We start from the raw sequence: 226621 nt of genomic DNA, 5'->3' as shown, positions 1-226621 counted from the left end.
ACACGTTAAGCGGTGCTCTGTGAATTAAACTTCGTAATGAATTACGTGTTCACTCAGCAAAGACTTGATATTTTTTAAAGCCCGTAGGCTTGTGATATCAATCCTGCGAGTGCCCACACAGATTGTCTGATAAATTGTTAAAGAGCGGTGCAGCCAGCGCCTTAAGCGTCTGCTGCGAGGTGGCGTATATTACGCTTTCCTCCTCCGGAGTCAACCACTTTTTTCAGCGCTTTCTCCGGCGGGGTGAATCGCTTCACGCCCTGCTGAGCCCGTCTGCGTTGCCGCTTTGCCGTCTCAGTGGTGGCGCATTATAGGGAGTTCTCGCCGGGTGACAAGCACTAATTTCAACTTTTTTATCACCCGGTTAATGTTTGCGCAAAACCGGTTATTTATGCCTGTTTGATGCGCGCCGGCAGCTCTGCCAGGCTATTTAACACCCAATCTGCTGCTGCTTCACCTTCAGCGGTAACCGTTTTACCGCTGCGCACCAGCACGCGGGTGCCGACGCCAGCGGCCTGCCCTGCCAGCATATCTTCCAGCTTATCCCCTACCATATATGAAGCGGCCATATCGATGTTCAGCTCTTGCTGCGCAGACAGCAGCATTCCAGGCTGAGGTTTACGGCAGTCGCAGTTTTGACGGTAAGCAGGCACGGTGGCATCCGGCAGGTGAGGACAATAGTAGATGCCGTCCAGGTCGATATCGCGATCGGCCAGTGACCAGTCCATCCACTCCGTCAGCTGCATAAAGGTATCTTCCGTAAACATCCCGCGGGCAATACCCGACTGGTTAGTGACCAGCACCAGCGCGTAGCCCATCTTTTTCAGCGCCTGCAGCGCTTCAATGGTGCCTTCTATAAACTGAAAATTGTCGATCTCATGAACATAACCGTGATCAATATTTAATGTGCCATCACGATCGAGAAAAATAGCCGGGACTGGGTTCGCCACGTAAATACTCCTGCTGCAATTAATAGTGCTAAGTATTGCATGATTGGGCATAGCGAGAGAATGGCAGATTGCATTACGTCGATTGATTTAGACGTCTGGATGCCTTACCATCCATTCAGCTTTCGTCCAGCTTCGCTGATCGAATATTGATACACCACGGATAACGTCAGACGATAATAATTAACTAATGATTAAACTCGAAAATATCACCAAAGTGTTCCAGCAGGGTTCACGCACAATACAGGCGCTCTCCGGCGTCAGCCTGCATGTGCCGGCGGGACAGATTTATGGCGTCATCGGTTCGTCAGGCGCGGGCAAGAGTACGCTGATCCGCTGCGTCAACCTGCTTGAGCGCCCTACATCCGGTCGTGTGCTGGTCGACGGACAGGATCTCACCGCACTCTCTTCCGGGCAGCTGACGCTGGCACGTCGCCAGATCGGCATGATTTTTCAGCACTTCAACCTGATGAACTCGCGTACGGTGGCCGGCAATGTGGCGCTGCCGCTGGAGCTGGGCAATCTGTCACGCGATCAGATCAAAGCGCGCGTTAGCGAGCTGCTGGAGCTGGTTGGCCTGAATGACAAGCATGACAGCTGGCCAGCTAATCTCTCTGGCGGGCAAAAACAGCGTGTGGCTATTGCGCGTGCGCTGGCCAGCAATCCCAAAGTACTGCTGTGCGACGAAGCCACCAGCGCGCTCGACCCGGCGACCACCCGTTCGATACTGGAGTTGCTGAAAGACATTAACCGCCGCCTCGGTATTACTATTCTGCTTATCACCCATGAGATGGATGTGGTTAAGCGCATCTGCGATCAGGTTGCTGTGATCAGTAACGGCGAGCTGATTGAAAAAGATAGCGTCAGCGAAGTTTTTTCTCATCCAAAAACGCCGCTGGCGCAGCAGTTTATTCAGTCGACGCTGCATCTGGATATTCCGGAAGATTATCAGGAGCGCATGCGCGCGCAGCCTGCCGCACAGGCTGTGCCCCTGCTGCGCCTGGAGTTTACCGGGAAATCTGTTGATGCACCGCTGCTGTCAGAAGCTGCCCGCCGCTTTAATGTGAACAACAACATTATCAGTGCGCAGATGGATTATGCAGGCGGAGTCAAGTTCGGCATCATGCTGGCAGAAATGGATGGCAGTGAAACAGATACGCAGGCCGCGATAAGCTGGCTGAAAGAACATCATGTGAAAGTAGAGGTATTAGGTTATGTCTGAAGCGATGCTGTGGTTACTGACGCGCGGCGTCTGGGAAACGCTGATGATGACCTTTGTCTCTGGCTTTTTCGGGTTTGTTATTGGCCTGCCGGTCGGCGTACTGCTGTATGTTACACGCCCTGGTCAGATTCTGGCGAACAGCGCGCTTTACCGCGTGCTCTCTGCTATCGTCAATATCTTCCGATCGATCCCGTTCATTATATTGCTGGTATGGATGATTCCGTTTACCCGCGCAATTGTCGGCACCTCTATCGGCCTGCAGGCGGCGATTGTCCCGCTGACCGTTGGCGCCGCGCCGTTTATTGCCCGTATGGTTGAAAACGCCCTGCTGGAGCTGCCGACCGGCCTGATCGAAGCCTCCCGCGCGATGGGTGCCACGCCGCTGCAGATTGTCCGCAAGGTGTTGCTGCCGGAAGCGATGCCGGGCCTGGTTAACGCGGCCACCATTACGCTCATTACGCTGGTTGGCTATTCTGCTATGGGCGGTGCCGTGGGCGCGGGTGGTCTGGGCCAGATTGGCTATCAGTATGGCTATATCGGGTATAACGCTACCGTAATGAATACTGTACTGGTGCTGCTGGTCGTGCTGGTATATCTGATTCAGTTCTGCGGCGATCGCATTGTTCGCGCGGTGTCGCATAAATAAGCCAATAACATCAATACTTCTCTATTAAGGAAAGGATATGTCTTTCACATTTAAAAAGATTGCCGCAGCAGGTGCTCTGATTGGTGCTATTGCTCTGGCCGGATGCGATCAGCAGGCAAAAGATCCCAACCATATCAAAGTGGGCGTGATTGTCGGTGCTGAACAGCAGGTTGCTGAAACTGCCGTTAAAGTGGCTAAAGATAAATATAATCTCGACGTCGAGCTGGTGACATTTAACGATTACGTGTTACCTAATGAAGCGCTGAGCAAAGGGGATATTGACGTTAACGCTTTCCAGCATAAGCCCTATCTGGATCAGCAGATCAAAGATCGTGGCTACAAGCTGGTACCGGTTGGCAACACCTTTGTTTACCCGATTGCCGGCTACTCCAAAAAGATTAAGTCGCTGACCGAACTGCAGGATGGCGCGCAGATCGCCATCCCTAACGATCCAACTAACCTGGGCCGCTCCCTGCTGCTGCTGCAGAAAGCGGGACTGATTAAGCTGAAAGAGGGTGTTGGCCTGCTGCCAACGTCGCTGGATATTGTGGAAAATCCGAAGAACCTGAAGATTGTTGAACTGGAAGCGCCACAGCTGCCACGCTCGCTTGACGATCAGCAGATTGCACTCGCGGTTATCAACACAACGTATGCCAGCCAGATTGGTCTGACCCCGGCAAAAGATGGCATCTTTGTGGAAGATAAAGATTCCCCATACGTTAACCTGCTGGTGAGCCGTGAAGATAATAAAGACGCTGAGAACGTGAAGAAGTTTGTTGAAGCGTATCAGTCAGACGAAGTGGCTGAGTCTGCGAACAAAATCTTTAACGGTGGCGCGGTTAAAGGCTGGTAAGTTCACTTCTTTTCTCTCCCGAGGGCGGCGCTTGCCGCCCTTTCTATTTCTGCATGTGGCTGCTGACTTGTTATTTGCGGGCGTCCTTGTTTCAATAACGCCACTTTTATTACAGGAGGATGTTGCCATGCGTTTTTTACCGCTCTGCCTGTTGGCGTTGATGCTGACCGGGTGCGTTCGTGAATATCACCCGATAAGCAGCGCTCCGGCTCGTCCGCAGCAGTCATCCGCTCAGCCGCAGCGCAAGCCGGCCCCGCGCCCGGCTCCGGTGAAAATCTATACCGACGCAACCGATCTGGTCAGCAATCCTTTCCGCGATCTGGGTGAAGTGTCTGGCGAAGATTGCCAGAGCAGCACGCAGGATTCGCCTCCCAATATCAATACCGCGCGTAAACGTCTGCAGATCAAAGCAGCGGGTATGAAAGCCAACGCCGTGCTGCTGCACAAATGTGAAATTGTGACCAGTACGCCAGGCTGCTACCGCCAGGCAATCTGCCAGGGCTCAGCGCTGAAAGTTTCCGGTCAATGAGTGAGTTTGCCGTTGCGCAGATTGGCGTGATCCGCTCCCCGTGGAAAGAGAAATTTGCCGTGCCGCGCCAGCCGGGCCTGGTTCAGGATGGCGGCGGTGAACTGCATCTGCAGGCCCCGTATAATCAGCCGGAAGCCGTACGCGGTCTGGAGGCGTTCAGCCACATCTGGATCCTGTTTATGTTTCATCAGACCATGGCCGGCGGCTGGCGCCCTACTGTCCGTCCGCCCCGCCTCGGCGGTAACGCGCGTATGGGCGTCTTTGCAACGCGATCAACGTTTCGTCCTAACCCGGTGGGCATGTCGCTGGTTGAGCTAAAAGGGATCCGCTGTGAAAAATCGCAGGTTATCCTGCAGCTCGGCAGCCTTGATCTGGTTGATGGCACACCGGTGATTGATATCAAGCCCTACCTGCCGTTTGCCGAAGCGCTGCCCGACGCGCGCGCCGGGTATGCTCAGGCTGCACCTGAAGCGACCATGCCGGTGCGTTTTTCAGCCGCCGCTCAGCAGCAGATTCAGCAGCAGGCGCATATTCCTCAGCTGCAGCGTTTTATTACCGAAGTTCTGGCCCAGGATCCGCGTCCCGCCTATCGCAAAGGTGAATCGCTGGATCGCGAATATGCCGCCTGGCTGCTCGATTTCAACGTGCGCTGGCGCATTGATGAAGCGGGTACTGAGGTCATTGCCGTGGATCCACGCTAAAACAGGCTTTTGAGCGCTGTTTCTCGCTGGTACACTAACGGCCAGTAACGGTCTGCTCTTCTTCTTCCATATAACTGGAATCATAATTAATGCGTACTACTCAATATCTGCTCTCCACGCTTAAGGAGACGCCTTCCGATGCAGAAGTGATCAGCCATCAGCTGATGCTGCGTGCCGGGATGATCCGCAAACTGGCTTCCGGACTCTATACCTGGCTGCCGACCGGGGTTCGCGTGCTGCGAAAAGTTGAAAACATCGTGCGCGAAGAGATGAACAACGCCGGCGCAATTGAAATCTCTATGCCGGTGGTTCAGCCGGCCGACCTGTGGGAAGAGAGCGGGCGCTGGGAGCAGTATGGCCCGGAGCTGCTGCGCATTAAAGATCGTCACGAACGTCCGTTTGTGCTCGGTCCGACGCATGAAGAGGTCATTACCGATCTCATCCGCAACGAGCTGAGCTCTTATAAGCAGCTGCCGCTTAATCTGTATCAGATTCAGACCAAGTTCCGCGATGAAGTGCGCCCGCGGTTTGGCGTGATGCGTTCCCGTGAGTTCATCATGAAAGACGCCTACTCCTTCCATACCTCGCAGGCGTCGCTGCAGGAAACCTACGATGCGATGTATCGCGCCTACAGTCAGAGCTTTACCCGCATGGGTCTCGATTTCCGCGCGGTGCAGGCTGACACCGGCTCTATCGGCGGCAGCGGTTCACATGAATTCCAGGTACTGGCGCAGAGCGGTGAAGATGATGTGATCTTCTCCAGCGAGTCAGACTACGCCGCAAACATTGAGAAAGCTGAAGCGCTGGCTCCGGCTGGCGAGCGTCCGGCGGCAACACAGCCGATGACACAGTTTGCCACGCCACATGCCAAAACCATCGCGGAGCTGGTTGAGCAGCATCAGATCCCGGTTGAAAAAACGGTTAAGACGCTGATTGTGAAGGCGAGTGAAGAGAGCGGCCATCAGCTGGTTGCTCTGCTGGTGCGTGGCGATCATGAGCTGAACGAAATCAAAGCTGAACATCTTGATATCGTCGCTTCGCCGCTGGAAATGGGCAATGAAGAGGCGATCCGTGCCGTAACGGGTGCAGGCTTTGGCTCTATCGGTCCGGTCGGTCTGACCATCCCGGTGATTGCGGACCGTACCGTGGCAAAAATGAGTGACTTCTCCGCCGGTGCCAACATCGACGGTCAGCACTTTGCCGGCATCAACTGGGGCCGCGATCTGCCGGAAGCGCGGGTTGAAGATATCCGCAATGTGGTCGAGGGCGATCCAAGCCCGGATGGTAAAGGCGTACTGCAGATCAAGCGCGGTATCGAGGTGGGTCACATTTTCCAGCTCGGCACCAAATACTCCGATGCGATGAAAGCAGCCGTACAGGGCGAAGATGGCCGCAACCAGATCATGACCATGGGCTGCTACGGTATCGGTATTACCCGCGTGGTGGCTGCCGCAATTGAGCAGAACCATGACGAGCGCGGCATTATCTGGCCTGCGGCGCTGGCACCGTTTGAAGTCGCAATTCTGCCAATGAATATGCATAAATCTTTCCGGGTTCAGCAGCTGGCAGAATCGCTCTACAGCGAACTGCGCGCCAGAGGCATCGACGTTATCCTCGACGATCGTAAAGAGCGTCCGGGCGTGATGTTTGCTGATATGGAGCTGATTGGCGTGCCGCACACCATCGTGATTGGCGATCGCAATCTCGATAACGAAGAGATTGAGTACAAATCCCGCTCCGCAAGCGAGAAGCAGATGATCAGCCAGCATGAGATCGTCAGCTTCCTGGCCAGCGCGCTGAATAAGTAATGGCAAACGCCTCCTGCGGGAGGCGTTTTTTATCGCACTTTGCCGCGCATCGCTTTTACGCTGCTGCGCCGCGATTTCCCCTCCAGCCGCCGTTCTTTTGACGCGCGCGTGGGCCGCGTCGCGCGACGCGCTTTCTCCACCGTGGTTAACTCGCGGATCAGATTGATCAGGCGCTGCAGCGCGGCCTCACGATTCATCTCCTGACTGCGATACTCCTGCGCTTTAATAATGACCACGCCTTCTGCCGTAATCAGGTGATGACTGGCAGCGAGCAGCCGCGTTTTATAAAACTCCGGCAGCGAAGATGCGCGGACATCAAACCGCAGATGAATAGCCGTCGAGGTTTTATTCACGTGCTGCCCCCCTGCCCCCTGAGCGCGGATAGCCGTCAGCTCTATTTCACTCTCCGGGATCTCAACCGTGCGCGACAGCATAATCATCTGTCACCTGCCGGTTCATACGGCGTTCTGTACTGAATTTTCCTGTTCATCAACTTAACCTTTTGTGCGCCAGCCAGCGTCCGGCAGGCCGTGCCAGCCGCTGTTCTGCTGCTTTTCTTTCTCTGTTTCCCCGCTTGCCCTGGCTGATTTCCGGGAAACCCCTGTGTTATAGTCGCCAGGCAACCAGGGTATTTATGCTCTGCTGAGGAGGTGCATGTGCAAACGTATTGTGAGTTAGTTCGCCAGAAATATGCTGAAATCGGCAGCGGTGAGCCGGGATATGTGCCCGACGCGCTGATGTGCGCGCTGAATGCACTCAATGATATCGCCGCTCATTCCGCGCTAAACTCTTCTGTCAGGGATCAGGCAGCCTCGGCTGCTGCAAACTTATTGGTGAGCGACTATGTTGACAAATGAAGCTTATAAACCCATCAATTGCGATGACTACGACAACCTGGAACTCGCCTGCACCCGACACTGGATGCTGTCACTGCAGCTGAAAAATGGTGACCAGCTGAAGGCGAAAGCGCGGGATATGGTTTCGCGCAAAAACGTCGAATATCTTGCGGTTGACCTCTCCGGGGAAACCCGCGAGCTGCGTCTCGATCACATTGCCAGCTTCAGCCATCCTGAACTCGGCACCGTGGTGGTCAGCGAAGACGAGTAGTCTCGCGGCGGGCGGACCCTCTCCGCCCGCGTTCTTTACGGCTTAAGTCCGCTATAGTAAGCCGCTAAATCCTCAATATCGGTATCGCTTAGTCCCGCCACAAACGCTTTCATCACCTCTGCCTGACCGCCGCTGCGCTCACCTTTCTGATAGGCGTGCAACGCATGCGCCAGATAAGGCGCCTGCTGCCCGGCCAGATGAGGATAGAGGGGTATTGCGCTTTTGCCCTCTGCACCGTGACACGCCATACAGCGGGCTGCTTTTTCTGCGCCCGCGGCCGCATCGCCTTCTGCCCATAGCGGCAGCGATACAAAACATAGCACAGCCGTCAGCCAGTGCCTCATGATACCTTCTCCCTGTCAGGCTGATGCCAGATCGCCTGCCAGCCCCGATCGCTGCAGGCAGCGCCTTCATGGGTAACAAACAGGCCCGGCGCGCAAATCAGCGTATGGTTATAGTAGATCAGTGGGATACGCTCCCGCTGCCAGGGCGGGATCGCCAGCTCCTGCCACAGTTTTTTCATTTCGCGTCCGCCCGCCCGTCCCAGCAGATGATAGTAGCCGCGCGCCTGAAAGCGAACGTGGACCGTTTCATCCGCCGCAGGCAGACGCAGCTCCGCGCGTGAGAAGTCAGCCAGCAGCTGACCCACTCCGCCGGGCAGCACCAGCGATCGGGTAAGCTGCGGCCAGCAGCATGCCTGGTCACGCAGCGACGGCTGCGGCGGCAACCAGTAGAGGGCATCGCGATAGCGGCGCAGCGTAAAATTTCCCAGCTGCAGCGCCGGCTGTGCATCAGTCCGGCTTGCGATAACGTCGGTACTGATGCGCTGCAGCGCCGCACGTGACGGCATCGCCCCGCCCTGCCCGGCGATCCAGCGCCGCAGCAGCGCGTTACGCCGCGCTTCGCTCATGCTCTGCAACGGCGGAAAATGCAGTGCGCCCTGTGGCGTAAGCAGCTGGCTCAGCTCCTGCTGCAGCAGCTCATCCAGCAGCTGCTCCTGCTCTGCGCAGAGCGCGGCGCTGCGGGCGCTGGCGGCGCTGAAGTGCGGCCAGCGCTGATGCAGCAGCGGCATAATCTGCTGACGCAAAAAGTTGCGGTCGTAGCGGCTGTCGTCATTGCTCTCATCCTCAATCCAGCTGAGCTGGTGCTCAGCCGCCCACTGCTCCAGCTGCTCACGGCTAAGGCTGAGCAGCGGACGCAGATGTTCATGCCCCTGCACTGTGCGCCGCGGCGGCATCGCCGCCAGCCCCGCCGGGCCGCTGCCGCGCTTTAGCGCCAGCAGCAGCGTTTCGCACTGATCGTCCAGATGCTGCGCGGTGAGCAGCTGTTCATCCGGCTGCAGCCGGGCGAACAGCGCCTGATAGCGCTCTCTGCGCGCCGACGCCTCCACGCCTCCGGCCCTGGCATCAACCATTACCGGCAATACGTCGCAGGCGATATGCCAGCGCTGACACTGCTGCCGGCAGTGTGCCGCCCACCGATCGGCGTGCGGACTCAGGCCGTGATGCACGTGCAGCGCCCGCACGCGCAGCTGCGGATGCTGCTGCTGCCAGCAAACCAGCTGATGCAGCAGCACGGTGGAGTCGAGCCCGCCGCTGAATGCCACCACGTAGCGACCGGCAGGATCCAGCAGCGCAGCAAGGTGGGAAAAAGACATAGTGCCGTTCCATCTGATGATGCCGCCTGATTGCGGCATTCTGCGGCGGCTATTTTACGCCTGATAAAGCTCCAGCGGCAAACCATCCGGATCGGTAAAAAAGGTGCAGGCTTTACCGGTCAGCGCATCGATACGCACCGGTTCGCAGGTCACGCCTTTCTCTGCCAGCGCGGCAACCGACTGTGCGACATCCTCAACGCAAAATGCCAGATGGCGCAGGCCGCAGGCTTCAGGTGCGGTTACGCGCGGCGGCGGGGAGGGAAATGAGAACAGCTCAATGGTATAGACGCCGTGCAGGCCGAGGTCGCCTTTCCATGAATCCCGCTCAGCCCGGTAGTACTCTCCCAGCAGGGAGAAGCCCAGCACATCGCAGTAGAACGCTTTGCTGCGCGGATAGTCAGTGGCAATAATCGCAATGTGGTGAATCTGTTTGATCTGTAGCATAGCGGCTCCGAAAAAAAATCTGAGCCGCCAAGCCTACGTGCCGGACGTCAGCGTGACCAGAGGCATTTATCCGAAGTCAGGGCTGGGGCGCGTCGCGCAGTACCCGCACCAGATAACGTCCATCCTCTGTCAGCGTGGTGCCGTGAATATCGGTTTCAAAGCCGGGGTAGTGGCGTCCGATGGTGCAGAGCATCAGCAGAAAGTCGAGCACGGCCCGGCTCTGTTCTGTGATCATCTCACCGGGCATGACCAGCGGCACGCCTGGCGGATAGGGCAAGATCATATTGGCGGAGATACGCCCCACCAGCTCGCGGATATCCACGGTTTCAACCTCGCCTTTGACCTGATGCTGGAACGCCTGATGCGGCGTCATTTTCATTTCAGGCAGGACATCAAACGCTTTCAGCATCAGCCGCGGCAGATCGTGCTGCAGGATCAGCTGGTGGATCCCCTGCGCCAGCGTCTGGATCCGCATATTGCGATAGAAATCGGGATCCTCCGCATAGAGATCCGGCAGCATATTTTTCACGCGCAGATTAAGATCGTAGGCGCGTTTAAATTCAGTCAGACCGCGCAGCAGGCTCATGGCGCGGGTTTTATCGATCCCGATACTGAACAGAAACAGCAGGTTATAAGGCCCGGTTTTCTCTACCACTACGCCGCGCTGATCGAGAAATTTCGCCACCAGCGCCGCCGGGATCCCCTCTTCCGCCATCGCGCCCAGTTCGCTCATGCCGGGCGTCAGGATCGTGACTTTAATGGGATCGAGATACATATGATCGCGATCGGCCTGCTGAAAGCCGTGCCACGCCTCTTCCCCCGGCTGGATCGGCCAGCACTCTGCCTCATCCACCTGCTCCGGCTGCCAGATATCAAAGAACCAGCCGTCCGACTCTTCACGCAGCCGCTGGATCTCGCGCCGGAAGTGCAGCGCGCGCTCGACCGAACGGTTGATTAGCCGCTTACCCGGGTTGCCGCGTAGCATCGCCGCAGCGGTTTCAATCGATGACACAATACCGTAGCTCGGCGAAGTGGTGGTGTGCATCATATAGGCTTCGTTAAAGGTATCGTGGTCGTAGTCGCCCTTGATATGAATCAGTGAAGCCTGGGAAAACGCGGCCAGCAGCTTATGGGTGGATTGCGTTTCATAGATCACCTTACCCGGGATCCGTTCACCGCTCATGCCGCTTTTTCCGCTGTAGATGGGATGGAAATTGGTATACGGCACCCAGGCGGAATCGAAGTGGATCGACGGCACATCCAGCGTCTGCTTGATATATTCCGTGTTGTAGAGCAATCCGTCGTACGTTGAATTGGTGATCACCGCATGGACCGGCCAGCTGGCGCGCGGCGTGCTATCCACTTTGCTCTGAATAGCCTCCCGGGTAAATTCACGCTGCGGAATACCGCCCAGAATGCCCAGCGCATTACGCGTTGGCTTGAGCCAGACAGGCACGATATCGCTCATCATCAGCAGATGGGTCAGCGATTTGTGACAGTTGCGGTCAATCAGTACCGTACTGCCTGCCGGGGCGGCATACATACCGACAATTTTGTTTGAGGTTGAGGTGCCGTTGGTCACCATATAGCTCTGCTCTGCCCCAAAGGTACGGGCAATATACTCTTCGGCGTCGAGATGCGGGCCGGTATGGTCGAGCAGCGACCCCAGTTCGGTGACGGAGATAGAGACATCGGCTTTAAGCGTGTTAGCGCCGAAAAAGTCATAAAACAGGCTGCCGACCGGGCTTTTCTGAAAGGCGGTACCGCCCATATGGCCTGGCGTACAGAAGGTGTATTTACCCTCTTTAACATAGGTAAACAGCGCTTTGGTCAGCGGGGGTAGAATTTTATCGATGTACTCATCGGTATACTGGCGGATATGCAGCGCGATATCGTCTGCGGTGCTGAGCGCATATTCAAAAAACTGCAGCGCCATGCGCATTTCATTAACGCTGACGTCCATCTGCGAATGGGTGTTGATAAAGGTGTAGAGCGGCAGCGACTCATTGAGCTGGTTGATGTCGCTGCAGAGCGCCATGCTGTACTCATCCCAGTCAAATACGACGCCGCATACGCGCGGGTTGTGCTCAATCAGCTTCAGCAGGTCGCTGGCATTGCTGGGATAAACGGTGTGAAAGCCCTGCAGTTTCAGCGCGGCATCCAGTTCACGAATCGGTTCATCTTTGTAGAACGCGCCGTGCGGTCCCATGATCGCAATAATATTCAATGCTCACCTCCTGTGGTCTTGTGGCACAGAGTAAGGATAGCGAAAAGTGGCCGGAGAATGTTCCGGAATAGCGCCGTTGCAGGCCTGATGTTTTCAGCGATGCATTTCGGTCGCCATAAATGGCGCCCCTGGGGGATCGCTGCCGCCATAAATGGCGGTCCTGCAGGGAACTCAGGCCCGATCGTGGAAAACAGGCATAAAAAAAGCGGACCGGAGTCCGCTTTTTTGCTGCAGGGCTTACCTTACGCGTAACCGTAGTTCATCAGGCGCTGGTAGCGGCGATCGAGCAGCTCTTCCGTGCTCAATCCGTCGAGATCGGCCAGGTCGGCCAGCAGCTGCTGCTTCAGAGAAGCGGCCATATCAACCGGACGACGATGCGCGCCACCCAGCGGCTCAGGAATGATCGAGTCAATCAGCTTCAGCTCCTGCAGACGCCCGGCGGTGATGCCCATCGCTTCTGCCGCCAGCGGCGCTTTGTCTGCGCTTTTCCACAGAATTGACGCACAGCCTTCCGGTGAGATCACTGAATAGGTGCTGTACTGCAGCATATTCACTTTGTCACCCACGCCAATCGCCAGCGCGCCACCGGAGCCGCCCTCGCCAATCACGGTGCAGATCACCGGAATTTTCAGGCCAGACATCTCACGCAGGTTACGGGCAATCGCTTCAGACTGACCGCGCTCTTCAGCGCCCACGCCCGGATAAGCACCCGGCGTGTCGATAAAGGTGATGAGTGGCATCTTAAAACGTTCTGCCATCTCCATCAGACGCAGCGCTTTACGATAGCCTTCTGGTGCAGGCATACCGAAGTTACGGCGAATTTTTTCTTTGGTTTCACGCCCTTTCTGATGACCAATGATCATCACCGGACGGCCATCCAGACGTGCGATACCACCCACAATCGCTTTGTCGTCAGCATAGGCGCGATCGCCTGCCAGCTCGTCAAAGTCGTCAAATGCGTTGCGCACGTAGTCCAGCGTATAGGGACGCAGCGGATGACGCGCCAGCTGCGCGACCTGCCATGCACCTAAATCGGAGAAGATTTTACGGGTCAGTTCAACGCTTTTCTCGCGAAGGCGCTGAATCTCTTCATCCAGATTAATATCGTGTTTCTCATCTGAACGGCCAATCGATTTCAGCGAATCGATCTTCGCTTCAAGTTCAGCGATCGGCTGTTCAAAATCCAGGTAATTAAGACTCATAATGTTCCTGTTTTAGTCAAACTCCAGTTCCACCTGCTCCGATCCTACTAACGACCGCAGGTCGTTAAGTAAACGATCGCTGGGCGAAATACGCCACGCTGCACCAAAGCGCAGCTTTGCCCGCGCATCTGCTCTCTGATAATAGAGATGTACCGGAATGGTCCCGGAACGATGAGGTTCCAGAGACTGGCGGAGACGGTTTAAAAGCTGGTCATCAATTTGCCTGTCCGTCAGCGAGATAGCAAGTCCGCGCGCATATTTTTCCCGCGCTTCATCGATATCCATCACTTCCCTGGCGGTCATTTTAAGCCCGCCGCTGAAGTCATCAAAGCTGACCTGTCCGCTGACGATCAGGATACGGTCTTTCTCCAGCAGCTGCTGGTACTTATCTAACGCATCGGTAAATAGCATGACTTCCAGACGACCGGAGCGATCGTCCAGAGTACAAATACCAATTCGGTTGCCGCGCTTGGTCACCATCACGCGGGCGGCGATCACCAGCCCCGCAGCGATGGTGACCTTGCCACGTTCAGTGGGATGCATATCTTTCAGCCGCATTCCGCCGACGTAGCGCTCAATCTCTTTCAGATACTGATTAATCGGATGCCCGGTAAGATAGAGCCCCAGCGTTTCACGCTCGCCATCCAGCTGCACCTGCTCTGGCCACGGCGTAATTGACGCATACGATTTTTCGACCTGCTCCGGCTCTTCAGCCAGCACGCCAAACATATCTGCCTGCCCCGTCGCCTCTGCTTTCGCATGCTGGTCAGCGGCTTTCAGGGCATCGCTCAGGGCGCTCATCAGCGCCGCGCGATGGGGCCCGAGCCGGTCAAACGCGCCGGACATGATCAGCTTCTCCATCACCCGGCGGTTGATTTTGCGCGTATCGGTACGCGCGCAGAGATCAAACAGCTCTTTAAAATAGCCGCCCTGATTACGCGCTTCGAGAATCGCTTCAATCGGGCCTTCACCGACGCCTTTGATCGCGCCGATGCCGTAGACAATTTCACCGTCGTCGTTGACGTGGAACGGATAGAGGCCGGCATTGATATCCGGCGGCAGCACTTTCAGGCCCATGCGCCAGCACTCATCCACCAGCCCGACCACTTTCTCGGTGTTATCCATATCGGCGGTCATGACCGCAGCCATAAATTCAGCCGGATAGTGGGCTTTCAGCCACAGCGTCTGATAGGAGACCAGCGCATAAGCTGCAGAGTGCGATTTGTTAAAACCATAGCCGGCGAACTTCTCTACCAGGTCGAAGATTTTCATCGACAGCTCGCCGTTGATGCCCATGCTTTCAGCGCCCTCTTTGAACACTGAACGCTGTTTCGCCATCTCTTCCGGTTTCTTTTTACCCATCGCACGACGCAGCATATCGGCGCCGCCCAGCGTATAACCCGCCAGCACCTGTGCGATCTGCATCACCTGCTCCTGATAGAGAATGATGCCGTAGGTAGGCTCCAGTACCGGCTTCAGACTCTCATGCTGCCACTGGATATCGGGATAGGAGAGCTCTTCACGGCCATGCTTACGGTCGATGAAGTTGTCCACCATGCCGGACTGCAGCGGGCCAGGACGAAACAGCGCCACCAGGGCGATCATATCTTCAAAGCAGTCAGGCTTCAGTCGCTTGATCAGATCTTTCATGCCGCGCGATTCAAGCTGGAACACCGCGGTGGTCTCTGAGCGCTGCAGCATATCGAAGCTTTTTTTATCATCAAGCGGAATAGCCGCAATGTCGATCGGCGGCAGCCCCTGCTTTTCACGGCGCGGGTTGATCATCTTCAGCGCCCAGTCGATGATGGTCAGCGTACGCAGGCCGAGGAAGTCAAACTTCACCAGTCCGGCATACTCCACATCATTTTTATCAAACTGGGTGACGGGGAACTGGCCGTTTTCATCGCAGTAAAGCGGGGCAAAATCGGTGATTTTGGTCGGCGCAATGACCACGCCGCCAGCGTGCTTGCCGGCGTTTCGCGTGACGCCTTCCAGCTTGCGCGCCATGTCGATCAGCGCCCTGACCTCTTCATCGGCGTCATAGATCTCAGGCAGCTGCGGTTCAGCCTGAAACGCTTTTTCCAGCGTCATGCCCGGATCGGGCGGCACCAGCTTGGAGATGCGATCGACAAAGCCATAAGGATGGCCCAGCACGCGCCCTACATCGCGGATCACCGCTTTCGCCGCCATGGTGCCGAAGGTGATAATCTGCGAAACCGCTTCACGGCCATACATCTCGGCAACGTGATCGATCACCTGATCGCGCTTCTCCATGCAGAAGTCGACGTCAAAGTCGGGCATGGAGACGCGTTCCGGATTCAGGAAGCGTTCAAACAGCAGGTCAAATTCCAGCGGATCGAGGTCGGTAATCTTCAGCGCATAGGCCACCAGTGAACCGGCGCCGGAACCGCGTCCGGGTCCGACCGGGATCCCGTTATCTTTTGACCACTGGATAAACTCCATCACGATCAGGAAGTAGCCCGGGAACCCCATCTGGTTGATAACGTTGAGCTCAATCTCCAGACGCTCATCGTAGGCCGGGCGCTTCTGCGCACGCAGCTCTTCATCCGGAAAGAGAAACGCCAGGCGCTCTTCAAGCCCCTCGCGTGATTTCACCACCAGAAACTCTTCGGTGGTCATCTCGCCGGTCGGGAACTGCGGCAGAAAATATTCGCCGAGGCGGACGGTGACGTTACAGCGCTTAGCAATCTCTACGCTGTTTTCCAGCGCTTCCGGGATGTCCGAAAACAGCTCGCACATCTCCTCTTCGCTGCGCATATATTGCTGAGGACTGTAGTGGCGCGGACGTTTCGGATCGTCCAGCGTATAACCGTCGTGGATCGCCACGCGGATCTCATGCGCATCGAAGTCCTCTTCATTGATGAAGCAGACTTCATTGGTTGCCACTACCGGTATCCCTTCCGCTATCGCCAGCTCAACGGCGGCATGTAGATAGCTCTCCTCATCGGCGCGTCCGGTGCGGAGCAGCTCAAGGTAGTAACGGTCGGGAAAGTGCTGCTGATAAAAGCTCAGACACTGCGCCACCAGCGCGTTATTGCCGCGCAGCAGGCTGCGTCCGACATCGCCGCGTCGTCCGCCCGACAGGACAATCAGCCCTTCGCCCAGCTCAATCAGCCAGTCGCGATCGAGGATAGGCCCGGCAATGCCGTAGCCGCGCTGATAGGCGCGCGAAATCAGCAGTGTCAGATTCTGATAGCCGGTGTTATTCGCCGCGAGCAGCGTAAGCTGCGTAAGCTCATCGCCCATCAGCTCGCTGGCGACCTGGAAATCAGCGCCGATAATCGGCTTAACGCCGGCACCGTGGGCGCTGCCATAGAAGCGCACCAGGCCGCAGAGGTTGGTGTAATCCGTAATCGCTATTGCCGGCATCCCCAGCGCCGCGGCTTTTTTCACCAGCGGACCGGTCTTCGCCAGGCCATCGACCATGGAGTAGTCGCTGTGCACGCGCAGATGTATAAAACGAGGTTCAGCCATATCGGTTTCCGGTTAAAACAGCGTCAGGCTTAATAAAGCGGCGCGGGTTGTACTGAGGCGTGCAGTTCGGCATCCAGCAGCGCGTTGCGCACCGGCGCAAAACTGCGACGATGATGCGGCGTGGCACCAAACTGTTTGAGCTTCGCCATATGAAGCGCGGTGGGGTAACCTTTATGCTGCGCAAAGCCATACTGCGGAAAGAGACGATCGAGTTCAGCCATTTCGCGATCGCGCGTCACTTTGGCAATAATGGATGCAGCGCTGATTTCCTGCACCAGACTGTCGCCTTTGATCACCGCCTGCGCAGGCATCGCCAGCGCCGGACAGCGATTGCCATCGATCAGCACAAAATCGGGCGTAAGGTGCAGCCCTGCCACCGCGCGCTGCATCGCCAGCAGCGTGGCATGCAGAATATTGAGCTGGTCGATCTCTTCTGGCTCAGCCCTGCCGGGGCTCCACGCCAGCGCCTTTTCGGTAATTTCATCATACAGCGCCAGACGGCGCTTTTCCGACAGCTTTTTTGAGTCTGCCAGACCAGCAATCGGGTTAGCAGGATCGAGGATCACCGCCGCCGTTACTACGGCCCCTACCAGCGGGCCGCGTCCGACTTCGTCCACGCCCGCAATACGTTGCGCATCAGGATAGATAAATTCAGCCATGAGCAATCTCCAGTACCGCATCCGCCGCCTGCTCATCGGCATTCCAGCGGATCTGCTGATGCAGTTGAGTAAAGGTTTCCAGCAGCGCGTCGCGTTCGGCACCCGCATGCAGCAGCGGCTCCAGCGCGGCGGCCAGCGTCTGCGGCTGGCACTCATCCTGCAGCAGCTCTTTAACCAGCTCCCGTCCCGCCAGCAGATTAGGCAGCGAGACGTAAGGCGTTTTGACCAGGCGCTTCGCCAGCCAGAAGGTAACGGGTTTCATACGATACCCCACGACCATCGGGCACTTTGCCAGCATACACTCCAGCGCCGCGGTGCCGGATGCCAGAATAGCCGCATCGCTGGCGATCATCGCCTGACGCCCTTTGCCATCCAGCAGGTGCATAGGCAGCTCAGGCGCAATCTCCGCTTTAATCTGTTCAAACTGCGCCCGCCGCTTTGCGTTAACCAGCGGAACCACGATTTCCAGCGCCGGGTAGCGCTGACGCAGCAGCTGCGCCGCGCGCAGAAAATCGGCGCTCAGCATTTCAACTTCTGCGCCACGACTGCCTGGCAGTAAACCCAGACAGATCGCGTCGTCTGCAATACCCAGCTCGCGACGCGCGGCCTGCTTATCAGGCTGCAGCGGCATCGCATCAGCCATGGTGTGACCGATAAAACGACACGGCACGTTAAAGCGATCGTAAAACGCTTTCTCGAACGGCAGAAACGCCAGCACCATATCGGTATTGCGGCCAATCTTAAAGACGCGCTTCTGACGCCATGCCCAGACGGAAGGGCTGACGTAGTGCACGGTACGAATACCGGCGCGCTTCAGGTTGCCTTCCAGGGTGATATTAAAATCTGGCGCATCGATACCCACAAATACGTCAGGGCGGAGCGCGGTGAAGCGCTGCGTCAGGTCTTTGCGGATGGTCAGCAGGCGTCGCAGGCGGCCCAGCACTTCGACAATGCCCATGACCGCCAGCTCTTCCATTTCGTACCAGACTTCGCAGCCTTCTGCCTGCATCAGCGGACCCGCTACGCCAACAAAGCGTGCATCAGGATGACGCGCTTTCAGCGCGCGGATCAGACCGGCACCAAGAATATCGCCGGAGGTTTCTCCGGCGACCAGGGCAATCGTTAAGGGACGCACTGACATGAATTAACGGATCAATCCACGGGTTGAACGGGCGAAGAAATCAAAGAACGGCTGGACTTCGCTGTGCTGCTGCGCCAGCGCCTCGATTTCAGGCTTTACCTCATCCAGCGTTTTACCGCTGCGGTAGAGCAGCTTGTAAGCGTTGCGAATAGCATGCAGCGCCTCTTTGCTGAAGCCGCGACGCTTGAGACCTTCAATATTGACGCCAAACGGCGTGGCGTGGTTACCCTGCGCAATAATGTATGGCGGAATATCCTGCGCCACGCCGGAACAACCGCCAACCATAACGTGAGCGCCGATAGTGCACCACTGGTGCACGGCCGTCACGCCGCCGATGATCGCAAAATCATCCACGGTAACGTGGCCGCCCAGCGTCACGTTATTTGCCAGAATGCAGCGGCTGCCAATCACGCAGTCGTGTGCAATGTGCGCATTCACCATCAGCAGGTTGTCGCTGCCAACTTTAGTCAGTCCGCCACCCTGCGTGGTGCCGCGATGAATGGTCACGCTTTCGCGGATCCGGTTGCGATCGCCGATTTCGGTGCGGGTAGGCTCACCCGCATATTTCAGATCCTGGTTTACCTCACCAATAGAGACAAACTGATAGATCTGGTTTTCTTCGCCGATACGCGTATGGCCATTAACCACAACGTGTGATTTCAATACCGTACCTGCGCCAATTTCCACGTCAGCGCCCACAATACAGAAGGGACCGATATGAACATTTGCACCCAGTACAGCACCCTCTTCAACGATGGCGGTCGGATGGATGGTGGCGGTTGAATCAATCACTAATTATGCCTCCCGGCTACGGGCACACATCATGGTCGCTTCACAGACAATTTTACCATCCACTGTAGCAACGCCTTTAAAACGTGTCAGACCACGACGGGTTTTTTCGAAGGTGACTTCCATGATCATCTGGTCACCTGGTACTACCGGGCGCTTGAAGCGGGCTTCATCGATACCGGCAAAATAATAGAGCTCGCCAGGTTCCAGTTTGCCAACGCTTTTAAACGCCAGAATACCGGTCGCCTGCGCCATCGCTTCTAAAATCAGAACGCCTGGGAAAATCGGTTTACCAGGGAAGTGCCCCTGGAAAAACGGTTCATTAACAGAAACGTTCTTTACCGCACGCAGATATTTGTGCTCTTCAAAATCCAGCACGCGATCCACCAGCAAAAACGGATAGCGGTGCGGCAGCAGTTCTAAAATCTCTTCGATTTTCAGAGTATGCGTTTCAGTAGTCAAAATACTCTTCCTGTCCTAAAAAATCTGATGGCAACAATAACACGGCCTGCACCGATCAAAATGATCTTTCGCAGGCCGCAAATCAGTTCGGTGGCGTTCGCTTCTCTGCGCTACCTGCCGTCCTTTACCACACTGAAGGGCAAAAGCAGGCAGGCGGCATTATTATGAAAGCGGGTCGCGCGGATGTGCTTAGCTGTTTTTATCAACTTTGCGTTCGATGGCTTTCAGACGTTTGCTTATGTCATCGATATTCATCACCAGCGCTGCCGTTTTACGCCAGGCTTTGTTCGGTTGCAGTGGGATCCCTGAGGAGTAAACCCCCGGCTCTGTAATGGGACGCATCACCATGCCCATACCGGTTACGGTTACTTTATCGCAGATCTCCATATGGCCGTTAATGACGCTGGCGCCGCCAATCATACAGTAACGTCCAATCTTCAGGCTACCGGCCATGATCACACCTCCCGCAACGGCTGTATTGTCACCAATTACAACGTTGTGGGCAATCTGACACTGGTTGTCTATGATAACACCATTGCCGATCAGAGTGTTATCCAGCGCACCGCGATCGATAGTGGTGCAGGCACCAATCTCTGTCCGGTCACCGATGATGACCGTGCCGAGCTGAGGGATTTTCACCCAGTTGCCGCGATCGTTAGCATACCCGAAACCATCTGCACCGATGACAGTGCCTGACTGAATCAGACAATCCTGACCAATCTGAATCTCATGATAAATCGTCACGTTGGCCCAGAGGCGCGTGCCGCTGCCAATCCGGCTCTTTTTGCCGACAAAGCAGCCTGCACCAATCACGACGTTGTCACCCAGCTCAACGCCAGACTCAATCACCGCGTTCGCCCCTACCGACACATTTTGTCCCAGCGAGGCGGAAGGATCGATCACCGCGCTGGGTGCGATATTCTGCGCGGGCTGCGGCGTGGTGTCCAGCAGTTGTGCCATGCGGGCATAGGTAAGATAGGGATTTTTCACTACCAGGGCGGCAGTATTGCACCATTCCAGATCCGCTTCCGTCAGCACCACGGCTGACGCCTGAACGCTGGCGAGCTGCTCGCGGTAGCGGCTGTTGGCAAGAAAAGTGATTTGACCAGGGGTGGCGGATTGCATAGAAGCAATGCCGGAGATGACGATATCGCCATCTCCGTGCAATTCTGCATCCAACTGCTGGGCTAAATCAGCCAGTCGAATTGATGACATCGATTATTTAACCTGTTTCAGCACGTCAGCAGTAATGTCTTTCGCATTAGCAGCATAGGCTACGGCGTTAGCATCAATCACGACATCATAACCATCGCTGTCTGCCACTTTCTTCACGGCATCCTGGATACGGCTCAGCAGTTTGTTACGCTCTTCCATCTGGCGACGACGGTTATCCTGTTCGAAAGCCTGGGCTTTGCTGGAGAAGGCTTCGCGCTGAGACATGATGTCTTTTTCCATGCGGCTGCGCTCGCTCGCCTTCATGGTAGAAGCGTCACGCTGCAGTCTCTGCATTTTGGTCTGCAGATCGCGTTCCTGGCCCTGCAGCTCAGTTGCGCGGCCTTTGAACTCATTTTCAAGCTGTTTAGCAACGGTCGCACGTTGCGGTAACTGCTGGAAAATGCTGGACACGTTTACCACTGCAATTTTGTCAGCAGCCTGAACGCCAGCGGAAACCGCTAAAGCAAGACCCAGACCTGCGGCACACAACAACTTTTTCACTATAAACTCCTTACCATCAACGTTTGTGTCTGCGACACAGTGTTTGGCTCGCTTAGCGCTTTGCTGCGCTAAGCTATGCCGTACTTCGCTTCCGCTTCCCTGCTCAGAACATTACCAGGTTTTACCAATGTTAAACTGGAACTGCTCTGCTTTGTCTCCCTCGACTTTCTTCACCGGCTGGGCATAGGAGAAGACCAGCGGGCCCAGTGGCGACATCCACTGCAGCGCCAGGCCTGCAGAGACGCGAATGTTGTTAGGATCGCTATAGTCCGGAATATCCGCAGCGCGGGTGGCTGCCGTATTCTGCCAGTTAGTATCCCAGACGGTACCGGCGTCCACAAACAGTGAAGTGCGCACGGAGTTAGCGTACTTCTCGCTCAGGAACGGCGTTGGCGTGATCAGCTCGAGGCTGGCAATCGCCATTGCGTTACCGCCTACTGCATCATCTGACTTACAGATCCCGTTTGGATCGGTCAGATTACACGAGGAGGAGCGATCGTTAAGGTAAGCGGCTTTCGGACCAATCGTATTGGAACGGAAACCACGTACCGTGCTGGAGCCGCCGGCGTAGAAGTTCTCATAGAACGGCATCTCTTTATCCCCGATGCCGTCTCCATAGCCCACACGACCACGCCCCAGGACTACCCAGGTGCCGTCACGGTTCAGCGGCACATACTGCTGCGTATCCAGCGTCGCTTTATAGAACGCGTTGTCTGAACCTGGAATCGTCACCTTACCGTTCAGGTTGGTGCGGTTACCGCGCGTCGGGAAGAAGCCGCGATCCAGCGTATTGTAGGTCCAGCCATAGTTAAAGGTAAAATCATCCGCAGAGAAATCGCCTTTATTATTGAGTCCCTGTGGACGCCCGACCGAGTCGAGGTAACGCCACATTGCTACCTGCGGCCGCATGTTCGACAGATCGTTATGCACATAGCCTAAGCCAACGCGCAGGGTGTTGTTCTCATTAACCGGGAAGCCCAGCGTGCCATCAACACCGTAACTCTTGTTGGTGTAGTCTGACAGATCGGCATCGTCCGCTTTAAAGTCGTTATAGAACAGGCGACCGCCCAGACTCACGCCGTCAACCGTAAAGTAGGGATCGGTCAGTGAGAATTCAGCATAGGTCTGATAATCATTTTTGGTACCGCTGATACTAACGGTATTACCGGTACCGAGCCAGTTATCCTGGGTAACACCCACCTGGAAGCTGACGCCGCTTTCTGTTCCGTAGCCCACGCCAAAGTTAAAGGTACCGGTGTTGCGCTCTTTAACTTTGTAGACCACATCCACCTGATCCGGCACGCCTGGTACGCGCTGCGTATCCACATCAACCGTTTCAAAGTAACCGGTGCGGTTCAGACGCTCTTTACCCTGATCAACCAGATCGCTGCCCAGCCATGCGCCTTCCATCTGACGCATCTCACGGCGCAGTACAGCATCTTTTGAGGTATCGTTCCCTTCAAAACGGACTTTACGCACGTAATAGCGATTACCGGCATCAACGTTAATATGCAGCTTAACGGTTTTGTCAGCGTCGCTGATTTCCGGCTGCGTCACGACGCGCGGATAGGCATAGCCATAGCGGCCCAGCAGCTTTTTGATATCATCTTCCATCTGCGTCACTTTGGTGCCGTTGTAAAGCTCACCATTCGGGATTTTGGTCAGATGTTCAATTTCTGCTGAGTGGCCTGCCATGCTGCCGTTCACAATCACGCCGGCGATTTTATACTGGTCGCCTTCGTTGATGTTGACGGTGATGTAGATGCCTTTTTTATCCGGCGTCAGGCTGACCTGAGTCGAGTCGATATTAAAGCGCGCATAACCGCGATCCAGATAGAAACTGCGCAGCGTCTCAAGGTCGCCGGCCAGCTTCTGCTTCTGATATTTGCGATCGCCAACCACGTTCCACCACGGCACTTCATCACGCAGCTGGAAGCGGGAGATCAGTTCATCAGAGCTGAACGCTTTGTTACCCACGATGTTGATCTGCTGAATTTTGGCAGAGACACCTTCCTGGAAAACAAATTTCAGATCCACGCGGTTACGCGGCAGCGGTGTGGCAATCGCTTTTACGCTGGCGGTGTATTTGCCGACGCTGTAGTAGAAATCTTCCAGTCCCTTCTCGATTGAAGAGAGCGTGGTGCGATCCAGCGCTTCGCCGACGCGAACGCCTGACGCTTCGAGGTTCTGCTTCAGCTGATCCTCTTTCACCGCCTTGTTACCGGAGAATGTGATGCTGGCAATAGTCGGACGCTCTTTAACCTGAACAATCAGGGTCGTTCCGTCACGTAAAACCTGCACATCTTCAAAATTGCCGGTGGCAAACAGTGAGCGAATGGTGTTTCTGATATCATCATCATTCACCGTATCACCGACGCGTACCGGCATGCTGAGCAGAGCCGCGCCGACGGCGACTCGCTGGAGACCTTCGAAATGAATGTCGTTCACCACGAAATCGTCTGCACCGTAAACGGTGGCGCTGCTAAACAGCAGCGACGCTATGAGCAACTTTTTCATCGCCATCGTTGTTATGCGTTTTCCTAACACATCCCGCACCTGTCTGCGTTCCAGACGTTACAGGCGAGAGAAATCATTGAAAAGTGCAAGCCCCATTAACAGCACCAGCAGAATTGAGCCGATGCGATAACTGAAGTCCTGAACTCGCTCGGACACCGGTCCTCCTTTGATCTTTTCGATCGCCAGAAAAAGCAGATGCCCACCATCTAAAACCGGTAACGGAAACAGGTTGATGATGCCCAGATTGACGCTTATCAGCGCCAGGAACATCAGATAATAAATCACCCCATACTCCGCTGATAAACCGGCACCCTGCGCAATCGAAATCGGGCCGCTCAGGTTATTCAGCTTTACATCACCTGTAATCAGCTTACCCAGCATCGACACCGTAAGCTTCATCAGCTGCCAGGTTTTGACGCCTGCCTCACCGATAGCGGCCACCGGCCCATACTGTTTCACCGTTTTATATGCGTCAGGCAGCGGCTGCACGCGCGGAATAACGCCGGCGAATCCCTCTTCAGGCTTGCCCGGCTTCGCGGCTGGCGTCAGCGTCAGAGAGTGCCGGGCGCCATTTCGCTCAACCTCAAGCGCCATCGGTTTACCCGGATTATCCCGTACCTGCCCGGCAAATGCCTGCCACTGCGTTAACGGCTGACCATCGACTTTAACGATCCTGTCGCCCGCTTGCAAACCGGCAGCGCTGGCGGGTGAATCCGCCTGTATTTCTGCCAGCGTGGTTTCAATCTGTGGCCCGCGTGGACGAATGCCGAGCGCTACCACCGGATCCTGCTTGTCTGGCTCAAACTGCCAGTCACGCAGGTCGACCCGCTTCTGCTGGGTTGCGCTTTCGCCAAACTGAGAAACGGTCAGCGTGGTACTCTCATCGCCGATTTTCCCAATCAGGGCCATGCGCACAGCATCCCAGTCAGGCGTTTCGATACCGTCAACTGCGTTAAGTTCCATGCCTGACTGAATTTGCGCTTCCGCTGCGACGGAGCCGCTCACAATTTCGCCAACCACCGGCCGTACGCCGGGCACGCCATGCATAAAGACCAGCCAGTAAGCGAAGATAGCGAAGAGGAAATTGGCAACCGGCCCCGCGGCGATGACGGCAGCACGCTGCAGCACGGTTTTGTTGTTAAACGCCTCGTGACGGCGCTCAGCGGAAACGCTCTCTACGCGCTCATCCAGCATTTTGACATAGCCGCCGAGCGGGATCAGCGCAATAACATACTCTGTCCCCTGCCGGTCAGTCCGTCGCCAGAGCGCCTTACCGAAACCGATAGAAAAGCGTTCGACATAAATGCCGCACCGGCGTGCCACCCAGAAGTGGCCAAACTCATGCACGGTGATCAGCACGCCCAGCGCGACGATGAAAGCAGCAAAACTCCAGAGAATGCTTAACATAGTTGCTGCTCCTAGAGGGTATGAAACACCAGCAGCAGCAGGCAGGCAAATACCGGCACGGCCGCTGTGAGGCTATCGATACGATCGAGGATACCACCGTGGCCGGGGATAAGATTTCCGCTGTCTTTAATGCCCGCTTCACGCTTAAACATGCTTTCAGTGAGATCGCCCAGTACCGAGGCGAGCGTGGCAACAACGGCACACGCAATCAGCGTGCCCGGCGCCACCGTCAGCGGAGCCAGCAGCGCAAACAGCCAGGCGATAATAGCGGAGCAGAGCAGCCCGCCAAAAAAGCCTTCCCAGGTTTTACCCGGCGAGACTTTAGGCGCCAGCTTGTGTTTGCCGAACAGCCGACCAAACATATAGGCACCCGAGTCCGCGCCCCATACCAGCAGCATAACGAACAGGAGCCACCAGGCGCCGGCGAAGTGATCAATGTCGTAGTGATACTGGCGCAGTGCGATCATGCCCCAGAAAAACGGGACGATAGTCAGCACGCCAAACAGCAGACGAAGCGGACGCGAGCCGCGCCAGAGTGCGGCAGAGGCGGGATAGAACAGCACCAGAAAGAGAGCAACGACCCACCAGCCAAGTGCGGCCCAGAGCGAGCTTTCCAGCTGAGGCTGATGCGCATCGTGAGAATAGGACGGTAAGGTAAACAGCATCGCTGCCAGCAGCAGGCCACAGAGCAGCGCCAGCCAGACGCGCTGCTGACGGGTAGCCATACCGGCCAGCTGCCCCCACTCCCAGGCGGCGAGCATGCAGATAGCAATCGTGGTAATCGCGAAACCAGACAGCGGTAACCAGAATAGCGCAGCGATCACCAGCGGAATCAAAATAAACGCGGTGATCAGACGAGACTTCAGCAAAGGTTACCCCCAGGTAGCTCAGGCGCCGCCTGGTGCAGCGCCGCCATAGCGTCGCTCCCGCAGAGAGAATGCATTCAGTGCACCTTCAAAAACATGTTCATCAAAATCAGGCCAAAGAACATCGGTAAACCAGAACTCAGCATAGGCTATCTGCCACAGCAGGAAGTTGCTGATTCGATGCTCTCCCCCGGTCCTTATCACTAAATCCACCGGCGCCAGCTCCTGCATACAGAGGTAGGGAGCAAGGCTTTCTTCGGTTATCTGGTCAGGACGCAGTAGCCCTTCCTGAACCTGTTCGGCCAGTTTCCTGGCACCCTGGATAATATCCCAACGGCCGCCATAGTTGGCAGCAATGTTGAGGGTCAGTCCATTATTTTGTTGAGTCAGTTCCTCGGCGCGGCGAATGCGTTCCTGAATACGACCAGAAAAACGGCTGATATCACCAATAATGCACAGACGTACATTATGTTTATGCAGGCTCTTTACTTCACTGTCGAGAGCCCAGATAAATAATTCCATTAACGCCGTCACTTCCTGCGGCGGTCGGCTCCAGTTTTCACTGCTGAACGCATAGAGCGTTAACGCTTCCAGCTTGTGGCTGACCGCAAAGCTGACGGCACGGCGAACCGATTTTACCCCGGCTTTATGGCCTGAAATACGCAGTTTGCCCTGATTTTTTGCCCAGCGACCATTACCATCCATAATGATGGCCACGTGACGTGGTGTGCAGTACGACCCGTCATCGATTGTATTGTGATTGTTGGACGACATAACGCGTAATAATTCCTTTCATCAGAAATGCTGTGTTTTCTGAATACATTGCGCCTGCGGCAAAGGCCGGCCCGTAAGCCGGATGACATCGAAACAATGTCGTGCCGTAAAACGCGAGCGACTATACCATTTTCAGCCAGAGCGAACAAATAGCGGGGCTATCAGCCAGCCAGAGTGACGCGTGACAGCAGTGCCTTTGCATGCTGCCGCGCCAGCCGATCGATTTCCAGCACCTCATCAATACTGGCTGGCTCCGGCGAGCTGAGCGTAGCCAGTACTTCGCTGTTGAGGGCGGCAATATCGGTAAAGCGAATCTGATGCTGCAAAAACGCTGCTACCGCGATTTCATTTGCTGCATTCAGCGTCGTCGTGGCCGCCTGCCCTGCAGTACACGCATCGATTGCCAGCTTCAGGCAGGGATAGCGTACGTAATCGGGTTCAGCAAACGTCAGCGCTTTCATTCGGGTGAAATCAAGCGGCGTGACGCCAGCGGCGATACGTGCAGGCCATGCCATGCTGTGAGCAATCGGTGTGCGCATATCAGGCGATCCCAGCTGCGCCAGCACGCTGCCGTCACAATAACGCACCATAGAGTGGATCACCGACTGCGGGTGCAGGATGACCTCCATTTGCGCGTCAGTGGCGTTGAACAACCAGCGGGCTTCAATGTATTCAAGACCTTTATTCATCATAGTGGCCGAATCAACGGAGATTTTGCGCCCCATTGACCAGTTCGGATGCGCACAGGCCTGATCCGGCGACATAGCAGCCAGATCTGCCAGTGGCGTGTCACGAAAAGGACCACCCGATCCCGTGAGGAGAATCGAGTCGATCCCGTTCTCCCGCAGATCAGCGTACCCCAACTGATGCTGTATGGAAGCGGGCAAACTCTGAAAAATGGCATTATGCTCGCTATCGACCGGCAGCAGCTGCGCCTGATGCTGACGCACTGCCTCCATAAACAAGCGGCCGCACGTGACAAGTGACTCCTTGTTAGCCAGCAGCACGGTTTTTCCGGCACGAATCGCTGCCAGCGTTGGCTGCAGGCCCGAGGCGCCGACAATCGCCGCCATCACCTGATCAACCTCATCCAGCGCCGCCAGATCGCAGGCTGCCTGAACGCCGGAGAGCACTTCGGTATCGACGTTGAGTGCTCTCAGTCGCTCACGCAGGTCGGCAGCGGCGGTCTCATCAGACATCGCCGCATAGCGCGGCCGGAACTGCTGGCACTGCTCAGCCATCAGCGCAGCATTCTGCCCTGCGACCAGCGCCGTAACCTGATAGAGATCGGGATTCGCGGCGACAACCGCCAGCGTACTGGTGCCAATTGAGCCGGTGGATCCCAGAAGAGTTAATTGCTTCATCATGCTATCCCTGTGAAGTCATCATAGGTGCCCGCAACGGCGCCAGGCACAATGTAAAACGCCGCCAGAGTGCATTCGGTACGAATACGGCTCTGAACGGCGTTTTATATCTGTTACAGGCAGGCGCTTACCTGCCTCCAGCAGATACAGATCGGGCTGACAGACTCAGAAGTCCATCAGCTCCTTCTCTTTTTCTGCCAGCGCAGCATCAACATGCTTGATGTGAAGGTCGGTCATTTTCTGGATATCATCCTGTGAACGACGTTCGTCATCTTCGCTGATCTCTTTATCTTTCAGCAGCGCTTTGATCTTATCGTTGGCATCACGGCGAACGTTACGCACGGAAACACGCCCCTGCTCTGCTTCGCCACGAACGATTTTGATCAGATCTTTACGGCGCTCTTCTGTCAGCGCTGGCAGCGGAACACGGATGTCGGTGCCGGCTGAACTTGGATTCAGGCCGAGGTCGGACGTCATGATCGCTTTCTCAACGGCCGGACCCAGAGAGCGATCGAACACGTTGATTTTCAGCGTACGGGAATCTTCTACCGTTACGCTGGCGAGCTGACGCAGTGGCGTAGGTGTACCGTAGTATTCCACCACAATGCCGTCGAGCAGTGAAGGTGAAGCACGACCGGTACGCACTTTGCTGATGGTGCTTTTGAATGCTTCCACGCACTTGTCCATGCGTGTTTCGGCATCTTTTTTAATATCGTTAATCACGTTAAAACCCTTGGATTCGGTTTGACCTGGCCATTTCCGCACGCGTCGGAACTGGTATCGATAAACATCGATCATCCTGCTACCTGCTGCTGACGTACAAGCCGCCTGCAACATCGATTATGTCAGGTAGTGGCGCAGCGTCAGGCACTGCGCTATCAGAATATACCTTATTTTACCTTGCGTCGGATATTAATGCGTAATCAGGGTGCCTTCTTTTTCACCCATTACCACGCGACGCAGTGCGCCAGGCTTATTCATGTTGAAGACGCGAATCGGCAGTGCGTGGTCACGCGCCAGCGTAAAGGCGGCCAGATCCATAACTTTCAGCTCTTTTTCCAGCACTTCAGCGTAGCTGAGCTGATCGTACAGCGTCGCGTCCGGATTTTTCACCGGATCGGCTGAGTAGACGCCATCTACTTTGGTCGCCTTCAACACGACGTCCGCTTCAATCTCAATGCCGCGCAGGCAGGCAGCAGAATCGGTGGTAAAGAACGGGTTGCCGGTACCGGCAGAGAAGATCACCACGCGGTTATTACGCAGTAGGCTGATCGCTTCAGCCCAGCTGTAGTTGTCACAGACGCCGTTAAGCGGGATGGCAGACATCAGGCGTGCGTTCACATAGGCGCGGTGCAGCGCATCACGCATTGCAAGGCCGTTCATGACGGTCGCCAGCATACCCATGTGGTCGCCTACTACGCGGTTCATACCCGCCTGAGCGAGGCCTGCGCCACGGAACAGGTTACCGCCACCAATCACCACACCTACCTGGATGCCCAGCTCAACCAGCTCTTTCACCTCTTGCGCCATGCGGTCAAGCACGCTCGCGTCGATACCAAAACCTTCGGCACCCTGCAGGGCCTCGCCGCTCAGTTTCAGTAGGATACGTTGGTATACAGGTTTTGCGTTGGTCGCCATGGTCAATTCTTCCTGGAGGATAAGATGAATGAGAAGTTAAATCTGGTGGATCATCCGCTTAGCGCGTCAAAAAAGCTATTGGGATGAGACTGAAAATCACTGCGCCAAAACGCAGACAAAAAAGAACCGCCTCGCGGCGGTTCCGGTCACTCATTAAGACTGTTTGGACATCGCAGCCACTTCAGCTGCAAAGTCGGTTTCAACTTTCTCAATGCCTTCGCCCACTTCAAAGCGGATGAAGTTGATGACATCTGCGCCTTTCTCTTTCAGCGCCTGACCCACAGTTTTGCTTGGGTCGATAACGAAAGCCTGACCAGTCAGAGAGACTTCGCCGGTGAATTTCTTCATACGGCCTTCAACCATCTTCTCTGCGATCTCTTTTGGCTTGCCAGACTGCATCGCGATATCCAGCTGTACCTGGTACTCTTTCTCAACCACGTCAGCAGAAACATCTTCTGGCTTAACGAACTCTGGCTTGCTTGCCGCAACGTGCATTGCGATCTGCTTGCTCAGCTCTTCATCAGCAGCGGTGGTAGAAACCAGAACGCCGATACGCGCGCCGTGCTGGTAGCTGTTCAGCTGAGCGCCTTCCAGTACTGCTACGCGACGGATGTTGATGTTCTCACCGATTTTAGCAACCAGTGCAACACGCTCTTCTTCGAACTGTGCTTTCAGCGCTTCAACGTCGGTGATTTTGCCGGCAGTAGCTGCATCCAGAACTTTGTCAGCAAACGCCTGGAAACCGCCATCTTTAGCAACGAAGTCAGTCTGGCAGTTAACTTCCAGAATCACACCGTAACCATCAACGATTTTGGTTTTGATCACGCCGTCAGCTGCAACGTTACCTGCTTTTTTCGCAGCTTTGATTGCGCCAGACTTACGCATGTTTTCAATTGCCAGCTCGATGTCGCCGTTCGCTTCGGTCAGCGCTTTTTTGCAGTCCATCATGCCTGCGCCAGTACGCTCACGCAGTTCTTTTACCAATGCAGCGGTAATTTCAGCCATTCCAGAATCCTCGGTTCGTTTCCGGGTGCGTGCGCACGCGCAGAAACCTGTTGCGGAAAATTTACTCTGCCCCGCCAGCCCGTAACAGGGAGCGCGACAGACGGAGATAAATAAAAGGGGCCTGTGCGGCCCCTTATACAGATAACATCTGATGTCTAAGGGCTCTCAGAAAGAGCAATCCTTATTAAGCGTTTTCTAAAGACGCGTCTTCAGCCTGCTCAGCCAGGTCCTGTGAACGGCCTTCGCGCACGGTAGTGGCAACAGCAGTCAGGTACAGGCTTACAGCACGGATCGCATCGTCGTTACCAGGGATAACGAAATCAACGCCATCTGGATCAGAGTTGGTATCAACGATAGCAAATACCGGGATACCCAGGTTGTTTGCTTCTTTGATTGCGATGTGTTCGTGGTCAGCATCAACAACAAACAGCGCATCTGGCAGACCGCCCATGTCTTTGATACCACCCAGGCTGTTTTCCAGCTTGGCCAGCTCACGAGCACGCATCAGTGCTTCTTTCTTGGTCAGTTTGTCGAACGTGCCGTCCTGAGACTGAGTTTCCAGATCTTTCAGACGTTTGATTGACTGACGAACGGTTTTCCAGTTAGTCAGCATACCACCTAACCAGCGGTGGTTAACGAAGAACTGGTCGCAGCTCAGAGCTGACTCTTTTACCGCTTCAGCAGCAGCGCGCTTGGTACCAACGATCAGGATTTTACCTTTGCGAGAAGAGATCTTCTGCAGCTCAGCCAGAGCGTCGTTGAACATTGGTACAGTTTTCTCAAGGTTGATGATGTGAACCTTGTTACGTGCACCAAAAATGAATGGCTTCATTTTTGGGTTCCAGTAACGGGTCTGGTGACCGAAGTGAACACCAGCCTTGAGCATGTCGCGCATGGAAACAGTTGCCATGATTACCTCTAAAGTATGTTTGGGGTTGGGCCTCCATGTATCCCATACGACCGACCTCTTTCAAGGCACCCCGGCGTATGTGTCGATACATGTGTGTTTTAGTACACATAATGAGATTTATGCGCTTCCTGCCGTCTCGCTTTCGTAAGACAGCAGAGAATCGTCGGCGCGCTTTATACCATAACAGGTATAAATACGCCAGCGGTTGTTAGCGCAAAACGTGTGCGGCAATCCCGATTTGGCAGCCCATTTGCTGCCTGCTAACATGACTGCCACAGAACTCATTATTGTCGAAAATTTCGGCGATTGCGGAAAAATTCATGGCTATCTCAATTAAAAATCCTGACGAAATCGAAAAAATGCGCGTGGCGGGCCGCCTGGCCGCTGAAGTGCTGGAAATGATCGCCCCTCACGTTGTGCCGGGTGTGACCACCGGTGAGCTTGATCGCCTCTGCCACGAGCACATCACACAGCAGCAGCAGGCGGTTTCTGCCTGCCTTGGCTATCACGGCTTCCCTAAATCGGTCTGCATCTCGGTAAACGAGGTGGTGTGCCACGGTATTCCCAGCGACGATCGCGTCCTGAAAGAGGGTGATATCGTGAACGTTGATGTCACCGTCATTAAAGATGAGTATCACGGTGATACCTCAAAAATGTTTATCGTCGGCAAACCCACTATCCTCGGCGAGCGCCTCTGCCGCGTGACGCAGGAGAGCCTCTATATCGCTCTGCGTCTCGTTAAGCCAGGCATCCGCCTGCGTGAGCTGGGACGCGCGATCCAGCAATACGTTGAGGCGCAGGATTTCTCCGTGGTGCGTGAGTATTGCGGTCACGGTATTGGCAAAGGCTTCCATGAAGAGCCGCAGGTGCTGCACTATGACGCCGACGACAGCGGTGTGGTGCTGCAGGCCGGCATGACGTTTACCGTGGAGCCGATGGTTAACGCAGGCGATTACCGCATCCGCACCATGAAGGATGGCTGGACGGTGAAAACCAAAGATCGCAGCTTGTCCGCGCAGTATGAGCATACTATTGTGGTGACAGAAACTGGCTGTGAGATTCTGACGCTGCGTGAGGATGACACTATTCCGGCGCGGCTGGAAAACGTCTGATCCTCTCTCTGCTACCCACTGAGCCGGCTTAATGCCGGCTTTTTAATGCGCGAAGGGGCATGTTGATGAGCGGTAACGTGACCGAGGCAGTACACAAAATTCTCACCGATTCACCCGCCGGCTGGGCTGACGACGCGCTAACGCGTGAACAGCTGAAAGCCGCGCTGGAGCAGTTTCAGCACGCGCTGAGCCTCGCCTTTGATGCCGGCAGCGACGTGGAGTCGCTGATCGACACGCGCACGCTGTTTATCGATCGTCTGCTGCGACGGCTGTGGCGTTTCTTCGGTTTTGATACGCTAAGTGATATGGCGCTGGTCGCGGTGGGCGGCTATGGCCGTGGCGAGCTGCATCCGCTGTCGGACATCGACATTCTGATCCTCAGCCGTCAGCCCCTTGATGAGGCCGCCGCGCAGCGCACCTCTGAACTGATCACGCTTATGTGGGATCTGCGGCTTGAGGTGGGACACAGCGTGCGCACGCTTGAGGAGTGCCTGCTGGAGGGCTTATCCGATCTCACCGTGGCGACCAACCTGATTGAATCGCGCATGCTGACCGGCGACGTTGCGCTGTTTCTTGAGCTGCAGAAGAATATCTTCAGCGAAGGCTTCTGGCCCTCATCGCGCTTTTTTGCTGCCAAAATTGAAGAGCAGCAGGAGCGCCATCAGCGTTACCACGGCACCAGTTACAATCTCGAACCCGATATCAAAAGCAGTCCGGGCGGCCTGCGCGATATCCATACCCTGCAGTGGGTAGCGCGTCGCCATTTTGGTGCCACCACCATGGATGAGATGATGGGCTTTGGGTTCCTGACCGAAGCGGAGCGCAATGAGATCAACGAGTGTCAGGAGTTTCTCTGGCGCATCCGCTTCGCCCTGCATCTGACGCTGCCACGCTACGACAACCGCCTGCTTTTTGATCGGCAACTGACCGTCGCGCATCGCCTCAGCTACTCCGGCGAAGGCAACGAGCCGGTTGAGCGCATGATGAAAGATTTCTACCGCGTAACGCGCCGCATTAGCGAGCTGAACCAGATGCTGCTGCAGCTGTTTGATGAAGCGATCCTCGCCCTGCCAGCGACCGAAAAGCCGCGTGCGCTGGATGATGATTTTCAGCTACGCGGCGACCTGATTGACCTGCGCGACCCGGATCTGTTTCAGCGCGAGCCGCAGGCCATTCTGCGCATGTTTTATGTCATGGTACGCAACGCCTCAATTACCGGGATCTACTCCACTACCCTGCGCCAGCTGCGTCATGCGCGCCGCCATCTGCGGCAGCCGCTGTGCCAGATTGCTGAGGCGCGCCGCACTTTTATGGCGATTCTGCGTCATCCCGGCGCGGTAAAACGCGCGCTGCTGCCGATGCATCGCCATAGCGTACTCTCCGCCTATACGCCGCTCTGGGGCAACGTGGTCGGCCAGATGCAGTTTGATCTGTTTCACGCCTACACGGTGGATGAGCACACCATTCGCGTGTTGCAGAAGCTGGAGAGCTTCGCCGATGAGAGCACGCGGCCAAAGCATCCGCTGTGTGTGGAACTCTGGCCGCGCCTGCCCCAGCCGGAGCTGCTGCTGATGGCAGCGCTGCTCCATGATATTGCCAAAGGCCGCAACGGCGATCACTCAATACTGGGCGCGCAGGATGCGCTGGAGTTTGCTGAGCTGCACAACCTCAACTCCCGGGAGACCCAGCTGGTGGCCTGGCTGGTGCGTCATCATCTGCTGATGTCGGTCACCGCCCAGCGTCGCGATATTCAGGACCCTACGGTGATCCAGCAGTTCGCCGAGGTAATGCAGAATGAGAATCGCCTGCGCTATCTGGTCTGCCTCACCGTCTCCGATATCTGCGCCACCAATGAGAGCCTGTGGAACAGCTGGAAGCAGAGCCTGCTGCGCGAGCTGTTTTTTGCTACCGAGAAGCAGCTGCGACGCGGCATGGAAAATAGCCCGGATCTGCGCGAGCGGGTGCGCCACCATCGTCTGCAGGCGCTGGCGCTGCTGCGCATGGAGAACCTCAATGAAGAGCGGCTGCACCATATCTGGAGCCGCTGCCGCGCCGACTATTTTCTGCGCCATACGCCTAATCAGCTGGCGTGGCACGCCCGTCATCTGATTGACCACGACCTCAGCCAGCCGCTGGTGCTGGTCAGCCCGCAGGCGACGCGCGGCGGCACGGAGATTTTTATCTGGAGCCCGGATCGCCCCTATCTGTTTGCCGCCGTAGCGGGTGAACTCGACCGCCGTAATCTCAGCGTGCACGACGCGCAAATCTTTACCAGCCGTGACGGCATGGCAATGGATACCTTTATCGTCCTCGAACCCGATGGCAGTCCGCTTTCACCCGATCGCCACCCGCTGATTATTCAGGCATTACAGCAGGCCATTACGCAGCAGGAGTGGGTGCCGCCGCGTACCCGTCGCCAGTCCGCGCGCCTGAAACATTTCAGCGTGGACACTGACGTGAAATTTTTGCCGACCCACACCGACCGGCGCAGCTATCTGGAGCTGATCGCGCTCGATCAGCCAGGATTGCTTGCCCGGGTAGGTGAAGTCTTTGCCGATCTCGGCGTGTCGCTGCACGGTGCGCGCATCAGCACCATCGGCGAACGGGTTGAGGATCTCTTTATCCTCGCCAACAGCGAACGGCGTGCGCTGAATGCAGAAATGCGCGATGTGTTACAACAACGGTTGACAGAGGCCCTTAATCCAAACGATAAAGTGTCCTGAATCACACTGTACAGATAAATTGAATCCTGTCCGGACACGTCCGGGCATCCGTATGACAGACTCAGGAAATAGCTATGCAACAGTTACAGAGCGTTATTGAATCCGCCTTTGAGCGCCGTGCTGACATCACGCCCGCCAGCGTCGACAGTGCCACCCGTGAAGCGATCAATCAGGTGATTGGTCTGCTGGACAGCGGCGAACTGCGCGTCTCTGAAAAAATCGATGGCGAATGGGTAACGCATCAGTGGCTGAAAAAAGCGGTGCTGCTGTCGTTTCGCATCAATGACAATCAGGTTATGGAAGGGGCTGAAACCCGCTTTTATGACAAGGTGCCGATGAAGTTTGCCGGCTGGGACGACGCGCGCTTTAAAGCGGCAGGTTTCCGCGTGGTGCCACCAGCTGCCGTACGCCAGGGCGCTTTTATTGCGCGTAACACCGTGCTGATGCCTTCTTACGTCAACATCGGGGCTTTTGTCGATGAAGGTACCATGGTTGATACCTGGGCCACCGTGGGCTCCTGTGCGCAGATTGGCAAAAACGTGCATCTCTCCGGCGGCGTGGGCATTGGCGGCGTACTGGAGCCGTTGCAGGCTAATCCAACCATCATCGAAGATAACTGCTTTATCGGCGCACGTTCCGAAATCGTTGAGGGCGTGATTGTCGAGGAGGGTTCGGTGATCTCAATGGGCGTTTATATCGGCCAGAGCACCAAAATTTACGATCGCGAAACCGGTGAAGTTCACTACGGCCGCGTCCCGGCTGGTTCAGTAGTGGTCTCAGGTAATCTGCCGTCGAAAGATGGCAGCTACAGCCTCTACTGCGCGGTAATCGTGAAAAAAGTTGACGCTAAGACGCTGAGCAAAACGGGTATCAACGAACTGCTGCGTACTATCGATTAACTTCTCTGAGCGCTTTTCTTACGCATGACGGCACTGGCAACGGTGCCGTCATTTTTTCTTTACACCCCGCCTGATACAACCTGTTTTGCGCCGCAAATTAACTGGTGCGTTTACTTTTCAAACAGTTCATAATCCGCGCCAGTTAACTCCGGACGCGCACTGTCTGACCCGGTTTTTCGTCTAAAGTTTATAAGTATGCCGTAAGCGTTCCGGATCCGACCTGGAACGATTGATGACATGTCTGCGCGCTCACTCACTCTCAGAGGGAATTTAAACGCCATGTATGACAACCTGAAAAGCTTAGGTATCAGCAATCCTGAAGACATCGATCGTTACAGTCTGCGTCAGGAAGCGAACAACGACATCCTGAAAATCTATTTCCGCAAAGATAAAGGCGAATTTTTTGCCAAGAGCGTGAAATTCAAATATCCGCGCCAGCGCAAAACCGTGGTGGCCGAACATAACGGTCAGGGCTTCCGTGAAATTCAGGAGATCAGCCCCAACCTGCGTTACGTTATCGATGAGCTGGATCAGATTTGCCAGCGCGATCGGGTTGAGGTGGATCTGAAGCGTAAGATCCTCGACGATCTGCGCCATCTGGAGAGCGTGGTCTCTAATAAGATCGCTGAGATTGAAGCCGATCTCGATCAGCTGACCCGTAACAGCCGCTGATCCGTTTACACATCGCACTCAGGCCAGCGCTGCTGGCCTTTTTTACGCCCGTTCATCCAGCTGCAGCGCCACATACAGCAGCAGCCGGTCGTCGAAATTGCCGAGATCCAGTCCGGTCAGTTCTGAAATCCGGTTCAGACGATACTCCAGCGTATTACGATGAATAAACAGCGCGCGTGCCGTGGCGCCAGGCTGCACGTTATGGCTGAACCAGGCGAGCAGCGTACGCCGTAATAAACCGTTGGTATCGATGCTTCTGAGTTTTTCCAGCGGACGCGCCAGCTCGCTGGCCTGCCAGCCGCCACGCAGGCTGTCGAGCAGTACCGGCAGCACCAGATCCTGATAAAAAAAACTGCGCTGCTCCGGCATACGCTGCTTGCCCACTGACATAGTGGTGCGGGCAGTACGCCACGAGCGCGCAATGCCGCCCGGTCCGGGGAAATAATTGCCCAGCGCAATCCGCATACGCACCTGACCGCTCTCTTTCATACGCTGCAGCAGCTGGTCAACGCGCCGGCGGTGATCGTCGTGATCGTAACGGCCGTGAGCGTTCAGCGCGGGTTTCAGCACCACCATCTCCGTCAGCGATACGATGGCAATGAGGTTATCGCGATCCGGCGTGGTCAGCAGCGTCTGCAGCTGCTGCAGCTCTGACATTGCGCTGTCTACGCCCAGCTGGCCGCTATCCACTTCCACTACCGCCACCACACGCGGCTGGTTAAGATCGATGCCCAGCCGCTGCGCCCATTCGTTCAGCGTCGGCGAGAGTGTGTCGCTGCGGATCAGGTTAAGCACCAGCTCTTCGCGCAGGCGGCTATCCTGCGCCAGCAGATGCAGCAGCCGCGCCTGTTCCAGCATCATCTCCGCCGTCATACAGACCAGTTCGCCGTAATGCCGCAGGGCAGCAGGTTCTCCGGTCAGCCCGATGACTCCCACGATGCTGCCTTCAATGCGCAGCGGCAGATTGACGCCAGGCCGCACGCCGTGCAGATGCTTTGCTACCGCTTCATCAATATCCACCACCCTGCCCTGCGACAGTACCAGCAGCGCGCCCTCGTGCAGCTCGCCGATACGTTCACGATCGCCGCTGCCGATAATGCGCCCGCGCGCATCCATCACGTTGACGTTGCTGTCGATAATTTTCATGGTGCGCGCAACGATATCCTGCGCCAGACGCGCATCAAGATGAGAGGTTGCCATGGATCACTTCCTGAGCAAGGGGCAAACCGACAGAATACGCATCCTGCTGACGGCTGACATTGTGCAATTGCACATAGTGGCGGAAAGATTGCGGAAAATGTTACCGGGCGCACAAAAGAAAAAAGGCGAGCCGCAGCCCGCCCGGTTTATGCAGGGAGAATTACTGCATCAGCAGATAAAGCGACGCGTCACCGCGCAGAATGTTGAGCGCCAGTACCGGCGGTTTCGTGTCGAGAATTTTACGCAATTCACCCAGGTTATCGATCGCCTGCTGGTTAACCCCGAGGATGATGTCACCTTTCTTCAGGCCGATACGCGCGGCCGCGCTGCCTGCTTTCACGCTGTCAACGCGCACCCCTTTGTGGCCATTGCTCTCCACGTTGCTGAGATCGGCGCCTTCAATACCGGTGTAAATGGTCGCCGACTGCACTTTATCTTTGGTGCTCTGCTGCAGCTCTACCGTCACGCTCTGGGATTTACCCTCGCGCAGCAGACCCAGCTGAAGTTTGGTGCCCGTCGGCAGCGAGCCCACTTCAGCACGCAGGGCAGCAAAGCTGCTCAGCGGCTTGCCATTCAGTGAAACCACGACGTCGCCGGCTTTCACGCCCGCTTTTGCCGCCGCAGAACCAGGCAGAACCTGGCTGACAAAGGCGCCGCGCTGGGCATCAACCTTCATCGCTTTCGCCAGCTCTGAGTTCAGCTCGGTGCCGAGGATCCCCAGCTCACCGCGTTTAACCTGACCAAACTCCACCATCTGCGCCGTCAGGTTTTTCACCATCGAGCTGGGAATAGCAAAGCCGATGCCGATGTTACCGCCATCCGGTGCCAGAATAGCCGTGTTAATCCCGATCAGCTCGCCGTTCAGATTGACCAGCGCACCGCCCGAGTTGCCGCGGTTGATGGCGGCGTCAGTCTGGATAAAGTTCTCGTAATTCTCCACATTCAGGCCGCTGCGGCCCAGCGCAGAGACGATGCCGGAGGTCACGGTTTCACCCAGCCCGTAAGGGTTGCCGATCGCAACGGTATAGTCACCTACCCGCAGCGTATCGGAATCGGCCATTTTAATCGCCGTGAGGTTTTTCGCATCCTGCAGCTGGATCAGGGCAATATCAGACTGCGGATCTTTACCGATGATTTTGGCCTCATAGCGGCGGCCGTCGCTGAGCTGAACCTGAATTTTTGTGGCGTTGTCCACTACGTGGTTGTTGGTAACCACATAGCCTTTCTCTGCGTTAATAATGACGCCGGAACCGAGTGCGCGGAACGGCTGTTTTTGTGCATTGCCCGGTGCGCCATCATCTGCGCCACCGCCACCCTGACAGAGCGGCGATCCCTGAAAAGGCGATCCATCCTGACAGAAAGGCGAATTATCGCCAAAGAACTGCTGAAACTGCTGCGGCATACGCGGCGTTTTTACCGCAGTGCTGCCTTCAACGTTGATGCTCACCACGGAAGGCATCACTTTTTCCAGCATGGGTGCCAGACTGGGCAGCTGCTGGCTGGAGGAGGACGCCGTTTCAGCGGCAAATACTGCAGCAGGCGCGCACGCCATACTCAGACTCAGTGCCAGCGCACTCAGCATCAATCTGTTTTTTTTCATTCGTTTTTTCTCTCTGAAAGTTGCAGCCTGACCATTGCTGTGGCCGTCATAACGGAGATAAATTTTATACGCAAAAAAGGCGATAAAGTTTTGCCTAAAGGTAAATATTTATGCGTCGTCTTTACAAAACTGGCCCTATTCTACCGCCATCATCCGGCGATATTCGTCCCACGCATAATTATCCGTCATGCCGCTGATATAATCCTGAATAAGGCGAAAGCGATAATAGCGCTCCCATAACAGCCGCTGATATTTATGCTCAACGACGCGCGCGCGCATCTGCTGCTGGTACGCCTTACGATGTTTACCGGAGAGCTTATGGAACAGGCGCGTCTCAATCGGATGGCCCGCCAGATAATCATCATTCATTAAGGTGGTAAATTGCTCATAATTGAGCTGCATCAGCGACTGATAGATCTCCAGCAGGCCTTTAATTACCCGGTAGCCCTGCAGCTCCAGCTGCTCTACTTCAGGATGATTAAATACCTGCTGACGCGCCACGGTTTTAAACAGCTTCAGCAGCCGCCCTTCATCACCATCATCTTCCAGCAGGGCGTGATTAAAATTGCCGGAGAAAATGGCCGGCAGGTTATCGACAAAGCGCCGCACCGCATGGCCTACCAGCAGATTCTGCACGTTTACGCGCAGCGACATAAAAAACTGATCGCTGATGCTGCGCCGTTTTTTCTGATTCGCCTCTTTCCAGGCCTCACCAATGGTGCGGCTAAATGCATCACCGGGAATCAGCGGCCCCCAGGCTTTAACCAGCGCGTGATAGAGCGTATCCACGGTAAATATCGCTTTTTCAACGGCATCATCCAGGTCGGCAATACAGTATGAAATATCATCCGCCGCCTCCATTATCCAGGTCAGCGGATAGCGATGATGTTCCGCCAGATCGGTGGCGACGCGCAGCTCCGCAATATATTCCCGTTCAGAGAGATAAAAGCCGGGTTTTTTCATCAGGACGCTGAATTCAGCCGGCTTCTCACCCTGCCACCAGGCGGGGGCAGTATATTTCAGAATGCAGGCGACCTGGGCATAGCTAAGGTTAAGCTGCAGCAGCGTATGGACCAGCCGAATCGCCTGTGCATTCCCCTCAAAATTGCACAGATCCTGACGAATCATTGCATTCAGTTCGTTAAAGTCAGCCTGCTGTTCGTCGCTGGCCACGCCGGCGACCAGCGGATCCACCAGCTCTGCCGGCAGATTATCTTCGAACCAGTCATTAATCGCTGCTTCGCCAAAATGTCCAAACGGCGGGTTGCCGACGTCATGCAGCAGACAGGCCATCTCGACCAGCGTCTCTGTAGCCCCTTCAAAACCGTCCAGGCCATACTGCTCCAGCCCGCCGCCCTGGGTTTTCAGGGTATGGAGAATCTCCTTGGTAATGTAGCGGCCGGTCTGCTGGACCTCCAGCGAATGAGTCAGCCGCGAGCGTACGGCTGCGTTGCGCTCCAGCGGGAATACCTGGGTTTTTTGCTGCAGCCGGCGGATAGCGGCGGAGTTAATGATCCGGCCCCGATCGCTCTCAAAATGGCGGGTGATCGCGTATTCGCCTTCCGGCGCTTTACGGCTGGTATAAGGGCGCGTGAAACCGATCTTCTTCCTGAAATTAATCGCCACCATAGCGGGCCCTCTTTTTGGTGAATTCATCGCTCTGAAGCCATGATAGACTATGCCTCAGTTTCCTCTTAAACATCTATAAACACAGCGAGATTCTTTATGAAAGCAGGCATTATTGGCGCGATGGAGCAGGAAGTTACCCTGCTGCGTGACAAAATTGAAAACCGTCAGACGCTGAAGCTGGCCGGATGTGAAATCTATACCGGTACCCTGAATGGCGTTGAGGTTGCCCTGCTGAAATCAGGAATCGGGAAAACGGCCGCCGCGCTGGGCACCACCCTGCTGCTGCAGCTCTGCAAACCCGATCTGGTGATCAACACCGGCTCTGCGGGTGGCCTTGCGCCGACGCTGCAGGTCGGGGATATCGTGGTATCTGATGAAGTACGCTATCACGACGCCGACGTCACCGCTTTTGGCTATGTGCCGGGTCAGATGGCAGGTTGCCCGGAAGCGTTTGTGGCCGACAGCCAGCTGGTGACGGCCGCTGAGCAGACAATTAGCGAGCTGCAGCTGAACGCCGTGCGCGGCCTGGTGGTCAGCGGCGACGCGTTTATCAACGGTGCAGAGCCGCTGGCACGCATCCGCTCACAGTTTCCGCAGGCGATTGCCGTAGAAATGGAAGCCACCGCCATTGGTCATGTTTGTCACCAGTTTAACGTGCCGTTTGTCGTGGTACGCGCCATCTCTGACGTCGCCGATAAAACCTCCCACCTGAGTTTTGATGAGTTTCTCAGCGTGGCGGCCAGACAATCCTCTCTGATGACAGAGCGCCTGCTTGCCCGTCTGACGCATGGCTAAGTGGCTGCTCGCCGGGCTACTGCTGCTCTGCAGCGGCCTGGTGTTAGCGGCTCCGCGCGTCATTACCCTCGCCCCGCATCTTACAGAGATGGCCTTTGCCGCCGGTATCACACCGGTGGCGGTCAGCGCCTGGTCCGACTATCCACCCGCTGCCCGGACGCTGCCGCAGGTAGCGAACTGGCAGGGCATCGGCGTTGAGCAGGTGCTGCAACTGAAACCAGACGTGGTACTGGCGTGGCGTGGCGGTAACCCGGCGCGTCAGATTGAACAGCTGCAGCACGCTGGCGTCAGGGTGGTCTGGATCGATCCGCAAAGCCTGGATGAGATGATAGATACCGTGCAGTCGCTGGCGCGCTGGAGCCCGCGGCCTGAACAGGCTGTTTCAGCTGCGCAGGCGCTGCGGGCGCAGGAAGCTGCATTGCGCCAGCGCTACCGGCACGCTGCTCCGGTGGCGCTGTTTCTGCAGTTCGGACAGCAGCCGCTGTTTACCGCTTCGCGTAACACGCTGCAAAATGAGATCGTCACGCTGTGCGGCGGGCAGAATATTTTTGCCGACAGCCGGGTTAGCTGGCCGCAGGTCAGCCGGGAGCAGGTGCTGATACGGCAGCCGCAAGCGATTGTCATCAGCGGCGATACCGCACAGGCCGCCAGCATCACCCGGTTCTGGCGCTCACAGCTCAGCGTACCGGTGATTGCCATTAACCCCGACTGGCTGAGCCGCCCCGGTCCGCGCCTGCTGCTGGCCGCGCAGCAGCTCTGCGCTGCGCTGCATCCGCTAAAAAAATAAGCGCCCGCGCATAAAGTTTAGCCCGCATATGTCGACAATGAAGAGAGCAGGCACGGCAGCCACGTAAGCTCCGTGCCCTTTTAGCGCAACGCGCTTTTGACTACACCAGGAATTAATCATGACCCGAGCTGTACTGCTGGCCATTATGCTGGCGGGCGCGGCGTCCGCCATGGCGGCTGGCACCAGCGGCTCGATTGCGGTGTCGCTGACTATCGTGTCACGCTGCACTGTCTCATCCGCCAGTGCACCGGGGCTGCCCGCCGCTGACTGCGCGGGCGGTAGCGGCGCTCAGCCGCGTATTTCCCGGCAGACGCTCACGGGCGATGCGCGCCGGCACGACACAACACAATTAGTCACTATTGAGTGGTAGAACTGGCTGCCGGAACGGCAGCCAGACTGGCATCAGATACTGAAAGAGGAACCACAGCCGCAGGTGGTTTTAGCATTGGGGTTGGTAACAATAAAGCGCGAACCTTCCAGACCTTCGGTGTAGTCCACCGATCCGCCCACCAGATACTGCAGGCTCATTGGATCCACTACCAGCGATACGCCCTGCTTTTCGATGGTCATATCGCCATCGTTCATCTGGTCATCAAAGGTAAAACCATACTGGAAGCCGCTGCAACCGCCGCCGGTGATATAGACGCGCAGTTTCAGCGCCGGATTCTCTTCATCCGCAATCAGATTTTTTACTTTATTGGCTGCTGCATCGGTAAACTGCAAAGGCAGCGCTGCTACGTCATCACTCATGTTTTACTCCGCGTAAACGTCCAGGTCAGAAAACAACCTTAATCACGCTATTATCTGCCAGCCGCCCGGTGCAATCAAGTAGCACCCTTGACACTGTGTGCCCCTGAAATGAACTACAGTTTAAACCCTGCGTGCGCGAGGCCCCTGCTGCGCGCCGCGCGGCGGTTCACCGTCGCGGCATCTTCCCGTAGAATGACGGGATGAATTTTTCCAGACAGCCGGAGCCAAACCATGAGTAAGTCAGAAAATCTATACACCGAAGCACAACGTCTGATCCCGGGCGGCGTGAACTCCCCGGTGCGCGCGTTTACCGGTGTCGGCGGCGTACCGCTGTTTATTGAACGCGCCGATGGCGCCTTTTTGTATGACGCAGATGGTAAAGCCTATATCGACTATGTCGGCTCCTGGGGCCCGATGGTACTGGGCCACAATAACGCGACCATCCGCAACGCGGTCATTGAGGCTGCCGCGCGCGGCCTGAGCTTTGGTGCGCCGACTGAGATGGAAGTGAAAATGGCGGAGCTGGTGTGCGAGCTGATGCCGGGTATGGATATGGTGCGTATGGTGAACTCCGGTACGGAAGCGACCATGAGCGCCATCCGCCTGGCGCGCGGCTTTACCCATCGCGATAAAATTATCAAGTTTGAGGGCTGCTACCATGGTCATGCCGACTGCCTGCTGGTCAAAGCGGGTTCCGGTGCACTGACGCTGGGTCAGCCGAACTCCCCTGGCGTGCCGGCTGACTTTGCCCGCCATACGCTGACCTGCACCTATAACGATCTCGCCTCTGTCCGCACGGCGTTTGAAGAGTATCCGGACGATATCGCCTGTATCATCGTGGAACCGGTTGCCGGCAACATGAACTGTATCCCGCCGCAGCCTGACTTCCTGCCAGGCCTGCGCGCGCTGTGCGACGAGTTTGGTGCCCTGCTGATTATCGATGAGGTGATGACCGGTTTCCGCGTGGCGCTGGGCGGCGCGCAGACCTACTACAACGTGATGCCTGACCTTACCTGCCTCGGTAAAATCATCGGCGGCGGCATGCCGGTCGGCGCATTTGGTGGCCGTCGCGACGTGATGGAAGCGCTGGCACCTACAGGTCCGGTCTACCAGGCGGGCACGCTGTCGGGTAACCCGATTGCGATGGCAGCCGGTTTTGCCTGCCTGACGCAGATTGCTCAGCCAGGCACGCACGCCACGCTGACCGCGCTAACCACGCAGCTGGCTGAGGGCCTGCTGGCTGCCGCGCAGGCGGAAAATATCCCGCTGGTGGTAAACCACGTGGGCGGCATGTTTGGTCTGTTCTTCACCGATGCTGAAAGCGTGACCTGCTATGCAGATGTCACCCGCTGTGACACAGAGCGTTTTAAGCGCTTCTTCCATCTGATGCTGAGCGAGGGGATCTACCTGGCCCCCTCCGCCTACGAGGCGGGCTTTATGTCGCTGGCGCACACGCCGGAAGATATTGAGCGTACCGTTGCCGCAGCGCGTCGCTGCTTTGCCCAGCTGTAACGCCGGACTGCTCTGAGGAGCGACCCGCCCTGCCCTGGCAGGCCATAACAAAAAGGTGCGCCACGGCGCACCTTTTTTCTGTTACGCGCGGCGCAGCAGCCAGATGAAATAGGGGGCGCCAAAGAAGGTTGCCATCAGTCCTGCCGGGATCTGATCCGGAAACGCCAGCATCCGGCCGCACCAGTCAGCCACCAGCATCAGCCCGGCGCCGGTTACGCCAGCCATCATCATCTGCGGCAGCGCGCGCCGGAAGCCGAGCATACGCACAATATGCGGTGCCATCAGCCCGATAAAGCTCAGCGGTCCGACCGTCAGCGTCGCGGCGGCGGTCAGCGCGGCGGCCAGCAGCAGCAGCAGCAATCGTGAGGCAGTCAGTGACATCCCCGCGGAGCGGGCGGTGGCGCTGCCAAGCGGCAGCAGCGTCAGCCAGCGGCTTGCCAGCGGTGCCAGGGCGACCAGTATCAGCGCGATGACCGCACTCTGCAGCGCCTGCGGCAGCGAGATGCTATAGGTGGAGCCGGAGATCCAGCTCAGCAGCCCCTCCATGCGCGGATCGCCGCTCGCCAGCAGTAGCATCAGCAGCGTGGCAAACGCGCTGTTCAGCGCCATTCCTGCCAGCAGCATACGCTGCGGTGAAAAGCCCCCCCGGCTGGCAACCAGCATAATGACGCCGAGCGTTAACGCTCCTCCGGCTATCCCTGCCGGCAGCAGCCACGCCAGCGCATCGCCCGGCACAAAAAACAGCATCAGCACCACGCCGCACGCCGCCCCGGAACTGATACCCAGCACTTCCGGGCTGGCCATCGGGTTGCCGGTCAGACGCTGGATCAGCGTACCCGCCACGCCCAGCATCATTCCCACCGCCAGAGCCGCCAGCACGCGCGGTGCGCGCCACGGCAGCAGCTGCTGCAGCATGTCACCGCTTACCCATGCCCAGCCCGTAGCGTTACGGCCAAAACTGATACCCGCAACGGTCAGCAGCAGCAGCACCGCCAGCCCCGTCAGCACCCAGCGCAGCACACGCTGACGCTCGGCCGGCACCCGATCCCCGGCGTTCATCTCCGGCGGCTGAGAGCCGGCACGCAGCCGCGGCAGCAGCCACAGCAGCAGCAGCACCCCGGTCAGCGCCGTCGCCGTGCCGGTCGAAATCTCACGCCAGTACACCGTGAGCAACTGCACCGACTGATCGGCCAGCCACAGCAGCAGTGCACCAATCAGCGGAGCCAGCAGAATGCGGCTGAGCAGCCGCCGCGCACCCAGCATTTTTGCCAGCAGCGGCGCAAATAGCCCAATAAAACCGATAATGCCGGCAATGTTCACCAGCTGCGCGCTGAGCAGAATTGCCAGCGCCAGCGCGGCAACGCGTGCGATGGAAAGCGACAGGCCAAGATTTTTTGCCACGCCATCATCCAGTCCCATCAGCGTCAGCGGACGCAGCAGCGCCAGCGTCAGCACAAACGCCAGCAGCAGCCGGGGCCAGAGCAGCGCCACGTTGTGCCCGTCGAGCTGATTAAGCGCCCCGGTGCTCCAGAGGAACATATTCTGCAGCTGATCGTGATTAAAGATGGCAAAGACCTGATTGACCGCGCCGGCATACAGGCTCAGAACCAGTCCGGCGAGGATCAGCGTCACCGGTGAAAGCCGTCTGCCCCACGCCACGCCAAACACCAGCACGCCGACCAGCAGCGCACCACCTGTCGCCGCAAACTGCTGCGTAAGCTCACCACCCGGCAGCTGCCACAGCGTGGCAACGGTAATGCCCAGCTGAGCGCCGGAGGAGATACCCAGCGTGGCAGGCTCTGCCAGCGGATTACGCAGCACCTGCTGAAACAGCAGGCCCGCCAGTCCCAGTCCGGCGCCGAGCAGCAGCGCCAGTGCCAGACGCGGCAGCAGACTGTAGTGAAAGACCATCTGGCGAATCGCATCGATATCGGGCGTGAAAAACGCCTGCGGCCACTGTGCCAGCGGCAGCGCGTGCTGCAGGTTGATAAAGGTCAGCAGCAGAGCGATAGCAAATATTGCGCTCAGCAGCGCGGCGGGAAAAAGAGAGATACGCATTAACGGGGCTCCAGCGCGCTTTCCAGCACGCGTACAAATCGCAGGGCTGCCAGCGTGGCACCGTAATACCATACGGCCGGCACGCGCCGGAAGCGGCCAGCACGCACAAACGGCAATGCCTGCCACAGCGCGGTGCGGGTCACCTGCTGCATATCGCGCTGATTATCGTGGTCAAAGCAGAGCACCTCAACGTTACCCACTTCAGCCAGCCGCTCCAGGCCGATGACCGCGCTGCCCCAGTAGCTGGTTTCACCCTGCCAGGCACTGGTAAGACCGAGCCGCTGCATGACATCCAGAAACAGGCTGTTCTGCCCGAAAACAATGGCGTGCCGGCTGTCGAGCAGCGACATCAGCAGGATTGGTCGTCCGGCCCATCCCTGCAGGCGCACCCGTGCCGCCGCCAGCTGCTGTCCGGTCTCCTGCAGATGCTGCTCCGCCTGCGCCTCGCGTCCAATGTGCGCGCCCAGCTGCCGCAGCGAGTGTTGCGCGGCGCTGAACGGCTTGCCGTCGCCGCTGTGAAGCGAAAAACCCAGCGTCGGGGCGATATGCTGCAGCGTTTCTGCTGACGGACCAAAGCCGCTGTAGTACAGGATCAGCGAGGGATCCAGCTGCGTCATCAGCTCCAGATTAGGTTCACCACGCAGGCCAAGATCGACGGTGCTGGCAGGCAGCGGCGGCTCGCCAACCCAGATATTGTAGTTGTGTACATCCGCCACGCCGAGCGGTGCCACGCCCAGCGCCATCAGCAGTTCAGCTGAGAGCCACTCCAGCGCCAGAATGCGTGAATTGTCCGGCACGGCAGCACGCAGCGGCGCGCACTGCATAAGCGGCGAGAGCGCCAGCGCCGTCAGCAGACGACGACGGGTCAGTGAGATCATCCCTGCTCCTCAGCGAACAAAACTGACGGGCGCGCCGCCCTGCGGGTGCGGCAGTATGCCCATCGGAATACCGTAGATCGTGCCCAGCACGTCAGCCTGCATGATCGCCGCCGGTTCCCCTTCGGCGATAACCTCGCCCTGACGCAGCGCCACCAGCCTGTCGCAGTAGCGCGCCGCCATGTTGATATCGTGCAGCACGACAATCACGGTGAGTCCGCGCTCGCGGCTCAGCCGCTGGATCAGCGCCAGCACCTCAACCTGATGCGCAATATCCAGCGCCGACGTCGGCTCATCCAGCAGCAGGCAGCGGCTATTTTGCGCCACCAGCATCGCCAGCCAGGCGCGCTGACGCTCGCCGCCGGAGAGGCTATCCACCAGACGGCCGGCAAAGGGTTTCAGCCCCACCAGCGCAATCGCCTCCTCAACCCGGTTGCGATCTTCCGCGCCGTAACGTCCCAGCGCACCGTGCCACGGATAGCGCCCCATCGCCGTCAGTTCGCGCACCGTCATGCCTTCTGCCGCAGGCAGCTGCTGAGGCAGATAGGCCACCTGACGTGCAAACGCTTTGCTGTTCCAGTGCGCCACCGGTTCGCCGTTCAGCAGCACTTCTCCTGCCGTCGCAGCATGATGGCGCCCCAGCATTTTCAGCAGGGTCGATTTTCCCGAGCCGTTATGGCCAATCAGTGCGGTCACTTTTCCCGGTGTAAACGTAAGCGACAGCGGATGCAGCAGCGTGCGCCCCGGCACGTGAAAGCTGGCACTATCCAGCGCAAAAGTGGTTTCGGCGTAGTGCGAATGCAGCATGGTACTCCCTGGCTAACGGGCGCAGCGCGCCCGGATATCAGTCTCAGAAACGGAAGGTAGCGGTACCCACGATACGGCGCTCAGCGCCCCAGTAGCAGGCGTAGTCGCGGTAGCAGCTGGCGACGTAGTCACGATTGAACAGATTGTTGACGTTGACGCCCACAGTCGAACCCGGCAGGCCGAAGCGACCCAGGTCGTACTTCAGCGCGGCGTCTACCGTGGTGTAAGCGGCGACATCGAAGTTCTGGTTCGCGTTGCTACCGCTGGCATACAATCCTTTGCTTTCACCGACGTAACGCACACCGGCACCGATAGTTACGCCCGATAGCGCCGTGTCATGGAAGGTGTAGTCGCCCCACAGCGATGCGATGTGCTTCGGCACCTGCACCGGCGTGCGGCCTTTCAGCAAGTTATCTTCGGTGTATTCCGCATCGGTATAAGAGTAAGCCGCCGTCAGGTTGATGCTGGCGTTCACCGCGGCTTTCGCTTCCAGCTCCACGCCGCGTGAACGGATTTCGCCGCTCTGCACGCTAAACTGCGGATTATCAGGATCGGCCGTCAGGTTTTTGGTTTTGGTGAGCTGATACACAGCGGCCGTCATAACAATCGGACGATCTTTCGGCACATATTTTACGCCTGCCTCATACTGCTTAGCGCGTGAAGGATCGAACGCCTGACCGTTCCCTGTCGCACCAGCATTCGGGATGAACGCTTCGCTATAGCTGAAGTAAGGTGCAATACCATTATCGAATACGTAGTTAACCCCGCCGCGCCAGGTAAAAGCCTGATCATTCTGACGGTCTACGGAATTTTCCACCCGATCGGTAACGGAGTTCATCGCGTAATCGTAGCGGCCACCGAGTGTTAACACCCAGCGGTTCCATTCCATTTGATCCTGCGCATACAGGCCAGTCTGGCGCTGCTGATTTAAATGCTGATAAGGATTGGTATAAGGGGTATAGCTGTCATCACCATATTGCGGATTGAATGGGCTAAGACCACTGGCGACACCAAACTGACCATCAATGTCGTTACGGGTGCGCTGGAAATCAACGCCCAGCAGCAAGGTATGAGCTAAATCACCGGTAGCAAAGTTAGCCTGGGCCTGCGTATCAACCGCGAACTGGTTGAGTTTCTCTTTCGAGAATGCCGCATTACGGGTAATACGTTGATTATCAGGGTTATAACCGAAGCCATAAATGCTGCGGTAATCCGTACGCAGTTCGGCATAGCGCAGGTTCTGCCGCACCGTCCAGGTATCGCTGAAGCTATGCTCAACGCTGTACCCGACCATTTTGGTGTTGCGCGAAATCTTGTTGCTCTCTTCGCCTTCATCAAAATGGGTCGGCAGTTTGTAACTGCTGCCGTCCGGGCGGGTGATGCCCACCACCGTGCCTTCGCGCGGCAGCCAGCCGTAATAGCCGGTTTCCGGTTCATTCTGGAAGTAAGTCAGCAGGTCAAAACGCGTATTTTCGTCCGGACGCCAGCTGAATGAAGGCGCAATGGTGTAGCGCTTCTCTTTGTTCATCGCCTGCTGCGCATCAGCGCTGCGCGCGAGGCCGGTCAGACGATAGCTGTAGACGCCTGCGTCATCGAGCGCGCCGCCGAAATCGAAGCCGGTTGAGAACAGATTGTCATTGCCCATCCGGAACTGCACTTCACGCAGCGTCTCCTGCGTGGGGCGCTTGCTGACCAGCGCCACTACGCCGCCCGGATTACTTTTTCCATAGAGCACCGATACCGGGCCGCGCAGCAGCTCCGCACGCTCCAGGAACCAGGGATCGAGGGCGAATTCTGAGTAGTTGTCGCCCTGCAGTTTCAGGCCATCCAGATACTGATTGGTGTTGGTTTCGCTGAAGCCGCGAATCGAGAGTGCATCAATCACGTCCGAACTGCCGCGGTTACCGGTCAGTACGCCAGGGGTATAGTTGAATGCCCCTTTAACGCTGGTGACGGCATGCATCGCCATCTCTTCTTGCGTCACCACCGAAACCGACTGCGGGTTTTTTTCAATCGGCGTATCGGTTTTGGTGCCGGTGGCGCTCTGCTTCGCCGCAATGGTCGGGGCCGGGCCCCAGGCGCTCTCCTGTGCCACCGTGCCGGTATCGGCAGCGGTGACAACAACAGTCTCTTCTGCCAGCGCCTGCGCGCTCAGCGTACCCAGTGTTAACGCAATAAATAAAGCCAGCGGGCGACGAGGCGTCAGCTCCGGCCGGAAAAAAGTAGTTCGCGCACTCATGAAGGAGTCTCTCAACAGATGAACAATGCGGGCGAATGAAAACGATAATGATTATCAGACGCAAAGATTCTAGGCGAAGCTGCGCGCGATCTGCAAGATGTAATCTGCGCGATTGCCGCAATTACTGCCCGATTGCAGCATCGATTGATCGCGGATAAAAAACCGGAGGCAAAAAAAAGGGCGCCGGAGCGCCCTGTATGAAGGGATGACTTATTTACTGCCGAACATATCTTTGATCCAGCCCGCCACGCCGTCAGAATCCTTTTGCTCATTCTGCGACTGTTGCTGCTGTTGCTGTTGCTGTTGCTGTTGCTGCTCAGGCTGCTGCTGCTGTTGCTGCTGGAACACCTGCTGCTGCTCCATCTGCTGCTGGCAGAGTGCGGCCGGATCCAGCGTCCAGACCGGCAGTGAACGCCAGGTACTGCTGCCAGATCCGCAGACGAAATTACCCGCAGAATCAACGTTCATCTGCGTGATATCCTCCGGCGGCGTCAGGACCAGCGGCATCGGCGCCTGATTATCGAGATAGCGACGGTAAATCTGCATCGCACCGCTGGAGCCATAGAGTTTCGACGTCTGGTTGTTATCACGTCCGACCCAGGTAATCGCCACTTCTTTACCGTCAACACCGGCAAACCAGCTGTCGATCAGATCGTTGGTGGTCCCGGTTTTGCCCGCCAGGTGCGCTTTCGGATAGCGTGCGCCCAGAGCATGGGCGGTACCGCGTTCCGCCACCTGCTGCATGGTATAGAGCGTCAGATAGGCCGCCTGAGCAGGCTCCACGCGCTGCGCCTGCGGAAAGCTCTGGAACAGAACCGAGCCATCTTCAGCGATGACCGAACGCACCGCCGACAGGTCAGCACGGTTGCCGCCGCTGGCGATCGACTGGAACGCCTGCGCCACTTCCACCGGCGTCAGGTTCAGCGCGCCCAGCAGCATCGCCGGCACCGGATGTAGCTGATCTTTCGACACGCCCAGTTTATTCCAGGTATCCACTACCGCATCCAGCCCCAGCGTCATGCCCAGATTAACCGTTGGCACGTTCATGGAGTTAGTCAGCGCATCCACCAGCATCACCTTGCCGCTGAAGCGACGATCGTCGTTCATTGGCTTCCAGACGCTGCCGTTGGGCTGCTTCAGCGCAATCGGTTCATCCGCGATCCAGCTGTTCAGCCGGTAGCTATTGGGCTGACTCAGCGCGGTCAGATAGGTAGCCGGTTTCGCCAGCGAGCCGATAGAGCGGCGCGCCTGCAGCGCGCGGTTATAGCCAGCAAACTGCGGATCGGAACCGCCCACCATAGCACGCACTTCACCGCTGAAGCGGTCTACCACCACCATGGCGGTTTCCAGATCTTTCAGCCCGCGCTGTTTCTTCAGCGTGGGGATCCCCTCTTCTACCGCCTTTTCAGCCGCGTCCTGTGAAACCGGATCGAGCGTGGTGAAAATTTTCACGCCCGAGAGATCTTTTACCTTGTCGCCCAGCTTCGCCTGCAGCTCATTACGCACCATCTGCATAAAGGCGGGCTGCGGGGTGATCACGCCGCCTTTTGGCTGTACGCCCAGCGGACGCGCCGAGAGCATGTCATACAGCTCCTGGTCAATCACCTGCTGCTGCTGCAGCAGACGCAGCACCAGATTACGTCGCTCCAGCGCCAGCTTTGGATTCCGCCACGGGTTGTAGAGCGAGGCGCCTTTTACCATTCCGACCAGCATCGCCTGCTGATCGAGGCTGAGCTCATCAACCGGACGCCCGAAATAGTAGAGGCTGGCCAGCGGGAAGCCGCGGATCTGATCGTTACCGGCCTGACCGAGATAGACCTCATTGAGGTAGAGCTCAAGGATGCGATCTTTGCTGTAACGCGCATCCATGATCACCGCCATATAGGCTTCACGCGCTTTACGCCATAGTGAGCGCTCATTGGTCAGGAACAGGTTTTTAACCAGCTGCTGCGTCAGCGTACTGCCGCCCTGTACCGCTTTTCCGGCGGTGATGTTGGCCAGAAATGCACGGCCGATCGAGTAAGGGCTGATCCCGTCATGCTCATAGAAGTGACGATCTTCGGTCGCGATCAGCGTATCGACCAGCAGATCCGGGAAGCCGGCACGCGGCACAAACAGACGCTGTTCGCCGTTAGGCGACTGCAGCATGGTGATCAGGCGCGGATCGAGACGGAAGAAACCGAAGTCGCGCCCGGTATCGAGATTTTTAATACCGGAGAGCTCATCGTTGCTGAAGGTCAGACGCGCGTTGATCTGTCCCTCTTTGCTGTCAGGAAAATCAAACGGCCGGCGCAGCAGATCGATGGTATTGCCCTTGACGCTGAACTCGCCCGGACGCGTAATGCGCGACACTTCGCGATACTGCGTACCTTCCAGCAGCGCAATCATCTCTTTCTTATCATAGGCCATGCCAGGCTCAAGGCTGACCATGCGCCCGTAGACGGCCGCAGGCAGCTGCCAGACTTTACCATCAATACGGCTGCGGATCTCAGAGTCGAGATAGACGCCCCAGGCCGCCATCACAACAACAACAACGAGGAAGAGCTTAATGAGCCAGCCTAACCAGCGGCGCTTGCCGCGCTGCGGGCCTTTACCCCTTCCTTTACTTTTCGGTGGCACCGGAGCGCTCTCCTCATAATCTTCATCAATATCAGTTTGCCCGATGTGGCCATCAGGCTCTTTGCGGTGCCCGCGCCGCGCGGTAGTGCGCGGCGGCTTTGGCGCTTTTCCTTTGCGCCCAATAGGTTCGCGATCGTTCCCAGACATACTCTCTTCTCTCCAGGCATAGCGGTAGCTGCGGCCGTTACTCTAACTGCTTTCTCCCGCGGCGCATGGCAGAACCCTCTGAATTCGATCCACAGGGTTACGGGGAAAACTTTTTGGTGCGCCTTGTTGGCAGGGCGCTGGCCGGATCGTCCGGCCATGGATGTTTGGGGTAGCGCCCTTTCATCTCTTTCTGCACCTCGGGGTACGCGCCGCGCCAGAACGCCGCCAGATCGCGGGTGATCTGCAGCGGACGATGCGCCGGTGACAGCAGCTCCAGCACCAGCGGCACGCGGCCCTCAGCGATAGCCGGATTCTGCGCCTCGCCAAACATCTCCTGCAGGCGAACGGCCAGCGCGGGCGGATTCTCTGCGTGATAGCGGATGGGCAGGCGGCTTCCGGTCGGCACAGTGTAGTGAGTTGGCAGCGCACTATCCAGCCGCTGACGTTGCGACCATGTCAGCAAATGTAATAATGCCCGGCTGAGGTTAATGCCCTGCAGCCCTTTCAGATCGCGCACGCCCGTCATCTCAGGCAGTAACCAGCTTTCCAGTGTATCAAGCAATGCCGTATCGTCCAGCGGCGGCCACCCCTCTTCCGGCAACCACTGCGTCGCGCACTGCAGGCGCAGGCGCAGCTGCTCCGCTTCCGGCGTCCAGCCCAGCACCAACAATCCCTTTTCGCGTATCCAGCGCAGCATGGCAGGATGCAGAATCTCAGCGTCTGGCCGCGCCTGCGGCTGCGCGCTGAGCACCAGCTCGCCCAGCAGTTCGCGTTTCCAGGCGCGCAGCGTGCCTCTCTCCTCATCCCATTCCACGTCAACCCGGCGGGTAATGAGCTGCGGCAGCGCTGCCCGCAGCGCCGTCAGGTCCACCGGCAGCGCCAGCAGCATGCGTGCGTCCGCCGCGCCCGCCCCCTGCAGCAGCGCGGGCGCAATCAGGGCGGGATAGCGACTAAGGCCGTGATCCTCATCCAGCATGGCGCCGAGACCGTTTGCCAGCTGGTAGCGTGCGCTCTCGCCGCGCCGCTGCGCAATGCGGTCGGCAAAACCCGCCGCCAGCAGCAGCGGAATGCGATCAACATCCACCCGTCCACCGCTGGCGTGCAGACGCTGCTGCCACTGCCGCGCCCGCCGCTGCCACTGCGGCTGGGGATGGTTCAGCGCGTCACGCAAATCGACGCTGCCGCCGCGCGGCGGATCTTCGAGAGTGGCCACCAGCAGCGCCGCGCTGGCAATGGCATCGCTCTCCTCCCCCGCCGCGCAGAGTATGGCCGCAAGACGCGGATCGCTGCCGAGCCGCGCCATTTTCCGGCCGGTGGCGTTAAGCCGTCCGGCGCTGTCCAGCGCGCCCAGCTGGTGCAGCAGCGCGTCCGCCGCCTGCAGGTTGCGGGCCGGCGGCAGGTCAAGCCACTGCAGCTGCGCTGCCGTGCTACAGCCCCACTGCAGCAGCTCCAGCCGCAGACCGGCGAGATCGCTGCTTAAGATCTCTGCATCACTCTGCGCCGGCGCGCGCAGCGCCTGCTCCTGTGCCAGCAGATGCAGGCAGATACCCGGCTCAAGCCGGCCGGCGCGCCCGGCGCGCTGCGTCATGGATGCCTGACTGATACGCTGCGTTTGCAGCCGGGTGACGCCGCTGCGGGCATCAAACTGCGCGACCCGCTCCAGCGCGCTATCGACCACCAGACGGATCCCCTCGATGGTCAGGCTGGTCTCCGCAATGTTCGTAGCGAGCACGACCTTCCGGCGGCCGGCGGCGGCCGGCAGAATGGCGCGCCGCTGCGCCTCCAGCGGCAGCGCACCGTAGAGCGGAGCCAGATCGATATCGTCCCCCACCCGTGCGCTCAGCTCCCGCCTGACACGCTCAATCTCCGCCACGCCCGGCAGAAACAGCAGCAGCGAGCCGTGCTCCTCGCGCAGCAGCTGGGCGACCTCGCGCGCCACCGCCTCCTCAAAACGCGTCTGCGGATTGAGGCTGGCATAGCGGCGCGCCACCGGATAACTGCGTCCGGCCGATACAATGGCAGGCGCAGCGGGCAGCAGCGCCTGCAGACGCTGATTATCCAGCGTGGCGGACATCAGCAGCAGCTTCAGGTCATCGCGCAGCCCCTGCTGCACATCCAGTAGCAGCGCCAGCGCCAGATCGGCCTGCAGGCTGCGCTCATGAAACTCATCAAGGATCACCAGCGCTACGTCCTCCAGCATGGGATCGCGCTGCAGCATGCGCGTCAGGATCCCCTCGGTGACCACTTCGAGTCGGGTATGCGCACCGACGCAGCTCTCACCGCGCAGCCGGTAACCCACGGTGTCGCCCGGCTGCTCGCCAAGCTGCTCCGCCAGCCGCTGGGCCACATTGCGCGCCGCCAGACGACGCGGTTCCAGCATAATAATACGCCCCGGCAGCGACGCCTGCTGCAGCAGCTGCAGCGGCAGCCAGGTCGATTTTCCTGCGCCGGTAGGGGCCGCCAGCAGCACCTGGGGCGAACGCTCCAGCGCCGTCAGCAGCGCAGGCAATACCTCGCTGACCGGTAATTCACTCACGCTCTTCTCCTGCTCTGCCTGTGCTAATATGGCGCGCATTGTACACCACCCGGCGCAGATTACCGGAGCACGCTTATGACCACGCAACGCCTGTTTTTTGCTCTTGAACTGCCTGCTCCGCTTCAGCAGCAGCTGGTGCAGTGGCGGGCGGATAATTTTGCCGCTGAGGCCGGTACGCCGGTTGCAGCGGCCAACCTGCATCTGACGCTGGCGTTTCTGGGTGAGGTGAGCCGCGAGACGCAGGAGAGCCTGCAAAAGCTCGCCGCGCGTATTACCCAACCCGCTTTTAAGCTTGACCTGGATGATGCCGGACACTGGCCACGCCCCGGCGTAGTATGGCTCGGCTGCCGCCGCGCGCCGCGCGGACTGCTGCAGCTGGCGTCGCTGCTGCGCGCTCAGGCGGCACGACACGGCTGCGCGCAGAGCGCACAGCCTTTTCATCCGCACGTTACCCTGCTGCGCCACGCCACACAGCGCATTGTGCTGCCGCCGCGCGGGTTTCACTGGCAGATGGAAGCGACCCGGTTTGCGCTCTGTTCATCGCTCTTTTCCCGCGGCCGTACGCGCTACAAAACCGTGGCGCGCTGGCCGCTCACTTCAGCCTGAGGATCCACCATGCAGTTTACTCTGCCGCTTAAGCCGGCTCGTCTGGTGGCGCGCTACAAGCGCTTTCTGGCTGACATCGTGACGCCTGAGGGCGACCTGCTGACCATCCACTGCGCCAACACCGGCGCCATGACCGGCTGCGCCACGCCCGGCGACACGGTGTGGTACTCCACGTCAGCCAGCACGACGCGCAAATATCCGCACAGCTGGGAGCTGACAGAGACGCAGTCGGGCCACTGGATCTGCGTTAATACGCTGCGCGCTAACCAGCTGGTGCAGGAGGCGCTGCTGCAGCAGCGTATTCCGGAATTATCCGGTTACACCCACTGCCGCAGCGAAGTGAAATATGGCACGGAAAAAAGCCGAATTGATTTCCTTCTGCAGGCAGAGGGCAGATCAAACTGCTATATTGAAGTCAAATCCGTCACCCTTTTACAGAATGGTAAAGGCTACTTTCCGGATGCGGTGACGGTCCGCGGACAGAAGCATCTGCGCGAACTCAGTGCAATCGCGGCAGAAGGTCATCGGGCCGTTTTGTTGTTTGCTGTTCTGCACACGGGGATTGAGGACGTTTCCCCGGCGCGCCATATCGACGCGCACTACGCAGAACTACTGGTACAGGCACAGCGCCGTGGCGTAGAAGTGTTTGCGTATCAGGCCACACTTTCTCCTGAGCAGATGCAGCTCTCCCGACCGCTGCCGGTGGCAGCCTGCGCTGAGCTGTCATAATAGTGGCGATAAACTGTGTCAGGATGGAGCCGGAGGCGCGCTAAATACGCTTTTACTCACAGGCTTGTCAAGGTGTGTTCAGGAATAATTGCCAACCTTGATTGCTTCTGCTATTTATAGCGGCCTGTTTTTTTCCCTGATGGGAATCGATAAACCCAGAGCAGACAGGCCAGCCGTGCAGCAATCCTGCCGGGCAGTCTGAATCGCAACGGGTAGTGCGTGTTATCCAGGAGAAACAACATGCAAGAAGGGCAAAACCGTAAAACATCGTCCCTGAGTATCCTCGCCATCGCAGGTGTGGAGCCGTATCAGGAGAAACCGGGCGAAGAGTATATGAACGACGCCCAGTTAGGCCACTTCCGTAAGATTCTGGAAGCCTGGCGCAACCAACTCAGGGATGAAGTAGACCGTACTGTGTCACACATGCAGGACGAAGCTGCTAACTTCCCCGATCCGGTTGACCGTGCAGCGCAGGAAGAGGAGTTCAGCCTGGAACTGCGTAACCGCGATCGCGAGCGTAAGCTGATTAAGAAGATCGAGAAGACGCTGAAAAAAGTGGAAGATGACGACTTCGGCTACTGTGAATCCTGCGGTGTTGAAATCGGTATCCGCCGTCTGGAAGCGCGTCCGACTGCCGATCTTTGCATTGACTGCAAAACGCTGGCTGAGATCCGCGAGAAGCAGATGGCTGGCTGATGTCCATCCGCCTGTTCTCACCGCACAGCAGGGAAAATCAATCTTTCCCCGCCGTGCGGTGTATCTTCCAGTGACACCCTCTGCTATGTCCTCCTGTATTGGTCGCTTCGCCCCTTCGCCCTCCGGCGATCTTCATTTTGGTTCCCTGATTGCTGCACTCGGCAGTTATCTCAGCGCGCGTGCGCAGCAGGGCCGCTGGCTGGTGCGTATTGAAGATATCGATCCGCCACGTGAAGTACCGGGTGCTGCCACGCGCATTCTGCAGCAGCTGGAGCATTACGGGCTGGAGTGGGATGGTGAAGTAATGTGGCAGTCACAGCGGCATGATGCGTATCGGGCAGCGCTGGCCTGGCTGCGCACGCATCGTCAGAGCTATTTCTGCACCTGCAGCCGCCGGCGTATTCAGCAGCTGGGTGGGTATTATGATGGTTACTGTCGCGATCGCCAGCTCCCGCCGGATAACGCGGCGCTGCGCCTGCGCCAGCACGCGCCGGTCCGGCATTTTACCGATCGGCTGCGCGGGGAGCTGCTGGCGGATCCTCAGCTGGCGGAAGAGGATTTTATTATCCATCGCCGGGACGGGCTGTTCGCCTATAACCTGGCGGTGGTGGTCGACGATCATGACCAGGGCGTTACCGAAATTGTGCGCGGCGCGGATTTAATCGCCCCGACGGTGCGTCAGATTGCGCTCTATCAGCAGTTTGGCTGGACGCCGCCGGCATACCTGCATCTGCCGCTGGCGATCGCCGCTGACGGCAATAAACTCTCCAAGCAGAATCACGCCCCTGCCCTGCCCGCTGGCGATCCGCGTCCGCTGCTGGTGCAGGCGCTGCGCTTTCTCGGACAGCCGGCAGAAGAAGGCTGGCAGGATAGCCCGCTGGCGTTGCTGCTTAGCCAGGCCATTACGCGCTGGGCGCCGGCGCAGATCCCGTTACATGACGCGCTAAAGCCGGATGAAATGACAACGCCATTCCTAAATGGTTCGCAACAGGCTATGATTAGCCGCTGATTTTATTACCACCCATTTTTTGTCACTGTCGAGGTGTCCCATTTTTACCCGAGTCGCTAATTTTTGCCGGAGAGTCCTCAAGCGTGACGAGGAGGTGCCTGAAGAGGTGGAAGCTGAAAACCAGATGACCATCATTCCCCGGGAAAACCATAACATCTCACGCAAAGATATCAGCGAAAACGCCCTTAAGGTGCTCTATCGCCTGAATAAAGCAGGCTTTGAAGCTTACCTGGTCGGCGGCGGCGTACGCGACCTGCTACTGGGCAAAAAGCCGAAAGATTTCGACGTGACGACCAATGCCACGCCTGAGCAGATGCGCAAACTGTTCCGCAACTGCCGTCTGGTTGGCCGCCGTTTCCGTCTGGCGCACGTGATGTTTGGGCCGGAAGTGATCGAGGTGGCGACCTTCCGCGGCCACCATCAGGAAGAGAGCGAAGACGATCGCAACAGCTCGCAGCGCGGCCAGAACGGCATGCTGCTGCGCGACAATATTTTTGGCAGCATCGAAGATGATGCGCAGCGCCGCGATCTCACCATCAACAGCCTCTACTACAGCGTGGCAGACTTCACGGTCCGCGATTATGTGGGTGGCCTGCAGGATCTGCAGGAGGGCGTGGTACGCCTGATTGGCGATCCGGAGACGCGCTACCGTGAAGATCCGGTACGCATGCTGCGCGTGGTGCGCTTTGCCGCCAAACTCAATATGCAGATTGCGCCGGAAACCGCCGAGCCGATCCCGCGCCTGGCGACGCTGCTGAATGACGTTCCGCCCGCCCGCCTGTTTGAAGAGGCGCTGAAGCTGCTGCAGGCTGGCTATGGCTACCGCACCTGGCAGATGCTGTGTGAATATCAGCTCTTCCAGCCGCTGTTCCCGACCCTGGCGCGCCACTTTACCGAGCAAGGCGACAGCATGATGGAACGCATGCTGGCGCAGGTGCTGAAAAACACCGATACCCGGCTGCACAACGATTTGCGTGTCAATCCGGCGTTTCTGTTTGCCGCGATGTTCTGGTATCCGCAGCTGGAATCAGCTGAGCGTATCGCGCAGGAGAGCGGCCTGACCTACTATGACGCTTTTGCACTCTCCATGAACGATACGCTGGACGAGGCGTGCCGTGCGCTGGCGATCCCGAAACGCATTACCACCCTGGTCCGCGATATCTGGCAGCTGCAGCTGCGTATGTCGCGTCGCCACGGCAAACGCGCATGGAAGCTGATGGAGCATCCGAAATTCCGTGCCGCTTACGATCTGCTGGCGCTGCGTGCTGAAGTGGAAAAGAACCCGGAGCTGCAGCGTCTCAGCCAGTGGTGGGGTGAATTCCAGGCCGCCGTTCCGGTTCAGCAGAAAACCATGCTGAACACGCTGGGGGACGATCCGCAGCCGCGCCGTAAACCGCGCCGTCCGCGCCGCCGCTCCACCGGTCCGCGCCGTGAACAGGGCAGCAGCAGCAGCGCATCATGAATCGCGTCTATCTCGCCCTGGGCAGTAACCTTGCCGATCCGCTGCATCAGATTGATGCAGCGCTCGCGGCGCTGGATACGCTGCCGGAGACCTCCCGCGTGGCGACCTCATCGTTCTATCGCACGCCGCCCTATGGTCCGGCGGATCAGCCTGACTACCTGAACGCGGTAGTGGCACTCGATACAGCGCTGCTGCCCGAGACGCTGCTGGATCACACCCAGCATATTGAGCTGGAACATGGCCGCGTGCGTAAAGCCGAGCGCTGGGGGCCGCGTACGCTCGATATCGATATCATGCTGTTTGGCAATCAGGTGATCCATACGCCGCGTTTAACCGTACCGCACTATGATATGCACAACCGGGCATTTATGCTGCTGCCGCTGCTGGAGATTGCGCCGGGTCTGCGCCTGCCCGATGGCCGTCCGCTGAGCGGCGTGCTCGCCACGCTGGACTGCAGCGAAATCACCCTCTGGTCCGTCTGACACGCGATAATTTCCTGCCGGTCATATCCCCCCTGCAAGCAATCCAGTACACTGCGCGCATCAGAAACGCCGGAGATTGCGATGAAACCAACCACTATCTCTCATCTGCGCCAGCTGAAAGCCAGCGGGCGCCGCTTTGCCACTCTTACCGCTTATGATTTCAGCTTTGCCCGCCTGTTTGCCGATGAAGGCATTCAGGTGATGCTGATTGGCGATTCGCTGGGTATGACGGTGCAGGGGCATGATTCCACGCTGCCGGTGACGGTGGCTGATATCGCCTATCATACCGCCGCCGTGCGCCGTGGCGCGCCGCAGGCACTGATCATGGCTGACCTGCCCTTTATGAGCTATGCCACTCCGGAGCAGACTTTCGCCTCTGCCGCGCAGCTGATGCGCGCCGGTGCCAACATGGTCAAACTGGAAGGGGGTGCGTGGCTGGCGGAAAGTGTACGCATGCTGACCGAGCGCGCCGTACCGGTCTGTGGCCATCTGGGCCTGACGCCGCAGTCGGTAAATATTTTTGGCGGCTACAAAGTGCAGGGCCGTGATGAGGCGGACGCTGAACGCCTGCTGGCCGATGCCCTGGCGCTGGAAGCCGCTGGCGCACAGCTGATGGTACTGGAGTGCGTGCCGGTCGCGCTGGCGGCGCGCATCACCCAGGCGCTGACCATTCCGGTGATCGGCATCGGCGCAGGTAACGTCACCGATGGCCAGATTCTGGTCATGCATGACGCCTTTGGCATCACCGGTGGCCACATTCCAAAATTTGCCAAAAATTTCCTCGCCGAAACCGGCGACATTCGCGCGGCAATTCGCCAGTATATTGCCGACGTTGAGGCTGGCACCTATCCTGCCGCCGAACACAGCTTCTTCTGAATCCGGAGATTTATCGTGTTGATCATTGAAACGCTGCCGATGCTGCGCCGCGAGATCCGTCGCTGGCGCCAGGCGGGCAAACGTATCGCCCTGGTGCCCACAATGGGCAATCTGCATGATGGCCACCTGACGCTGGTTGATGAAGCGCGCCAGCGGGCTGATGTGGTCGTGGTCTCGGTGTTTGTTAATCCGATGCAGTTTGACCGCGCGGATGACCTTGCACGCTATCCGCGCACGCTGCAGGACGATTGCGAAAAGCTTAACCGTCACGGTGTGGATTTGGTATTTGCACCGGCACCGCAGGCGATCTATCCGCAGGGTACAGAGAACCAGACGTTTGTTGAGGTGCCGGTGCTCTCTGCGCTGCTGGAGGGTGCCAGCCGGCCGGGCCACTTCCGCGGTGTTGCCACGGTTGTCAGCAAACTGTTCAACCTGGTGCAGCCTGACGTCGCCTGTTTTGGCGAAAAGGACTTTCAGCAGCTGGCGATCATACGCAAACTGGTTGCGGATATGGGCTTTGATATCGACATCGTTGGCGTGCCCACCGTGCGGGCGAAAGATGGGCTGGCGCTGAGTTCGCGCAATGGCTATCTTACTGCCGATGAACGCAGGCTGGCACCGGGCCTGAGCCAGGTTATGCAGAGTATGGCGGAGCGCCTCAGCAACGGCGAACGCCACATTGATGAGATTATTGAACAGGCGAATGCCGCGCTGCAGGAAAAGGGGTTTCGTCCTGACGGGCTGGCGATCTGCGATGCCAGCACGCTGCAGCCGCTGACGGTGGAGAGCCAGCGCGCGGTGATCCTGATGGCCGCCTGGCTGGGCAACGCGCGTCTGATTGATAATCAGCAAGTGGATCTGATGGCGTAAGCCGTCGTTTAAACAGCAGCTTAAGGGTATACCGCGATGATTCGTACTGTTCTGCAGGGCAAACTGCACCGCGTCAAAGTCACGCAGGCCGATCTGCACTATGAAGGCTCCTGCGCGATCGATCAGGATTTCCTGGATGCCGCCGGCATTCTGCAATATGAAGCGATCGATATTTACAATGTGACCAACGGCCAGCGTTTTTCCACCTACGCCATCGCCGCCGAGCGGGGATCAAAAATTATCTCCGTAAACGGTGCTGCCGCGCGCTGCGCCTGTGCCGGAGACATCATGATTATCTGCTCTTACGTGCAGGTAGAGGATGAAGTGGCGCGCAGCTGGCAGCCAAAGGTGGCCTATTTTGAGGGCGATAATGAGATGAAACGTCTTGCCCGGGCGCTGCCGGTTCAGGTTGCGTAGCGTTCAGCCATATTACGCTGAGCTGCCGGAAACATCAGGGGCGCCCTTCCGGCGCCCCTGTTTATTATCCCGCTCAATAACATTCAGGTGCGTAAGCCGCGACCGCGCTGGATCAGCGTATACACCAGCACATAAAACACCACGATAAACGCTAACAGCACCGACAGCGTAAACACCAGCGGCACATCGTTAATGCCGAGGAAGCCGTACCGGAAGCCGCTGATCATATACACCACCGGATTCAGCTTCGAGACTGCCTGCCAGAACGGCGGCAGCAGCGCCAGCGAATAGAAGACGCCGCCCAGATAAGTCAGCGGCGTCAGCACAAAGGTCGGGATCAGGCTGATATCATCAAACGTGCGGGCGAACACCGCGTTGAGCAGACCCGCCAGCGAAAAGAGCACCGCGGTCAGCAGCAGAGTGATGGCAACCATTGGCCAGGAGAAAACGTGGAACGGCACAAAGAAGAGCGAGACCGCCGTCACCAGGATCCCCACGCAGACGCCACGCGCCACGCCGCCGCCGACATAGCCGGCAATGATGATGTGGGTCGGCACCGGTGCCACCAGCAGCTCTTCAATATTGCGCTGGAATTTTGCGCTGAAAAAAGAGGAGGCGACGTTAGCATAGGCGTTGGTGATCACCGACATCATAATCAGGCCCGGCACGATAAACTGCATATAGCTGAAGCCGTGCATGTCGCCAATGCGTGAACCAATCAGGTTACCGAAAATAATAAAGTAGAGCGTCATGGTGATTACCGGCGGGACCAGCGTCTGGATCCAGATGCGGGCAAACCGGTTAATCTCTTTGCTCCAGATACTCTTTAACGCGACCCAATAAAGATGCGTCATGCTCTGCCTCCTGCTTTACCCTGTGTCAGTCCCACAAACAGCTCTTCCAGCCGGTTTGCTTTGTTACGCATGCTCAGCACCTGTACGCCCTGCGCGCTCAGCTGACTGAATACGCTGTTAAGCCCCTGCTCACGCATCACTTCTACTTCCAGCGTCGAGGTATCCACCAGGCGATACTGGAAGCCCTCCAGCTGCGGCAGCGCGCTGCGCGGGGCGAGATCGAGAATAAAGGTTTCCGATTTCAGTTTAGAGAGCAGGCCCTTCATGGAGGTATTTTCCACCAGTTCGCCGCTCTGAATAATGCCGATATTGCGACACAGCATCTCTGCCTCTTCCAGATAGTGCGTGGTGAGGATAATCGTGGTGCCTTTCGCATTCAGCTCTTTCAGAAACACCCACATTGAGCGGCGCAGCTCAATATCCACGCCGGCCGTCGGCTCATCCAGAATCAGCAGCTTGGGCTCATGCATCAGCGCACGCGCAATCATGAGGCGGCGCTTCATACCGCCTGAAAGCATGCGGGCGCGCTCATTGCGTTTGCCCCACAGATCGAGCTGGTTAAGATACTTCTCCGCACGTTTGTTCGCCTCTGCCCGCTCCACGCCGTAATAGCCTGCCTGGTTTACGACGATCTGCATCACGGTTTCAAACGGGTTAAAGTTGAACTCCTGTGGCACCAGCCCGAGCTGGCGCTTGGCATTGACCACATCTTTTTGCAGGTCGTAACCAAATACCCGAACGCTGCCGCCAGATTTATTAACCAGCGAGCTGATAATCCCAATGGTGGTCGATTTACCGGCCCCGTTTGGTCCCAGCAGAGCGTAAAAGTCGCCCGCCTCTACGTTCAGATCGAGACCTTTCAGCGCCTGTACGCCGCCGGGATAGGTCTTGGTCAGCCCGGAAAGTTCCAGTGCATAAGTCATTGCGAGTCCATATCCTGTTGTTGTGACATCAAAGCCTGATGAAAATGATAGTGCGCCCGCGCCAGACGTGCGGCGAATTCAGCAGAATTTGTGTTGAAATCAGACGTGGTGCGCCTGCGGGGAGCGCATGACGCGCTGTATCGTGCAGAAAAGTGCATCAGGCCCGCAAGTCAGTCACTTACGGGCGGCTGATTCTATCCCGGAACGGCCAAAATGACCCAGGTAGATTGTGCGGTTATGCGTCCTGCATGGTGACTTTGCCGATATAAGGCAGATGACGATAGCGCTGCGCGTAGTCAATGCCAAAGCCCACGACAAACTCATCGGGAATGGTAAAGCCCACATATTCGACCGGCACCTCAACTTCACGACGCTCGGGTTTATCCAGCAGCGTGCAGATGGCCAGCGATTTTGGCTCACGCAGGCGCAGGATCTCACGCACTTTGCTCAGCGTGTTGCCGGAGTCGATGATATCTTCCACGATCAGCACATCTTTACCGCGAATATCTTCATCGAGATCTTTCAGGATTTTGACGTCGCGTGACGACGACATGCCGCTGCCGTAGCTGGAGGCGGTCATAAAGTCGACCTCATGCGGAACATCAATCGCCCGACACAGATCGGCCATAAACATAAAGGAGCCGCGCAGCAGACCAACCAGCACCATCTCGCTGCCGCTGTCGCGGTAGGCTTCACTGATCTGTTTGCCCAGCTCGGCAATACGGGTTGCAATCTCCTCCCGGGAGATCATCACATCAACGGTGTGTTTCATTGCGTTCGCCTGGTTAAGGTTTTCAGAAAGCTCCGCAGTCTATCACAATGCGCCTGATGGCTAACCGCGCCCGCAAAACGCAAACGATTACGTAGCAAAATTTACCGCGATGGCATTAACTCTATAGCAGGGTTTACGCGCTTTATCCTGATTCAGCCGGAGCTGCTATGGCAAACTCATCCAGCAATAAAGAACCTTCCGATCGGCGCACGCTGCATCCGGAAACGCAGATGCTTAATTACGGTTACGATCCTCGGCTGTCAGAAGGCGCGGTAAAACCGCCGGTGTTTCTTACCTCAACCTTTGTTTTCAACAGTGCCGAAGAGGGCAAAGATTTTTTTGATTATGTATCGGGTCGCCGTCAGCCGCCTGCTGGCCAGAGTGGCGGGCTGGTCTATTCACGCTTTAACCATCCCAACAGCGAAATCGTTGAAGATCGTCTGGCGATCTATGAGGGCGCTGAGAGCGCGGTGCTCTTCTCTTCCGGTATGTCAGCCATTGCCACTACGCTGCTTGCGTTTGCGCGGCCGGGCGAGGTGATCCTGCATTCACAGCCGCTGTATGGTGGCACAGAAACGCTGCTGAGCAAGACGCTGCACGATCTGGAAATTAAAGCCGTAGGGTTCAGCGAGGGTACGGATGAAGATAAGGTTTATGAGGCGGCGAAGCTGGCGTGGCAGCGTGGCCGGGTCGCCCTGATCCTGATCGAGACGCCGGCCAACCCCACCAACAGCCTGGTGGATATCCGGCTTATTGCGCAGGTGGCGGATGTCATTGCACAGCAGCAGGGTTCGCGTCCGGTTATCGCCTGCGATAATACGCTGCTGGGGCCGCTGTTTCAGCATCCGCTGCAGCATGGCGCAGATATCTCGCTCTATTCGCTGACCAAATATGTGGGCGGCCACTCCGACCTTATCGCCGGCGCCGCGCTGGGCAGCCGGACGCTGATGAAATCTGTGCGCGCGCTGCGCAGCGCGATCGGCACGCAGCTCGACCCGCACTCAAGCTGGATGATTGGCCGTTCGCTGGAGACGCTGGCGCTGCGCATGGAGAAAGCCGCCGCAAATGCGGAACGGGTCGCCGCCTTCCTGCGCGACCGGCCTCAGGTCGCGGCGCTGTTCTGGCTGCCCTATCTTGACGCACAGAGTGCGGCCGGAGAAACGTACCGGCGCCAGTGCAGCGGCGCCGGCTCGACCTTCTCCTTTGATATTCAGGGCGGTGAACCTGCGGCTTTCCGCTTTCTCAACGCGCTGACGCTGTTTAAGCTGGCGGTAAGCCTGGGCGGCACCGAGTCGCTCGCCAGCCATCCGGCCAGCACCACCCACTCTGGCGTGCCGCTGGCGGTACGTCAGCGCATTGGCATCAGCGACGCGACGGTGCGCCTGTCGATCGGGATTGAGCATCCGGACGACCTGATTGCGGATATCAGCCAGGCGCTGGAGGCGGCAGACGGCGGCTGACGCCGAGCGGCTCAGATGCCGCCCTTGCGGTCGTCTGGCCCGCTACGCTACCGTGAAGCCGAGCATCATGCCGGTATCTTCGTGCTCCAGCAGATGGCAGTGTGCCATATAGGCATGCTCCGCGCTGGCAGCATAGTCGAACCGCACCACGACTTCACTGCGCCAGCCGTTGACGTTAACCATATCTTTCCAGCCGGCGCGATGCGCGGCGGGCGGCTTGCCGTTTTCTGACAGGATACGGAACTGTGCACCGTGAATATGGAACGGATGCAGCATCGCATCGCCCTCGCCTGAAATCGTCCACTTCTCGGTTTTACCCAGCGGCACGGCAAACATCGGCTTCTGCATGTTAAACGCTTCGCCGTTGATCTTATTGCCGTGGTGAAAATCGTATGCGGCAGCGTCGTGCGCACCGTGATCCATCGGCATCGCGCCATGTTCGCTCTGTTCCATCGGCATGGCATCGTGTCCGCTGTGCGTCTCTGCCGCGCCGTGGTCTGCCGCGCCCCCCATCGCCTGATGGCCATAACGATCCATCAGCGCCTGCATCCCCTGCTTATCCAGCTGCGGATCCATCATCAGCTGCAGCCAGCGGTTCTGTACGCCGTCACTGGCAGGCAGCGGCGGCAGATCCACCAGGGTGTCCGGCAGCGTCCCGCTCGCCATAATGCGCAGCGGCAGGATCTGCACCAGCGGCAGTGGCCGATCAAACGGCGGCAGCGTCATCCCCATCTGCGTCACCGGCAGCGTGACGATATCAAAAGGCTGCCCGTCAGAGGTATCGATCAGCACCTCAAAGCGCTCGCCCGGCAGCAGTGACAGCGACGTCACCTGTACCGGTTCAGCGAGCAGTCCGCCATCGCTGCCCACCACATAGACTGGTCGTTTATCGCTGGTGGCGATCTCCAGCGAGCGGGCGTTACAGCCGTTAAGCAGCCGCAGGCGCAGCCAGCCGCGCGGCACGGCGTGCTGCGGATACTGCACGCCGTTGGTCAGCATCATATCGCCAAACCAGCCTACCGCCGCGCGCATCACATCCAGCTGATAATCGATATGCGTGCCGGCGCTGTTAAGCTGTTTATCTTGGAAAATCAGCGGTACGTCATCGGCTCCCCACTGCATCGGCAGGCGCAGCTTGCCGGACGCTTCATCCTCCAGCAGCACCAGCCCGGCTAATCCCTGCGCCACCTGATGACCGGTTTTGCCGTGCAGATGTGGATGAAACCAGCAGGTCGCCGCCGGCTGATCGGGGGTAAAGCTCACCTGCCGCGTGGCACCGGGCGCGATAATCGCCTGTGGGCCTCCATCCACGTCCCCCGGGATAGCCAGGCCGTGCCAGTGTACGGTGGTCGCTTCCGGCAGCCGGTTATGAATATTGACCGTGACGCGCTTCTCGCGCTGCAGGCGCAGAACCGGCCCGAGCAGGCTGCCGTTATAGCCCCATGTCGGCACCGCTTTACCCTGCCACTGCGTGCTGCCCGTCATGGCGGTAAGGCTGTAGTGACCGCGCGCATCTGGCTCAAGCAGCGCAGGGATCGGCAGCAGCGGCCGCGTAGCCGCCATCAGTGAGCGGCTCCATAGCGGCAGTGCGCCTGCCGCGCTGAGCGCCGCGGTCAGTTTGAGAAAAGTGCGACGTTGCATACGCATATCCTTGTGATAATGAGGCACCCAGCCTAAACCCTGCCCCTGCGGGAGGGTCAAGTGCCGGGCAGCAAAATAGTAGCCTGCCCGTTGCCGGGGTAAAAGAAGCGGAATCCGGACGGTAACTGTGCTAACGTCAATGGATTGTCCTTTGCTGAGAACCATTATGACAAAAAGCATTAAGATCCTGCTGCTGGCGGGACTCTTTGGCTTCTCCACCAGCAGTTTTGCGCTGAGCGAGTCTGAAGCGGAAGATCTGGCTGACCTGACGGCGGTCTTTGTCTATCTGAAAAACGACTGCGGCTACCAGGCGCTGCCGGATGCACAAATTCGCAAAGCGCTGGTGTTTTTTGCCCAGCAGAACCGCTGGGATTTGAGCAACTACAGCAGCTACAACATGAAAGCGCTGGGCGAAGAGAGCTATAAAGATCTCAGTGGCATTGCAATCAATAACGATAAGAAGTGCAAATCGCTGGCGCGTGATTCACTGAGCCTGCTGGCCTACGTTAAGTAAGAATGGATCATGTGGCGCGGTGCCGGTTATCTGCCCGCCATAAACTGCCGGTAAGCCGCGATGACCGCCAGAAAGTCCTCCACGCCGCAGAACGAGAGACTCTCTTCATCGTAGTAGGCCATGCCCTCTTCCAGCCCCTCATCCTCAAGCGCCAGCTGGTTAGCGCGGATCATCACCTCTTCTTCATCCAGCCACAGCGTGTACTCATGTCCGATACGCTGCCACTGCTGATGGGTGCCTTCTACCGCACGCGCCGCCGCTTCTACTTCATCCAGCAGCCCGGCGTTGTCGCGGACCTCTTCGTTAAACCAGTGGCCTACCGCTTCGTGATCCATCGACATGCGCACCCTGACCTGGCCGGTGATATCGCGTAAAAATTCATACTCCATTGGGTTACCTCATACCAGTAGCGCGCCGGACTGCACGTTTATGTGCATTCTGAGCGCAGCGCGCGTAATAAAGTGGGATCGCGCTCGCATTATGCCGGGAGTGCCGCCGGTAAAAAAGGCATAAAAAAAGGGGGATGATTTGCATCATCCCCCCCCCGATTTACCCGTCGCGTTATACGGCGGTCTGGAAAATCACGCTGTCCGCTTTCTCGGTATATTGACCCAGCTGGTCAAAGTTGAGATAGCGATAGGTGTCGTCGGCCGTTTTATCCACCTGCACCATAAACTGCTGATACTCGTCCGGCGTTGGCAGTTTGCCAAGCAGCGAAGCGACGGCAGCCAGCTCGGCTGATGCCAGGAAGACGTTGGCGCCGTTACCCAGACGGTTCGGGAAGTTACGGGTCGACGTGGAGACCACCGTCGCACCGTCCTGCACGCGTGCCTGATTACCCATGCAGAGCGAACAGCCCGGGATCTCAATACGCGCACCGCTTTTACCAAAGACGCTGTAGTAGCCCTCTTCGGTAAGCTGCGCCGCATCCATCTTGGTTGGCGGAGCCACCCAGAGACGCGTCGGCAGCTGGCCCTTATGCGCGTCCAGCAGCTTACCGGCCGCGCGGAAGTGACCGATATTGGTCATGCAGGAGCCGATAAACACTTCGTCAATCTTCTCGCCCTGCACGTCAGAGAGCCAGCGCGCATCATCCGGATCGTTTGGTGCACACAGAATCGGCTCTTTGATATCCGCCAGATCGATCTCGATCACCGCAGCGTATTCTGCATCTGCATCGCCTTCCAGCAGCTGCGGATCGGCCAGCCATTTCTCCATGCCCTCAACGCGGCGCTCCAGCGTACGGCGATCGCCGTAGCCTTCCGAGATCATCCACTTCAGCAGGACGATGTTGGAGTTCAGATACTCGATGATCGGCGCTTTATCCAGCTTGATGGTACAACCGGCAGCAGAACGCTCAGCGGAGGCATCAGACAGCTCAAAAGCCTGCTCAACTTTCAGATCCGGCAGACCTTCGATCTCCAGAATACGGCCGGAGAAGATGTTTTTCTTGCCCTTCTTCTCTACCGTCAGCAGGCCCTGCTTAATCGCGTACAGCGGGATAGCGTGTACCAGATCGCGCAGCGTAATGCCCGGCTGCATGGTGCCCTTAAAGCGCACCAGCACCGATTCCGGCATATCGAGCGGCATCACGCCAGTCGCAGCGGCAAACGCCACCAGGCCGGAACCCGCCGGGAAAGAGATGCCAATCGGGAAGCGGGTGTGTGAGTCACCGCCGGTGCCAACGGTATCCGGCAGCAGCATACGGTTCAGCCAGCTGTGAATAATACCATCGCCCGGACGCAGCGAGACGCCACCGCGGTTCATGATGAAATCCGGCAGCGTATGGTGCGTGGTCACATCAACCGGCTTCGGATAGGCCGCGGTGTGGCAGAAGGATTGCATCACCAGATCGGCGGAGAAGCCGAGGCACGCCAGGTCTTTCAGCTCATCGCGCGTCATCGGACCGGTGGTATCCTGTGAACCCACAGAGGTCATCTTCGGCTCGCAGTACGCGCCCGGACGAATACCCTCAACGCCACAGGCGCGGCCCACCATCTTCTGCGCCAGCGAGTAGCCGCGCGTGCTGGTGGCGATATCTTTCGCCTGCACAAAGACGTCGCTTGCCGGCAGGCCGAGTGACTCGCGTGCTTTCGTCGTCAGGCCGCGACCGATAATCAGCGGAATACGGCCGCCGGCGCGGACTTCATCCAGCAGCACATCGGTTTTCAGTTCAAAGGTTGCCAGCAGTTCATTGGTTTCGTGACTGCGGACTTCGCCTTTATACGGGTAAACGTCAATCACATCGCCCATGTTCAGGCGCTCAACATCCAGTTCGATCGGCAGCGCGCCGGCATCTTCCATGGTGTTGAAGAAAATCGGGGCAATTTTACCGCCCAGGCAGAGACCGCCGCCCTTTTTGTTCGGCACGTACGGGATATCTTCACCCATAAACCACAGCACCGAGTTGGTGGCGGATTTACGTGATGAGCCGGTACCTACGACGTCGCCGACATACGTCAGCGGGAAGCCTTTCTGCTGCAGCGCCTGAATCTGTTTGATCGGGCCAATGTTGCCCGCCTCGTCTGGCTCAATACCATCACGCGGGTTTTTCAGCATCGCCAGCGCATGCAGTGGAATATCCGGGCGCGACCACGCATCCGGCGCCGGAGAGAGGTCGTCGGTGTTGGTTTCGCCGGTCACTTTGAACACGGTGGTGGTGATTTTTTCAGCCAGCTTAGGACGCTTCAGGAACCACTCGGCATCAGCCCAGGATTGCAGGATTTTTTTTGCGTGGGCGTTACCCGCTTTGGCTTTCTCTTCCACATCGTAGAAGTTGTCGAACATCAGCAGCGTATGGGACAGCGCTTCAGCGGCAATCGGTGCCAGTGCTTCGTCGTCGAGTGCTTCAATCAGCGCGTGGATGTTATAGCCACCCTGCATGGTGCCCAGCAGTTCAACAGCTTTCTCGCGCGTAACCAGAGGAGAGTGGGCTTCGCCCGTTGCGACAGCAGCCAGGAAACCGGCTTTAACATAGGCGGCTTCATCAACGCCTGGCGGGACGCGGTTAACCAGCAGGTCAACCAGAAATTCTTCTTCACCCGCAGGCGGGCTTTTCAGCAGTTCAACCAGCGCGGCCATCTGGGAAGCATCTAACGGCTTAGGTACGATTCCCTGGGCAGCACGCTCGGCAACGTGCTTACGGTATTCTTCTAGCACGACGTTCTCCTCGCTCTCATTGTATAGCTTTCCGGTACACCTTGATGCTGTTAAACAGTAGGGTGAGGTGCCCGGTTCTGCGTCGGCCAGCATAGCAGGATTTCGCCTGATTGTTAATCTGTTTACAAAAAAGCAACATCCAGCCAATTTCCGGCATAACTGTCCGGGTATTCCCCTGCAGACGGAAAAAAAAGCGGCAGATATGCGGCAGGCGGTTTTCAGATCATAACTTTCAGCGTGGCAGAAAATGATCTGGCTAACCTTTAGTTATGCCTGCGGCTGTAACAGCAAAAAAAAAACGGCCCCCGCAGGAGCCGTTGATCGCAGAAGTGAAACTTACTTCTTCTTCGCTTTCGCGTTTGGCAGATCGGTGATGCTGCCCTCAAAGATTTCAGCGGCAAGGCCAACTGATTCATGCAGCGTCGGGTGCGCATGGATGGTGAGCGCGATATCTTCGGCATCACAACCCATTTCGATCGCCAGACCGATTTCACCCAGCAGCTCGCCGCCGTTGGTGCCGACTACAGCACCGCCGATAACGCGATGCGTCTCTTTGTCAAAGATCAGCTTGGTCATGCCGTCAGCGCAGTCAGAAGCGATAGCACGGCCTGAGGCCGCCCATGGGAAGGTGGAGACTTCGTAGCTGATGCCCTTCTCTTTGGCTTCTTTCTCAGTCAGACCTACCCATGCAACTTCCGGCTCGGTATAGGCGATGGATGGGATCACTTTCGGATCGAAGTAGTGCTTCAGACCAGAGATGACCTCAGCGGCAACGTGGCCTTCGTGCACGCCTTTGTGCGCCAGCATAGGCTGACCCACGATATCACCGATAGCGTAGATGTGCGGCACATTGGTACGCATCTGCTTATCGACACGGATAAAGCCGCGCTCGTCCACTTCCACGCCCGCTTTACCGGCGTCGAGGCCTTTACCGTTTGGCACGCGGCCAATGGCGACCAGCACCGCGTCATAGCGCTGCGCCTCAGCAGGCGCTTTTTTACCTTCCATCGACACATAGATACCGTCATCTTTCGCGTCAACCGCGGTGACTTTGGTTTCCAGCATCAGGTTGAATTTCTTGCTGATACGCTTGGTAAAGACTTTAACCACGTCTTTATCCGCTGCCGGGATCACCTGGTCAAACATCTCAACCACGTCAATCTCTGAACCCAGCGCATGGTAAACTGTCGCCATCTCCAGACCGATGATGCCGCCGCCCATGACCAGCAGACGCTTCGGCACTTCACGCAGCTCCAGCGCTGACGTAGAGTCCCAGACGCGCGGATCGTGATGCGGGATAAACGGCAGCTCGATAGGGCGTGAGCCTGCGGCGATGATTGCGTTATCGAAGTTGATGGTGGTTGCGCCACCCTCACCTTCAACCACCAGGGTGTTGGCACCGGTGAATTTACCCAGACCGTTTACGACTTTGACCTTACGGCCTTTCGCCATTCCGGCCAGACCGCCGGTCAGCTGGTTGATCACCTTCTCTTTCCAGGTGCGGATCTTGTTAATGTCTGTCTGCGGCTGACCAAACACGATGCCGTGCTCTTCCAGCGCTTTCGCTTCTTCAATCACTTTCGCGACGTGCAGCAGCGCTTTTGACGGGATACAGCCTACGTTCAGACAAACACCACCGAGGGTGTTGTAGCGCTCAACCAGAACGGTCTCCAGACCTAAGTCAGCGCAACGGAAGGCTGCAGAGTAACCTGCAGGACCTGCCCCAAGTACCACGACTTGAGTTTTAATCTCTGTACTCATCATGACCTCTTGTTAGATTGCCGGCGGTCAGAGCGACCTTTCCCAGGCTCATGCTACCCTGTCGCCACCGGGACATTTCACCGCGAGAGTTTACAGAATTGTTAATAAACTGCCAACCGCGGTAACAACTGAATGCTTACAACAAGGCCGGCATTTGCCGGCCTTGATTAACTTCACATCACCAGACGGCGAATATCAGACAGCATATTGTTGATGATGGTGATGAAACGCGCACCATCAGCACCGTCGATCACGCGGTGGTCAAACGAGAGCGAGATCGGCATCATCAGACGCGGTGCAAACTCTTTACCGTTCCAGACCGGCTCCATGGCCGATTTGGAGACGCCAAGGATCGCCACTTCCGGCGCGTTGACGATAGGCGCGAAGTGCGTCGTGCCCAGGCCGCCAAGGCTGGAGATGGTGAAACAGCCGCCCTGCATATCGCTGGCGGTCAGTTTGCCATCGCGCGCTTTCTTCGAGGTTGCCATCAGCTCACGCGAGAGTTCAGTGATGCCTTTCTTATTAACATCCTTGAACACCGGAACCACCAGACCATTTGGCGTATCAACCGCCACGCCGATGTTGATGTATTTCTTCAGCGTCAGTTTCTGACCATCTTCAGACAGCGAGCTGTTGAAACGCGGCATCTGCTCCAGGGCCGCCGCAACCGCTTTCATGATGAACACCACCGGGGTGAACTTCACATCCAGCTTGCGCTTCTCGGCTTCCGCGTTCTGCTGCTTGCGGAACGCTTCCAGATCGGTGATATCGGTTTTATCGAAGTGCGTAACGTGCGGGATCATGACCCAGTTACGGCTCAGGTTAGCACCAGAGATTTTCTGGATACGGCCCAGCTCCACTTCTTCCACTTCACCAAACTTGCTGAAGTCTACCTTCGGCCATGGCAGCATGCCTGGCAGACCGCCGCCTGCAGCAGCAGCTGGCGCAGCCTCAGCGCGTTTCACCGCCTCTTTCACGTAAGTCTGCACATCCTCTTTCAGGATTCGGCCCTTACGCCCGGTGCCTTTCACCTTCGCCAGGTTAACGCCAAACTCGCGCGCCAGACGACGGATCACCGGCGTGGCGTGCACATAGGCGTCATTCTCAGCGAACTCACTTTTCGCTTCCGCTTTAGCCGGCGCAGGTGCTGCAGCGGGTTTAGCCTCCGCTTTCGCCGGCGCGGCGGCCGCTTCCGGTTTGGCTGCCGGTGCTGGCGATGGTGCGCCGCCTTCCACTTCAAAGATCATGATCAGTGAGCCGGTACTGACTTTGTCACCGGTGGCCACTTTCAGCTCTTTTACCGTACCGGCAAACGGCGCCGGCACTTCCATAGAGGCTTTATCGCCTTCAACCACAATCAGCGACTGCTCAGCGGTGACTTTATCGCCCGCTTTCACCAGTACCTCGGTCACTTCAACTTCATCACCGCCGATATCCGGTACGTTTACCTCTTTCGCGCCTGCAGCTGCAGCCGGGGCGGAGGTCGCCTCTTCTTTCATCTGTGGTTTCGCGTCGGCAGCCGGTGCGTCGCCTTCTGCGTCAAAGATCATAATCAGTGAACCGGTGTTCACTTTATCGCCGGTAGCGATTTTGATCTCTTTCACTACGCCAGCAAACGGCGCAGGCACTTCCATTGAAGCTTTGTCGCCTTCAACGGTGATCAGCGACTGCTCAGCTTCAACCTTGTCGCCCACTTTAACCAGAATCTCTGTGACTTCGACTTCATCACCACCGATATCCGGTACGTTAACCTCTTTGCTGGCGGTTGCCGTTGCAGCAGCAGGAGCCGGCGCGGCTTCTGCTTTTTTCTCTTCGGCAGCCGGTGCAGCTTCTGCCGCACCTTCAGCGTCAAACACCATAATCAGCGAGCCGGTATTCACTTTGTCACCGACGGCGATTTTGATCTCTTTAACCACGCCCGCCTGCGGCGAAGGCACTTCCATCGAGGCTTTATCGCCTTCCACAGAGATCAGCGACTGCTCAGCTTCAACGCTGTCGCCCACCTTCACCAAAATTTCGGTGACTTCAACTTCGTCTGACCCGATATCCGGTACGTTAATTTCGATAGCCATTACTCTTTACCTCTTAAGCCAGACGCGGGTTAACTTTATCAGCGTCGATATCGAATTTAGCGATAGCGTCCGCTACCACCTGCTTCTCGATTTCGCCGCGTTTAGCCAGCTCACCCAGCGCAGCCACTACCACATATGACGCATCCACTTCGAAGTGATGACGCAGATTTTCACGGCTGTCAGAACGACCGAAGCCATCGGTACCCAGCACGCGGTAGTCGCTGGCTGGCACGTAGCTGCGGACCTGTTCTGCGAACAGCTTCATGTAGTCGGTTGACGCTACGGCCGGCGCATCGTTCATCACCTGAGCGATGTAAGGCACGCGTGGCGTTTCAGTCGGATGCAGCATGTTCCAGCGTTCGCAATCCTGACCATCTCGCGCCAGCTCGGTGAACGAGGTTACGCTGTAGACATCAGAGCCGATACCGTACTCTTTCGCCAGAATCTGTGCCGCTTCGCGCACGTGGCGCAGAATAGAGCCTGAGCCCAGCAGCTGCACTTTGCCTTTCTTGCCTTCGACTTCTTCCAGCTTGTAGATACCCTTACGGATACCCTCTTCCGCACCCTGCGGCATCGCCGGCATATGGTAGTTTTCGTTCAGCGTGGTGATGTAGTAATAGATGTTTTCCTGCGCTTCACCATACATACGCACCAGGCCATCCTGCATGATCACCGCCACTTCATACGCGTAAGAAGGATCGTAGGAGATGCAGTTAGGGATGGTCAGCGACTGAATATGGCTGTGGCCATCTTCATGCTGCAGACCTTCGCCGTTCAGCGTCGTACGGCCCGACGTACCGCCAACCAGGAAGCCACGCGCCTGCTGATCGCCCGCCAGCCACATCAGATCGCCAATGCGCTGGAAGCCAAACATGGAGTAGTAGATGTAGAACGGGATCATCGGCAGGTTGTTGGTGCTGTAAGAGGTCGCCGCTGCCAGCCAGGATGAACCTGCGCCCAGCTCGTTGATCCCTTCCTGCAGAATCTGGCCTTTCTCATCTTCTTTATAGTAAGCAACCTGCTCGCGGTCCTGCGGCGTATACTGCTGGCCGTTCGGGCTGTAGATACCGATCTGACGGAACAGGCCTTCCATACCAAAAGTACGTGCTTCATCCGCGAGGATTGGCACCAGACGATCTTTGATCGACTTGTTCTTCAGCATCACGTTCAGCGCGCGCACGAAAGCGATCGTGGTAGAGATCTCTTTGCTCTGCTCTTCCAGCAGAGGTTTGAACTCTTCCAGCGTCGGCATTTCCAGCTTCTCAGTGAACTCCGCCTGACGGGTTGGCAGATAGCCACCCAGCTTCTCACGCTGGCCGTGCAGGTAGTTGTACTCTTCTGAGCCTTTTTCAAAGGTGACGTAAGGCAGCTCTTCGATTTTCTCATCAGCCACTGGCACATTGAAGCGATCGCGGATGTAGCGTACGCCATCCATGTTCATCTTCTTGACCTGGTGGGCGATATTTTTGCCTTCCGCGGTATCACCCATACCATAACCTTTAATGGTATGAGCCAGAATCAGCGTTGGCTGACCTTTGGTCTCCTGCGCCTTTTTCAGGGCAGCATAGATTTTCTTCGGGTCGTGGCCGCCGCGGTTCAGTGCGAAAATCTCTTCGTCGGACCAGTCTTTCACCAGCGCAGCGGTCTCCGGGTATTTACCGAAGAAGTGCTCGCGCACATAGGCGCCGTCGCGTGATTTAAAGGTCTGATAGTCGCCGTCAACGGTTTCGTTCATCAGCTGAATCAGTTTGCCGCTGGTGTCTTTCTTCAGCAGCTCATCCCAGCGTCCGCCCCAGATCACTTTGATCACGTTCCAGCCAGCACCGGCAAAAATGCCTTCCAGCTCGTTGATGATCTTACCGTTACCGGTGACCGGGCCATCCAGACGCTGCAGGTTACAGTTGATGATGAAGACCAGGTTGTCCAGCTTCTCACGGGTCGCAATGGTGATAGCACCTTTGGATTCCGGTTCATCCATCTCGCCATCGCCAAGGAAAGCGTACACCGTCTGACCAGACGTATCTTTCAGGCCGCGATGCTCCAGGTACTTCAGGAACTTCGCCTGATAGATAGCGTTCAGCGGACCCAGACCCATTGAAACGGTCGGGAACTGCCAGAAGTCCGGCATCAGTTTTGGATGCGGATAGGATGACAGGCCGTTGCCGTGCACTTCCTGACGGAAGTTATTCATCTGCTCTTCAGTCAGACGTCCTTCAAGGAACGCACGTGAGTAGATGCCTGGAGAAATGTGACCCTGGAAGTAGACCAGATCGCCGCCATCTTTTTCGCTGCGTGCGCGGAAGAAGTGGTTGAAGCACACTTCATAGATTGTGGCAGAGCTCTGGAAAGAAGAGAGGTGTCCCCCCAGCTCCAGATCTTTCTTCGACGCACGCAGAACTGAAACAATGGCGTTCCAGCGAATTGCGGAACGGATACGACGTTCGAGAGAGGTGTTGCCCGGATAGTCCGGCTCATCTTCTGTCGCAATGGTGTTGATATAGTTGCTGATCGCTGCAGCAGCACCGCCACCGCCAGCTACTTTTACACCACCTTTGCGGGCAGCGCTCAGGACCTGATCAATCAGATACTGCGCACGCTCAACACCTTCTTCACGGATGACCGATTCGATCGCCTGTAGCCAGTCACGAGTTTCGATCGGATCCACGTCATTCTGTAAACGTTCTGACATGGGGGGTATTCCTTATCTGTGTCTAATACGTTGAATTATCAGGAGCCTGTCTGCTTGTGTTGTGCTTCAGGTTCACAGCACAAGAAGACAGGCCCGTCGTTTATGTCGCACGTTCGTTGCCGTACGTTATTCCTTGCGTTGCTGTAAACGACGCAGGGAGCGTTCACGACGGCTCTGCTCCCGACTTCTGTCCAGCAAGATTTCCTCTATAAACGCCAGATGACGATGCGAGGCTTCGCGGGCCTGTTCCGGCTCGCGCGCCACAATCGCCGCAAAAATACTGGCGCGATGCTCGCTCACTTTCGCCAGCATTTCGCGGCGAGCGTAAAGCAATTCGAAATTCTGACGTACGTTTTGTTCCAGCATCGGGCTCATGGAGCGCAGCAGGTGCAGCAGCACCACATTATGCGCCGCTTCCGTGACCGCAATCTGATACTTCATGACGGCGTCCGCTTCGGCGTCGAGATCGCCGCTCTCCTGCGCCTGCTGAATCTGAAGATGGCAGTCGCGAATACGCTGCAGATCTTCATCGGTACCGCGTAGCGCTGCGTAGTAGGCAGCCACGCCTTCCAGCGCATGACGGGTTTCCAGCAGATCGAACTGAGATTCCGGATGCTGGGCCAGCAGCCCGACCAGGGGGTCGCTTAAGCTCTGCCAGAGGTTCTGCTGCACAAATGTGCCGCCACCCTGGCGACGCAGCAGTAAACCTTTGGCTTCCAGACTCTGAATCGCTTCGCGTAGCGATGGACGTGAGACATCAAACTGTTTGGCCAGTTCGCGCTCGGGGAGCAGTTTCTCACCCGGCTGAAGGGTCCCTTCCATAATCAGGGATTCCAGCTGCTGCTCTATCGCATCGGAGAGCTTGGGCTGGCGAATTTTACTATAAGCCATCTTCCCTTCTTATAAGCCAAACGTCTGGAGTAAATTGGTAATACCAATTGAAAAATGGTGCCCGTAAAGTAACAAAGTATTCACCTTGTGTCTATATGGCCACTCTCCTACTTCCAGCCCGATATAGCCCTGAACCCAGGCATCCTGCCTTAAGCCGCCGTAGTAACAGGAAAAAGAAACAACTGCGCGAAGTTGTTAACAGATTTCACTTTTACCAAACCTTACACTGCAAAAGCGGTCGTTTCTCTTATACGCCATAAGCGAAAGCTATTCGTGTTTAAGCATTATTCATGGCAGAAATAGCGCAAGGGAAACCACAGAGTAAATCGCTGCTTTTTCCATCACTCCTTAGCACAAAAAGCAAAAGCAGGTGCAAAGTCGCGCGCTTATCACTATTCTGGTCGCCTGAATAGCGTCTCGCTACAGAGAGCCAGTCTGAATTCGTAAAGAAAAGATTACACGCAGTATCACAGCCTTAAGTGCGGGCACTGCAGGCGCACAATAACAATACAAAGAGGTTTGTATGGAACAACAGCATGGCGAAGCGCTGCATCGCGGCCTGAAGAATCGCCATATCCAGCTGATCGCGCTGGGCGGTGCCGTCGGCACCGGCCTGTTTCTGGGTAGCGCATCGGTTATTAAATCTGCCGGCCCGGCCGTGATTCTGGGTTATGCCATTGCCGGATTTATCGCCTTTTTAATTATGCGCCAGCTGGGCGAAATGGTGGTTGAGGAGCCGGTTGCCGGCAGCTTCAGCCATTTTGCCTACAAATACTGGGGCAATTTTGCCGGCTTCGCCTCTGGCTGGAACTACTGGGTGCTCTATGTGCTGGTTGCAATGGCCGAACTCAGCGCCGTCGGCAAATATATTCAGTTCTGGTATCCCGATTTTCCTGCCTGGGCCAGCGCCGCTATTTTCTTTGTCGTCATCAATGCCATTAACCTGACCAACGTCAAAGTGTTTGGTGAGATGGAGTTCTGGTTCGCCATTATCAAAGTCGTGGCCGTTATCGGCATGATCCTGTTTGGCGGCTGGCTGCTGTTCAGCGGCAACGCCGGTCCGCAGGCATCCGTCAGCAACCTGTGGGCTCAGGGCGGCTTTCTGCCGCACGGCATGACCGGTCTGGTTATGATGATGGCGATTATTATGTTCTCCTTTGGCGGCCTGGAGCTGGTAGGCATTACCGCTGCAGAAGCGGACAACCCGGAAGAGAGCATTCCTAAAGCCACTAATCAGGTGCTGTGGCGCATTCTGATTTTTTACATTGGCTCACTGGCAGTGCTGCTGTCGCTGCTGCCCTGGACGCGCGTCACCGCTGACACCAGTCCGTTTGTCCTGATCTTTCATGAGCTGGGTGATGCGCTGGTCGCGAATGCGCTGAACGTCGTGATCCTGACGGCGGCGCTCTCGGTCTATAACAGCTGTGTTTACTGCAACAGTCGTATGCTGTTCGGCCTGGCCCAGCAGGGCAATGCGCCAAAAGCGCTGCTCAGGGTTGATCGTCGTGGCGTACCGGTTGCCACCATTATGGTCTCAGCGGTCGCTACCGCGCTGTGCGTGTTGATTAACTATCTTATGCCGGGAGAAGCCTTTGGCATCCTGATGTCTCTGGTGGTGTCGGCCCTGGTTATCAACTGGGCGATGATTAGCCTGGCACATATGAAATTCCGCCGTAAGAAAGATCAGCAGGGTGTCACTACGCGCTTCCGCGCGGTGCTCTACCCGGCCGGTAACTGGCTCTGCCTGCTGTTTATGGCCGCCGTGCTGGTGATCATGGCGATGACGCCTGGAATGGCGATCTCGGTATGGCTGATTCCGGTCTGGCTGGTTATTCTGGCGGTGGGTTACGCCATTAAAAACAAAACGCAGAAAGCCTGATAGTCCCGCGTGCCCGGTTCATCTGACCGGGCACCTCTGCCGATCGTCCTCACACTTTTTTCCCTGCACCCGTTTTGTCCATCTACGCGACTCATTGTTGATCACCCCTGCCTGCCGTTTGCGCTGATACTTTTCGCTCCACTTGTCGCAGGAGACGACGATGAAAAGTGCTGCACTCTCATTCAGAGAAAAACTGGGATATGGCATGGGCGATGCCGGCTGTAACATGATTGGTGGCGCGATCATGCTGTTTCTGAACTACTTCTACACCGATGTTTTTGGCCTGGCACCGGCGCTGGTCGGCGTACTGCTGCTTTCAGTACGCGTGCTGGATGCGGTAACAGACCCCATCATGGGCGCGATAGCGGATCGTACCCAGAGCCGATGGGGCCGCTTCCGTCCCTGGCTGCTCTGGGTCTCAGTGCCATATGTTCTGTTCAGCGTACTGATGTTTACCACGCCGGACTGGAGCTATGAAAACAAAGTTATCTGGGCCTTTGTCACCTATTTCCTGATGTCGCTGACCTATACCGCCATCAATATTCCCTACTGTTCACTGGGCGGCGTTATCACCAGCGATCCGGGCGAGCGCGTTTCCTGTCAGTCTTATCGCTTCGTGATGGTGGGTGTCGCCACGCTGATCCTCTCACTCTCACTGCTGCCTATGGCGGAGTGGTTTGGCGGTGACAACAAGGCGCGCGGCTATCAGCTGGCGATGAGCGTGCTGGCGCTGATTGGCCTGGCGATGTTTCTGTTCTGTTTTGCTAACGTCCGCGAACGAATCCGGCCTGCGGTGCCGACGCATGACGATCTGAAGAAAGACCTGCGCGATATCTGGAAAAACGATCAGTGGGTGCGCATTCTGCTGCTGACCTTCTGCAACGTCTGTCCCGGCTTTATCCGCATGGCGGCCACCATGTATTACGTGACCTGGGTCATGGGCCAGTCGACGCATTTTGCCACGCTGTTTATCAGCCTTGGCGTGATCGGCATGATGGGTGGCAGCACGCTGGCAAAATATCTCACCGACCGCTGGTGCAAGCTGAAGGTCTTTTTCTGGACCAATATCGCCCTGGCGCTCTTCTCCTGCGGGTTTTACTGGATCGATCCACACGCTACCGTCACGGTGGTGGTGGCCTATTTCCTGCTGAATATTCTGCATCAGATCCCCTCGCCGCTGCACTGGTCGCTGATGGCCGATGTGGATGACTATGGCGAGTGGAAAACCGGCAAGCGTATTACCGGTATGAGCTTTTCCGGCAATCTCTTTTTTCTCAAGGTCGGGCTGGCGGTTGCTGGTGCCATGGTCGGCTTTTTGCTGTCGGTTTACGGCTATGACGCGGGTGCAAAACAGCAGTCCGCCAGCGCCGTCAACGGCATTATGCTGCTCTTTACCGTAATACCCGGTGTCGGCTACCTGATCACCGCAGGCGTAGTGCGCCTGATGAAAGTGGATCGCAAGCTGATGCGCACGATTCAGGATGACCTGGCGCTGCGCCGCGCTAACTTTCGCGATTTGTCCGCCCCATCCCCGGCCGCAACCACTCAACCCGGAGAGATCAAATGACCTGGCCTAACCCTTTTATTACGCAGCGCGCCGATCCCTTTATTCTGCGGCACGGCGCTGGCTACTACTTTATCGCCTCAGTACCGGAGTACGATCGGCTGGAGCTGCGCCACGCCAGCACGCTTGCGGGACTGCGTGAGGCACCCGCCGTTACCGTCTGGCGCAAGCCGGATCAGGGTGAATACAGTGAGCTGATCTGGGCGCCCGAGCTGCACCACATTAATGGTCAGTGGGTCATCTACTTTGCGGCAGCGCCGAGCCGGGAAATTAAAGAGGGGCTGTTTCAGCATCGCATGTATGCGCTGGTCTGCGATGATGCCGATCCGCTGACCGGCTACTGGCAGCCCTGTCGCCGGGTCGAAACGCAGTTCGATAGCTTTGCGCTGGACGCCACCCATTTCGTCCATCAGGGTAAAAACTGGTATCTCTGGGCACAAAAAGATCCCGCTATTCCCGGTAATTCCAATCTTTATCTGGCCGAGCTGCTTAACCCCTGGACGCTTAAAGGCACGCCGGTGATGCTGAGCCGGCCTGAATATGAGTGGGAGTGTGCCGGCTTCAGCGTTAACGAAGGTCCGGCGGCGATCCGTCACGGCAACCGGCTGTTTGTGACCTACTCCGCCAGCGCGACCGATGAAAACTACTGTCTGGGTATGCTGAGTATTGACGTGCAGGCCGATCCGCGCGATCGCATCGCCTGGCAGAAGTCAGCGCGGCCGGTGTTTACCACCAGCTGGGAAAATCAGCAGTACGGGCCGGGACACAACAGTTTTACGACGGATGAAGCGGGACGCGACGTGCTGGTTTATCACGCCCGCAACTACACGGAAATTGAGGGCGATCCGCTGTGGGATCCCAATCGCCATACGCGCCTGAAATATTTCAGCTGGCGCGAGGATGGCACGCCCGATTTTGGCGTGCCTCCGGCGGATCACACCAGCGTGCCGTAGATAGTCAGGAGCGCCACCACCACCACCAGCACCAGCGAAGTGCGTTTTGCCAGCGCCACCGCCACGCGTGGGGTGGCGACTTTATCCATGTGCGGATCGCGCGCCAGCGAGAACTGCGCCAGGCTGGTCAGCACCTGATACTGAGCGCGATGGAGGTCGCTCAGAGAAGCAAACCAGGCGGGCAGCGCGCGCTCGCCGTGACCCAGCAGCGCATAAGCGACGCCCGTCAGCCGTACCGGGATCCAGTCCAGCACGTGCAGCAGCGCATCAACACCTGAGGCAGCGCGTGCCTGATCTGATGCGTGTCGTGCCAGCCAGCTCTGCCAGGCGCGCAGAAAAGCGTACCCCACCAGCAGCACCGGCCCTCCGACCACGAACCAGAACAGCGGAGCGAGATAGAAACGGAAGTTGATCCAGATAAGCGCATTCTGCAGCTCGCGCAGGAACTCACGCTCGCTGCAGTTTGCCGGCACGCCATGAATGAGCGTCAGCTCTGCAGCCATCGCCTGGTGCGCCGCCTCATCATCACGGCTGGCAGCCTGCAGATAGTTATGATAATGCTGTCGCGCAGAACCGGCGCCGATACAGAGCAGTCCGGTCACAATCCAGAACAGCAGCTGCAGCAGTCCGAACAGCAGGCCATGCAGACTCCAGACCACCAGCCACACCAGCAGCATGGCTGCTGCGGTCATCAGAAGCGTGCGCGGCAGCGAAAAGCGCTGCCGGCCACGGAACAGCGGCTCCAGCCGGTGATCCAGCTGCCAGTGTTCGCCCATTTTAAACAGGCGTTCCCATCCCAGAACAAGTAACAAACTAAACAACGTCATAATGGCTCCTGCAGTGTCAGGTATTCTCCTGAGTAGTACCCTGTTTATAGCGTGACCAGTCAAACGCCGGGCCCGGATCGGTTTTACGCCCGGGTGCAATATCGCTATGGCCGGTAATACGATCGGCGGCCAGCGGATAGTGCTGCTGCAGCAGCGCGGTGACCTGCTGCAGCATGGCGTACTGGGCGTCGGTGTAAGGCAGCGTGTCGGTGCCTTCCAGCTCAATACCAATAGAAAAGTCGTTGCAGTTTTCCCGCCCGCTGAAAGCCGAAACGCCCGCGTGCCAGGCGCGCTCGTTTAGTGAGACGTACTGTACCAGCTCACCGTCGCGGCGGATCAGGCAGTGCGCTGCCACGCGCAGCTGCGCGATATCAGCAAAATAGGGGTGTGCATCGGCAGGCAGCGAGCCGGTAAACAGACGATCGATCCACGGCCCGCCAAATTCGCCCGGCGGCAAACTGATGTTGTGGATCACCAGCAGCGACGGCGCTTCATTGTCGGGGCGTGCATTAAAGTGGGGCGAGGGCACCTTACGGGCGCTGCTGATCCAGCCCTGTTCCAGTTTCATCTCTCTCATCCTTAGCAAAATCAGGCCGAGAATATCACGATTCAGAGCAGGGTTTAGCGTCTTCGTGCGATAGCGCGCTTTCTCATCCTCCGGTCATTGCCGCTGCCGCTGCAAAAACAGGCCAGCGTCATAACGCTTCCGGTGGCCCTGTTCTGCCCGGCGTTGTGAGCCCGCCCGGTACTGCAACTGTCGTTTGCTGCAACCGCTAAAAATGGCTGCGCGGCACGCTCCGTTTTTCAGGCGATACGCTTTCATCACCCGCGGGTGCTGCTTATCGTAGCGCTGCAGAACAAAGGAGCCCTGCTATGGAAAGACAACGCGGTTTTACCCTGATTGAACTGATGATCGTCATCGGCATCGTCGCTATTCTCAGCGCAATTGGCCTGCCTGCTTATCAAAATTACCTGCAGCGCGCAGCGCTGACTGACATGCTGCAAACCATGTTGCCCTATAAAACGGCGGTGGAACTCTGCGCCATTGAGCGCGGCGGTCCGGCACAGTGTCAGGCTGGTGAACACGGCATTCCGGCGGCCAGAGGCTCGCGCTATGTCGCCTCGCTCACCGTTACCGGTGGCGTGATTGCGCTTACCGGCCAGGAGAACCTCAGCGGGCTGAGCGTGGAGATGCAGCCCGTCTGGAACACGGCTGAAGGCATGCTTAACTGGCAGCGCAGCTGTACCAGCAGCAGCAGCAGCCTGCGCGATAACTGTCTGAACCAGTTCCGGTTTGCAGATAAGGATGAGACCAATGGCTGAGCATGATCCGACACTGCTGGCGCTGTGCGCCCGCTATCAGGCGCGGCTGCTGCAGCATGATGACACCCGGCTGCGCGTAGCCGTTACCGACTCTCCCCACCCGCAGCTGCTGGAGGCGCTGCAGTTCGCCTGCCAGCGTCAGGTAGAGATTGAGTGCTGGCCGGCTGCCCGCATGGAGCAGGCGCTGCACCCGTCACTATCCGATGAGCGGCTGCCTGAGCAGCGCAGCGCAGCCTCAGCAACCGAGGCGGTAAACCAGATTTTGCATCAGGCCGTACAGCGACGCGCTTCAGATGTGCATATTGAGCCTCAGCCGCAGGGATTGCGTATCCGGCTGCGCATCGACGGCGTGCTACATAATCTGCCGCGCTTGCCGGAGGTGCAGCCGGCAGCCGTGCTGGCGCGGCTGAAGGTGCTCGCCGGGCTTGATATTGCAGAGCGGCGTCTGCCGCAGGATGGGCAGTTTACCCAGGAGATAAACGGCAGCGACGCCGCCTTTCGCCTCGCCACGCTGCCGGTCAGCCACGGCGAAAAAGCCGTTGTACGCTTGCTGCAGGGTGAAAGCAGTGCGATTGCGCTGGATAAACTCGGTATGCCGCTGGCCCAGCTGCGTCTGCTGAAACAGGCTCTGGTTAAACCGCAGGGATTGATTCTGGTGACCGGCCCGACCGGCAGCGGCAAAACCTTTACGCTCTACAGCAGCCTCAGCGCACTGAACGTGCCGGAAAAAAATATCTGCAGCGTTGAAGACCCGATAGAGATCCCGCTGACCGGCATCAATCAGACTCAGGTGCGCCCCCGCAGCGGTCTCGACTTTAATCGCGTACTGCGTGCCCTGCTGCGTCAGGATCCGGATGTGATCATGGTCGGTGAAATCCGCGACAGTGAAACGGCCAGTATTGCGGTAAAAGCGGCACAAACCGGCCACCTGGTTCTCTCCACGCTGCATACAAACTCTACCGCTGAAACGCTGACGCGCCTCAGACAGATGGAGATCCCGGGCTATCTGCTGGGGCCAGCGCTGCAGCTGGTGATTGCACAGCGTCTGGTTCGTCGTCTCTGCCTGCACTGTCGCCAGCCAGCACAGGCTATCGCTCATCTGCCTGCCACGCTCTGGCCCGGCACCCTGCAGACCTGGCGAGCGCCGGGCTGTGACCACTGTTTTTCCGGCTACTATGGGCGCCTTGCGCTGTTTGAAATCCTGCCGGTTAACAGCAGGCTGCAGAACGCCATCTCTTCAGATATGCCGCTGGAACATGTGCTGACGCTCGCCAGCGAGCAGGGAATGAAAACCCTGCTCAGCGCCGGTCTTGAAGCGGTAAGCCGCGGGGAGACATCGTTTGAAGAGATGCAGCGCGTGGTAGGGCTGGATAATGGCTAAACTCTATCACTACCGCTGGCAGGCGCTGGACACCATGGGCGAGCTGCAGGCAGGAGAGTCGCTGCTGCGCGATCGGGCCGCGCTGCTGAATCAGCTCGCCGATCGCGGCATGCTGATCGTGAGCTGGCAACGCGGCCGCTGCTGGCGCAGACGCGACTGGAAATGGCAGCAAAAAATTGAGCTGATGCATCAGCTGGCTACGCTGCTAAAAGCAGGGTTACCGCTGGCTGAAAGCCTGATGCTGCTGGCGCAGGGGCATCCGCATGCCGGCTGGCGCGTAGTGCTCGCGGGTCTGCAGCAGCAGGTGCTGGCCGGAGAGGCATTTTCGCAGGCGCTGCGCACGTGGCCCGATCTCTTTCCGCCCCTCTTTTCTGCGCTGATGCAGGTCGGTGAGACCACCGGACAGCTCGACAGCTGCTGCCTGCGGCTGGCGCAGCAGCAGACAAAGCAGCGCCTGCTACGCCAGAAGGTTGGCAAAGCGCTGCGCTATCCGCTCTTTATCCTGCTGGTGGCGCTGGCGGTCAGTGCCGGTATGCTGTTATTTGTGCTGCCGGAGTTTACTGCCGTCTATGCCAGCTTTGATGCACCGCTGCCCGCCTTTACCGCAGGCGTTGTCGCGCTGTCAGAAGGCATGCAGCAGACCGCACTACCGCTGCTGCTGATCGCTGCCGGCTGCGCCATCGCAGCGTGCCAGATTGTACGCCGCTCCGCGCGCTGGCAGCGGCGCCTGCAGCATTTTATCCTGCGCCTGCCGCTGATCGCCCCGCTCTGGCGCGGTGCGCAGCTCAGCCAGATTTATGCCATTTTGCAGCTGACGCAGCAGGCAGGGCTTACGCTGCTGCACAGCCTGCAAACAGTGGAAATGACGCTGACGGCGCGCCTGTGGCGCGAAACGATTATACAGCTGCAGGCGCATATCGCTGCCGGCGCCCCGCTGCACCAGGCACTGCAGCAGCATACGCTGTTTACGCCGCTCTGTGCCCAGCTGACAGGAGCCGGGGAAGAGGCTGGCGCGCTTGATATCATGCTGTCCCGGCTGGCAGAGTGGCATGAAACGGAAACCTCAAACCGGGCGGAGGCACTGGCTGCTGCGCTTGAACCGGCGATGATGCTGGTGATCGGTGCGATCGTGGGCACGCTGGTTATCGCCATGTATCTGCCGGTATTTGGTCTGGGAGAGGTAATACGTTAGCGGGCGCCTGCTGCGCCCGTCCGGAAGGTTTATCGGTTGAAAACGCGATTCTCCTGCTCTGCCACGCGGATAAACGTTGTACGCTTGGTCAGCTCTTTCAGACGTTCGGCGCCAACGTAGGTACAGGCTGAACGCAGGCCGCCCAGAATATCTTTGACGGTCTCTGCAACCGGCCCGCGCAGCGGCAGCCGTACGGTCTTGCCCTCCGCCGCACGGTATTGCGCTACGCCGCCCACGTGGCGTTTCATCGCCGATTCAGAGCTCATGCCATAAAACAGCATAAACTGCTCGCCCTGCTCTTCCACAAGCGTGCCTTCACACTCATCGTGCGCCGCCAGCATACCGCCCAGCATGACGAAATCAGCGCCGCCGCCAAACGCTTTGGCAATATCGCCCGGCACGGAACAGCCGCCGTCGCTGACAATCTGTCCGCCCAGACCGTGCGCGGCATCGGCGCACTCAATCACCGCTGACAGCTGCGGATAACCGACGCCGGTTTTGATGCGCGTTGTGCAGACCGATCCCGGGCCGATACCTACTTTGACAATATCCGCACCTGACAGGATCAGCTCTTCCACCATCTCTCCCGTCACGACGTTACCGGCGCAGATGGTCTTATCCGGAAAGCGTTCACGCGCACGCTGCAGAAACGCAACAAAGTGCTCTGAATAGCCGTTCGCCACGTCGATGCAGATAAACTGAAGCTGCGGCGAGAGAGCAAGAATCGCATTCAGTTTAGTGAAATCCGCTTCTGAGGTCCCGGTTGACACCATGACGTACTTCAGCACGGAAGCGGGCACGCGCTGGATAAACGCCTGCCATGCATCAATACTATAGTGTTTATGAACTGCAGTAAGCACCTCAAAACCAGCCAGCGCTTCTGCCATGGTGAACGTGCCAACGGTATCCATATTTGCCGCGATAACCGGCACGCCGCGCCACTCCAGAGCGGAGTGCTTAAAGGTAAAGGTGCGTGCCAGTTCAACATCAGAACGGCTTTTGAGCGTTGAGCGTTTCGGGCGGATTAACACATCTTTAAAGCCCAGTTTGATATCTTCTTCAATACGCATAGCAGAGGGTCCTGGTTAGTGAAAACGAACCGCAGTTCGGGTAGCGCTCACGGCTCCAGTGTCGTTATCATACGCGCCATAACGGCGGTGGCAAGGGTGCGAATTTCACTTTACTTACGCTACAATCCGGTAAATTTAGCCGATCGCTAAGTATGTGATCGCCTTCTCACTTTTGTGACACTGCCGCCCTCTGATGCGCTGCATACCGGGAGAAAAATATGCTGTTTACCGTTGCGCTTACCGGCGGCATTGGTAGTGGTAAAAGCACTGTCGCTAACGCCTTTGCTGCTCTGGGCGTGGAGATCATTGATGCTGATGTCATCGCCCGCGAGGTGGTAGAGCCGGGCACGCCAGCGCTACAGGCGATTGTAAAACGCCATGGCGAATCCATTCTGACGGCAGAAGGCACGCTCTATCGCGCTCGTCTGCGGGAGATTATTTTCCAGCAGCCGCAGGAGAAAAACTGGCTTAATCAGCTGCTGCATCCGCTGATTAATGCCCGTACTCAACAGCTCAGGGCGCAGGCGTCATCCTCTTATGTTCTGTGGGTGGTTCCCCTGCTGATTGAAAACAACCTGCAGCGCCAGGCCGATCGCGTGCTGGTGGTCGATGTAGATGAAGCGGTTCAGCTGCAGCGTACGCGTCAGCGCGACGGCGTGTCGCTGAGCCAGGCACAACGTATTCTTGCTGCGCAGGTGAGCCGCGAACAGCGCCTCGCCTGCGCCGATGATATTATTGATAATAGCGGCACACCCGAACAGGTGCTGCCGCGGGTTGCTGAACTTCACCAGCGTTATTTGCGCCTGGCAGCAACCGGACGGGATTAAGATAATGAGTACAGTTGTTCTGTTTGAGCATCCGCTGAATGAGAAGATGCGCACCTGGCTGCGCGTCGAGTTTTTACTCAATCAGCTGCATGAAACGGTACCGGTGAATCATTCCGTTGCCGCACTGGGCGTGTTTCGCATTCTTGCCGACCTGCTGGATATTTTTGAGCGCGGCGATATGCGGACCGAACTGCTTAAAGAGCTGGAGCGTCAGCAGCAGAAACTGCGCGCCTGGCTGGATGTGCCCGGTGTTGATGAGCAGACGGTAAGCCAGCTCAGCAACCGCCTTAAACAGCTCTCCGCTGAGCTGCTGAGCGCACCGCGTATGGGCCAGCATCTGCGTGACGATCGGCTGATATCGCTGGTACGTCAGCGTCTCAGCATTCCCGGCGGCTGCTGCAGTTTTGATTTACCTGGCCTGCACATCTGGCTGCACCAGGAGCAGACGCTGCGCGATACGCAGGTAGCTGGCTGGCTGGCATCGCTTGAGCCGCTGCGTAACAGCCTGATGATGATCCTCGATCTTATCCGCCAGTCTGGCGTATTTCGTCATCAGACCAGCCTGAATGGATTTTATCAGGACAATGCTGAAGGAGCAGACCTGCTGCGGCTGCGGCTGACGCTGGAAGATGCGCTCTATCCGCAGATTTCAGGTCATAAAAGCCGTTACGCTATTCGTTTTTTGCCGCTGGATAGCGAACAGGGCGCGGTGCCTGCCCGCCTGAATTTTGAACTGGCCTGCTGTTAGAGGATATTATGCCGGAAGAGATGATTACCGTACCCTGCCCGAACTGCGGCAGAGATGTGATGTGGGATGAACTGAGCCCGTGGCGTCCGTTCTGCAGCAAACGCTGTCAGCTGATTGATCTTGGCGAATGGGCCGCAGAGGAAAAACGCATTCCCAGCAGTGGCGACCAGACCGACAGCGATGAGTGGAGTGAAGAGCAGCAATAAAACAGCAGGGGCATCGCGCCCCTGTTTCAGAGTTCGTCCGCCACCAGACGGGCAATCAGCGCATGGTTTGCAGCCGGAAACTCCTCTGCAATAAGATCGCGCTGCGCTACCCAGCGCTGCGGCTGTCCCTCGCGTCCCCATGGCTCACCCTGCCACGCTTCCACCAGAAAGAAATGCAGCGTGACGCGCAGGTCATCATAGGCGTGGTCAGCCTGGCCGATTGCGGTCGCACGGGTCACCTCAATACCGGTTTCCTCCATAAGCTCACGCTTCAGCGCCTGCTCCGCACTTTCATTCTGTTCAATTTTTCCGCCGGGGAACTCCCATTTGTTTGCCATATAAGAGCTGGCTGCGCGCTGCGCAAGGAAAATCTGGCGGCTGGCATTACGGATAATGCCGACTGCGACCTGCAGGTGCTTCATAGAGTTGATCCCGCTTTATTATCAAAGTGCGCAAAGTGTAAAACAGCGCGGCGCGGATGTTAATAACCCGTCCTGAACGGCGTCATAACCGTAAAAAAAAGGAGCCCGCAGGCTCCTTTTCAGGGTCAGGCCAGACGGCCGTGACACTGCTTATACTTTTTGCCCGAGCCACACGGGCAGGGATCGTTACGCCCGGTTTTACGTTCACCACCCTGGGCGGCAAGCGCCTCGGCGGCGGCGGTTTCATCATCCACGTGACTCAGCTGCTGCTGCTGTGCCAGACGTTCAGCTTCTTCGCGACGCTGCTGCTCCATCGCTTCAACTTCTTCCGGCATCCGCACCTGAACCTTGCTCAGCGTGCTGATCACTTCATACTTCAGTGACTCCAGCATTGCCGCAAACATGGCAAAGGATTCGCGCTTATATTCCTGCTTGGGATCTTTCTGGGCATAGCCGCGCAGATGGATCCCCTGACGCAGATAGTCCATCGCCGCCAGATGCTCTTTCCACAGCGAATCCAGCGTCTGCAGCATCACGCCTTTTTCGAAGTTGCGCATCATTTCGGTGCCGACAACCTCTTCTTTCGCCGCATAGCTTTCGCGCGCGCGGGTCATGATCCGTTCACGCAGCGTCTCTTCATGCAGATCCGGCTCTTTATCCAGCCACTCAGCAACCGGCAGATCGAGATCAAAATCGGTGCGCAGACGCTCTTCCAGGCCCGGCACGTCCCACATCTCTTCCAGCGACTGCGGCGGAATATAGGTGTCGATCGTCGCCTTAAACACATCCTCACGAATGCTGTTGATGGTGTCAGACACATCAGAGACATCCAGCAGTTCATTACGCTGGCTGTAGATAGCACGACGCTGGTCGTTTGCGACGTCATCATACTCCAGCAGCTGCTTACGAATATCGAAGTTGCGGCTCTCAACCTTGCGCTGCGCGTTTGCGATCGCTTTGGTCACCCACGGATGCTCAATCGCCTCACCTGGCTTCATGCCGAGTTTGCGCATCATGTTCGAAACGCGATCGGAGGCGAAGATACGCATCAGTGCATCTTCCATAGAGAGGTAGAAGCGAGAAGAGCCGGCATCGCCCTGACGACCGGCACGGCCGCGCAACTGGTTATCGATACGACGTGATTCATGACGCTCAGTACCGATGATATGCAGACCGCCTGAGGCCAGTACGGCATCGTGACGCAGTTTCCACGCCTCTTTAATCGCCTGCACCTGCTCTTCAGACGGCGCTTCCAGCGCGGCCACTTCAGCCTGCCAGCTGCCACCCAGCACGATGTCGGTACCACGACCCGCCATGTTGGTCGCGATAGTCACCGCTCCCGGCTGGCCTGCCTGCGCCACAATATCGGCTTCGCTGGCGTGGAATTTGGCGTTCAGCACGCTGTGTTTAATACCGGCGCGCGTCAGTTCATTAGAGACCACTTCTGATTTCTCAATCGAAATAGTCCCCACCAGCACCGGCTGGCCTTTTGCCGTACAGGTACGAATATCTTCAATGATGGCATCGATCTTCTCTTTCTCGGTCATGTAGACCAGATCGGCCATGTCTTTACGCACCATCGGACGGTTAGTTGGCACCACGATAGTGTCGAGCTTGTAAATCGAGCTGAATTCAAACGCTTCGGTGTCCGCCGTACCGGTCATACCGGCCAGCTTCTCATACAGACGGAAGTAGTTCTGGAAGGTGATGGACGCCAGCGTCTGGTTCTCATTCTGGATATCCGCGCCCTCTTTGGCTTCAATAGCCTGATGCAGACCATCAGACCAGCGGCGCCCCTGCATGGTACGGCCGGTGTGCTCATCAACAATGATGACCTCACCCTCTTTAACGATATAGTCGACGTCACGCGTGAAGAGCGCGTGCGCACGCAGCGCAGCGGTGACGTGATGCATCAGCATAATATTAGTTGGCGAGTAGAGCGACTCGCCCTCTTCCATAATGCCCTGGCTGACCAGCAGCTCTTCAACCTTGACCAGGCCGCGCTCAGTCATGTGCGCCTGACGCGCTTTCTCATCGACCCAGAAGTCGCCTTCTCCCTGAAAGTTGTCAGAATCTTCTTTTTCCTGACGAACCAGGTGCGGGATGATTTTATTGACCTTGATATAGAGATCGGAGCTATCTTCCGCCGGACCCGAAATAATCAGCGGCGTACGCGCTTCATCAATCAGAATGGAGTCGACTTCATCCACCAGCGCATAGTGCAGCTTACGCTGTACGCGCTCTTCCGGGCTGAATGCCATGTTGTCGCGCAGGTAGTCAAAGCCATATTCGTTATTGGTGCCGTAGGTGATATCAGCCGCGTAAGCTTCACGCTTGGCAACCGCAGGCATGCCTGGCAGGTTGATACCGATACTCAGGCCCAGAAACTCAAACAGCGCGCGGTTGTTCTCTGCATCACGCTGTGCCAGATAGTCGTTGACGGTAACTACGTGCACGCCTTTGCCGCTCAGCGCGTTCAGGTAAGCGGGCAGCGTGGCGGTCAGCGTTTTACCTTCACCGGTACGCATCTCCGCAATGCACCGCTCATTCAGCACCATACCGCCAATCAGCTGCACATCGAAGTGGCGCATGCCAAATACGCGCTTACTCGCTTCGCGTACGGTGGCGAACGCTTCCGGGATCAGGCTCTCCAGCGCTTCGCCCTTTTCCAGACGCGCGCGGAATTCATTGGTTTTGGCTTTCAGTTCATCATCTGACAGTTTGACGAACTCAGGTTCCATCTTATTGATGACATCTACAGCTTTGCGCATGCGGCGCAGCGTACGATCGTTGCTGCTGCCAAACACTTTCGTTAACAGTTTGATTAACATGTTCAATTTTTCTCTTATCAGCCGGGATATCGCGGCCGGTTAACTCTTAAAAAGGGGAAAAGGGGGCGTAATCAGGCAACGAAAGGTCCGGCGCGGATACCATCGCTGGTAGCCTGCCAGTCAGCAACGGCATGAGCTATCGGAGAGTGATAGCAGGCGTACGGCAGTGTCAGATGCGCGGGCTGCGGCTGCACAGGCGATGTCAGCAGCGCCTGCAGCGAATCAATCAGCGCCAGCTTCTGTACGGCAAGCGGCAGCGCGATTTCAGCTTCAGCTTCGGTGGCCGGTGACAGACTGAATGAGAGGTGGCGGATCACCGTGCGGATAGCGTGCTGATGCCAGTAATCGACATTAGCGCCAGGCCGGCGGGCGCTCTCCTGCAGCCGGATCAGGTGATCAAAGTGAACCACATTGCCGGTGAACAGGCTGCTGACCGGGGAATCGCTGGCGGAAGGCTCGGCGTTTTGCGCGCAGGCAGGCAGGCCCAGACTGGCCGCCACCATCCCCAGCAGGAGATGTGGCCAGAAATAGCGCCTGCCTAATTGTCGCCAGCGTGAAAAGAGTCCGATCACAATCCGTCCGCAACGTTAATAACACATCCATGCGGCTGACATGCTGTCAGCCCGCTTATATGAGCGCCAGATAATAGCACTTATGTACGGCTTCCACAGCAGAGATCGGGCGGCTTACGGCGGATTTCACGCTTTTCGTACAGCATTTCACCAGACAGGCGGGCATTTTGCGGGCGGGCTTTCACGCCATCAGAGAGGCGAAAAAAAACGGCGGATACCGCTGACCGGAGAGAGTGTCAGGGTATCCGCCGTTCTTATGACCGGCTGTTAAGCCAGGACTAAATTAGGTGCTTTAAACGCCAGCGGCAGCTCAGCTTCATCTTCGAAGGTGGCCCACTCCCAGGCTTCCTGTTTCGCCAGGACAGCCTGCAGCAGCTTGTTGTTTAACGCATGGCCTGATTTAAACGCCGAAAAGGCACCAATCACGTTGTGACCACACATAAACAGATCGCCGATAGCATCCAGCATTTTGTGCCGTACAAACTCATCTTCAAAGCGCAGGCCATCTTCATTCAGCACGCGGAAATCATCAAGGCCAATCGCACAATCTAAACTACCGCCCAGGCACAGGCCTTTAGACTGCAGATATTCAATTTCACGCATAAAGCCAAAGGTGCGCGCACGGCTGATCTGGCGGACAAATGCCTCAGCCGAGAAGTTGAGCTGGTAACGCTGCGAGCTTGAATCGATAGCCGGATGTTTGAAATCGATAGTGAAATCGAGCGAGAAACCGTTATACGGTTTGATCTCAGCCCACTTATCACCATCTTCTACCCGTACCGCCTGCTTAACGCGTACAAATTTTTTCGCGCTGTTAAGCTCTTCCACACCTGCATCCATCAGCAGGTAGACGAAAGGTGCTGCGCTGCCATCCATAATTGGAATTTCTGGTGCATCGACTTCCACAATAATGTTATCGATACCCAGACCCGCCAGCGCGGCGTTCAGGTGTTCAACCGTTGAAATACGTACGCCTTCATCGTTCACCAGGCAGGTACTCAGCATGGTGTCGCGCACGTATTTTGCATCAGCCGGGAAATCAACCGGTGGATTCAAGTCGGTGCGACGATAGATGACCCCGGTGTTAGCCGACGCAGGGCGTAAAGTCAGCGTGACTTTTTTGCCGGTATGTAAACCGACGCCAGTCGCCTGAACAATACGTTTTAGTGTCCTTTGTTTGATCATCGCATTATCTCGCAATATTACCATCCGACCGCCAGTATAAATTACCGGCGGGCGAAGACTTTAGCACAAAGAGCGGGAAATCCCAATTATCAGCTTATTCTTAATCTGCCTGTTTACGCAGGAACGCTGGAATATCGAGATAGTCAGGCTCTTTACCGGAAGCGGCCGGCTGTTCGTTAACAACTTTCGCAGCAGGTTTCTGCTCCTGCGGCAGCGGCGCCATGCCGTGCTGCTGATAGCGGTGATCCATAACCGGTTGCGAAGCAGGTTTATTGGTCACCAGAGTGATTTCCGGACGCTTATCCATACCGATGCCGGTGGCCACGACGGTGACACGCAGCTCATCATTCATCTCTGGATCCAGTGAGGTACCGATAACCACGGTCGCGTTGTCAGAAGCGAATGCGCGGATAGTATTACCGACGGTTTCAAACTCATCCAGACGCAGATCGAAGCCGGCAGTGATGTTAACCAGCACGCCACGTGCGCCAGAGAGGTCGATATCTTCCAGCAGCGGACTGGAAATTGCCATTTCAGCAGCTTCTTCAGCACGATCTTCACCGCACGCCACGCCAGAGCCCATCATGGCATAACCCATTTCTGACATCACGGTACGCACGTCTGCAAAGTCGACGTTCATCAGACCCGGACGGGTAATCAGTTCAGCAATACCCTGAACCGCACCTTTCAGTACATCGTTTGCTGCGCCAAAAGCGTCCAGCAGCGAGATACCGCGGCCCAGCACTTTGAGCAGTTTGTCATTCGGGATGGTGATCAGGGAGTCAACGTGCTTGGAGAGCTCAGCAATACCCTGCTCAGCAAACGCCATACGTTTTTTGCCTTCAAAGTTGAACGGCTTGGTCACGACAGCAACGGTCAGAATCCCGAGATCTTTAGCCACTTCAGCGACAACAGGCGCAGCACCGGTACCGGTACCGCCGCCCATACCGGCTGCGATAAACACCATGTCTGCCCCATCCAGCGCAGAACGCAGTGCTTCACGATCTTCTTCCGCTGAGGTACGACCGACTTCCGGGTTAGCCCCTGCGCCAAGACCTTTGGTGATATTGGTCCCGATCTGGATCGTCTGGCCGACCGCTGTTTTACGTAACGCCTGAGCGTCCGTGTTTACAGCAAAGAATTCCACACCTTCGATACGCTCGCGCACCATGTGCTCTACGGCGTTGCCACCGCCACCGCCGACGCCGATGACTTTAATCACCGCGTCATTGGTTAATTCCATAGGTTCAAACATGATTTCTCTCCGTTATGTGCCTGTTCGCCTGGAGATCATAAACATTGCCAGCATGATCTCCTTTTATCAAAATTAAAACTCTTTCTTCAGCCAGCTGTTGATTCGTTTAAACCAATTGCCAACTGAAGCACGTTTTTCTGTTTCTGCGTCACCGTTCAGGTGTGACTCTTTACCATAGTGCAGCAGGCCCACCGCCGTGGAGTAGTAAGACTCCTGAGCGTAGTCGGTCAGGCCCGTAATATTCAGCGGCTGGCCGATACGCACCTGCGTATGAAACACGCGTTGTGCGCAGGCTGCCAGACCTTCAATTTGCGCCGCGCCGCCGGTTAATACAATACCGGCAGCAAGATGATGCTTCACACCCTGCTGGCGCAGCTGCTCCTGCAGTTGCAGAATCTCGTCGTTCACCAGATTCAGCAGTTCGGTGTAGCGCGGCTCAATGACTTCAGCCAGCGTCTGACGCTGCAGGCTGCGCGGCGGACGTCCGCCTACGCTTGGCACTTCTACATTCTCATCTTTGCCGACAATCGATCCCAGCGCGCAGCCGTGGCGTACTTTGATCGCCTCAGCGTCAGTAGGCGGTGTACCAAACGCATAGGCGATATCGCTGGTCACAACGTTCCCGGCATAGGGGATCACCTTGGTATGACGCAGCGCGCCGCCGGTATACACCGCGATATCCATTGTACCGCCACCGATGTCGACAACACAGACGCCCAGCTCACGTTCATCTTCTGTCAGGACAGAAAAGCTGGAAGCCAGTCCGGCAAAAATCAATTGGTCAACTTTAAGTCCGCAACGTTCAACTGCTTTTACGATATTTTTCGCCATATCGTTGTGACAGGTGATTAAATGTACTTTGGCCTGCATACGGACGCCGGATAAGCCCACCGGATTCTTGATGCCCTCCTGGTAGTCAATGGCATACTCCTGCGGGATGACATGCAGAATGCGATGCTCATCACGTACGCGCACTGATTTAGCCGTATGGACAACGTTTTCCACATCATCCTGAGTCACTTCCTCTTCGGAAATCGGAACCATCCCGATTTCGTTCTGACAGCTGATGTGTTTGCCCGATAAAGCAAGGTAGACCGACGAAATCTGGCAATCCGCCATCAGTTCCGCCTGATCGATGGCGCGCTGTACGCACTTCACCACCGATTCCAGATCGTTTACCCCGCCTTTGTCCATACCCCGCGACGGGCAGCTGCCCACCCCGATAATATTGACCATACCATCAGGCAGAATTTCTCCAACCAGGGCGGCAACCTTCGCGGTGCCAATTTCAAGTCCTACTACCAGTTTTCTGTCCGTTGCCTTGATCATTATGGTTTAGCCTGTGCCTGGTTCTGTTGCTGATTACTGTCCTGTGGCTCAATCGGTGCCGGAACCCAGCCTACTGCGGCGCCAGAGTCATAGCGTAGATCAACATAATCAACACGCTTGCTTTCATTCTGGCCCTGCAGCTGCAGCTCCGGATAGAGCTCAATAAAACGGTTCAGACGCTTCATGGTATCGCTCCGTCCCAGTTCGATGCGGATATCGTCCCCGGTGACCAGCTGCCATGAGCGACGCGCCGTCATCGACGCGACCTTCAGGGTAAACTTGCTGGCCTGGAGCACATCCCGCAGGGAGTGATAACCCGCCAGCACCTCTTTTTCACTGCCTTCCGGTCCATAGAGCATCGGCAGATTCTCTTTGCCGACATGACTGGCCGGAACGCTGAAGGAGACGCCATCGGCATCTACCATGTGCGAGTCGTTCCAGCGTGCAACCGGAACATACTCCACCAGATTTATCTTCAGCTCATCAGGCCACTGCTTGCGCACGCTGACCTGTTTAATCCAGGGTAATCGTTCAATCTGTTGCTGAATGATATCCACATTCTGCGACATAAAGGTCCCCGGGGCGCCCAGTGACAGAATCGCCTGGCGAATATCATCATGCGTGGTGTAGTGGGTTTGCCCCGTTACGACCAGCTTTGATAGCGGCAGACGTGAAGCGTCATTCATCCACTTCAGGACCACCAGGCCACCGGCTATCATGGTGCCCAGCACCAGCAGCAGAAACACAATGCCAAACAGCCGTGCGCCGTTGCTGCGCCCGGTGCGGGCTCGCTCCTGAGGTTCGCGGTTGCGTACGCGTAGCGCTGCCTGAGACATATCAGTCAGCCAGCGCCAGGATACGCGTTACCAGCTGCGGAAAGCTGTAACCCGCCTGCCGTGCCGCCATCGGAACCAGACTATGGCTGGTCATGCCCGGCGACGTATTGACCTCCAGCAGCTGAAAACGGCCTTCGCTATCGGTCATGACATCCACGCGTCCCCAGCCACTGCAGCCCAGCGACTGCCAGGCAGCCAGCACCAGCTTTTGCAGTTCAGCTTCTTTTTCTGCACTCAGACCGCTGGGACAGAAGTACTGAGTATCGTCAGAAATGTATTTTGCTTCATAGTCATAGAAAGCGCTGGCTGTTTTAATTTTAATGGATGGCAGGATTTCTTCCCCGACAATTGCCACGGTATACTCATCACCGCTTAAAAAAGCTTCAATCAGTACATCGTTGTCGTGGCGAAACGCTTCATCCAGTGCCGCTGGCAGATCGTCAGCGCGCTCAACCCGGCTGATGCCTACGCTGGAGCCTTCACAGCTCGGCTTAACAAACAGCGGTAAACTCAGCGCGTCAATAGCGGTAGCGGTCTGCGCATCGATTCCCTGCTGATACTGCTCCCGGGTCAGCCAGATAAACTTGCCTGACGGCAGTCCCCTGCCCTGCCACAGTAGCTTGCTGCGCAATTTATCCATGGTGATAGCAGAGGCCATCACGCCGCTGCCCGTGTAGGGTAGCTGCATAAAGTCCAGCACGCCCTGCAGCGTACCATCCTCACCACCGCGCCCGTGCAGCGCAATAAAGACTTTGTTAAACCCCTGCTCTTTGAGCGTCAGCACCGATACATCACGAGTATCCACACCGTGCGCATCAACGCCCATTTCCTGCAGGCCAGCCAGCACTGCGCTGCCTGAATTCAGTGACACCTCGCGCTCTGCTGAGGTGCCGCCCATTAATACGGCGACTTTATCAGCCATGACGCGCCTCCTGGTTCGGTGCAGCCTGCAGCTGGCTTTCAGCCAGCCGGCGCGCGATTTTGCCGATGTTGCCTGCGCCCTGCACAATCACTAAATCGTCACCTGACAGCAGGGGAGCCAGCGCATCCGGCAGGGCGTCATGCTCAGTCACCAGAATCGGATCGACTTTGCCGCGACTGCGAATTGCCCGGCAGAGCGAACGGCTGTCGGCACCTGGAATCGGTGCCTCTCCGGCCGGATAGACCTCCAGCATCAGCAGTACATCCACCTGGGAGAGCACGCTGGCGAAATCGTCAAACAGATCGCGGGTGCGGGTATAGCGATGCGGCTGGAACACCATCATCAGCTTTTTATCCGGCCAGCCGGCGCGCGCTGCCTTGATCGTGACATCCACTTCGGTCGGATGATGACCATAGTCGTCAACCAGCATCGCGCTGCCCGGCTTGCCGTTTACGGCAGCAGTATCAAACTCACCCAGCACGTCAAAGCGGCGACCAGTGCCCTGGAAACTCTCCAGCGCCGCGAGAATGGCCGCATCCTCAATGCCTTCCTCACTGGCGACCGCTACGGCTGCCGCCGCGTTAAGGGCGTTATGGCGGCCTGGTGCATTCAGAGTAACCTGCAGCAGCGGTTTATCATGCCGGCGCAGGGTAAAATGCCCCTGCGCACCGCGCTGCTCATAGTTCTCTACCCGTACGTCCGCATCGTCGCTAAAGCCGTAGGTGGTAATCTGGCGACCCACGCGCGGGATCAGGTCGCGGATCACGACATCATCCACACAGAGCACCGCGCGACCGTAGAACGGCAGATTGTGCAGGAAATTGATAAAGGTCTGTTTCAGGTTCTCAAAATCGCCCTGATAGGTATCCATGTGATCCGCTTCGATGTTGGTCACAATGGCGACCATCGGCTGCAGATGCAGGAAAGAGGCGTCGCTCTCATCCGCCTCAGCAATCAGGTAGCGGCTGGTACCCAGCCGCGCATGCGTGCCTGCTGCTTTTACCAGGCCGCCGTTCACAAAGGTCGGATCCAGGCCACCTTCCGCGTAGATACTGGTGACCATGGCGGTGGTGGTGGTTTTACCGTGCGTACCGGCAATGGCGATGCCGTGGCGGAAACGCATCAGCTCGGCCAGCATCTCTGCGCGGCGGATCACCGGAATACGCTGCTCGCGCGCCGCCACCAGCTCGGGATTATCCTGCGCCACCGCGGTTGACACCACGACCACGCTCGCGTCGGTGACGTTCTCCGGACGATGGTTAAAATAGATAGTCGCCCCCAGCGAAGCAAGATGCTGGGTCACCGCGTTGGGCGCCAGATCGGATCCGCTGATGTGATATCCTTCATTCGCCAACACTTCGGCAATACCGCCCATGCCGGCACCGCCGATGCCAACAAAGTGGATGTGCCGGACACGTCGCATCTCGGGCACAATTGAACGCAGTTTTGCCAGTTGTTGTGTATTCATCGCTCTCTGTTACCTGTTTTCCTGTTCGCACCCGCATACGGATGCAGGCCTATTCATCAGGCCCGAAAATTTACTTTGCAGCGCGCGCCACTTCACGGGCAACGCGTTCGGTGGCATCCGGGATCGCAACCTGACGGGCCTGTTCAGCCATGGTCAGCAGCGTCGCGCGGTCCCACTGGCGCAGCGTCTCCGCCACCCCTTCCGCAGTAAACTGCGGCTGCTCAAAAATTCTGGCCGCGCCCGCGTTTTCCAGCGGCAGCGCATTCCAGTATTGCTGGCGATCTTTATGCTGAAACGGCACGAAAATAGCTGGCAGACCTGCCGCAGCAATTTCGCTCACCGTCAGCGCACCTGAGCGACATACCACTACGTCCGCCCAGGCGTAGGCAGCGGCCATATCGTCAATAAATTCTGTGACCTTATGCTGCGGCTGACCTGCAGCCTGGTACGCCTGCTGCACTATCGCCTGGCCGCCTCTGCCGGTCTGATGCCAGAGGGTAATGGCGTCGCCCAGTTCGGCGGCGACCTGAGGCAGCGTCTGGTTCAGGATCCGGGCGCCCTGACTGCCGCCAACGACCAGCACCCGCAGCGGACCGCTGCGATCGCGCAGACGTTCAGCCGGCGACGGCAGCGCCAGCACATCGGTGCGCACCGGGTTGCCGACAATATCGGCTGCAGGGAACGCCCCGGGAAACGCCTGCATCACTTTGGTGGCAATTTTTGCCAGCCACTTATTGGTGAGTCCGGCGATACCGTTCTGTTCGTGGAGCACGACCGGGATACCGCAACTCCATGCCGCCAGACCACCCGGCCCGGAGACATAGCCGCCCATGCCCAGTACCACGTCGGGCTGCCACTGTTTCATGATGCGGCGTGCCTGACGCCAGGCGTTAAAAATACGTACCGGGGCCAGCAGCAGCGCTTTTATCCCTTTGCCGCGCAGTCCGCTGATGCGGATGAAGTCGATCTCAATACCGTGTTTCGGCACCAGATCCGCTTCCATCCGGTCAGCCGTTCCCAGCCAGCGTACCTGCCAGCCCTGCTCCATCAGATGATGTGCCACTGCCAGACCGGGAAACACATGTCCGCCGGTTCCGCCAGCCATGACCATCAGCCGTTTGCTACTCATCGGGCACCTCGGGTAAACGCCTGCGCTTTCGCCAGGCGCGTTTCATAATCGATACGCAGTAAAAATACGATGGCGGTCGACATAATAATCAGACTCGATCCCCCGTAGCTGATCAGCGGCAGCGTCAGGCCTTTTGTCGGCAGCATACCGGCTGCCGCGCCGACGTTAACCAGTGCCTGGAAGCTAAACCAGACGCCAATTGAGCAGGCGAGAAAGCCGGAAAAACGCTGGTCCAGCTCAAGGGCGCGACGGCCAATCGACATCGCGCGAAAAGCGACGAAGAATACCATTAACAGGGCTAAAACCACACCGACATAACCGAGCTCCTCACCGATTATCGAGAAGATAAAATCGGTGTGCGCCTCCGGCAGATACTCCAGCTTTTGCACTGAGTTACCCAGCCCCTGCCCCCAGAATTCACCGCGGCCAAACGCCATCAGCGACTGCGTCAGCTGATAGCCGCTGCCAAACGGATCTTCCCACGGATTCCAGAACGAGGTGACGCGGCGCATACGATAGGGTTCGGCGATAATCAGCAGCACCACGGCAAAGATACCGGAGCCGATGATCGCAAGGAATTGCCACAGTTTGGCCCCCGCGAGAAACAGCATCGCCAGCGTGGTCACAAACAGCACAACCACCGTCCCGAGGTCCGGCTGCGCCAGCAGCAGTACGGCGAGGATCACCATAACGCCCATCGGCTTACAGAATCCCCAGAAGTTGTTACGCACCTCTTCCACTTTGCGCACCAGATAGCTGGCGAGATAGCAGAACAGCGAGAGCTTTGAGAGTTCCGCCGGCTGGATACGCAGCGGCCCCAGCGCAATCCAGCGCGATGCCCCGTTCACCGAGCTGCCCACGACCAGCACAATCAGCAGCATCAGCACGGACGCCACCAGCATGGCGTTGCTGTAGCGCTGCCAGAAATCCATCGGAATACGCAGGGTGACCAGCGCCATACCGAGAGCCAGCAGGATGTAAAACGCGTCGCGCTTGGCAAAATAGAAGGGATCGTCGTTCAGACGCTGTCCTACCGGCATGGAGGCGGACGTCACCATCACAAACCCGATAATAGCCAGACCAAACGTCAGCCATAAGAGCGTGCGATCGTATAGCACCACCGGTGCGTCGTCGCCATCGCGTGCGCCCATAACCCAGTCGCGCAGACGCACGGACAGGAAACTGGCAATAGCGGTTCCGGGTATACGCATCAGCCAGACTCCTTCGCCAGTTGCGCGAAGAGATCGCCGCGCTGCTCAAAATTACGAAACTGATCGAGACTGGCACAGGCGGGAGAAAGCAGCACCATGTCACCAGACTGAGCCGCCGTTGCAATCTGTGCGACCGCCTGCTGCAGCGTTTCGGTACGTGTCGCGACCTCTGGCCGCAGCGCGGCCAGCGCATCGCCATCGCGGCCATAACAGAACAGGCGGATATTATCGCCCTGCAGATAACGCGCCAGCGGTGAGAAATCCGCGCCTTTGCCGTCGCCGCCGAGCAGCAGCCAGAGCGTGCCCGCTACCTGTAATCCCTGCAGCGCCGCTTCGGTACTGCCAACGTTGGTGGCTTTGGAATCGTTGACCCAGCGCACTCCGCGCGCTTCATGTACTAGCTGGAAGCGGTGCGGCAGACCGCTATAGGTCGTCAGCGCTTTCAGGCTCGACGCGCGCGGGATAGCCACTGCATCTGCCAGCGCCAGCGCAGCCAGCGCGTTAGTGTAGTTGTGCTGCCCCACCAGCTTCATCTCAGCGGTGTTCAGAATCTTTTCACCCTGGGCGCGCAGCCAGGTACTGCCCTGCTGCCGGGTCAGATGATAATCGCCCAGGTCGACACCAAAGCTGATACAGCGCCGATCGGCGCCGCGCACAGGCATAGTCATGCCATCATCGGCATTAACGACACAAATCGCCGCGTTTTCATAAATACGTAACTTGGCGGCGCGATACTGCTGCATGCCCAGCGGATAGCGATCCATATGATCTTCCGTCACGTTGAGGATCGTGGCAGCTGCTGCTTTCAGACTGTGTGTGCTTTCCAGCTGAAAGCTGGAAAGCTCCAGTACATAGAGCTGCGCAGGCGATTTCAGCAGCGTCAGCGCCGGCAAGCCGATGTTGCCGCCCACGCCCACTGCCCAGCCTGCTGCGCGGGCCATTTCGCCCACCAGCGTAGTGACCGTGCTTTTACCGTTGGAGCCGGTGATGGCCACAACCGGCGCCTGCGCTTCGCGGCAGAAAAGCTCAATATCCCCCACGATCTCAATACCAGCGTCCGCTGCTTCGCTCAGCGCCGGGTGCGCCAGCGCAATGCCGGGGCTGGCGACAATCAGATCGGCGGCCAGTAGCCAGTCGCTGTTGATACTGCCGGTATGACACGCTACCTGCTCCGGCAGCTTATCCAGGCCTGGCGGTGAGAGACGGGTATCCATGACGCGTGGCGTAACGCCCTGCCCCAGGAAGAAATCGACACAGGAGAGGCCGGTAATACCCAGCCCGATAATGACAACGTTTCTGCCCCGATAGTCAGCCATGATTAACGCACCTTCAGCGTAGCCAGGCCAATCAGCACCAGCATCAGCGAAATAATCCAGAAGCGCACGATAACGCGCGGTTCCGGCCAGCCCTTGAGTTCATAGTGGTGATGAATAGGCGCCATGCGGAAAATACGCTGGCCGCGCAGTTTAAAGGAGCCGACCTGCAGGATCACCGACAGCGTTTCAACCACAAATACGCCACCCATAATCACCAGCAGAAACTCCTGACGCAGCAGCACCGCCAGCGTGCCCAGCGCGCCGCCCAGCGCCAGTGACCCGACGTCACCCATGAAAACCTGTGCCGGATAGGTGTTAAACCACAGGAACCCGAGCCCGGCCCCGACAATCGCGGTGCAGACAATAACCAGCTCACCCGCGTGACGCAGATAGGGGATATGCAGATATTCAGCAAACTTCACGTTGCCGGTTGCCCAGGCGACCAGCGCAAAACCGGCAGCGACAAACACCGTTGGCATAATTGCCAGGCCATCAAGACCATCGGTAAGGTTCACGGCGTTGCCGGTGCCCACAATGACAAAGTAGGCCAGCACCACATAAAACAGACCCAGCTGCGGCATCACATCTTTAAAGAAGGGCACCACCAGCTGCGTGGCAGGCGTATCTTTGCCAGCCACAAACAGCGCAAATGCCACGCCGAGTGAGATCACCGACATCCAGAAATATTTCCAGCGCGCGATAAGCCCTTTGGTATCTTTGCGCACCACTTTACGGTAGTCGTCAACAAAGCCAATGGCGCCAAAGCCGAGCAGTACCACCAGTACACACCAGACATAGGGATTGGAAGGGTAAGCCCACATCAGTACGGAGATGGTGATTGATGTCAGGATCATGATGCCGCCCATGGTCGGCGTGCCGCGTTTGCTAAAGTGCGACTCCGGGCCATCATTACGTACCACCTGGCCAATCTGCAGCTTCTGCAGCCAGGCGATCAGACGCGGTCCCATCCATAATGAGATAAACAGAGCGGTCAGCAGGCTGACAATGGCGCGAAACGTCAGATAGGAAAAGACGTTAAAACCGGAATAAAATGCGACCAGATGTTCGGCCAGCCAGACTAGCATGTTCCTTTCTCCTTCAGTCCCTGTACTACCTGCTCCATGGCGGCACTACGTGAACCTTTAACTAAAATAGTGATCTCAGGATGCTGCGCGAGCAGCGCCTGCAGATGGGCGATCAGCGCGGCTTTGCTGGCAAAATGCTGGCCTCTGCCGCTGCTGTCGCTGATAAAGTGGCTGAGCTGACCGGTGCTGAGCACGGCATCCACGCCGGCAGCCTGTGCTGCGGCGCCCACCTGACGGTGGCACGCTTCCGCTTCCTCGCCCAGCTCGCCCATATCGCCTACTACCATAACGCGGAAGCCGGGCATCTCACCCAGCACCTGCGCGGCGGCCGTCATCGAACCCACGTTTGCGTTATAACTGTCATCCAGCAGCAGCTGTGTCGCCGAGAGACGCACCGGGAAGAGACGTCCCGGCACCGGCTGCAGCATTTTCAGGCCGGACTGGATGGCGGTCAGCGGTGCGTCGACCGACAGGGCCAGTGCTGCGGCGGCCAGCGCGTTGGCAATATTATGGCGGCCCGGCAGCGGCAGTTCGATAGCGATATCTCCGCGCGGCGTGTGCAGCGTAAAGCAGGTCACGTCAGGCCGCAGTACGATATCGCTGGCGCGAAACTCCGCATCAGTCAGCGGCTGCGGCGAAAAGTGCCACAGCGTTCTGCCGGCAAAATAGGGCTGCCAGTTAGCGAGATCGTGACTGTCGGCATTTACAATCGCCGTGCCGTGCAGCGGTAAACCGGCAAAGATTTCGCCTTTGGCTTTCGCCACGCCTGCCAGTGATCCAAAACCTTCGAGATGCGCCGCTGCGAGATTGTTGACCAGCGCGGTCTCCGGCTGTACCAGCGCCGTGGTGTAGGCGATTTCGCCCTGATGGTTAGCGCCAAGTTCGATAACCGCATACTGATGTGCCGCGGTCAGACGCAGCAGCGTCATCGGCACGCCGTAGTCGTTATTCAGGTTACCGGCGGTGTAGAGCGTTTCGCCACACTGGCGTAAAATTGCCGCCGTCATCTCTTTCACTGAGGTTTTACCCGATGAGCCGGTCAGCGCCACGACGCGCGCGGTCGACTGCTGACGTACCCAGGCACCAAGCTGGCCGAACGCAATGCGCGTATCCGCCACCACCACCTGCGGCAGCGCAACCGGTAACTGCCGGCTCACCAGCAGCGCCTGCGCCCCGCTGTTCATCGCCTGCTCAGCAAAGTCGTGCGCGTCAAAACGCTCACCCACCAGCGCCACAAACAGGCAGCCTGCGGTGACTTTACGGGTATCGGTCGTGACTTCATGCAGGGTCGCATCGCTGCCGTGCAGCGTACCGCCGCTGATGTCAGCCAGCGTTTGCAGCGTAATCGGGATCATGCCATTACTCCCAGCAGTCGGGCGACGGTGTCGCGGTCCGAGTAATCGAGACGACGATTGCCGATAATCTGATAATCTTCATGTCCCTTGCCGGCGACCAGCACGATATCTTCAGCTTTTGCCTGCATCACGGCGCTGGTCACCGCCTGCGCCCGGCCAGGCACGACGCGTGCGCGACCCGGATCGAGCAGTCCGGTCAGAATATCGTCCACAATCGCGGCGGGATCTTCGCTGCGCGGATTGTCATCGGTGATCACCACCACGTCAGCAAACTGTTCAGCAATCGCCCCCATCAGCGGACGTTTGCCTTTGTCGCGGTCGCCGCCGCAGCCGAATACGCACCAGAGCTGGCCCTTACAGTGAAGGCGCGCCGCTTCCAGCGCTTTCTCCAGCGCATCCGGGGTGTGCGCGTAATCCACCACAACGGTGGCTTTGCCCGCTGCACTGAAGACTTCCATGCGTCCGCATACCGGCTGCAGGTCTGCAGCGGTTGCCACTAAACTCTCCAGCGGATAGTCCATCGTCAGCAGCGTAGCCAGCGCCAGCAGCAGATTGCTGACGTTAAAGGCGCCCATCAGGCGGCTGTCAAAAGAGCCATCTCCCCAGCTGGAGCTGAAGCGCACGCGTGCGCCACCGTCGTGATACGCGACTTCAGTGGCATGGAGCCAGCGCCCGTGCCAGCCGGATGGCAGGTTGTTTGCCATGGTTACCGCGACCGCATCGGGCAGCTGCTGCAGCCAGCGATAGCCGGTCTCATCATCAGCGTTGATGATTGCGTCACCGATCTGATGTTCAGAAAAGAGCAGCCACTTGGCTGACTCATAGCTTTGCATGTCACCGTGGTAGTCGAGATGGTCGCGGCTCAGATTGGTAAATACCGCCGCAGCAAACGGCAATGCCGCCACGCGGTGCTGTACCAGGCCATGCGACGAGACCTCCATCGCTGCCAGGGTGGCGCCCTGCCCCACTAAGTCGTGCAGGATATGCTGAACCTCAACGGCCGAGCCGGTGGTGTTCTCTGCTGGCAGCAGCTGGCCATACAGGCCGTTACCCACGGTACCCATCACCGCGCCCGTTTCGCCCAGCAGGTTAGCCCACTGTGCAATCAGCTGGGTGGTGGTGGTCTTGCCATTCGTCCCGGTAACGCCTGCCAGCTTCAGCTTGCTGCCCGGCTGCTGATAAAAGCGTCCCGCCAGCGCGGAGAGGCGCTGCGGCAGCTGCGCCAGATAGATCACCGGCACGCCGTGCAGTTCACGGATATCGCCGTCACTGGCCTCGCCTTCCGCTTCGGCAATCACGGCGGCAACGCCCTGCGCAATGGCCTGCGGGATAAAGCGCCGGCCATCAGCATGATGGCCCGCTACGGCGATAAACAGATCGCCGGCCGCCGCCGCGCGGCTGTCCAGCGTCATGTCACGAAGGGGACGCGCCGGCGCGCCGGCCACCCAGGGGGCCAGTAAATCGCGCAGGTTACGATCTGTCACTTGATGCCTCACTTCTGTTCTTCACTAATTCGTTTTTATCCACGACAGGCAGTGCGTCCGGCTCAATATTCATGGTGCGCAATACGCCGCCCATGATGGCGCCAAACACCGGCGCAGAGACTGCACCGCCATAATATTTACCGGCCTGCGGATCGTTAATCACCACGACCAGCGCAAAACGCGGCTGGCTGGCTGGTGCCACACCGGCGGTGTAGGCGATATACTTATTGACGTAGCGGCCATCGGGACCGACCTTTTTCGCGGTGCCGGTTTTAATCGCAATGCGATATCCTTTGATAGCGGCTTTTACCCCACCGCCGCCAGGCAGTGCCACGCTCTCCATCATATGCATTACCGTTCTGACCAGGTTCTCCGGAAAGACGCGCTCACCTGCAACCGGCGGATCCACTTTGGTAATGGAGAGAGGACGATTGATACCGTAGCTGCCAATCGTTGCGTAGACTCGCGCTAACTGTAACGGCGTTACCATTAGCCCGTAGCCGAAAGAGAAGGTGGCCCTCTCTATGTCAGACCACCGTTGTTTTTGAGGGTATAAGCCACTGCTTTCCCCGACCAGCCCCAAATTGGTCGGTTTACCCAGTCCAAAGCGCGCGTAAGTATCTACCAGCGCTGAGGAGGGCATCGCTAACGCCAGACGTGAAACCCCGACGTTACTCGACTTCTGTAAGACCCCGGTCAGGGTCAGTTCGTTATAGCGCGCCACATCTTTGATCTCATGACCGTTTACGCGGTATGGCACGGTGTTCAGTACGCTGTTCTCTTTCACCACCCCACGCTGCAGCGCAGTCATCACCACCATGGGCTTCACCGTTGAGCCCGGCTCAAAAATGTCGGTGATGGCGCGGTTACGCATGACATCTTTTGGCGTATTGCTGAGGTTATTCGGGTTGTAGGCGGGGCTGTTTGCCATTGCCAGCACTTCACCCGTGCTGACATCAACCAGCACCGCCGTGCCCGACTCTGCTTTGTTAAAGGCGACTGCATTGTTGAGTTCGCGATAGACCAGCGCCTGCAGCCGCTCATCAATACTCAGCGTCAGATTGTGTGCAGCACGGCTGTCGACCGACGAGATATCTTCAATGACGCGCCCGAAGCGATCTTTACGCACCGTACGCTCGCCTGGCGCGCCCGTCAGCCATTTGTCGAAGCTTTTCTCAATCCCTTCGATGCCCTGTCCGTCAATGTTGGTGAAACCAATCAGATGCGCGGTGACCTGACCGGCCGGATAGTAGCGGCGCGACTCCTGGCGCAGATAAATACCCGGCAGCTTCAGTTTTTTCACATAGTCGCCAATGGCCGGATTAACCTGACGCGCCAGATAGATAAAGCGTCCTTTGGGGTTGGCGTTGATGCGCGCGGCCAGCTGATCCAGCGGGATCGACAGCGCATCTGAGAGCGCTTTCCAGCGGCTATCAAGGGTGACGCCGCCGTGACCAATCAGCTCTTTGGGATCGGCCCAGATAGCATTAACCGGTACGCTGACCGCCAGCGGACGCCCGGCGCGGTCGCTGATCATGCCGCGTGCCGTCGGCACCTCCTGCACGCGCAGCGAGCGCAGATCGCCCTCTTTAACCAGCCGATCGGGCTTGATCACCTGCAGCCAGGCGACGCGCGACAGCAGCCCGCCCAGCGCGAGTAAAATACAGCCGCACAGCAAAGCAAAACGCCAGCTTACAAAGCTGGCCTTATCTTCCTGTTTTTTTAACTTCAGCGTTTTGCCTGCGCCGCTCATTGAGGTCTGCGATTCCTTATTTCTGCACCACAATATTTTCCTGAGAAGGATCAACGTGCCGCAGCTGCAGCTTATCGGTTGCGATCCGCTCTACCCGGCTGTGATCGCCAAGCGCGTTCTCTTCCAGAATCAGGTTGCGCCATTCGATATCCAGCGCATCGCGCTCCAGCACCAGCTGTTCACGCTGCGCCGTTAGCAGGCGCGTTTTGTGCGTTGTGGTCACGACCAGTACCGAAGAGACCAGTACGGCAATCAGTAACAACACCGGGATCTTGCCAAAGCGCAGCAGGTCTCCGCCGATGACGCCGGGGAGACTGTGCCGCTCATTGCCAATCATGGCGCGGTCCTTTCAGCAATACGCAGCACCGAGCTGCGCGCGCGCGGGTTTTCCCGCACCTCTGCTTCGCCCGGAATGAGCTTGCCCAGCGTTTTCAGCTCGCGTCCGCCCAGCGCTTTCAGCTGGCTTTCCGTCATCGGAATTCCCGCCGGAACCTGCGGACCACGGCTTTGATCGCGCATAAAACGCTTCACCAGGCGATCTTCAAGAGAGTGGAAGCTGATGATGGATAAACGGCCACCCGGAGCCAGAACAGAAAGCGCGCCTTTGAGTGCGGTATCAATCTCTTCCAGCTCACTGTTGATCCAGATACGAATAGCCTGAAAGCTGCGCGTCGCCGGGTGCTTAAATTTATCTTTTACCGGCGTCGCGGCGGCAATGACTTCAGCCAGCTCTTTTGTGCGCGTCATCGGCTGCTCCCGATTGCGCTCTGTAATGGCGCGTGCAATGCGCTTCGCGAAACGCTCTTCGCCGTATGTTTTCAGCACAAAGGCGATATCAGCTTCTTCTGCCTGCAGCAGCCATTCAGCGGCAGAGTGACCCCGCGTGGGATCCATGCGCATGTCCAGCGGCCCGTCGCGCATAAACGAAAAGCCGCGCTCGGCGTCGTCCAGCTGCGGTGAGGAGACGCCCAGATCCAGCAGGACGCCACTGATTTTCCCGGTCAGCCCGCGCGCGTCGACATAGTCTGCCAGCGCTGAGAAAGGACCGTGCACAATAGAAAAGCGCGGATCGTTAATCTCAGCGGCGGCCGCAATTGCCTGCGGATCGCGATCGATGGCCAGCAGCTGTCCATTTTCGCCAAGCTGCGAAAGGATCAGGCGTGAGTGGCCACCGCGACCAAAGGTGCCGTCAATGTAAATGCCGTCTTCCCTGATATTAAGGCCGTTTACCGCCTCATCCAGCAGCACCGTGGTATGTTTAAAATTTTCCTGCATAGCTATAGCGATAAGTCCTGCAACCGCTCAGATAGAGGTTCCTGAGCTGAATGTTCTGCGTCAATATCATCCCTGACTTGTTGATACCAGGTCTGTTCATCCCACAATTCAAACTTGTTGAACTGCCCAACCAGCATCACTTCTTTTTTCAGTCCCGCATGCTGCCTTAAGGTATTTGCCAGCAGCAGCCGGCCTGCACTATCCATCTGGCATTCGCTGGCATGTCCGAGCAGCAGACGCTGTACGCGTCGCTCTGCCGGATTCATACTGGATAAGCGAGCCAGTTTTTTCTCAATAATTTCCCATTCGGGCAGGGTATAAAGCAGCAGGCAGGGCTGATGCAGGTCGATAGTAGAGACCATCTGACCCTGAGACTCTGCGAGCAGTAATTCGCGATAGCGCACCGGAACCGCTAACCGCCCTTTACTGTCGAGATTGACTAACGTTGCCCCGCGGAACATGCCAGCCTGACTCCTCAGCTACCGTTTTCACCACTTTATCCCACTTTTTACCACGAAACGAGTTTACGGAGCCGATGAAAACATTGTCAAGCCGCAACGGCAGGTGAATATCACTCTTTACATCCCGGAAAAATAAGCGGAAAGCGAAATAAAAAAGCGTGCGGAATGGCAAAGCAAAATTAAACCGATGAATAACAGTATAAAAATATCTGCTTACTTCAGACATGATTAAATTTGATTCAGATTTGGCTTAAGTACAGCAGCGCAGGGTTATGCGACAGCGGCGGCATTTTAGGGGATTTCTGAACGGAAGCCCAGCGCAAGCGCCTGCTGGCAGGGATTAAAAATGACTAACTTTTATCCAGCAGGATTAAATTGCTCGCTGTTTTGTGAAAATTAATGGCTGTTATTTACGCTTTTTTACGTCAGATAATTAATTGCCCGCCAGATAGTGAATAAATGGCGGGCATCATCGCGTCCGCTAACTCATTTTGTCAGGCGGCTTAACTGGCCACGATGAAATAAGTTACGGCGAATGCGCGTTAATCCGGGTTTGGGTTTGCGCGGCTCATCAAGAGACGCCAGCACCAGTTCCAGAACCCGCTCTGCAACGTCGCGATGACGCTGTCCCACCGCCAGTACCGGACAATCAAGGAAATCGAGTAATTCGTGATCGCCAAACGTGGCGATCGCCAGATCTTTTGGCAGCCGCCCTTCTCGTTTCAGCGTGACATCCATTACGCCCTGCAGCAGACCAAATGATGTGGTAAAAAGCGCATCAGGCATGGGATTTTCGTCCAGATAACGCTCAAACAGGGCAGCGGCGGCCGCGCGATCAAAACTGTTGCAGTAGAGGTAACTGACTGAACGCTCATCATCCTGCCAGGCTTCGCGGAAGCCCATTTCACGCAGAAAACTCACGGAAAGCTCCGGTAGCGCGCCCATAAACAGTACGTTTTTCACCGGGAGCTGACGCAATTCAGCCGCCAGCGCGCGCGCATCATCCTGATCGGCACCGACAACGCTGGTAAAGTGCTCACGATCCAGCGCGCGATCCAGCGCGACAATCGGCAGCGGATCGTTTATCCAGCGCTGGTAGAACGGGTGCTCCGGCGGCAGCGAAGTGGAGACGATGATTGCATCGACCTGACGCTGCAGCAGATGCTCGATACAGCGCATCTCGTTATCAGGCTGATCTTCTGAACAGGCGATAAGCAGCTGATAGCCGCGCTGGCGCGCCTGACGCTCCAGATAATTAGCAATACGCGTATAGCTGGTGTTTTCGAGATCGGGGATCACCAGTCCGATAGAGCGCGTGCGCCCTGCACGCAGGCCAGCAGCGACCGCATTGGGGTGGTAGTTATACTCGCGTACCACCGCCATCACTTTCTCAACCGTTTTGTCGCTGACACGATACTGCCGCGCTTTACCATTGATCACATAGCTGGCGGTGGTACGCGAGACGCCGGCCAGACGCGCAATTTCATCCAGTTTCACGATAACACCTTCATGTCGATAAGCCAGAGCTGGCGGAGATATCCGCAACGTAGCTGTGGATAAAATCTTTGTTACATCTAACCGCAGAAAACCAGCCTGAGCAACCGCTTTTCATCAGCAAACAAAGCTGGCGCATAAAATAAAAAAACCCGGCATTACGCCGGGTTAGAGTAAAGTGCAGTGATAACAGAGCGGGATTAACGCATGATGCGCTCGCCGCGTGATACGCCAACGATACCTGAACGTGCCACCTCAACAATCTCTGCTACTTCGCGTACGCTGTTGAGAAACGCATCCAGCTTGTCGCTGGTGCCTGCCAGCTGAACCGTGTAAAGCGTCGGTGTGACATCAACAATCTGTCCGCGAAAAATCTCCGCGCTGCGTTTCACTTCTTCACGGCCATAGCCGCTGGCCTGAATTTTGACCAGCATGATCTCACGCTCAACGTAAGCGCCCTGCCCCAGTTCAGTGACGCGCAGTACGTCCACCAGCTTATGCAGCTGCTTCTCAATCTGCTCAATCACTTTTTCATCGCCCACGGTCTGAATGGTCATGCGCGACAGAGTAGGATCGTCGGTGGGCGCAACGGTCAGGCTCTCAATGTTATAACCGCGCTGGGAGAAAAGTCCGACCACGCGGGATAACGCGCCCGACTCATTCTCCAGCAGCACCGATAGAATACGACGCATAATTAAGTCCTCTCCGTCTTGCTCAACCACATTTCATCCATTGAGCCGCCCCGAATCTGCATCGGATAGACGTGCTCGCTGCCATCAACGGTGACATCCACAAACACCAGTCGCCCTTTTGCCAGCGTATCCAGCGCCAGCTGCAGCTTCTCTTCCAGCTCGGCCGGATGCTGGATAGCGATGCCGACATGGCCATACGCCTCAGCCAGGCGGACAAAATCGGGCAGCGACTCCATATAGGATTGTGAATGGCGTCCGGAATAGATCATATCCTGCCACTGTTTCACCATGCCGAGGAAACGGTTGTTCAGATTGAGCACCAGCACAGGCAGATCGTACTGCAGCGCTGTCGATAGCTCCTGAATGTTCATCTGGATGCTGCCATCGCCGGTGACACAGATTACCGTCTCTTCCGGCAGCGCCATCTTCACGCCCAGCGCAGCCGGCAGGCCAAAGCCCATGGTGCCAAGGCCACCGGAGTTGATCCAGCGACGCGGCTTGTCAAACGGGTAATAGAGTGCAGCAAACATCTGGTGCTGTCCGACATCAGAGGTCACGTAAGCCTCGCCGCCCGTCAGACGCGCGATTGTCTCTATCACCGCCTGCGGTTTGATCTTATCGCTGCTGCGATCGAACTCCAGACACTTACGGCTGCGCCAGGTTTCAATGTTCTGCCACCAGTCGCGCAGGCTGTCGTGCTGCTGCTGCGTGTCGCTCTGCGCCAGCAGCTCCAGCATCTGCACCAGCGTCTGTTTTGCATCGCCAACGATCGGAATATCTGCGCTGACCGTTTTTGAAATAGACGTCGGATCAACATCAATGTGCATGATGGTGGCATTCGGGCAATATTTTGCCAGATTGTTGGTGGTGCGATCGTCAAAGCGGACGCCGATGCCGAAGATCAAATCGGCGTTATGCATCGTCATGTTGGCTTCATACGTGCCGTGCATGCCCAGCATGCCGACGCACTGACGGTGCGTGCCAGGAAACGCACCCAGCCCCATCAGCGAGGTGGTTACCGGGATGTTAAGCTGCTCAGCCAGCTGGCGCAGTTCCGCTTCGCATCCTGACGTGATCGCCCCGCCACCGGCATAGATTACCGGTTTATGCGCAGCCAGCAGTGTCTGCAGTGCGCGCTTGATCTGACCTTTATGGCCCTGCAGGGTCGGATTATAAGAGCGCATGCTGACGCTTTCCGGCCAGGCATACGGCAGCTTGTTCGCCGGATTAAGGATATCTTTAGGCAGATCGATCACGACCGGGCCAGGGCGTCCGCTGGCCGCCAGCCAGAACGCTTTTTTCAGTACAGTGGGGATCTCTTCCGTGCTTTTTACCAGAAAGCTGTGTTTGACCACCGGCCGGGAGATACCGACCATGTCACACTCCTGAAACGCATCATAGCCAATCAGCGATGAGGGCACCTGGCCTGACAGGATGACCAGCGGAATCGAATCCATATAGGCGGTTGCGATACCGGTGATGGCATTCGTCGCCCCCGGTCCAGACGTCACCAGCACCACGCCAACTTCGCCGGTTGCCCGTGCCAGACCATCTGCCATATGCACTGCGCCCTGTTCGTGACGCACCAGTACATGGTCAATTCCACCGACCGTCTGCAGCGCATCATAGATATCGAGCACTGCTCCGCCCGGATAACCGAATACCTGTTTTACGCCCTGATCGATCAACGAACGGACGACCATTTCGGCTCCTGACAACATCTCCATTTTCTGCCTCCAGGCGTCAGAAACAGCCGCGACGGGCAGCGCTGTCCAGCGCACGGTGTCGCATCTGTTCCCTTATCGCCAATTAAGATCAAAATCTTATGTTTATGCTCAGAAGAAGGAATTCATTTCCGCCTTCCAGATATCGGGAATCTACCTGAATGAATTCTTTTGAGAGTAGGACGATTACCATAACCGCAGAGCCTGCGGGCTGCAAACTGCCAGGGCCTGCGACATGCGTTCTCTGACACGCAAGCCTCTGACGTGTCGGGTCAGGGTGCGATGAATAAACTAATCGGCAGGCATAAATTCAGAGGAATATGCTGGCCTGAAGATTATTTTCAGCGAGTTGTAAGAAATATATTTTTGTTATCGCCTGTTGCATCAGCCCACAATGTTTTTAACTTCTTTCTTTGCCGTGTGATTAACGTCAAAAATTGCCAGAGGCATTATATTATTCTGCCTTGCAGCCTGAGATTTGTATTTTCATCTGCCGCATACATTAAAATATAACAATAAAATCAACAACTTAATCAAAATAATCGCTTTATGATAGCGTACATTACATCTGCCCCTGCGATGCAGCACGCTATTTTTTTCGCGATCCTCCACAGGCGTCAATATTTCCAGCAGATCGCGCTTTTGGCGTAAGAAAAATAGCCGCTGGTTCAGGGTTGACATCACATCGCCAATCCAGTACCAATATGTACAGCACACATTTTATGGGGTTTGATTCATGTTTCGTTCTTTCCGCCTACTCGGTCTACTACTAAACGCATCCAGTTTGCGCGGTAGACTCGTGGGCGAAATCAACAACTGATTCCAACCCGCTGAAAGTTAAAAACCCGCGCCACTGCGCGGGTTTTTTTATGCTCGTTGCACCGGCGAAGTTAATGCAAAAGGAAGATAACCATGAGCCAGCAAGTTATTATTTTCGATACCACTCTGCGCGACGGCGAACAGGCGTTACAGGCCAGCCTGAGTGTTAAAGAAAAATTGCAGATCGCCCTGGCGCTGGAAAGAATGGGCGTGGACGTAATGGAAGTGGGTTTCCCGGTCTCTTCACCCGGTGACTTTGAATCGGTACAGACCATTGCCCGTACGATTAAAAACAGCCGCGTCTGCGGGCTGGCGCGCTGTGTCGAGAAAGATATTGATGCCGCTTACGAATCACTGCGCGTCGCCGATGCGTTCCGTATTCACACCTTTATCGCTACCTCACCGATGCATATTGCAACCAAGCTGCGCAGCACGCTGCCGGAAGTGATTGAGCGCGCGGTGCACATGGTAAAACGCGCACGTAACTACACCGATGATGTGGAGTTCTCCTGTGAAGATGGCGGGCGCACGCCGATTGACGATCTCTGCCGCATGGTTGAAGCCGCCATCAGCGCCGGTGCTACCACCATTAATATTCCCGATACCGTTGGCTATACCCTGCCTGGCGAATACGCCAATATTATCGGGCAGCTGGTTAACCGCGTGCCTAACATCGACAAAGCGATTCTGTCAGTGCACACCCATGATGATTTAGGGATGGCAACCGGCAACGCTATTGCTGCGGTACTGGCGGGCGCGCGTCAGGTTGAAGGCACGCTGAATGGTCTGGGCGAGCGCGCCGGTAACTGCGCGCTGGAAGAGGTGATCATGGCGATCAAAACCCGCCAGCAGATCATGAACGTTCACACCGCTATCAACCACCAGGAGATCTACCGCACCAGCCAGATTGTCAGCCAGATCTGCAACATGCCAATTCCGGCGAACAAAGCGGTGGTCGGCTCAAATGCGTTTGCGCACTCCTCCGGCATTCATCAGGATGGCGTGCTGAAAAACCGTGAAAACTACGAAATTCTGACGCCTGAATCGATCGGCCTGCACAAAATTCAGCTGAATCTCACCTCCCGCTCCGGACGCGCGGCGGTAAAACATCGTATGGAAGAGATGGGCTATAAAGAGGCTGACTACAACCTCGACGCGCTGTATGACGCCTTCCTGAAGCTGGCCGATAAGAAAGGTCAGGTGTTTGACTACGATCTGGAAGCGCTCGCCTTTATCAACAAACAGCATGAAGAGCCGGAATTTTTCCAGCTCAACGAATTCAACGTGCAGACCGGCTCCAGCGTCACGGCAACCGCTTCAGTCCAGCTCGGCTATGGTGAAGAGACCAAAGCGGATGCGGCCACCGGCAACGGTCCGGTTGACGCGGTCTATCAGGCGATCAACCGCATTACCGGCTTTGACGCCGAGCTGGTGAACTACAAGCTGACGGCGAAAGGTCACGGCGAAAATGCCCTGGGTCAGGTGGATATCGTAGTGAACTACAACGGACGCAAGTTCCACGGCGTAGGTCTCGCTACCGATATCGTTGAATCCTCTGCCAAAGCGATGATCAACGCACTGAACAACATCTGGCGAGCCCGACAGGTCGAAAAAGAACTGCAGCGTAAATTTAAAGAACAGAAGGAAACGGTGTAACTATGACTCACTCATATCATATTGCGGTCATGCCTGGCGACGGAATCGGCCCGGAAGTGATGGCGCAGGCGATGAAAGTGCTCGACGCGGTTCGCACCCGCTTTGGCATGCGTATCACCACCAGCGAATATGATGTTGGCGGTATCGCCATCGATCGTCACGGTGAACCACTGCCGCCTGCGACCGTAGCCGGGGCTGAGCAGGCAGACGCGATTCTGTTTGGCTCCGTTGGCGGCCCGAAGTGGGAGCATCTGCCGCCGGCTGGCCAGCCGGAGCGCGGGGCGCTGCTGCCGCTGCGCAAGCATTTCAGACTGTTCAGCAATCTGCGCCCTGCCGCGCTCTATAAAGGTCTTGAAGCATTTTGCCCGCTGCGCAGCGATATCGCGGCGCGCGGTTTTGATATTCTCTGCGTACGTGAGCTCACCGGCGGCATCTACTTTGGCCAGCCAAAAGGACGCGAAGGCAGCGGTGCACACGAGCGGGCGTTTGATACCGAGGTTTACCACCGCTTTGAGATTGAGCGCATTGCACGTAACGCCTTTGAAGCCGCACGCAAGCGCCGGGGTCATGTCACCTCCATCGACAAAGCTAACGTGCTGCAGAGTTCGGTGATGTGGCGCGAAATCGTGAATGAAGTGGCAAAAGCGTATCCTGACGTGCAGCTGGCGCATATGTATATCGACAATGCCACCATGCAGCTGATCAAAGATCCGTCGCAGTTTGATGTCCTGCTCTGCTCCAACCTGTTTGGCGACATTCTCTCTGATGAGTGCGCCATGATCACCGGGTCGATGGGCATGCTGCCGTCAGCCAGCCTGAACGAAGAGGGTTTTGGCCTGTTTGAACCCGCTGGCGGCTCTGCGCCGGATATCGCCGGACAAAATATCGCTAACCCGATTGCCCAGATCCTGTCGCTGTCGATGCTGCTGCGCTTCAGCCTGAACGCCGCCGACGCGGCGAATGCTATCGAACAGGCGGTCAGCCAGGCGCTGGAAGCGGGCCATCGCACCCGCGATCTGGCGGGCGACGGCCCTGCTGTCAGTACGGATGAAATGGGTAGCCTCATCGCGGGCTTCATTGCCGGAGAAAAATAAAAATGAAAAGCTTATACCAGAAGTTATTTGACGCACATGTCGTTCACGAAGCGCCCGATGAAACGCCGCTGCTCTATATTGACCGTCACCTGATCCACGAAGTGACCTCCCCGCAGGCGTTCGACGGCCTGCGCGCGCACGGCCGTAAAGTGCGTCAGCCGGAAAAAACCTTTGCCACCATGGATCACAACGTTTCAACCCAGACGAAAGATATCAATGCGTCGGGTGAAATGGCGCGGATTCAGATGCAGGAACTGATGAAGAACTGCGATGAGTTCGGCATTCAGCTCTACGACCTGAACCATCCCTTCCAGGGCATCGTACACGTGATCGGGCCGGAACAGGGCATGACCCTGCCAGGTATGACCATCGTCTGCGGCGACTCACATACCGCCACGCACGGCGCCTTTGGTTCACTGGCGTTTGGTATCGGCACTTCGGAAGTTGAGCATGTGTTTGCCACTCAGACGCTGAAGCAGGGTCGGGCGAAAACCATGAAAATCAATGTGTCGGGCGCCGCTGCGCCGGGCATTACGGCGAAAGATATCGTGCTGGCGATCATCGGTAAAACCGGCAGCGCCGGCGGCACTGGCTATGTGGTGGAGTTCTGCGGCCCGGCGATTGAAGCGCTGAGCATGGAAGGCCGCATGACGCTGTGCAATATGGCGATTGAGATGGGCGCGAAAGCGGGTCTGGTGGCGCCGGATGACACCACGTTCGCCTACCTGAAAGATAAGCAGTTTGCGCCGAAAGGCGACGACTGGGAGCAGGCCGTGGCCTACTGGCGCACGCTGAAGTCAGATCCGGACGCAGCGTTTGATAGCGTGGTGACGCTGAACGCCGCCGATATTGCCCCGCAGGTCACCTGGGGCACCAATCCGGGTCAGGTGATGGCGGTGGATCAGGCGATACCCGATCCCGCCTCGTTTGCCGATCCGGTTGAGCGCGCCTCCGCTGAAAAAGCGCTGGCTTACATGAACCTGCAACCGGGCGTGAAGCTGACCGACGTGGCTATCGATAAAGTCTTTATTGGCTCCTGCACTAACTCACGCATTGAGGATCTGCGCGCTGCCGCGGCGGTTGCCAAAGGGCGTAAAGTGGCACCCGGCGTAGTCGCGATGGTCGTGCCGGGTTCCGGTCCGGTTAAAGCGCAGGCGGAAGCGGAAGGTCTGGATAAAATCTTTCTTGAGGCGGGTTTTGAGTGGCGTCTGCCGGGCTGCTCTATGTGTCTTGCCATGAACAACGATCGCCTGAATCCGGGCGAGCGCTGCGCCTCGACCAGCAACCGCAACTTTGAAGGCCGTCAGGGCCGTGGCGGCCGTACGCACCTGGTCAGCCCGGCGATGGCTGCCGCCGCAGCGGTCTCCGGCCGTTTTGCCGATATTCGTGAACTGACTCAGGGAGCTTAAGCGATGGCGACTAAATTTACGCAGCACACCGGTATTGTCGCGCCACTGGATGCGGCCAACGTGGATACCGATGCCATTATTCCAAAGCAGTTTCTGCAGAAGGTCACCCGCACCGGCTTCGGTGCCCACCTGTTTCACGACTGGCGTTTTGACGATGATGCCGGCACACAGCCTACCGCCAGCTTTGTGCTTAACAAGCCTGAGTTTGCCGGTGCCAGCATTCTGCTGGCGCGCGAGAACTTCGGCTGCGGCTCCTCCCGTGAGCACGCCCCCTGGGCGCTGACCGACTTCGGTTTCCATGTCGTCATTGCGCCAAGCTTTGCCGATATCTTTTACGGCAACAGCTTTAACAATCAGCTGCTGCCGGTGCGACTGAGCGAAGAGGATGTTGACGCACTGTTCCGGCTGGTTGACGCCAGTCCGGGCATGCGCTTTACGGTGGATCTGGAAGCACAGACGGTCACGGCAGGCGATAAGATCTATACGTTTGAGATCGACAGCTTCCGCCGCCACTGCATGATTAACGGCCTGGACAGTATCGGCCTGACGCTGCAGCATGAAGAGTCGATCGCGCGCTACGAGCAGCAGCAGCCCGCTTTCCTGCGATAATGATTAAACGCCGCTACGTCAGGTAGCGGCACGCTTTACGCGCCGGCGATCTCCGTCGCCGGCTTCACATCGCGCACGCGCGCGACCAGCAGCAGCGCCAGCACGGACATGCCCAGCGCCACCTGATAAACCGATTCATGCCCGAAACGCTCGCTCAGGATCCCCTGCAGCAGCCCGGCCACGATCAGCCCGGTGGAGATGGAGGTGGTAAACAGCGTTGTTGCCGCGCCCGCCCGGCCGGGCATCAGATCCTGAAACCAGAGCATGCCAATACCGGCGATAATGCCGATAAAAGCGGCGTTAAACAGCTGCAGCAGCATCAGCGCAGTTTTTGAGGTAAACAGCACCAGCCCGAGATAAAAGAGAATTGCTGCCACGCCCGCCACCAGCATCAGCGCGCGCTTGCCGACGCGCTTCGCGTAAAAGCCCGCCAGCAGCATAATCGGGATCTCCAGGCCGGCGGCCGTTCCCATCAGCAGGCCCGCCAGCTTTTCAGGCAGCCCCAGCGTGTTGCTCATGTAGAGCGGCATATCAATAAAGTACATGGTGTTGCACGCCCACATGATTACTGAGGCGATAAACAGCAGCATCACCTGCGCATCTTTCCACGGGCTGACCTGCAGCAGCAGCTGCTCCGGCGTCGCCACCACGCGCGGTACCGACGGCAGGCCGCGCCAGATCAGCAACATACTCAGTAAAAACATGCCCGCCACCACGGCAAACAGCGTGACGAAACCGAAATTGAGCGCCAGCGCAAATGAGAGCGGCGGACCGATGACCCACGCCAGCGACAGCTGCGCCCGCATCACCGAACTGAACATCACCACTTCACGCGCTGATGCGTCCGCGTACTCCCGCGCCAGCGCAAATATCTGCGGCATTGCGACGCTGGCCAGCGCGGAGAGCAGCACGCCCAGGCTTATCAGCGTGGCGTAGTGACGGTTAAACGCAAACAGCAGCGCGTTCAGAATGGCCATCAGGCAGCAAAAGAGGATCAGGTGGCGCCGGTCGCCGCGCGTGTCGGAGCGCTTTGCTACCAGCATACTGATCACAATGCCGCCGAGTGCGTTAATGGTGAAAAAGAGCCCGACCCAGAAGGGGCGTACCTGCACTTCGCGGGTCAGAAACAGGCTGAGGGTCGGTGCCTGCAGCGCACCCGCAACGCCCGCCATAAAGGTGACAGCCATAAAAGCGAGATAGACCGGATCGGGGCGGCGCTGCCGCGTTAACAGCGACTTCATGCAGAAATCCCTTTGGAAAAAACAGAAAAGAGTAGCGAAAGAGCGTAGACGATTTCACACCGCTATGAAAAAAGCCAGCAGAGAAAAATCTGCTGGCGGTGTAATTGCACCCTACTCAGAAAAATGTGCCACACGGGCGACACAGCTGGTTGAGCGCCACCCGGATCGGGTGCCTCCCGCTCTTCCATTGAGTGGCAGTATGCCTCTATTATAGGGCAATAAACACTGAGCGAAATCGCTACGGAGTTCCCCTTTTATGCCTTCGGCCCGTCTGCAGCAGCAATTTATTCGTCTCTGGCAGCAGTGTGAAGGTCAGGATCGGGCGACAACGCTTGATGCACTGGCCAGCACTCTGCACTGTTCGCGGCGCCATATGCGCAACCTGCTTCAGGCGATGCAGCGTGAAGGCTGGCTGACCTGGCAGGCTGAGGCGGGACGCGGAAAGCGTTCGCAGCTGCGCTTCCGCTGTACCGGTCTGGCGCTGCAGCAGCAGCGTGCAGAAGCGCTGCTGGAGCAGGACGGTATTGACCAGCTGGTTCAGCTGGTTGGCGACAAAGCGCAGGTGCGGCAGATGATTGCCGTCCACCTGGGCCGCAGCGTGCGTCAGGGAAAACATATTCTGCGCGTGCTTTACTACCGTCCGCTGCAGAACCTGCTGCCCGCCTCGCCGCTGCGCCGCTCGGAAACGCATCTGGCCCGCCAGATCTTCAGCGGCCTGACGCGCATAAATGAGGAAAACGGGGAAATTGAACCCGATATTGCTCATCACTGGCAGCAACTCTCCGCGCAGCAGTGGCGCTTTTATCTGCGTCCGGCCATCCGCTTTCATCACGGGCGCGAGCTGGAGATGGCAGATATTCTTGATTCGCTGCAGCGCAGCGCCGCTCTGCCGCTGTTTGCGCATATCTCGCAGCTGCACTCGCCGGCGCCCTGGACGCTGGATATCACTCTGACCCAGCCTGACAGCTGGCTGCCATGGCTGCTGGGCAGCGTCAGCGCCATGATCCTGCCGCGCGAATGGCCGTCCCTGCCCGACTTTGCCCGTCAGCCTGCCGGCTGCGGCCCTTACAGCGTGGTACGCAATCAGCAGACGCAGCTGAAAATTGCCGCGTTTGATGACTACTTTGGTTACCGGGCGCTGATTGACGAAGTCTCAATCTGGGTGCTGCCGGAAGTCAGTGACGAGCTGGTCTACTCTGGCGTAAAACTGCAGGGCAGCGAGGCGGATGAGATAGCGGAAGAGAGCCGTCTGGAGGAGGGCTGCTACTTCCTGCTGTTTGACCAGCGCTCCGCCTGGGGACGCCATGCCCGGTTCCGCCGCTGGGTCAGCGATCTGCTTAATCCGGTTACCCTGCTGCATCATGCCGATCCCGGCTATCAGCGTTACTGGTTTCCTGCCTGGGGCCTGCTGCCGCGCTGGCACCATCGCCGCGATCTGCGGGCGGCGGACAAGCCGGAAGGTCTGACCCGGCTGACGTTAAGCTGGTACAGCGACCACGTCGAGCATGAAGGCATCGCCAGCGCGCTGCGTCCCCTGCTGGCGCAGCAGGGGGTGGAACTGATCACCCGGGTGGTGAGCTACGAAGCGTGGTTTGCCGGCGCCGGAGAGAGCGATATCTGGCTCGGCAGCGTTAACTTCACCCTGCCGCTGGAGTATGCGCTGTTTGCGCAGCTCTATGAGCTGCCGCTGATGCAGCACTGCATTCCGCTGGCGTGGCATGAGGATGCTGCGCGCTGGCGTGAGAAACGCCTGCCGCTGGCTGAGTGGGCGCGCCAGCTGGTAGATCAGGACTGGCTGCATCCGCTGTTTCACCACTGGCTGCTGCTGGAAGGCCAGCGCAGCATGCGCGGCGTACGGCTGAACACGCTGGGCTGGTTCGATTTTAAATCTGCCTGGTTTGCGCCGCCGGCGTTATGACGCTTTCACGCCGTGGCGGAAATGTCTACACTAAGCCGTTCTCAACGGGGTGTCTGCGTCGTCAGGCTGAGAGAAACCCGTCGAACCTGATCCGGTTAATACCGGCGTAGGGATTTGAGATGTGCCAGCCTCAGATCCTTTGCGACTCACTCATATCCTCTCCTTAAGGAGCGCAAAGTGTTAAAGAACGTTCTGCCTGTCCTGCTGCTGTTGTCCGCACCGGTATTCGCCGCCAGACCGCTACTGACCGTCTATACCTATGATTCGTTCGCTGCTGAATGGGGCCCTGGGCCGGCAGTAAAGAAAGCGTTTGAAGCGGAGTGCGGCTGCGAGCTGCGCTACGTGGCGCTGGAGGATGGCGTCTCGCTGCTCAACCGTCTGCGCATGGAAGGGAAAAACAGTAAAGCGGACGTTGTGCTGGGACTGGATAACAACCTCCTGCAGGCGGCGGAGAAAACCGGCCTGTTTGCTAAAAGTCAGGTCGATACCGCGGCGCTGCAGCTGCCTGAGCGCTGGCAGAACGACACCTTTGTTCCTTTCGATTACGGCTACTTCGCCTTTGTGTATGACAAAAACCGCCTGAAGAATCCGCCCGCAAGCCTGCAGGAGCTGGTTGAAAGCCCGGAGAAATGGCGCGTTATCTATGAAGATCCGCGTACCAGTACGCCAGGCCTCGGCCTGCTGCTCTGGATGCAAAAAGTGTTTGGCGATCGCAGCGACGCGGCGTGGCAGAAGCTGGCGGCGAAAACCGTTACCGTCACTAAAGGATGGAGTGAAGCGTACGGCCTGTTTCTCAAGGGCGAAGGCGATCTGGTGCTGAGCTATACCACGTCGCCCGCTTACCACATTATTGAAGAGAAGAAAGAGAACTACGCTGCTGCCACCTTCAGTGAGGGGCACTACCTGCAGGTCGAAGTCGCCGCCCGGCTGGCCGGCAGTAAACAGCCAGCGCTGGCACAGCGTTTTATGCAGTTTATCGTCAGCCCCGCTTTCCAGCAGACGATCCCCATCGGCAACTGGATGTACCCGGTGATCAAAAGCGATTTGCCGGCTGGCTATCGGGCGCTGAACGTGCCGCAAAAAGCGCTGCAGTTTTCACCGGCAGAAGTGGCTGACCAGCGCGCCGCGTGGATCAGCGCCTGGCAGCGGGCTGTCAGCCGCTGATGCCCGGCTGGCTGATACCCGGCGCGCTGAGCGCGCTGCTGCTGTGCGCCGTGGCGCTGCTCGCTCTGGGGGCGCTGCTGACGGCGGCCCCGCTGCCGGACATGCGCAGCCTGCTCAGTGACAGCTATCTGCACCACGTGCTGGCGTTCTCATTTGAGCAGGCGCTGCTCTCGGCACTCTGCTCCGTGCTGCCGGCCGTGCTGCTGGCGCGCGCGCTCTATCGCCGCCGCTTTCCTGGCCGCGCGCTGCTGCTGCGTTTATGTGCGATGACGCTGGTGCTGCCGGTGCTGGTGGCGGTATTTGGCCTGCTGAGCGTCTACGGCCGCAGCGGCTGGCTGGCACAGCTCTGCACGCTGCTGGGTATTCCCTACCACTTCTCTCCCTATGGCCTGCAGGGTATTTTGCTGGCGCACGTCTTTTTTAACCTGCCGCTGGCCACGCGCATGCTGCTGCAGGCGCTGGAGAGCATTCCGCCGGAGCAGCGTCAGCTGGCGGCTCAGCTTGGGCTGCGCGGCTGGAATCTGTTCCGGCTGCTGGAGTGGCCCTGGCTGCGTCGCCAGATCCTGCCGACCGCGGCGCTGATCTTTATGCTCTGCTTTGCCAGCTTCGCCACGGTGCTGGCGCTGGGCGGCGGGCCACAAGCGACCACGCTGGAGCTGGCGATCTACCAGGCGCTGAGCTTTGATTACGATCCCGGCCGCGCCGCGCTGCTGGCACTGCTGCAGCTCAGCTGTTGTCTGCTGCTGGTGCTGCTCAGTCAGCGCTTCAGTAAAGCGATCCCTGCCGGCAGTCAGACGCTGCAGGGCTGGCGCGATCCGCAGGATAGCGGGTTTGCACGCGTCAGCGACACGCTGCTGATTGCTCTCGCGCTGCTGCTGCTGCTGCCTCCGCTGGCAGCGGTGGTGGCCGATGGCGTGCGCGGCGGTGTGGCCGGCGCACTGCAGCAGCCGGCGCTCTGGCAGGCCACGCTGACCTCGCTGCGCATCGCCCTTGGCGCGGGCGCACTCTGTGTGATCCTGACAATGATGCTGCTGTGGAGCAGCCGCGAGCTGCGTCAGCGCCAGCGTCGGGCGAGCGCACAGGCGCTGGAGCTGAGCGGCATGCTGATTCTGGCGATGCCGGGCATCGTGCTGGCCAGCGGCTTTTTCCTGCTGTTTACCGCTACCTCCGGGCTGCCGGCGCGTGCCGACGGGCTGGTGATCTTTACCAATGCGCTGATCGCCATTCCCTACGCCATGAAAGTGCTGGAAAACCCGATGCGCGATATCGCCGCACGCTATGCGCCGCTCTGCGCCTCGCTCGGTCTCTCCGGCCTCAATCGCCTGAAGCTGATTGAGCTGCGGCTGCTGAAGCGTCCGCTGGCGCAGGCGCTCGCCTTTGCCTGCGTACTCTCGATTGGCGACTTTGGCGCAGTGGCGCTATTTGGCAACGCCGATTTCCGCACCCTGCCCTGGTATCTTTATCAGCAGATCGGCGCCTATCGCGGTGCCGACGGTGCCGCGACCGCCCTGCTGCTGCTGCTGCTCTGCCTGTTACTTTTTACTCTGATGGAAAAACTGCCGGGACGCCATGCTGACACTCACTGATCTTACTTACCTTTATCAGCATCTGCCGATGCGTTTCAGCTTCAGCGCTCAGGCGGGTGAACGGCTGGCGATACTTGGCCCGAGCGGCGCCGGTAAAAGCACGCTGCTGAGCCTGATCGGCGGCTTTCTGCCGGTCAGCCACGGCACGCTGCTGATTAATGGCCGCGATCACACCCGCAGCGTACCGGCGTTGCGTCCGGTCTCGATGCTGTTTCAGGAGAACAATCTCTTTCCGCACCTTTCGGTACAGCAGAATCTGGCCCTGGGTCTGCATCCGGGCCTGAAGCTCACGCGCGACCAGCAGCAGCAGCTGAGGGAGATTGCACACCAGACCGGACTGCATGATTTACTGACGCGCTTGCCTGGCGAGCTCTCCGGCGGCCAGCGGCAGCGGGTGGCGCTGGCGCGCTGCCTGCTGCGCAACCAGCCGGTACTGCTGCTGGATGAGCCTTTTTCGGCGCTCGACCCGGCGCTGCGCCGCGAAATGCTGCAGCTGGTGCGTACGGTGTGTGACGCACGCAATATCACGCTGCTGATGGTGTCGCACAGTCTGGAGGATGCGCAGCAGATTGCCGCACGCAGTCTGGTGATTGCTGATGGCCGGATCGAGTGGGATGGTGAGACGGCGGCGCTGCTTCGGGGTGAGAGCAGCAGCGCCGCGCGCCTGGGTATTACGCCAGCTTAAGCGAAGAAGACTTTCCAGAGCAGCTGCAGGAAAACAGGCATCATCGGATGAAACAGCAGCGCGATAAACGCGGCGCTGCCCGCTACGGCCATCAGCGGCGCCAGCCAGCGCAGGCGCGCTTTCGGCAGGTAGCGGGTTGCCCAGTCGCGCGTTTTGTCACTGCGCCACCAGCGCCAGAGCAGCCATCCGCCCAGCCAGAGCAGAATCGTTACCAGCAGCAGCAGCCATTTAAAGCTGTCGCCCTGCGCCTGCGGCACATCAATGGCCACACCGGCGAGGATCCCCGGCAGCAGATAGGCGGGCGGCCACAAAATACAGCCGATGATATTGGGCAGCAGAAACTTCCGCACCGGCAGCTCAAGCATGCCTGCCGCCAGCGGGATCAGCGGGCGTGTCGGGCCGACAAAGCGCCCCACCAGCACGGTAAACATGCTGTGCTGATGCAGCGCATGCTCGGTCTTATCCAGCAGGCTTTGATACTTTTTCAGATACTTCCAGCGGTGCAGCGGCCCCTGAAACTTCCAGCCGATACCGTAGGAGATCCAGTCGCCCAGCAGGCAGCCAATCAGCCCCGCCGCCCACGCCGGATAGAGGCCAATCTGACCGCTGCCCACCAGCGCCCCCAGGCTGGCCATCAGCACGGTGCCCGGCAGCAGCAGACCCACAAACGCCAGTGATTCAAGAAAGGTCACCAGAGCGACGGCGAACAGCGCGTACTCCAGCGATTGCGTAAACAGGTGTTGAATCCAGGCTTCCATAGCTATCCTCTGCGGAATATGAAGGCTGGATTGTCCTGAGCCTGCGTCAGGGCGTCAAGCTTTTCCCGCTGCGCTGCAGAGAGTTGCCGACACTGTATAAACATCCATGATATACTGCGCATAATTTCTACTCCGGAGTCACCGTGACAGAACCGCGCGCAGGCTATCTGCTGACCCGTCACTGGCGGGATACCCCTTCAGGCAGCGAGATCACGCTGTGGCTGGCAACCGATGCCGGGCCGCAGCGGCTGGTGCTGCCCGCGCAGGAGTCAGTGGCGTTTATTCCGGAAGCGTTCCGCCGTCAGACCGAAGCGCTCATCCGCGACGAAGCCCATACCCGTCTGCAGTCGCTGACGCTGAAGGATTTCCATTATCGTCCGGTGTTTGGCCTCTATTGCCGCAGCCATCGTCAGCTACAGCAGCTGGAGAAACGTCTGCGTGAGAACGGCATCAGCGTTTATGAAGCTGATATCCGGCCACCCGAGCGCTATCTGATGGAGCGCTTTATTACCGCCCCGGTCTGGTTCAGCGGCGAGCCGCGCGGTGAGACTCTGATCAACGCCCGCCTGAAGCCGCATCCCGACTACCGGCCTCCTCTCCGCTGGGTGTCGCTGGATATTGAAACCACCGAACGCGGCGAGCTTTACTGTATCGGGCTGGAAGGCTGCGGTCAGCGTCAGGTGTATATGCTGGGCCCGCCCAACGGCGACGCCAGCGCGCTCAGCTTTGAGCTGATTTACGTTGAGAGCCGCCAGCAGCTGCTGGAGCAGCTTAACGCCTGGTTCGCGCGGCACGATCCCGATGTGGTCATTGGCTGGAACGTGGTGCAGTTCGACCTGCGGGTGCTGCAAAAGCATGCCGATCGCTACGGCATTCCGCTGCGCCTCGGCCGTCAGCAGCAGCCGCTGGAGTGGCGTGAACACGGCTTTAAGCCGGGCATCTTTACCGCCCAGCTCGCCGGCCGCGTCGTGATTGACGGCATTGAAGCGCTGAAGTCTGCCTACTGGGATTTTCCCTCTTTCAGTCTGGAATCCGTTGCGCGCGAGCTGCTGGGTGAAGGTAAAGCGATCAATAATCCGTGGCAGCGCATGGAGGAGATCAACTGGCGCTTTGCCCATGATAAACCCGCGCTCGCGACCTATAACCTGAAAGATTGCGAGCTGGTGACGCGCATTTTTCACCATACCGCCATCATGCCCTTTTTACTGGAGCGGGCCAGCGTTAACGGCCTGGCGCTGGATCGGCACGGCGGCTCGGTTGCGGCGTTCAGTCATCTCTATATTCCGCGTATGCATCGTGCGGGGTATGTAGCGCCCAATCAGGGCGACGTGGCGCCGGAGGCGAGTCCCGGCGGCTATGTGATGGACTCCCGTCCCGGCCTCTACGACTCCGTGCTGGTGCTGGATTACAAAAGCCTCTATCCCTCAATCATCCGTACTTTTCTGATTGATCCCGTCGGGCTGGTTGAGGGCCTGGCCCATCCGTCTGACGCAGATTCTGTGCCTGGCTTTCGCGAAGCGCGCTTCTCGCGCCACCTTCACTGTCTGCCTGACATCGTGGCGCAGATCTGGCAGGGGCGTGAAGCCGCAAAGCGCGACGGCAACGCCCCGCTCTCCCAGGCGCTGAAAATCATCATGAACGCCTTTTACGGCGTGCTGGGCACCAGCGCCTGTCGCTTCTTTGATTCACGCCTCGCCTCCTCCATCACGCTGCGCGGCCACGCCATTATGCAGCAGACGCGGGCGCTGATTGAGGCGGAAGGGTTTACGGTGATCTACGGTGACACCGACTCCACGTTTGTCTGGCTGCAGGGCAAATATAGCGAGGAGCAGGCAGCGGCCACCGGCCAGCGGCTGACGACGCTGATCAACCGCTGGTGGCAGCAGCATCTGCAGCAGACGCTCGGCCTGACAAGCGCGCTGGAACTGGAGTATGAGACGCACTTCAGCCGTTTTCTGATGCCCACCATTCGCAACGCCGAACAGGGCAGCAAAAAGCGCTATGCCGGGCTGACCGGCAGCGGCGCGCAGCAGCGGCTGGTGTTTAAAGGGCTGGAGTCGGTACGTACTGACTGGACGCCGCTGGCGCAGCAGTTTCAGCAGCAGCTCTATGGCCGTATTTTCCGCGGGGAGCCCTGGCAGGATTATATCCGTGAAACTGTCGCACAGCTGATGGCCGGCCAGCTTGACGATCTGCTGGTGTATAAAAAACGCCTGCGGCGACCGCTGCATGAGTATGAGCGCAACGTTCCGCCGCACGTGCGCGCGGCGCGTCTTGCCGATGAACATAACCGCAGGCTGCAGCGTCCGCTGCAGTACCAGAAAGGCGGTTCCATTCGCTATGTGATGGCGACCGCCGGGCCGGAGCCGCTGGAGGTGCGTACCACGCCACTCGACTACGATCACTACGTCAGCAAACAGCTGCAGCCGATAGCGGATGGCATTCTGCCGTTTGTCGGCGACGACTTTGCTACACTGATTACCGGGCAGCTGGGGCTTTTTTGACAGGTGACGAATGCCCTGCCATCCAGTACCATAGCGCCCTTCCTGTATTTCAGCATGCACAACCTGACCAGACATCTGTCTGGCGCTTTGTTATTGCCTGAGAGCAGGCGAACGTCTTTAAGTCATTCAGAGAATCGAGCAAAAAATATATGGTATTTACACTGGGTCAACGCTGGATAAGTGATACGGAAAGTGAACTGGGACTGGGTACGGTCGTGGCGCTGGATACGCGCATGGTCACGCTGATGTTTCCCGCAACCGGCGAGAACCGCCTCTATGCCCGTCATGATTCTCCGGTCACCCGCGTGATTTTCAATCCGGGTGATACCGTTACCAGCCATGAAGGCTGGCAGATGCTGGTTGATGAAGTGCGGCACGAAAATGAGCTGGTGACCTACATCGGTACCCGCGCTGATACTGAAGAGAGCAACGTGGTGCTGCGCGAAGTGATGCTGGACAGCAAGCTGGTCTTCAGCAAGCCGCAGGATCGCCTGTTCGCCGGTCAGCTCGATCGCATGGATCGCTTCGCCCTGCGCTTCCGCGCGCGCAAATACCAGAGCGAGCAGTATCGTCTTGCCGTCAGCGGCCTGCGCGGCATGCGCACCAACCTTATCCCGCACCAGCTGCATATCGCGCACGATGTGGGCCGCCGTCACGCGCCGCGCGTGCTGCTGGCAGATGAAGTCGGCCTGGGTAAAACCATTGAAGCGGGCATGATCATCCAGCAGCAGCTGCTGGCGGGGCGCGCCGATCGCGTGCTGATCGTGGTGCCGGAAACGCTGCAGCATCAGTGGCTGGTAGAGATGCTGCGCCGCTTTAACCTGCGCTTTGCTCTGTTTGATGACGATCGTTATACCGAAGCGCAGCACGACAGCGACAATCCGTTTGAAACAGAACAGCTGATTATCTGCTCGCTCGACTTTGTGCGCCGCAATAAACAGCGTCTGGAACTGCTGGCGGATGCGGAGTGGGATCTGCTGGTCGTGGATGAGGCGCACCACCTGGCGTGGAGTGAAGCGGCACCCAGCCGCGAATATCAGGTAATTGAACAGCTGGCGGAGAACACGCCGGGCGTACTGCTGCTTACCGCCACGCCGGAACAGCTGGGGCTGGAGAGCCACTTTGCCCGTCTGCGCCTGCTCGATCCCGATCGCTTTCACGATTTCAGCCAGTTTGTCGCCGAGCAGCAGCACTATCGTCCGGTGGCCGATGCCGTCAGTTCACTGCTGGCGGATCAGGCGATCAGTAAAGATGAGATGAACCTGATCAATGAGCTGATTGGCGAGCAGGATATCGAACCGCTGCTGCAGGTTGCTAACAGCGACCGCGACGGTAAAGAGGATGCGCGCAAAGAGCTGGTCTCAATGCTGATGGACCGCCACGGCACCAGCCGCGTTCTGTTCCGTAACACCCGTAACGGCGTGAAGGGCTTTCCAAAGCGCGAGCTGCAGCAGATCCGTCTGCCGCTGCCGGCGCAGTATCAGACAGCGATCAAAGTCTCCGGCATTATGGCGGCACGCAAGTCGCCGGAAGAGCGCGCCCGGGACATGCTCTATCCGGAGCAGATCTACCAGGAGTTTGAAGGCGACAGCGGCACGTGGTGGAACTTTGATCCGCGCGTTGAGTGGCTGATGGGCTATCTCACCAGCAACCGCAAAGAGAAAGTGCTGGTGATTTGCGCCAAAGCGGCCACTGCGCTGCAGCTGGAGCAGGTGCTGCGCGAGCGTGAAGGTATTCGCGCGGCGGTGTTCCATGAAGGTCTCTCCATTATTGAGCGCGATCGTGCGGCGGCGTTCTTCGCCTCGCAGGAAGAGGGCGCGCAGGTGCTGATCTGCTCGGAGATCGGCTCTGAGGGCCGTAACTTCCAGTTCGCCAGCCGGCTGGTGATGTTCGATCTGCCGTTTAACCCCGATCTGCTGGAGCAGCGTATCGGACGCCTCGATCGTATCGGTCAGCTGCACGATATCCAGATTATGGTGCCCTGGCTGGAGAAAACCGCGCAGGCGGTGCTGCTGCGCTGGTATCACGAAGGGCTGGACGCGTTTGAGCACACCTGCCCTACCGGCCGCGCTATTTATGACGCTGAATATAACCAGCTGATTGAGTTCCTGGCGGCACCGGAAAACCCGCAGGGTCTCGATGAGTTCATCCTGAAAAGCCGTAAGCAGCATGATGCGCTGAAAGCGCAGCTGGAGCAGGGCCGCGACCGACTGCTGGAGCTTAACTCCAACGGCGGCGAAGCGGCGCTGGCGCTGGCTGATGCCATTGCAGCTCAGGATAATGATACCGAGCTGGTAAACTTTGCGCTCAACCTGTTCGACATTGTCGGCATCAATCAGGAGGATCGCAGCGACAACCTGATTGTTCTGACCCCTTCCGATCACATGCTGGTGCCCGATTTTCCCGGTCTGCCGGAAGATGGCTGTACGATTACCTTTAACCGTAATCAGGCGCTGTCGCGCGAAGATACGCAGTTCATTACCTGGGAGCATCCGCTGATCCGCAATGGTCTGGATCTGATCCTCTCCGGCGATACCGGCAGTTGCGCCCTGTCGCTGCTGAAAAACAAGGCGCTTCCGGTCGGTACGCTGCTGGTTGAGATGATCTATGTGGTTGAGGCGCAGGCGCCGAAACAGCTGCAGCTTACCCGCTTCCTGCCACCGACGCCGGTGCGCATGCTGATGGATCGCGCAGGTAATAATCTGGCGGGCAAAGTGGAGTTTGAGAGCTTTAACCGTCAGCTTAACGCAGTTAACCGCCATACCGGCAGCAAACTGGTCAACGCTGTCCAGCAGGATGTGCATGCCATTCTGACGCAGGCGGAGCAGGCCGTGGTGCCGGAAGCGCAGGCGCTGATTGCCGCGGCGAAAGCGGAGGCGGATGAAAAGCTGAGCGCAGAGCTGTCGCGACTCGAAGCACTGCGCGCCGTCAATCCCAACATCCGTGACGATGAGGTTGAGGCGCTGGAGAGCAATCGTGCGCAGGTGCTGGCCAGCCTGAGCGAGGCGGGCTGGCGTCTCGATGCGCTGCGCCTGATCGTCGTAACGCACCAGTAAGCAGGCGAGACTGACATGCTGATGGAACCCTACAATCCGCCGTCCGAACCCTGGCTGCATATTCTGTATCAGGACGCGCACATTATGGTGGTCAACAAACCGAGCGGATTGCTCTCGGTGCCGGGCCGGCTGGAGGAGCACAGGGATAGCGTGATGACGCGCATCCAGCGTGATTTTCCGCAGGCGGAATCGGTGCACCGGCTCGATATGGCGACCAGCGGCGTGATTGTGGTGGCGCTGAATAAGGCGGCAGAGCGCGAGCTGAAGCGTCAGTTTCGCGAGCGTGAGCCGTCAAAGCACTACGTGGCGCGCGTCTGGGGCCATCCGGCAGCGGAAAAGGGCCTGATCGATCTGCCACTGATTTGCGACTGGCCGAACCGGCCAAAGCAGATGGTGAGTCACGAACTGGGAAAACCGGCTCAGACGGAGTATGAAGTGCTGGAGTATGCCGCCGATAACAGCGCGCGCGTGCTGCTGAAGCCCATTACCGGTCGTTCACACCAGCTGCGCGTGCATCTGCTGGCGCTGGGACATCCGATCCTCGGCGATCGTTTCTATGCGCATGAGGCGGCGCTGGCGATGGCAGCGCGTCTGCAGCTGCATGCGGAGTCGCTGACCATTACCCATCCGGTATTTGGCAGCAGCATGACATTTCGGCAGCCAGCGGAGTTCTGACCTGCGTCACCCCGCCCTCTTTCCGGTAAAAAGGGCGGGATGGCCGGGCTATTTAAACCCTTTCTCTTTGCGGATCAGGTCGTATGCGGCCTGAATCTCCTGCGCTTTCTGTTTCGCCATCTCCATCATTTCCGGCGGCAGACCTTTCGCCACCAGCTTATCGGGATGATGTTCACTCATCAGCTTGCGATAGGCGCGTTTAATGGTGGTGTTATCATCACTGCTTTTCACGCCCAGTACGCTGCAGGCGTCTTCCAGCGTGGGTCCGCGCTTCGTCTGCTGCCAGCCGCCGCCTGAGGCCCCGGCGCCGCCAAACTGCTGGCCGCCTTCCATCATGCGCAGAAACTGATCGAACTGCTGGCGTGAAATCCCCAGCTCTTCGGCAATCACATACAGCACCTGCCGCTCGTTCGGATGCAGCGAACCATCCGCAAATGCCGCCTGAATCTGAATTTCCAGAAACATCCGAATCAGATCGAAACGGCCAAAACAGGCGCTGCGCAGCTCACGCAGTTTGTTGCGCAGCGGATAGTCGCTCTGTTTCCCTTCACGAAAGGCGCGCTGCGCGGCAGTGCGGGCCTCTCCGTGCAGCTGCATACGATCCATAAACAGCGACGCAATCTGAATATCCGCTTCGGTGACGCGCCCTTTCGATTTGGTCAGATGCCCCATGACCTGAAACGTCGTGCTGAAAAACAGCGTCTGCCGCGACTGATTATTGGCAAAGTATCCCTGCCCTTTTACGCTGCGCACTTTATCAATCAGATGACCAATGATCAGACCCAGGACAATGCCCCAGAACCCCGCGCCTGACATCACGCCAAGCGCAAGACCAATAACTTTTCCCCAGTAGCGCATAAACTCCTCAATTCGCCATGCTTGTGGCTGAAAATTGCATTATCATACCTGTCATTTATCTCCGCGCCTAACGGCAACGCAGACAGAAAAGGATTAACGCTGGCACTACGCCGGGCGGTAAGTTAGTCTCTGTCCGGATTGTCGGCATGATGCCAGTGTCCATGGAATTATCGAAACCGCGTATGAAAAAACGTATACCTACCCTGCTGGCAACCATGATTGGTGCCGCACTTTATAGTCAGCACGCGCTGGCCGACGATTTGATGTCGCAGTGTATGCTGGGCGTGCCAAGCTACAACCGCCCGGTTATCAATGGTGACGCTAACTCCCTGCCGGTAACCATCAATTCCGATTCGGCAAAAGGCAATTATCCGGACGATGCAGTATTCACCGGTAATGTCGATGTGCAGCAGGGTAACAGCCGTCTGCGCGCTGACGAAATGCAGCTGCATCAGCGTCAGCAGGAGGGCCAGACCGCGCCGGTACGCACCGTGGATGCACTGGGCAATGTGCACTATGACGATAATCAGGTCATCCTGAAAGGTCCGAAAGCCTGGTCCAATCTGAACACCAAAGACACTAACGTCTGGAACGGCAACTACCAGATGGTGGGTCGCCAGGGACGCGGTGATGCCGACCAGATGAAGCTGCGTGGCAATAACCGGTATACCATCCTCGAAAATGGCACTTTTACCTCCTGTCTGCCGGGCTCTAACAGCTGGAGCGTGGTGGGATCAGAGGTGATCCAGGATCGTCAGGAAGAGGTGGCGGAGATCTGGAACGCGCGCTTCAAACTCGGCAATGTGCCGGTGTTTTATAGCCCTTATCTGCAGCTGCCGATCGGCGATCGTCGTCGCTCCGGTTTCCTGATCCCGAATGCGAAATATGGCAGTAATAACGGCTTCGAGTTTATGCTGCCGTACTACTGGAATATTGCGCCGCAGGCGGATGCCACGCTGACGCCGCACTATATGAGCAAGCGCGGTACGCAGCTGCAAACGGAGTTCCGTTACCTTACGGTGTTTGGCGCCGGCCTGATGGAGCTGGATTACCTGCCGTCCGATAAGCAGTATGAAAAAGATCGCGCGGCGCGCTCTTCTATTGAAGACGATCAGGACTCTAAACGCTGGCTCTTCTTCTGGCGCCATTCAGGCGTTTACGATCAGCACTGGCGCTTTGCGGCGGACTATACCAAGGTCAGCGATCCCTACTATTTCAACGATATCGACTCGAAATATTACAGCTCGACCAATAACTATGCGACGCAGAAATTCAGCATCGGCTACGCAGATACCAACTGGGATGCGACGCTGTCGACCAAAGATTTCCAGGTCTTCGGCAATACCAGCTCTGCCAACGTCTACCGTGCTGCGCCGCAGCTTGACGTTAACGCCTACCAGAATGATATCGGTCCGTTTGATGGCCGCGTCTATGCACAGGCGGTGAAGTTTACCAACGTCAGCAACCGGATGCCGGAAGCGACGCGTCTGCATATTGAGCCGACGCTGAATCTGCCGCTCTCCAACGGCTGGGCCAGCCTCGATACCGAAGCAAAACTGCTGGCGACGCACTATCAGCAGGACAACATCGAAAGCTATAACACCCGCTTTAATCCTGACGCCACAAACAACAACAGCGGACGGCTGAAAGATTCCGTAAACCGTACGCTGCCGCAGTTCAAAGTGGATGGCCGTCTGGTATTTGACCGGGATATGGACTGGTCGCAGGGCTATACCCAGACGCTGGAGCCGCGCGTTCAGTATCTCTATATTCCGTATCGCGATCAGAGCAACATCTATCCTTACGACTCTACGCTGCTGCAGACCGACTATACCGGCCTGTTCCGCGATCGCACCTATAGCGGTCTCGATCGCATCGCCTCCTCGAATGAAGTGGCAAGCGGCGTAACAACACGCATTTATGACAACGATCTGGTTGAACGTTTTAACGTTTCTGTAGGTCAAATCTACTCGTTTACTCCGTCGCGTACCGGCGTAAACCAGACGAATAAAGAAGATGATACCGGCAGCCTGGTATGGGCTGGCGACACGTACTGGAAAATCAGCGATCGCTGGAACGTGCGTGGCGGACTGCAGTATGACACCCGTCTCGACAACGTTTCACAGGGTAATACGGTACTGGAGTATCGCCGTGATGCCGATCGCATGCTGCAGCTGAGCTATCGCTACAGCAGCCCGGAATATGTCGCGCAGGCGCGTAACAACGCCAGCCTGATCAATAATCCGATTTATAAAAATGGCATTTCGCAGGTCGGTGCAACCGGCAGCGTACCGATTGCCGATGCCTGGTCGCTGGTGGGGGCGTACTATTATGATACCCGCAACAGCCGTCCGGCAGAGCAGCTGGTAGGCGTGCAGTACAGCTCCTGCTGCTACGCTATTCGTCTGGGTTACGAGCGCAAGATTAACGGCTGGGAAAACAACGACAGTAAATATGACAACCAAATCTCGTTCAACATTGAGCTGCGTGGCCTGAGTTCCAACTACGGCTTAGGCACTAATGAAATGCTGCGTCAGGGCATTATTCCCTATCAGCGCGCATTCTGATGTTGTGATGTTTGACAGGCGATCCCGCAGTGCGGAAACAATAATGGATAAAGTATGAAGAACTGGAGAATGCTGATTCTGGGTGCGGCGATGTCGGCCGGCACCGCTTTCGCAGCCCCACAGGTAGTTGATAAAGTCGCCGCCGTCGTGAACAACGGCGTGGTGCTGGAAAGTGACGTCGATAACATGATGCGCACGGTAAAATCCCAGGCGCAGCAGGCGGGTCAGCAGCTGCCTGAGGACCGTACGTTGCGTCATCAGATCCTTGAGCGTCAGGTCATGGATAACATTATTCTGCAGATGGGTGAAAAAGCGGGCCTGCAGATCAGCGATCAGCAGCTGGATCAGGCGATCCAGAACATCGCTGCGCAGAACCGTATGAGCGTCGATCAGCTGCGCAGTCGCCTCGCCTACGACGGCATGAACTACAGCGACTACCGTGCGCAGATCCGTAAAGAGATGCTGATCTCTGAAGTGCGTAACAATGAAGTGCGCCGTCGCGTCACCATTCTGCCGCAGGAAGTTGATACGCTGGCGACGCAGATTGGTTCACAGAACTCGCAGGGCACCGAGCTGAATATCAGTCAGATTCTGCTGCCGCTGCCGGAAAATCCTACGCAGCAGCAGGTTGACGATCAGGAAGCGCTGGCACGTCAGCTGGTGGGGGAGATCAAAGGCGGTGCCGATTTCGGTAAGCTGGCGGTGACCTACTCAGCCGATCCTCAGGCGCTGAAAGGCGGCAACATGGGCTGGGGTAAAATTGAAGAGCTGCCGACGCTGTTCTCACAGGCGCTGAGCAGCGCGAAAAAAGGCGATGTGGTCGGTCCGATTCGTTCCGGCGTGGGCTTCCATATCCTCAAAGTCAACGATCTGCGTGGTGAGAGCAAGAATATCTCGGTCACTGAGGTACACGCCCGCCATATTCTGCTGAAGCCATCACCGATCCTGAGCGACGATCAGGCGCGTGAAAAAATTACGCAGCTGGCCGCTGACATCAAAAGCGGAAAAACTACCTTTGCCGCTGCTGCCAAACAGTTCTCTGACGATCCGGGTTCAGCTAACCAGGGCGGCGATCTTGGCTGGGCGTCACCCGACATCTACGATCCCGCTTTCCGCGACGCGCTGCTGAAGCTGCAGAAAGGTCAGGTCAGCGCACCGGTGCACTCTTCGTTTGGCTGGCATCTGATTCAGCTGCTGGATACGCGCCAGGTGGATAAAACCGATGCGGCGCAGAAAGAGCGCGCCTATCGCCTGCTGTTCAACCGTAAGTTTGCAGAAGAAGCGCAGACCTGGATGCAGGAGCAGCGCGCCAGCGCCTACGTGAAGATCCTTGATGGCAACTGATAGCTATCGCGTTGCGATCACGCCCGGCGAACCCGCCGGGATTGGTCCCGATCTTACGGTGCAGCTGGCACAGCGCAACTGGCCGGTTGAACTGGTCGTCTGTGCTGACGGCGAAGTGCTGCGGCAGCGTGCCGCGCAGCTTGGCCTGCCGCTAACCCTGCAGCCGTGGCAGCCTGACCGCGCCCCGCAGCCGCAGCAGGCAGGTACCCTGACGCTGCTGCAGATTGATACGGCACAGCCGGTGGTGCCAGGTCAGCTCTGCGTGACTAACGGTGCGTACGTCCTTGAGACGCTGGCGCGCGCCTGTGACGGTGCGCTTCAGGGCGAGTTTGCGGCGCTGATCACCGGACCGGTACATAAAGGCGTTATCAACGACGCCGGCATTCCGTTTACCGGCCATACCGAATTTTTTGCCGATCGCGCCGGTGGCGATCGCGTGGTTATGATGCTGGCAACCGAGTCGCTGCGCGTAGCGCTGGCAACCACCCATCTGCCGCTGAAAGATGTCTCTGCCGCCATCACGCGCGAGAGCCTGCGTGAGGTCATCACCATTCTGCATCAGGATTTACAGCAGAAGTTTGGCCTGGCGCAGCCGCATATCTTTGTCTGCGGTCTTAATCCGCACGCTGGCGAAGGCGGGCATATGGGGCGTGAAGAGATTGACACTATTACGCCAGCGCTGGATGCGCTGCGTCAGCAGGGCATCCGTCTGACGGGGCCACTGCCGGCCGATACGCTGTTTCAGCCTAAGTATCTGCAACATGCCGATGCGGTGCTGGCGATGTATCATGACCAGGGATTGCCGGTCCTTAAATATCAGGGTTTTGGCCGGGCGGTGAATATCACCCTGGGCCTGCCTTTTATCCGAACCTCTGTCGATCACGGTACCGCGCTGGAACTGGCCGGTCTTGGACAGGCAGAGCCGGGCAGCTTTATCACGGCGCTTAATCTCGCCATCACTATGATCAAGAGCAGTAATGAATAATCGCGTCCATCAGGGGCATTACGCCCGTAAACGTTTCGGGCAGAACTTCCTGAACGATCAGTACATTATCGATAGCATCGTCTCTGCTATTCATCCGCAAAAGCAGGAGGCGCTGGTCGAGATCGGTCCCGGTCTCGGTGCTCTGACCGAGCCGGTAGGCGAACGCCTGGACGCGCTGACCGTCGTTGAGCTGGATCGCGATCTGGCAGCTCGCCTGCAGACGCATCCGTTCCTTGGTCCCAAGCTGACCATTTATCAGCAGGATGCGATGACCTTTGATTTTGCGGCGCTGGCGCAGGAGAAAGGTCAGCCGCTGCGCGTGTTCGGCAACCTGCCCTACAACATCTCCACGCCGCTGATGTTTCATCTTTTCAGCTATACTGGTTCGATCAAAGATATGCACTTCATGCTGCAGAAAGAGGTGGTTAACCGTCTGGTTGCCGGCCCGGGCAGTAAAGCATATGGTCGTCTCAGCGTGATGGCGCAATATTACTGCCAGGTGATCCCGGTCCTTGAAGTGCCGCCGCAGTCGTTTACGCCGCCACCTAAAGTGGATTCTGCCGTGGTGCGACTGGTGCCTTATGCACAGCCGCCTTACCCGGTCAGTGATGTTAAGATCCTGAGCCGCATTACTACCGAGGCTTTTGGTCAGCGTCGTAAAACGTTGCGTAACAGCCTGGGTCATCTGGTTGCGGCGGGTGCGCTGGAAGAGTTAAATATTGATACCTCACTGCGTGCTGAAAACGTCAGCGTTGCGCAGTATTGTCAGCTGGCAAACTGGCTGGGTAATCATCAGGCAAAAACAGCGGAGAACTAAGTGCATGAGTGATATGGCGCGCGTCTGTGTTCAGGTACTGAGTCAGTATGTGGAATCGCAATCCTCACCGGACGAGGATCGCTACGTGTTTGCCTATACCATCACTATCCGCAATCCCGGGCGCACGCGCGTTCAGCTGCGCAGCCGCTACTGGCTGATCACCAACGGCAACGGCCGCGAAACGGAAGTTCAGGGCGATGGCGTAGTGGGCGAGCAGCCGTTTATCGAACCGGGTGGCGAATACCAGTATACCAGCGGTGCGATTCTGGAAACGCCGATGGGCACCATGCAGGGCCACTACGTTATGATCGATGAAGAGGGCAGCGCCTTTAACGTCGATATTCCGGTGTTTCGCCTCGCCGTGCAAACCTACATTCACTGATCCCCCCCGCCCGGCTCGTCCGGGCGGCGCGTTTTACCGGACTGATATCATGAGTACATATCTGATTGGCGATATCCACGGCTGTTACGATGAGCTGCGCGCGCTGCTGGCGCAGGTAAGCTTTGATCCGCAGCAGGATGAACTCTGGCTGACCGGCGACCTTGTGGCGCGCGGTCCTGGTTCACTTGATGTGCTGCGCTACGTAAAATCACTGGGTGACAGCGTACGCATGGTGCTGGGTAATCATGACCTGCACCTGCTGGCGGTTTTCGCCGGGATCAGCCGTAATAAACCGAAAGATCGCCTGACGCCGCTGCTGGAGGCGGACGATGCTGATGCGCTGATCAACTGGCTGCGGCGCCAGCCGCTGCTGCAGGTTGATGAAGAGAAAAAGCTCGTCATGGCGCATGCCGGCATTACCCCGCAGTGGGATCTCGCGACGGCAAAAGCATGCGCGCGTGAAGTAGAAGCGGTGCTCTCCAGCGACAGCTATCCGTTGTTTCTGGATGCGATGTATGGCGATATGCCCAACAACTGGACGCCGGAACTGAGTGGCCTGGCGCGCCTGCGATTCAGTACGAATGCCCTGACGCGCATGCGTTTCTGCTTCCCCAACGGCCAGCTGGATATGATCTGCAAAGAGGCGCCCGACTCCGCCCCACCGCCGCTGCGGCCCTGGTTCAACGTGCCGGGTAAAATGGGCAGTGACTACACGCAGATTTTCGGCCACTGGGCCTCCCTTGAAGGCAAAAGCACTCCCGATCACGTTATTGGTCTGGATACCGGCTGCTGCTGGGGCGGCACGCTGACGCTGCTGCACTGGGAAACACAGCAATACTATGTACAGCGCTCCCGGCGTGAAGCCGCACTGGCCGCTGAAGGCGCCGCCGCGACTCCTCCGCTAAACAACACGCCATAAAAAAAGCCCCGCGATGTCAGCGGGGCTTTTGCGCAGGGCGCGCATTTATGCACGCCAGGCAGGGATCAATTAACGACGCCGATCCAGGATCTCAAAGCAGTAGCTGTGCGAATTTTGCGCATCCGCATCGTGGAACTCGCTGAACGTCGACTGCCACTCATCTGGCTCGTAATCAGGGAATTGCGTATCCCCTTCCACTTCAGCATCAATATGCGTCAGGTAAAGACGATCGGCGCGGGGCAGCATCTGCTCATAGATACGCCCGCCGCCAATCACCATAATCTCTTCTGCGTCACCGGCTACCTCGATTGCCGCTTCCGGTGAAGTGACCCAGGTCACCCCCTCGTGCGTACCGGGCTGGCTGCTGACCACAATATTGAGCCGGCCTGGCAGCGGACGGCCAATCGATTCAAAGGTCAGACGCCCCATGATCACCGGTTTATTCAGCGTAGTACGTTTGAACCAGGCGAGATCGGCGGGTAAGTGCCACGGCATGGCGTTTTCCATACCAATAATGCGATCCGCAGCCAGTGCTGCGATCAGACTAATCATGATTTAAAACCTGCTGGAAAAAATTGGCGCAATGATACGTAAAGGCGAAAGTTTCGTCGATAGGCCAGCCGTGCTATTTGCGTAAAGCTCTTTTTGCCGCCAGATTCAGGCTGCCGGGCAGAGCTTTACACCGACTTTACTGCGATTAACGGAGAGAGCCGCCATAATCGCCTGCGCAGCTGGCACAAATCAGCGGCATTAGCGGCAGGTTTTCAGAAAGAGTGTAAAGAAAAGCGCACTGAGCGGCTCCACGCGGAGCCGCTGCAGTCATCAGAAGTCGTAACGCAGACGGACCAGGTTCACGTTGCCCAGCGCCTTGCTGGTATCGGAGGTGATGACATATTCATAATCAACGCGGAAGCCGTAGTCGAGCTGCGCACTGATGCCCACGCCATTATCGATACGCTTATAGTGGCGTCCGTTGACGAAGTCCAGGCGATCGCCCATCACGTAAGGCTGCAGGGTTTTCACCGCATACTGGCCTACAGCAAATTTATAACCGGCAAAATATTCGATGCCCCAGGCGTCATCCGCAAAGTAGTTTGTTGCGCTTTTCAGGCGGGTTGGCGCAAAGTTCTGATACCAGCCGGCGCCTGCCGCCAGCGTCCAGCTATCCGGCGTCCAGCTGACCGAGGTGCCCCAGATATTCTGATCGTAGCGCTCGCTGTCGCCATTGCCCGGATTGCGTACGGTGGCACGGGTATAATTCCACGCGGTTCCCCACGCCAGTTCATCGCTGATGTGATAGTTGACACCCAGCGATCCGCCGCCGTTGCGCTTGTAGCGCAGGCCGTTACCCGGCAGGTATTCGGTATCCTCAAAGAGATAAGAGGCGTACAGATCGGCGGCGCCGGCACGGGTTTTATACTTCAGCATTTTGCGCGAGCGATAGCTGCCGTCGTAATCGCCGTTGATCCCGACGCCGGAACCCTGGGCCAGCATATCGTAATCCCAGATATCGGTTTTTGCGCCAACTACATCGTAATAGACGCTGTTTTGCTGACCAAAATAGAGTTCGCCGAGGCTGGCACTTTTAAAACCGGTATAGAGCTGACGACGTGAGGTATCGCGTGCGCCGCTGGCATAGTGATGGTCCCAGCCCCACCACGCCGGGAAGTTAACGCCCAGCTCATAGTAGCCTACCCAGCTCAGATCTTCTGCGATCGCGTAGTCTGCGCCAAAGCGAAAGCGCGAGCCACCATCGTAGCCGTTACGCTTATAGGATGTGTCATTTACGCCATTCTGATGCATAAACTGCGGGCGAATGCTGCCGCCCACTTTAAAGCCAAGGCGATCGAACGCATTGTTCGCCTGAGGATCCTGCTTCAGCAGAGTAATTTCAGCCTGGCTGGCGAGCGGCGCAGCCATAAGTAACGCAGCCACTGCGCTAAGAGTCAAAGCACGCATGTTCATTTTATATTTTCCGGTGAAGGTAAAGGCTCTATGGTTGAGCGCGCCAGATAGTAAGGTGCCCTCACCGGATCGCGGGTTATAAATTTGTGCGAAAAATCTTAAAAAGTTATTTAGCAGCACCAATAGCTAAAAGTTAAGCCAAATCAGCAGGTTTGCTATAGCTACTCTGTTTCAGGCAAAAAAAACGGCCCCATACGGGGCCGCTGTCTCTTACGGACGCTGCGCTTATTTGCCTTTCAGCTGCGCATGCATCTCCTGTACTGAAGTCACTTTCTCAGTGGGATCCGCATTCAGGGCCATCGCCGTCGCGAAGCCGCCGTTCAGCGTGGTGTCATAATGCACTTTATACTGCAGCGCGCTGCGGCGAATCAGCTTAGAGTCTTCAATCGCCTGACGTCCCGCCGTGGTGTTAACAATATAGGTGTATTCACCGTTCTTCAGGCGATCCTGAATATGCGGGCGTCCCTCATGCACCTTATTGACCAGGCGTGGATTGATACCGGCTTCACCCAGCACCACCGCCGTACCGTGGGTAGCGTCCAGCTCAAAGCCAAACTTCTGCAGCTTCGCCGCCAGATCGACGATGCGCTTTTTATCGCCTTCACGCACCGAGAGCAGCGCACGACCGCTTTTCTTCATGTTGCTCTGCGCGCCCAGCATCGCTTTACCGAAGGCTTCAGCAAAGGTACGGCCGACGCCCATCACCTCACCGGTGGAGCGCATTTCCGGTCCCAGAATCGGATCGACGCCCGGGAATTTATTGAACGGCAGCACCACCTCTTTCACCGAGTAGTAAGGCGGAATGACCTCTTCCGTCACGCCCTGCTCCAGCAGGGTTTTGCCCGCCATGACGCGAGCCGCCACTTTGGCCAGCGGTACGCCGGTAGCCTTGGAGACAAATGGAACGGTACGTGCCGCACGCGGATTCACCTCAATCAGGTAAACCTCGTTATCTTTGACCGCAAACTGCACGTTCATCAGACCGCGTACGTTAAGTTCAAACGCCAGCTTCTCAACCTGCTGACGCATCACGTTCTGGATCTCGCTGCTCAGCGTATAGGCCGGCAGGGAACAGGCTGAGTCACCGGAGTGAACACCCGCCTGCTCAATATGTTCCATGATGCCGCCAATCAGCACCCGCTCGCCGTCGCAGATGGCATCCACATCGACTTCCACCGCATCATCCAGGAAGCGATCCAGCAGTACTGGCGCATCGTTAGAGACGGATACCGCGGTCTGGAAATAGCGCTTAAGATCCACTTCGTCATAGACGATTTCCATCGCACGGCCGCCCAGTACATAGGAAGGACGTACCACCAGCGGATAACCGATACCGGCAGCTTTCTCTACCGCCTGCTCCAGCGTGGCAACCGTGGCGTTAGCCGGCTGTTTCAGTTTCAGACGATCCACCGCCTGCTGGAAACGCTCGCGGTCTTCAGCGCGGTCAATCGCGTCCGGGCTGGTACCGATAACCGGTACACCGGCCGCTTCCAGCGCACGCGCCAGTTTCAGCGGCGTCTGGCCACCATACTGCACGATAACGCCTTTTGGCTGCTCAATCCGTACAATCTCCAGCACATCTTCCAGCGTAACCGGCTCAAAGTAGAGGCGATCGGAGGTGTCATAATCGGTTGAGACCGTTTCCGGGTTGCAGTTAACCATGATGGTTTCATAACCATCTTCACGCAGCGCCAGCGACGCGTGGACGCAGCAGTAGTCAAACTCAATACCCTGCCCGATACGGTTTGGTCCGCCGCCCAGCACCATGATTTTGTCACGATCCTGATTCGGGTTCGCTTCGCACTCCTCCTCATAGGTGGAATACATATAGGCGGTATCGGTCGAGAACTCAGCGGCACAGGTATCCACCCGCTTATAGACCGGATGCAGATTGTACTGCTGACGCAGCTTACGGATTTCGCTTTCTGCCACACCCGCCAGCGCTGCCAGACGCGCATCAGCAAAACCTTTACGCTTCAGCGCGCGCAGGAAGCCGGCATCCAGCGCGTTAACGCCTTCACGTGCAACCTGCTCTTCCAGCCGCACCAGCTCTTCAATCTGTACCAGGAACCAGCGATCGATGTTGGTGAGATTAAATACGCCATCCACCGACATACCGGCACGAAACGCGTCAGCAACATACCAGATGCGATCCGAGCCGGCGTCTTTCAGTTCGCGGCGGATACGGGTCAGCGCGTCGGCGTCATCCAGATCCACTTTTGGATCGAAGCCGTTAGCGCCGACTTCAAGGCCGCGCAGCGCTTTCTGCATCGACTCCTGGAAGGTACGGCCAATCGCCATCACTTCACCCACTGATTTCATCTGTGTAGTGAGGCGATCGTTGGCGCCCGCAAACTTCTCAAAGTTAAAGCGCGGGATCTTAGTCACGACATAGTCGATAGAGGGCTCAAACGACGCCGGCGTGCGACCGCCAGTGATATCGTTCATCAGTTCATCGAGCGTAAAGCCCACCGCCAGCTTAGCCGCGACTTTAGCAATCGGGAACCCGGTGGCTTTGGACGCCAGCGCGGAGGAGCGCGATACGCGCGGGTTCATTTCGATTACGATCAGACGACCATCTTTCGGATTTACGGAGAACTGAACGTTAGAGCCGCCGGTTTCCACACCAATCTCACGCAGCACCGCCAGCGAGGCGTTACGCATGATTTGGTACTCTTTATCCGTCAGCGTCTGCGCTGGCGCCACGGTGATAGAGTCGCCGGTGTGAATGCCCATGGCGTCGAAGTTTTCAATTGAACAGACGATGATGCAGTTATCATTTTTATCGCGCACCACCTCCATCTCATACTCTTTCCAGCCAATCAGCGATTCATCAATCAGCAGCTCGTTGGTCGGAGAGAGGTCGAGGCCGCGCTCACAGATCTCTTCAAACTCTTCGCGGTTGTAAGCGATACCGCCGCCGGTGCCGCCCATGGTAAAGGAGGGACGAATAATGCACGGGAAACCGACCTCCTCCGCGACCTTCAGCGCCTCTTCCATCGTGTGGGCGATACCCGAACGGGCGGTATCGAGACCGATGCTTTTCATCGCCACGTCAAAGCGACGGCGATCTTCAGCTTTATCGATAGCGTCAGCCGTGGCGCCAATCATGGTCACGCCAAACTCTTCCAGCACGCCCTGGCGCTCCAGCTCCAGCGCACAGTTCAGCGCGGTCTGCCCGCCCATGGTAGGCAGTACTGCATCCGGGCGCTCTTTTTCGATGATTTTTCGCACCACTTCCCAGTGGATTGGCTCAATATAGGTCGCGTCAGCCATTTCCGGGTCGGTCATGATGGTCGCCGGATTGGAGTTAACCAGAATGACGCGATAGCCCTCTTCACGCAGCGCTTTACACGCCTGCGCGCCCGAGTAGTCAAATTCACACGCCTGACCGATAACGATCGGGCCAGCGCCAAGGATCAGGATAGATTTTATGTCAGTACGTTTTGGCATCGGAGGCTCCTGATTACTTCGCGTTTGAACGGTAGGCTTCAATCAGTTCGATAAAGTGATCGAACAGCGGCGCCGCATCGTGCGGGCCAGGACTCGCTTCCGGATGTCCCTGGAAGCTGAAAGCGGGTTTATCGGTACGATGAATACCCTGCACGGTCTGGTCAAACAGCGACACATGCGTCACACGCAGATTGGCCGGTATCTGGCTCTCATCGACGGCGAAACCGTGGTTCTGTGCGGTGATCATCACAGTATTATTATCGAGATCTTTTACCGGATGGTTGCCGCCGTGGTGACCCAGCTTCATTTTGACGGTTTTTGCACCGCTGGCCAGCGCCAGCAGCTGATGCCCCAGGCAGATACCAAATACCGGAATTTCTGTCTCCAGAAACGCCTGAATCGCGCGGATAGCGTAGTCACACGGCTCCGGATCGCCCGGGCCATTGGAGAGGAAGATGCCGTCCGGATTGAGTGCCAGCACCTCTTCTGCTGGCGTCTGCGCCGGCACCACCGTCAGGCGGCAGCCGCGATCCACCAGCATACGCAGAATATTGCGCTTGGCGCCGTAGTCATAGGCGACCACGTGATACGGCAGTGCGTCAGCTGACTGCTGCTCAGGCAGGCCATCCTGCAGCGTCCAGCTTCCCTGCTGCCACGTGTAAGTCTCCGTGGTAGCCACTTCTTTCGCCAGATCCATACCTTTCAGCCCCGGGAACGCCTGCGCTTTCTGCAGCGCCAGCGCGGCATCCGGCGCGTCACCCGCAATGATGCAGCCGTTCAGCGCGCCCTTTTCACGCAGCAGACGCGTCAGCTTACGCGTATCGATATCAGCGATGCCGACAATATTATTGCGCTGTAGCCAGGCAGAAAGGCTCTCTTCACTGCGGAAGTTGCTGGTAATCAGTGGCAGGTCGCGGATCACCAGGCCCTGAGCGTGAATCTGGTTTGATTCATCATCTGAGATATTGACGCCAACGTTGCCGATGTGGGGATAAGTAAGAGTAACAATCTGGCGGGAATAGGAGGGATCAGTAAGGATTTCTTGATAACCGGTCATTGACGTGTTGAAAACGACCTCACCCACTGCCGAACCCGTAGCCCCGATGGCCCGACCGTGGAATTGGGTTCCGTCTTCCAGAACCAAGAGCGCTGACTTAATCAAAACATCCTCCAGGGAATAAACAGTCACAATATATGCATATTAATTCATAATACTGGCCTGAATCAATGTAAAAACCGCCTGACTGCTCGATTTTTGGCAAATTGCGCGCATTCTAATGATCACCTCTGCTGATGTCTACCCGGAAAGGCTATTTTTTTATGTTTTTCGGAGGCTATAACTAAAATATAGTGCAAACAGGGCAAAAGCAGCATCTTAATAGGGTAATTAATCGGTTGCCTGACAACAATAACCGCCGAATAAGCGGAGCTACGCAAAATATTTGACCAAATGGTCAAATTTAATCTTAGCAGCTGAGAAAAAGATGAGTTAACTTGCAAATAAACCCATTACGAAGATATTTTATGGCGAAGAGGTTATTTTGACAAAAATAAAGGGCAATAAAAATATTGCCCTGCCAATCAATGGACTAGCGACTGAAAAACCACATCACGATGGCTCACAACAATCAATTTTTTGCTAAATTAAGCACATCACGCATGTCATAAAGACCATTTTTTCGCAACTCAACCCAGACTGCAGCCCGGACGGCACCTTTTGCAAAGGTCATCCGGCTTGAGGCCTTGTGGCTAATCTCTATCCGTTCGCCGATATCAGCAAACAGAGCAGTATGCTCACCAATGATGTCGCCGGCGCGCACCGTGGCAAAACCGATAGTGTGAGGTTTGCGCTCACCGGTATGGCCTTCACGCGCGTAAACCGCATGATCCTCCAGCTTCCACTCCATGGCGTCCGCAATGGCTTCACCCATTGCCAGCGCGGTTCCTGAGGGCGCATCAACTTTATGGCGATGGTGCGCCTCAACGATCTCAATATCCGCATACTCCCCCATCACTGAGGCCGCCTGCTGCAGCAGATTCAGCATCAGGTTGACGCCAACGCTGAAGTTGGCAGCAAACACGATGCCGATCTCCTCTGCCGCTGCACGAATTGCGGCTTTTCCGGCGTCATCAAAACCGGTTGTGCCAATCACCATCGCCTTTTGATGCTGGCGGCAAAAGGCCAGATACTCCAGCGTGCCTTCCGGACGCGTGAAGTCGATTAGCACATCGAAATCGTCCACCACCTTTAGCAAATCATCGGTGACGGTGACGCCGGTTTTACCGATGCCCGCCAGCTCACCCGCGTCTGTACCCAGCAGTGAAGAGCCGCTGCGCGCCAGCGCAGCGCCCACCGCCACGCCTTCCGCCTGATGCGCGGCCTGAATCAGATTTCGTCCCATGCGGCCCGGCGCACCAACAATAGCTAAGCGGATATCACTCATATTTATTCATTCCTGATACAAAACTATGCATGCAAAGCGTAAACAGGTTAACCATCAGCTAACCGTCACGCCACAATAAAAAAGGGATATAAGAATTTCAGGACAGCGATAAAACATTATCAGTAAAAGCAATCCCGGCGGCTGGTTGTGGCGAGGCACGCAGCCGTACATAAAGAAAAGGCCGAACAATGTCGGCCTGATACGGTAGCAAATGTTAAACGCTTACTGCACGTTGCGCACGTCAACGCGCAGCTCTTTCGGCACTTCGAATACGATATTTTCTTCGCGGCCGATCAGCTCAATGGCTGCTTCACCACCGAGTTCGCGCAGGCGCTGGATCACCTGCTGTACCAGAATATCGGGCGCAGAAGCACCTGCCGTCACGCCAATACACTCTACGCCGGTTACCCACTCTTCCTGAATATCATCCGCGGAGTCGATAAGCTTCGCCAGCTTGCCTGCGCGCTGCGCCAGCTCAGCCAGCCGGTTAGAGTTGGAGGAGTTTTTTGAGCCGACCACCAGCACCACTTCAGCATCCTGTGCCAGCACGCGCACCGCTTCCTGCCGGTTAGTGGTGGCATAGCAGATGTCATCTTTGCGCGGGCCGATAATGGCCGGGAAGCGCTGACGTAAGGCGTCAATGACGTCAGAGGTGTCATCAACTGACAAGGTAGTCTGCGTCATAAAACAGAGGTTGTTCTCATCTTTGACGGTCAGCTTAAACACATCTTCCGGTGATTCCACCAGATACATGCCGCCATTGGGGTTGCTGTATTGCCCCATGGTGCCTTCCACTTCAGGATGACCGGCGTGACCAATCAGGATCGCCTCCACCCCTTTACGGCTGGCACGCGCCACTTCCATATGGACTTTCGTTACCAGCGGACAGGTGGCATCAAACAGCATGGTCAGATCGCGTGCTTTCGCTTCAGCGCGTACCGCCTGCGACACACCGTGCGCTGAGAAGATCAGAATGGCGCCATCCGGCACTTCACCGATCTCTTCGATAAAGATCGCGCCACGCTCGCGCAGGCTGCTCACTACATAACGGTTGTGCACCACTTCGTGACGCACGTAGATTGGCGCGCCATACATCTCCAGCGCCCGCTCAACGATGCTGATAGCGCGATCCACACCGGCGCAGAAACCGCGCGGGTTAGCTAACAGGATTTGCATTGTTATCCTCCAGCGCCGGGTCGATCTCGAGGACTTCAATATCAAACCGGACAGGCTGCCCCGCCAGCGGATGATTAAAATCCACGGTGATTGAGTCACCGGAAATTTCGCGGATTACGCCAGGCATCTCGCTGCCGCCCATGCCGCTGAACAGCATGATTGCGCCGATTTCCGGCTCGCCCGCGTCGATAAAGTCGCGACGCGAAAAGTACTGGATCAGATCCGGGCTGCTGGCGCCAAACGCATCTTCCGGCACCAGGGTAAAGGCGAGCTGATCGCCCGCTTTGCGCCCCAGCAGCTCGCGCTCCAGCGCCGCCGACAGGCTGCCGTCACCCAGACGGAACAGCGCAGGCTTGCCGTTAGCACGGGTGGATTCGGCAGTAGAGCCATCCTCCAGCTTGAGCGTGAAATGCACCAGCAGCGCGCTATCGGGCTGAACTGTCTCTGTCATCGGTTACCCTTACTCTCTTTTTCATCATGCCTGCGCCTGCAGCCGTGACCGGCATGCAGGCAGCAGACGTCAGGATGTTGCTTTTTTGCCGCTGGGGCTGAAGAACCCCTCAAGCACCACCAGCGCCGCGCCGATGCAGATGCCGCAGTCAGCGATATTGAACGTGGCGAAGTGCCAGTTACCGACATAAAAGTCGATAAAGTCGACGACAAAACCGTGCCAGGCGCGATCGAACAGGTTGCCAAGCGCCCCGCCAACAATCAGCGCATACGCAATATTGCTGAGCCTGTTGCTGGCGCGGTTGCGATACATCATCACCAGCAGCGCGACCACAATGGCAATGGCAATACCGGCAAAGAACCAGCGCTGCCAGCCACCTTTGTCTGCCAGGAAGCTGAACGCGGCGCCATAGTTATGCGCATAGAACAGGTTCAGAAACGGCATCAGCGGCTGCGTTTCATGCAGCATCATATTGTTCATGACCCACACTTTGCTGGCCATATCGATACCAATGACGACCAGCACCAGCCAGATCCAGCGCAGTCCGGTAGAACTGAGTTTAGTCATCAGGCAAATTTCCGTACTTCACCGTCACCGGCTACGTTTGAGTAACAGCGTCCGCACACGTCGGCGTGCTCCGGATTCTGGCCTATGTCGGTAGTATAGTGCCAGCAGCGCGGGCACTTCTCGCCTTCTGCTTTATGCAGAACGATTTTCAGCCCTTTCAGCAGGTCGCTCTGCTGCGCCTCATCGCTCGCCGTTGCGTAATCGGCTACCGTCGCGCCGGAGGTCAGCAGCACAAAACGCAGCTCGTCGCCAAGCGCCTGCAGCTTCGCACCCAGTTCCGGTTCCGCGTAAAGCGTGACCGTCGCTTCCAGCGCGCCACCGATGCGCTTGTCGCTGCGCGCCTGCTCGATCGCTTTGTTGACTTCGCCGCGGACTTTCAGCAGATCGGCCCAGAACGCATCGTTCATCGGCTCATCCGCCGCAAGACCGAACAGATTGTCATACCACTCTTCAGTGAAGACATACTGCGCGCGTTCGCCCGGCAGGTGACCCCAGATCTCATCAGCGGTAAAGGACATGACAGGTGCCATCCAGCGCACCAGCGCCTCCACAATGTGCCACAGCGCGGTCTGGCAGCTGCGACGCGCCAGGCTGTCGCCCTTCGCGGTGTACTGGCGATCTTTAATCACATCCAGGTAGAACGACCCCATCTCAATGGAGCAGAAGTGCATCAGACGCTGCACCACTTCATGGAAGTCGTAGTTTTCATAGGAGGCAACGATATCCTGCTGTGCAGCCAGCGCACGTCCTACCGCCCAGCGATCGACCACCACCATCTCTTCCGGCGTAACGCAGTCAGTAGCCGGATTAAAGCCCGCCAGGTTAGCCAGCAGGAAGCGTGCGGTGTTACGAATACGGCGATAGCTGTCGGCAGCGCGTTTCAGGATCTCATCCGATACCGCCATTTCGCCGGAGTAGTCGGTAGAGGCGACCCACAGACGCAGAATGTCCGCGCCAAGCTTATCCATCACATCCTGCGGCGCTACCGTGTTGCCGATCGACTTCGACATCTTGCGACCCTGACCATCCACGGTAAACCCGTGCGTCAGAACCTGACGATAAGGCGCTTTGCCTTTCATCGCCGTAGAGATCATCAGCGAGGACATAAACCAGCCGCGATGCTGATCGGAGCCTTCCAGATACATATCCGGCGCGTGTCCCTCAAACTCCGGACGCGCATCGACTACCGAGAAGCTGGTTGATCCCGAGTCAAACCATACATCCAGCGTATCCGGCACTTTCACGTACAGATCGGCGTCGTCACCCATCAGTTCGCGCGGATCGAGATCCCACCACGCCTGAATGCCATCCTGCTCCACGCGCTGCGCAACTTTCTCCATCAGCTCCAGCGTGTCAGGGTGCAGCTGCTCACTCTCTTTATGCACAAACAGCGCCATGGGCACGCCCCAGGTACGCTGACGCGAGATGCACCAGTCAGGACGGTTGGCAACCATCGCTTCGATACGCGCCTGACCCCAGTCCGGGATCCACTGCACGCCTTTAATCTCTTTCAGCGACTGCGCGCGCAGCCCCTGCTGATCCATGCTGATAAACCACTGCGGCGTCGCCCGGAAGATGATTGGCGTTTTGTGACGCCAGCAGTGTGGGTAGCTGTGCAGCAGTTTCTCCACGTGGAGCAGCGCGCCCTTCTCTTTCAGCAGCTCAACAATCATGTCGTTAGCTTTGAAGACATTAACGCCATCAAGCGACGGATAAGTGCCCGGCAGATAGGTACCATCTGGTGCCACCGGGTTAGCGGTCTCGATGCCATACTTCTGACCGATTACGTAGTCATCCGGGCCGTGTCCAGGCGCGGTATGCACCGCACCGGTACCCGCTTCCAGCGTAACGTGCTCACCCAGCACCACTTTCGACTGAACCTGCGTCAGGAACGGATGCTGAAACAGCTGCAGCTCCAGCGCTGCCCCCTGGCATTCACCCAGCACCTGCCACTCGCTGATGCCGGCGCGCTTCATCACGCTCTCCACCAGATCTTTAGCGAGGATCAGGCTGCGGCCCTCAATCTGGACCAGCTGGTACTCAAATTCAGGATGCAGGGAGATCGCGCGGTTGGCGGGCATGGTCCACGGCGTGGTGGTCCAGATCACCAGTGAAACCGGCCCCTCTGAGGCGCTGACGCCAAAGGCTGACCGCACCGCGTCGGCATCCAGCGCGTTGAACATCACGTCGATAGACGGCGAGGTTTTGTCGTAATACTCAACTTCCGCTTCCGCCAGCGCTGAACGGCAATCCATACACCAGTGCACCGGCTTCGCGCCTTTATGCAAATGGCCGTTACCGATGATTTTGCCCAGTGCACGGATGATGTTGGCTTCGGTCGTGAAGTTCATGGTCAGATAGGGACGATCCCAGTCGCCCAGCACGCCAAGCCGGATAAAATCTTTTTTCTGCCCTTCTACCTGCTCAGCGGCATAGCTGCGGCAGGCGGCACGAAACTCTGCCGCGCTGACTTTCTCGCCCGGCTTGCCAATCATCTGCTCAACTTTGTGCTCGATCGGTAAGCCGTGACAGTCCCAGCCCGGAACATAGGGTGAGTCGTACCCTGCCATGCCTTTCGACTTGACAATAATGTCTTTCAGAATCTTGTTAACAGAGTGACCAATATGAATATTGCCGTTTGCGTACGGAGGACCATCATGCAGGATGAAGGTTTTTTTCCCTTTTTTGGCGGCGCGGATGATGCCGTAGAGATTGTCATCGTACCAGCGCTGCAGCATGCCCGGTTCGCGTTTGGCCAGATCGCCACGCATCGGGAACCCCGTTTCCGGCAAATTCAGGGTAGATTTATAGTCACTCATCAGATTCTCGATTCCGTCTGTCGGTCATTAAACCGGTGTTTGTAGCCCAAAGAATTGGCGGGCTGTCACCACATCTTTTGCAATTTGTTCTTTCAGCGCATCCAGCGAGGAAAAGCGCTGTTCGTCGCGGATCTTCTGTTTCAGCACCACCTCAATATGGCGGCCATAGAGATCCATATGTGTGTCGAGCAGATGAACTTCAAGCTGCTGACGTAAACCTTTTACCGTCGGGCGGGTACCGATGTTGGCGACGCCTGGCACCGGCTCTGCGGTCAGACCCAGCACTTCCACGGCAAACACGCCCTTAACCGGCGTGACCGCGCGACGCAGCGGCAGATTAGCGGTCGGAAAACCTATGGTACGGCCCAGTGCATCACCGTGCACCACGCGGCCTGAAATGCTGAAGGAATGGCCAAGCAGCTGCTGCGCCTGCGCAAAATCATCCTGCGCCAGCGCCTGCCGGACAGCCGTACTGCTGATGCGCTTACCGCTGTCGCAGAAGGTCTGGGTGCTGATGACCTCAAAGCCATACTCTGCACCCGCTTTCTGTAATAACAGGAAATCCCCTTCGCGACCAGCGCCGAAGCGGAAATCATCGCCTACCGCCAGAAAACGCACGTCGAGTTTTTCCACCAGCAGCTCGCTGATAAAACGCTGAGCCGGATAGGCTGCAAACTGACGATCAAACCGGATACAGAGCACGGCGTCGACGCCAGCGCGCTGCAGCCAGCGCAGTTTTTCACGCAGCCGCGTCAGACGGGCCGGTGCTTTTTCACCCGCAAACAGCTCCAGCGGCTGCGGTTCAAACAGCATCACCACCACCGGCAGATTGCGCTTACGGCCCTCTGCAATCAGCTGCGCCATCAGCGCCTGATGACCGCGATGCACACCATCGAAATTACCAATGGTCAGAACGCAGCCGCGATGCTGCTGTTTCAGATTATAAATACCGCGGATTAACTTCATGGCTGACTCAAACCGGTGGAAATCGGCGGATTATACCCTTGAATAGCGCTGAGGTTAACCCGTATACGCGCCTTTCCTGTGCTGAAGCGCCCTCTGGCCCGTCGTCGGGCAACAAATCACCGCACCTGCTGAAGAAATTGTTGCGAAATACTGTATTCAGAGCGGGGTTGCTGGTAGAATCTTGCGCCATCAATTACGTAAGCGGGTGTCGTGGTTAAAACGACGCTTATTTGCACAAATCCATTGACAAAAGAAGGCGCAAAAGGCATAGTCCTCGGCCTTTGATTTGTCCATATAGAACACATTTGGGAGTTGGACCTTGGCTAATATCAAATCAGCTAAGAAACGCGCCGTAACATCTGAGAAACGTCGCAAGCATAACGCGAGCAACCGTTCTATGATGCGTACTTTCATCAAGAAAGTATACGCGGCTATCGCAACCGGCGACAAAGCTGCTGCGCAGAACGCATTCAACGAAATGCAACCAATCGTGGACCGTCAGGCTGCTAAAGGTCTGATCCACAAAAACAAAGCTGCACGCCATAAAGCAAACCTGGTGGCTCAGATCAACAAACTGGCTTAATCGCCTGTCTGTTTATCGCTTTGTAGAAAGAACCGGCTTATAGCCGGTTTTTTTATGCCTGTCGTTTGCCGGCAGCGTAAAAAGGAGGCTGACGCCTCCTCTCCGGTTAACGCAGCTTAACGCGCAATAGCGTATAGCCAATCACCGCTGACAGCAGCGAGCCGCTAAGAATACCCAGTTTCGAGAACGTCACCAGCTCTTCATGCGCGGCGTCAAAGGCCAGCGAACTGATAAAGATAGACATGGTAAAGCCGATACCGCACAGCACGCCTATGGCCATGATATCGCGTATCGTGGTTCCGCCCGGCAGCGCCGCCAGACGCAGCTTCACGGCCAGCCAGCAGAACAGCGTAATACCCAGCGGTTTACCAATCAGTAACCCGAGGATAATCCCCAGCGGCTCTGGTGAGAACACATCACCAAAGGTGATACCACTCAGTGAAATCCCGGCGTTAGCAAACGCGAACAGCGGCAGAATCAGCCAGTTCACCCACGGCATCAGACCGTGCGCCAGATGCTCTGCCGGTGAATGCCCCTCTTTCTCCTCCAGCGGTACAAAGAAGCCGACTACCACGCCTGCCAGCGTGGCGTGCACGCCTGATTTCAGCACCGCGGTCCAGAGCACAATTCCGACCAGCATATAGACGGCGATATTCCGCACGCCACAGCGGTTAAGTATGGCCAGCACCACAATCGCCGCTGCCGCCACGCTGAGCGACAGCACAGAGAGATCGCTGGTGTAGAAGAGTGCGATAATCACAATCGCGCCGAGATCGTCGATGATGGCCAGCGCCATCAGGAACACCTTCAGCGCCACGGGAACACGACTGCCAAGCAGTGCCAGCACGCCCAGAGCAAATGCGATATCGGTCGCGGTCGGGATCGCCCAGCCGTTGCGCGCAATCTCATTGTCATGATTGAAAAACAGGAAAATCAGCGCCGGCGCAACCATACCGCCGAGGGCAGCAATGACCGGAAAAATCGCGCGATCGCGACTGGCCAGCTCGCCGCTGATTAATTCGCGTTTCACTTCCAGACCGATCAGCAGAAAGAACAGCGCCATCAGCGCATCGTTGATCCACAGCAGCAGGTTCTTGCTGATATCGAGTGCGCCAAAGCGGATCTGCACCGGCTCAGCGAGAAAGCTCTGATAGCCAGCGGCTGTCTCTGCACTGTTTGCCAGAATCATGGCCGCGACCGCAGCGAGAATTAATACCATGCCGTTGCTGGCATCACTTTCTATAAAGCTTTTCAGCAACGTTTTGATTGAGCGGGGCTTATTCACTACTCCTCCTGAGCAAAGACAATTTGTTAAGGAGTGTAACCGCGTTAACCCTGCGATAAAAGCCGCTTACCGCGTCTTTACGCCAGTTTAAAATCAATAAAAAAGCGGAGAGTCACCTCTCCGCTCTTAGTCTGTAACCCTGGCGCTGAATCAGCGCGTCAGGTCATCAAAGAACTTCTTCACGCCATCAAAGAAGCTTTTTGAACGCGGGCTGTTCTTTTCACCGCTCGGTCCACCAAAGCTCTCTTCCAGCTCGCGCAGCAGCGCTTTCTGCTTATCGTTCAGGCTGACCGGTGTTTCCACCACCACGCGGCACAGCAGGTCGCCAACGGCGCCACCGCGCACTGATTTCACGCCTTTACCACGCATGCGGAACAGCTTGCCGGTCTGGGTCTCCGCAGGCACCTTCAGCTTCACGCGGCCGTCCAGCGTCGGCACTTCAATCTCTCCGCCCAGCGCCGCCATCGCAAAGTTGATCGGCACTTCGCAGTAGAGGTTATTCTCTTCGCGCTCAAAGATAGGGTGCTTCTTCACCGATACCTGAACGTAGAGATCGCCCGCCGGTGCGCCATGCTCGCCCGCTTCCCCTTCGCCACTCAGACGAATACGGTCGCCGGTGTCTACCCCCGCCGGAATTTTTACCGACAGCGTTTTCTGACGCTCTACGCGCCCATGACCATGACAGGCGTTGCACGGATCTTTGATGACCGAACCGCGACCGTGACAGGTCGGACACGCCTGCTGTACGGTGAAGAAACCCTGACGCATCTGTACCTGGCCTGCACCGTGGCAGGTCGGACAGGTCTGTGGCTGCGTGCCCGCTTTGGCGCCGCTGCCGTGGCAGACGTCGCACTCTTCCAGTACCGGGATGCGGATCTCTTTGGTCACGCCGCGTACCGCTTCTTCCAGCGTCAGCTCCATGTTGTAGCGTAAATCGGCACCGCGTGATGCACGCTGACGGCGACCGCCGCCAAAGATATCGCCAAATACGTCGCCAAAGATATCGCTGAAGTCTGCGCCGCCACCGCCGAAGCCGCCACCAAAGCCGCCGCCACCGCCACCCTGTTCAAAGGCTGCGTGACCATACTGGTCATAGGCCGCACGCTTCTGAGCATCCGTCAGAATTTCGTACGCTTCCTTCACTTCTTTAAATTTTGCTTCGGCTTCTTTGTCGCCCGGATTACGGTCCGGGTGATATTTCATCGCCAGGCGCTTATAAGCCTTTTTGATTTCACGCTCATCAGCCGATTTTGAGACGCCTAAGATCTCGTAAAAATCACTCTTAGCCATTTTGTTCTGCCCTTAACATAGTTGCACGGGCGTGGAGAAACTCCTACGCCCGTGCTGGTTTCAACGGCTGTCAGGCCAGCCGTCGCGCCCGGTCAGGGGCAATTATTTTTTATCTTTAACTTCTTCGAACTCAGCGTCGACCACGTCATCCTGCTGCTGTGCTGACGCGTCGCCGGCGTCCGCTGCGCCTGCCTGACCCTGCTGCTGTGCCATCTCCATTAGTTTGCCGGAGACTTCCATCAGCGCCTGCATTTTCGCTTCGATAGCCGCTTTGTCTTCGCCTTTCAGCGCGGTATTCAGCTCAGTCAGTGCAGCTTCGATAGGTGCTTTGTCTTCTGCAGAGAGCTTATCGCCCGCTTCATCCAGCTGCTTGCGGGTGCTGTGCGCAATCTGGTCACCCTGGTTGCGCGTCTGTACCAGCTCTTCAAACTTGCGGTCAGATTCAGCGTTCGCTTCCGCGTCACGCACCATTTTTTCGATCTCATCTTCGTTCAGACCAGAAGAGGCTTTAATGGTGATTTTCTGTTCTTTACCGCTGTTTTTATCTTTCGCTGACACATGCAGAATACCATCAGCATCGATGTCAAAGGTGACTTCGATCTGCGGCATACCGCGTGGTGCAGGCTGAATGCCGTCGAGATTAAACTGACCCAGCGATTTGTTATCGCCAGAACGCTTACGCTCACCCTGCAGCACGTGAATGGTCACGGCAGACTGGTTATCTTCAGCAGTAGAGAACACCTGACTGTGTTTGGTCGGGATAGTGGTGTTCTTGCTGATCAGCGCGGTCATTACGCCGCCCATGGTTTCAATACCCAGCGACAGCGGCGTTACGTCCAGCAGCAGAACGTCTTTCACATCACCTGCCAGTACGCCACCCTGAACAGCAGCACCGACCGCTACGGCTTCATCCGGGTTAACATCTTTACGCGGCTCTTTGCCGAAGAACTCGGTCACTTTCGCCTGCACCATTGGCATACGAGTCTGACCACCTACCAGGATGACATCGTTGATGTCAGAGACTGACAGGCCAGCATCCTGCAGCGCAACTTTCAGCGGCTCAATTGAACGGGTTACCAGGTCTTCTACCAGAGATTCCAGTTTCGCACGCGTCACTTTGATGTTCAGGTGCTTAGGACCGGTTGCATCTGCCGTGATATATGGCAGGTTAACGTCGGTCTGCTGCGCAGAAGAGAGTTCAATTTTTGCTTTCTCAGCGGCTTCTTTCAGACGCTGCATCGCCAGCGGATCGTTATGCAGATCGATACCCTGGTCTTTCTTAAACTCGGCTACCAGATAGTTGATCAGGCGGCTATCGAAGTCTTCACCACCCAGGTGGGTATCACCGTTGGTTGCCAGCACTTCAAAGGTTTTTTCGCCATCAACGTCGTCGATCTCAATGATTGAGATATCGAAAGTACCACCACCCAGGTCATAAACCGCGATAGTACGGTTGCCCTGACCTTTGTCCAGACCGTAAGCCAGCGCTGCTGCGGTTGGTTCGTTGATGATACGCTTAACGTCCAGGCCCGCGATACGGCCCGCATCTTTGGTCGCCTGACGCTGTGCGTCATTGAAGTAAGCCGGTACGGTAATAACCGCTTCAGTCACCGCTTCACCGAGGAAATCTTCCGCGGTTTTCTTCATTTTCTTCAGCACTTCAGCAGAGATCTGCGGCGGTGCCATTTTCTGGCCCTTCACGTCCAGCCATGCGTCACCGTTGTCAGAACCGGTGATTTTGTACGGCATGATTTTGATATCACGCTGTACTTCTTCGTCCTGGAAACGACGACCAATTAAACGCTTGATAGCGAACAGGGTGTTCTGCGGGTTGGTCACTGCCTGACGTTTAGCCGGCTGACCTACCAGCGTTTCGCCGTCTGCGGTATACGCAATGATTGACGGCGTGGTGCGATCGCCTTCAGCGTTTTCCAGCACGCGTGCCTTGCCGCCGTCCATGATCGCCACACAAGAGTTGGTTGTACCCAGGTCAATACCAATAATCTTACCCATCTAAACGTCTCCCACGTAAATTCTTTGTCAAATTGGGTTGTGATGCAGAGATGTGGTCGTTACCGCCACTTTCAACTGCGACTGCAGGCTTTTTTGCTGCCTCACAACGCCCGATGACAAGTAAATGGGGCCGCTTCGATGCGCATCAAGGGTTAAAAGCAAAAAATATTTCGATTCTTTTACCCGGAAGGGATAAATGGCGGAAAAATGTACAACTTCAGCAGCAGTACGGCGGAGCAGTGCTGCCCGCCGTACCGGGCTCATCAGGATAAAGAGCGCGAGGAGTGCCCCGCTGGCTGACGTGCGTCACGCCACAGCCAGCAGCCGACAGCGGCACCGATCGCCGCCAGCGCCAGCACATACCAGGCCGGTGCCATAGGCGTCAGCTGCATCATCAGCGTTACGCTGACGGGCGTCAGGCCGCCGAAAATCGCGTAAGCAACATTGTATGAGAAAGAGATGCCGGTAAAGCGTACCGCTGGTGGAAAGGCGCGCACCATGACAAACGGCACTACGCCTACCACACCGACGCTCAGTCCCGCCACGCCGTACCAGAAAAACAGCATCTGCGGCGCGCTGCCGGTGTTTTGGAAAAAGTGCCAGCTGCAGAAAGCCAGCAGCAGCGATCCCGCTATCAGCGTACGCGCCGCACCCGCGCGATCTACGATCCAGCCTGCCAGCACGCATCCGACCAGCAGCATTACGGTCGCCAGGCTGTTGGCCTGCAGGCTCAGCGCAGCAGGCACGCCCTGTTTCTGCATCAGTGCGGGCGCCATTAAAATCACCACTACAATGCAGGCGGAGAGCAGCCAGGTCAGCAGCATTGAGATCGCAATACTGCGCTTGTGGTGCAGCAAAATAGCCTGCAGCGGCAGCCGTTCAGACAGCGTTTTCCGCTGCTGCATCTGCTGAAATACCGGCGTTTCATGCAGCCAGCGACGCAGGTACATCGCCAGCAGTCCAAACAGGCCGCCGAGAAAGAACGGCAGCCGCCAGCCGTAATCGCGCATTGCCGCTGGCGAAATCGTGCTGTTAAGCAGCGTCGCTACCAGTGAACCCAGCAGGATACCGGCAGTGAGGCCTGCGGTCAGGGTGCCGCAGGCAAAGCCGGTACGCTTTTCCGGAACGTGCTCAGCAACAAATACCCAGGCGCCCGGCACTTCACCGCCAATTGCCGCCCCCTGCAGCATCCGCAATAGCAGCATTAGCAGCGGTGCAGCGATACCTATGCTTGCATAGGTGGGCAGTGCGCCCATCGCCAGGGTCGGCAGCGCCATCAGCAGAATACTCAGGCTGAACATCTTTTTCCGGCCGACTTTGTCACCAAAGTGCGCCATAACAATGCCGCCCAGCGGTCGCGCCAGATAGCCGGCAGCAAAAATACCAAACGTCTGCACCTGACGCAGCCAGTCAGGCATATCGGGCGGGAAAAAGAGCTCGCCAATGACGGCAGCAAAGAAGATAAAAATAATGAAGTCGTAGAATTCCAGCGCCCCGCCAAGGGCAGCCAGCGACAGGGTTTTATAGTCCTGCCGGTTAAGTCGATGCGAGGTGAGCGAGTCCATAACGGTGCGGTATCCAGAGCCGGGAAAGGTAGAGCAGACGTTACTATACCGGCAAACCCGCACCACACCAGCAAGGCTGAATTTTATGCCTGAAAAGCCTTATATTCAGAGGTTTGTCTCACGCCGTGCGCTTTTCGGACGAAATGCTGCTACCACTGCCGCATGCGTCTCGATATAGGGTCCTTCCAGCAGCTGCAGGCAGTAAGGCACGGCGGCAAAAATTCCGGGTACCCTTACGCTGCCATCCTCCGCTTTTACCCCTTCCAGCGTCTCTTTAATCGATTTCGGCTGGCCGGGCAGATTCAGGATCAGCGACTGTTTGCGGATAACCCCTGCCTGACGTGACAAAATGGCAGTAGGTACAAACTGCAGGCTGATCTGACGCATCTGCTCACCAAAGCCAGGCATTTCACGATCCGCTACCGCCAGCGTCGCATCCGGCGTCACGTCGCGTCGTGCCGGCCCGGTACCGCCGGTGGTGAGCACCAGATGGCAGAAACGTTCATCTACCAGCTCGCAGATCGCCTGTTCAATCATCGGCTGTTCATCCGGCACCAGCCGCGTCTCCAGCTCGAAGGGTGTTGCCAGCGCAGTGCTGAGCCAGCTCTCCAGTGCCGGAATGCCCTGATCCTGATAAATGCCGTTTGCTGCGCGATCGGAAACGGAAATTAATCCAATGCGTAAAGTATCCATAAGAGTATCGCTGTGGTTAGCCGCGTGGCGGCAAAGAAAGATAGATGCAGAAAGGATAATACAAAGCGCAGAGCAGAGAAATGCGTAATGCCGCGGCGGCAAGGCACCGCCACGGCGTCATGCTTACAGCAGTTCGGTCAGCATCTTTTCAAGTTTGCCCTGATCAACGGCAAAGTTGCGGATGCCTTCCGCCAGCTTAGTCACCGCCATAGGATCCTGATTATGCTGCCACAGGAACTCCGCTTCGGTCATTTTCGCCGGACGCTCGCTGATCTCGCCGCTGTAGCTCAGCTTGCGCTCAACGCTGCCTTCGCTCTCAGCCAGCTCTTTCAGCAGGCCCGGAGAGATGGTCAGACGGTCGCAGCCCGCCAGCTCAATGATTTCGCCCACGTTACGGAAGCTGGCACCCATCACTACAGTTTCATAGCCGTGCTGTTTGTAGTAGCTGTAGATTTCAGATACGGACACCACGCCTGGATCTTCATGCGGCGCATACTCTTTTTTATCGGTGTTCTGCTTGTACCAGTCGAGAATACGGCCTACGAATGGAGAGATCAGGAAAACGCCCGCTTCTGCACAGGCGCGTGCCTGCGCAAAGGAGAACAGCAGCGTAAGGTTACAGTTGATACCCTCTTTTTCCAGCTGCTCCGCTGCACGGATGCCCTGCCAGGTTGAAGCGAGTTTGATCAGAATACGATCGTTGCTGATGCCTGCGTCGTTGTAGAGTTTGATCAGGCTGCGCGCTTTCGCGATGCTCGCTTCGGTATCGTAGGAGAGGCGTGCATCAACTTCTGTGGAAATGCGGCCCGGGATCAGTTTGAGGATCTCCAGCCCGATGTTGACAGCCAGTTTGTCAGAGACCAGCGCCAGCTGCTCTTCCTTGTTGCTGCTCTGCTGACGCGCCCAGCCGATCGCTTCATCAATCAGCTTGCGGTATTCAGGAATTTGGGCAGCGTTGAGGATCAGGGAAGGGTTTGTCGTGGCATCCTGCGGCTGATAGAGCTTCATCGCTGCAATATCACCGGTGTCGGCGACCACGGTAGTCAGCTGACGCAGGGAAGTAAGTTTATCCGTCATGGTTCTCTTTTCTCTTTGGTTGACTGTCAGGGTATAAAAGGCTGAATCGATAATATCACGCGCAATCAGCGGCGCAACATCGTGGCGTGCCCTTTACGATAGCGCTGACGAATAGGAGTGATTTGCCGATTGATGCCGCTTTTTTGATACACTCCGCGCAATAAATTTTCCGTTAATGTCCTGATATTTAAGCAGGCGCACAAGGAGACCCGGTATGCTGATGGTGATTTCACCGGCTAAAACGCTGGATTATGAGAGCCCGCTTGCCACCCCCCGCTTTACCCAGCCTGAGCTGCTGGAAAAATCGCAGCAGCTGATTGACGTTGCGCGCGCCCTCTCTCCGGCTGATATCGCTTCGCTGATGCGTATCAGCGACAAGCTGGCGCACCTGAACGCCGAGCGCTTTAACCAGTGGCAGCCGCACTTTTCGCCGGAAAATGCGCGTCCGGCTATTCTGGCGTTCAAAGGGGATGTTTATACCGGCCTGCAGGCTGAACGCTTTAGCGAGGCAGATTTTGATTTTGCCCAGCAGCACCTGCGTATGCTCTCTGGTTTGTATGGCCTGCTGCGCCCGCTGGATCTGATGCAGCCCTACCGGCTGGAGATGGGTACCCGACTGGCAAACCCGGCTGGCCGCGATCTCTATAGTTTCTGGGGCGATACGCTCACGGAAGCGCTGAATCAGGCGCTACAGGCGCAGGGTGACCAGGTGCTGATTAACCTGGCGTCAGATGAATATTTCCGGGCGGTAAAGCCGGCGAAACTTAATGCCCGGCTGATAAAGCCGGTGTTTCTGGATGAAAAGGGCGGCCACTATAAGGTCATCAGTTTTTATGCCAAAAAAGCGCGCGGTCTGATGAGCCGTTTTGTGATTGAGCATCGTCTGACACAGCCAGATCAGCTGAAGCAGTTTGATGCAGATGGATACCGTTTTGATGCGGCAGCCAGCCAGGGGAATGAGCTGGTGTTTAAGCGTCAGGAGCAGGGATAAATCGGTTTATGCCGGGGCGTCATCGCGTTTCGTATGCGCATCAATCCGGGCGCCATGAATGACGCCCCTACGGGACCATCCGATATCCGTAGGGGGCGCATTTATGCGCCCCTGGCATCATCACGTTTCGCACGCGCATCAACCCGGGCGCCATGAATGGCGCCCCTACGGGACCATCCGATATCCGTAGGGGGCGCATTTATGCGCCCCTGGCATCATCACGTTTCGCACGCGCATCAACCCGGGCGCCATGAATGGCGCCCCTACGGGACCATCCGATATCCGTAGGGGGCGCATTTATGCGCCCCTGGCGCATTTATGCGCCCCTGGCCGCCATGGACTACGCCCCGATCTGTTACTGCAGCAGGAATTTGCGTAGTGCGGCAAACTCTGCCGGCATCTGGTGTGACAGCAGCGGCAGATCGGCGCGATCGGCCAGCGCCTGCGGCAGCGTAAGCGTCTGTCCCAGAATCTCCTCTACGCTCTCGCGGAATTTCGCCGGATGCGCTGTACCAAGGAACAATCCATACTCACCTTCCTGCAGCTGATCGCGCAGCAGACGATAAGCGATGGCCGCATGCGGCTCTGAGAGATAACCCAGATCGGCCAGCTCGCGCATCGTGGCCTGCGTCGTCTCATCAGAAACCGCACCGTAAGCGAGATCGGTCAGACGCCAGGTTTTACGGCGGAACAGCTCTTCCACGCGCGGCCAGTTATTCGGCTGGCTGACATCCATTGCGTTTGACAGGGTAGCCACGGTGGTATTTGGCTGCCAGGCACCGTTGCCAAGAAAGCGCGGTACGGTGTCGTTGGCGTTGGTTGCGGCAATAAACCGTTTGATTGGCAGACCGAGCGATTTCGCCAGCAGGCCGGCCGTGAGATCGCCAAAGTTGCCGCTGGGTACGGAAACCACCAGCTGATTACGCTGCTCCTGCGGAAGCTGTGCGACCGCCTCAAAGTAGTAGCAGATCTGCGCCAGCAGACGGCTGATATTGATGGAGTTAGCGGAGTTAAGGCCAATCGCTTTTTTCAGCTCCTCATCATCAAACGCCTGCTTAACCAGCGACTGACAGGTATCGAAATCGCCATCAATTGCGATAGTTTCAATATTGCCACCCAGCGTGCAGAACAGTTTTTCCTGCAGGGCGCTGATTTTGCCCTGCGGATAGAGGATCACTACACGCACATTGTCCATACCGTAGAAAGCGTGCGCCACGGCAGCCCCGGTATCACCCGAGGTGGCAGTCAGAATAGTGATCTGCTCATCTGCGCCGGAGACATAGGAGAGCATCTGCGCCATAAAGCGGCCGCCGAAATCTTTAAATGCCAGCGTCGGGCCGTGGAACAGCTCCAGACAGGCGATATCTTCGCTGACTTTCGCCACCGGTGCCGGGAAGGTAAAGGCCGTTTTGACCCGCTCAGCCAGCTGATGCGGGGTAACTTCATCCCCGATATAAGCAGACAGGATTTTGCTGCTGCGGCTGACAAAGTCCATCTCCAGCATCGCATCGATATCGGTCAGTTCAAATTCCGGCAGCTCCAGTGGAAAGAACAGCCCCTGTTGCGAGCCCAGCCCCTGTTTGACTGCCTGCGAGAAGCTGACCTGCTCGTTGTGATCCTTAAGATTATAGAGTTTCATACGTTATCCCAGTTTACGTGCGCCAGCCGTATCAAGACGGCAGATATGGACGAAGCCTTCTTCATTCTGCAGATAGTGCTGGCTCAGCCAGTCTGCCATCCGCTGCGCCGTTGCCATCTCATTGCAAACAGCGAAAAGCGTCGGACCGGAGCCCGAAATGCCGCAGGCCAGCGCGCCGATATCGGCTGCCGCCTGCCGTGCCGCGGCGAAGCCCGGCAGCAGTTTGGTGCGGTACGGTTCGGCCACCACATCCTGCATTAACTTAGCCGCCAGCTGCGGCTGCCGGGTATGGCAGGCGTGAATAAAGCCCGCCAGCAGGCGGCCATGTTTAATCACATCCTGCTTGCGATATTGCGCCGGCAGAATCGCCCGCGCTTCCGCGGTAGAAACTTTAATGCCGGGATACGCCATAACCCACAGCCACTCATCAAAGCACGGTACCTGCTGGCTGATAATCCCCTGCTCTTCAATCATTAATTGTACGCCGCCGAGGAAGCAGGGAGCCACATTGTCATAATGTACGCTGCCAGAGATACGCCCTTCCAGCTCGCCCATCAGCGCCAGCAGTGCGGTATCGCTGAGCGGCTTGCCGCAGAATTCGTTCATCGCCATTAAGCCTGCCACGACGGAACAGGCGCTGGAGCCGAGGCCGGAGCCGATCGGCATATTTTTCTCCAGCGTCATCGCAACCGGCACTTCTTTGCCAATCGCCTGACAGAAACGCTCCCAGCACTGATAAACGATATTTTCTTTGGGATCGTCAGGCAGCTTGCTGACAAAACGACCGCGATTCTCAAGGCTGAAACGATCGGCTGCTTCAACTGCCACACAGTCGCCCAGCAGCGATCCATCCACCGGCGACACCGCGGCTCCCAGCACGTCAAAGCCAACGCTGACGTTGCCGATGGAGGCCGGTGCATAAATTTTTACCATCATTAAACTCCTAACTTCCACGACAGCGTACGCAGCAAATCAGCAAACACGCCCGCTGCGGTAACATCATTCCCTGCACCATACCCGCGCAGTACCAGCGGAATCGGCTGATAGTAGCGGCTATAGAACGCCAGCGCATTTTCACCGTTTTTCACTTTGCACAGCGGATCGTTGCCATCTACTGCCTCAATTTTAACGCTGCAGTGACCATCTTCTGCAATCGCTCCGACAAAACGCAACACTTTGCCTTCATCGCGCGCCTGAGCGACGCGTGCTGCAAAGGCATTATCCAGCTCCGGCAGACGCGCCATAAACTGATCCGCATCCGCCAGTTCAGTCAGGCTGGCAGGCAGAAGCGGCTCGATGGTGATATCGCTCAGCTCCAGCTGATGCCCCGCTTCGCGCGCCAGGATCAGCAGCTTGCGCGCCACATCCATTCCTGACAGGTCGTCACGCGGATCGGGTTCAGTAAAGCCCATCTCGCGCGCCAGCGTGGTTGCCTGGGAGAGCGACATCCCCTCATCCAGTTTGCCGAAGATAAAAGAGAGCGAGCCGGAGAGAATGCCGGAAAACTTAATCAGTTCATCGCCCGCGTTCAGCAGGTTCTGCAGGTTTTCAATCACCGGCAGACCGGCACCGACGTTGGTATCATAAAGAAACTTGCGACGCGACTTCGCAGCGGCAGCCCGCATCTGCTGGTAGTAGTTCCACGAGGAGGTGTTCGCCTTTTTATTAGGCGTCACGACATGAAAACCTTCGGCAAGGAAGTCAGCATACTGGTCGGCCACCGCCTGACTTGAGGTACAGTCGACGATCACCGGATTAAGCAGGTGATACTCTTTTACCAGCCGGATCAGACGTCCGAGGTTAAACGGCTCGCGCGCCTCACTCAGCGCCCCTTTCCAGTCTTTAAGGTCGATACCGTGGACGTTGGTCAGCAGCGCGCGCGAATTTGCGATCCCGCAGACGCGCAGATCGATATGTTTGCCTTTCAGCCACGCCTGCTGGCGATGCAGCTGATCCAGCAGCGCACCGCCGACGCCGCCGACGCCGACAACGAACACTTCAATCACCTGATCGGTCGCGAACAGCATCTGATGCACAACGCGCACGCCGGTAGTCACATCGTCATTGCTTACCACGACAGAGATTGAGCGTTCGGAAGAGCCTTGGGCGATCGCCACGATATTAATATTGGCGCGTGCCAGTGCCGAAAAGAATTTTGCGGAGATGCCGCGCAGCGTACGCATGCCATCGCCTACCACCGAAATCACCGCCAGCTGCTCCAGCACATCCAGCGGATCGAGCAGGCCCTCTTTCAGCTCAAGATGAAACTCCTCTTCCAGCACGCGCCGCGCGCGCGCCTGCTCGCTCTGGGGTACGCAGAAGCTGATACTGTATTCGGAGGAGGATTGGGTGATCAGCACTACGGAGATGCCGGTGCGGGACATCGCAGCAAACACGCGCGCGGCCATGCCCACCATGCCTTTCATTCCGGGGCCGGAGACGTTGAACATCGCCATGTTGTTTAGGTGGGTGATGCCTTTGACCGGATTTTCGTCATCGCTGCCCTCGCCGCCAATCAGCGTACCGGGCGCCTGCGGATTAGCGGTGTTTTTAATCAGGCAGGGGATCTGAAACTGTGCGATCGGCGCAATGGTACGCGGGTGCAGAACTTTGGCGCCAAAGTAGGAGAGCTCCATCGCCTCCTGATAGGACATCGACTTCAGCAGGCGTGCATCGGGCACCTGACGCGGATCGCAGGTATAGACGCCATCGACATCGGTCCAGATTTCGCAGCAGTCAGCGCGCAGGCAGGCGGCCAGTACGGCAGCAGAGTAGTCGGAACCGTTGCGCCCCAGTACGACCAGCTCGCCTTTTTCGTTACCGGCGGTGAAGCCAGCCATCAGGATCATATGATCGGCCGGGATCTGACTGGCGGCAATGCGCCGGCTGGATTCAGGGATATCCACTGTGGACTCCAGATAGTGTCCCACGGCCAGCAGCTTCTCAACCGGATCGATCACGGTCACCTGATAACCACGCGCCTGCAGCAGCGCCTCCATAATGGCAATCGACAGCTTTTCACCCCGGCAGATGATAGCAGCATTGACCGCGTCCGGGCACTGCCCCAGCAGGCTGATACCGTGCAGCACCTGCTTAAGCTGAGCAAACTCCAGCGCAACAAAGGTATTGATGCGCTCAGCGTCAAACCCCGGCTGGGCGGCCGCAAGCCCCTGCAGAAGATCGGCAAAAATGCGCTCGGCGTCGCTGATATTCGGCAGGGGATCCTGGCCGCTGATGGTTTTTTCAATCATCGCCACCAGGTGATTAGTAATTTTTGCGGGTGCAGAGAGCACGGTGGCAACCTGTCCCTGCTGCGCATTGCTTTCCAGAATGTCTGCTACGCGCAGAAAGCGCTCTGCGTTTGCTACTGAGGTTCCGCCGAATTTCAGCACTCGCATGGTTAAAACTCTCCTGAATTTTTGCCGAAAAAAAAGCCCGCACTGTTGAGGTGCGGGCTTCTTTTTTATTTTTTCCTGTATGCGTCAGCCCGCACCGTTACCTGTGGTAATGGTGGTGGTAATAATTGTTGTGGTGTTCAGGCTGTCGTTACGCATTAAGATTTTTCTGTCTGTCTTTGTCTTGTCCGTCTGCCTTCCAGAAGTAAAGCAAAGCGCACGTTAAGTCAACGAATTTGTCTTTTGCCGCTGAACCTGCAGCCGGGCAGTGCTGCGCTGGATCGGGTAAATGGTGTTGCGATCGTTCAGCCCCGAGGCAAGATGCCCGATCAGCAACTATCTGTTCAGGATTTTGCCGAGTAATGCTCTGCCAGCTTTTTTTCCACATTGTGCAGCAGCCGGTGCAGCATTGCGCTGTCACGCTGCTCCAGCAGACCGATGCGTTGATCGATCCAGTCCACCATCTTGGTGTCATCGCTCACCTCAAGCGTCGTGAGCAGCTGCTGAAAACGCTGACGCAGCGCCTGCAGCTGCAGCGCATTGGCCGTTTCTGCCGGGGTGACGGTGACCTGATTAAGCGAGGCGAGCTGATAGCAGTAGACCATTACCGCCTGTCCCAGATTGAGTGAGGGATAATCCGCCGCCATAGGAATACCGGTCAGCAGATCGACCTGATCCAGCTCCTCGTTCGTCAGCCCGCTATCTTCACGACCAAATACCAGCGCAATGCGCGGCAGCCACTGTCGTTTTTCCTGCAGAATAGTCTCTACCTGCACAGGCGTGGCATAGTAGCGAAACTTCGCCCGGCTGCGCGCCGTGGTGGCAACAGAAAAATCGACATCGGCCAGCGCGTCACTTAGCGTGGCATACGTCTGAACATTGTCGAGGATTTCACCGGCGCCGTGCGCAACGCGCCGCGCCGCCGGATCCTGCCACGCATCGCTGGCGACAATGCGCAGCTCTGTAAAACCCATGGTTTTCATCGCGCGGGCAGCGGCACCAATATTTTCCGGACGGGCGGGTGAAACTAAAATCAGGGGAAAAGACATAATTTTTCCAGTAGCAAATTAACACTATGCGCTATGGTGGCATGCAGCGAAAAAAATACCAATTGTTATGCAGTGATAAAGCAGAATGTTAATAATGTTAAACTGCCGGAATAAATTGTACTGATGGCATTTATCGCGATCAGGCAGATATTATGCGCTTATAAAACATAAATCCTGTTAATTCATAATACTACGCCAGCTATTTATGCAGTTTGCATAGGTTTAAAACCGCGGGCTAAATGTAGCGAAAATGCTGCTTTTTGTGAGCTAAGCTGGCAATACAGGAGAAGTTTTTCATAAAAGTGTTAACGTGCTACACTTGCTTTTGATATAAGTCAACGAAGCGTTGTTTTTATGCTTATCGGTTGTTGCTGGTGCTGTTAGGTTGCTGTTAATGCGGTTAGGATAAACGCTATTCCGATCCCAACGGGGCGCACAGATATTCATTCTGACCGGCTGAGCTGACACTGAAGTTGACCTGATGGATGGTATATTCCGAAGATTATTTCGTACTCCGGCTGCGCACACGCCTTTATTCTGTCGCGGCAACGGCGGTACGCCCTGTTTTCGATTTGTTGGCAAATTTTAGGTAGCAAAACATGCAGACCCCGCACATTCTTATCGTTGAAGACGAACTGGTCACGCGTAACACGCTAAAAAGTATTTTTGAGGCGGAAGGTTACGTGGTCTATGAAGCCACTGACGGTGCTGAAATGCATCAGGTTTTAACAGACAATGACGTAAACCTGGTGATTATGGATATCAACCTCCCAGGGAAAAATGGATTGCTGCTGGCGCGCGAGCTGCGTGAACAGGCAAACGTCGCGCTGATGTTTCTGACCGGTCGCGATAATGAAGTGGATAAGATCCTCGGCCTGGAAATTGGCGCTGATGACTACATCACCAAACCTTTTAATCCGCGTGAGCTAACCATTCGCGCGCGTAATCTGCTGTCGCGCACCATGAACCTGGCGATGCCGGGTGAAGAGCGCCGTCAGGTAGAGAGCTACCGCTTTAACGGCTGGGAGCTGGATATCAACAGCCGTTCCCTGATCAGTCCAAACGGTGAGCAGTATAAGCTACCGCGCAGCGAGTTCCGCGCGATGCTGCACTTCTGCGAAAATCCGGGCAAAATCCAGACGCGCGCCGATCTGCTTAAGAAGATGACCGGTCGCGAGCTTAAGCCGCATGACCGTACCGTGGACGTCACGATTCGCCGTATTCGTAAACATTTCGAGTCAACGCCCGATACGCCGGAAATCATCGCCACCATCCATGGTGAAGGCTATCGCTTCTGCGGTGAGCTGCAGGATTAAGTTAAACAATAAAAAAACGCCCGTTCGGGCGTTTTTTTTGGCTGCTTTAGTGCCACGGCATAATGGGCACTGCGCTTAGCGCGTTTTTCGGCGATCCATCCACAACCTTATCTGAGTAGCTCAGATAGACCAGCGCATTGCGTTTCTGATCGAAAAAGCGCACCACCTGCAGCTTCTTAAACACCAGCGATGTCCGCTTGCGAAACACGACTTCTCCCTGCGCCTTGCCTTGTGCAATTTTCTCGCTAAGCTCTACAGGCCCTACCTGCTGGCAGGAGATAGCCGCATCCGATGTATCTTCAGCCAGCCCCAGGCCCCCTTTGATACCGCCGGTTTTAGCCCGGCTGATATAGCAGGTGACATTTTTCACGTCCGGATCGTCGAACGCCTCGACCACGATCTTATGATCGGGGCCGAAAATTTTGAATACGGTGTCAACAGAGCCGATCTCCTCCGCCAGCGCGACGGGAGTGAGCATAAAAGTTGCCAGCGTGACTATAAGAGCGCGATTTATTGTCATTGGGTTACCATTGCAAAGGAAAGAGATGTGGCGATAATGTACCGTCACCAGATCAAAGTACCAAACCTGAACGGGTTATCACCCGCATTGATATAGCACAGTTGATCAACACACAAGCGCCGCGCGTTTGTGCATTTAGTGCTATTATTCGACGACTTCATCGTTGCGCCACCAGAGAGTTATGAGGATGTTTTATGGACCAAGCCGGTATCATTCGCGATTTGCTTGTCTGGCTGGAGAGCCATCTGGATCAGCCGCTTTCACTTGATAACGTTGCACTGAAAGCGGGTTACTCCAAATGGCACCTGCAACGGATGTTTAAAGAGGTCACCGGACACGCCATCGGGGCCTATATCCGTGCGCGTCGGCTCTCCAAAGCCGCCGTGGCGCTGCGTCTGACCAGCCGCCCTATCCTCGATATCGCTCTGCAGTATCGCTTCGATTCACAGCAGACATTTACGCGCGCGTTTAAGAAACAGTTTAATCAGACGCCCGCCTGGTATCGCCGCTCGTCCGAGTGGAACTCTTACGGTATCCGTCCGCCCATTCGTCTGGATAACCAGCCCGTGCCGGAAGCACAATTTGTCACGCTGCCGGAGACGATTCTGGTAGGCCAGACGCAGAGTTATACCTGCGCGCTGGAGCAGATCTCCCGCTACCGTGATGAGATGCGCGTGCACTTCTGGAAACAGTTCCTGCTGGAAACCGATACCGTGCCGCCGGTGCTTTATGGTCTGCATCAGGTGCGCGCCAGCCATGAGAAAGATGATGAGCAGGAGATCCTCTATACCACTGCGGTACCGGCCGATCAGCAGGCGCTGAATATGCAGTCAAACCAGCGCGTGACGCTGGAAGCGGGCGACTACGTGCAGTTCAGCTATGAAGGTCCGCGCGTCGCGCTGCAGGAGTTTATCCTGATGCTCTACGGCACCTGCATGCCGCTGCTGGGGCTGATCCGTCGTCAGGGGCAGGATATTGAGCGATTCTATACCCACGGCGGCAAAAAGCGCAGCGAACCGCCTGCCGATATTCGCTGCGAATACCTGATCCCGATCCGCCCGCAGCCCGTTAATTAATCGCCAAAGAACCTCGTCGGGCGCATTAACCCGGACGCCATTAATGGCGCCCCTACATTTCCTGTAGGGGGCGCATTAATGCGCCCCTGGCCGCGGTAAAAAACGTCATCACGTTCCGTACGCCCATTAATTCGGGCGCCATTAATGACGTCATCACGTTCCGCACGCGCATTAATCCGGGCGCCATTAATGACGTCATCACGTTCCGCGCGCGCATTAACCTGGGCGTCATTAACGACGCCCCTACATTTCCCGTAGGGGGCGCATTAATGCGCCCCTGGCAGCTCATCCAGCGCAGGGGCATCCAGATGCGAGACGTCGCCGGCGGTCTCTACGATCCAGCCAGACGCCAGCCAGGCACTCTGCTGATGATCCACGCGTGAAATCGAGCAGTTACGCAGGCGCAGGCGTCGTTCCGCATGCGCCGGTAAACCCAGAATGGTACTCACCAGGGCACCCAGCGCCATACCGTGGCTGACCAGCAATGGCCGGCTGCCGGCTGGCAGATCGAGGCAGGCGTTCAGCGCATCATGCATGCGCGCCGCCAGCTCGCTCATCGACTCGCCGCCGGGAATGCGCCCCGCTTCGGTGCCATCCACCAGCGCCTTGCGCCAGCGCTCCTCTTCCGCCGTCAGGCCATCAAGCGGACGCTGCTCCAGACAGCCCATATTCAGCTCGCGCAAACGTGCATCCAGCGTAACCGGGCAGCCGCAGGCGTCAGCGATAATCTCTGCCGTACGCCGGGTGCGGCCTAAATCGCTGGCAATGACGTGCGTAATGCCCAGCGTTTTCACCCGCTCACCGACCTGACGCGCCTGCTGTTCACCTTTATCCGTCAGAGCACTGTCGGACTGCCCCTGAATGCGTCGGGCCGCATTCCAAACCGTTTCACCGTGACGAACAAGATAGACCTGTAACATGCGTAATTTCCGTTATACTGCGACAAATTTGCCTTGAGGGTTCAATCAATTATGTACCATGTTGTCGTAGCCACCACCAATCCGGCAAAAATTCATGCGGTTGCGCTGGCGTTCAGCGACGTATTCGGTGAGGGATCCTGCCATATTCGCGGGGTAGCGGTCGAGAGCGGCGTGGCGGCGCAGCCGCTTAGCGATACAGAAACGCGCAGCGGCGCACGTCAGCGCGTGATTAATGCCCGTGCGGCCGCGCCGGAGGCGGATTTCTGGGTGGCTATTGAAGCGGGCATCGAAGGCGACTGCGCGTTTGCATGGATGGTAGTGGAAAATGCACAGCAGCGCGGTGAATCACGCTCTGCCAGCTTTACGCTGCCGCCGGTTGTGCTGGCAGGATTAGCAGCCGGGCGCGAGCTGGGCGATGAGATGGCGCGCCTGACCGGGGTCGACAATATCAAACACAAGGGCGGCGCGATCGGCGCTTTTACGCAGGGCCTGCTGACCCGCTCCAGCGTCTATCATCAGGCGCTGATCCTCGCACTCTGCCCGTTTACTCATCCGCTTTATCAGCAGTAATCAGCCGCGATTCCAGCCAGCGTCTGAGTTCGGGTGGCGCCTCTTTCAGGCTGTTAGAGCCGCGCGTTATCGTCGCAATGCCCACGCCCAGCTCGTTTTTCAGTTCGCGCTGGCTGATATCGCCGTTGATTAACGCTTCGATAATGCGCAGCCGCGTGCCGAACGATTCACGTTCATCGGGCGTCATCATCAGCTGCAGCATCGGCAGCGCCACGTTATCGGCAAACGCATGCTGCATCAGGTCGATAAAACGCAGCCAGTGATCGTCAGCGGGCTGCTCAGAAAGGGATGAAGGCATAGTGGCTTCCGTACTCATTAACGAGTACGGAAGCATAGCACACTCAGTAACGCTGATTCCACTCGCTGTCGCTGAGAATCTTGTCAGGTTTCCCCATGAAGTAACGATAGTAGGCGTCATACGCCAGCACGTTCTTCACGTAGCCCCGCGTTTCAGAGAACGGAATCGTTTCAATAAAGGCCACGGCGTCCAGTTTGCCTCCGCTGTTATTACGCCAGCTGCGCACCCGCCCCGGCCCGGCGTTATAAGCGGCGGAGGAGAAAATGCGGTTCTGCCCGAACTGCTGATAGACATACTCCAGATACTGCGTGCCAATCTGGATATTGGTTTGCGGATCAAGCAGCTGGCTGCTGTTTACGTAGCCGGGAATATTGTACATTTTCACGGTATGCGCGGCCGTGGCTGGCATCACCTGCATCAATCCGCTGGCCCCGACCGGGGAGCGCGCTTTCGGGTTCCAGGCGCTCTCCTGGCGCGAGATGGCCATGGCGTAGCTCGGATCGATCGCCTTATCACCGGTGTATTGCTGATACAGATTGCGCCACGCCAGCGGGAAACGCTCTTTCAGGCTATCCCACATTTTTGCGCTAATCGTGGCCTGCACGCTCAGATCCCACCAGTCCTGCTGGTTCGCGTAGTGCGCCAGCATCTGCTGCTGCGTGCGGGTTTTACTGACGATCAGGTTTGCCCACTCGCTGCGCGCCAGGTTATCCATGCCCCAGTACATCAGCTCGCGTACGCGCGCCATCTCCGGTCCCTGCACGATGCTGTTGTCCGCGGCCGGCGCGTCATCAATCTTCAGCGGATAGTCGGTGCCAAGGCGCTGCGCCGCCACCATCGGATAGAACCCGCGCTGCTGCATCAGCTTACGCAGGATCTCATCGGCTTCATCTTTGCGCCCCTGCGCTATCAGCAAATCCGCCTGCCAGTACTGCCACTCATCTTTTTCTTTCGCTTCCGGCGGCAGGCGCGCAATCCAGGTGTTGAGGCCACGGCGATCGCTTTCGCTCAGCGCAAGGCGCACGCGACGTTCGATAAGCGCGGTGGATTCACTGTTCATCACCACGGCATCGCGCCAGCGCGCCTGCTCTGAGGTCAGGTCAGCCCCCATCATGCGCCATACCACCGCCTCTTTCAGATCCTGCTCTTCTGCCTGACTCATCTTCTGCGCTTTAACCAGCTGCGGGATCATCATGCGCGCGTTATCCATATCTTCGCGCGCCACGCGCGCAAAGGCGTAGCTGGTGGCCATACGGGTAAAGTCGGTCGGCCCCAGCGTGGCGGCAAACGTCGTTACGGTCTGCGGATTCTGCTGCAGGGCCAGCAGTGCGCTGGCGGTGGTCTGGTAATCCGCCGGCAGCATTTTTGCCAGATAGTTTACCAGGCTGTCGTTACCCGCTTTCATCGCCAGGCGGATACGCTCCAGAATGGTGATCGGCGAGAGCTGGCCTGATGCCTGCCAGACTGAGAAGAGCCGGTCGCAGTCAGCGGGCAGTGCCGAGCCGCGCAGCCAGATACTTTTCGCGCCGGTAAACGCCGTCTGCTGCTGGCCGGTGGCCCATTTAGCGTAGTACCAGTTGCAGCGCGCCTGCACCGGCTTCGGCTCATCCGGACTGAAACTCAAAATTCCCTGCCAGTCCTGCCGGTGCGCCAGCACGTTCACAAATCGCGTCTGCAGCGATTTGGCCGGCGGCAGCGTCGGATACTGCTGAATAAAGTTTTTGATCGCAAGCCCCGCTTCCTGATCGAGATCCTGCGCCAGCAGGCGATACTGCAGATAGGGATAGAGCGGATAATCCTGCAGCGTCGGCATCAGCTGCTCAACCTGGTCCATCTGTTTGTTATCCCAGGCCTGCTTGATCTGCGCATAGCGCTGTCGTTGCTGATCCAGCGAGTCGGCCCATACGCTGCCTGCCGTGCTGACCAGACACATCCCTATCATCCAGTTACGCCACTTCTCCACTCCGCTCTCCTCTCTGCTTCGGTCCAGCGTATGCCGGGCTCCCTTCATGCTAACCAGGGCTTTCGTCTCTCGCCACGTTCTTAACAAAATTTACCTGACGAACAGGCTCCTGCCCCCCTGACCCGCCTGTGCACCTGCAACGCAGTTTACGCCACGGCGCCTTTAAGGCTACTATTGACCACCCGCTGCTGACGACGCCGCAACCGCCTGAAACCTGTCAGGATTGTCGCGCTCAGAGGCTCAATGGCAAACCGCATCCGCTGCTCTGCGGCAGAACACCACTTTTACCGAGATGCTTATGGAAACCCGGCGCGACGAACGACTCAATAAGCTGGCCCAGGCCCTGAAACGCACCGATAAGCTGCATCTGAAAGAGGCGGCGCAGCTGCTGGGCGTCTCTGAAATGACCATCCGCCGCGATCTCAGCGAATCGGCCTCGCAGGTGGTGCTGCTCGGCGGCTATGTGGTCAGCGATCCGAAAAACCATGCCGGGCACTACTTTGTTTCCGATCAGCACGGGCACAACGCCGCGCGTAAACGGCGTCTGGCGCAGGCCGCCGCCGCGCTGATTCGTGAAAATGATACGGTGTTTTTTGACTGCGGAACCACGCTGCCCTACGTCATCGACGCGATTCCGGACACCCTCGCCTTCACGGCAGTCTGCTGCGCGATGAACACCTTTCTGGCACTGAAAGAGAAGCCCGCCTGCAGCGTGATCCTCAGCGGCGGCGAGTTTCATGCTGATAACGCGCTGTTTACGCCAGTCGGTAACCACTCCATTCTTGATGACCTCTGCCCGGCGCTGGCGTTTATCTCAGCAGCGGGAGTGGATCTGCAGCAGGGCGCAACCTGTTACAACCTGAATGAGCTGGCGATGAAGCACCACGCCATGCTGCGCGCGCGTGAACGGGTACTGGTGGCAGACAGCAGCAAATATGGCAAAGTGCTGCCCGCCCGTATCAGTGCGCTGCACCGTTTCGAGCGGCTGGTCAGCGACAGCGCCCCCGACGCCGCGCTCAGTTCGTGGCTGGCAGAGCAGGCGATTACGCTGCATCTGCCCTGATCGCCGTCAGCGCGTACAATTATGCAGCAGTGCGCCTGACATCACGCCTGTCACGCAAGTTTCACCGCGGCGCGGCTGTGATTAGGCCGTGAAAACCGCTAAACTTCACCATCTGACGTTCCACTATTTACAGACCAAGAGGCTCATCACAACGTGGCTCAATTCGTCTATAGCATGCATCGCGTCGGCAAAGTGGTACCGCCGAAGCGTCACATTCTGAAGAATATCTCTCTCAGCTTCTTCCCGGGCGCCAAAATCGGCGTACTCGGCCTGAACGGCGCGGGTAAATCGACCCTGCTGCGCATCATGGCCGGTATCGATAAAGATATCGAAGGGGAAGCGCGCCCGCAGCCGGGCATTAAAGTGGGTTATCTGCCGCAGGAGCCGCAGCTCAATCCGGAACACACCGTGCGTGAATCCGTTGAAGAAGCGGTGGCGGAAGTCGCTGGCGCTCTGAAACGTCTTGATGAAGTCTACGCGCTGTACGCCGATCCCGATGCGGACTTCGACAAGCTGGCCGCCGAACAGGGCCGTCTGGAAGAGGTGATTCAGGCGCACGATGGCCACAATCTGGAAACCCAGCTCAACCGCGCCGCTGACGCGATGCGTCTGCCGGAGTGGGATGCCAAAATCGGCAACCTGTCGGGTGGTGAGCGCCGTCGCGTCGCGCTGTGCCGCCTGCTGCTGGAAAAGCCGGACATGCTGCTGCTTGATGAACCGACCAACCACCTGGATGCGGAATCTGTCGCCTGGCTGGAACGCTTCCTGCACGACTTCGAAGGCACCGTAGTCGCGATTACCCACGACCGTTACTTCCTCGATAACGTTGCGGGCTGGATCCTGGAGCTGGACCGCGGTGAAGGTATTCCGTGGGAAGGCAATTACTCCTCCTGGCTGGAGCAGAAAGATCAGCGTCTGGCGCAGGAAGCGTCACAGGAAGCTGCACGCCGCAAATCCATTGAAAAAGAGCTGGAGTGGGTGCGTCAGGGTGCGAAAGGCCGTCAGTCTAAGGGCAAGGCGCGTCTGGCTCGCTTTGAAGAGCTGAACAACAGCGACTATCAGAAGCGTAATGAAACCAACGAACTCTTTATTCCGCCAGGCGCACGCCTCGGCGATAAAGTGCTGGAAGTGAAAAACCTCAGCAAATCGTATGGCGATCGCGTCCTGATTGACGATCTGTCGTTCTCGCTGCCAAAAGGAGCTATTGTCGGGATCATCGGGCCGAACGGCGCGGGTAAATCGACGCTGTTCCGCATGATGTCTGGTCAGGAGCAGCCCGATTCCGGCAGCATCGATCTGGGCGAAACCGTGAAGCTGGCGTCGGTCGATCAGTTCCGCGATGCGATGGATAACTCTAAAACGGTATGGGAAGAGGTCTCTGGCGGCCAGGATATTATGCGTATCGGTACCACCGAGATGCCAAGCCGTGCCTACGTCGGACGCTTTAACTTCAAAGGCACCGATCAGGGTAAACGCGTAGGCGAACTCTCCGGCGGTGAGCGCGGACGTCTGCACCTGGCGAAACTGCTTCAGGTAGGCGGCAACCTGCTGCTGCTGGATGAACCAACCAACGACCTCGACATCGAAACCCTGCGCGCGCTGGAGAATGCCCTGCTGGAGTTCCCGGGCTGCGCGATGGTGATCTCGCATGACCGCTGGTTCCTCGACCGTATTGCCACCCACATCATCGATTATCAGGATGAGGGCAAGGTTGAGTTCTTTGAAGGTAACTTTACCGAATACGAAGAGTATAAGAAACGCACTCTCGGCGCGGATGCGCTGGAGCCGAAGCGTATCAAATACAAGCGTATGGCGAAGTAACCTGCTGATAAAAAAGGCGCCTTCGGGCGCCTTTTTTTATTGTGCTCAGGCGTTAATTGCCCAGCCGCTCTTTGACCAGCTCCACACAGCGCAGGAAGCGCGCATCGTAGTTGTCCTCCTGCACGTGTACAAACTCAACGTTATTTTCCCGCAGCATGGTCACCAGAATAGACTGAAACTCGCGCCGGTCCACCGAGCTGCCAAGGCTGCGGAGGCCATCTGCCACCCAGGGCACGTTGTTCTCCAGCAGGATCACCAGGTCAAAGCGGTACTCATCGATCAGCGCCTGCACAAAAGGATGTTCGCGTCCTTCATACTTCAGGCAGAACGCCTGAGTGGTAATAAAATCGGTATCGATAAAGGCGACTTTATTCGCGTACTTGACGGCAAAATCGATGTATTGCGCCTGACCGAGCGCGATTTTATCGTAGTCAGAATACTGCAGCGCCATCTCGTCGCCGCCGAGGTGAGAGAAGACGTAGTCGCGGCCATACTCCCAGGCGCTGGTGGTATTAAAGATATTCGCCAGCTTGTTGACCAGCGTGGATTTGCCGCTCGACTCGCCACCCAGCACCGCGACGGTGCGCACAAAGAAAGGCTTCACTTCGGTCGGAATATATTCCCAGTAGCGAAACGGATCCTGACGGATCTGGCTGCCGCTGATGCTCATAAACGATCGGTGTGGATCGATCACCCGCGCCGGGATCCCCAGATATTGCTGATACATCGGCGCATCCGGTTCTTCGCTGGTATAAACGCAGTCGGGCATAATCCCCTGCTCTGCCAGAAACGCGCTGACGCCTGCGCTCCAGAGATCCCAGCCGTGCGGATAGGGTTCGATTCCCTCTTCGTTGAATGAGTGAATACGAATGTTTTTCTGGTATTTGAATGTCTGCAGCAGCCAGCGCAGACGATCGCTGATGGTGGGCTGCTGCGACATGGCGCTGTTCTCAAACAGTGCGCGATCGCGCGGCTCGTCGTGGCCCATAATAATATGCAGCTCATCCACCTGACTGCAGGCGCGCTGGATCAGGTAGATATGGCCGGTGTGCAGCGGATAGAACTTGCCAAATACCACGCCCACGGTTTTCTCACGCCGCGGAAACTCCAGCCCGAGAAAGTGATGCAGCGCCGCCAGTTTCTGCGCGCCAGGGCTTTTTATTTTCGCGTTAAGCAGCTGACTCAGGTAGCCCTTGGTCATTCCGCTGGCGTCAGCCACCTGCTGCAGCGTATGGCCCTGCTGCCGAATCGCGGTCTTCAGATAGTCAAATGATGACACTCAGTGCCTCCTGCGGACAATAAACGGCGGTGCGGCCTTTAATGCGCCCCCTGCATATCGCGGCGGCGGCATTTATGCCGCCCTGGCGAAATTACAGCTCATCCAGAATGGCCAGCGCATCTGCCAGCTTCTTCGCGCTGTAAACCTTCATGCCATCAATGGTTTTCTTCGGCGCGTTGCCAGCCGGCACGATGGCGCGCTTAAAGCCGTGCTTGGCTGCTTCAGAGATACGCTCCTGGCCACTCGGTACCGGCCGGATCTCACCTGCCAGCCCGACTTCACCAAAGATCACCACATCCTGCGGCAGAGGGCGATCGCGCAGGCTGGAGACCATCGCCAGCAGCAGCGCCAGATCGGCACTGGTTTCCGTGACTTTTACGCCGCCTACCACGTTAACAAACACATCCTGATCCGCCATTTGCAGGCCGCCATGACGATGCAGTACCGCCAGTAAAATCGCCAGACGGTTCTGCTCCAGCCCTACCGCTACGCGGCGCGGATTGCCCATCATCGAGTGATCCACCAGCGCCTGGATCTCAACCAGCAGCGGCCGGGTACCTTCCCACACCACCATCACCGAACTGCCTGAAGTGATCTCATCGCCGCGCGACAGGAAAATAGCTGAAGGGTTGCTGACCTCACGCATTCCCTGCTCCGTCATGGCGAATACGCCCAGCTCATTCACCGCACCAAAACGGTTTTTATGGCTGCGCAGCGTGCGAAAGCGCGAGTCGGCATCGCCATCCAGCAGCACCGAGCAGTCGATACAGTGCTCCAGCACTTTCGGACCTGCCAGCGAGCCATCTTTGGTGACGTGGCCGACCATGATAATCGCCACGCCGCGCGTCTTGGCAAAACGCGTCAGATAGGCGGCGGTCTCCCGCACCTGCGCCACGCTGCCGGGAGAAGACTGAATATCCGCCATGTGCATCACCTGAATGGAGTCGATAACCATCAGCTTCGGCTCTTCCTGCTCGGCAATCAGGCAGATCTGCTCAATACTGGTTTCCGACAGCATATTCAGGTTGTCCGTGGGCAGTCCCAGCCGGTGCGCGCGCATCGCCACCTGCTGCAGCGACTCCTCGCCGGTGACATAGAGCGTCTTCATGCTCTCCGCCAGCTTGCACATAACCTGCAGCAGCAGCGTCGATTTACCGGCACCGGGGCTGCCGCCAATCAGGATAGCGCTGCCCGGAACCACTCCACCGCCCAGGACGCGATCAAACTCTTTAAAGGTGGTGGTGAAGCGCGGCAGCGCCTCAAGGCTAATCTCCGAAAGCTTCTGCACCCGGCTGCTGCCGGCGTTACCCGCATAGCCGCTCAGGCGCTCATTGCGCGCAGCGGCAGGTGAGGCAGCAATACGCACCTCGGTGATGGTGTTCCAGGCGTGGCAGGCGCTGCATTGCCCCTGCCAGCGCGGATAGTCTGCGCCGCATTCGTTGCACACGAAGGCGCGTTTTGCCGCTTTGGCCAAATCAGTTCCTCAGTTAACGCTCTTCATGAATCAGGCTGCCGGTCAGGATGCAGAACACCCCCATCAGGTCAGCGTGACGGATAGTGACTTCCGTCTGCTCATTCACTTTAGGTTTAGCATGATAGGCAATACCCAGTGCTGCACGCTTAATCATCGGCAGATCGTTGGCGCCATCGCCCACCGCTACCGTCTGCTGCGGTGCGATATCAAAACGCTGTGCCAGCTGATGCAGGGTATCCGCTTTATATTGCGCATCGACAATCTGTCCGATCACCTCGCCGGTGAGTTTACCGTCGCGCATCTCCAGCTCATTGGCGACGGCCGCCGCCAGATGCAAGGTCTGACGCAGGTGATCCGCATAAAAGGTAAAACCGCCAGACGCAATCGCAACCTGCCAGCCGAGCGCCTGCAGCTTATGCACCAGCGTGGTCAGGCCCGGCATCAGCGGCAGAGTGTCGCGCACCTGTTTAAGGATAGCGGCATCGGCGCCAGCCAGCTGCGCCACGCGCTCACGCAGGCTGGCTTTAAAGTCGAGTTCACCGCGCATCGCCCGTTCGGTGACCTCAGCCACCTGCTCACCGCAGCCCGCCAGCCTGGCGATCTCATCAATGCATTCGATCTGAATCGCCGTGGAATCCATATCCATCACCAGCAGCCCTGGCGTTTTCAGATGCGGGATTTTGCCCAGCGGCGCCACGTCAAACCCGGCGTCATGTGCCAGCCGGGTGGCGCGCGGCGTCAGCGAACCTGCCAGCCGGATCACCTGGTATTCGTCAACGTTCCATGCGCTGACAATCACCATGGCGGCCCCCAGCTGATGCTGATAATCGGTCAGCTGCTGTTTATCGAGTCCGCGCCCATACAGCAGCCAGCCCGTGCGGCCGGCACGGTAGTCCAGCGGCATAACTTCATCACCGCTCAGGGAGAGGGGTAAACCCGGCCAGAGAGAGACATCGGCGGGCAGATCGCACCAGGTAAGACGATTTGGCATTACAGCTCCTGTAGGGACAACAAAACCACGCAAGAGGCTACCTTGTCTGCGCGGGTTCTGGCAACATAATTGCCAGCCTTTCTGCTGCTATGTCACATGGGTTTCTGATGGTTAAAACTGCACTGAAATTTCGCCTGCATCGCACGGTGATTGTTCTTATCTCTCTGGCGCTGCTGGTGGTGCTGATGCAGGGCGCCTCATGGTTCAGCCTGGGTCATCAGATGGCGCGTTCTGAGCAGGTTGAAGAGCTGGCCCATACCCTCACCCGCCAGGTGGCGTTCAGCCTGAAGCCCCTGATGGATAACAGCGATGATAACCGCACGCAGATTGCCGCTATTCTCGATCAGATGACGGATAACAGCCGCATCCTTGATGCCTCCGTCTATGCCGACGATGGCAGCCTGGTGGCACACAGCGGTGAAACCATCAACGTACGCGATCGTCTGGCGCTGGATGGCAAACGCGCCGGCAGCTACTTCAATCATCAGATTGTGCAGCCGCTGGAAGGCAAAGAGGGGCCACAGGGTTTCCTGCGCGTGACGCTGGACACGCACGTTCTGGTTACCGAATCACGTCAGGTAGATAACACCACCAATATTCTGCGCCTGATGATGCTGCTGGCGCTGGCGATTGGCATCATTCTGACCCGTACTCTGCTGCGCGATCGCCGCACCCGCTGGCAGCAGTCGCCCTTCCTGCTTACCGCCAGCCGCGCGGTGAAAGAAGATAAAGAGGAAGAGCCGGCAGAAACACCCGACGCGCAGGAAAAGACGCGCTAAGCGCCAGCCTGAGCCGCGGGCTGTTCAGAAAGATACAAAAAAACCAGGCCGCTGCTTCTGCCTGGTTTTCGGTTTTTAACGGCGCGCTTTAAGCGGTAAGAATAGCCTGAAGCTGAGCGAGGTTCTTCACCTGAAAATCAGGAGTAATATCCGCAGGCAACGGGCGCGTGCCGTGATCGATCCAGCAGGTTTTAAGACCCGCATTCATTCCCCCGAGAATATCAGACTCGGGCGTATCGCCGACCATCAGTACGCGCTGTGGCGCCGGATTGCCGAGCAGCTCCAGCGTATGGGCAAAGATTTTTGCGTCCGGCTTGGGGACACCGACCTGCTCTGAAATCACCAGCGCATCGAACATATCGTGAAAGCCCGTGCGCTCCAGCCGCGCCTGCTGCAGGGCCGTAAAGCCGTTGGTGACAATCGCCATTTTGACGCGGCCTTTAAGACTCTTTAGCAGTTCAGGCGCGCCTTCCAGCGGCAGGCAGATCTCCGCCATCGCATTGAGGAAATCACTGTTCAGGATATCCGGTTCTACGCTGAGCTTCTCTCCCCAGAGCGTAAAGCGCTGCGTCTGCAGCTGTGCGGCGGTGATGGTGCCGTTCTGGTAATCTACCCATAAAGGCTTATTGATCGCCTGATAATCGGCGTAATCGCGATCGCTGAACTGCACGTCGTAGCGGGTAAACATGCGCTGCAGTCCGGCAAAGGCATCGAAATGAAACAGTGTTTCGTCAGCATCAAACAGGATGCAGTCCCAGTCGTTTAACATGGTGCTCCTTAATCAGCGGTCAAAGTGTCAGCGCCATAATGATGGCGTCTTCCCGTCCGCCTGCGGTGGGGTAGTAATTGGGGCGCACGCTGACCTGGTGAAAATCGAGCTGCTCATACAGGGCAATCGCCGCGCGATTTGAGGCGCGCACCTCCAGCCAGAGGGTCAGCACATCGCGCTGCTCCAGTTCGCCGATCAGCGTCTGCAATAGCTGACGCGCATAGCCGCGGCGCTGAAAGTCGGGATCAACGGCGATGTTAAACAGCGACGCTTCATCCAGCACAACCTGCGTAATAGCAAAGCCGGCAAGGCGTCCGTCACTGTGCAGCCCGAAGTTGAGAAAGCGTTCCCCCTGATTGCTGGCGAAGGTCTGTTCACTCCAGGGAAAAGCGTGCGCCCGGCGTTCAATGGCGAGCTGCTGCGGCCGATCGTCAGCCGTGATGAGCGAGATAGTGGTCATGGTTACACATCTGTTGCCACAGCGCGCGCCTGGCTGCGCCGCTGCTGATCAGTTCATTAAGGACGGCGCTGGTGAATACCACACCGTTAAAGGTGTGCCCGCTCTCCACGCCCAGCAGCCAGCCGGGACAGGCTACCTGCTCTGGCAGCATCGGCAGCTGCTCCGGCGTCAGCGTCATCACCTGCGCGGGCGGAATATCCAGCGCCCGCAGCACGTCCCGTATCAGAGGCTCATCCAGTGCCGGCGGGTGTTCCGCTACCAGCAGCAGGCGCGTATCGGGTGCCAGCCTGACGGCGATCTCCCCTTGCAGCACGCGCGGACGCCGCAGCTGATACTGCGTAATCCCCATCTGCTGCAGAAGCCAGTCGCGTCTTGTACTCATGCTGTTTTCCGCTATGCCGTAAGTAATGCGCGCTATGCTAGCAAACCCGTCGAACATGCGCCAACAAAGCACTATAATCCCCGCTCTGATTTAACAGGAGCGTTCCATGTCTGCTTTTACCCCGGCCAGTGAAGTTATTCTGCGCCACAGTGATGAATTTACCACCCGCCACGTGCTGTTTGCGGGTGACCTGCAGGATGACCTGCCCGCCCAGCTGGAAACCGCGCTCAGCCGCGTTCACACCCAGCAGTATCATCACTGGCAGAACCTGAGCCATCGGCTGGGCGATCGCGCCGTATACAGCCTTGTGGCCAGCGCGGCCGATGTGACAGACTGCACCACCCTGATTTACTTCTGGCCCAAAAATAAGCCGGAAGCGCAGTTCCAGCTGCAAAATCTGCTCGCATTACTCCCTGTCGGCAGCGATATCTTTGTCGTAGGCGAAAACCGCAGCGGCGTGCGCAGCGCCGAAGGCATGCTGGAGCAGTGGGTAACGCTGGAGAAAATTGACAGCGCGCGTCGTTGCGGCCTCTATCATGGCCAGCTGACGCAGCAGCCTGAGTTTGATGCCAGCCAGTTCGGCAATATCTACCAGCTGGACGAGATGACCATCCATACGCTGCCGGGCGTATTCAGCCGCGATGGCCTGGATATTGGCAGCGATCTGCTGCTGTCGACCCTGACGCCGCACACCAAAGGAAAAGTGCTGGATCTCGGATGCGGCAGCGGTGTCTTAGCCACCGCGCTGGCACAGCACTCCCCGAAAGTGCGGCTGTGGCTGTGTGATGTGCACGCTGCTGCCATTGAAGCGAGCAAAGCCACGCTGGCGGCAAACGGGCTGGAAGGCGAGGTGTTTGCCAGCAACGTCTTTAGCGACGTTACCGGACGTTTCGATCTGATCATCTCTAATCCGCCGTTCCATGACGGCATGCAGACCAGCCTTGATGCGGCCAACAGCCTTATCCGCGGCGCGGTGAAGCATCTGAACAGCGGCGGCGAACTGCGTATTGTGGCGAATGCTTTCCTGCCTTATCCGCAGATACTGGACGAAACCTTCGGCAGCCACGAAGTGCTGGCGCAGACCGGCCGCTTTAAGGTTTACCGTGCGGTTTATGGTCGTGGCGCGCGCGGACGCTAAGCGCCTGATGCGGCGATAAAGCGTTGCTTTTTCCAGCAGTCGGTTTATCGCCGTAAAATATCTGTTGACGCATTGCATAAAACCTCTAGAATGCGCCTCCGTGGTTAGCAATACTGTAAAGTGTTGCCGGTATGCGAAGGTGGCGGAATTGGTAGACGCGCTAGCTTCAGGTGTTAGTGTCCTAACGGACGTGAGGGTTCAAGTCCCTCTCTTCGCACCAATAATCACAGAGTTTATATCGCGTGCACTGCGCGAAGGTGGCGGAATTGGTAGACGCGCTAGCTTCAGGTGTTAGTGTTCTTACGGACGTGAGGGTTCAAGTCCCTCTCTTCGCACCATGCGGTGATATAAACAGACAACACGATGCGAAGGTGGCGGAATTGGTAGACGCGCTAGCTTCAGGTGTTAGTGTTCTTACGGACGTGAGGGTTCAAGTCCCTCTCTTCGCACCACTGTTGTCACCTCTCTCCCGTCAGTTAATTCCCTGAATGTTACTCTCCTGCTTATCACGCGCTGCGTGATGTTGCTGTTTCTGCACGCTGCTAACCCAGATGAAAATTCACTGACGCTGCCGTGATGCCGCCCGCCAGCGCGACACAGGATGGCAGCAATATATAGTGGCGCAGCCGCTGGTGAAACAGCATAACCAGCGTCAGCAGAAGCATAACAATCATGATCGCCCGCCACTGCGCATAGCCCGGTTCCCATAACGCAAACAGCGGCATAGCGGTACAGGGCAGCAGAATACCCCAGCCACTATCCAGGCGCTTACCCATTATCCAGCTCACACCCCACAAGCCGCAGGCAGCCAGCATTGCTGCGATCATCATTACGCCCCTTAATGATAAGAATTACCATTATCATATGACAACCATTCTCATTCTGCAGCGAATTTTTCACCGCATGACAGAAATACTGGAAAATGCTAAATTGCCGCCGATAACACACCTGATAACAACATGAAACGTGCTGACTATCCGCATAGCAGAATTAACGCTGCCGGGTAGCGCTTTGATATTTCAGGGCTGTCACGGGTAATAATAATGAAATTAAACGCTTACGATGAACTGAAACAGAGCAAATATCGGCTTTCGCTGATGCTGTTTTTGTTTCTTAATATCGCCGTTTCACTTTTTTGCCTGCTGCCCTGCCTGAACGTTCAGATACCGGTATTTACCCTGCCTGCGGTGCTGGTCGCGGGTTTCAGCACCACGCTGCTGCTGCTTTGTCTGATAATGCCCGGCCTGCGCTTTCCCGTATTAACGCCGGTCGCGCTGCTGCTCGGGCTGCTGTGGGCGTGGCATATTAATCAGAAATATCATCTGATTTCGGCGTTTGATAGCAGCTATTTAATTATCAGCTTACTTAGCGTCTTTTTTATCAGCGCTATCGCGCTGAGCGACTATTTAACGGCATTCTGCCTGCATATTCTGCCGCCGGTGCTGACCGTGCTGCTGCTGGATAACGGACAGCACCTGACCACTATTCTGTTTACTATTACGCTGCCGCTGATTGGATTTTCCCTGCTGCATTTGATGCGCCGGCGTTTTGACCATTTTACCCGGCAGCTGATTGGCCAGCTGTATGAAGAGAAGCAGAGCTTCAGCGCGCTCAGCATGCTCGATCCGCTGACCGGCCTCTATAACCGGCGCGGGCTGCAGAACCGGCTGGAAACCATTCTCGAGAACCATGCCGGCAGCCACTTTATCCTGCTGCTGGATATCGATCACTTTAAAGCCTATAACGACAATTACGGACATGCGATGGGCGACCAGGCGCTGAAGCGCGTATCGGCCGCGATCCGTGACGCCGTCCGCTCGCGCGATGTGGTCACCCGCTATGGTGGCGAAGAGTTTCTGGTACTGCTGACCAATGTCAACGCGTCAATCGCCATGAAGCTCGCCGAGCGCATCCGGCAGTCGGTGCTGGAACTGGAGATCCCCCATCGTTCTAATACCGCGGTATCGACTCACGTCACCGTCAGCGCCGGCATCGCGCCGATGGCTGCGCACGATTTTGAGCGGGCCGTCGCCAACGCTGACCGTGCGCTCTATGTCGCCAAAAACCGCGGGCGCAATACCATTCTGGCCTGGGAGGCGCTGCCGGCACGCCGGCAGGCGATTAGCGAGCCGCACTAAAGTGATAAATACAACGCTATAGCAATCTTATGCTGCTGCTATCTTGCTCACTCAATCAGGAACGATTATCATTTGTTTTTCGTTTCCCGTTATCATTCAGGATTGGCATGGCTACGATTACGCGTCAGGCGCACCGCTTCAGTGAGCAGTCCCCGATCTTCATGCAGCGCGATCGCACGCTGGTACGCGCGCTGCAGGAGCTGATCCATGAGCAGTGCAGCGACCGTCAGGCTTATGTCAGACTGGGAGAAACCGCACCGGAAGGCGCTTTGACGCTGGCTGAATGGTCGGCACCGGAGCACTTTCAGTCTCTGACGCAGCGCTACGGTGACTATCTTTATCGCAGCCATCCTGATACGCCGCGGGAGGCGAAGCCGCTGCAGTCACTCTGGGCGCAGTGGTACTTCGGCCTGCTGGTGCCCACGCTGATGATGGCGCTGCTGCATGAGCCGCGTGCCCTCAACTGCTCACCTGAATATATCCGCGCTGAGTTTCACGAAAATGGCCATCCCGCCACCTTCTGGCTGGATGTACAGGAGGATGAGCCCGCGCGATTTCTCTCTGCCCCGCAGCGTATGGCGCGCCTGATCCAGACCTGCCTGCAGCCCGCCGTGGAAGGCATGACGCAGCACGGCGACATCAATGCGCGCCTTATCTGGAACAACATGGGATACCTGATCTACTGGTTTCTGGGTGAACTCCGCGCGCAGCTGCCCGCCGCGCTGATCGACCAGCTGGAAGAGATGCTGTTTTTCACGCCGTCGCTGCCGGACGGCAGCGATAACCCGCTTTACCGCACCATGATTATGCGCCACGGGACAATGGAGCGGCGCAGCTGCTGTCAGCGCTATCGTATTCCTGACGTCGAGCGCTGCGGTAACTGTACACTGAAAGCGCAATAAGCACGCGCGCGCCGTAAATTCTCCTTTTCTCTCGTTTACACTTTTTTCGCCTTGTGGCAGCGTTCAGGTTCAGTTTTTACCGGAGAACAACATGAGCCTGGAGTCGGTACAGCAGTTCTTTGCTGAGCATGCGCCGGATATCGAAATTATTGAAACGCCTGAAAGCACGGCCACCGTGGCGCTGGCGGCACGCGTTCACGGCGTCTCACCGGGGCAGATTGCCAAAACGCTGTCGCTGAAAGTGAAAGAGCAGGTGGTGCTGATTGTTACCCGCGGCGACGCGCGTCTGGATAACCGCAAACTGAAAGCCGCCCTGGGCGCTAAAGCGCGCATGCTGAGCGTCGATGAAGTGGTGAACTGGACCGGCCATCCGGTCGGCGGCGTCTCTCCTTTTGGCCTGGAAAACCCGCTGACCGTGTACTGCGATATCTCTCTGCGCAGCTTTGATGAGGTGCTGCCTGCCGCGGGCTCGGTGCGCAGCGCGGTACGCATCTCACCGCTGAGAATGGCGGAGCTGACCCATGCCACCTGGATCGACGTCTGTGAAGCGCTTTGAGGGCGCGGATATTATCGCGCCGCCGCTGTCACGTTTCAGAGCCGGGTCGGCAAACGGGTAAAAGCCTGTTCTAGCATATCCAGCAGCAGCGCATTATCAACGTGCTGGATGACATGCACCAGCGCCCCGGTTTCCGGCGGGATCCCCACATCGAGCCGCAGCGGTGGACGGTAACGCCAGCTCTTGCCGCGCGTTGCACCGGGACGCAGCTCGATATCCACGTAATAATCGGCGCCTTCCGCCACGCGCTGGTTCAGCAGCCAGGCGACCACCAGCGCATCATGGATCCAGCAGCCTGGCAGCCGCCGGGTCCGCATTGAGTAGTCGATCCAGGGGCCCAGCGTCTCGCGGATAAACTGCGTCAGCGGATGCGGTTGCGCCGTGATGCGTGCGAGATCGTCGCGGGTCAGCAGCGTCTGCGTGGTGGCGTCCATCGGCACCAGGGTGATGGTAGCACCGCTGTGCAGTACCTGATGTGCCGCCTCCGGATCGAGACCAAAATTGGTATCTTTGATGTAGTCATCAAGCGCAAAGACGCCGCCCATGATCACAATCTCCGCTACCGCTTCAGCCATCTGCGGATAACGCTGCAGCGCCTGCGCCACATTCGTCAGCGGCCCGATAGCGACCAGGGTAAACTCTCCCGGGTTATCGCAGATCAGCTGGCCCATCACGCCGGCAGCGTCATTGCCGTCCGCCGCCATCACCGCTGGCTGACGCACGCCCTGCCACAGCGCGGCCAGCGCCGGGTCGGCCAGATTATCCAGACGCGCCCGCCACGGCAGCGGATCTTCGCGCAGCGCCTGCAGCGCCCCCTGCACCACCGGAATATTCAGCCCGAGACGTTTCAGCAAATCTTTTGCCACGCGCGCGCCCGTCGCGCTGGGCGTGTTACCGGTGACCGTGGTAATCAGTTCCGGCGACAGCGCGGGTGATGCCAGTGCCAGCGCAATCGCCAGTCCGTCATCGGTATTTGCACCTGCGATGCCATTCCCCGGATCGCAATCAATAATCACTCTTTTCATAATGTTTTATCGTTATTGTATTTAAGGCTGCAGGCAGCCACAGGATTCGCCGGTTTCGATGTAGTGCGGCAGCTCGGCCATCACCCCCTCCTCCGGCTGGTTTTTCAGCATAGCAATAGCGCGCTGCGCCAGCTCAGACAGCGGCTGTCGCACCGTGGTCAGCGAAGGCACATGAAACGCGGCCTGCGTGGTACCGTTGAAACAGACCAGCGCCACATCCTGCGGCACGCGGATCCCCTGCTCGGCAAACGCGCGAATACAGCCAATGGCCTGGCCTTCGTTACTGGCAAACAGCGCACGCGGTACGCGACCGCTGGCGATCATGCGCTGCGCCGCGTCGTAGCCGCCCTGCCGCGAGTAATCCGCCGGGAAAATCAGGCTTTCATCCACGGGCAGCCCCCGCTCCTGCATCGCATCACGCCAGCCCTGAATACGATCCTGAGCGTTAAACATCGCCGGCGGGCCGCTGATCATGCCCACCTGCTGATAACCGTGACTCAGCAGATGCCGGGTGACATCACAGGCCGCCAGCCGCTCGTTCATGCTCAGCACGCTGACGCCGGGGCGCGGGGTAATGCGATCCAGCATCAGCAGCGGCGTTCCGCTCGCCTGCACCACGTCAATATAGGGATGACGATCGACGCTGTTATAAAACAGTCCGTCGATCTGACGGTTAAGCATGCCCTGAATCAACTCCAGCTCACGCTGACGATCGTCACCGGCATCACCCAGCAGCATGATATGGCCGTGGTTAAGCGACTCCTGCAGCAGGACATGCGCCATGGAAGCAACAAACGGGTTCGCAATGTTCGGCACAATCAGACCAAAAGTTTTGGTGGTGCCGGAGGCCAGCGCGCGCGCTACGGCGTTAGGCCGGTAGCCCGTCTGCTTAATGGCAGCCAGCACCCGCTGACGGGTCGCTTCCGCCACCGGGCGCGGCCCGTTGTTGATCACATAGCTGACCACGGCTACCGAGGTGCCTGCGACGCGGGCGACATCGGTACGGGTTACATTTCCGCCGGGAGATTTTGCCAAATTAGCCTCAATATAAATGCCGCTGGCCGGATTCACCGGCCAGCGTTATGTCAATGGTACTGCCTGCAGCTGCGCGTCAGATGGCATCCTCCGGCAGATTAAGGTCGCGACCGCGCGTTTCCGGTGCGACAAACGTCGTCAGAAATCCGATAGTGGCCATCGCGCTAAAGTAAACGGCGATGGGCCACCAGTGGCCGGTCCATGAGAGCAGCGCTGCCGCCACCAGCGGCGCCGTGCCGCCAGAAAGAATCGACCCCAGCTCTTTTGCCACTGCCATTTTGGTATAGCGATGCTTTACGCCAAACATCTCGACGCCCCAGGCCGCCTGTACGCCAAATATCCCCAGCGAAGCGAGCGCCATTCCTGTAACGATAACAGCAATAATAATTGTCGGATCGCGGCTATCCATCAGGCTGAAGGCGGGCCACGCATAGATCATCAGCAGCAGGCAGAAACCACGATAGGTAATGCGGCGACCAAAACGATCGGAGAGCCAGCCCGCAAACGGAATAATCAGGAAGCCCAGCAGCGAGGCGATAAATACCGCCGTGGTCGGTACCGACTTATCCAGCATCAGCACTTTTGCGACATAGCCGACGATAAAGCCCTGAGCCAGGTAAGAGGGACCATTTTCACCGATGCGCAGACCCACCATGGTCCAGAACGCCCGGGTTCGCTGCCAGACGCTGCGGCTGTCAGTTTCAATGTGCGCCCGGGAGAGCGTCTCGCTGCGCTGCGCCTGCAGTTCAGCCTGCTGACGCTCAAACACCGGCGTTTCGCGCAAATGGCGGCGGATCCAGAGCGCCACTACGGCGATCAGGACGCTGCTCAGAAAAGGAATACGCCAGCCCCAGGCCAGCAGACTCTCTTTATCCATCTGGATCACCGCCAGCCAGACCAGAGAGGCGATCAGCGTGCCGCTGTTTGAGCCCAGCGCGATCACGGAAGAGACGAGGCCGCGTCGTTCAACCGGGGCATACTCGCCCAGCATAACGGTGCCGCCAGAGAGCTCCGCCCCCGCTCCCAGTCCCTGCGTAAAACGCAGCAGTACCAGACAGGCAGGTGCCCAGAGTCCGATTGTTGCATAAGACGGGATCAGGCCAATCAGCGTGGTTGAGGCGCCCATCAGGATAATCGTACTAATCATCACGACTTTGCGCCCTTTGCGATCGCCAATCCAGCCAAACAGCAGCGCGCCTATCGGACGGGCGATAAAGCCGACTGACCAGGTGGCAAAGCTCGAGAGCAGCGCCATAGCGGGTGTCGCTTCCGGAAAAAAGATGTCGCCAAAGATGATACCTGCCGCCAGGCCATACAGCGCAAAGTCGGCATACTCCATCGCCGTACCGAGCCAGCAGGAGAAGGTTGCGCGCCAGAAATCTTTGCGGCCAGCGGGAGTTTGCAGCCGTTCATCAGCCGCGGTGAGGTGAGGTGAGTGCTGTGCAGTGGGATGATGTTCCGTCATAACCCTTTCTCTTAGTGAAGTGAAAACAGTAAACGCCCTTCCATGGGTCTGTTCCCTTGCTTAAGCAAGCAGAACGTCCCGGTGACGACGTTCGACAGGCAAATCCTGAAAGATCAGTAAGGAATTCCCTGGTGTTGGAATTCATCTCTCTGCTGCGTTTCGCCGGTGTTTAATTCACCGATCGTATTAGCACAGCAAATGTAACATGTTCATTTCAGGGCCGTAGCCGCGTCTGGCACCGTGAGTTATCACTGGGGAGACAGTCTATCTACGCGCGTAGATAAATCAAGCGGCAAAACGAAAATTAGTTAGATTATTTTGACTATCCTCCCTGATTAATACCAAAAAAATACGAGAATTCAGGTAATTGCATGCGTTTTAATTAAGCAAAAGCCGTATTAAAACGCAGCAACGGGTATCCGTAATTTATCAATAGCTGCGCAGTGCCTGCTGACGCGCCGCCTTTATGCCACCTGCAGATGACAATGAAATGACAGCGGCTGCCTCAGCTCAGCGTAAAATAACTTAACGCCTCACAGCCTGTGCCCGCCTGCGGCGTGGCTATCACCTTTCGTTGCGCCAGATCGATAACGCTTAACGACCCATCGCCTTCGTTGGCGATAAGCAGCGTGCGGTTATCTTCACTGAAACAGCCATCTCCTGGCTGGCACCCTACGCGCAGAGTACCTGAGGGATTTAGCAGATCGTCAAACAGCGTAATCAGTGATTCATCATGCCCGATCGCAACCAGCCGTTCGCCACTGGCACTGAACCGCACAACCTGGCAGGGCTGCTGGTGGCCGGCCAGCGTAATGCGCTGCCGGACCCGGTGGCTCTGTCGATCGATCACGTAAAGCAGCGGTGCGTCGGCGGCGCTGGCGACCAGATAAGGATGTCTGGGCGAGGCAGCAATACCGGCTATCGGACCAGGCAGCAGAATGTTATCAATGACGCGGCCTTCTGCCTCACATAAATCGATTACTGTGATGCTGGCGTCCTCTTCATTTTCCGTAAACAGCTTGCGTCCGCTGGGAGAGAGCGTCAGCCGGTGCGCTTTATGTGAAGGCAGCGGTATGGTTTTCTCTACGCGATCGGTGTGCGGATCGATGACCGCAACCGCCGCGCTGTTTTCACAGCAGAGATAGACTTTGCCGTCACGCCCCAGCTGTCCGCTGTGCGGCGACTGCAGTGGCGTAAGGTCGATAAAGCCGCTGATCCGGCGCTGACGCAGATCGATAACAGCGACTTTATGCCCGGGATAAGGATTAGCGCCGTGCACGCCGCTGCCATAGAGCGGGACATAGGCTTTTTCCAGTGCGGGCAGCATCAGCAGCTCGTGCGGGCGCGGCGGAAACGCATTCAGCTCCTGCTCAACGGCAAAGCTTTCCGGATGCAGAAACAGCACCCGATTCCCCTGTTTATCAACGGCTATCAGACCGCGGGCAGATGACTGCATAATCACTCCTTAAACAGAAGGCCTGACTAAAGCGTAGCTAAGCTGCATGACGAAGGTGAATTTCGCTCTGATACCAGACTAAAATCCAGCAGGGATAAACGTTCATTTCTCACCACAATTTTCACATTCCCGCACTTCAGGCTGCACGCAGAGAACGATCTTAGGATTAATCCTGGCGGGAAAAAATAAACTGTGAAATTCGTCACGCTGTTATTTTGTTAAATTTTTATTGTTAACGGCAGCTTCATTTTCCGCTTTATCTGAAAGAGAAAAAAAGTATTAGCGCAATCGCAAAGAATGTTTTATTAAGCTCATTGTAATACTTTTACACACAGCCCCCGTAAGGAAACATAAGAGCGCCTAAGGCGCCAGCATCAGGGACTCCTTGCCCATAATCACAATAATCAGGTGCATCATGTCAAAAAAACGTCTTCAGCCGGCGCGCGCGCTCTGGCACAACTGGAAAAGAATAGCGTTTACCGGTCAGTCATTACTGCAGAAAAAACAGCATAATGCGCTCTGCGCGCCGGAGTATGATCCCAGCGAAGAGGACAATATCGTGTTACTTTCTGGTGAGAAGACGTTGCCAGAGATCCCGAAAAAAGTATGGCTGTACTGGGATACAGAATATTTACCAAAATCGTTACAGGCGAATATTGCTAAAATACGCCGCGATAATCCTGACCACAGCGTTCACCTGTTAAATAAATATTCTGTAAAAGAAGTCCTGCCCGATTTTATATTTACCTCAGCGCAATTAACGGCGCAGCAGAAAAGCGAAGTGATCAGGCTTGAGCTGCTATTACGCTACGGCGGCATCGCTATCGACTGCGCTGCGCTGCTGTTTGAAGATCTGAGCTGGGTACACAGCGCCCATCAGGAACGTCCGATGGATGTGATCGGCTATTATTGCGAACGCTCAACGCTGAATTATCTCGCCCCTGTTATTGAGAACTGGTTCCTTGCTGCTGCGCCAAATAATCCTTTTATTCGCGAATGGCAGAAGCAGTATGCGCCCATCAAGCATCAGGGTGAGCAGAGCTTCTTTAACGAAATGCGAAAGCGTGATGACTTTTCGCTGCTGACGCAGAGAATCGCTGAACCGGCACAGCAGCCGGGCGCGCTGGCGCAGCAGGCGGCCATGCGCGAATACCGCCGCGTTAATCTCTTTCTGCGTAAATGCGAAGCCAGCGCCTTTTACTATCAGCGCCTGAACAACTGGAAAAGCGACGCCTTTACGCATGCCATTCTGTTTCATCAGCGCCCGCATACGCCGCCGCCGGTTATTAAGCTGGATGGCCACGCACAGCTGCATCTCGATTTTAACCTGCGTCTGGGGAACTACAACCGCAGCAGCCTGCTGGGCGCCATGATGCAGCCTGTCGCCCCGCTGAGCGTGGCGCTGCCCTCACCCGTCAATAAAGCGAGCGCGTAGCCAGTGAATAAAGGTCGTCACCGCACGCGGCACCTGTGCCGCGTAAGGGCGCACCACCCAGAGGCGGTCGGCAAAGGCGTCGATTGCCTGCCACGATGAGAGTACCGGCTGCAGCGCGCCGCTTTCCAGCGCTGCGCGGGCGCTGAAATCGGGCAGCATGGCAATGCCTGCCCCCTGCAGCGCGGCGTCCCGAATCGACTCGCTGTTATTGGTGGCGAAATTTCCCTGAATTTTTACCGTCAGCGTTTCGCCGCCCTGATGCGACTGAAAGCGCCACTGCGGCGCATCGGGACCACGCGGATACCACAGGCAGTTATGCTGAAGCAGCGCGTCCGGCGTCTGCGGCACGCCGTGCTGTGCCAGATATGCGGGCGAAGCCACCAGCAGCGCGCGCGTGGCGCACAGAGGCAGCGCGACGTGCGTTTCCGGCAGCGACTGACTGTGGCGGATAGCGAGATCAAACCCCTCCCCGCCGAGTGACACCAGGCGGTCGGTCACATCCAGCTGCAGGCGCACCTGCGGATATTCCCGCAGAAAGTCACCAATAATCGGCACCAGCTGCTGCCGGGCAAACGCCACCGGCGCGCTGATGCGTACCTGTCCGCGTACCGGCCCCGCTTCATCACGCACGCGATACACGCTTTCCGCTATCCGGGTAAAGGGTTCACGCAGCTCGCCAGCCAGCTGCTCACCGGCTGACGTCAGCCGCACGCTGCGCGTGGTGCGCTGAACCAGAGCAACCCCGGTCAGCGCTTCCAGCTCTTTAATTTTCTGACTCACTGCCGCTTTACTGACATCCAGCCGCTCAGCGGCGCGGGTAAAACTGCCCTGCTCCGCCAGTACCGTCAGCCAGTAAAGATGTGTCCAGAGCGCTTCGGTTTTCATCGCCTTACCCGCCATTGTTCAAAATAGTGAACAATCATTTTATCGCAGACGCTTTTTCTTTGCGCGTACAGCGGGCAGCATAGCCTCACATAACGCGGCTTTAACGCCACTACTGCGAGGGTTTACCGATGCCACTACTCACTTTTGATCTGATTCAGGGCCGCTCTGAGGCTGAAGTTCGTACACTGCTGGATGCCGCCCATCGCGCCGTCCTGACTGCATTCGGCGTGCCTGAGCGCGACCGCTACCAGATTGTTCATGAAAATAAAGCTTATCAGATGGTTTTCCAGGATACCGGACTGGGCTTTTCGCGCACGGATAATCTGGTGATGGTGCGGGTTTACACCAGCCCGCGCAGTGAGGCGCAAAAAAGCTGTTTTATGGCAGAGCTGGCGCGCGAGCTGCGTGAAAGCTGCGGCGTGCAGGGCCACGATCTGATGATAAGTTTTATCACCAACAGCAAAGGTGACTGGAGCTTTGCGCACGGTGAAGCGCAGTATCTTACCGGTGCGTTATAAGCCACAGTCTGCCTGATACGCTACCGCCGCCGCGCTTATCATCCCGCCTGGCGGCACGATTCCGAATGTACCGCACAAATCCCGCCGGACAGGTTGCAGCCCGGTGACAGCCAATATAGATTGACGCAAAACCCCTGAGAGGGCGCGCGGCCGCTGGCGCTGCGCTATTCATCTATCGTGAGGATTTGCCGTTGGCATTGCTTTCAATCGTGCTGTTTCTGACCGCCATCATCATTTACGCCTCTAAAGCCGGACGCAATACGTTCTGGTTCAGCCTGATGCTGCTGCTGCTGACGCTGTTTATTGTGCTGAATGCAACGCTGTTCGCCAGCAACTATTTTACCGGTGACGGCATCAATGATGCGGTGATCTACACGCTGACCAACAGCCTGACCGGCGCCGGCGTCAGTAAATATGTGGTGCCCGCTATCGGGCTGATTATTGTGCTGTTTCTGCTGTTCTGCTTTCTTTCATGGATTTTGCGCCGCCATAAACGTCCGCATCATCTCGGCTGGAGCCTGCTGGCGGTCGCCTGCGCCGCCGGCTCGGTGCAGACCACGCCGGCGTTTCGTCAGGTTAAAGATCTGATTGCGTCGCACGCGCACGCGGGCGACTCCGATTTCGCCACCTGGTACATCACGCCGCAGAACCGTATTGAACAGCCCGCGCTCAACCTGGTCTATATCTACGGCGAGAGCCTGGAGCGCACCTATTTAAATCAGCAGGCTTTTCCCGACCTGGCGCCGGAGCTGAGCCGCGAGCAGGCGCAGAGCCTGGATTTCAGCAATACCGCGCAGCTGCCCGGCACCGACTATACCATTGCCGGCATGGTCGCCTCACAGTGCGGTATCCCGCTGTTTGCGCCTTTTGACGGTAACGCCTCAGCCGCGCTCTCCAGCTTCTATCCGCAGAGTCTCTGCCTCGGCGATATTCTCAAAAACAGCGGCTATGAGAACTGGTTTATTCAGGGCGCCGATCTGCGCTTTGCCGGCAAAGATACTTTTCTGCTTTCGCACGGCTTCGCCGCATCGAATCTCTATGGCGCGCAGGAGCTGAAAAGCCGCGTGGCCGATCCCGACTACCGCAACAACTGGGGCTTTTACGACGACACCGTGCTGGACGAGGTGTTTGAGAAGTATGCTGAACTGTCGCAGCAGAACAAACGTTTTGCCCTGTTTACCCTGACGGTGGATACCCATCATCCTGATGGCTTTATCTCCCGCAGCTGCCAGCGTAAAAGCTATCAGTATGAGGGCAAAATGAACCAGTCATTCAGCGCCGTCGCCTGTTCACAGGAGCACGTGGCGCGGCTGATTGAGCGTATTAAAGCTTCGCCGTGGTTTAAAAACACCGTCATCGTCGTCAGCTCCGATCATCTGGCGATGAACAATACCGCCCACCCCTATCTGACGAAGCTGCCGCGCCGCGATCTCTTTATGGTCATTCGCGGCGATCGGCCGCAGGCGGAGGTGCGCGATGCGCCACGCAGCACGCTGGATAACGGCGCCACGGTGCTTGAGATCCTCGGCGGTGACAAGGCGCTGGGACTTGGCCGCAGTTCACTCTCTACGCCGTCGCTCTCCACGCAGTTTGACGACATGGCGAAAAAGGTCAGCAGCTGGAAAGCTGATATTGTGCAGCTGTGGAATTTTCCGGCCAGCATGAAAGAGTTCACCATCGACCAGCAGAAGAATACCTTTACCTTCTCCGGCGCCACGTTCCGCCTGCCGATCCTGTTCCGGCTGGGCAATAAGCAGGTTGAACCACTGCCGGAGGGAGAGTATGCCGCGCCGCTGCGCTATCAGCTGGCCGATTTTGCCGCGAGCGACAAATTTGTCTGGGCCGACCGCTGCTTCAAAATGGCGCGACTCTGGAAGCCGGAGCTGGCGCTCTCGACCGATCTCTGCCTGGCGATGGGCCAGATGGGCGGCCAGCCCAGCGTGGTGCGTATCGATCAGCCGCTCTGGCACGGCAAAACGCACTTTCCGCCGCTGCGCGTCAGCCCGGAAACCTGGCGGCTCAACCAGCAGCAGATCCGCATTGAGGATAATGACATTCGCTACGATGCCGACAGCTTTGTGCTGAACGTGCCGGGCGCTCCGCACAGCATCCGGCGCTTTAGCGGCATCTCGCGCCCGGAGAGCTGGGGGCGCTGGTCCAATGCCAATCTGGCTCCGGAGGTGAATATTGAGTATGCCGAACCGCTGCCGTCGCGGTTCGATCTGGTGATCACCGCGCGCGCGTTTGGTGCCAATGCGCAGCAGCCGATTCCGGTACGCGTAGGCAGCGAGGAGCAGGTTCTGCGGCTGGACGATAGCTTCTCCACCACCACGCTGCACTTCAGCAATCGCGACGGCAGCCATAATCTGGTGATTGTGCCACCGGCGCCGCAGCTGTCGAATCAGGACAATATTGTGGGTCAGGCGCCGCGCAAGCTCGGCATTGGCATGGCGGAGATCCGCATCGTGCCACGCCCCTGAGAGCGGGCTCAGTCGCGCGGGCGCAGCGTCTCCAGCCGCTCCCGCTGCGCACCATCGGCGCTGAAATTATCCGGCGCCAGCCAGCGCTCAAAGGCGAGCTTTAATACCGGCCAGTCGCCATCGATAACAGAGAACCAGCAGGTATCGCGGCTGCGGCCTTTATACACCATTGCCTGACGGAACACGCCCTCGGGCTGAAAACCGAGCCGCAGCGCCGCCTGGCGCGAAGGCTGATTGCAGCTGTCGCATTTCCATTCGTAGCGGCGATAGCCGAGCTGGTCAAACGCATACGCCATCAGCAGAAAGTGCGCCTCAGTAGCCATGCGGGTACGCTGCAGCAGCGGTGAAAACACCACATATCCCACTTCCATTACGCCGTGCTGCGGCTCGATACGCATCAGCGCGAGTGTACCCACCGCCTGCCCGCGCTGCAGATCGATCACGGCAAAATGCAGGTAATCGGGATTGTGCTGGCAGGCGGCGGCGAACGTCAGCCACTCACGCTGCGATGCCGGACGCTCCACGGGCAGCCAGGTCCAGCTGCTATCGTCCGCGGCGTGCGCATGCGCGGCGCTGAGATCGGACGCGTGGCGTGACGCATCCAGCGGCTCAAGGCGGCAGTAACGCCCCTGAAGCGTGACGCGCTCCGGACGCGGACGCGGCTGCCAGTCAGGCAACGCACTACCCGTCGGCTGGCCAAACTCATTAACGGTCGGGGCCATCTTTTCTGCCTCTGAAATAAAACAGGCGGACCCGGTGGCCCGCCTGCTGGCGTTATCCTTTAAAGAAGATGTCGCCCGATTTGCCCATCACGATTTTGCCGCTGTCATCGGTGATCTGAATATAGTTGGCGTTGATGTAAGCCCAGTGTGCACCAGCCTGCGGAGCGGGCAGATGACGCGCCTGCCAGTCAGTGATGGTGTACTCTTTTTTGCGATACTCTTCCGGTACCACATCGCCGACCTTGTGCTCTTTGTAGTCGATAATGATGGTGTGCAGATTGTAGTTGTTGGCGGCGGAAGGCTGCTCGCCGGTGCCGTTGTTAGACGGGCGAACCGGCGCGTCGTCGCCTGATGCAGCAGGTGCCTGAGCGGCTGGCGCATCGGCGTCTGGCACCGGCGCGGCGTCAGGGGCCTGCACATCCGGCTGCTCTACCTGAGGCGGCATCGGCACGCTATTGGTCTGCTCATCCGCTGCCAGTGCAGCTGGCGTCAGGCTGAGCGCGCCCAGAAACAGGCCGGCAGATAAAAGGGTTACGTGTGTCCTGCGCATTGGTGATTCCCACTCTGATTAATAGTCTGATGTCCATTTACTGACAAGCGCACCGGGCCAATGGTTCCCGCTGCCGTGCGGCGCTCGTCGCGTCATGCCACAGCATACCTCAGCCTGGCCCGATTCAGGCGCGCTAAAATTGCAAATAATCGTGATAATGCCGCTATAATCGCGCCATGAGATGCGGGCCTGGCCCGTACAGAATATTACGTGCAGGAGAGAACCGATGAATCAGGGGCCGTTAACGGAAAAAGAGCTGAACTGGCTGGATGATATGCTGGAGAAGTATGGCAATGCGCACTCCGTGGTAGATACGGCCGAGCTGGATGGGATGCTGACCGCCCTGCTCTCCGGCCCGAATGATATTGAACCCAGCGAGTGGCTGGTGGCAATGTGGGGCGGCCAGAAGCATATCCCTAAATGGGCTAATGAGCGCGAGATGGATCGCTTTATGACGCTGACCTTTCAGCACCTGAACGATATTGCTGAGCGTCTGGCCGAGTTTCCGGAGCAGTTTGACCCGCTGTTTGGCCTGCAGGAGATGGAGGGCCAGGAGTTTACCGTGGTCGAAGACTGGTGTTACGGCTATATGCGCGGCGTTGCGCTGGACGCCGACTGGTCACAGCTGCCTGAACCGCTGCAGCCGCAGCTACAGGCGATTGCCCTGCACGGCAGCGAAGAGCAGCGTGAAGCGCGCGAGGCGCTCGATCCGGACGCGTTCGAAGCGAGCATGGAGGCGATCCGCCCGGCGGCGCTGGAACTGCACGAATACTGGCAGGCCGAGCGCATGGCCCAGCCCGATCCCGAGCCACAGCTGCCGTTCTTTGCCGGTGACAAAACCGGACGCAACGATCCCTGCCCGTGCGGCAGCGGCAAAAAATATAAGCAGTGCTGCCTGAATAAATAACCTGCGTTGGGTCGCATAATATCGCGCCCAATCCACCCCGGGCGCATAAATGCGGCCTCTATGGACATCTCGCTCCATCTTACCCCGGGTCGCATAAATGCGCCCCCTACATTGGTATCCCCAGGGGCGCCATTCATGGCGCCCTGGCCACACCGCGCCTAATCCAACCCGGGTCGCATAAATGCGACCCCTGCGGGTATCGCGCTCAATCCACCCCGGGCCGCATTAATGCGGCCCCTACGGGTATCGCGCTCCATTTTATCTCGGGTCGCATAAATGCGACCCCTACATTGGTATCCGTAGGGGCGCCATTCATGGCGCCCTGGCCACATCGCGCACCTGACCCATATAAATGCCACCACAGGGGCGCCATTCATGGCGCCCTGGCCACACCGCGCACCTGACCCCGGGTCGCATTAATGCGGCCCCTACAGCAATATCCACAGGGGCGCCATTCATGGCGCCCTGGCCACATCCGGCACATGCCCCCGGGCCGCATAAATGCGCCCCCTACATTGGTATCCGTAGGGGCGCCATTTATGGCGCCCTGGTCGCACCGCGCACCTGATCCCAGGCAGCATAAATGCGGCCCCTACAATAATACCCACAGGGGCGCCATGCGTTCTGCAATCAGGGAGCGGGTCTGACGTCGCTGACTAATACCGGCAGCTGCCAGGCGCCGCCGGCGCGGATGGCGCGGCACATGCCGGTGGTGGCATCGCTACTCTGTACAAAACTGCGGCCATCCCAGACCCATGCGGCGGTACTCCAGCAGTCGCCAATGCCGCGGCCTTTCTGCGCTTCGCTGATCGCTCCGGCGTGATAATCGGAGCCGGAGTCAGTGATCAACTGCGGTGAACCCTGCAGCGCACGATCCATCAGCCAGTAGCCATACCCTTCGTTATAGGCGCCGCGCCAGCAGAGGGCGGCGATCAGTACGTGGTCCGCATCCACAGCGGTCAGCGTCGGCGGCTCTGCGCCCTCTTCCGGCTGATCGTCTGCCGGTGCGAGATTATCGCAGCTGTCATCATCCGTCAGCGTAGCGATAAGCGCCGGCTTGATCCGCGCCAGCTCCTGCGGCGTCAGCGGACGCGGCCTGGCCTCAACGGTTCTGGCCTGAATAATCACCGGCATGGGTACGGCGGGGGGCACGCTGCTTTCCGGTTTGCTGCCTTTACGCACCAGCGCACCCGGCGTGCCGATGCGCCCCTGCGCCTCATCCATTTTCAGCAGCACGGCAAAGGCACCGTTGGCAGAGAGATCAAACGGCTCGACACCGCCACGGAACTCCACGCTGCCGCTGCCTTTGATGGCAGTGATAATCGACCGGGTCTGCGCATCGGTCAGCGTCCACTCATCGTTATCAGCCTTTGCCAGTTCACCCAGCGGGCGATCGTCGATCCAGAGCGTCAGCGTATCGACCTGCTTTGAGTCATCATCGCCGGTATCCGCCAGCACCACCCGGCCATGCGTTGCCGTATCCGGCCCGCCCGCCCGCGTCAGCAGCACCGATCCCCCTGCGCCTTCTTCTGCGCTATAGCCCGCCGTGCGACAGGTCAGCGTGTTATCGCACGCCAGCTCCCACTCTTTGTGAGCAAACGAGACGCCTTCTTCAGCTATCGCCGAAGCCGTCAGGGCGCTGATCAGCGGGAGCGCCAGCAGCAACCGTATCTTCATGGCATGTTTTCCAACAGAATAAAGAGGCCAGTGTGAGGATTTTTTGCAGGCAGGAGAAGTGAATTTTTGCAGCGGCAGAGACGTACAGATGTCGCCTCTGCCGCTTAGTGCTTAGCGGCTCAGTTCCGCCTGCGCGTCAGCCAGCTCTTCACGCGCCTCAGTGAGTTTGCGCTGCTGTTTTTCAATCTTATCGCGGCGGCCGCTGGTCTGCGCTTTCTGCAAATCCGCTTCGCGCTCAGCGACTTTGTGCTGCTTCTCCGCCACTTTCTCCTGACGCTCCTGCAGCAGGCCCGCATCGGTGCAGTGCTGCTGATTTTCACGCAGCGCTTTCTCCAGCCCGTTTATGCGCGCCTTATTGCCATACTCGCGCGCCATCTCCAGCTCATGCTGGATCGACTGCTGTTTCTGCTGACAGCCGCCGGCAGCCTGCGCGGCGGTGGCAGAGAGCGCTGCTGCCAGTGTAATCAATGCAATTGCTGTTTTTTTCATGGTTTCATCCTGAAAGTGGAGTAAAGCGCTCATTATACGGCAGGTTCTTAACAGATTCTTAAAAGCGCAGCGCTGGAAAAAAGAAAAGAGATTTGTTTTGATCTGGATCAGTTTTGCGGCTTTCTGCTGGGGGTAGCGGATGGGATATCCGGAGAGTAGCGGTATGTTGCTAACAGCGCCTGTAGCCGCAAACTGAAGTTCATATAAAAAAGACGTCTGCGGGGTATGTAATGCCACATCAGCAAAAATGTATATAGCTTTGCATGCAGGATTCAGGCAGGCAGATTTGCTTTCCTCAAATGCAACAACCGGAGACAATCATCCGGCAAGGCCTTAATGCGCCACGCCTGTAATGCATTGATTAAAAATAAAAAATGTCAATATTTGGATGGGTATCAGAATATGGAAAATAACAGAATCAACAAGCGATTTATAAAACTGCGCGCCTGGTTTTTAACGATCCTTACACCCGCATTTGCGTCAACGTCAATTGCAGCGCTCTTCGTATGGTCGCACCTTGCACGTATCGGGCAAACCGGACTATTTTTTGACAGCATCTCTTTCTCGTCACTGTTTGGTTACCTGATGGTCTTTGCCTGTGTCAGCATGCTTCTTTTTTGCATTGTATTATTTATGCCCTTGCTGCTGACCGGAATTTTTATTTTCAACTATCAGGGGGAAAGTCGTTTTCGTGACGAGCTGACAGAAAACAATATCAAAATAGTTCTTCTGACCTCGCTATTATCAACGCTAATAATTTTTGGCTATTTCTTTCTCATGCGTAACTCAGAAAGAGAAGTTGCACAGAACGTATTCCTTCAGTTAAGTACTATCTGGCTTTGCAGCTTTACACTTTCTCTGTGGTTCAATGGCTCAATAACATACAGACAGGTAAGCACGGAAAATAAAAGAAAGAAGATAAAAAGCTTTCTTTTCATGCATGTTTTACAGCCAACTCTTTTCTCTCTTGCAGCCTGTATATATATTTTTCCTCTTGAATTATTTCTTCGCACCCTAGAGTTCCCGGAAGGGACAAACGAGTTCTGGCAGGCGCTGACGGTAATATCACTGTCTATTTTTCTGATTATTTTCTCACTGATCCCTGGCGTTGTGTTCCTCAGATTAAGATCCCGAACTACCTTATTGCATCAGGTAACAGTGACTGGTGGAATAATGGCTGGAGTACTATTTGTCATTTTTACATTTGTGCGTAGAAACGGTTTTAGCTATTCATGGTGCAAGAGATCCCGAAACGGAACCTAAAGAGAGAGTCTGGGTTGGAGGAAACCTTCGTGAGACATTTGAAGTGAATTTGAAGGTAACATTGAAACCATTAGAGCTTTTAGTTGAAATAAATTCAAAATTTTTAGGTAGAGAACCTAATAATATCTGCAATCGAGGCATTAGTCGGCAAGGGATGCAGCTTGAGCTAACAAAGTCACTCCGTGACAGGCTAAAAACGGATAAAAAATTTCTAGAGCAATTCAGTGACGCTGTCCGTACTGCTATGATGCTTACATATCCAACTGAATCACCAAGGATAATCTAGACACTTCCGAGCCATTGATGGACTGACCTCGCCCTTGTATATCGCTCCAAAGCTTACTGACACGCCCTACATCACTTTTTGCATCAGGTATCGGCTTGTAATGGCCAAAGATGATAGGATCAGCACCATTTAATCCGCATGGTGTTCACTCGAGGGCAGCTACAACTTAGTAGTTCAGGAGGACACGTTGACATGCTAAAGCCCTTGGACCATACACATTGATTTCAGCGTCGGGAAACAAGAGCGAACTTAGATGATTGGTACAACCCCCTACCATGCTAAATATTTTGCACATGAACTTTCTATCCTCCACTCAAACAATGGGATAGATCGTCTATCCCAATCGCTGTTTGACGCAAGTGTTGATCTAAATCCACATCAGATAGAAGCCGCATTGTTTGCTATCGAGAATCCTTTAAGCAAAGGGACTGTCCTTGCTGATGAGGTTGGCTTGGGTAAAACTATTGAAGCTGGTTTGGTACTCTGTCAATACTGGGCAGAAAGGAAGCGAAAACTACTAATCATCTGCCCTGCCTCTTTGCGTCGCCAGTGGGCAAGTGAGCTACTGGAGAAATTCAACTTACCTTCCCATGTTCTCGATGCAAAAACTTTCAGCCAGCTGCAAAAAGAAGGTGTCTATAACCCTCTAAACAACAAATCGATAACAATAATGTCGTACCACTATGCGGCCAAGTTAGAAGATAAACTGGTGGCTGAAATGTGGGACTTGGTGGTGATTGACGAAGCTCATAAACTCCGGAATGCACATCGAGAAAGTAACAAGATGGGGCAAGCATTAAAACGTGCGCTTGATGGCCGGAAAAAATTGTTATTAACGGCAACGCCTTTGCAGAATTCGTTAATGGAACTGTACGGCATGTCGACGCTTATTGATGAGCATACTTTCGGCGACCCAAAGGCCTTCAGAAAACAATTTATGCAGACAGACAGCGATATAGTGGAGCTGAAAGGGAGACTGTCGCACTTTATCAAAAGAACATTACGTAAGAATGTACTTGAGTACGTCAAGTACACGGAACGTAAAGCTATCACAATCCCATTCTATCCAAGTGAACAAGAGCATGAACTCTATGAGCGTGTTCAAAATTTGCTGGAACGTGAGGATAGCTACGCGCTGCCTAAGCGACACAGGCATCTGACAGGGCTTATTCTCAGAAAACTGCTTTCGTCGAGTACTAAAGCAGTTTTGAATAACTTACAGATGCTTAAAATTCGTCTTGAGAAACTAAAGCAGAAAGGCATCGTTGAAGATGAGCTAGATATCATTCAGCAGATTATTATTGATGATGATCTTGAAGATGACATCGTTGAAGATGACGAAATATTAAGCGTTGATACAGAGTGCAAAACAATCGATCTAGCTGTACTTCAGGCTGAAATCAATGAGCTTGAGACTCTGATCTTCAAAGCTGAACAAATTGGTGTTGATACTAAAACAAAGGAGTTACTCCTTGGCCTGGAGCAAGGTTTTGCGCAGCTTGCAGAAATGGGGGCAGCAAAAAAAGTAATTATATTTACAGAATCGATGAGAACTCAGCAATATCTTGCTCACTTCTTAGAAAATCATGGTTATCTGGGTAGAGTGGTTACTTTTAGTGGTACCAACAACACGCCGCAGACAAACCAAATTTATCAGCAATGGCTTGGAGAGTATCGTGGTTCTTCTCGCATTACAGGATCGGCGCAGATTGATAAACGTTCGGCATTGATCGACCATTTCAGAGATCATGCTGAAATTATGATCGCCACAGAAGCAGCGGCGGAAGGGGTTAACCTGCAATTTTGCTCGTTGCTGATTAATTACGATTTACCATGGAACCCTCAACGCATCGAACAGAGAATTGGTCGTTGCCATCGTTACGGCCAAGAGTTTGATGTGGTAGTTATTAACTTCCTTAACCAAAGAAACCAAGCAGATCAACGCGTTCTGGAATTGCTGACTGAGAAATTCAATCTTTTCGATGGTGTTTTTGGGGCATCAGACAGCGTATTGGGCAGCATTGAAAACGGCGTAGACTTTGAAAAAAATATTCAGGCCATTTATGAGTCATGTCGAACACCTGAAGAGATTGAAGCCGCCTTTGAAAAACTGCGAAAAGAGCTTGAAGACGAAATTAACCTCAAGATACAAAAGACTCAAGAGCAGCTGCTCGAGCATTTTGATGAAGATATTCACGATGTTCTAAAGATCAGGCTTGACGAAGCACAAGAGCGCTTAGATAAGGTTGGCCGCTGGTTTTGGGCAGTGACGCATTACCAACTTAAACATTGTGCCAATTTTGATCATGAGCATCACCGTTTCACATTGTGCGAGCCAGTCAATGGGTTACCAGTAGGGCAGTATCAATTACTACGCAAAAGTGTTAACCAAAAAAGTGAGTTACAAAGGCAAGAACATCATAGTTTTGCGTATCGCATCAACCATCCTCTCGGTGAGTATGTGATTGATACCGCCAAAAGACTAGAGACGGAGAAGGCAGAAGTCATCTTCAATTACAGTGACCATGCAACGAAAGTTTCCGTTGCTGAGCAACTAAAAGGACAGGCGGGTTGGTTGACGCTGAACTTGCTTACTGTAAATGCGTTTAACACACAGCAGTTTTTAGTCTTTACGGCAAAGGCCGATCGCGGGCAAATAATAGACAGTGAAGCATGCAAACGGTTGTTTCAGCTTGCTGCAACACTGGGCGATAGTGAAAATATGTTTGCAGAGGCGAACACATTGCCCGTTGACCTGCTCTTACTCAAGAACAGACAAATCGATGTCCAACTTGCTGAAGTCATGGAGCAGAACAATGCACTCTTTGAACTGGAACGAGATAAGCTGGAAAAATGGGCAGAGGATATGATTTATGCTGCGGAAGAAGCATTACGCGATACGAAAATGCAAATCAAGTCTTTGAAGAGAGATGCAAGGCTGGCACAATCCATTGAAGAACAGAAAGAAAACCAGAAAAGACTAAAGCAACTGGAACGACAGCAGAAGCGCCAGCGAATGGAAATTTTTGATATTGAAGATGAAATTTCAGCCAAACGTGACCTGTTGATTAGCGCCCTTGCAGAGCGAATGAAGCAGAAAACAGAGATCGCAGAACTTTTTACCATTCGCTGGAAAGTTATTTAATTGATTTACAAGAGAAAAAAATGAGTAAATACAACGAATTAGTTAAGAAACTTAAAGAAATTTTCCAGATTGATCGACCTGAGCTGGATTTCGGCATTTATCGCATTTTAAATGCCCGTGCCGATGAAATTAATGATTATCTTGAGAATAAACTGAAGATTAAAATTCAGTCTGCACTTGATGATGCAGAAAACGCTAATAAAGCGGAGTTAGAACAACAGTTGCAACTCTCAATAAAAGCTGCGACTGCTGCTGGTTTTCCGCCAGAAGAAAGCCCAAAAGTTCAAGAAATTAAAAAGAAATTGTCTACTATAACCTCTGGAGCCAGTGAGCACGAAAATGCAGTTTTCTCCCACTTGCTTACTTTTTTCTCACGTTATTACGACAATGGTGACTTCATTAGCAAGCGTCGTTATAAAGGAAATACTTACGCTATATCGTATGCGGGTGAAGAAGTCATGCTGCATTGGGCAAATAAGGATCAGTATTACGTAAAAAGCGGTGAAAATTTCGCCAATTATTCTTTTAAATTAACTGATGGTCGCAAAGTTAGCTTCCAATTACTTGCCGCGGATACGGCAAAAGATAACCGTAAAGATAATGATTTAGATCGTTGCTTTGTCCTTATTGAGCCTCATGTACGTACTAAATTTGACGATGAAGGCGAAGAATACGAACAAGAATATAAGCCAGTCGAAGTTATTAAAACTTCATCGATTGTTGATGGCAAATCCGTTGACACAGAAGAATTAATTATTCATTTTGAATACAAAGCGATGAAGAAAGGGACAAAGCAAGAGACATTAGTCCAGTCAGCTATTTCAAAAATTCTGTCAGACAATAATGTCCAGCAGCATTGGGTTGACCTTGCCAAACGAGTACCGACAGAAAAGAATCCTATGCGTACGGAGTTAGAACGCCATCTTACTACCTATACTCAGCGTAATATAGCAGACTACTTTATACACAAAGATCTTGGTGGATTCTTAACTAATGAACTTGATTTTTATATTAAAAATGAAGTCATGAATCTCGATAACTTGCAAAATGCAGAAGTCTTCTCAAATATTGAAAGACAGTTGAGAATGATTCAATGCTTACGTTCCGTTGCACTAGAATTAATTACTTTCTTGGCACAAATTGAGAATTTTCAGAAGAAATTATGGAATAAAAAGAAATTTATTGTTTCAAGTGAATACTGCATAACTTTGGATAAAATACCTAATGAATTATATCCAGATATTATAGCAAATGATAAGCAATTTGAAAAATGGGAAAGGCTTGGCATATGGAAAATGAGTGAATCCAAGGATATAGAATTCCTGAAAAAAAACCCATACTTAATGATTGACACTATCAATTACACCTCTGAATTCAAAAGTAAATTATTGCATTCATTTAGTAACCTCGATGAAGAAGTGAATGGATTGCTTATCAACTCTGAAAATTATCAAGCCATTAAGTTTCTTGAGGCAAAATATTATCAAAGCGCCAGTATTATATATTTTGATCCTCCTTACAATACCGATGCTACGCCTATTTTGTATAAGAATGGTTATAAAGATTCTTCTTGGGCAACATTAATGTCTGATAGAATCACATCATCTAAAAAATTATTAAATAATAATGGCGTATTTTGCTATGCAATAGATGATGCAGAAATGTCTCTATTGAAAGAATTGGAAAAAAGTATCAATCCTGAAAGAGAAGTGTTTCAATGTATTGTTGAACATTATCCAGGCTCCGGCACAGGAAGAACAAATGTATCAAGAACTCACGAATACTGCTTATTTTCTGTACCGGAAGATATGGATCTGTTAAAAGGAGATAGTGTAGAGGATGGCATTAGAACCCGAGGATTCAGAAGAGCTGGCACAGGTGATAATAATTTTAGAATAGGTAATCCTGGTCGACCAGAAAGCTTTTTTGCCGTATTAGTTGACCCAGAAACATTTGAAGTAAAAGGGATTGAACCACCGCCTGTCCCTTCGGGTAAGGGTAATTATCTTACATGTGAAACGGATAGTGGCTTAAAAAGAATTTATCCAATTGGAGAAAATGGAGAAGAAAGAGTATGGTCTCTTTCATATGAAGGAGCTAAAAAAGCGGTTGAAGAAGGAAGGTTAGTTAGCTCGAATAAATTTGTAATAAATCGTTTATATCATGATAATGCACGGAGACTATTGCTCCCTAGTATTTGGCAAGGTCCGCAATATAATGCCACAACGGGTGGAACAAACCTCTTAACCTCTATGTTTGGTTCTGCCGGATTATTTTCTTATCCAAAATCCCTTGGTACTATGGATAGAGTTATTGACTCAATATGGCATAGTGCAGAAAGTGAGATTATTATTGATCCTTTTGGAGGAAGCGGGACAACTGCGCATGCTGTTATTAACAGGAATAGAAAGAATTCTGAAAATCACAAGTACGTTATCATTGAAATGGGAGAACATTTTGATTCAGTTATAAAGAATAGAATCCAAAAGTCTGTTTATAGTGATAAATGGCATAATGGCAGTCCTAAGGGAAGCCATGGGATATCTCATATTCTTAAGTACATTAAACTCGAAAGCTACGAAGATACTTTAAATAATATTCATTTTAAGAAAACAATAACGAGCTTATTTGAAACATTTTCTTCGACTGTCAAGGAAGATTATCTTGTAAATTATATGATTGATACTGAGAGTAAAAAATCAATATTAAGCACTGATGATTTTAAAAAACCGTTTAATTACGCGATGAATATCACTGCGGACTCAGCTGGTGCAACTGAGCGTAAAAACATCGATTTAGTCGAAACATTCAATTATCTTATTGGTTTACATGTGAAATCTATAGAGTCCGATATTGTTCGCGGCTATGTACGGATAGAAGGAACTCAGCCTACAGGAGAACGTACGCTAATACTATGGCGCGACTGTGATAAAATCGGTTATGAAGAATTAAATAAATATGCTAACCGTTTTGATTTATATGCTAAAGAGAAAACATTTGATGTTATTTATATCAATGGCGATCATAACCTACCAACTGCATTTACAGTTGATGAAGAAGACGGTGAAATCGTCCGTAGTTTGAAAATTCGCCAGATCGAACCTGAGTTCTTAAACTTAATGTTTGCTGAGGAGGTTTAAGAATGGCTAAGAAACCCACTACTGGAAAAGCCATCAAAAAGCAAACCAACAGCAAATTAAGTTTTCATAAGCAGCTGGTTTTAAATCGCTTTATGTTCCGTTTTTTTAAAGACGGTACATTGCATGGTTTGAAAATCCGTTTAGGTGAAGACCGATTTGAAGGTATTCATGAAGATGGCCAAAGCCTGTTTTTCCATGAGTTAAGTAACTACTTATTCGAGGTTGATCTCATCGACCTCGATGAGTTACGTCGCTACGATCTTAATATTGTTAAACACTGGCAGCAAATAACTGAGCATCGTAATCGTAGAGAAGACACTGTATTGAATATGAAATATTTTCAATACCTGTCTCTTTTTTTTACTGAGATCTATCTCGATTGGTACTTCAATCGTAAACAAGAATTACTTGATGGTCTTAACAGTGAACTCAAATTATACAATGCTGAAAATAATGAAACAGCAAAGGATAGAGCTAATCAGTTTAAATCATACATCTTGGATGATTTGAATAAACTAGCCTACTGGAATGCGACAGGTTCCGGTAAAACATTGTTATTACATGTAAATATTTTACAGTACCTACATTACTATCAGAATGGTAATACTCATCATTATCCTGATAAAATCATCCTGCTAACGCCGGATGAGCGTCTTTCACAGCAACACTTGGATGAGTTATATAATTCTGGTTTTTCCCACATCCAGTTGTTTGATAAGAGCAAATCAGCTCCGTTTAAAGGTACCGTTGAAGTTATTGATATCAATAAACTTGCTGATGACATGGGTGATAAAACCGTCGCTGTTGAGGCATTTGAAGGCAACAATCTGGTTCTAATTGATGAAGGTCATAAAGGAACAGGGACTGCTGCTGGTGCCTGGATGCGTCGTCGCGACAAATTAACACGAGACGGTTTTGCATTCGAATACTCGGCTACTTTTGGACAAGCAGTATCAGGCGGAAATAATGCTGAAGTTGTCGAGGCCGAAATTAAAAAGAAAAAAGCAAAATTGCTCTTTGAGACAACTGCATTAGGAAAACTGACTGATGAGCAGTTAGCACAATCAGAGCTGACATCAGAGGAATTACGTGATGCGCGTATTCAGGCTACAAGAGAAGTTTATGGTAAATCAATTCTTTTCGACTATTCCTATAAATTCTTCTATGAAGATGGTTATGGAAAAGAGTCACTAATTCTTAACCTTAACCCCAATGAAGATAAAAAAGATGAGCGTCGCTACGAATACTTCACTGCTTGTTTACTCAGTTTTTACCAGCAACAATATTTATTCAATAGGAATAAAGATAAGTTAGATGAGTTCAACATTGAAAAACCATTATGGGTCTTTGTTGGCAACACAGTCAGTGGTGAAGATTCGGATATTCACGCAGTACTGCGTTTTTTAGCATGGTTTTTAAACAACGAAATACAAGCAAAATCCTGGATTAGTGATCTTGTCGAAAACAAAGCCAGAATTCTGGATACTAAAGAACGTAACATCTTTGAAAAGCGTTTCACTGCTTTAATGAATGGACCGGAAGATATCTATTTAGATATCCTTGCTCGACTTTTTAATACCACACATTCAGGTCAGAGATTAAGAGTATTAAATTTGATCGGAAGTAAAGGTGAACTTGCATTACAGGTCGGTGAAGCAGAACCTTTTGGCTTGATCAATATTGGTGATTCCCCATCTCTTTATAAAATGTGCGAGGAAGATACGACGTTCGATTATCAAAGAGACGATTTTGCCAAGTCTCTGTTCCATACGTTGAACGATAAAGATTCCCAACTGCATATCTTAATTGGCTCCCGAAAATTTACTGAGGGCTGGAGCAGTTGGCGTGTATCAACTATGGGTCTACTCAATATGGGGCGTGGGGAAGGCTCACAGATTATTCAGCTTTTTGGTCGCGGGGTACGCCTGAAAGGTCGCAACTATTCTTTAAAAAGAAGCACACTTGGAGAACGTCCTAAAGGACTGCATCTGGAGAAATTAGAAACACTAAATATTTTCGGTGTTCGTGCTGACTATATGGCAACATTTAAACAATATCTTGAAGACGAAGGAATAACGCCAAGTGATGAGATCCTTGAGCTGAATTTTGAAACTCGGCCAAATATGCCTAATACAAAGCTTAAAACGCTTAAGCTTAAAGATGGCTACAAGGATAATCAAAAAAATGGCTTCAAGCGTGTTTACTTTCCTGAGCTTTATGAGGTTCCTGCTGAACTGCAAGGCAAGATAAAGCATCCACACATCAAACTCGATTTATATCCTAAACTTGAGTCGATTGACACGAGTAGGAAGGGTGATAAAACACCTGTGAATGTCAGAAATGAGGCCAAGTTAGATTATAAAACAATCAGTGCCTTTGATTTTGATCGAATTTATCTCGCTATTCAGGCCTATAAACTACAGCGTGGCTGGTCAAATTTACGTCTGGATAAACAACGGTTGATCGACTTTTGCCTTGGAAAGGTAAAAGTCTCAAACAACTGGTACACACTTTCGATTCCGGCATCGGAACTCGAAATTAAACAATATTCAGATATTGCTAAGCAAGAAGATATCATGCTTCGCCTTCTCACTGATTACACCGACCGATTTTATAATACATTAAAGAATGCTTATGAAGGTCAGTTTTATGAAATCACCCAAGTGAGTGAAGACGACCCATGTATGATCAAAATGTACCACTTTGAAATAGAAGAGTCTGATGACGGTCTGGATTATGCAGAGCGACTTGAACAGTTGCAGCAGATCGTCACTCAAGGTGAAATTGGTAAAGCTAAATCCTGGAATGCCCCGGGTATGATTGCTGTAACCTTTGATAAACACCTTTATTACCCTCTTCTCTCAATTGAGAAAAATGCTGATTTACCGCTAAAAATGCGTCCGACTGCATTTGATGCACCAAGTGAAATTACTTTTATTCAGGATTTACAAGAATTCATTGAGACACCTAAAGGTCAGAAAATCATCGGCAATAAAAGTTTGTACTTGTTGCGAAATGCTGATACTAAAAGTAAAGGTTTAGGTTTCGCCACAGCTGGTAACTTTTATCCTGACTTTTTATTGTGGTTAGTTGATGACGAAAGCGGGAAGCAATGGTTAAGTCTTATTGACCCAAAAGGCATTCGGAATCTGAATCTTGATGATGCTAAATTTGGTTTGTACAAGGAAATTAAAGAGCTTGAGAAGAAATTATCTGATGATAAATTAAGTCTAAGCGCATTTATTGTTTCTGAAACACGTTTTGTTGATTTAATAAATGTTTCTGAACCAAAAGATAAAATTGAAGAACGTAACATACTCTTTCTAGAGGATACTGGTTCTATTTATCTGGAAAAGCTTTTTAAAAGGATAATTGCCTAACGGCCATTTTAACCCAGTACCATATCTTAGGTAAGATATGGTACTGGCATCATAGCCAATGTTCAGGAATTGATAAGTCAAATGTACGAGCAACATAGCTGAGCGTTTTAATGTACTCATTATGCTTCGCTACATCAATAGGTTGCCCGGCTTTACATAGTTCCAACATCCCCTGCAATTCAGGAAGGCTAAACATACCTAGTTTATAGAAATTCCCCCATGATGGCGTACCAAAGAGATTATAAATAACGATTGTGCTATCGCGCTCGCTTGCTAATCTCTTCTCTCCAGATATTTTAGTTAATGCATTTTCTGCTTCATCTTTATCTTCGTATGTATTAAGAAGCTTCATCTTTTTAACCCATAAAAGTTAATGTTCCAATTCAAGTAAATATGTCCGGGTAGCAAACACTACCCGGACATATTTACTTGTTTACTTTAGCAAAATCAAAAGGACTAATCCCCTTCTCCCGATTCGCATCCAGATAATCCGCCCACCACTGCAACATCAACCTCCTCTCCCCCAGATGCTCCGCCTTATGGATGTAAGCTGCCCGAACAGAGCTACGCTCCTGATGGCTCATCTGCCGCTCCACTGCATCCCTCGACCACAATCCTGATTCAATAAGTGAACTACACGCCATCGTCCTGAAACCATGTCCACAAACTTCAGTTTTCGTGTCATAGCCCATCCCCCGTAAAGCCTTGTTCACCGTATTCTCACTCATCGGCTTACGCGGATCGTGATCGCCAACGAAGATCAGCTCTCGGTTTCCATTCATGCTTTTGATCTTTTCCAAAATAGCTAAGGCCTGACGCGACAAAGGAACAAGATGAGGAGTCCGCATCTTTGAACCACGCTGAGAATGTTTAACACCTTCCAGCGGTTCACGCTCACCTGGTATCGTCCACATGGCCGTTTCAAAATCCACTTCTGACCAGCGAGCAAAACGCAGTTCGCTTGAACGTATGAAAACCAACAAAGTGAGTTCAACCGCCAGTCGAGTTAACAATCTGCCAGAATAGTGATCAATGCGGTGAAGTAATTCGGGAATACGTTCAAGATCCAGAGCCGCACGGTGCTTTCTTTTCGCCGTAGCAACCGCACCGGCAATTTCTTGCGCGGGGTTATAATCGATTAAGCCGCTCTGCACAGCAAAGCGCATAATCGCGGTAGTACGCTGCTGTAAACGGGCGGCGACTTCAAGACGCCCAGATGACTCCACAGCTTTGATGGGTACAAGCAGATCCCGTGTCTTCAGGTCAGCAATGTTACGCTTACCGATAGCAGCAAAGAGATTATCCTCCAGACTTTTCAATACACGAGCACTATGCGATGCCGACCATTTCTGATTACTGGCATGCCAGTCTCTGGCAACCATTTCAAACGTTATTGCCTCTTGCTCCTGCTCTACCTTAACTGCTTTCTTATTTTCACTGGGATCGACGTCATTAGCTAACAGCTTACGGGCCTCATCCCTGCGTGCCCGGGCATCCGCCAGCGACACTTCAGGATATTTCCCCAGCGCCAGCATCTTCTCCTTACCGCCAAAGCGATAACGCAGTCGCCAGTATTTGGAGCCGTTAGGGTGAACCAGCAAAACCATGCCATCACAGTCAGTCAGTTTGTAGGCTTTTGCTTCAGGCTTTGCCGAACGAACCTTCACATCACTCAGAGCCATGATGAGTATCCTTTCAAGGGTTCTGTGTGGGTACAAACATTATCGAACCGGGGTATACCCGCAGTTGTACCCGCATCAGTAAGTTGATGTAGATTGAATCAGGTTGACTTAGGTTGAGTGAAAAAGCGAGGAAAGCCTTGCGGATACTGGATTTCAGGCACAAAAAAAGACGTCTATTGATGTTCCGATGGTGCCGAAGGCCGGACTCGAACCGGCACGTATTTCTACGGTTGATTTTGAATCAACTGCGTCTACCGATTTCGCCACTCCGGCATGGATAAGGATACGGAAAACGCTGGCGATTATACCGTTACCCGTGGGGTGTGCAACCGCTATTGAGCAGCGCGTGCGCTGAGCGTTGAAAAAAACAGCGTCATCATCTCCCCGGAAACCAGAACACTCTCAATCTGCATGGCCCTGCCCGCTTCTCCGGAACTTTCTGAGATCTTCCGCCTCATATCCTGCATTATCGGCGTCTGAAAGACGGAACCATGAGGTTAGACATGAGTAAATCAATGCAACGCGGCGTTTGGGCATGGGGTATGGCGGCAGCACTGGTCGCGGGCAGCGCGTCGGCGGCGAGCTGGCAGGATCAGCTGAGCAGCGCCGCTTCACAGCTCTCGCAGCAGCAAAACAGCAATACCACCAGCAGCAATGGCGCGCAGAGTGGAGGGCTCTCGCTCTCCACATTGACCGGCCTGCTGAACGGCGGCGATAAAGCGGTAAGCGCCAGCAATATGACCAACGCAGCGGGCGTGATGGAGTACTGCGTGCAGCATAACGTGGTGGATAACAACGTGAAGTCGGTGAAAGAGCAGGTGCTGAGCAAACTCGGCCTGAGCACGCCGGCGGCGCAGGAGCAGAAAACTGATTATCAGCAGGGAATCGCGGGCCTGCTCAATACCGGTAACGGCCAGCAGCTTAACCTGCAGAGCCTGAGCAACTCGCCAATGGGTGAGAAGCTTAAAACCAAAGCGTGTGATGTGGTGCTGAAGCAGGGTAAAAAATATATCGGCATGTAATCAGCGCCGTGTGCCGGGCCGCTGTCCCGGCCTTATCGTGCTGATGAATGAGATTTTTTATGGCCAGATGCGCGCGCTGCTGGCCTCCCCATGTTTTTCTGTGCGCCCTGACGCTATAGTGAGATTTTGCAGCAAACAGGACAGCGCGCATGAAAGGCATCAACATAGCGATTTACTTCGATCCCGATCTGATTCGGCTCTGCGTACATGAGCAGGATGACAGCTACCTCAACCAGACTTTTCAGTATGACGACAGCGTCATTGAAGAGATCTATCAGTGGCTGGAACAGTACACGCCAAAGCGCACCCATATCTGCCTGATTGAGCACGACACCGCTGATATCCTCGCCGATGAGCTGACCGATAACGGCTATCACGTCCATCAGGTGAGCCAGCATGACCTGCTGAGCTGGTTCGCCAGCGAGCCGCCCGCTACGCCGGATGGATCGCCGGTGCGCGCCCTGCTGCGCTATCTGGAGAGCGAACGCCCGGCGGAGTATGAGTCGCGCACGCCGCAGATCGAAGCGCTGATGGATCTGCTGGATGAGCTCGACGCGCTGGAAGGCGTGGATGAGGTGGAGGATGAAGATAGCCTGCCGGATAACGTGCTGCGCCTGATGAAGCAGAAAAAAATCAGCGCTGATGATGCCGCGCAGCGCCTGCTGCCGGAGGTCAATGAGCGCATCCGTGAACACCTCATTAACTACCCCGAACTGATGACGCCCGAGCTGCTGGAAGATTTTTTTCCCGAGATGATCGAAGCGCTCGACACGCCGAAGCACTGAGTAATACATCCTGTCACAGGGCCGCGCACGCGGCCCTGCCCTGCGGAGATGCATGATGCTGGAACTCTTCAAAGCGATAGGCCTCGGGCTGGTGGTGATCCTGCCGCTGGCCAACCCTCTGACGACCGTGGCGCTGTTTTTAGGGCTGGCGGGCGAGATGAATTTTCAGGAGCGTAACCGTCAGGCGCTGCAGGCGTCGGTTTATGTGTTTCTGATCATGATGGTCGCCTGGTACGCCGGCAACGCGGTGCTGCACACCTTTGGCATCTCGATTCCCGGCCTGCGCATGGCGGGCGGGCTGATTGTCGCCTTTATCGGCTTTCGCATGCTGTTTCCGGCAAAACCGGTCGGCCATTCGGTAGAGGCGCGCCATAAAAAAGATGAGCAGGATGCCAGCGACGATCCGCGCGAGACGGTGAATATCGCCTTTGTGCCGCTGGCGATGCCGAGCACCGCCGGTCCGGGTACCATTGCGATGATCATCAGCTCAGCCTCAACGGTGAAAGCCGGCGTCGATTTCCCCGCCTGGGTGGTGATGGTCGCCCCGGTGCTGACCTTTCTGGTGGTAGCCCTGATTTTATGGATTTCCCTGCGCAGCTCCGGCGCGATTATGAAGCTGGTGGGTAAAGGCGGCATTGAAGCGATTTCGCGCCTGATGGGTTTTCTGCTGGTCTGTATGGGCGTGCAGTTCGTGATCAACGGCGTGCTGGAAGTGGTGCGTACGTTACATTGAGTTTTGTGCGGGCCCCGTAGGGGGCGCATTTATGCGCCCCTGGTTGAATTCAGGCGTCATTGAATCCGTGCGGGTATCGGCCAGGGCGCCATGAATGGCGCCCCTACAGGGGATGGATATTATCGAATATCGTACGAGTCCCGTAGGGGGCGCATTTATGCGCCCCTGGTTGAATTCAGGCGTCATTGAATCCGTGCGGGTATCGGCCAGGGCGCCATGAATGGCGCCCCTACAGGGGATGGATATTATCGAATATCGTACGAGTCCCGTAGGGGGCGCATTTATGCGCCCCTGGTTGAATTCGGGCGTCATTAAATCCGTGCGGGTATCGGCCAGGGCGCCATGAATGGCGCCCCTACGGGGGATGGATATTATCGAATGTCGTACGAACCCCGTAGGGGCGCATTTATGAGCCCCTGTTTAAATTCAGGGGTCATTAAATCCGTGCGGGTATCGGCCAGGGCGCCATGAATGGCGCCACTACGGGGGATGGATATTATCGAATATCGTACGAGTCCCGTAGGGGGCGCATTTATGCGCCCCTGGTTGAATTCGGGCGTCATTAAATCCGTGCGGGTATCGGCCAGGGCGCCATGAATGGCGCCCCTACGGGGGATGGATATTATCGAATGTCGTACGAACCCCGTAGGGGCGCATTTATGCGCCCCTGGTTGAATCCAGGCGTCATTAAATCCGTGCGGGTATCGGCCAGGGCGCCATGAATGGCGCCCCTACGGGGGATGGATATTATCGAATGTCGTACGAATCCCGTAGGGGGCGCATTTATGCGCCCCTGGCTGAGGATATTATCCGGGCGCCCCCGCTTAGCGATTAATGCAGGGTTTTGCGGACGTCGGCGACCTGCTCTTTGGTCACGGCCGGGGCGCGGTTGCTCCAGCCCTGGCGAACGAAAGTGGCGAGCTGTGCGACCTCTTCGTCGCTCAGGCGCTGGCCGAAGCCC

194 protein-coding genes, 4 tRNA genes, 1 riboswitch and 1 other annotated feature (1 of these 200 cut by a window edge) are annotated in these 226621 nt (G+C 56.5%); of the genes, 82 read left to right on the top strand and 116 right to left on the bottom strand.

The annotated features are described in order from the left end of the window. Positions 1 to 389: 389 nt before the first annotated feature. The gene (gene gmhB / locus FS690_RS09635; protein ID WP_113655009.1) at positions 390 to 950 is read right to left on the bottom strand and encodes a D-glycero-beta-D-manno-heptose 1,7-bisphosphate 7-phosphatase; all 561 of its coding nucleotides are present in this window, start codon (positions 948 to 950) and stop codon (positions 390 to 392) included. 187 nt (positions 951 to 1137) lie between these two features. Here gmhB and metN point away from each other — a divergent pair, with 187 nt between their 5' ends. The 6 genes from metN (at position 1138) to proS (ending at position 6706) form a co-directional block, all read left to right on the top strand. Further along, positions 1138 to 2169 carry a methionine ABC transporter ATP-binding protein MetN gene (metN, locus tag FS690_RS09630; RefSeq protein ID WP_071669040.1) on the top strand — a complete coding sequence of 344 codons (1032 nt, stop codon included), beginning with the start codon at positions 1138 to 1140 and terminating at the stop codon, positions 2167 to 2169. After that, complete coding sequence (locus FS690_RS09625; RefSeq protein WP_039382787.1) at positions 2162 to 2815, top strand: methionine ABC transporter permease MetI; 654 nt, start codon at positions 2162 to 2164, stop codon at positions 2813 to 2815. Before metN ends, FS690_RS09625 begins: the two co-directional genes overlap by 8 nt. 37 nt (positions 2816 to 2852) lie before the next feature. Beyond that, positions 2853 to 3668: a MetQ/NlpA family lipoprotein gene (locus FS690_RS09620; RefSeq protein ID WP_065650069.1), complete on the top strand. Its 816-nt coding sequence runs from the start codon at positions 2853 to 2855 to the stop codon at positions 3666 to 3668. 127 nt (positions 3669 to 3795) lie between these two features. Next, the gene (rcsF, locus tag FS690_RS09615; protein ID WP_039382781.1) at positions 3796 to 4197 is read left to right on the top strand and encodes an Rcs stress response system protein RcsF; all 402 of its coding nucleotides are present in this window, start codon (positions 3796 to 3798) and stop codon (positions 4195 to 4197) included. Then, a complete protein-coding gene (gene tsaA / locus FS690_RS09610) occupies positions 4194 to 4898 on the top strand; it encodes a tRNA (N6-threonylcarbamoyladenosine(37)-N6)-methyltransferase TrmO (RefSeq protein ID WP_071669041.1) in 705 nt (234 codons plus the stop codon). Before rcsF ends, tsaA begins: the two co-directional genes overlap by 4 nt. Before the next feature lie 89 nt (positions 4899 to 4987). Then, on the top strand, positions 4988 to 6706 hold the full coding sequence (gene proS, locus FS690_RS09605) for a proline--tRNA ligase (protein ID WP_071669042.1): 1719 nt from the start codon (positions 4988 to 4990) through the stop codon (positions 6704 to 6706). A gap of 29 nt (positions 6707 to 6735) precedes the next feature. Here proS and arfB read toward each other — a convergent pair whose 3' ends face one another. Beyond that, complete coding sequence (gene arfB / locus FS690_RS09600; RefSeq protein ID WP_039382771.1) at positions 6736 to 7146, bottom strand: alternative ribosome rescue aminoacyl-tRNA hydrolase ArfB; 411 nt, start codon at positions 7144 to 7146, stop codon at positions 6736 to 6738. A 216-nt stretch (positions 7147 to 7362) separates the two neighbouring features. Here arfB and FS690_RS09595 point away from each other — a divergent pair, with 216 nt between their 5' ends. After that, a complete protein-coding gene (locus FS690_RS09595) occupies positions 7363 to 7563 on the top strand; it encodes a YaeP family protein (protein ID WP_071669043.1) in 201 nt (66 codons plus the stop codon). Further along, positions 7550 to 7813 (top strand): Rho-binding antiterminator, encoded by a 264-nt coding sequence (gene rof / locus FS690_RS09590; protein WP_039382769.1) that lies wholly within the window; start codon positions 7550 to 7552, stop codon positions 7811 to 7813. Before FS690_RS09595 ends, rof begins: the two co-directional genes overlap by 14 nt. A 35-nt stretch (positions 7814 to 7848) precedes the next feature. Here rof and FS690_RS09585 read toward each other — a convergent pair whose 3' ends face one another. From FS690_RS09585 to rpsB, 21 genes are all read right to left on the bottom strand, one after another. Next, positions 7849 to 8157, bottom strand: a complete 309-nt coding sequence (locus FS690_RS09585; protein ID WP_071669045.1) for a cytochrome c — start codon at positions 8155 to 8157, stop codon at positions 7849 to 7851. After that, a complete protein-coding gene (tilS, locus tag FS690_RS09580) occupies positions 8154 to 9470 on the bottom strand; it encodes a tRNA lysidine(34) synthetase TilS (RefSeq protein WP_145339493.1) in 1317 nt (438 codons plus the stop codon). Before tilS ends, FS690_RS09585 begins: the two co-directional genes overlap by 4 nt. Positions 9471 to 9524: 54 nt before the next feature. Further along, positions 9525 to 9914: a VOC family protein gene (locus tag FS690_RS09575; protein ID WP_065650076.1), complete on the bottom strand. Its 390-nt coding sequence runs from the start codon at positions 9912 to 9914 to the stop codon at positions 9525 to 9527. A 76-nt stretch (positions 9915 to 9990) separates the two neighbouring features. After that, positions 9991 to 12141, bottom strand: coding sequence for a lysine decarboxylase LdcC (locus FS690_RS09570; protein ID WP_145339491.1), 2151 nt, complete (start codon positions 12139 to 12141; stop codon positions 9991 to 9993). 242 nt (positions 12142 to 12383) lie between these two features. Continuing rightward, entirely contained in the window at positions 12384 to 13343 is a 960-nt protein-coding gene (accA, locus tag FS690_RS09565; protein ID WP_039382756.1) for an acetyl-CoA carboxylase carboxyl transferase subunit alpha, read from the bottom strand. Positions 13344 to 13355: 12 nt separating this feature from the next. Then, entirely contained in the window at positions 13356 to 16838 is a 3483-nt protein-coding gene (gene dnaE, locus FS690_RS09560; RefSeq protein ID WP_071669047.1) for a DNA polymerase III subunit alpha, read from the bottom strand. Positions 16839 to 16867: 29 nt separating this feature from the next. Beyond that, positions 16868 to 17497 carry a ribonuclease HII gene (gene rnhB / locus FS690_RS09555; RefSeq protein ID WP_108570007.1) on the bottom strand — a complete coding sequence of 210 codons (630 nt, stop codon included), beginning with the start codon at positions 17495 to 17497 and terminating at the stop codon, positions 16868 to 16870. Next, positions 17490 to 18638 carry a lipid-A-disaccharide synthase gene (gene lpxB, locus FS690_RS09550; RefSeq protein WP_039382748.1) on the bottom strand — a complete coding sequence of 383 codons (1149 nt, stop codon included), beginning with the start codon at positions 18636 to 18638 and terminating at the stop codon, positions 17490 to 17492. Before lpxB ends, rnhB begins: the two co-directional genes overlap by 8 nt. A gap of 3 nt (positions 18639 to 18641) precedes the next feature. Beyond that, the gene (gene lpxA / locus FS690_RS09545; protein ID WP_039382744.1) at positions 18642 to 19430 is read right to left on the bottom strand and encodes an acyl-ACP--UDP-N-acetylglucosamine O-acyltransferase; all 789 of its coding nucleotides are present in this window, start codon (positions 19428 to 19430) and stop codon (positions 18642 to 18644) included. Positions 19431 to 19433: 3 nt separating this feature from the next. Beyond that, positions 19434 to 19889 carry a 3-hydroxyacyl-ACP dehydratase FabZ gene (gene fabZ / locus FS690_RS09540; RefSeq protein WP_007893924.1) on the bottom strand — a complete coding sequence of 152 codons (456 nt, stop codon included), beginning with the start codon at positions 19887 to 19889 and terminating at the stop codon, positions 19434 to 19436. Positions 19890 to 20078: 189 nt separating this feature from the next. Then, a complete protein-coding gene (gene lpxD, locus FS690_RS09535) occupies positions 20079 to 21104 on the bottom strand; it encodes a UDP-3-O-(3-hydroxymyristoyl)glucosamine N-acyltransferase (protein ID WP_039382740.1) in 1026 nt (341 codons plus the stop codon). Between the two features lie 3 nt (positions 21105 to 21107). Further along, entirely contained in the window at positions 21108 to 21605 is a 498-nt protein-coding gene (gene skp / locus FS690_RS09530; RefSeq protein ID WP_039382739.1) for a molecular chaperone Skp, read from the bottom strand. Between the two features lie 111 nt (positions 21606 to 21716). Then, positions 21717 to 24128: an outer membrane protein assembly factor BamA gene (gene bamA / locus FS690_RS09525; RefSeq protein WP_039382738.1), complete on the bottom strand. Its 2412-nt coding sequence runs from the start codon at positions 24126 to 24128 to the stop codon at positions 21717 to 21719. A 51-nt stretch (positions 24129 to 24179) separates the two neighbouring features. Further along, positions 24180 to 25529 (bottom strand): sigma E protease regulator RseP, encoded by a 1350-nt coding sequence (gene rseP, locus FS690_RS09520; protein WP_039382736.1) that lies wholly within the window; start codon positions 25527 to 25529, stop codon positions 24180 to 24182. An 11-nt stretch (positions 25530 to 25540) separates the two neighbouring features. Further along, positions 25541 to 26398: a phosphatidate cytidylyltransferase gene (gene cdsA / locus FS690_RS09515; protein WP_145339489.1), complete on the bottom strand. Its 858-nt coding sequence runs from the start codon at positions 26396 to 26398 to the stop codon at positions 25541 to 25543. An 18-nt stretch (positions 26399 to 26416) separates the two neighbouring features. Continuing rightward, positions 26417 to 27169 (bottom strand): (2E,6E)-farnesyl-diphosphate-specific ditrans,polycis-undecaprenyl-diphosphate synthase, encoded by a 753-nt coding sequence (ispU, locus tag FS690_RS09510; protein WP_039382733.1) that lies wholly within the window; start codon positions 27167 to 27169, stop codon positions 26417 to 26419. A gap of 161 nt (positions 27170 to 27330) precedes the next feature. Then, positions 27331 to 28533, bottom strand: coding sequence for a 1-deoxy-D-xylulose-5-phosphate reductoisomerase (gene ispC / locus FS690_RS09505; protein WP_175540480.1), 1203 nt, complete (start codon positions 28531 to 28533; stop codon positions 27331 to 27333). Positions 28534 to 28698: 165 nt separating this feature from the next. Next, positions 28699 to 29256, bottom strand: a complete 558-nt coding sequence (frr, locus tag FS690_RS09500) for a ribosome recycling factor (protein ID WP_039385717.1) — start codon at positions 29254 to 29256, stop codon at positions 28699 to 28701. A 189-nt stretch (positions 29257 to 29445) separates the two neighbouring features. Then, on the bottom strand, positions 29446 to 30171 hold the full coding sequence (pyrH, locus tag FS690_RS09495) for a UMP kinase (protein WP_039382729.1): 726 nt from the start codon (positions 30169 to 30171) through the stop codon (positions 29446 to 29448). 153 nt (positions 30172 to 30324) lie between these two features. Next, on the bottom strand, positions 30325 to 31176 hold the full coding sequence (tsf, locus tag FS690_RS09490) for a translation elongation factor Ts (protein WP_039382726.1): 852 nt from the start codon (positions 31174 to 31176) through the stop codon (positions 30325 to 30327). 184 nt (positions 31177 to 31360) lie between these two features. Continuing rightward, entirely contained in the window at positions 31361 to 32086 is a 726-nt protein-coding gene (rpsB, locus tag FS690_RS09485) for a 30S ribosomal protein S2 (protein WP_039382724.1), read from the bottom strand. A gap of 320 nt (positions 32087 to 32406) precedes the next feature. Between rpsB and map the strand changes: the two genes are divergently transcribed. The 4 genes from map to FS690_RS09465 all read left to right on the top strand — a co-directional run bounded on the left by map (position 32407) and on the right by FS690_RS09465 (position 37492). Continuing rightward, entirely contained in the window at positions 32407 to 33198 is a 792-nt protein-coding gene (map, locus tag FS690_RS09480; protein ID WP_145339487.1) for a type I methionyl aminopeptidase, read from the top strand. Between the two features lie 65 nt (positions 33199 to 33263). Then, positions 33264 to 35921: a bifunctional uridylyltransferase/uridylyl-removing protein GlnD gene (gene glnD, locus FS690_RS09475; protein WP_071669050.1), complete on the top strand. Its 2658-nt coding sequence runs from the start codon at positions 33264 to 33266 to the stop codon at positions 35919 to 35921. A gap of 74 nt (positions 35922 to 35995) precedes the next feature. Next, entirely contained in the window at positions 35996 to 36820 is an 825-nt protein-coding gene (gene dapD / locus FS690_RS09470) for a 2,3,4,5-tetrahydropyridine-2,6-dicarboxylate N-succinyltransferase (protein ID WP_039382717.1), read from the top strand. Between the two features lie 279 nt (positions 36821 to 37099). Continuing rightward, complete coding sequence (locus FS690_RS09465; RefSeq protein WP_039382714.1) at positions 37100 to 37492, top strand: DUF3461 family protein; 393 nt, start codon at positions 37100 to 37102, stop codon at positions 37490 to 37492. Between the two features lie 42 nt (positions 37493 to 37534). Here FS690_RS09465 and FS690_RS09460 read toward each other — a convergent pair whose 3' ends face one another. From FS690_RS09460 to dgt, 3 genes are all read right to left on the bottom strand, one after another. Then, on the bottom strand, positions 37535 to 38692 hold the full coding sequence (locus FS690_RS09460; protein WP_071669051.1) for a CdaR family transcriptional regulator: 1158 nt from the start codon (positions 38690 to 38692) through the stop codon (positions 37535 to 37537). A gap of 160 nt (positions 38693 to 38852) precedes the next feature. After that, entirely contained in the window at positions 38853 to 40292 is a 1440-nt protein-coding gene (degP, locus tag FS690_RS09455) for a serine endoprotease DegP (RefSeq protein ID WP_039382707.1), read from the bottom strand. A gap of 135 nt (positions 40293 to 40427) precedes the next feature. Beyond that, positions 40428 to 41921 carry a dGTPase gene (dgt, locus tag FS690_RS09450; protein WP_039382705.1) on the bottom strand — a complete coding sequence of 498 codons (1494 nt, stop codon included), beginning with the start codon at positions 41919 to 41921 and terminating at the stop codon, positions 40428 to 40430. Between the two features lie 96 nt (positions 41922 to 42017). Here dgt and mtnN point away from each other — a divergent pair, with 96 nt between their 5' ends. The 3 genes from mtnN (at position 42018) to FS690_RS09435 (ending at position 43873) form a co-directional block, all read left to right on the top strand. Further along, positions 42018 to 42716 carry a 5'-methylthioadenosine/S-adenosylhomocysteine nucleosidase gene (gene mtnN, locus FS690_RS09445; protein ID WP_039382702.1) on the top strand — a complete coding sequence of 233 codons (699 nt, stop codon included), beginning with the start codon at positions 42018 to 42020 and terminating at the stop codon, positions 42714 to 42716. Beyond that, positions 42709 to 43503, top strand: a complete 795-nt coding sequence (btuF, locus tag FS690_RS09440; RefSeq protein ID WP_094111885.1) for a vitamin B12 ABC transporter substrate-binding protein BtuF — start codon at positions 42709 to 42711, stop codon at positions 43501 to 43503. The genes mtnN and btuF overlap by 8 nt, the downstream gene beginning before the upstream one ends. 118 nt (positions 43504 to 43621) lie before the next feature. Continuing rightward, complete coding sequence (locus tag FS690_RS09435) at positions 43622 to 43873, top strand: hypothetical protein (RefSeq protein ID WP_039382696.1); 252 nt, start codon at positions 43622 to 43624, stop codon at positions 43871 to 43873. 32 nt (positions 43874 to 43905) lie between these two features. On the opposite strand, the gene erpA is transcribed toward FS690_RS09435, so the two are convergent. Further along, positions 43906 to 44253 carry an iron-sulfur cluster insertion protein ErpA gene (erpA, locus tag FS690_RS09430; RefSeq protein ID WP_039382693.1) on the bottom strand — a complete coding sequence of 116 codons (348 nt, stop codon included), beginning with the start codon at positions 44251 to 44253 and terminating at the stop codon, positions 43906 to 43908. Positions 44254 to 44484: 231 nt separating this feature from the next. Between erpA and hemL the strand changes: the two genes are divergently transcribed. Further along, positions 44485 to 45765: a glutamate-1-semialdehyde 2,1-aminomutase gene (gene hemL / locus FS690_RS09425; protein ID WP_039382689.1), complete on the top strand. Its 1281-nt coding sequence runs from the start codon at positions 44485 to 44487 to the stop codon at positions 45763 to 45765. Between the two features lie 81 nt (positions 45766 to 45846). Here hemL and fhuB read toward each other — a convergent pair whose 3' ends face one another. The 6 genes from fhuB to hrpB all read right to left on the bottom strand — a co-directional run bounded on the left by fhuB (position 45847) and on the right by hrpB (position 57085). Then, positions 45847 to 47823 (bottom strand): Fe(3+)-hydroxamate ABC transporter permease FhuB, encoded by a 1977-nt coding sequence (gene fhuB / locus FS690_RS09420; protein WP_108570003.1) that lies wholly within the window; start codon positions 47821 to 47823, stop codon positions 45847 to 45849. Beyond that, positions 47823 to 48701, bottom strand: a complete 879-nt coding sequence (gene fhuD, locus FS690_RS09415) for a Fe(3+)-hydroxamate ABC transporter substrate-binding protein FhuD (protein ID WP_094112285.1) — start codon at positions 48699 to 48701, stop codon at positions 47823 to 47825. The genes fhuB and fhuD overlap by 1 nt, the downstream gene beginning before the upstream one ends. A 9-nt stretch (positions 48702 to 48710) precedes the next feature. Continuing rightward, the gene (gene fhuC / locus FS690_RS09410) at positions 48711 to 49505 is read right to left on the bottom strand and encodes a Fe3+-hydroxamate ABC transporter ATP-binding protein FhuC (RefSeq protein WP_104085522.1); all 795 of its coding nucleotides are present in this window, start codon (positions 49503 to 49505) and stop codon (positions 48711 to 48713) included. Positions 49506 to 49548: 43 nt separating this feature from the next. Then, on the bottom strand, positions 49549 to 51744 hold the full coding sequence (gene fhuA / locus FS690_RS09405) for a ferrichrome porin FhuA (RefSeq protein WP_145339485.1): 2196 nt from the start codon (positions 51742 to 51744) through the stop codon (positions 49549 to 49551). 210 nt (positions 51745 to 51954) lie between these two features. Next, the gene (gene mrcB / locus FS690_RS09400; protein WP_094112287.1) at positions 51955 to 54510 is read right to left on the bottom strand and encodes a bifunctional glycosyl transferase/transpeptidase; all 2556 of its coding nucleotides are present in this window, start codon (positions 54508 to 54510) and stop codon (positions 51955 to 51957) included. A 97-nt stretch (positions 54511 to 54607) separates the two neighbouring features. After that, positions 54608 to 57085, bottom strand: coding sequence for an ATP-dependent helicase HrpB (hrpB, locus tag FS690_RS09395; RefSeq protein WP_145339483.1), 2478 nt, complete (start codon positions 57083 to 57085; stop codon positions 54608 to 54610). 36 nt (positions 57086 to 57121) lie between these two features. On the opposite strand from hrpB, the gene thpR reads away from it, so the two are divergent. From thpR to panD, 9 genes are all read left to right on the top strand, one after another. Further along, positions 57122 to 57652, top strand: a complete 531-nt coding sequence (gene thpR / locus FS690_RS09390) for an RNA 2',3'-cyclic phosphodiesterase (protein WP_145339482.1) — start codon at positions 57122 to 57124, stop codon at positions 57650 to 57652. A gap of 9 nt (positions 57653 to 57661) precedes the next feature. Then, complete coding sequence (sfsA, locus tag FS690_RS09385) at positions 57662 to 58381, top strand: DNA/RNA nuclease SfsA (protein ID WP_145339480.1); 720 nt, start codon at positions 57662 to 57664, stop codon at positions 58379 to 58381. Between the two features lie 240 nt (positions 58382 to 58621). After that, positions 58622 to 59077: an RNA polymerase-binding protein DksA gene (gene dksA, locus FS690_RS09380; RefSeq protein ID WP_039382663.1), complete on the top strand. Its 456-nt coding sequence runs from the start codon at positions 58622 to 58624 to the stop codon at positions 59075 to 59077. An 85-nt stretch (positions 59078 to 59162) separates the two neighbouring features. Beyond that, the gene (gluQRS, locus tag FS690_RS09375; RefSeq protein WP_104085526.1) at positions 59163 to 60086 is read left to right on the top strand and encodes a tRNA glutamyl-Q(34) synthetase GluQRS; all 924 of its coding nucleotides are present in this window, start codon (positions 59163 to 59165) and stop codon (positions 60084 to 60086) included. A 40-nt stretch (positions 60087 to 60126) separates the two neighbouring features. Continuing rightward, positions 60127 to 61548, top strand: coding sequence for a polynucleotide adenylyltransferase PcnB (gene pcnB / locus FS690_RS09370; protein ID WP_222126074.1), 1422 nt, complete (start codon positions 60127 to 60129; stop codon positions 61546 to 61548). Beyond that, the gene (folK, locus tag FS690_RS09365; RefSeq protein WP_039382657.1) at positions 61545 to 62030 is read left to right on the top strand and encodes a 2-amino-4-hydroxy-6-hydroxymethyldihydropteridine diphosphokinase; all 486 of its coding nucleotides are present in this window, start codon (positions 61545 to 61547) and stop codon (positions 62028 to 62030) included. Before pcnB ends, folK begins: the two co-directional genes overlap by 4 nt. Before the next feature lie 81 nt (positions 62031 to 62111). Beyond that, the gene (gene panB, locus FS690_RS09360; protein WP_108569997.1) at positions 62112 to 62906 is read left to right on the top strand and encodes a 3-methyl-2-oxobutanoate hydroxymethyltransferase; all 795 of its coding nucleotides are present in this window, start codon (positions 62112 to 62114) and stop codon (positions 62904 to 62906) included. Positions 62907 to 62921: 15 nt separating this feature from the next. Beyond that, a complete protein-coding gene (gene panC / locus FS690_RS09355; protein WP_104085528.1) occupies positions 62922 to 63776 on the top strand; it encodes a pantoate--beta-alanine ligase in 855 nt (284 codons plus the stop codon). Positions 63777 to 63812: 36 nt separating this feature from the next. Further along, the gene (gene panD / locus FS690_RS09350; RefSeq protein WP_039382649.1) at positions 63813 to 64193 is read left to right on the top strand and encodes an aspartate 1-decarboxylase; all 381 of its coding nucleotides are present in this window, start codon (positions 63813 to 63815) and stop codon (positions 64191 to 64193) included. Between the two features lie 83 nt (positions 64194 to 64276). Here panD and FS690_RS09345 read toward each other — a convergent pair whose 3' ends face one another. From FS690_RS09345 to hpt, 3 genes are all read right to left on the bottom strand, one after another. Further along, positions 64277 to 65047, bottom strand: coding sequence for an ABC transporter permease (locus FS690_RS09345; protein WP_039382646.1), 771 nt, complete (start codon positions 65045 to 65047; stop codon positions 64277 to 64279). Beyond that, positions 65044 to 65970: an ABC transporter ATP-binding protein gene (locus tag FS690_RS09340; RefSeq protein WP_039382642.1), complete on the bottom strand. Its 927-nt coding sequence runs from the start codon at positions 65968 to 65970 to the stop codon at positions 65044 to 65046. The genes FS690_RS09345 and FS690_RS09340 overlap by 4 nt, the downstream gene beginning before the upstream one ends. 235 nt (positions 65971 to 66205) lie before the next feature. Further along, positions 66206 to 66742 carry a hypoxanthine phosphoribosyltransferase gene (gene hpt / locus FS690_RS09335; RefSeq protein ID WP_094110743.1) on the bottom strand — a complete coding sequence of 179 codons (537 nt, stop codon included), beginning with the start codon at positions 66740 to 66742 and terminating at the stop codon, positions 66206 to 66208. A gap of 167 nt (positions 66743 to 66909) precedes the next feature. Between hpt and FS690_RS09330 the strand changes: the two genes are divergently transcribed. Continuing rightward, positions 66910 to 68202 (top strand): cystathionine gamma-synthase family protein, encoded by a 1293-nt coding sequence (locus FS690_RS09330; RefSeq protein ID WP_071669064.1) that lies wholly within the window; start codon positions 66910 to 66912, stop codon positions 68200 to 68202. Positions 68203 to 68244: 42 nt separating this feature from the next. On the opposite strand, the gene cueO is transcribed toward FS690_RS09330, so the two are convergent. Further along, a complete protein-coding gene (cueO, locus tag FS690_RS09325; RefSeq protein ID WP_145339476.1) occupies positions 68245 to 69843 on the bottom strand; it encodes a multicopper oxidase CueO in 1599 nt (532 codons plus the stop codon). A 166-nt stretch (positions 69844 to 70009) separates the two neighbouring features. Here cueO and FS690_RS09320 point away from each other — a divergent pair, with 166 nt between their 5' ends. After that, positions 70010 to 70357 (top strand): YacC family pilotin-like protein, encoded by a 348-nt coding sequence (locus FS690_RS09320; RefSeq protein ID WP_039382635.1) that lies wholly within the window; start codon positions 70010 to 70012, stop codon positions 70355 to 70357. Between the two features lie 26 nt (positions 70358 to 70383). Here FS690_RS09320 and yacL read toward each other — a convergent pair whose 3' ends face one another. The 6 genes from yacL to pdhR form a co-directional block, all read right to left on the bottom strand. Further along, on the bottom strand, positions 70384 to 70746 hold the full coding sequence (gene yacL, locus FS690_RS09315) for a protein YacL (RefSeq protein ID WP_145339474.1): 363 nt from the start codon (positions 70744 to 70746) through the stop codon (positions 70384 to 70386). 172 nt (positions 70747 to 70918) lie between these two features. After that, entirely contained in the window at positions 70919 to 73516 is a 2598-nt protein-coding gene (gene acnB, locus FS690_RS09310; protein ID WP_104085531.1) for a bifunctional aconitate hydratase 2/2-methylisocitrate dehydratase, read from the bottom strand. A gap of 336 nt (positions 73517 to 73852) precedes the next feature. After that, positions 73853 to 75277: a dihydrolipoyl dehydrogenase gene (lpdA, locus tag FS690_RS09305; protein WP_039385712.1), complete on the bottom strand. Its 1425-nt coding sequence runs from the start codon at positions 75275 to 75277 to the stop codon at positions 73853 to 73855. A gap of 173 nt (positions 75278 to 75450) precedes the next feature. Then, positions 75451 to 77349: a pyruvate dehydrogenase complex dihydrolipoyllysine-residue acetyltransferase gene (gene aceF, locus FS690_RS09300; protein ID WP_071669067.1), complete on the bottom strand. Its 1899-nt coding sequence runs from the start codon at positions 77347 to 77349 to the stop codon at positions 75451 to 75453. Between the two features lie 13 nt (positions 77350 to 77362). Beyond that, a complete protein-coding gene (gene aceE / locus FS690_RS09295; protein WP_039382627.1) occupies positions 77363 to 80038 on the bottom strand; it encodes a pyruvate dehydrogenase (acetyl-transferring), homodimeric type in 2676 nt (891 codons plus the stop codon). A 126-nt stretch (positions 80039 to 80164) separates the two neighbouring features. After that, on the bottom strand, positions 80165 to 80929 hold the full coding sequence (gene pdhR / locus FS690_RS09290; RefSeq protein WP_039382625.1) for a pyruvate dehydrogenase complex transcriptional repressor PdhR: 765 nt from the start codon (positions 80927 to 80929) through the stop codon (positions 80165 to 80167). A 523-nt stretch (positions 80930 to 81452) separates the two neighbouring features. On the opposite strand from pdhR, the gene aroP reads away from it, so the two are divergent. From aroP to FS690_RS09275, 3 genes are all read left to right on the top strand, one after another. Then, positions 81453 to 82808, top strand: a complete 1356-nt coding sequence (aroP, locus tag FS690_RS09285; protein WP_039382624.1) for an aromatic amino acid transporter AroP — start codon at positions 81453 to 81455, stop codon at positions 82806 to 82808. A 160-nt stretch (positions 82809 to 82968) separates the two neighbouring features. Beyond that, on the top strand, positions 82969 to 84375 hold the full coding sequence (locus FS690_RS09280; RefSeq protein ID WP_039382621.1) for a glycoside-pentoside-hexuronide (GPH):cation symporter: 1407 nt from the start codon (positions 82969 to 82971) through the stop codon (positions 84373 to 84375). Further along, positions 84372 to 85325, top strand: a complete 954-nt coding sequence (locus FS690_RS09275) for a family 43 glycosylhydrolase (protein ID WP_039382619.1) — start codon at positions 84372 to 84374, stop codon at positions 85323 to 85325. The genes FS690_RS09280 and FS690_RS09275 overlap by 4 nt, the downstream gene beginning before the upstream one ends. On the opposite strand, the gene ampE is transcribed toward FS690_RS09275, so the two are convergent. Together ampE and ampD are read right to left on the bottom strand one after the other, a co-directional pair. Beyond that, positions 85307 to 86152: a beta-lactamase regulator AmpE gene (gene ampE, locus FS690_RS09270; RefSeq protein ID WP_145339472.1), complete on the bottom strand. Its 846-nt coding sequence runs from the start codon at positions 86150 to 86152 to the stop codon at positions 85307 to 85309. The two genes, FS690_RS09275 and ampE, sit on opposite strands and share 19 nt — an antisense overlap. 16 nt (positions 86153 to 86168) lie before the next feature. Continuing rightward, positions 86169 to 86720 carry a 1,6-anhydro-N-acetylmuramyl-L-alanine amidase AmpD gene (gene ampD / locus FS690_RS09265; RefSeq protein WP_039382614.1) on the bottom strand — a complete coding sequence of 184 codons (552 nt, stop codon included), beginning with the start codon at positions 86718 to 86720 and terminating at the stop codon, positions 86169 to 86171. A 305-nt stretch (positions 86721 to 87025) separates the two neighbouring features. On the opposite strand from ampD, the gene ppdD reads away from it, so the two are divergent. Genes ppdD through hofC form a run of 3 tightly spaced genes read left to right on the top strand, consistent with a single transcriptional unit; the run spans position 87026 to position 90048 of the window. After that, positions 87026 to 87475, top strand: coding sequence for a prepilin peptidase-dependent pilin (ppdD, locus tag FS690_RS09260; RefSeq protein WP_039382612.1), 450 nt, complete (start codon positions 87026 to 87028; stop codon positions 87473 to 87475). Further along, the gene (gene gspE, locus FS690_RS09255; protein WP_071669070.1) at positions 87468 to 88856 is read left to right on the top strand and encodes a type II secretion system protein GspE; all 1389 of its coding nucleotides are present in this window, start codon (positions 87468 to 87470) and stop codon (positions 88854 to 88856) included. The genes ppdD and gspE overlap by 8 nt, the downstream gene beginning before the upstream one ends. Further along, on the top strand, positions 88849 to 90048 hold the full coding sequence (gene hofC, locus FS690_RS09250; RefSeq protein WP_104085534.1) for a protein transport protein HofC: 1200 nt from the start codon (positions 88849 to 88851) through the stop codon (positions 90046 to 90048). Before gspE ends, hofC begins: the two co-directional genes overlap by 8 nt. 29 nt (positions 90049 to 90077) lie before the next feature. Here hofC and FS690_RS09245 read toward each other — a convergent pair whose 3' ends face one another. Further along, positions 90078 to 91118 (bottom strand): GMP reductase, encoded by a 1041-nt coding sequence (locus tag FS690_RS09245; protein ID WP_145339470.1) that lies wholly within the window; start codon positions 91116 to 91118, stop codon positions 90078 to 90080. Between the two features lie 218 nt (positions 91119 to 91336). Between FS690_RS09245 and coaE the strand changes: the two genes are divergently transcribed. The 3 genes from coaE to yacG are packed head-to-tail and all read left to right on the top strand — an operon-like array spanning position 91337 to position 92899. Continuing rightward, complete coding sequence (coaE, locus tag FS690_RS09240) at positions 91337 to 91945, top strand: dephospho-CoA kinase (protein ID WP_039382604.1); 609 nt, start codon at positions 91337 to 91339, stop codon at positions 91943 to 91945. Between the two features lie 4 nt (positions 91946 to 91949). Further along, entirely contained in the window at positions 91950 to 92693 is a 744-nt protein-coding gene (zapD, locus tag FS690_RS09235) for a cell division protein ZapD (RefSeq protein ID WP_039382603.1), read from the top strand. A gap of 8 nt (positions 92694 to 92701) precedes the next feature. Then, a complete protein-coding gene (gene yacG / locus FS690_RS09230; protein WP_039382601.1) occupies positions 92702 to 92899 on the top strand; it encodes a DNA gyrase inhibitor YacG in 198 nt (65 codons plus the stop codon). A gap of 26 nt (positions 92900 to 92925) precedes the next feature. Here yacG and mutT read toward each other — a convergent pair whose 3' ends face one another. The 22 genes from mutT to ilvI all read right to left on the bottom strand — a co-directional run bounded on the left by mutT (position 92926) and on the right by ilvI (position 118701). Further along, a complete protein-coding gene (gene mutT, locus FS690_RS09225) occupies positions 92926 to 93321 on the bottom strand; it encodes an 8-oxo-dGTP diphosphatase MutT (protein ID WP_039382599.1) in 396 nt (131 codons plus the stop codon). A gap of 125 nt (positions 93322 to 93446) precedes the next feature. Then, complete coding sequence (gene secA / locus FS690_RS09220; protein ID WP_071669073.1) at positions 93447 to 96152, bottom strand: preprotein translocase subunit SecA; 2706 nt, start codon at positions 96150 to 96152, stop codon at positions 93447 to 93449. A 71-nt stretch (positions 96153 to 96223) separates the two neighbouring features. Next, positions 96224 to 96724, bottom strand: a complete 501-nt coding sequence (gene secM / locus FS690_RS09215; RefSeq protein WP_039382596.1) for a secA translation cis-regulator SecM — start codon at positions 96722 to 96724, stop codon at positions 96224 to 96226. Positions 96725 to 96991: 267 nt separating this feature from the next. Continuing rightward, complete coding sequence (gene lpxC, locus FS690_RS09210; RefSeq protein ID WP_039382593.1) at positions 96992 to 97909, bottom strand: UDP-3-O-acyl-N-acetylglucosamine deacetylase; 918 nt, start codon at positions 97907 to 97909, stop codon at positions 96992 to 96994. 100 nt (positions 97910 to 98009) lie between these two features. Next, complete coding sequence (gene ftsZ / locus FS690_RS09205) at positions 98010 to 99164, bottom strand: cell division protein FtsZ (RefSeq protein WP_039382590.1); 1155 nt, start codon at positions 99162 to 99164, stop codon at positions 98010 to 98012. A gap of 72 nt (positions 99165 to 99236) precedes the next feature. Then, positions 99237 to 100493 carry a cell division protein FtsA gene (gene ftsA, locus FS690_RS09200; protein WP_039382588.1) on the bottom strand — a complete coding sequence of 419 codons (1257 nt, stop codon included), beginning with the start codon at positions 100491 to 100493 and terminating at the stop codon, positions 99237 to 99239. Next, the gene (ftsQ, locus tag FS690_RS09195; RefSeq protein ID WP_071669074.1) at positions 100493 to 101329 is read right to left on the bottom strand and encodes a cell division protein FtsQ; all 837 of its coding nucleotides are present in this window, start codon (positions 101327 to 101329) and stop codon (positions 100493 to 100495) included. The genes ftsA and ftsQ overlap by 1 nt, the downstream gene beginning before the upstream one ends. A gap of 1 nt (position 101330) precedes the next feature. Beyond that, on the bottom strand, positions 101331 to 102251 hold the full coding sequence (locus tag FS690_RS09190) for a D-alanine--D-alanine ligase (RefSeq protein WP_039382584.1): 921 nt from the start codon (positions 102249 to 102251) through the stop codon (positions 101331 to 101333). Next, a complete protein-coding gene (gene murC, locus FS690_RS09185; protein WP_039382582.1) occupies positions 102244 to 103719 on the bottom strand; it encodes a UDP-N-acetylmuramate--L-alanine ligase in 1476 nt (491 codons plus the stop codon). Before murC ends, FS690_RS09190 begins: the two co-directional genes overlap by 8 nt. A gap of 70 nt (positions 103720 to 103789) precedes the next feature. After that, a complete protein-coding gene (murG, locus tag FS690_RS09180) occupies positions 103790 to 104848 on the bottom strand; it encodes an undecaprenyldiphospho-muramoylpentapeptide beta-N-acetylglucosaminyltransferase (RefSeq protein ID WP_039382580.1) in 1059 nt (352 codons plus the stop codon). Beyond that, positions 104845 to 106059 (bottom strand): cell division protein FtsW, encoded by a 1215-nt coding sequence (gene ftsW / locus FS690_RS09175; protein ID WP_039382578.1) that lies wholly within the window; start codon positions 106057 to 106059, stop codon positions 104845 to 104847. Before ftsW ends, murG begins: the two co-directional genes overlap by 4 nt. Next, positions 106059 to 107375, bottom strand: coding sequence for a UDP-N-acetylmuramoyl-L-alanine--D-glutamate ligase (gene murD, locus FS690_RS09170; RefSeq protein WP_145339468.1), 1317 nt, complete (start codon positions 107373 to 107375; stop codon positions 106059 to 106061). Before murD ends, ftsW begins: the two co-directional genes overlap by 1 nt. 2 nt (positions 107376 to 107377) lie before the next feature. Further along, positions 107378 to 108460, bottom strand: coding sequence for a phospho-N-acetylmuramoyl-pentapeptide-transferase (mraY, locus tag FS690_RS09165; protein WP_039382574.1), 1083 nt, complete (start codon positions 108458 to 108460; stop codon positions 107378 to 107380). Then, the gene (gene murF / locus FS690_RS09160) at positions 108454 to 109815 is read right to left on the bottom strand and encodes a UDP-N-acetylmuramoyl-tripeptide--D-alanyl-D-alanine ligase (RefSeq protein WP_039382572.1); all 1362 of its coding nucleotides are present in this window, start codon (positions 109813 to 109815) and stop codon (positions 108454 to 108456) included. The genes mraY and murF overlap by 7 nt, the downstream gene beginning before the upstream one ends. Next, the gene (gene murE / locus FS690_RS09155; protein ID WP_039382570.1) at positions 109812 to 111299 is read right to left on the bottom strand and encodes a UDP-N-acetylmuramoyl-L-alanyl-D-glutamate--2,6-diaminopimelate ligase; all 1488 of its coding nucleotides are present in this window, start codon (positions 111297 to 111299) and stop codon (positions 109812 to 109814) included. The genes murF and murE overlap by 4 nt, the downstream gene beginning before the upstream one ends. Next, positions 111286 to 113052, bottom strand: a complete 1767-nt coding sequence (locus FS690_RS09150) for a peptidoglycan glycosyltransferase FtsI (protein WP_039382568.1) — start codon at positions 113050 to 113052, stop codon at positions 111286 to 111288. The genes murE and FS690_RS09150 overlap by 14 nt, the downstream gene beginning before the upstream one ends. A gap of 16 nt (positions 113053 to 113068) precedes the next feature. Further along, positions 113069 to 113389: a cell division protein FtsL gene (gene ftsL, locus FS690_RS09145; RefSeq protein WP_039382567.1), complete on the bottom strand. Its 321-nt coding sequence runs from the start codon at positions 113387 to 113389 to the stop codon at positions 113069 to 113071. Beyond that, positions 113386 to 114327: a 16S rRNA (cytosine(1402)-N(4))-methyltransferase RsmH gene (gene rsmH, locus FS690_RS09140; protein WP_039382565.1), complete on the bottom strand. Its 942-nt coding sequence runs from the start codon at positions 114325 to 114327 to the stop codon at positions 113386 to 113388. Before rsmH ends, ftsL begins: the two co-directional genes overlap by 4 nt. A gap of 2 nt (positions 114328 to 114329) precedes the next feature. Beyond that, positions 114330 to 114788: a division/cell wall cluster transcriptional repressor MraZ gene (mraZ, locus tag FS690_RS09135; protein ID WP_039382563.1), complete on the bottom strand. Its 459-nt coding sequence runs from the start codon at positions 114786 to 114788 to the stop codon at positions 114330 to 114332. Positions 114789 to 115274: 486 nt separating this feature from the next. After that, positions 115275 to 116285 carry a catabolite repressor/activator gene (cra, locus tag FS690_RS09130; protein ID WP_039382560.1) on the bottom strand — a complete coding sequence of 337 codons (1011 nt, stop codon included), beginning with the start codon at positions 116283 to 116285 and terminating at the stop codon, positions 115275 to 115277. A 197-nt stretch (positions 116286 to 116482) separates the two neighbouring features. Further along, positions 116483 to 116974 (bottom strand): acetolactate synthase small subunit, encoded by a 492-nt coding sequence (gene ilvN, locus FS690_RS09125; protein ID WP_039382558.1) that lies wholly within the window; start codon positions 116972 to 116974, stop codon positions 116483 to 116485. Positions 116975 to 116976: 2 nt separating this feature from the next. Next, on the bottom strand, positions 116977 to 118701 hold the full coding sequence (gene ilvI / locus FS690_RS09120; protein ID WP_039382556.1) for an acetolactate synthase 3 large subunit: 1725 nt from the start codon (positions 118699 to 118701) through the stop codon (positions 116977 to 116979). 733 nt (positions 118702 to 119434) lie between these two features. Here ilvI and leuL point away from each other — a divergent pair. From leuL to leuD, 5 genes are all read left to right on the top strand, one after another. Continuing rightward, a complete protein-coding gene (leuL, locus tag FS690_RS18660) occupies positions 119435 to 119518 on the top strand; it encodes a leu operon leader peptide (protein WP_108569992.1) in 84 nt (27 codons plus the stop codon). A 92-nt stretch (positions 119519 to 119610) separates the two neighbouring features. Beyond that, positions 119611 to 121173 carry a 2-isopropylmalate synthase gene (gene leuA, locus FS690_RS09110; RefSeq protein ID WP_039382552.1) on the top strand — a complete coding sequence of 521 codons (1563 nt, stop codon included), beginning with the start codon at positions 119611 to 119613 and terminating at the stop codon, positions 121171 to 121173. Between the two features lie 2 nt (positions 121174 to 121175). Further along, entirely contained in the window at positions 121176 to 122267 is a 1092-nt protein-coding gene (leuB, locus tag FS690_RS09105) for a 3-isopropylmalate dehydrogenase (protein WP_039382550.1), read from the top strand. A 2-nt stretch (positions 122268 to 122269) separates the two neighbouring features. Beyond that, positions 122270 to 123676 carry a 3-isopropylmalate dehydratase large subunit gene (leuC, locus tag FS690_RS09100; protein ID WP_039382549.1) on the top strand — a complete coding sequence of 469 codons (1407 nt, stop codon included), beginning with the start codon at positions 122270 to 122272 and terminating at the stop codon, positions 123674 to 123676. Positions 123677 to 123679: 3 nt separating this feature from the next. Further along, positions 123680 to 124285 (top strand): 3-isopropylmalate dehydratase small subunit, encoded by a 606-nt coding sequence (gene leuD / locus FS690_RS09095; RefSeq protein ID WP_104085543.1) that lies wholly within the window; start codon positions 123680 to 123682, stop codon positions 124283 to 124285. Positions 124286 to 124320: 35 nt separating this feature from the next. Here leuD and FS690_RS09090 read toward each other — a convergent pair whose 3' ends face one another. Next, positions 124321 to 125526, bottom strand: coding sequence for an MFS transporter (locus FS690_RS09090; protein WP_104085544.1), 1206 nt, complete (start codon positions 125524 to 125526; stop codon positions 124321 to 124323). A 256-nt stretch (positions 125527 to 125782) separates the two neighbouring features. Here FS690_RS09090 and sgrR point away from each other — a divergent pair, with 256 nt between their 5' ends. From sgrR to thiQ, 4 genes are all read left to right on the top strand, one after another. After that, entirely contained in the window at positions 125783 to 127444 is a 1662-nt protein-coding gene (gene sgrR / locus FS690_RS09085; RefSeq protein WP_145339466.1) for an HTH-type transcriptional regulator SgrR, read from the top strand. A 35-nt stretch (positions 127445 to 127479) separates the two neighbouring features. Continuing rightward, positions 127480 to 127575, top strand: a riboswitch (TPP riboswitch). Between the two features lie 46 nt (positions 127576 to 127621). Then, complete coding sequence (thiB, locus tag FS690_RS09080) at positions 127622 to 128608, top strand: thiamine ABC transporter substrate binding subunit (RefSeq protein WP_145339464.1); 987 nt, start codon at positions 127622 to 127624, stop codon at positions 128606 to 128608. Then, positions 128584 to 130194, top strand: a complete 1611-nt coding sequence (gene thiP / locus FS690_RS09075; protein WP_104085636.1) for a thiamine/thiamine pyrophosphate ABC transporter permease ThiP — start codon at positions 128584 to 128586, stop codon at positions 130192 to 130194. Before thiB ends, thiP begins: the two co-directional genes overlap by 25 nt. Next, on the top strand, positions 130178 to 130879 hold the full coding sequence (gene thiQ / locus FS690_RS09070; protein WP_039382537.1) for a thiamine ABC transporter ATP-binding protein ThiQ: 702 nt from the start codon (positions 130178 to 130180) through the stop codon (positions 130877 to 130879). Before thiP ends, thiQ begins: the two co-directional genes overlap by 17 nt. Here the strand turns inward: thiQ and FS690_RS09065 are convergent. After that, complete coding sequence (locus FS690_RS09065; RefSeq protein WP_145339462.1) at positions 130876 to 131637, bottom strand: DedA family protein; 762 nt, start codon at positions 131635 to 131637, stop codon at positions 130876 to 130878. The two genes, thiQ and FS690_RS09065, sit on opposite strands and share 4 nt — an antisense overlap. 143 nt (positions 131638 to 131780) lie before the next feature. On the opposite strand from FS690_RS09065, the gene polB reads away from it, so the two are divergent. The 3 genes from polB to rluA all read left to right on the top strand — a co-directional run bounded on the left by polB (position 131781) and on the right by rluA (position 137872). After that, positions 131781 to 134141 carry a DNA polymerase II gene (gene polB / locus FS690_RS09060; protein WP_145339460.1) on the top strand — a complete coding sequence of 787 codons (2361 nt, stop codon included), beginning with the start codon at positions 131781 to 131783 and terminating at the stop codon, positions 134139 to 134141. Positions 134142 to 134290: 149 nt separating this feature from the next. Beyond that, complete coding sequence (gene rapA, locus FS690_RS09055; RefSeq protein WP_039382530.1) at positions 134291 to 137197, top strand: RNA polymerase-associated protein RapA; 2907 nt, start codon at positions 134291 to 134293, stop codon at positions 137195 to 137197. Between the two features lie 15 nt (positions 137198 to 137212). Next, positions 137213 to 137872: a bifunctional tRNA pseudouridine(32) synthase/23S rRNA pseudouridine(746) synthase RluA gene (gene rluA / locus FS690_RS09050; protein ID WP_039382528.1), complete on the top strand. Its 660-nt coding sequence runs from the start codon at positions 137213 to 137215 to the stop codon at positions 137870 to 137872. A 48-nt stretch (positions 137873 to 137920) separates the two neighbouring features. Here the strand turns inward: rluA and djlA are convergent, their stop codons facing one another. Continuing rightward, positions 137921 to 138730, bottom strand: coding sequence for a co-chaperone DjlA (djlA, locus tag FS690_RS09045; protein WP_145339458.1), 810 nt, complete (start codon positions 138728 to 138730; stop codon positions 137921 to 137923). 182 nt (positions 138731 to 138912) lie between these two features. Between djlA and lptD the strand changes: the two genes are divergently transcribed. The 6 genes from lptD to apaH are packed head-to-tail and all read left to right on the top strand — an operon-like array spanning position 138913 to position 145744. Next, positions 138913 to 141297: an LPS assembly protein LptD gene (lptD, locus tag FS690_RS09040; RefSeq protein WP_052246515.1), complete on the top strand. Its 2385-nt coding sequence runs from the start codon at positions 138913 to 138915 to the stop codon at positions 141295 to 141297. Between the two features lie 54 nt (positions 141298 to 141351). Then, a complete protein-coding gene (gene surA, locus FS690_RS09035) occupies positions 141352 to 142641 on the top strand; it encodes a peptidylprolyl isomerase SurA (protein WP_094110725.1) in 1290 nt (429 codons plus the stop codon). Then, entirely contained in the window at positions 142631 to 143626 is a 996-nt protein-coding gene (gene pdxA / locus FS690_RS09030; protein WP_145339456.1) for a 4-hydroxythreonine-4-phosphate dehydrogenase PdxA, read from the top strand. Before surA ends, pdxA begins: the two co-directional genes overlap by 11 nt. Further along, complete coding sequence (gene rsmA / locus FS690_RS09025) at positions 143619 to 144443, top strand: 16S rRNA (adenine(1518)-N(6)/adenine(1519)-N(6))-dimethyltransferase RsmA (protein WP_039382519.1); 825 nt, start codon at positions 143619 to 143621, stop codon at positions 144441 to 144443. The genes pdxA and rsmA overlap by 8 nt, the downstream gene beginning before the upstream one ends. Positions 144444 to 144447: 4 nt before the next feature. Further along, positions 144448 to 144825, top strand: coding sequence for a Co2+/Mg2+ efflux protein ApaG (gene apaG / locus FS690_RS09020; RefSeq protein WP_145339454.1), 378 nt, complete (start codon positions 144448 to 144450; stop codon positions 144823 to 144825). Between the two features lie 49 nt (positions 144826 to 144874). Further along, the gene (gene apaH, locus FS690_RS09015; protein WP_145339452.1) at positions 144875 to 145744 is read left to right on the top strand and encodes a bis(5'-nucleosyl)-tetraphosphatase (symmetrical) ApaH; all 870 of its coding nucleotides are present in this window, start codon (positions 144875 to 144877) and stop codon (positions 145742 to 145744) included. A 69-nt stretch (positions 145745 to 145813) separates the two neighbouring features. On the opposite strand, the gene folA is transcribed toward apaH, so the two are convergent. From folA to ribF, 10 genes are all read right to left on the bottom strand, one after another. After that, positions 145814 to 146296: a type 3 dihydrofolate reductase gene (gene folA / locus FS690_RS09010; RefSeq protein ID WP_145339450.1), complete on the bottom strand. Its 483-nt coding sequence runs from the start codon at positions 146294 to 146296 to the stop codon at positions 145814 to 145816. Between the two features lie 270 nt (positions 146297 to 146566). Then, positions 146567 to 147709: a porin gene (locus tag FS690_RS09005; RefSeq protein WP_108569984.1), complete on the bottom strand. Its 1143-nt coding sequence runs from the start codon at positions 147707 to 147709 to the stop codon at positions 146567 to 146569. A gap of 225 nt (positions 147710 to 147934) precedes the next feature. Beyond that, complete coding sequence (carB, locus tag FS690_RS09000; protein WP_039382507.1) at positions 147935 to 151162, bottom strand: carbamoyl-phosphate synthase large subunit; 3228 nt, start codon at positions 151160 to 151162, stop codon at positions 147935 to 147937. A 13-nt stretch (positions 151163 to 151175) separates the two neighbouring features. Beyond that, positions 151176 to 152324, bottom strand: coding sequence for a glutamine-hydrolyzing carbamoyl-phosphate synthase small subunit (carA, locus tag FS690_RS08995; protein WP_145339448.1), 1149 nt, complete (start codon positions 152322 to 152324; stop codon positions 151176 to 151178). A 466-nt stretch (positions 152325 to 152790) separates the two neighbouring features. Continuing rightward, positions 152791 to 153606 carry a 4-hydroxy-tetrahydrodipicolinate reductase gene (dapB, locus tag FS690_RS08990; RefSeq protein ID WP_039382502.1) on the bottom strand — a complete coding sequence of 272 codons (816 nt, stop codon included), beginning with the start codon at positions 153604 to 153606 and terminating at the stop codon, positions 152791 to 152793. A 222-nt stretch (positions 153607 to 153828) separates the two neighbouring features. After that, entirely contained in the window at positions 153829 to 154782 is a 954-nt protein-coding gene (ispH, locus tag FS690_RS08985; protein WP_039382499.1) for a 4-hydroxy-3-methylbut-2-enyl diphosphate reductase, read from the bottom strand. Then, the gene (gene fkpB / locus FS690_RS08980; protein WP_071669088.1) at positions 154763 to 155233 is read right to left on the bottom strand and encodes an FKBP-type peptidyl-prolyl cis-trans isomerase; all 471 of its coding nucleotides are present in this window, start codon (positions 155231 to 155233) and stop codon (positions 154763 to 154765) included. The genes ispH and fkpB overlap by 20 nt, the downstream gene beginning before the upstream one ends. Before the next feature lie 69 nt (positions 155234 to 155302). After that, positions 155303 to 155800 carry a signal peptidase II gene (gene lspA, locus FS690_RS08975; protein WP_071669089.1) on the bottom strand — a complete coding sequence of 166 codons (498 nt, stop codon included), beginning with the start codon at positions 155798 to 155800 and terminating at the stop codon, positions 155303 to 155305. Continuing rightward, complete coding sequence (gene ileS, locus FS690_RS08970) at positions 155800 to 158619, bottom strand: isoleucine--tRNA ligase (RefSeq protein WP_094110720.1); 2820 nt, start codon at positions 158617 to 158619, stop codon at positions 155800 to 155802. Before ileS ends, lspA begins: the two co-directional genes overlap by 1 nt. Before the next feature lie 27 nt (positions 158620 to 158646). After that, positions 158647 to 159585, bottom strand: coding sequence for a bifunctional riboflavin kinase/FAD synthetase (gene ribF, locus FS690_RS08965; RefSeq protein WP_145339447.1), 939 nt, complete (start codon positions 159583 to 159585; stop codon positions 158647 to 158649). 319 nt (positions 159586 to 159904) lie between these two features. Here ribF and rpsT point away from each other — a divergent pair, with 319 nt between their 5' ends. Beyond that, a complete protein-coding gene (gene rpsT / locus FS690_RS08960) occupies positions 159905 to 160168 on the top strand; it encodes a 30S ribosomal protein S20 (RefSeq protein WP_039382484.1) in 264 nt (87 codons plus the stop codon). Between the two features lie 106 nt (positions 160169 to 160274). On the opposite strand, the gene nhaA is transcribed toward rpsT, so the two are convergent. The 3 genes from nhaA to dnaK all read right to left on the bottom strand — a co-directional run bounded on the left by nhaA (position 160275) and on the right by dnaK (position 164756). Beyond that, positions 160275 to 161453 carry a Na+/H+ antiporter NhaA gene (nhaA, locus tag FS690_RS08955; RefSeq protein ID WP_104085553.1) on the bottom strand — a complete coding sequence of 393 codons (1179 nt, stop codon included), beginning with the start codon at positions 161451 to 161453 and terminating at the stop codon, positions 160275 to 160277. A 150-nt stretch (positions 161454 to 161603) separates the two neighbouring features. Further along, entirely contained in the window at positions 161604 to 162743 is a 1140-nt protein-coding gene (dnaJ, locus tag FS690_RS08950) for a molecular chaperone DnaJ (RefSeq protein WP_071669092.1), read from the bottom strand. A 102-nt stretch (positions 162744 to 162845) separates the two neighbouring features. Beyond that, entirely contained in the window at positions 162846 to 164756 is a 1911-nt protein-coding gene (gene dnaK, locus FS690_RS08945; protein WP_039382477.1) for a molecular chaperone DnaK, read from the bottom strand. Between the two features lie 50 nt (positions 164757 to 164806). Between dnaK and FS690_RS08940 the strand changes: the two genes are divergently transcribed. Next, entirely contained in the window at positions 164807 to 165028 is a 222-nt protein-coding gene (locus FS690_RS08940) for a hypothetical protein (RefSeq protein ID WP_128083759.1), read from the top strand. Here the strand turns inward: FS690_RS08940 and FS690_RS08935 are convergent. The 3 genes from FS690_RS08935 to tal all read right to left on the bottom strand — a co-directional run bounded on the left by FS690_RS08935 (position 165020) and on the right by tal (position 168091). Further along, positions 165020 to 166321, bottom strand: coding sequence for an MFS transporter (locus FS690_RS08935; protein ID WP_094110717.1), 1302 nt, complete (start codon positions 166319 to 166321; stop codon positions 165020 to 165022). The two genes, FS690_RS08940 and FS690_RS08935, sit on opposite strands and share 9 nt — an antisense overlap. A gap of 105 nt (positions 166322 to 166426) precedes the next feature. Beyond that, complete coding sequence (gene mog / locus FS690_RS08930) at positions 166427 to 167014, bottom strand: molybdopterin adenylyltransferase (RefSeq protein WP_071669094.1); 588 nt, start codon at positions 167012 to 167014, stop codon at positions 166427 to 166429. 123 nt (positions 167015 to 167137) lie between these two features. Continuing rightward, a complete protein-coding gene (gene tal / locus FS690_RS08925) occupies positions 167138 to 168091 on the bottom strand; it encodes a transaldolase (RefSeq protein WP_094110716.1) in 954 nt (317 codons plus the stop codon). A gap of 214 nt (positions 168092 to 168305) precedes the next feature. Here tal and yaaA point away from each other — a divergent pair, with 214 nt between their 5' ends. After that, the gene (yaaA, locus tag FS690_RS08920; RefSeq protein ID WP_108569980.1) at positions 168306 to 169082 is read left to right on the top strand and encodes a peroxide stress protein YaaA; all 777 of its coding nucleotides are present in this window, start codon (positions 168306 to 168308) and stop codon (positions 169080 to 169082) included. Positions 169083 to 169437: 355 nt separating this feature from the next. Here yaaA and thrC read toward each other — a convergent pair whose 3' ends face one another. From thrC to FS690_RS08895, 5 genes are all read right to left on the bottom strand, one after another. After that, a complete protein-coding gene (gene thrC, locus FS690_RS08915) occupies positions 169438 to 170721 on the bottom strand; it encodes a threonine synthase (protein WP_145339445.1) in 1284 nt (427 codons plus the stop codon). A gap of 3 nt (positions 170722 to 170724) precedes the next feature. Then, positions 170725 to 171654, bottom strand: a complete 930-nt coding sequence (gene thrB, locus FS690_RS08910) for a homoserine kinase (RefSeq protein WP_039385707.1) — start codon at positions 171652 to 171654, stop codon at positions 170725 to 170727. A 2-nt stretch (positions 171655 to 171656) separates the two neighbouring features. Continuing rightward, positions 171657 to 174119 (bottom strand): bifunctional aspartate kinase/homoserine dehydrogenase I, encoded by a 2463-nt coding sequence (gene thrA / locus FS690_RS08905; protein WP_071669098.1) that lies wholly within the window; start codon positions 174117 to 174119, stop codon positions 171657 to 171659. Positions 174120 to 174145: 26 nt separating this feature from the next. After that, positions 174146 to 174268: a sequence feature (Thr leader region), on the bottom strand. Beyond that, positions 174204 to 174275, bottom strand: coding sequence for a thr operon leader peptide (gene thrL / locus FS690_RS18655; protein WP_071669149.1), 72 nt, complete (start codon positions 174273 to 174275; stop codon positions 174204 to 174206). (Overlaps the previous feature by 65 nt.) 185 nt (positions 174276 to 174460) lie before the next feature. Beyond that, a complete protein-coding gene (locus FS690_RS08895) occupies positions 174461 to 175165 on the bottom strand; it encodes a tRNA/rRNA methyltransferase (RefSeq protein WP_145339443.1) in 705 nt (234 codons plus the stop codon). A 599-nt stretch (positions 175166 to 175764) separates the two neighbouring features. On the opposite strand from FS690_RS08895, the gene arcA reads away from it, so the two are divergent. Then, a complete protein-coding gene (gene arcA / locus FS690_RS08890) occupies positions 175765 to 176481 on the top strand; it encodes a two-component system response regulator ArcA (RefSeq protein ID WP_039382461.1) in 717 nt (238 codons plus the stop codon). 46 nt (positions 176482 to 176527) lie between these two features. Here the strand turns inward: arcA and creA are convergent, their stop codons facing one another. Next, positions 176528 to 177001, bottom strand: a complete 474-nt coding sequence (creA, locus tag FS690_RS08885) for a protein CreA (protein WP_039382459.1) — start codon at positions 176999 to 177001, stop codon at positions 176528 to 176530. 194 nt (positions 177002 to 177195) lie between these two features. Between creA and robA the strand changes: the two genes are divergently transcribed. Continuing rightward, positions 177196 to 178077 carry an MDR efflux pump AcrAB transcriptional activator RobA gene (robA, locus tag FS690_RS08880; protein WP_039382458.1) on the top strand — a complete coding sequence of 294 codons (882 nt, stop codon included), beginning with the start codon at positions 177196 to 177198 and terminating at the stop codon, positions 178075 to 178077. 266 nt (positions 178078 to 178343) lie between these two features. Here robA and gpmB read toward each other — a convergent pair whose 3' ends face one another. Then, on the bottom strand, positions 178344 to 178997 hold the full coding sequence (gene gpmB / locus FS690_RS08875; RefSeq protein ID WP_039382453.1) for a 2,3-diphosphoglycerate-dependent phosphoglycerate mutase GpmB: 654 nt from the start codon (positions 178995 to 178997) through the stop codon (positions 178344 to 178346). 51 nt (positions 178998 to 179048) lie between these two features. Between gpmB and yjjX the strand changes: the two genes are divergently transcribed. Next, complete coding sequence (yjjX, locus tag FS690_RS08870) at positions 179049 to 179567, top strand: inosine/xanthosine triphosphatase (protein WP_145339441.1); 519 nt, start codon at positions 179049 to 179051, stop codon at positions 179565 to 179567. On the opposite strand, the gene trpR is transcribed toward yjjX, so the two are convergent. Continuing rightward, positions 179542 to 179865 carry a trp operon repressor gene (gene trpR / locus FS690_RS08865; RefSeq protein WP_039382449.1) on the bottom strand — a complete coding sequence of 108 codons (324 nt, stop codon included), beginning with the start codon at positions 179863 to 179865 and terminating at the stop codon, positions 179542 to 179544. The two genes, yjjX and trpR, sit on opposite strands and share 26 nt — an antisense overlap. 43 nt (positions 179866 to 179908) lie before the next feature. Continuing rightward, the gene (gene sltY / locus FS690_RS08860) at positions 179909 to 181828 is read right to left on the bottom strand and encodes a murein transglycosylase (RefSeq protein WP_104085556.1); all 1920 of its coding nucleotides are present in this window, start codon (positions 181826 to 181828) and stop codon (positions 179909 to 179911) included. A gap of 298 nt (positions 181829 to 182126) precedes the next feature. Here sltY and deoR point away from each other — a divergent pair, with 298 nt between their 5' ends. Further along, a complete protein-coding gene (gene deoR / locus FS690_RS08855) occupies positions 182127 to 182891 on the top strand; it encodes a DNA-binding transcriptional repressor DeoR (protein ID WP_104085557.1) in 765 nt (254 codons plus the stop codon). A 153-nt stretch (positions 182892 to 183044) separates the two neighbouring features. After that, on the top strand, positions 183045 to 184712 hold the full coding sequence (gene ettA, locus FS690_RS08850; protein WP_071669101.1) for an energy-dependent translational throttle protein EttA: 1668 nt from the start codon (positions 183045 to 183047) through the stop codon (positions 184710 to 184712). 52 nt (positions 184713 to 184764) lie between these two features. Here ettA and nadR read toward each other — a convergent pair whose 3' ends face one another. From nadR to serB, 3 genes are all read right to left on the bottom strand, one after another. Next, positions 184765 to 185991 (bottom strand): multifunctional transcriptional regulator/nicotinamide-nucleotide adenylyltransferase/ribosylnicotinamide kinase NadR, encoded by a 1227-nt coding sequence (gene nadR, locus FS690_RS08845; RefSeq protein WP_039382440.1) that lies wholly within the window; start codon positions 185989 to 185991, stop codon positions 184765 to 184767. Between the two features lie 91 nt (positions 185992 to 186082). Then, the gene (radA, locus tag FS690_RS08840) at positions 186083 to 187465 is read right to left on the bottom strand and encodes a DNA repair protein RadA (protein WP_039382437.1); all 1383 of its coding nucleotides are present in this window, start codon (positions 187463 to 187465) and stop codon (positions 186083 to 186085) included. A gap of 13 nt (positions 187466 to 187478) precedes the next feature. Further along, positions 187479 to 188456 (bottom strand): phosphoserine phosphatase, encoded by a 978-nt coding sequence (gene serB / locus FS690_RS08835; RefSeq protein ID WP_039382434.1) that lies wholly within the window; start codon positions 188454 to 188456, stop codon positions 187479 to 187481. Positions 188457 to 188563: 107 nt separating this feature from the next. Between serB and FS690_RS08830 the strand changes: the two genes are divergently transcribed. Next, on the top strand, positions 188564 to 189235 hold the full coding sequence (locus tag FS690_RS08830) for a YtjB family periplasmic protein (RefSeq protein ID WP_039385704.1): 672 nt from the start codon (positions 188564 to 188566) through the stop codon (positions 189233 to 189235). A gap of 88 nt (positions 189236 to 189323) precedes the next feature. On the opposite strand, the gene yjjG is transcribed toward FS690_RS08830, so the two are convergent. Genes yjjG through FS690_RS08815 form a run of 3 tightly spaced genes read right to left on the bottom strand, consistent with a single transcriptional unit; the run spans position 189324 to position 190846 of the window. Beyond that, positions 189324 to 190004 (bottom strand): pyrimidine 5'-nucleotidase, encoded by a 681-nt coding sequence (gene yjjG, locus FS690_RS08825; protein WP_145339439.1) that lies wholly within the window; start codon positions 190002 to 190004, stop codon positions 189324 to 189326. 19 nt (positions 190005 to 190023) lie between these two features. Next, complete coding sequence (gene rimI, locus FS690_RS08820; RefSeq protein ID WP_039382428.1) at positions 190024 to 190464, bottom strand: ribosomal protein S18-alanine N-acetyltransferase; 441 nt, start codon at positions 190462 to 190464, stop codon at positions 190024 to 190026. Continuing rightward, complete coding sequence (locus tag FS690_RS08815) at positions 190436 to 190846, bottom strand: DNA polymerase III subunit psi (RefSeq protein WP_145339437.1); 411 nt, start codon at positions 190844 to 190846, stop codon at positions 190436 to 190438. The genes rimI and FS690_RS08815 overlap by 29 nt, the downstream gene beginning before the upstream one ends. Before the next feature lie 106 nt (positions 190847 to 190952). On the opposite strand from FS690_RS08815, the gene rsmC reads away from it, so the two are divergent. The 4 genes from rsmC to FS690_RS08795 all read left to right on the top strand — a co-directional run bounded on the left by rsmC (position 190953) and on the right by FS690_RS08795 (position 192436). Beyond that, positions 190953 to 191984 (top strand): 16S rRNA (guanine(1207)-N(2))-methyltransferase RsmC, encoded by a 1032-nt coding sequence (rsmC, locus tag FS690_RS08810; protein ID WP_145339435.1) that lies wholly within the window; start codon positions 190953 to 190955, stop codon positions 191982 to 191984. Positions 191985 to 192117: 133 nt separating this feature from the next. Continuing rightward, a tRNA-Leu gene (locus tag FS690_RS08805) sits at positions 192118 to 192204 on the top strand. 31 nt (positions 192205 to 192235) lie between these two features. Next, a tRNA-Leu gene (locus tag FS690_RS08800) sits at positions 192236 to 192322 on the top strand. A 27-nt stretch (positions 192323 to 192349) separates the two neighbouring features. Beyond that, positions 192350 to 192436: transfer RNA gene (locus tag FS690_RS08795), tRNA-Leu, on the top strand. Positions 192437 to 192526: 90 nt separating this feature from the next. Here FS690_RS08795 and FS690_RS08790 read toward each other — a convergent pair. Beyond that, positions 192527 to 192811 (bottom strand): DUF1435 domain-containing protein, encoded by a 285-nt coding sequence (locus FS690_RS08790; protein WP_071669150.1) that lies wholly within the window; start codon positions 192809 to 192811, stop codon positions 192527 to 192529. Positions 192812 to 193027: 216 nt separating this feature from the next. Here FS690_RS08790 and FS690_RS08785 point away from each other — a divergent pair, with 216 nt between their 5' ends. The 3 genes from FS690_RS08785 (at position 193028) to FS690_RS08775 (ending at position 195580) form a co-directional block, all read left to right on the top strand. Beyond that, complete coding sequence (locus FS690_RS08785) at positions 193028 to 194122, top strand: GGDEF domain-containing protein (protein ID WP_108569977.1); 1095 nt, start codon at positions 193028 to 193030, stop codon at positions 194120 to 194122. Positions 194123 to 194229: 107 nt separating this feature from the next. After that, positions 194230 to 195024, top strand: coding sequence for a siderophore-iron reductase FhuF (gene fhuF, locus FS690_RS08780; protein WP_108569976.1), 795 nt, complete (start codon positions 194230 to 194232; stop codon positions 195022 to 195024). A 91-nt stretch (positions 195025 to 195115) separates the two neighbouring features. Then, entirely contained in the window at positions 195116 to 195580 is a 465-nt protein-coding gene (locus tag FS690_RS08775) for a YbaK/EbsC family protein (protein ID WP_071669106.1), read from the top strand. A 35-nt stretch (positions 195581 to 195615) separates the two neighbouring features. On the opposite strand, the gene FS690_RS08770 is transcribed toward FS690_RS08775, so the two are convergent. From FS690_RS08770 to FS690_RS08755, 4 genes are all read right to left on the bottom strand, one after another. Further along, positions 195616 to 196605: a nucleoside hydrolase gene (locus FS690_RS08770; protein WP_071669107.1), complete on the bottom strand. Its 990-nt coding sequence runs from the start codon at positions 196603 to 196605 to the stop codon at positions 195616 to 195618. Between the two features lie 21 nt (positions 196606 to 196626). After that, a complete protein-coding gene (locus FS690_RS08765) occupies positions 196627 to 197640 on the bottom strand; it encodes a LacI family DNA-binding transcriptional regulator (RefSeq protein ID WP_108570010.1) in 1014 nt (337 codons plus the stop codon). Positions 197641 to 197716: 76 nt separating this feature from the next. Continuing rightward, positions 197717 to 199105 (bottom strand): MFS transporter, encoded by a 1389-nt coding sequence (locus tag FS690_RS08760; protein ID WP_094110700.1) that lies wholly within the window; start codon positions 199103 to 199105, stop codon positions 197717 to 197719. Positions 199106 to 199610: 505 nt separating this feature from the next. Continuing rightward, positions 199611 to 200561, bottom strand: coding sequence for a WD40 repeat domain-containing protein (locus FS690_RS08755; RefSeq protein WP_145339433.1), 951 nt, complete (start codon positions 200559 to 200561; stop codon positions 199611 to 199613). A gap of 415 nt (positions 200562 to 200976) precedes the next feature. On the opposite strand from FS690_RS08755, the gene FS690_RS08750 reads away from it, so the two are divergent. Beyond that, positions 200977 to 201996, top strand: a complete 1020-nt coding sequence (locus tag FS690_RS08750; RefSeq protein WP_145339431.1) for a glycosyltransferase family 32 protein — start codon at positions 200977 to 200979, stop codon at positions 201994 to 201996. On the opposite strand, the gene FS690_RS08745 is transcribed toward FS690_RS08750, so the two are convergent. Beyond that, on the bottom strand, positions 201970 to 202881 hold the full coding sequence (locus tag FS690_RS08745; protein WP_145339429.1) for a LysR family transcriptional regulator: 912 nt from the start codon (positions 202879 to 202881) through the stop codon (positions 201970 to 201972). The two genes, FS690_RS08750 and FS690_RS08745, sit on opposite strands and share 27 nt — an antisense overlap. A gap of 128 nt (positions 202882 to 203009) precedes the next feature. On the opposite strand from FS690_RS08745, the gene FS690_RS08740 reads away from it, so the two are divergent. Further along, positions 203010 to 203399 carry a tautomerase family protein gene (locus FS690_RS08740; protein WP_071669111.1) on the top strand — a complete coding sequence of 130 codons (390 nt, stop codon included), beginning with the start codon at positions 203010 to 203012 and terminating at the stop codon, positions 203397 to 203399. Positions 203400 to 203590: 191 nt separating this feature from the next. Beyond that, entirely contained in the window at positions 203591 to 205879 is a 2289-nt protein-coding gene (gene opgB / locus FS690_RS08735) for a phosphatidylglycerol--membrane-oligosaccharide glycerophosphotransferase (RefSeq protein ID WP_370512303.1), read from the top strand. Between the two features lie 8 nt (positions 205880 to 205887). On the opposite strand, the gene FS690_RS08730 is transcribed toward opgB, so the two are convergent. Both FS690_RS08730 and FS690_RS08725 read right to left on the bottom strand, forming a co-directional pair. Then, a complete protein-coding gene (locus FS690_RS08730; protein WP_094110696.1) occupies positions 205888 to 206601 on the bottom strand; it encodes a GNAT family N-acetyltransferase in 714 nt (237 codons plus the stop codon). 52 nt (positions 206602 to 206653) lie between these two features. Then, the gene (locus tag FS690_RS08725) at positions 206654 to 207151 is read right to left on the bottom strand and encodes an RcnB family protein (protein ID WP_071669113.1); all 498 of its coding nucleotides are present in this window, start codon (positions 207149 to 207151) and stop codon (positions 206654 to 206656) included. A gap of 226 nt (positions 207152 to 207377) precedes the next feature. Between FS690_RS08725 and FS690_RS08720 the strand changes: the two genes are divergently transcribed. Beyond that, positions 207378 to 208058 (top strand): YecA family protein, encoded by a 681-nt coding sequence (locus FS690_RS08720; RefSeq protein WP_108569972.1) that lies wholly within the window; start codon positions 207378 to 207380, stop codon positions 208056 to 208058. A 630-nt stretch (positions 208059 to 208688) separates the two neighbouring features. Here the strand turns inward: FS690_RS08720 and FS690_RS08715 are convergent. Both FS690_RS08715 and FS690_RS08710 read right to left on the bottom strand, forming a co-directional pair. Further along, a complete protein-coding gene (locus FS690_RS08715; RefSeq protein ID WP_145339425.1) occupies positions 208689 to 209735 on the bottom strand; it encodes a DUF1176 domain-containing protein in 1047 nt (348 codons plus the stop codon). Between the two features lie 111 nt (positions 209736 to 209846). Then, a complete protein-coding gene (locus FS690_RS08710) occupies positions 209847 to 210224 on the bottom strand; it encodes a DUF1090 domain-containing protein (protein ID WP_145339423.1) in 378 nt (125 codons plus the stop codon). Between the two features lie 402 nt (positions 210225 to 210626). Between FS690_RS08710 and FS690_RS08705 the strand changes: the two genes are divergently transcribed. From FS690_RS08705 to FS690_RS08685, 5 genes are all read left to right on the top strand, one after another. Beyond that, positions 210627 to 211487 carry a hypothetical protein gene (locus FS690_RS08705; RefSeq protein ID WP_255471481.1) on the top strand — a complete coding sequence of 287 codons (861 nt, stop codon included), beginning with the start codon at positions 210627 to 210629 and terminating at the stop codon, positions 211485 to 211487. After that, positions 211414 to 211773 carry a poly-gamma-glutamate hydrolase family protein gene (locus FS690_RS18650; RefSeq protein ID WP_186368982.1) on the top strand — a complete coding sequence of 120 codons (360 nt, stop codon included), beginning with the start codon at positions 211414 to 211416 and terminating at the stop codon, positions 211771 to 211773. Before FS690_RS08705 ends, FS690_RS18650 begins: the two co-directional genes overlap by 74 nt. A 253-nt stretch (positions 211774 to 212026) precedes the next feature. Continuing rightward, on the top strand, positions 212027 to 214918 hold the full coding sequence (locus tag FS690_RS08695; protein WP_145339421.1) for an SNF2-related protein: 2892 nt from the start codon (positions 212027 to 212029) through the stop codon (positions 214916 to 214918). 20 nt (positions 214919 to 214938) lie between these two features. Continuing rightward, entirely contained in the window at positions 214939 to 218058 is a 3120-nt protein-coding gene (locus FS690_RS08690; protein WP_145339419.1) for a DNA methyltransferase, read from the top strand. 2 nt (positions 218059 to 218060) lie between these two features. Further along, positions 218061 to 221438, top strand: a complete 3378-nt coding sequence (locus FS690_RS08685) for a DEAD/DEAH box helicase family protein (RefSeq protein WP_145339417.1) — start codon at positions 218061 to 218063, stop codon at positions 221436 to 221438. 49 nt (positions 221439 to 221487) lie between these two features. Here FS690_RS08685 and FS690_RS08680 read toward each other — a convergent pair whose 3' ends face one another. The 3 genes from FS690_RS08680 to FS690_RS08665 all read right to left on the bottom strand — a co-directional run bounded on the left by FS690_RS08680 (position 221488) and on the right by FS690_RS08665 (position 223393). Then, positions 221488 to 221790 (bottom strand): hypothetical protein, encoded by a 303-nt coding sequence (locus FS690_RS08680; protein ID WP_145339415.1) that lies wholly within the window; start codon positions 221788 to 221790, stop codon positions 221488 to 221490. 73 nt (positions 221791 to 221863) lie between these two features. Further along, positions 221864 to 223120, bottom strand: coding sequence for an integrase arm-type DNA-binding domain-containing protein (locus FS690_RS08675; RefSeq protein ID WP_145339413.1), 1257 nt, complete (start codon positions 223118 to 223120; stop codon positions 221864 to 221866). Between the two features lie 188 nt (positions 223121 to 223308). Beyond that, positions 223309 to 223393, bottom strand: a tRNA-Leu gene (locus FS690_RS08665). A gap of 230 nt (positions 223394 to 223623) precedes the next feature. Between FS690_RS08665 and FS690_RS08660 the strand changes: the two genes are divergently transcribed. From FS690_RS08660 to FS690_RS08650, 3 genes are all read left to right on the top strand, one after another. Further along, on the top strand, positions 223624 to 224142 hold the full coding sequence (locus FS690_RS08660; protein ID WP_369826810.1) for a DUF2501 domain-containing protein: 519 nt from the start codon (positions 223624 to 223626) through the stop codon (positions 224140 to 224142). A gap of 149 nt (positions 224143 to 224291) precedes the next feature. After that, positions 224292 to 224927: a hypothetical protein gene (locus FS690_RS08655; protein ID WP_071669124.1), complete on the top strand. Its 636-nt coding sequence runs from the start codon at positions 224292 to 224294 to the stop codon at positions 224925 to 224927. A gap of 55 nt (positions 224928 to 224982) precedes the next feature. Beyond that, positions 224983 to 225660 carry a MarC family NAAT transporter gene (locus tag FS690_RS08650; protein ID WP_104085638.1) on the top strand — a complete coding sequence of 226 codons (678 nt, stop codon included), beginning with the start codon at positions 224983 to 224985 and terminating at the stop codon, positions 225658 to 225660. Positions 225661 to 226491: 831 nt separating this feature from the next. Here FS690_RS08650 and FS690_RS08645 read toward each other — a convergent pair. Then, positions 226492 to 226621, bottom strand: the 3' portion of a protein-coding gene (locus FS690_RS08645; protein WP_104085579.1) for a cytochrome c. 1115 nt of this gene lie beyond the right edge of the window; the window shows 130 of its 1245 coding nt (coding positions 1116-1245); the start codon falls outside the window, past its right edge; the stop codon is at positions 226492 to 226494.

The sequence above is a fragment of the Pantoea sp. PSNIH1 genome, assembly GCF_007680655.1.
Taxonomy (GTDB): Bacteria; Pseudomonadota; Gammaproteobacteria; order Enterobacterales; family Enterobacteriaceae; genus Pantoea; species Pantoea eucrina.
The sequence above is the reverse complement of the archived record's forward strand: the minus strand, read 5'-3'. Positions and strand labels throughout refer to the sequence as shown.

Bases quoted from the DNA above. Each gene is read 5' to 3' on its own strand.
- metN (WP_071669040.1), top strand. From the start codon at position 1,138: ATGATTAAACTCGAAAATATCACCAAAGTGTTCCAGCAGGGTTCACGC.
- FS690_RS09625 (WP_039382787.1), top strand. From the start codon at position 2,162: ATGTCTGAAGCGATGCTGTGGTTACTGACGCGCGGCGTCTGGGAAACG.
- FS690_RS09620 (WP_065650069.1), top strand. From the start codon at position 2,853: ATGTCTTTCACATTTAAAAAGATTGCCGCAGCAGGTGCTCTGATTGGT.
- rcsF (WP_039382781.1), top strand. From the start codon at position 3,796: ATGCGTTTTTTACCGCTCTGCCTGTTGGCGTTGATGCTGACCGGGTGC.
- tsaA (WP_071669041.1), top strand. From the start codon at position 4,194: ATGAGTGAGTTTGCCGTTGCGCAGATTGGCGTGATCCGCTCCCCGTGG.
- proS (WP_071669042.1), top strand. From the start codon at position 4,988: ATGCGTACTACTCAATATCTGCTCTCCACGCTTAAGGAGACGCCTTCC.
- arfB (WP_039382771.1), bottom strand. From the start codon at position 7,146: ATGATTATGCTGTCGCGCACGGTTGAGATCCCGGAGAGTGAAATAGAG.
- rof (WP_039382769.1), top strand. From the start codon at position 7,550: ATGTTGACAAATGAAGCTTATAAACCCATCAATTGCGATGACTACGAC.
- FS690_RS09585 (WP_071669045.1), bottom strand. From the start codon at position 8,157: ATGAGGCACTGGCTGACGGCTGTGCTATGTTTTGTATCGCTGCCGCTA.
- tilS (WP_145339493.1), bottom strand. From the start codon at position 9,470: ATGTCTTTTTCCCACCTTGCTGCGCTGCTGGATCCTGCCGGTCGCTAC.
- FS690_RS09575 (WP_065650076.1), bottom strand. From the start codon at position 9,914: ATGCTACAGATCAAACAGATTCACCACATTGCGATTATTGCCACTGAC.
- accA (WP_039382756.1), bottom strand. From the start codon at position 13,343: ATGAGTCTTAATTACCTGGATTTTGAACAGCCGATCGCTGAACTTGAA.
- dnaE (WP_071669047.1), bottom strand. From the start codon at position 16,838: ATGGCTGAACCTCGTTTTATACATCTGCGCGTGCACAGCGACTACTCC.
- rnhB (WP_108570007.1), bottom strand. From the start codon at position 17,497: ATGGCTGAATTTATCTATCCTGATGCGCAACGTATTGCGGGCGTGGAC.
- lpxB (WP_039382748.1), bottom strand. From the start codon at position 18,638: ATGTCAGTGCGTCCCTTAACGATTGCCCTGGTCGCCGGAGAAACCTCC.
- lpxD (WP_039382740.1), bottom strand. From the start codon at position 21,104: ATGTCATCAATTCGACTGGCTGATTTAGCCCAGCAGTTGGATGCAGAA.
- bamA (WP_039382738.1), bottom strand. From the start codon at position 24,128: ATGGCGATGAAAAAGTTGCTCATAGCGTCGCTGCTGTTTAGCAGCGCC.
- rseP (WP_039382736.1), bottom strand. From the start codon at position 25,529: ATGTTAAGCATTCTCTGGAGTTTTGCTGCTTTCATCGTCGCGCTGGGC.
- ispU (WP_039382733.1), bottom strand. From the start codon at position 27,169: ATGTCGTCCAACAATCACAATACAATCGATGACGGGTCGTACTGCACA.
- ispC (WP_175540480.1), bottom strand. From the start codon at position 28,533: ATGAAGCAATTAACTCTTCTGGGATCCACCGGCTCAATTGGCACCAGT.
- pyrH (WP_039382729.1), bottom strand. From the start codon at position 30,171: ATGGCGACCAACGCAAAACCTGTATACCAACGTATCCTACTGAAACTG.
- tsf (WP_039382726.1), bottom strand. From the start codon at position 31,176: ATGGCTGAAATTACCGCTGCATTGGTAAAAGAACTGCGTGAGCGTACT.
- rpsB (WP_039382724.1), bottom strand. From the start codon at position 32,086: ATGGCAACTGTTTCCATGCGCGACATGCTCAAGGCTGGTGTTCACTTC.
- map (WP_145339487.1), top strand. From the start codon at position 32,407: ATGGCTATCTCAATTAAAAATCCTGACGAAATCGAAAAAATGCGCGTG.
- glnD (WP_071669050.1), top strand. From the start codon at position 33,264: ATGAGCGGTAACGTGACCGAGGCAGTACACAAAATTCTCACCGATTCA.
- dapD (WP_039382717.1), top strand. From the start codon at position 35,996: ATGCAACAGTTACAGAGCGTTATTGAATCCGCCTTTGAGCGCCGTGCT.
- FS690_RS09465 (WP_039382714.1), top strand. From the start codon at position 37,100: ATGTATGACAACCTGAAAAGCTTAGGTATCAGCAATCCTGAAGACATC.
- FS690_RS09460 (WP_071669051.1), bottom strand. From the start codon at position 38,692: ATGGCAACCTCTCATCTTGATGCGCGTCTGGCGCAGGATATCGTTGCG.
- degP (WP_039382707.1), bottom strand. From the start codon at position 40,292: ATGAAAAAAAACAGATTGATGCTGAGTGCGCTGGCACTGAGTCTGAGT.
- dgt (WP_039382705.1), bottom strand. From the start codon at position 41,921: ATGGTGGCGATTAATTTCAGGAAGAAGATCGGTTTCACGCGCCCTTAT.
- mtnN (WP_039382702.1), top strand. From the start codon at position 42,018: ATGAAAGCAGGCATTATTGGCGCGATGGAGCAGGAAGTTACCCTGCTG.
- btuF (WP_094111885.1), top strand. From the start codon at position 42,709: ATGGCTAAGTGGCTGCTCGCCGGGCTACTGCTGCTCTGCAGCGGCCTG.
- FS690_RS09435 (WP_039382696.1), top strand. From the start codon at position 43,622: ATGACCCGAGCTGTACTGCTGGCCATTATGCTGGCGGGCGCGGCGTCC.
- erpA (WP_039382693.1), bottom strand. From the start codon at position 44,253: ATGAGTGATGACGTAGCAGCGCTGCCTTTGCAGTTTACCGATGCAGCA.
- hemL (WP_039382689.1), top strand. From the start codon at position 44,485: ATGAGTAAGTCAGAAAATCTATACACCGAAGCACAACGTCTGATCCCG.
- fhuB (WP_108570003.1), bottom strand. From the start codon at position 47,823: ATGCGTATCTCTCTTTTTCCCGCCGCGCTGCTGAGCGCAATATTTGCT.
- fhuD (WP_094112285.1), bottom strand. From the start codon at position 48,701: ATGATCTCACTGACCCGTCGTCGTCTGCTGACGGCGCTGGCGCTCTCG.
- fhuC (WP_104085522.1), bottom strand. From the start codon at position 49,505: ATGCTGCATTCGCACTACGCCGAAACCACTTTTGCGCTGGATAGTGCC.
- fhuA (WP_145339485.1), bottom strand. From the start codon at position 51,744: ATGAGTGCGCGAACTACTTTTTTCCGGCCGGAGCTGACGCCTCGTCGC.
- mrcB (WP_094112287.1), bottom strand. From the start codon at position 54,510: ATGTCTGGGAACGATCGCGAACCTATTGGGCGCAAAGGAAAAGCGCCA.
- hrpB (WP_145339483.1), bottom strand. From the start codon at position 57,085: ATGCGCGCCATATTAGCACAGGCAGAGCAGGAGAAGAGCGTGAGTGAA.
- thpR (WP_145339482.1), top strand. From the start codon at position 57,122: ATGACCACGCAACGCCTGTTTTTTGCTCTTGAACTGCCTGCTCCGCTT.
- sfsA (WP_145339480.1), top strand. From the start codon at position 57,662: ATGCAGTTTACTCTGCCGCTTAAGCCGGCTCGTCTGGTGGCGCGCTAC.
- dksA (WP_039382663.1), top strand. From the start codon at position 58,622: ATGCAAGAAGGGCAAAACCGTAAAACATCGTCCCTGAGTATCCTCGCC.
- gluQRS (WP_104085526.1), top strand. From the start codon at position 59,163: ATGTCCTCCTGTATTGGTCGCTTCGCCCCTTCGCCCTCCGGCGATCTT.
- folK (WP_039382657.1), top strand. From the start codon at position 61,545: ATGAATCGCGTCTATCTCGCCCTGGGCAGTAACCTTGCCGATCCGCTG.
- panB (WP_108569997.1), top strand. From the start codon at position 62,112: ATGAAACCAACCACTATCTCTCATCTGCGCCAGCTGAAAGCCAGCGGG.
- panD (WP_039382649.1), top strand. From the start codon at position 63,813: ATGATTCGTACTGTTCTGCAGGGCAAACTGCACCGCGTCAAAGTCACG.
- FS690_RS09345 (WP_039382646.1), bottom strand. From the start codon at position 65,047: ATGACGCATCTTTATTGGGTCGCGTTAAAGAGTATCTGGAGCAAAGAG.
- FS690_RS09340 (WP_039382642.1), bottom strand. From the start codon at position 65,970: ATGACTTATGCACTGGAACTTTCCGGGCTGACCAAGACCTATCCCGGC.
- hpt (WP_094110743.1), bottom strand. From the start codon at position 66,742: ATGAAACACACCGTTGATGTGATGATCTCCCGGGAGGAGATTGCAACC.
- FS690_RS09330 (WP_071669064.1), top strand. From the start codon at position 66,910: ATGGCAAACTCATCCAGCAATAAAGAACCTTCCGATCGGCGCACGCTG.
- cueO (WP_145339476.1), bottom strand. From the start codon at position 69,843: ATGCAACGTCGCACTTTTCTCAAACTGACCGCGGCGCTCAGCGCGGCA.
- FS690_RS09320 (WP_039382635.1), top strand. From the start codon at position 70,010: ATGACAAAAAGCATTAAGATCCTGCTGCTGGCGGGACTCTTTGGCTTC.
- yacL (WP_145339474.1), bottom strand. From the start codon at position 70,746: ATGGAGTATGAATTTTTACGCGATATCACCGGCCAGGTCAGGGTGCGC.
- lpdA (WP_039385712.1), bottom strand. From the start codon at position 75,277: ATGAGTACAGAGATTAAAACTCAAGTCGTGGTACTTGGGGCAGGTCCT.
- aceF (WP_071669067.1), bottom strand. From the start codon at position 77,349: ATGGCTATCGAAATTAACGTACCGGATATCGGGTCAGACGAAGTTGAA.
- aceE (WP_039382627.1), bottom strand. From the start codon at position 80,038: ATGTCAGAACGTTTACAGAATGACGTGGATCCGATCGAAACTCGTGAC.
- pdhR (WP_039382625.1), bottom strand. From the start codon at position 80,929: ATGGCTTATAGTAAAATTCGCCAGCCCAAGCTCTCCGATGCGATAGAG.
- aroP (WP_039382624.1), top strand. From the start codon at position 81,453: ATGGAACAACAGCATGGCGAAGCGCTGCATCGCGGCCTGAAGAATCGC.
- FS690_RS09280 (WP_039382621.1), top strand. From the start codon at position 82,969: ATGAAAAGTGCTGCACTCTCATTCAGAGAAAAACTGGGATATGGCATG.
- FS690_RS09275 (WP_039382619.1), top strand. From the start codon at position 84,372: ATGACCTGGCCTAACCCTTTTATTACGCAGCGCGCCGATCCCTTTATT.
- ampE (WP_145339472.1), bottom strand. From the start codon at position 86,152: ATGACGTTGTTTAGTTTGTTACTTGTTCTGGGATGGGAACGCCTGTTT.
- ampD (WP_039382614.1), bottom strand. From the start codon at position 86,720: ATGAAACTGGAACAGGGCTGGATCAGCAGCGCCCGTAAGGTGCCCTCG.
- ppdD (WP_039382612.1), top strand. From the start codon at position 87,026: ATGGAAAGACAACGCGGTTTTACCCTGATTGAACTGATGATCGTCATC.
- gspE (WP_071669070.1), top strand. From the start codon at position 87,468: ATGGCTGAGCATGATCCGACACTGCTGGCGCTGTGCGCCCGCTATCAG.
- hofC (WP_104085534.1), top strand. From the start codon at position 88,849: ATGGCTAAACTCTATCACTACCGCTGGCAGGCGCTGGACACCATGGGC.
- FS690_RS09245 (WP_145339470.1), bottom strand. From the start codon at position 91,118: ATGCGTATTGAAGAAGATATCAAACTGGGCTTTAAAGATGTGTTAATC.
- coaE (WP_039382604.1), top strand. From the start codon at position 91,337: ATGCTGTTTACCGTTGCGCTTACCGGCGGCATTGGTAGTGGTAAAAGC.
- zapD (WP_039382603.1), top strand. From the start codon at position 91,950: ATGAGTACAGTTGTTCTGTTTGAGCATCCGCTGAATGAGAAGATGCGC.
- yacG (WP_039382601.1), top strand. From the start codon at position 92,702: ATGCCGGAAGAGATGATTACCGTACCCTGCCCGAACTGCGGCAGAGAT.
- mutT (WP_039382599.1), bottom strand. From the start codon at position 93,321: ATGAAGCACCTGCAGGTCGCAGTCGGCATTATCCGTAATGCCAGCCGC.
- secA (WP_071669073.1), bottom strand. From the start codon at position 96,152: ATGTTAATCAAACTGTTAACGAAAGTGTTTGGCAGCAGCAACGATCGT.
- lpxC (WP_039382593.1), bottom strand. From the start codon at position 97,909: ATGATCAAACAAAGGACACTAAAACGTATTGTTCAGGCGACTGGCGTC.
- ftsZ (WP_039382590.1), bottom strand. From the start codon at position 99,164: ATGTTTGAACCTATGGAATTAACCAATGACGCGGTGATTAAAGTCATC.
- ftsA (WP_039382588.1), bottom strand. From the start codon at position 100,493: ATGATCAAGGCAACGGACAGAAAACTGGTAGTAGGACTTGAAATTGGC.
- ftsQ (WP_071669074.1), bottom strand. From the start codon at position 101,329: ATGTCTCAGGCAGCGCTACGCGTACGCAACCGCGAACCTCAGGAGCGA.
- FS690_RS09190 (WP_039382584.1), bottom strand. From the start codon at position 102,251: ATGGCTGATAAAGTCGCCGTATTAATGGGCGGCACCTCAGCAGAGCGC.
- murC (WP_039382582.1), bottom strand. From the start codon at position 103,719: ATGAATACACAACAACTGGCAAAACTGCGTTCAATTGTGCCCGAGATG.
- murG (WP_039382580.1), bottom strand. From the start codon at position 104,848: ATGAGTAGCAAACGGCTGATGGTCATGGCTGGCGGAACCGGCGGACAT.
- ftsW (WP_039382578.1), bottom strand. From the start codon at position 106,059: ATGCGTATACCCGGAACCGCTATTGCCAGTTTCCTGTCCGTGCGTCTG.
- murD (WP_145339468.1), bottom strand. From the start codon at position 107,375: ATGGCTGACTATCGGGGCAGAAACGTTGTCATTATCGGGCTGGGTATT.
- mraY (WP_039382574.1), bottom strand. From the start codon at position 108,460: ATGCTAGTCTGGCTGGCCGAACATCTGGTCGCATTTTATTCCGGTTTT.
- murF (WP_039382572.1), bottom strand. From the start codon at position 109,815: ATGATCCCGATTACGCTGCAAACGCTGGCTGACATCAGCGGCGGTACG.
- FS690_RS09150 (WP_039382568.1), bottom strand. From the start codon at position 113,052: ATGAGCGGCGCAGGCAAAACGCTGAAGTTAAAAAAACAGGAAGATAAG.
- ftsL (WP_039382567.1), bottom strand. From the start codon at position 113,389: ATGATTGGCAATGAGCGGCACAGTCTCCCCGGCGTCATCGGCGGAGAC.
- rsmH (WP_039382565.1), bottom strand. From the start codon at position 114,327: ATGCAGGAAAATTTTAAACATACCACGGTGCTGCTGGATGAGGCGGTA.
- mraZ (WP_039382563.1), bottom strand. From the start codon at position 114,788: ATGTTCCGCGGGGCAACGTTAGTCAATCTCGACAGTAAAGGGCGGTTA.
- ilvN (WP_039382558.1), bottom strand. From the start codon at position 116,974: ATGCGTCGTATTCTATCGGTGCTGCTGGAGAATGAGTCGGGCGCGTTA.
- ilvI (WP_039382556.1), bottom strand. From the start codon at position 118,701: ATGGAGATGTTGTCAGGAGCCGAAATGGTCGTCCGTTCGTTGATCGAT.
- leuL (WP_108569992.1), top strand. From the start codon at position 119,435: ATGTTTCGTTCTTTCCGCCTACTCGGTCTACTACTAAACGCATCCAGT.
- leuA (WP_039382552.1), top strand. From the start codon at position 119,611: ATGAGCCAGCAAGTTATTATTTTCGATACCACTCTGCGCGACGGCGAA.
- leuB (WP_039382550.1), top strand. From the start codon at position 121,176: ATGACTCACTCATATCATATTGCGGTCATGCCTGGCGACGGAATCGGC.
- leuC (WP_039382549.1), top strand. From the start codon at position 122,270: ATGAAAAGCTTATACCAGAAGTTATTTGACGCACATGTCGTTCACGAA.
- leuD (WP_104085543.1), top strand. From the start codon at position 123,680: ATGGCGACTAAATTTACGCAGCACACCGGTATTGTCGCGCCACTGGAT.
- FS690_RS09090 (WP_104085544.1), bottom strand. From the start codon at position 125,526: ATGAAGTCGCTGTTAACGCGGCAGCGCCGCCCCGATCCGGTCTATCTC.
- sgrR (WP_145339466.1), top strand. From the start codon at position 125,783: ATGCCTTCGGCCCGTCTGCAGCAGCAATTTATTCGTCTCTGGCAGCAG.
- thiQ (WP_039382537.1), top strand. From the start codon at position 130,178: ATGCTGACACTCACTGATCTTACTTACCTTTATCAGCATCTGCCGATG.
- FS690_RS09065 (WP_145339462.1), bottom strand. From the start codon at position 131,637: ATGGAAGCCTGGATTCAACACCTGTTTACGCAATCGCTGGAGTACGCG.
- rapA (WP_039382530.1), top strand. From the start codon at position 134,291: ATGGTATTTACACTGGGTCAACGCTGGATAAGTGATACGGAAAGTGAA.
- rluA (WP_039382528.1), top strand. From the start codon at position 137,213: ATGCTGATGGAACCCTACAATCCGCCGTCCGAACCCTGGCTGCATATT.
- djlA (WP_145339458.1), bottom strand. From the start codon at position 138,730: ATGCGCTACTGGGGAAAAGTTATTGGTCTTGCGCTTGGCGTGATGTCA.
- lptD (WP_052246515.1), top strand. From the start codon at position 138,913: ATGAAAAAACGTATACCTACCCTGCTGGCAACCATGATTGGTGCCGCA.
- surA (WP_094110725.1), top strand. From the start codon at position 141,352: ATGAAGAACTGGAGAATGCTGATTCTGGGTGCGGCGATGTCGGCCGGC.
- pdxA (WP_145339456.1), top strand. From the start codon at position 142,631: ATGGCAACTGATAGCTATCGCGTTGCGATCACGCCCGGCGAACCCGCC.
- rsmA (WP_039382519.1), top strand. From the start codon at position 143,619: ATGAATAATCGCGTCCATCAGGGGCATTACGCCCGTAAACGTTTCGGG.
- apaG (WP_145339454.1), top strand. From the start codon at position 144,448: ATGAGTGATATGGCGCGCGTCTGTGTTCAGGTACTGAGTCAGTATGTG.
- apaH (WP_145339452.1), top strand. From the start codon at position 144,875: ATGAGTACATATCTGATTGGCGATATCCACGGCTGTTACGATGAGCTG.
- folA (WP_145339450.1), bottom strand. From the start codon at position 146,296: ATGATTAGTCTGATCGCAGCACTGGCTGCGGATCGCATTATTGGTATG.
- FS690_RS09005 (WP_108569984.1), bottom strand. From the start codon at position 147,709: ATGAACATGCGTGCTTTGACTCTTAGCGCAGTGGCTGCGTTACTTATG.
- carB (WP_039382507.1), bottom strand. From the start codon at position 151,162: ATGCCAAAACGTACTGACATAAAATCTATCCTGATCCTTGGCGCTGGC.
- dapB (WP_039382502.1), bottom strand. From the start codon at position 153,606: ATGAGTGATATCCGCTTAGCTATTGTTGGTGCGCCGGGCCGCATGGGA.
- ispH (WP_039382499.1), bottom strand. From the start codon at position 154,782: ATGCAAATCCTGTTAGCTAACCCGCGCGGTTTCTGCGCCGGTGTGGAT.
- fkpB (WP_071669088.1), bottom strand. From the start codon at position 155,233: ATGACAGAGACAGTTCAGCCCGATAGCGCGCTGCTGGTGCATTTCACG.
- lspA (WP_071669089.1), bottom strand. From the start codon at position 155,800: ATGACTAAACTCAGTTCTACCGGACTGCGCTGGATCTGGCTGGTGCTG.
- ileS (WP_094110720.1), bottom strand. From the start codon at position 158,619: ATGAGTGACTATAAATCTACCCTGAATTTGCCGGAAACGGGGTTCCCG.
- ribF (WP_145339447.1), bottom strand. From the start codon at position 159,585: ATGAAGTTAATCCGCGGTATTTATAATCTGAAACAGCAGCATCGCGGC.
- dnaJ (WP_071669092.1), bottom strand. From the start codon at position 162,743: ATGGCTAAGAGTGATTTTTACGAGATCTTAGGCGTCTCAAAATCGGCT.
- dnaK (WP_039382477.1), bottom strand. From the start codon at position 164,756: ATGGGTAAGATTATTGGTATTGACCTGGGTACAACCAACTCTTGTGTG.
- FS690_RS08940 (WP_128083759.1), top strand. From the start codon at position 164,807: ATGTGGTCGTTACCGCCACTTTCAACTGCGACTGCAGGCTTTTTTGCT.
- FS690_RS08935 (WP_094110717.1), bottom strand. From the start codon at position 166,321: ATGGACTCGCTCACCTCGCATCGACTTAACCGGCAGGACTATAAAACC.
- mog (WP_071669094.1), bottom strand. From the start codon at position 167,014: ATGGATACTTTACGCATTGGATTAATTTCCGTTTCCGATCGCGCAGCA.
- tal (WP_094110716.1), bottom strand. From the start codon at position 168,091: ATGACGGATAAACTTACTTCCCTGCGTCAGCTGACTACCGTGGTCGCC.
- yaaA (WP_108569980.1), top strand. From the start codon at position 168,306: ATGCTGATGGTGATTTCACCGGCTAAAACGCTGGATTATGAGAGCCCG.
- thrC (WP_145339445.1), bottom strand. From the start codon at position 170,721: ATGAAACTCTATAATCTTAAGGATCACAACGAGCAGGTCAGCTTCTCG.
- thrB (WP_039385707.1), bottom strand. From the start codon at position 171,654: ATGGTAAAAATTTATGCACCGGCCTCCATCGGCAACGTCAGCGTTGGC.
- thrA (WP_071669098.1), bottom strand. From the start codon at position 174,119: ATGCGAGTGCTGAAATTCGGCGGAACCTCAGTAGCAAACGCAGAGCGC.
- FS690_RS08895 (WP_145339443.1), bottom strand. From the start codon at position 175,165: ATGTCTTTTCCCCTGATTTTAGTTTCACCCGCCCGTCCGGAAAATATT.
- arcA (WP_039382461.1), top strand. From the start codon at position 175,765: ATGCAGACCCCGCACATTCTTATCGTTGAAGACGAACTGGTCACGCGT.
- creA (WP_039382459.1), bottom strand. From the start codon at position 177,001: ATGACAATAAATCGCGCTCTTATAGTCACGCTGGCAACTTTTATGCTC.
- robA (WP_039382458.1), top strand. From the start codon at position 177,196: ATGGACCAAGCCGGTATCATTCGCGATTTGCTTGTCTGGCTGGAGAGC.
- gpmB (WP_039382453.1), bottom strand. From the start codon at position 178,997: ATGTTACAGGTCTATCTTGTTCGTCACGGTGAAACGGTTTGGAATGCG.
- yjjX (WP_145339441.1), top strand. From the start codon at position 179,049: ATGTACCATGTTGTCGTAGCCACCACCAATCCGGCAAAAATTCATGCG.
- trpR (WP_039382449.1), bottom strand. From the start codon at position 179,865: ATGCCTTCATCCCTTTCTGAGCAGCCCGCTGACGATCACTGGCTGCGT.
- deoR (WP_104085557.1), top strand. From the start codon at position 182,127: ATGGAAACCCGGCGCGACGAACGACTCAATAAGCTGGCCCAGGCCCTG.
- serB (WP_039382434.1), bottom strand. From the start codon at position 188,456: ATGCCAAATCGTCTTACCTGGTGCGATCTGCCCGCCGATGTCTCTCTC.
- FS690_RS08830 (WP_039385704.1), top strand. From the start codon at position 188,564: ATGGTTAAAACTGCACTGAAATTTCGCCTGCATCGCACGGTGATTGTT.
- yjjG (WP_145339439.1), bottom strand. From the start codon at position 190,004: ATGTTAAACGACTGGGACTGCATCCTGTTTGATGCTGACGAAACACTG.
- rimI (WP_039382428.1), bottom strand. From the start codon at position 190,464: ATGACCACTATCTCGCTCATCACGGCTGACGATCGGCCGCAGCAGCTC.
- FS690_RS08815 (WP_145339437.1), bottom strand. From the start codon at position 190,846: ATGAGTACAAGACGCGACTGGCTTCTGCAGCAGATGGGGATTACGCAG.
- rsmC (WP_145339435.1), top strand. From the start codon at position 190,953: ATGTCTGCTTTTACCCCGGCCAGTGAAGTTATTCTGCGCCACAGTGAT.
- FS690_RS08790 (WP_071669150.1), bottom strand. From the start codon at position 192,811: ATGATCGCAGCAATGCTGGCTGCCTGCGGCTTGTGGGGTGTGAGCTGG.
- FS690_RS08785 (WP_108569977.1), top strand. From the start codon at position 193,028: ATGAAATTAAACGCTTACGATGAACTGAAACAGAGCAAATATCGGCTT.
- fhuF (WP_108569976.1), top strand. From the start codon at position 194,230: ATGGCTACGATTACGCGTCAGGCGCACCGCTTCAGTGAGCAGTCCCCG.
- FS690_RS08775 (WP_071669106.1), top strand. From the start codon at position 195,116: ATGAGCCTGGAGTCGGTACAGCAGTTCTTTGCTGAGCATGCGCCGGAT.
- FS690_RS08770 (WP_071669107.1), bottom strand. From the start codon at position 196,605: ATGAAAAGAGTGATTATTGATTGCGATCCGGGGAATGGCATCGCAGGT.
- FS690_RS08760 (WP_094110700.1), bottom strand. From the start codon at position 199,105: ATGACGGAACATCATCCCACTGCACAGCACTCACCTCACCTCACCGCG.
- FS690_RS08755 (WP_145339433.1), bottom strand. From the start codon at position 200,561: ATGCAGTCATCTGCCCGCGGTCTGATAGCCGTTGATAAACAGGGGAAT.
- FS690_RS08750 (WP_145339431.1), top strand. From the start codon at position 200,977: ATGTCAAAAAAACGTCTTCAGCCGGCGCGCGCGCTCTGGCACAACTGG.
- FS690_RS08745 (WP_145339429.1), bottom strand. From the start codon at position 202,881: ATGAAAACCGAAGCGCTCTGGACACATCTTTACTGGCTGACGGTACTG.
- FS690_RS08740 (WP_071669111.1), top strand. From the start codon at position 203,010: ATGCCACTACTCACTTTTGATCTGATTCAGGGCCGCTCTGAGGCTGAA.
- FS690_RS08730 (WP_094110696.1), bottom strand. From the start codon at position 206,601: ATGGCCCCGACCGTTAATGAGTTTGGCCAGCCGACGGGTAGTGCGTTG.
- FS690_RS08725 (WP_071669113.1), bottom strand. From the start codon at position 207,151: ATGCGCAGGACACACGTAACCCTTTTATCTGCCGGCCTGTTTCTGGGC.
- FS690_RS08720 (WP_108569972.1), top strand. From the start codon at position 207,378: ATGAATCAGGGGCCGTTAACGGAAAAAGAGCTGAACTGGCTGGATGAT.
- FS690_RS08715 (WP_145339425.1), bottom strand. From the start codon at position 209,735: ATGAAGATACGGTTGCTGCTGGCGCTCCCGCTGATCAGCGCCCTGACG.
- FS690_RS08710 (WP_145339423.1), bottom strand. From the start codon at position 210,224: ATGAAAAAAACAGCAATTGCATTGATTACACTGGCAGCAGCGCTCTCT.
- FS690_RS08705 (WP_255471481.1), top strand. From the start codon at position 210,627: ATGGAAAATAACAGAATCAACAAGCGATTTATAAAACTGCGCGCCTGG.
- FS690_RS08695 (WP_145339421.1), top strand. From the start codon at position 212,027: ATGATTGGTACAACCCCCTACCATGCTAAATATTTTGCACATGAACTT.
- FS690_RS08690 (WP_145339419.1), top strand. From the start codon at position 214,939: ATGAGTAAATACAACGAATTAGTTAAGAAACTTAAAGAAATTTTCCAG.
- FS690_RS08685 (WP_145339417.1), top strand. From the start codon at position 218,061: ATGGCTAAGAAACCCACTACTGGAAAAGCCATCAAAAAGCAAACCAAC.
- FS690_RS08680 (WP_145339415.1), bottom strand. From the start codon at position 221,790: ATGAAGCTTCTTAATACATACGAAGATAAAGATGAAGCAGAAAATGCA.
- FS690_RS08675 (WP_145339413.1), bottom strand. From the start codon at position 223,120: ATGGCTCTGAGTGATGTGAAGGTTCGTTCGGCAAAGCCTGAAGCAAAA.
- FS690_RS08660 (WP_369826810.1), top strand. From the start codon at position 223,624: ATGAGTAAATCAATGCAACGCGGCGTTTGGGCATGGGGTATGGCGGCA.
- FS690_RS08655 (WP_071669124.1), top strand. From the start codon at position 224,292: ATGAAAGGCATCAACATAGCGATTTACTTCGATCCCGATCTGATTCGG.
- FS690_RS08650 (WP_104085638.1), top strand. From the start codon at position 224,983: ATGCTGGAACTCTTCAAAGCGATAGGCCTCGGGCTGGTGGTGATCCTG.